Consider the following 225,612-nt stretch of genomic DNA (forward strand, 5'->3'; position numbering starts at 1 on the left):
CGGGCTTCAGAGCGTCGAAGACGGGCTGCACCTTGGCGATGTTCTCGGGGTCGCCGCCGACCATCAGGGCGTAGCCGTTCGTCAGGCCCCACACGCCGCCGGAGACGCCCGCGTCGACGAAGCCGATGCCCTTGGCGCCCAGCTCCTCGGCGTGCTTCTCGTCGTCCGTCCACCGCGAGTTGCCGCCGTCCACGACCACGTCGCCGGGCTCCAGCAGCTCGCCCAACTCGTCGACGGTCGACTGGGTGGCGGCACCGGCCGGCACCATCACCCACACGACGCGGGGACCTTTGAGCCTGTCCACAAGCTCGCCCAGGCTGTGGACGTCGGCGAGGTCCGGGTTGCGGTCGTATCCGATGACGGTGTGGCCTGCGCGGCGGATGCGCTCGCGCATGTTGCCGCCCATCTTGCCGAGGCCGACGAGACCGAGCTCCATCAGTTGTTCCTTAGGGTGCGACGTGGCATGAGGGCACTTGCGTACCTGTGTCCGAGCCTAAACCCGGACGGTCATGCACACCTGTGGGCATACGCGCTCAGAAGTACCCGGCCGTATGCCCCGACCTGCGGTGTTCTCGTCGGATCGGGTCAGCCGCTGAGGCGGACCGGCATGATCAGGTACTTGTAGGCCTCGTCCGCCTCGGCGTCCAGGGCGGGCTTGCCGCTGAGCAGCGCGGGCTTGGTGGAGGTCGTGAAGGACAGCTGGGCCACCGGGGAGTCGATGGCGCTCAGGCCGTCCAGCAGGAACGTCGGGTTGAAGGCGATCGACACGTCGTCGCCCTCAAGATTCGCGTCGACCCGCTCCACAGCCTGTGCGTCGTCGCTGGAACCGGCCTCCAGGATCAGTACGCCCTGCTCGAAGCTCAGCCGCACCGGGGTGTTGCGCTCGGCGACCAGGGCCACGCGCTTGACGGCCTCCACGAAGGGGGCGGTCTCGATCACGGCGATGGAGTTGAACTCCGTCGGGAACAGCGAGCGGTACTTCGGGAGGTCGCCCTCCAGGAGGCGGGTCGTCGTACGACGGCCGGCGCCCTCGAAGCCGATGAGGCCCTCGCCCGCGCCCGAGCCGGAGAGCGCCAGGATCACGCTGTCGCCGCTCGTGAGGGCCTTGGCGGTGTCCAGGAGCGTCTTGGCGGGCACCAGGGCGACCGCGGACGCCTCCGGGTTCTCCGGCTTCCACAGGAACTCGCGGACCGCGAAGCGGTAGCGGTCGGTGGACGCCAGCGTCACCGTGTCGCCCTCGATCTCGATGCGCACACCGGTGAGGACGGGCAGCGTGTCGTCGCGCCCGGCGGCGATGGCCACCTGGGCGGCGGCCGAGGCGAACACCTCACCGGGGACGGTGCCGGTCGCGCCCGGCATCTGCGGCAGCGCCGGGTACTCCTCCACAGGCAGTGTGTGCAGGGTGAAGCGGGAGGAGCCGCAGACCACCGTCGCCCGTACACCGTCTGTGGAAATCTCCACCGGCCGGTTGGGAAGGGCGCGGCAGATGTCGGCGAGCAGTCGGCCGGAGACGAGGACGGTGCCCTCTTCCTCGACCTCCGCGTCGACCGACACGCGCGCGGAGACCTCGTAGTCGAAGCTGGACAGGCTCAGCTGCCCCTCCTCGGACTTCAGCAGGAGGCCGGCGAGGACCGGCGCCGGCGGACGGGCCGGGAGGCTGCGTGCCGCCCAGGCAACTGCCTCCGCGAGTACGTCGCGTTCCACCCGGATCTTCACTGTTGCCGCCTCCTGCTGTTGCCGGCGCTTCTAGGCCTGCCTGGCTTCGTCGTCTGTCTCGGTGTGGTCGGTCCCTGTGAGGGGAAGGACACCGGGAACAGTCTGACGCACGGCACTGACAGTAGGTGCCTCTCGGGGTCAAGTCGTGACGAGGGGCGGTCGGGCGACGAAGCGCGAGTTGTGCACAGGCCCCGCTTCGAAACGGTTTCCCAGCTCTCTCTAGTTGCTAGTAGTAGTAGGGGCTGTGGATACCGTGGATAACCCCGTTTTCCCAGCTCAGAGCGGGAATTTTGTCCACCGGCCCTGTGGGTGACGACGGTGGACAACCTCGGGTTTCTGTGGAGAACGGAAAGTTCTGCACACCCCATGCACAGCCGAGGGCCACTTCTCCCCAGCGCCGTCCCCAGCTTTACCCACCTTTCCCACAGCCCAACCCGGCACCTTCGTGTGACGCCTTTCACTCGACACGGTGAGATGGCGCGTCGCGTTGCCGAACAGTGGACAGCCGTGTGGAGAAGCTGGGGATCGCTGGGGACAACCACCCCCAGCCTGTGGGTTGTCGGTGGACAACTCCGTCCCCAGCCTGTGGATCACGGATTTGTCCACAGCCTGTGGAGATCTTTTGTCCACGAATCCACAAGCACCTGACCTGGACCGATGATCTCCCACCCACGATGCCTGTGGACACGATCTGGACAACTTGGCGGTCCCCAGGATGTGGACGGAAGAAAGTCACCAAATCTGTGGAGGGCGGCCGTAACCCGGCAGGTATTCGAACAGCGGGTGGTCTGTGCACAGCTGTGGATGGGCGGCGGACACGTCCGGGACGGGCGCCAGAAGCCCCTGGAGTCGGCTCAGGAGTCGTCTCCAGGCATGACGAAGGGCGCCCCGGGAGAGATCCCTGGGCGCCCCTCGGCGTCGTAACTGCGCTGCTGTCAGCCGTTCTTGATGCGGTTGGTCAGTTCGGTGACCTGGTTGTAGATGGAGCGGCGCTCGGCCATCAGCGCGCGGATCTTGCGGTCGGCGTGCATGACGGTGGTGTGGTCGCGGCCGCCGAACTGCGCGCCGATCTTCGGCAGGGAGAGGTCGGTCAGTTCGCGGCACACGTACATGGCGATCTGCCGGGCCGTGACCAGCTGGCGCCCGCGCGAACTGCCGCACAGGTCCTCGACCGTGATCCCGAAGTAGTCGGCGGTCGCTCCCATGATCGCCGTCGCGGTGATCTCCGGGGTCGAGTCCTCGCCGCCGGGGATGAGGTCCTTGAGGACGATCTCGGTGAGACCGAGGTCCACCGGCTGCCGGTTGAGCGACGCGAACGCCGTCACCCGGATCAGCGCCCCCTCCAGCTCGCGGATGTTGCGCGAGATGCGGGAGGCGATGAACTCCAGCACCTCCGGCGGGGCGTTGAGCTGCTCCTGCACCGCCTTCTTACGAAGGATGGCGATACGGGTCTCCAGCTCGGGCGGCTGGACGTCGGTGATCAGTCCCCACTCGAAGCGGTTCCGCAGCCGGTCCTCCAGCGTGACCAGCTGCTTCGGCGGCCGGTCGCTGGAGAGCACGATCTGCTTGTTCGCGTTGTGGAGCGTGTTGAAGGTGTGGAAGAACTCCTCCTGCGTCGACTCCTTGTCCGCGAGGAACTGGATGTCGTCGACAAGAAGGATGTCCATCTCGCGGTACCGCTTGCGGAAGCTGTCGCCCTTGCCGTCGCGGATGGAGTTGATGAACTCGTTGGTGAACTCCTCCGAGCTCACGTACCGCACCCGCGTGCCCGGGTAGAGGCTCCGCGCGTAGTGCCCGATCGCGTGCAGCAGGTGCGTCTTGCCGAGCCCCGACTCCCCATAGATGAAAAGGGGGTTGTAGGCCTTCGCGGGCGCCTCGGCGACGGCGACCGCGGCCGCGTGCGCGAAGCGGTTCGAGGCGCCGATGACGAACGTGTCGAACAGGTACTTCGGGTTCAGGCGCGCGGTCGGCTCACCCGGGCCGGCCGCCGGCGCGGGCTTCGAGCCCAGCGGACCGGGCGACCCCGGGCCGCCGCGGTGCACATGGCCGGAGTTCGACGACGAGCGCGAGTCGGACAGATCGCGGCGCGCGTCGCGCTGGTTGTACTCCGCGCGGGACTTCTCGTACTCGGCCCGCGACTGCTCGTACTCCGCGCGCTGCTGCTCGTACGACGGACGCTCCATCGACTGCGGGCGGTAGTCCTGCGTCGGCGGGGCGTACTGGTCCTGCTGCGGCTTGTACGAGTCCTGGGGCGGTGTTCCGTACTGGTCCGAGGACGGCGAGCCGTACTGGTCCTGTGCGGGCGGCGCGTACTGGTCCTGGGACGGTGACGCGTACGGATCCCGCTCGGGGAAGCCGAGCCGCTGCTGCTGCCAGCCGTAGTCGTCCTGCGACGGGCGCGGCCAGGCGCCGGGCTCGGGCCGCTGGTACTCCGACGGGTAGGCGGGTCGGGCGGTGGGCAGCTGGTCGCCGGGGCCGCCCGGGAGCGGCTCGGCGCGATGACGGCCGTAGCCGCCCTCGTACGGGTCCCGGTTCTGCTCGGGCTCCTCGTAGCGGCGCTGGGGCGGGGCGGGGGGCGCCGGCGGGCCCGGGGGCTCGCCGGCGGAGTCGTCGACGGTGATCGCGATACGGATCGGCCGGCCGCACTCGCGGCTCAGGGTCTCGCTGACGATGGGCGCGAGGCGGCCTTCGAGCACGCCCTTCGCAAATTCGTTCGGTACGGCGAGCAAGGCGGTGTCTGCGACGAGTGCCAGGGGCTGGCAGCGCCGGATCCAGTGCTCGTCCTTGGTCTCGACACCCTGCCCACGCCCCTCACCGAGAAGTTGCTCCAGCACTCGTGGCCACACTGCGGCAAGATCGGCAGGTACGTCAGCCACAGGGCACGCTCTCTCACGGGTCCCACGAACGTGTGGTTCGCGGACGGGACGGGATGTACATCGGGTGGGGCGCTCGGGAAAAACGTGTTGGGGCAGGGGACAAAGGAACGAATCGGAGTCTGGCCACGGTAGTCAGGGCGACGGGTGCGGTTCAAGTTGTTGTCCCCAGCCTGTGGATAGTGTCTCGCTGTGACCGCTGGTTTGACCGGATGGCGTAGCCCCGCGTACCGTGACCAGGTCGAGTTGTCGATGGCTGCTGCCGCCTGCCTCCGATGGGCACAGATCGCATGTGGGTGATCGGTCAGCGGTGCACTCGGGCGTTACTGCGAGCTACTCGTGGGCGCACGGTGACAGCCAGGACGGCACCCGCAACCACCGAATGATTTCTGGAGCCCCCTCGTGAGCAAGCGCACCTTCCAGCCGAACAACCGTCGTCGGGCCAAGACCCACGGCTTCCGCCTGCGGATGCGTACCCGTGCCGGTCGCGCGATTCTCGCGAACCGTCGTGGCAAGGGTCGCGCCAGCCTGTCCGCCTGATCCCGATCAGGTCATGACGTCGTGCTGCCTACCGAGCATCGGCTGAGGCGGCGCGAAGACTTCGCGACCGCGGTACGACGGGGTCGCCGGGCCGGCCGCCCGCTTCTCGTCGTCCACTTTCGTAGCGGTGCCACGGACCCGCACGCGCCAGGGGAGAGCGCTCCCCCGACGCGTGCGGGTTTCGTCGTCAGCAAGGCAGTGGGCGGCGCCGTGGTGCGGAACAAAGTGAAGCGCAGGCTTCGCCATCTGATGCGTGAGCGAGTCGCTCTGTTTCCCCCCGGTAGCCTGGTAGTCGTACGAGCGCTGCCCGGAGCGGGCGACGCCGACCATGCACAGCTGGCCCAAGACCTGGATGCCGCCGTTCAGCGGCTGCTGGGAGGGGGCGCGCGATGAAGTACCCACTACTGGCACTGATCAAGCTGTACCAGTGGACGATCAGTCCTTTGCTCGGGCCGGTGTGCAAGTACTACCCGTCGTGCTCCCACTACGGCTATACGGCCATCGACCGGCACGGCGCGATCAAGGGCACCGCGCTCACGGCCTGGCGCATCCTGCGGTGCAATCCGTGGTCGCTCGGCGGTGTGGACCATGTCCCGCCGCGCAAGCGTCCGCGGTGGCACGAGATGCTGCGAGGCGCACGGCGCGCAGACAAGGGCGGGACCTCCGCCGCCGAAACGGCCACTGAAGGGCTGAGTCCTTCGAGCCCGGCCGCAGAGACACCGTCCCATGCCCAAGGAGCATGATTAGTGGACACGATTGCCAGTCTTTTCAGCTTCATCACGACACCCGTTTCCTGGGTCATCGTCCAGTTCCACTCGGTGTACGGGAAGGTCTTCGGTCCCGACACGGGCTGGGCCTGGGGCCTGTCCATCGTGTCCCTGGTGATCCTGATCCGCATCTGTCTGATCCCGCTCTTCGTGAAGCAGATCAAGGCGACCCGGGCCATGCAGACCCTGCAGCCCGAGATGAAGAAGATCCAGGAACGCTACAAGAACGACAAGCAGCGTCAGTCCGAAGAGATGATGAAGCTGTACAAGGAGTCGGGTACCAACCCGCTCTCCTCGTGCCTTCCCATCCTGGCGCAGTCGCCGTTCTTCTTCGCGCTGTACCACGTGCTCAACGGCATCGCGTCGAACTCGACCATCGGCGTGATCAACGAGTCCCTGCTGGCCAGTGCCCAGAAGGCGCACATCTTCGGCGCCCCGCTCGCCGCGAAGTTCACGGACGGCAGCAGCAAGGTCGCGGCGCTCGGTGCCTCGCTGACCGACGTCCGGGTCGTCACCGCGATCATGATCGTGATGATGTCGGCGTCGCAGTTCTACACGCAGCGCCAGCTGATGACGAAGAACGTCGACACCACGGTGAAGACCCCGTTCATGCAGCAGCAGAAGATGCTGATGTACGTCTTCCCGGTCATGTTCGCCATCTTCGGTATCAACTTCCCCGTCGGTGTCCTCGTCTACTGGCTGACCACCAACGTGTGGACCATGGGCCAGCAGATGTACGTCATCCGGAACAACCCGACCCCGGGTTCCAAGGCCCAGGCCGCCTACCTGGAGCGCCTGACCAAGCACGTCACGCACCACGAGAAGACCCGCAGCCGGGGTGAGAAGGCCATCGTCAAGGCGATCGTCTCCAAGGGCCGTGACCGCAACGAGTTCGAGCGCAAGTTCATCAACAGTCTCACCAAGGTGGGCCTCGTGGCCCAGGCCGACGGGACTGTGGTGAAGGGCGAGGCCGCGGTGGAGTCCGAGGACGGTACGCCGACCACGGCCGCTCCCCGGCGCCAGCAGCCCAAGCGGCAGACCAAGTCCCAGCGCCAGTCCACCACCGCGAAGGCGGCCGACGGCAGTGCCGGCGACACGGCCGACGAAGCCGAGCCGAAGACCTCGCTGAGCAAGTCGGACGAACCCGAGGACGCCAAGCCCGCCACCGCTGCAAAGAAGGCCGCACCGAAGCCCGCCGGCGGTACCCGCAGCAAGGCCCAGTCCGGACAGCGCAAGGGTCCGCAGCGGCCCAAGTCCCCGTCCAAGAAGTAAGAAGGAGTCCATCCCGTGACGGAAGGCACCACCACCTCCGCCGCTGCCGAGGGTGCAGACACCCTGTCCCGCCTGGAGCAGGAGGGCGAGATCGCGGCGGACTACCTTGAGGGTCTGCTCGACATCGCCGATCTCGACGGCGACATCGACATGGATGTCGAGGCCGACCGCGCCGCTGTCTCGATCATCAGCGACAGCGGCGGCCGCGACCTGCAGAAGCTCGTCGGCCGTGACGGTGAGGTGCTGGAAGCACTCCAGGAGCTCACCCGCCTGGCCGTCCACCGGGAGACCGGGGACCGCAGCCGGCTGATGCTGGACATCGCCGGCTACCGGGCCAAGAAGCGGACCGAGCTCTCGGAGCTGGGCGCCAAGACCGCGGCCGATGTGAAGAACACCGGCGAGCCGGTAAAGCTGAACCCGATGACCCCGTTCGAGCGCAAGGTCGTGCACGACGCCGTCAAGGCCGCCGGACTGCGCAGCGAGTCGGAAGGCGAGGAGCCGCAGCGCTTCGTCGTCGTACTTCCCGCCTGATCTGTCCCCACGTTCCACCGGCCCCGTCTGTTGAGCAGACGGGGCCGAACTTTGTCAGCCTGATAGTCCTGTAGTTCTGGTGGTTCTGATGGTCAGCGCCCCATGCGCTTTTGCGGTACGGAAGGACGGTCCCCCGTGACGGAGGCAGCGGAGCTTCCCCCTGCGCCCGAGCAGGCGCGCGAGGTGTTCGGCGATCGCTTCGAGGATGCGGTCCGATACGCCGAGCTGCTCGCCGACGCGGGTGTGCAGCGGGGTCTCATCGGCCCACGTGAGGTGCCCCGCCTGTGGGAACGGCACATCCTGAACTGTGCGGTCCTCTCGGAGGTCGTGCCGGAGAGCGTGACCGTCTGCGACGTCGGTTCGGGGGCCGGCCTGCCGGGCATTCCCCTGGCGCTCGTCCGGGAGGATCTGAAGATCACGCTGCTGGAACCCCTGCTGCGGCGGACCAACTTCCTCGCCGAGGTCGTCGAGCTGCTGGGCCTGGACCATGTGACCGTTGTGCGTGGGCGGGCCGAAGAGGTTATGGGCAAGTTGCAGCCCGTCCACGTGGTGACGGCTCGGGCTGTGGCACCGCTGGACCGACTGGCCACTTGGGGCATCCCGTTGCTGCGTCCCTATGGAGAGATGCTCGCCCTCAAGGGCGACACCGCCGAGGAAGAACTCAAGGCGGCGGCAGCGGCCCTGAGTAAACTCGGTGCTGTGGAGACGTCCATCCTTCATGTGGGCGACGGCATCGTGGATCCGCTCTCGACGGTCGTGCGTGTCGAGGTCGGGGAGAGTCCCGGTGGCGTCCGCTTCGCCGCCAAACGTGCGAAGGCAGCTCGCACCGGACGGACGCGCCGTCGTCGCTGATCCGTCCTGACGACGAGACTTACTCCACACAAGCTGCCTAACCTACGCATGCCGGAGTGTCGCGGACAGTTCGGCCTCGGCTGCTGTGCATCGTGTTTCACGTGAAACGTCGCTCACTGCTCCACGGCATCATCAGCCGCAGCCGCGCGGCCGAACCCCGCGATCGGAAGCCTCTCGGATCACTCGGAGAGGGCACGGAGTTGTCCACAGAGGTGGAATTCTCCACAGAACAACAGGCCTCACTGGTTCACGACCCTGAAGACATGGGAGGCTCTGTTCATTGCGAGCCTGAAGTCGAGGAGAGTGAATCCTTGCGGTCCGACGCCAACATCGCGGGACCGATGACCGATCCGGTCCCCGGTCCCCGTACCGAGTCGATGGGGGAGGATGTTTCACGTGAAACACCACCCCCTATGGACGACACTCCCATCGGTCGTGCTGCCCAACTGGCTGTGGAAGCCCTAGGTCGTGCGGGCGAGGGCCTGCCACGACCTGAGCAGACCCGAATCATGGTTGTCGCCAACCAGAAGGGCGGGGTGGGCAAGACGACGACGACCGTCAACCTTGCTGCTTCGCTGGCACTGCACGGTGCCCGAGTTCTGGTGGTAGACCTCGACCCACAGGGCAACGCTTCCACAGCACTGGGGATCGATCATCACGCGGAAGTCCCTTCCATCTATGACGTGTTGGTCGACAGCAGGCCTCTCTCCGAGGTTGTTCAGCCGGTTCCCGATGTCGAGGGACTCTTCTGTGCCCCTGCCACGATCGATCTCGCCGGTGCGGAGATCGAGCTGGTGTCCCTCGTGGCGAGGGAGAGCAGACTGCAGCGAGCTATTCAGGCCTACGAGCAGCCGCTGGACTACATCCTCATCGACTGTCCGCCCTCGCTCGGCCTGCTGACGGTCAATGCGCTGGTTGCCGGTGCGGAGGTGCTCATCCCGATCCAGTGCGAGTACTACGCGCTGGAGGGCCTCGGACAACTGCTCCGCAACGTCGACCTGGTGCGGGGGCACCTCAACCCCAACCTGCATGTGTCGACCATCCTGCTCACCATGTACGACGGCCGGACGCGTCTCGCGTCCCAGGTCGCGGACGAGGTGCGCAGCCACTTTGGCGACGAGGTGCTACGGACGAGCATTCCCCGCTCGGTCCGTATCTCCGAGGCGCCGAGTTATGGGCAGACGGTACTGACCTACGATCCCGGATCGAGCGGTGCCCTCTCCTACTTTGAAGCAGCAAGGGAAATCGCACTGAAGGGTGTGGGCGTCAGCTACGACGCACCACACGCGCACATCGGCGCACAGAGCGACCAGAGCATGGTGGAGGGCATCCAGTGAGCGAGCGACGGAGGGGTTTGGGCCGTGGGCTCGGCGCACTGATCCCCGCAGCCCCGACCGGGGAGAAGACGGTGGCTCCGGCCGCCATGGGGGGCGGCACCGCATCCGCGTCCCCCGCGGCCGTTCCGGTCATCACCGGCGACCGAGGAGTGGCCGCGGCGAAGGTCACCACCCTGCCGTCGGCCCCCTACGACACAGAGGAGCCGTCGTACGGCGCTGTGGAGACGTTCGCGCCTCCCATTGGCGCCCACTTCGCCGAGCTGCCCCTCGACTCCATCACGCCGAACTCACGCCAGCCGCGTGAGGTGTTCGACGAGGACGCGCTGCAGGAGCTCGTCACCTCCATCAAGGAGGTAGGCCTCCTCCAGCCCGTCGTCGTCCGGCAGATCGCCCCGACGCGCTACGAGCTCATCATGGGCGAGCGGCGCTGGCGGGCCTGCCGCGAGGCAGGGCTCGATGCGATCCCGGCGATCGTTCGGGCCACGGACGACGAGAAGCTTCTCCTGGACGCTCTCCTGGAGAACCTGCACCGCGCCCAGCTGAACCCGCTCGAAGAGGCGGCTGCCTACGATCAGCTGCTCAAGGACTTCAACTGCACGCACGACCAGCTGGCGGACCGTATCGGGCGTTCGCGCCCCCAGGTCTCCAACACCCTGCGCCTGCTGAAGCTCTCGCCGTCGGTTCAGCGCCGGGTCGCGGCCGGAGTACTCTCCGCCGGCCATGCCCGGGCACTGCTCTCTGTGGACGACTCGGAGGAGCAGGACCGGCTGGCTCACCGGATCGTGGCGGAGGGGCTCTCCGTTCGGGCGGTCGAGGAGATCGTGACCCTGATGGGTTCACGCCCTCAGACTGCTCAGCGCTCCAAGGGACCGCGGGCCGGCGCCCTGGTCTCCCCGGCATTGTCCGACCTCGCCACGCGCCTCTCGGATCGCTTCGAGACCCGGGTGAAGGTCGACCTGGGGCAGAAGAAGGGCAAGATCACTGTCGAGTTCGCCTCGATGGAGGACCTTGAGCGGATCCTCGGCTCGCTGGCCCCGGGTGAGGGGCCGGTCCTGCAGCGAAGCCTGCTGGACGACGACTCGGAGGACGAAGCCTGAGCCGTCCAGCCACGGCATGGGTTTCGTTCGTCCCACTCGCAGAGCGGGCCGTGTCCGGTGTGTACCGGAACACGGCCCGCTCTTTGCTTTCTGTCGGTATCGATGGAATCGCATCATGGATACGATGCGTTCGGGTATGGCGCATCCACCTGGCAGCACCTCTTAGGGGAGGCAGGGGCCATGCGAACGGTGAGCCGCACCGGACTGGTGAGCGTGGGTCTGGGCCTGGGGGCGGTCGGCGGGTTCGTCGGCAGCCTGTTCAGGGAACGCAGCGCTCTGACAGCCGCCCGCGACGCTGCGGGCGAAGGAAGCGAGGATCAGCCTTCATGGGGCGTCGGCTCGTACCGCTCACGTTGGACAACCTCCCGGACGTTCCCCAGCGTTGCCGGTCGTGCGTCTTCTGGGAGTTGGACCCCGTCAGCGGCCAGGCCGCGGTAAGAGCGGGCACGACAGCCCTGGAGAAGGAAGCCTGGATCTCCGCCGTCCTACTGGACTGGGGCTCCTGCGGGCGGGTCGTCTACGTCGATGACGTGCCCGTGGGCTTCGTGCTCTATGCGCCTCCTGCCTACGTTCCCCGCTCCACGGCGTTTCCCACGAGTCCGGTCTCGCCGGACGCCGTACAGCTGATGACGGCGTTCATCATGCCGGGCTATCAAGGACAGGGACTGGGCCGGGTCATGGTCCAGACGGTTGCCAAGGATCTGCTGCGGCGGGGCTTCAAGGCGATCGAGGCCTTCGGTGACACCCGCTGGAAAGAGCCTTCCTGCATCCTGCCCGCCGACCATCTGCTCGCCGTGGGTTTCAAGACGGTCCGCCCGCATCCGGCCCATCCACGACTGCGGCTGGAACTGCGCACAACGCTCTCCTGGAAGGAGGACGTGGAGCTGGCGCTCGACCGGCTGTTGGGAGCCGTACAGAAGGAACCAGCGCTGCGGCCCCTCTAGGTGCGGCTAAGGACAGCTGCAGCTCCAAAGCAAATGGGCCGACTCCGGGGAGTCGGCCCATCCATGTTTCACGTGAAACATTACTCGGCGATGAAGTCCTCAAGGTCGCGGACGATCGCGGCCTTCGGCTTGGCACCGACGATGGTCTTGGCGACCTCGCCACCCTGGTAGACGTTCAGGGTCGGGATGGACATCACGCCGTACTTGGCGGCCGTACCCGGGTTCTCGTCGATGTTGAGCTTGACGATCTCGATCTTGTCGCCGTACTCGGCGGCGATGGCTTCGAGGGACGGAGCGATCTGACGGCACGGACCGCACCAGGCGGCCCAGAAGTCCACGAGGACAGGCTTGTCGCTCTTGAGGACGTCCTGCTCGAAGGAATCGTCGGTCACATTCTTCAGAGTGCCGGCCACGGCGGGCTCCTTAACTTGATCGTGCGGTGGGGCGGATGGGGGTCAGACGGTGGTCTTCGCGGGCTCTGCCTTCTCCTCGTCCGCGAGGGCGGAGAGGAAACGCTCGGCGTCGAGAGCCGCGGAGCAGCCGGTGCCGGCGGCGGTGATCGCCTGGCGGTAGGTGTGGTCGACAACGTCACCGGCGCCGAAGACACCGGTCAGGTTGGTCCGGGTCGAGGGTGCCTCGACCTTCAGGTAGCCCTCGCCATCCAAGTCCAGCTGGCCCTTGAAGAGCTCCGTGCGGGGGTCGTGGCCGATCGCGATGAACAGACCCGTCACCGCGAGGTCCGAGAGCTCCCCGGTCTTCAGGTTGCGCAGCTTGAGGCTGGCCAGCTTCGGGTCGCCCTCGATCTCGGCGACCTCGCTGTCCCAGACGAACTTGATCTTCGGGTCGGCGAAGGCGCGCTCCTGCATCGCCTTGGAGGCACGCAGGCTGTCCCTGCGGTGCACGATCGTCACGGACTTGGCGAAGCGGGAGAGGAAGGTCGCCTCCTCCATCGCCGTGTCCCCGCCGCCGATGACGGCGATGTCCTGGTCCTTGAAGAAGAACCCGTCGCAGGTGGCACACCAGGAGACACCCCGGCCAGAGAGCGCGTCCTCGTTCGGAAGGCCCAGCTTGCGGTGCTGCGAGCCGGTGGTGACGATGACGGCCTTCGCCTTGTGCACGGTGCCCGAGGTGTCCGTGACGGTCTTGATCTCACCGGTCAGGTCGACGGAGACCACATCGTCCGGGATCAGCTCGGCGCCGAACCGCTCGGCCTGGGCGCGCATGTTGTCCATGAGCTCGGGGCCCATGATGCCGTCCTGGAAGCCCGGGAAGTTCTCGACCTCGGTGGTGTTCATCAGCGCGCCACCGGCGGTGACGGCGCCCTCGAACACCAGCGGCTTCAGCGACGCGCGCGCGGTGTAGAGCGCCGCCGTGTAGCCGGCGGGCCCGGAGCCGATGATGATCACGTTTCGGACGTCGCTCACGGCTTGGTTCCTCGTCTCTGGACTGCGTCAGTACGACCGGTGGGAGCCCCTGTCAGAGCCTCCACCCCACCCAACGGATCCTACGGGGCCCGCATTCCCGGTGTGTCCGGCCACACGGAGACGGCACACAGGAGGGAAGTGCCACACCGGTCGGCGATGAGACGTCCGGGGTCAGGGATGCGCGTACGACTGCGTCAGAAGAACCTTGCCAGGGGCGGATGTCTGCCCACTGACACAGGCCGCGTCGACGACATACGCCGTGACCCGAGTGCTGTCGGAGGCATCGGGCAGCACCACGAGATACGCGGCTTTCCCGTTGTAAGTGCCCTTCTTGGCGCCGAGGACATCTTCGTTGCCGCGGTTGATGCCCTGCCGGATGCAGTTCGGGATGGTGCCAGAGGGCTGGATCAGGGTTTGGGGGGTCTTGGTGGAGGACTTCGTACCGTCCTCCGGCACAGTCGCGGCGTTCCAGGACCCTCCACTGTCGGCGCCCCGACTCGTGGCGGTTTTCATGGAGAGAAGATCCGCGACCTCGCTCTCCAGCTTCCCCTTCGAGAAGGTGTCCGCGGCGCTGGTCGGGTTCCCGTGCGCTGCGTCCGACGTCTTGTGGTCGCCCAGCGACTGGAGGAACAGAGAACCGGCTCCGAGAATGGCCGCGGTGAACACGGCTCCCAGGACGATCCTCCCGCGACGACCGCCGCGACTCCGCTCCTTGCGTCCGGGACCGGTCGCCGCATGCGCACGTCCGGACGGGCGGTCCGCCTGAGGCGATGTTTCACGTGAAACATGCGTCCCGGTGTCCTCGCCGGATACGGATCGGGACGCGCTCACCAAGGTGGGCGCGGCCAGGGTCTCGGGGGCGGTGGCACCCAGCAGGGCCTCCGCGGCGAGGGCCGCGTCGATACGAGTCGCGATCTCTGCGGGCATCCTCGGTGGGCCGGGCAGTGTGCCCAGCAGTCCTCGGATCCCCTCCAGCGAGTCGAGGACATCCGCACAGAGCTCGCACTCGTCCAGATGCTGCTGTACCTCAGTCGTCCTGGCCGGCGGGAGGAGGCCCTCGGTGAGGTCGGAGATCTCCGCGACGTCCGGGTGCCCGGCCATGTCCGTGGATGTCACGCTCGCCCACCTCCGCCCTTCACAGCAGCTGAATCGCTCGGCCCTGCATCCTTGGGACCCGACGACTCGCATGGTCCCGCTGCCGGTGGGACGGATGTCCCCTGCGCCCGGTTCCGTCGTGCGTCCGGTTCCTCGTCGTCAGCGGCTCTTTCCGGCCGCAGATGAGTGAGGAGCGGAAGCAGCCTGGCTCTTCCGCGTGCGCAGCGGCTCTTCACCGTGCCCGTCGGCACATCGAGCATGCGGGCGGCCTCGGCGACCGGGTAACCCTGCATGTCCACGAGGACGAGGGCGGCGCGCTGGTCGGGCGGGAGGGTGCCGAGGGCTTCCAGCAGCTGGCGGTGCAGGTCCTTGCGCTCCGCGGGGGCGGCGGCCGACTCGTGCGGTTCCAGGAGTTGTTCGAGGCGCTCGGTGTCGTCGACCGGAGACGTTTTCCTGGAGGCGGCCTTGCGTGCACGGTCCAGGCAGGCGTTCACGGTGATCCGGTGCAGCCACGTTGTGACGGCCGACTGGCCGCGGAAGGTGTGGGCGGCTCGGTAGGCGGAGACCAGGGCGTCCTGGACCGCGTCAGCGGCCTCCTCGCGGTCGCCCAGCGTGCGGAGGGCCACGGCCCAGAGACGGTCCCGGTGTCGGCGTACGAGCTCACCGAAGGCGTCCGGGTCGCCTTCGACATGACGGGCGAGCAGATCCTGATCGCTCATGCCGTCGTGTCCGGCGCCTTCCGCCATCGGACCCCCTCCCCCTCCGGTGAGACGTCAGCCCGTGAACTTCACGTCGGTGATGGCCTGCTTGTAGCCGGCATCGCTGTACTGGTCGCTCGCCGCGTGGGGCAGAGCGGTGAGCCAGACAAGAACGTACCGGGTCTTCACCTGCTTGGTGACCTTCACCGTCGCACTGGTCCCGGTCGTCGTCACGGTGCCGATCTGCGTCATGGAGTCCAGGGAGGAGGGCGCCAGCGAGTCGGCCGCGTACAGCTGCACCGTCGTGTGATCGCCGCTGTAGTAGAGCCCTATGGCCGCCTTGGAGACGCTCTGCGCCGAACCGAGGTCGTAGACGATGCCCACGCCCGGCTTGTACGGCGCGAGCACCGGGCCCCCTATGAAGCTGGAGGTCCGCCAGTACGTCGACGGGTCGCCGTCGTACGTCTTGGCGACGTCTTTAGGGTGCTGGGCGTCGCCCTTCGCCACGAACTCCTGGGCGGCCTGGATGGAGAGCGTCTTGACCGGCTTGGTCTTGTCGCCGCTCTTGTCGTTCCCGTCCGTCGGCTGCGTCTGCTTGGTGTCGTCGGACTTGTTGCCCTGGTCCATCAGAGCGTCCGCGAGCTGCCAACTGCCCAGGCCCAGCGCGGCGATCAGCAGCGCGGACACGGCCCACTTGAGTGCCTTGCCGGTGCGGCTCTGCAACGGGGGCGGCGGGGTCGGTACCGCCTGGGTGGCACCGGGACGTGGGGCGGGGCGGCCGTACGTGCCCTGTTGGTAGGTCGTGCGCTGGTATTCGGGAGGCGCGGTGAACGCGGGCTCCGGCGGACGGATGCGGGGCATCTCGCCGATCGCCTTCACCAGCTCCTCCGGAGTGGTGCACGCAGATTCGTGCCGGGAAGCCGTGGCACCGTCGTTGGCGAGCGCCCGCATGGCGAGCTCCGAGAGACCTCGGTGGACACCTGCGCGCACCTGGTCGGGGGCGATGAGACCGACGCCCTTGGGCAGCCCGGACAGGCCGTAGGCGTCGCTCTCGTACGGCCAGCGCTGGGTGAGCGCGGCGTACAGCAGGGCGCCGATCGCCTCGGTGTCGGTGCGCTGCGGGGTGTCCGAACTGATGCCGCGCAGCGCGGCGTTGACGGCCAGGCCCCGGATGCGCCACTGTCCGGACGAGGTGCGCAGCACGGCGTTCGGGTTCAGGCGCAGATGGGCGAGGCCCTCGCGGTGGGCGGCGGCCATGGCCGAGGCGATCTGACTGACCATCTGGTAGGCGTCGTGCGCCTCCAGCGGGGCAGGAGCCAGAAGCGCCGTCAGTTCCGTGGCGTCGGGCAACCATTCGTGCACGACGTAGACGAGGTCGTTCTCCTCCACGGCGTCCAGGACCTGGACGAAACGGGGATCACCCAGCAGCGCCGAGGAACGGGCCGCGGCCAGCACCGAGCGGGCCCGCGCATGGTCCGCGGGCAGGATGTGCACACCGACGGCACGGCGGAGTTTCTCGTCCACCGCACGCCAACTGCTGAAGCCGTCCAGACGGGTGACGCACTCTTCGAGGCGATAGCGTCTGGCGAGCTTGTGCCCGCTGTGCAGTTCGGGAGGTGAGGCCTTCCCGCTTTCCTCGATCCCGCTGCTCCCCTGTGTCTCGTCGCTGTCCGTGTCCCGCTCCGGGTTCTGGGCCACCCCGTCGGCCGTGGACTGGTCCGCCTTGGCGGTCAGCGGCTTGTCGCCGCTGTTGTCTGCCACGTCGACGGCAGCCGTGCTCCGTTCCGCCACCGCCGCTCCTGCCTCCCCATCCGTTGCACGCTGTCCGACGCCGAAACCAATTGTGCCCACAGTCTGCCGCTATGCACGACACACAGCGGCGGACGATGGTTGTGCATGTGCCCCCGGCTCAGCGCCCCAAGCGCCCGCGCACCATGCCGACGAGGGAGTTGAGTTCCTCGATACGCATGCGGCGGGCCGCGATGTAGAAGACTCCGAGCAGTACGGCACCGCCCACCAGAAGCGCGGCGAACGAGCCGACGACACCCTGGCCGAGCGTATGTCCGATCCCGTAGCAGACCGCACCACTGAGCAGTGCGGCCGGCACCGAGGCGATACCGAGCCGAGCGTACGTCCGCAGCACCCGGGCGCCGTCCAGGTCGCCGTTGAGCCGCTTGCGCAGCCGGTTCCAGGCGACACCGACACCGGTCGCGTACGCGAGGCCGTACGAGGCCGCCATGCCGACCACGGCCCAGCGGGCCGGGAGCACGAAGAAGCAGACCGCCGAGGCGCCCGCGTTGACCGCGGCGACGATGACGGTGTTGTAGAAGGGCGTCCGGGTGTCCTCGTAGGCGTAGAAGGCGCGCAGGACGACGTACTGCACCGAGTACGGGATCAGGCCGAGGGCGAAGGCCATCAGCATGAAGCCCATGTTCGTGGCCGAGCTGGTGCCCGAGGAGCCGAAGATCAGGGTGCACATCGGAATGCCGAGGGCGAGCAGACCGAAGGCGATCGGCACGATCGCGACGGCGGTTGTGCGCAGCCCCTGGGAGATGTCGTCGCGGACGGCTCCGCTGTCGCCCTCGGCGGCCGAGCGCGAGATGCGGGGCAGCAGGGCGGCCATGAGGGACACCGTGATGATGGCCTGCGGCAGACCCCAGATGAGTTGGGCGTTGGCGTAGGCGCTGAATCCGGTTCCGGGGATGTTCGTGTCCGCCACGGACGCGGTGGCGAGTTGGGTGACCACGAGGGCACCCGCCTGGTTCGCGAGCACGAACAGGACGGTCCACTTGGCGAGCATCGCCGCCTTGCCGAGGCCGTGGCCCTTCCAGTCGAATCGCAGCCGCAGCTTGAACCCGGTTTCGCGCAGGTACGGGATCATCGCCAGCGCTTGGACGACCAGACCGAGGAGGACACCGACACCCAGGAGGCGTTGGGCCTCCGGCGGGATGTTGTCGACCTTCATGCCGGAGTCCGCCGAGGTGCCGTAGACCCAGAGGAACAGGCCGAGCGTCACGATGATGACGACATTGTTGAGGACCGGGGTCCACATCATCGCGCCGAACTTGCCCCGGGCGTTGAGGATCTGGCCCATCACCACGTGAATGCCCATGAAGAAGATCGAGGGCAGGAAGTAGCGGGTGAAGGTGATGGCGACATGGTCGGCCGCGGGGTCGCTGGCGACCGGATTCGACAGCAGGCGGACCAGAAGGGGTGCCGCGAGCACCGCGAGCCCGGTCAGTGCGCCGAGCGCCACGACGACCAGGGTCAGCAGGCGGTTGGCGAACGCCTCTCCGCCGTCGTCGTCCTCTTTCATGGCTCGCACGAGTTGCGGCACGAAGACGGAGTTCAGCCCGCCGCCGACGGTCAGGATGTAGATCATCGTCGGCAGCTGGTAGGCGACCTGGAAGGTGTCACCGAGCAGTGCCGTGCCCAGGGCCGAGACGATCAGCGCCGACCGTACGAAGCCGGTGAGGCGGGAGACCATCGTGCCCGCCGCCATCACGGCACTCGACTTCAGGAGCCCGCTGGCCTTCCCGCCCTTCTTGGGAGCGGCCGACGGCGCGGGTGCCGTCGGGGTGAGCTGCATCGTGGCGTCGGACATAGCGGCCGGCGTCGGCGCGAGGGGTGCCTGGCCCGATGGCGGTGCCGGGGACGGGCCGGGAACCCCGGGGGGATCCATCGACGGGCGTCCGCCGCCCTGGCCCTGGTCCCGGAAGAGGTGAGCGAAGGCGTCCGGCTCCTGATGGTCCTCGCCGGCCCCGGTCACCAGGTCGTCGACGCCCACGAACTGGGTCGTGCGGGCGTCGTCGCCGTAGGGCAGGTACTGGGTCGGACCTTCGGGCTCGGGCGCCGGGGTCTGCGCCCACACGCGGGGGTCGGGGGCGTACGGGGACTGGGGCGGCTGGGCGTAGAGCGGGGGCTGCGGCTGGTACGTGCCCGGAGGCGGCGGAGGGTGTGCGGCGCGGTCGTAGAGCGCCTCGGCGACCGGGTCCTGGGCGGAGAGGTCCTGCGCCCGGTAGGGGTCCTGGTCGTAGGCGTCCTGGAGGTACATGTCCGCGGGGGGCTGCGGCGGCACCTGGCCGTGTTCGGGCGGCGGACCCTCGGGGTGGCCCGAGCTGCCCGCGCCCTGACCGCGGTCACCGTCGTACGGCGCGTTCATGGTTACCCCACCTCATCGTCCCCGGGCCCACCGGCCACGACATCGCTCAACGGTCCACTCTCTCACCCGTGCCGGACGGGTCGGCGCTTTCCGGTGCGGTGTCCGGTGTCGGGTCACTCGGGTGCTCCGGGTCGTCTGCCCGGGACGGAGTGCCGGACTCCTCCTGGAGACGGTCCTGCGGGCCCTCGGGGTTCTCCGGGCCCTCCGGGGCTTCGTCCGCCGCGTCGTCGGGCCCGTCGGGACCCTCCTCCTCGGCCTGGCGGGCGGCGGCTCGTTTGCGGTGCGTGTACATCCGGAATCCGGCCAGGACGAGCAGCAGGACACCGCCGCCGATGACCAGCATCACCGTGGCGGTGACCTCGGTGACCTTCACATCGAAGTTGACGGCCTGCCCGTACTCCTGGCCGTCCTCCGTGTACAGCTGGGCGACCACGCCCACCTTGCCGTTGGCGTTGGCCGTCGTGGTGAACTTCACCGACTGGCTGTGGCCGCCGTTGACCGTGACCTGCTGCTCCGTGTAGGCCTTGCCGCCGATCTTGAGGCGCGTCGGGTTCGTCGAGGTGAGGCGCAGGATCAGATGGTCGACGCCCTGCACCAGGTTGTTCTGCACGGTCACGGGGATCGTGGCGCTGCGGCCCGAGAGCTTGGTCTCGGACTTGTCGATCAGTTTGACCTGGTCGATGAGGTCGTCGAGATAACCCAGCACGCCCTGGCGGAAGTTCTCCGCCTCTCCCGCCCGGCCGCGCCACGACGTGGACATCTCGCGGTTCATGGCCCGCCCGAAGGGGGTCACCACACGGGCCTCGTTGGTGAGGATCACCTGGAAGTTGTCGAGCTTGTCCTGCGTGGTCGCGATCTCCTCGAAGGCCGACCTCGGCAGCTCCTGCTTGCGCAGCGAGGAGGGGTACCTGGAGGACGACGGGATCTTCGTGGTGGCACCCGGGTCCGGCTTGGCCTTGGCCGCCGCGGCGAGATCCTGCGACTCGGTCCAGGTGCCGCCCTGAAGGGCTGTCAGCGCCGCGGCCATCGCCTGGGCCTGGCTGGCGGTCGGCATGCGCTGCGGGGCGACGACGATGCTGCGCTGCTTGTCCGACTGCAGGTCCAGCGCCAGGCTCTGGGCCAGGAACCGCTGCTCGGCGAGCGTGGCCGTCCCGGCCTTCGTCATATCGCCCTCGAACGCCGTCGAAAGGCGCGCGTCGGCGACCACCGCCGTCGTACCGCCACCGATGGGGCGGGCCGCGGAGGGTGTGTACGGCAGGCCGCCGGTCTCCTGGAGGCTGTCGCTGCGGGCGATCACCTTGTCGGCGCCGGCGGAGGTGGCGACCTTGATGATCGACGGGTCCACGGCGCCGCTCACCGGCCACGCGAAGTCGGTGGTCGGCGTCACGTGAAGCACCGTTTCCACGGTGGTCGCGGCGACGTCCGTGGCGTCCTTGAGGTGGCTCAGCGAGCCGGTGACGCTGGTGCCGTTGTGGGCGAGGGACGCCAGGTCCGGGTCGGCGAACGGGAGGGCGACGACCTCCTTGTCCGCCACCGCCGACTGCAGTTCGGCCAGCCACGCCTTGGCGACGGCCTGGTGGGTGCCGGTCGTGGTGGTGTCGCCGTCGCCCTGGATCTTGTAGCTGCGGGTCATCGCGTCGACGGAGGCCAGCAGGTCCGGGTCGATCACCCAGGTGACGTCGAGGTCCTTGCCCAGGGAGACCATCTGCTCAAGCCGGCCGCCCGGGGCGATCTCCTTGGCGAGGTCGTCGTTCAGGAAGACCGGCGTCTGCTGTTCGTTGGAACCCGTCTGGGCCGTCATGTGGACGGTGGAGACGAGCGGCCACAGAAACGTCGTCTTCGTCTTCGTGTCCGCGTCGTCGGGCTGCCACGGCAGGAACGTCCGCTGGATGCCCAGCACCTGGTCCCACGGCTGGGCGGAGGTCTGGCCGGAGAGCGAGACACCGAGTGGGTAGACGCCGTCGTCGCCGAGGTCCAGCTTGTCGACCGGCACGGAGAGCGTGAAGGGCTCGGCGACGCCCGGAGTGAGTTTGGAGAACTTCTGCGTGTACTTGTCGTCGATCTCCGAGCCGTCGACACCCTGGACGTAGCCGGCGCGTCCCGCGACGCTGTCGATCGCCGAGCGGGTGCTCAGCGCCTGTCCCAGGCGCAGTCCCACATGGGCGTCGGTGACCGCCTGCCTGCCGTTGTTCGTCACCGTTCCGGAGACGGTCAGCGTGTCTCCGTCCGTGGGGATGCCGGGGGTGAGTGTGTCCACGGAGACGGACACCGTCTGCGAGCCGGAGGCGGCCTGTGCGGAGGTCTGCTCGGCAGCCCCGGCGGGCGCGGCGACGGACATCTGGAGAAGGCCGGCCAGCAGAGGCGCCCCGGCGAGCAGTGCGCCGGTGCGCCGCAGCCACCGGCGGGCAGGTGAGGGACACGTCCCCTGGAAGTCTGCCGCCTCGGCCACGCGCTCGCCCGTCCCTCGTCATCGTCAGTGGTCGTCGCAATGTGCGTCCACGCATGGTAACGATGCGCGCTGAGGGGAAGTGCCGCGGACTGCTCCACAAGATCGCAGATCGATATCGGCGCGTCCTGTATGTGTGCGTATAAAGAGGAGCACTCCGGTAAGTCGTAAGGGCTGCGCTTGCACTGATATCACGGGATGTGTCCGTGAGCGTTTAATGGAGGCGCTGGGGGTCGCCCAGGCCACGTACCCTTTTTTCTTGTGCCGAACGCCAACGAAGACAACCTCAGTGCCCTGAGCCAGGTGCAGCATCGCGCGGTGAGCGAACTGCTGCGGGTGGCTCCCGTCGCCGACGACCTCGCCCGCCGCTTTCAGGAGGGCGGGTTCTCCCTCGCCCTGGTCGGTGGGTCGGTCCGCGACGCGCTGCTCGGCCGGCTCGGCAATGACCTGGACTTCACGACGGACGCGCGGCCCGAGGACGTACTGAAGATCGTCCGGCCGTGGGCGGACGCCGTCTGGGAGGTCGGGATCGCCTTCGGAACGGTGGGCGTGCAGAAGGACGCCCGCGTCGGAGACGTCGACCGGAGCTTCCAGATCGAGGTGACCACCTATCGGTCGGAGGCGTACGACCGGACCTCGCGCAAGCCCGAGGTGTCGTACGGCGACTCCATTGAGGAGGACCTCGTCCGGCGCGACTTCACGGTGAACGCGATGGCTGTCGCCCTTCCGGAGAAGGAGTTCATCGATCCGTACGGCGGTCTCGGTGACCTCGCGGCCCGGGCGCTGCGTACCCCGGGTACTCCCGAGGCGTCCTTCTCGGACGATCCCCTGCGGATGATGCGAGCGGCCCGCTTCGCCGCCCAGCTCGACTTCGAGGTCGCTCCGGAGGTCGTCGCGGCGATGAAGGAGATGTCTGGGCGGATCGAGATCGTCTCGGCGGAGCGGGTGCGGGACGAGCTGAACAAGCTGATCCTCTCCGCGCACCCCCGCAAGGGCCTGGCGCTGCTCGTCGACACCGGTCTCGCCGACCATGTCCTGCCCGAGCTGCCCGCCCTACGTTTGGAGAGCGACGAGCACCACCGGCACAAGGACGTCTACGAACACACGCTGATCGTGCTGGAGCAGGCGATCGAACTGGAGGAGAACGGTCCCGACCTGACCCTCCGGCTGGCCGCGCTGCTGCACGACATCGGCAAGCCGCGCACCCGCCGCTTCGAGAACGACGGCCGGGTCTCGTTCCACCACCACGAAGTGGTCGGGGCGAAGATGACCAAGAAGCGCATGCTGGCACTCAAGTACTCCAACGAGCTGGTGAAGGACGTCTCGCGTCTTGTCGAGCTCCACCTGCGTTTCCACGGCTACGGCACCGGCGAGTGGACCGACTCGGCGGTCCGGCGCTACGTCCGTGACGCCGGGCCGCTCCTGGACCGACTCCACAAGCTGACCCGCTCGGACTGCACCACACGGAACAAGCGCAGGGCTGCCGCACTGTCCCGTGCTTATGACGGGCTGGAAGAACGCATCGCGCAGCTTCAGGAGCAGGAGGAGCTGGACTCGATCCGTCCCGACCTCGACGGCAACCAGATCATGGAGATCCTGGGCGTCACTCCGGGGCCGGTCATCGGTCGGGCCTACAAGTTCCTGCTCGAACTGCGGCTGGAGAACGGGCCGATGGAGCATGAGGCGGCGGTGGCCGCACTCAAGGAGTGGTGGGCCTCGGAGAGCTGAGGTCGTGGAACGGGGTCATGTTTCACGTGAAACATGACCCCGGACAGCATCAGGGGCGGTGTTTCACGTGAAACATGAGACACCGCCCCGCGCCACAACTGCCCTACTTCTTGTAGTCCTTCAGGCAGAGCAGGAAGTCGCTGCCGTCACCGCTCTCGGTGTACGAGTACTGGAAGTCCTTCGCGGCCGCCGTGCACTTGGTCTGCGCCTCAGCCTCGGAGTAGTTTCCGCTGATCTTGGCCAGCACCTGGTACTGGGCCTTCGCGTCGCTGCACTTCACGACCTTGAGGTCCGGGTTGGTGTCGCTGGTGCTGCCGCGGTGCATGCAGTCGCCGACCTTGGCGGTGTCGGGGTCGTTCTGGCTCGATATGACGCCGTAGATGGCCGCGCCGATACCGATCACGATGATGATGGCGAGCCGGATCAGCTTGGGGCTGAAGCGGCGCTTGGGCTGCGCCGGGACCGGGGCGAACGGAGCCGCGCCCTGCGGCGGGAACCCGGGCTGGCCGGGCTGCTGCGGGTAGCCGCCCTGCGGCGGATACGGAGCCTGACCCTGCGGCGGGTACGGGGCCTGCGCCTGAGGGTCGCCGTAGGGCTGCTGACCCTGGGCGTATGGGTTCGGGCTCTGAGGCGGCGGAGTTGTCATTCGGAGTCCCCCCTGGAACGTGGACGCATGACGCGGCTTGGCACGCGGCATGGTGCGAAGTAAGACGCACGTAAGTTACCGGCACCCACTGACACCGCTGCGCCCCGGATCGACTCCGTGTCAGTGATGTGACACTCTCCGGCGCTCAAAGTGGGCCATAGCCGCCGCAACCGCCGAGTAGATAACGGCGACCGTGACCACCAGCGCCACCGAGCGGCCGTCCGGCGGCAGTACCAGGGCGGCCATCGCCGCCGCGCCGACGAAGGCGACGTTGAACAGGACGTCGTAGACGGAGAAGATCCGGCCGCGGAACCCGTCCTCGACCGAGAACTGCACGATCGTGTCCGTGGCGATCTTCGCGCCCTGTGTGGTCAGGCCCAGGACGAAGGCCGCCGCCAGCATCGGGGCGGTGCTGAACGCGAGGCCGAGGGCCGGTTCCAGGACCGCGGCGCCCGCTGCGCACACGGCGATCCAGCGGCCGGGGCCCAGTCGTCCGGCGGCCCAGGGTGTCACCACTGCCGCCACGAAGAAGCCGGCGCCGGAAACCCCCAACGCCAGCCCCAGCAGGCGCAGTCCGTCGTCCGGGGTCGACGACAGGGCGTACCGGCAGAGCATCAGCAGTAGGACCGTCAGGGCGCCGTAGCAGAACCGCATCAGTGTCATCGCGAGGAGCGCCCGGACCGCCTCCCGGCGCTCCGGCGCGGCGAGATGCTGTAGCGCCGCGCCGAGGTCCTGGGCGGTGCCGGCGAGGGCTGCCGCCAGTCGGGGCCGGGTCAACGCGAGGTCGGGGCCGAGGAGTTCGGGGGCCATGCGCAAGGAGGCGAGGGCCGCGCACAGGTACAGGGCGGCGCCCAGCAGAACCACCGTGGCGTCGGTGTCCGAGACCAGCAGCCGGACGACGAAGGCGAGGCCGCCGCCCGCGGTCGCCGCCAGTGTTCCGGCCGTGGGGGAAAGGGAGTTGGCGAGGACGAGCCGTTCGTCGTCGACCACGCGAGGGAGCGCGGCGGACAGGCCGGCGAGGACGAAGCGGTTGACGGCGGTGACGCACAGCGCGGAGACGTAGAAGAGCCAGTCCGGGACCTGGCTCACCATCAGGACGGCGGTGGCCGCGGCCAGCAGGGCGCGCAGCAGGTTGCCGTAGAGGAAGACCTGGCGGCGGCGCCAGCGGTCCAGGAGGACGCCGGCGAAGGGGCCGATGAGGGAGTACGGGAGGAGCAGGACCGCCATCGCGGAGGCGATCGAGCCGGCCGAGGTCTGTTTCTCCGGGGAGAAGACGACGTAGGCGGCGAGTGCGACCTGGTAGACGCCGTCCGCGCCCTGGGAGAGGAGTCGTACGGCGAGCAGGCGGCGGAAGCCCTGGAAGCGCAGAAGGACGCGCAGGTCACGGACGACGGCCATGGGCACAGCCTCACATACGAGGAGGGTCCCCGGACGGAATGCCCCGGGGACCCTCGACGACGGAACCGGCGGGTCCTAGCGCTCGACCTCGCCCTTGATGAACTTCTCGACGTTGGCGTAGGCCTCGTCGTCGAAGTACTGGACCGGCGGGGACTTCATGAAGTAGCTCGACGCGGAGAGGATCGGGCCGCCGATGCCGCGGTCCTTGGCGATCTTCGCGGCGCGCAGGGCGTCGATGATGACACCCGCGGAGTTCGGGGAGTCCCAGACCTCCAGCTTGTACTCCAGGTTCAGCGGGACGTCGCCGAAGGCACGGCCTTCGAGGCGGACGTAGGCCCACTTGCGGTCGTCGAGCCACTGGACGTAGTCCGACGGGCCGATGTGGACGTTCTTCTCGCCCAGGTCGCGGTCCGGGATCTGCGAGGTGACGGCCTGCGTCTTCGAGATCTTCTTGGACTCCAGGCGGTCGCGCTCCAGCATGTTCTTGAAGTCCATGTTGCCGCCGACGTTGAGCTGCATCGTGCGCTCAAGACGGACACCGCGGTCCTCGAACAGCTTCGCCATCACACGGTGCGTGATGGTGGCGCCGACCTGCGACTTGATGTCGTCGCCGACGATCGGGACGCCGGCCTCGGTGAACTTGTCCGCCCACTCCTTGGTGCCGGCGATGAAGACCGGGAGGGCGTTGACGAAGGCGACCTTGGCGTCGATGGCGCACTGGGCGTAGAACTTCGCCGCGTCCTCGGAGCCGACGGGCAGGTAGCAGATGAGGACATCGACCTGCTTGTCCTTCAGGACCTGGACCACGTCGACCGGGGTCTCGTCGGACTCCTCGATCGTCATGCGGTAGTACTTGCCCAGGCCGTCGAGAGTGTGGCCGCGCTGGACCGTGACGCCCTTGTTCGGGACGTCGCAGATCTTGATGGTGTTGTTCTCGCTGGCACCGATGGCGTCGGCGAGGTCGAGGCCGACCTTCTTCGCGTCGACGTCGAACGCGGCGACGAACTCGACGTCACCGACGTGGTAGTCGCCGAACTGGACGTGCATCAGACCCGGCACCTTGGCCGCCGGATCGGCGTCCTTGTAGTACTCGACGCCCTGTACCAGTGAGGCGGCGCAGTTGCCCACGCCGACGATGGCTACGCGAACCGAACCCATTCCGGTTGCTCCCTGTGTGTGCGAGGTGAGGCCCTGACTGGACCTCATGTGGTGGTTTCATCGGACGGATCCGGCCCGGGGGTGGCACCCCCGAGCCGGGGCAGGCCGCCCGACTCCCCGGATGTGCTGTCCTGCTGAGCGGTGCCGTCCGGAACGGGACCCTTCAGGTCACGTCCGGCCCGCTCGCTCTCGATGAGCTCGTTCAGCCAGCGCACTTCGCGCTCCACGGACTCCATTCCGTGGCGCTGGAGCTCAAGGGTGTAGTCGTCGAGGCGCTCCCGGGTCCGCGCCAGGGAGGCACGCATCTTCTCCAGACGCTCCTCCAGCCGGCTGCGGCGGCCCTCCAGGACGCGCATGCGTACGTCGCGTGACGTCTGCCCGAAGAACGCGAAACGAGCGGCGAAATGTTCGTCCTCGTACGCGTCGGGCCCCGTCTGCGAGAGCAGCTCCTCGAAGTGCTCCTTACCTTCCGCCGTCAACCGGTAGACGATCTTGGCGCGACGCCCCGCGAGTGTGGCCGTGAGGGCGTCCTCAGGAGTGTTCCCCGACTCCTCGATCAACCAGCCGTTCGCGACCAGCGTCTTGAGGCAGGGATAGAGCGTCCCGTAGCTGAACGCACGGAACACACCCAGTGATGTATTGAGTCGTTTGCGCAGCTCATAGCCGTGCATCGGGGATTCGCGGAGCAGGCCGAGGATGGCGAACTCGAGGATGCCGGAACGTCGGCTCATCGTCGCCCCCTCTCTGTCCGCGGTCCGACCGCGACGGTCTTTATGCCGAGCTGATGTATCGACTCGATACATCCAGACGATAGAACGGCCTTCCGGATGCGACAAGTGGGGGGATGGTGAGCGGCGTCACATCACTGATTCGTTGGAAGCAAGTTGCCTGATTTGGGGTGAACTTCGGGGCTAAGCAGGTTTTGACGGTGCGTAGTCTGTGCGGCATGCACACCACCGGGAACCAAGTGACGCGTGGGGGCGTCAACGTCCCCGGTGCGGTACGGATGAATGCAGAACCGACCACATCCGTACTTCGGGGGGACCGGAAACCAGCCGCCGTTTCCAGGCGCGCACGGGTGCGCCTGCCCGAGGAGTAATCGTTCGATGAGCGAGCACCGTCGCAAACCGCCGCAGCCGCAGGGAGGCGGACGTGCCGCGGACCGACGCGGCCAGTCCGGACCGACCTCCGGTCGCCGCGCGGCACCGCGAGGCGCCACCACCGGGTCTCCATCCGATTCCTATGGGTCCAACCCCGCCGCTTCCGGGGGCGACGACCGCCAGTACGGCAGTCGTGCCGAAGCCCGCCGGGCCGCGCAGAGAGGCGGCGGCCGTCGTAGAGGGGCCGAGCCGGCAGGGCGCGGTCCCGGTGGCCCGAACGGGCCCGGCCGGGGCAGAGGACGCGCTCCCGCGCCCGGCAAGAAGAGGTTCATCGACTATCCGCGCTTCGACAAGTACGGATGGCGCCGCTGGGTGCCCTCCTGGCGGCTGGTCTCCACGCTGTGCCTGCTGTTCTTCGGCAGCATCGTGGCCGCGGTCGGTGTCGGCTACGCGATGGTCAGCATCCCCAGTGAGAACACCGCGGCCAAGTCGCAGAACAACGTCTACTACTGGTCCGACGGCAGCCAGATGGTCGCCACGGGCACTGGCGCCAACCGCCAGAACATCACCATCGCCGACATCCCGAAGGCCATGCAGTGGTCGGTGATCTCGGCCGAGAACAAGAGCTTCTACACGGACTCGGGCGTCGACCCCATGGGTATCGCCCGGGCCCTGGTCAACATGGCCCGGGGCGGCGAGACGCAGGGTGGTTCGACGATCACCCAGCAGTTCGTCAAGAACACCTACCTGAGCCAGGAACAGACGGTCACCCGTAAGTTCAAGGAGATGTTCATCTCCATCAAGGTGGGGACGCAGCTCAGCAAGGAGCAGGTGCTCCAGGGCTACCTGAACACCTCCTACTACGGCCGCGGCGCCTACGGCATACAGGCCGCCGCGCAGACCTACTACGGTGTGGACGCGGTCAAGCTGACGCCGAGCCAGTGCGCTTTCCTCGCGGCACTGTTGAAGGGTCCGACGTACTACGACCCGATCGGTGCCACGAACATCGACCCCGCGGCGACCGCCGACGCCAACCGCAAACGCTCAGAGGCCCGCTGGAGCTGGATCCTCGAGCAGATGCACAACGACAAGCACATCACGGACGCCGAGTACCAGACGGCCATCAAGAAGTACCCCGTGCCCCAGGGCCTGAAGGCGACCAAGGGCATGACCGGCCAGATCAGCTACCTGGTCGACACGGCCAAGAAGTACGTCCTAAACCACTCGAACATCTCGCAGACCGAGTTCGACAAGGGCGGCCTCCAGATCTACACGACCTTCGAGAAGGACAAGGTCGACGAACTGAGCGCGGCCGTGAAGAAGGTCCAGAAGGAGCGCATCGACCCGAAGAAGCGCAGTCTGGACAAGTACGTCCAGTTCGGCGCGGCGTCGGTGAGGCCCAAGGACGGAGCGATCGTCGCCCTCTACGGAGGCGACGGTTACGAGAACGGCCACTTCACCAACAACGCCGACACCTCGGGTGTCCCAGTGGGTTCGACCTGGAAGCCGTTCGTGCTCGCGGCGGCCATGGAGTACGGCACGTACAAGACCGATGGCGTGGGTATCTCGCCGCTCAGCAAGTACAACGGCGACGACCATCTCAAGGTCAGAAACCAGGACGGCTCGTACGTCCTGAACAAGGACAACTCGATCTTCTACCAGAACAACGAGAGCAAATATCCCTGGGGCTACATCACGCTGCGCAAGGCGATGGAGCAGTCCATCAACACGCCGTACGTGCAGCTCGGTATGGACGTCGGGATGACGAAGGTGAAGGCCGTCGCCAAGTCGGCGGGCATCCTGGACGCCACTATGACGAAGGATCTCAACGCGTCCTTCGCCATCGGTACGTCGACACCCAGCGCGATCCGGATGGCCGACGCCTACGCGACGTTCGCCGCCTCGGGCAAGCAGGCGGACCCGTACTCGGTGACGGCCGTCAAACAGGGCGGACAGCCGGTGCCCGGCTTCGAGAAGCCCGCGGTGAAGCAGGCGATGCCGGAGAACGTGGCGAACAACGTCACGGACACCCTGGAGAACGTCATCCAGAACGGTACGGCGAAGAACGCGAAGGCGCTTGGCCGTGCGGCGGCCGGCAAGACCGGTACCACCGACAGCAACAAGTCGGCCTGGTTCGTCGGCTACACCCAGCAGCTCTCGACGTCGATCGCGATGTTCAGGGAGAACCCCAAGGACGCCGAACTGCTCTCCATGAACGGTACGGCGGGCGTGGCGTCCATTCACGGTGGTGACATCCCGACATCGATCTGGACCGAGTACATGGAGGCCGCCCTCAAGGGTGACTCCGACCCGGGCTTCCCGAATGCCACCAAGATCGACAAGATCCAGAACGAGGACGGCGCACCGTCTCCCAGCCCGACTCCGGTGGTGACGCCGAGCGAGACGCCCAGTGAGACGCCGATCGAGACGCCCAGTGAGACGCCGAGTTCGACGCCGTCGGCAACCGAGTCCTGCCGGTTCAGCTGGCAGTGCAGTGACAACGGCGGCACCGATGGAGGCGCGACGTCCACGCCGACGGACACGGCCACTGCGACGGAGTCCACCGGCACCAATAACGGCAACGGCAATGGGGGCATCTTCGGAGGCGCCAACGGTTAGCCGCCATACCGTCCACGATGGGTGTTTCACGTGAAACACCCATCGTGGACGGTTTCACGTGAAACAGGGGCCGTCGCATCCTCGGGTTGCGGCGGCCCTCGGCGTACTCCTAGGTGTGTACGGCAGGATGTGCCCCATGCCCAGTGCAGAACTGACGCCCACGAGCGTGCACGAGCCGGATCCGGTGAAGCCGACCAAGGTTGACCAGGTCGCCGCCGCCGGTAGCGAACTGATCGGTGGCCCCATCGGCCGGCGGGCCCTTCTCGGGGCGTCCTGGTGGACTCCCGTACGGGTCGTCGCGCTGGTGGCGATCGGTATGTTCGCCCTCGGCCTGGTCCAAAAGGCGCCCTGCTACAACAGCGGTTGGTTCTTCGGCGCGAGTTCGCAGTACACGCACGCGTGCTACTCGGACATCCCGCACCTCTACCAGGGGCGCGGCTTTGCCGACGGGCTCGTCCCGTACTTCGACAAGCTCCCGGGCGACATGCAGTACCTCGAATACCCGGTGCTGACCGGCGTGTTCATGGAGGTGGCCGCCTGGCTCACACCGGGCAGCGGCAGCATCCAGCACCAGGAACAGTGGTACTGGATGGTCAACGCCGGGATGTTGATGGTGTGCGCAGCCGTCATCGTCGTCTGCGTCAGCCGCACGCACGCCCGCCGCCCCTGGGACGGACTGCTGGTCGCCCTGGCACCCGCCTTCGCGCTGACCGCCACCATCAACTGGGACCTGCTGGCGGTCGCTCTGACGGCCTCGGCGATGCTGATGTGGTCCCGGGGCCGTTCCCTCGCGTTCGGCGTCCTGCTGGGCCTTGCCACGGCCGCCAAGCTGTATCCCGTCTTTCTCCTCGGCCCCTTGTTCCTGCTGTGCTGGCGCGCGGGTAAGTGGCGGGACTTCGGGAAGGCGTTCGGCGGAACCGCCGTCGCCTGGCTGGTGGTGAACCTGCCGGTGATGCTCTTCGCCTTCGACGGCTGGTCGAAGTTCTATACGTTCAGCCAGGAACGCGGCGTCGACTTCGGGTCCTTCTGGCTGGTCATGGCCCAGAAGTCCACCGACCCGCTCAGCACCGACACCGTCAACACGTTCGCCACGCTGCTGATGCTGCTGTGCTGCGGAGGCATCGCGGCGCTCACGATGACCGCTCCTCGCCGGCCGCGTTTCGCGCAGTTGGCCTTCCTGATCGTCGCGGCGTTCATCGTGACCAACAAGGTCTACTCGCCGCAGTACGTGCTGTGGCTGGTCCCTCTGGCCGTGCTGGCCCGGCCGAAGTGGCGTGACTTCCTGATCTGGCAGGCGTGCGAGGTGGCGTACTTCCTGGGCATCTGGATGTACCTCGCGTACACGACCAGCGGAGACGCCCACAAGGGCCTGCCGACCGAGGGCTACCAGTTGGTCATCGGCCTGCACATCCTGGGCACGCTCTACCTGTGTGCCGTGATCGTGCGCGACATCCTCATGCCGGAGCGGGACGTGGTGCGCCTGGCGGGCGACGACGACCCGTCGGGCGGGGTGCTCGACAGGGCGGAGGACGTGTTCGTGTTCGGGGCCGCGGCCCGTCCCGGACGACATGCGGCCCCCTTCGACGGGCCGCAGGTGGAGTGGGGCGGCGAGGGGACGGCAGGCCGTTCGCTCTGAGCGAACAAGGCTCGGCGAGACCACACGAAAGGCCGTACACGGGAGGTTCCGTGTACGGCCTTTCTGCTGTTCTGAAGAGGCTCAGCGATCGACGAGGCGGTCGAACTGGGTTGTGGTGTGCCGGAGATGGGCCACCAGCTCCTCGCCGACCTTCGGCTCGGCCGCTTCCGACGGCACGAAGAGGATCGAGACCTGCATGTGCGGAGGCTCGGCGAACCAGCGCTGCTTACCGTCCCAGACGAACGGAGAAAGGTTCCGGTTCACCGTGGCCAGGCCGGCGCGGGCGACGCCCTTGGCGCGCGGCATAACGCCGTGCAGCGCCTTGGGGGCCTCCAGGCCCACCCCGTGCGACGTACCGCCCGCCACGACCACCAGATAGCCGTCCGAGGCCGCCTTCTGCTGCCGGTAGCCGAAGCGGTCGCCCTTGGAGACCCGAGTGACGTCCAGGACCGCCCCGCGGTACTCGGTGGCCTCGTGGTCCCCCAGCCACAGCCGGGTGCCGATACGGGCCCGGAAGCGGGTCTGCGGGAACTGCTGCTGCAGCCGGGCGAGTTCCTCGGCCTTGAGGTGGCTGACGAACATCGTGTGCAACGGCAGCCGCGCGGCCCGCAGCCGGTCCATCCAGCCGATGACCTCCTCGACGGCGTCCGAGCCGTCGGTGCGGTCCAGCGGGAGGTGGATGGCGAAGCCCTCCAGGCGGACGTTCTCTATGGCCGAGTGCAGCTGCGGCAGTTCCTGCTCGCTGACGCCGTGCCGCTTCATCGAGGACATCACCTCGATGACCACACGGGCGCCCACGAGACCGTACACACCGTCGATGGACGACACCGAGCGGATCACCCGGTCCGGCAGCGGAACGGGCTCCTCGCCACGGCGGTAGGGCGTCAGCACCAGCAGGTCGCCCCCGAACCAGTCCTTGATCCGGGCGGCCTCGTACGTCGTGCCGACGGCGAGGACGTCCGCGCCGAGACGCGTCGCCTCCTCCGCCAGCCGCTCGTGCCCGAAGCCGTAGCCGTTGCCCTTGCAGACCGGGACGAGCCCCGGGAACTGCTCGGCCACATGCTTGTGATGCGCCCGCCAGCGCGCAGTGTCGACGTAGAGCGTGAGCGCCATGGCCGGACCTGGAACCTTTCGGGTGGCTGCGGTGTATCAGGAGTATGAGAGCTGTCGACGTTATCGAAATCGAAGCAAGGACCGTCAGGTCAGCGGCGCGACATGTAGATGTCGAGCGCCTTGTGGAGAAGCTTGTTCAGCGGGAAGTCCCACTCGCCCAGGTACTCGGCGGCCTGTCCGCCGGTACCCACCTTGAACTGGATCAGACCGAAGAGGTGGTCGGTCTCGTCCAGCGAGTCGGAGATGCCGCGCAGGTCGTACACGGTGGCGCCGAGCGCATAGGCGTCGCGCAGCATCCGCCACTGCATCGCGTTCGAGGGCCGGACCTCACGGCCGATGTTGTCGGAGGCGCCGTAGGAGTACCAGACGTGTCCGCCGACCACGAGCATCGTCGCCGCCGACAGGTTCACCCCGTTGTGCCGGGCGAAGTACAGCCGCATCCGGTTGGGGTCCTCGGTGTTGAGGGCCGTCCACATGCGCTGGAAGTACGACAGCGGGCGGGGCCGGAAGTGGTCGCGCACGGCCGTGATCTCGTACAGCCGCTGCCACTCCTCAAGGTCGTGGTAGCCGCCCTGGACGACCTCGACACCGGCCTTCTCGGCCTTCTTGATGTTGCGGCGCCACAGCTGGTTGAAGTTCTTGTGGACCTCTTCCAGCGAGCGGTTCGCCAGCGGCACCTGGTAGACGTAGCGCGGCTGGACGTCGCCGAAGCCGGCGCCGCCGTCCTCGCCCTGCTGCCAGCCCATACGGCGCAGCTTGTCGGCCACCTCGAAGGCGCGCGGTTCGATGTAGTCGGCCTCGATGTCACGCAGCCGCTTCACGTCCGGGTTCTGGATGCCCGCCTTGATGGAGGTGGCCTCCCAGCGCCGGATGATGACCGGCGGCCCCATCTTCACCGAGAAGGCGCCCTGCTGCTTGAGGTGGGCCAGCATCGGCTGGATCCAGTCGTCCAGATTCGGCGCGAACCAGTTGATGACCGGCCCCTCGGGCAGATAGGCCAAGTAGCGCTTGATCTTGGGGAGTTGGCGGTAGAGGACCAGGCCCACACCGACCAGCTCGCCGGTCTTCTCGTCGAACCAGCCGAGGTTCTCGGAGCGCCACTCCGCCTTCACATCAGCCCATGCCGGGACCTGCATGTGGCTAGCCGACGGCAGGCTCTGGATGAATGCCAGATGCTGCTCTCGGCTGATGGTCCTCAGGGTCAGGCTCATTCGGGGCGCTCCTCGGGCTGGTGTGTCCCCATGGGTACAGGGGCTCCGGCTCTCGCGCCGAAGCCTACTGCGCCTTGCGAGCGCCCCGACTGGGCGTATGCAACCTTCGCCTCGGCCTGTGGGTCGCCGAGGCGTTCCGTGGTGTTTTACGCGGTGTTCAGCCCGTGGTGCCGGAGCGTCAGCTGATGACACCGCCGAACAGTCCGCCGTGCGCCATGCCGAGGAAGAACCCGACACCCGCGGCACCGAGACCCAGGATCAGGCCGAAGCGCTCCCTCGTCGTCTCGGAGATCCACTGGCCGTACGCGCCGGTGAGGATCCCCACCAGGCCGGTCCATGAGCTGAGCAGATGCAGGTTGTGGAAGAAGCCCGTGACGAACGCGGTCAGCCCGAGCACCACGGTCACCGCGAGCAGCGTGTCCTGGAGCGGATGGGGCTTGCCGTCCGTGGCGAAAAGGGAACCGGCGGTGTTGGGTCGCAATGCCTGTGCCATGTGGCACCTCCTGCGGAAGGCGGCGCGTCGTCGCGCCGGACACACCCGATGTGTACAGATTGACGCTCTCCGCCACCGGATTTCAACCGGAAGCCGGTGTGCGGGTACTCTGTACCCTCTGCACTGGTGTCTGCCCATGTCGTCACGGATCGGAATCCCCGCAAGGGGCACCCGATGTCAGTGGCGGCTGTTTTACTGGCACACACTGTTGCTTACGCATCACAACCCTCCTGCCACGGATCGACCGTGGCCGCTGAGTCCAAAGGAGGTGGGTTCCACATGCGTCACTACGAGGTGATGGTCATCCTCGACCCCGATCTGGAGGAGCGCGCTGTCTCCCCCCTGATCGAGAACTTCCTCTCCGTCGTCCGTGAGGGCAACGGAAAGGTCGAGAAGGTCGACACCTGGGGCCGTCGTCGTCTCTCGTACGAGATCAAGAAGAAGCCCGAGGGCATCTACTCGGTCATCGACCTGCAGGCCGAGCCTGCGGTCGTCAAGGAGCTCGACCGCCAGATGAACCTGAACGAGTCGGTCCTCCGGACCAAGGTCCTCCGCCCCGAGACCCACTGAGCATCTAGCTCAGCCGATCTCGGGATCCGAGTAGCAGCAGCACCAAGCAGCCAGCAGCAAACCCGCCGAGAGGTTCCCCCATGGCAGGCGAGACCGTCATCACGGTCGTCGGCAATCTTGTCGACGACCCCGAGCTGCGCTTCACCCCTTCCGGTGCGGCGGTCGCGAAGTTCCGTGTCGCGTCCACTCCCCGCACCTTCGACCGCCAGACGAACGAGTGGAAGGACGGCGAAAGCCTCTTCCTCACCTGCTCGGTCTGGCGTCAGGCGGCGGAGAACGTCGCCGAATCGCTCCAGCGAGGCATGCGCGTCATCGTGCAGGGCCGGTTGAAGCAGCGGTCCTACGAGGACCGTGAGGGCGTCAAGCGCACGGTCTACGAACTGGACGTCGAAGAAGTCGGCGCCAGCCTGCGCAGTGCCACGGCCAAGGTCACCAAGACCGCCGGTGGCGCTCGCGGTGGCCAGGGCGGCGGCTTCGGCGGCGGCGGTGGTGGCGGCCAGGGTGGCGGCGGCTGGGGTGGAAACTCCGGCGGCGGTCAGCCGGCCGGCGGTGCTCCCGCCGACGACCCGTGGGCAACCGGCGCTCCTGCCGGGGGCAGCCAGGGCGGCGGCGGTGGCGGCTGGGGTGGAAACTCCGGCGGTGCCGGCGGTGGCGGCGGCTACTCGGACGAACCCCCCTTCTAGGCCCCCGGGCCGAGGGTGGGTCGTACCCACACTTCTTGATCACACAGGAGATACACCATGGCGAAGCCGCCTGTGCGCAAGCCGAAGAAGAAGGTCTGCGCATTCTGCAAGGACAAGGTCCAGTACGTGGACTACAAGGACACGAACATGCTGCGGAAGTTCATTTCCGACCGCGGCAAGATCCGTGCCCGCCGCGTGACCGGCAACTGCACGCAGCACCAGCGTGACGTCGCCACGGCCGTGAAGAACAGCCGTGAGATGGCGCTGCTGCCCTACACCTCCACCGCGCGATAAGGGAAGGGTGACCGACCAATGAAGATCATCCTCACCCACGAGGTCTCCGGCCTCGGTGCCGCGGGCGACGTCGTCGACGTCAAGGACGGTTATGCTCGCAACTACCTGATCCCGCGGAAGTTCGCTATCCGCTGGACCAAGGGTGGCGAGAAGGACGTCGAGCAGATCCGTCGTGCTCGCAAGATCCACGAGATCCAGACCATCGAGCAGGCCAACTCCGTGAAGGCCCAGCTCGAAGGCGTCAAGGTTCGTCTGGCCGTCCGCTCCGGCGACGCCGGTCGGCTCTTCGGCTCCGTCACCCCGGCCGACATCGCTTCGGCGATCAAGGCTTCCGGTGGCCCCGAGGTCGACAAGCGTCGTATCGAGCTGTCCGCCCCGATCAAGACGCTGGGCGCCCACGAGACGTCCGTGCGTCTGCACCCCGAGGTTGCCGCCAAGGTCAACATCGAGGTCATCGCGGCCTGACCGCTGCGCTCGGCACAGCTGAGAGAGGGGCCGCACCCGTTGGGGTGCGGCCCCTCTGCTGTGTTCAAGGCGGTGCTACGGCGCGCATGTTTCACGTGAAACGTGGCAGCGCGCGGTGTTTCACGTGAAACGGTCAGCGGGTCGCGCCCGTGACGACCCAGCGGCCGGAGCGGGCGCGCAGCAAGAGCGTCAGCATGCGCACCGTCATCATCAGAGTCATCGCTCCCCAGAGAGCGGTCAGTCCGGCGCCGAAGGCCGGTACGAGCAGGGCCACCGGGGCGAAGACCGCCAGGGTCACCAACATGGCTCCTGCGAGATACGGCCCGTCTCCCGCGCCCATCAGTACCCCGTCGAGGACGAAGACGACACCGCAGATGGGCTGGGAGAGCGCGACCATCAGTAGGGCGGGCAGGGCAGTGTCCTTGACGGTGGAGTCGCTGGTGAACAAGGGGAGGAACAGCGGCCGGGACATGATCACCAGGAGACCGAGCGCCACTCCGACGGCGATGCCCCACTGCACCATGCGGCGGCAGGCGGCTCGGGCGCCTTGTGGATCGTCCGCACCGAGGTAGCGGCCGATGATGGCCTGGCCCGCGATGGCGATGGCATCGAGTGTGAGGGCCAGGAGAGACCACAGCGACAGGATGATCTGGTGGGCAGCGATGTCGGCGTCCCCGAGTCGGGCGGCGACCGCTGTCGCGATCAGGAGGATCGCTCTCAGGGAGAGCGTGCGCACCAAGAGAGGCGCACCCGCCTGCGCCGAGGCTCGGATCCCTGTCGCGTCGGGGCGGAGTGAGGCACCGTGGCGGCGAGCTCCGCGGACGACCACGACGAGATAGACGGCAGCCATCCCCCATTGGGCGATGACGGTGCCCCAGGCGGAGCCGGCGATGCCGAGGTCGGCGCCGTAGACGAGTCCCAGGTTGAGGACGCCGTTGGCGACGAATCCGGTGATGGCGACATACAGCGGTGTCTTTGTGTTCTGCAGCCCGCGCAGGACTCCGGTGGCGGCGAGTACGACCAGCATGGCCGGGATGCCGAGGGAGGAGATCCGCAGATAGGTCGTCGCATAGGGGGCAGCCGTGTCCGATGCGCCGAAGAGGTCGACGAGGGCGGGTGCCGCGGGGAGAACGACCGCGATGACGGTGGCGCCGATCAGTAGGGCGAGCCAGATGCCGTCCATGCCCTGGCGGATGGCCGCCTGGAGATCACCCGCGCCGACGCGTCGGGCGACGGCCGCCGTGGTGGCGTAGGCGAGGAAGACGAAGACGCTCACGGCTGTCGTCAGGAGAGCGGAAGCCACTCCGAGTCCGGCGAGTTGGGCCGTGCCCAGATGGCCCACGATCGCGCTGTCGGCCATCACGAAAAGGGGCTCGGCGACGAGCGCGCCGAAGGCCGGGACGGCCAGTACGACGATCTCGCGGTCGTGCCGGCGTCGGGTGGCCCTGGTGGTCGCGGGAGCCTGTGTCATGAGCACTAATCTAATCGTCCACAGGTAAGAGATGCAATTGATGTGTGACCCTTACCTGCCGTCTCGCCTCGTGTCCTCTCGCGCACTGTTCGAAGCGATCTTGGTCCGACTGGAGAAGTTTTTCTTCTGCACAGCCGGTGGATGGGGAAAGGGCAGGTCAGACGGGTTGCGATGGGAATGGGAAGGTCTTGTTCACAGGGCTGTCCACCGGGTCGTGCACAGGTTTTGGCCGGTTCTCCACAGCATCGGGGCCGTCGTCCACATGGCCTGTGGATAACCAGATTGGCTGACGGTGCCCGCGGGCCTACGGTGGACCGGCGCCCGCTCCGTCCGTCGGCCTGAAAACCATCACAAAACCGACGCGCCCGTACCGGAGTTGGGCGTCTCATTTGTCAGTGCCGTGCCGTAGAAATAAGGGGCACGGCGAGGTCCGCTCGGCGGACGGGAGGAGGTGGCTCGGTTGAGTATTTCCGAGCCCTTGGACGACCCGTGGGCCGACAGCGGTCCCAGTGATCGTCTGCCTGCTTCCCGACGGCGCGGTGACGGAGGCCGGGACCGCGACGAACAGCACGACCGCGGCCGGGAAGGCGGCGAGTGGGAGGGCGCGGGCTCGGCCTTCGAACGCGTACCGCCGCAGGATCTCGATGCCGAGCAGTCCGTACTCGGCGGCATGCTCCTGTCCAAGGACGCCATCGCCGATGTCGTCGAGGTCCTCAAGGGCCACGACTTCTACAAGCCCGCGCACGAGACGATCTACCAGGCGATCCTCGACGTCTACGCCAAGGGCGAGCCGGCCGACCCGATCACCATCGCCGCCGAACTCACCAAGCGCGGCGAGATCAACAAGGTCGGCGGCGCATCGTATCTGCACACGCTCGTCCAGACCGTGCCGACGGCGGCGAACGCGGAGTACTACGCCGAGATCGTCCACGAGCGGGCCGTCCTGCGCCGTCTGGTCGAGGCTGGTACACGCATCACGCAGATGGGATACGCGGCCGACGACGACGTCGACGAGATCGTCAACCGGGCCCAGGCCGAGATCTACGCGGTCACCGAGCAGCGGACCAGCGAGGACTATCTTCCGCTCGGCGACATCATGGAGGGCGCGCTCGACGAAATCGAGGCGATCGGCTCGCGCAGCGGCGAGATGACGGGTGTTCCCACCGGGTTCACGGACCTCGACTCGCTCACCAACGGTCTGCACCCGGGCCAGATGATCGTCATCGCGGCCCGTCCCGCCATGGGCAAGTCCACGCTCGCGCTGGACTTCGCGCGTGCGGCGTCGATCAAGCACAACCTGCCCAGCGTCATCTTCTCCCTCGAAATGGGGCGCAACGAGATCGCGATGCGCCTGCTGTCCGCCGAGGCGCGCGTCGCCCTGCACCACATGCGGTCCGGCACCATGACCGACGAGGACTGGACCCGGCTGGCCCGTCGGATGCCCGAAGTGTCGTCCGCACCGCTCTACATCGACGACTCACCGAACCTGTCGATGATGGAGATCCGCGCGAAGTGCCGTCGGCTCAAGCAGCGCAGCGACATCAAGCTCGTGATCATCGACTACCTGCAGCTGATGCAGGCCGGTGGCTCCAAGCGCCAGGAGAGCCGTCAGCAGGAGGTCTCGGACATGTCCCGAAACCTCAAGCTGCTGGCGAAGGAGCTGGAGGTCCCTGTGATCGCGCTCTCGCAGCTGAACCGTGGTCCCGAGCAGCGCACGGACAAGAAGCCGATGGTGTCCGACCTGCGTGAGTCCGGCTCCATCGAGCAGGACGCCGACATGGTGATCCTGCTGCACCGCGAGGACGCCTACGAGAAGGAGTCACCGCGCGCCGGCGAGGCTGACATCATCGTGGGCAAGCACCGCAACGGTCCGACGGCGACGATCACCGTGGCCTTCCAGGGCCACTACTCGCGGTTCGTGGACATGGCACAGACCTGACCGGGCGATGCGGTGGGTGCTGCTGCTCAGCGCCTCGTCTCGTACCTGGTCAGAATCACGCCGCCGGGAAACGTCCGTGTCTCCACCAAGTTCAGGTTCACCCAGTTGTCCAGCGCGGCGAAGAACGGCGTGCCGCCGCCTACCAAGACCGGCGCGGTGGCCAGCACGTACTCGTCGATCAGCCCGGCCCGCATGGCCGCCCCGGCGAGCGTCGCGCCGCCGATGTCCATCGGGCCGCCGTCCTCGGCCTTGAGCCGGGTGATCTCGGCGACCGCGTCGCCGGTGGCCAGGCGGGTGTTCCAGTCGACCTTGTCGATCGTCGAGGAGAACACCACCTTCGACATGTCCCGCCAGCGGCGCGCGAACTCGATCTCCGCCGGGGTGGCGCCCGGCTGCTGGTCGCCGGTCGGCCAGTAGGAGCTCATCGTCTGCCACAGCTTGCGCCCGTACAGCGTCAGGTCGGTCGCGTGCAACTGGTCGGACCAGAACTGGAACAGCTCGTCGCTCGGCGGTCCGCCCCAGCCGATGTCGTCGCCGGGCGCGGCGATGTAGCCGTCCAGGGTCAGGTTCATGCCGTAGATCAGTTTCCGCATGGCGCCAGCCTTCCGTGAGTCGGTCTCACGCGTACGGACCGGCGCGGCGCGGGAAACTCATCGGTATGTCATCGGCGGCGAGACCTTCCACGACCGTTGGCGACCGACCCGGTGCCGTGTCCCGGGAAATGTGCTCGACGTACGGCAGCCCCGCCGGATGGACTGGGGGCATGACGACATCTCAGGACGACTTGCTTCCCCCTACCCGCCGGGCATTGCTGCATCGGATCGCCGTGGCTCAGGCCGAGGGACGGGCACCGTCGTTGGTCGCGGCGGTGGTGCGGGACGGGCGGGCGGTGTGGCACGGAGCGCGGACCTCGGTGGACGGGCACGGGCCGGACGAGAACGTGCAGTACCGGATCGGCTCGATCACCAAGACGTTCACCGCCGTCCTGGTACTGCGGCTGCGCGACGAAGGCGTCCTCGATCTTGGCGACCCCCTGGAGAAGCATCTGCCGGGAACCGGCGCGGGGGAGGCCACCATCGCCCAACTGCTCGCGCACACAAGCGGGTTGGCGGCTGAGTCACCCGCGCCCTGGTGGGAACGGACGCCCGGCTCCCTACGCCCCGAACTCCGCGATGTGCTGGGCGAGCAGCCCCTGCTGCATCCGGTCGGCCGCCGGTTTCACTATTCGAACCCCGGATACACGCTGTTGGGCGCGCTCGTCGAGGAGCTGCGCGGCGCTCCCTGGGAGGACGTACTCCGGCGGGAAGTGCTCGAACCCCTGGGTCTCCATCGCACGAGTGCGCAGCCCCAGGCACCCCACGCGGGCGGCTGGGCGGTGCATCCCTGGGCCGACGCGCTGCTGCCGGAACCCGCCGAGGATCTCGGTCTCATGGCGCCGGCCGGGCAACTCTGGTCCACCACAGGCGACTTGGCGCGGTTCGCCGTCTTCCTGGCCAACGGTGACGACCGGGTCCTGAACGCGGAGTCCGTGCGGGAGATGCAAACCCCCGCGGCACCGGCCGAGGCGGCTGATGTCGTGGACGGCGCCGCCTACGGTCTCGGCCTCCAGATTCAGCACCGCGACGGCCGACTGCTCATCGGCCACTCCGGATCGCTGCCCGGCTTCCTGGCGAACCTCACCATCAGCCTGGAGGACGACGTCTCGGCTGTGGTGCTCGCCAACTGCACCTCCGGACCGCTGCTGTCATCGCTGGGCGCCGATCTCGTCCGTATCGTCGCCGAGGCCGAACCGAGGATTCCCGAGCCTTGGCGCCCGATGCCCGAAGTCGACGCCGCCGCACTGGAGTTGGCCGGGCAGTGGTACTGGGGTACGCACGGGTTCGCACTGCGGCTGACGGCAGATGGAAGGGCCTCCCTGGAGCCCCTGGCGGGCAAGGGCCGCCGCTCACGTTTCCGGGCCAACGGTGACGGCACCTGGACCGGCCTGGAGGGCTACTACGCCGGAGAGCTCCTACGGCCCGCGCGGCGCCCGGACGGGTCCGTCAGCCACCTGGACCTCGGATCGTTCGTCTTCACGCGTCAGCCGTACGACGAGAGCGCTTCTGTACCGGGCGGGGTGGACCCCGAGGGATGGCGGGGGATCCGTTAGCCGTGTGATGGTCGGGGAGGGGTCATGTTTCACGTGAAACATGACCCCTCCCGTGCCTGCCTGGTGCCTCGCTTTCACTTCAGAGAGAGCTTGAAGCCCACATGCGAGGCCGTGAAACCGAGCCGTTCGTAGAACCGGTGGGCGTCGGTGCGGGTGGCATCGGAGGTCAGCTGGACCAACTGGCAGCCCTGGCGGCGGGACTCGGCGATCGCCCACTCGATGAGTCGGGTGCCGAGGCCGCTGCCGCGCTCGTCCGCGTGGATGCGTACGGCCTCGATGACCGACCGCGTGGCGCCTCTGCGGGACAGGCCGGGAATGACCGTGAGCTGGAGGGTGCCGACGACGCGGCCCTCGCGGACGGCGACGACGAGATGCTGGTTGGGGTCGGCGGTCAGGCGTTCCAGCGCGGTCAGGTAGGGCGTCAGATCGTCGGGTGACTCGCGCTGGGAGCCCAGGGGGTCGTCGGCGAGCATGCCGACGATGGCGGGGACGTCTTCGGTGACCGCGGCTCGTATCTCAAGATCTCCCATGGTCACACCTTAGGTAGCGGTGTGCGGCGGGGGATCGGGCCGTCTACGCGGGCGCGTGCATCGACTCTACGACGCGGACCAGGGGAGCCAGTTCGGGGTTCCCGGCCGCCGCGTCGAGCGCTTCGCGCAGGGCGGTGTCGTTGGTGGGCCGGGCCTCTTCGAGCAGGGCGAGGCCGGCCTCGGAGACGTTGGTGTAGATGCCCCGTCGGTCGGTCGGGCACAAATACCGGGCGAGCAGACCGCGGTCCTCCAGCCGGGTGACCAGCCGAGTGGTGGCGCTCTGGCTGAGGACGACCGCGTCGGCGACCTGCCGCATCTGCAGGTGGCCCCCCTCGCCGTCGTGTTGGCGGCTGAGGACGTCGAGCAGGGAGTACTCCCGCATGCTCAGGTCGTGCTTGGCCTGCAGGGCGCGCTCGATGTGTGCCTCGATCCTCCCGTGCAGCAGGGAGAGAGCGCACCAGCCCTGGGCAAGGGCGGTGAGTGCGGGGTCTGTCGCTGTCATTGGCGTTTCCTCCGTCCCGGAGCGGCTGAACCCAGGATAGAGCACAGGTGAAATAGTCCGCGCTTGCTTATAGCCCGCGTCTGCAACTATTGTGGACGCACGCAAAGCGCTCCTGCAATCTTCTCGGAAGGGTACATCCCCATGCCTCTCGCGCTTCTGGCCCTCGCGATCGGGGCCTTCGGAATCGGAACAACCGAGTTTGTGATCATGGGTCTGCTGCCGCAGGTCGCCGGTGACTTCGGGGTCTCCATCCCCACCGCCGGGCTGCTGGTCACCGGCTACGCCCTGGGCGTGGTGATCGGCGCCCCGCTCATGACCGTGCTCGGCACCAAGGTCCCCCGCAAACGGATGCTGATGCTGCTGATGGGCTTGTTCATCGTGGGCAACCTGCTCTCCGCCGTCGCCCCCAACTTCTCGGTGATGCTGATCGGCCGTGTGGTCGCCTCGCTCGCCCACGGCGCCTTCTTCGGCATCGGCTCGGTCGTAGCGGCCGAGCTCGTCGCCCCGGACAAGAAGGCCGGAGCCATCGCGATGATGTTCACCGGGCTGACCGTCGCCAACGTCGTCGGCGTCCCGCTGGGCACCCTAGTCGGGCAGTCCGTCGGCTGGCGCGTCACCTTCGCCATCGTCGCGGGCCTCGGCGTGATCGGCCTGGCCGGTATCGCCAAGCTCGTACCCGACCTTCCCAAGCCCGAGGGCGTACAACTGCGCCACGAACTCGCGGCCTTCAAGAACACCCAGGTCCTGCTCGCCATGGTGATGACCGTCCTCGGCTTCGGCGGCGTCTTCGCGGCCATCACCTACATCGCCCCGATGATGACCCACGTTGCCGGCTTCGCCGACGGCTCCGTCACCTGGCTGCTCGTCCTCTTCGGCCTCGGCATGGTCGGCGGCAACCTCATCGGCGGCAAGTTCGCCGACCGCGCCCTGATGCCCATGCTCTACGTCTCACTCGGCGCCCTGGCCGTGGTGCTCGCGCTCTTCACGGTCACCGCGCACAACAAGATCGCGGCGGCCGTCACCATCGCCCTCATCGGCGCCCTGGGCTTCGCCACCGTGCCGCCGCTGCAGAAGCGGGTCCTGGACCAGGCGCACGGCGCCCCGACGCTTGCCTCCGCGGTGAACATCGGCGCCTTCAACCTCGGCAACGCGCTGTCCGCCTGGCTCGGCGGCATCGTCATCGCGGCCGGTCTCGGCTACACCGCCCCCAACTGGGTCGGCGCCGTCCTCGCCGCGGCCGCTCTTGTTCTGGCGATCCTCTCGGCCGCCCTGGAGCGTCGCACAGGCGCCCACGGCACGGTCGTGGCGGGCGGCCTGCCGAGCGCACAGCGGACCGCCGTCCACCACTGACCCCCTAGGGCCGGAGCGGGGAGACACGGGGCCGGGGCTGTTCCCGTGACTCCCGACCGCGCCTGCCCGTCCGATCCATCCTTCCGACACCCCCAACAGCAACACCCGCAAGGAGAAACCCTGATGAGCACCACCACCGCCGTAGCCCCGCTGACCATCCAGGACGCCGAAGCGCTCGTCGACCATGCCCGCCGTGCCGCGGAGGCCGCCGGAGTCACGGTGAGCGTCACCGTGCTGGACGCGGGCGGTCATCTGCTCGCCTTCCGGCGCGACGACCGGGCCGTGCTGATCTCAGGCGAGACCAGCACCCGCAAGGCGTACACCGCGCTTCAGCTGAACGCGGCCACCGCCGACCTCGTCGACGCGGTCCAGCCCGGAGGCCTCTTCCACACCCTGCCGACCGCGCTCGACCGACCGCTGCTGTTCATCGCGGGCGGTCTCCCCGTGCACCGCGACGGCCGGCTGATCGGAGCGATCGGGGTCGGTGGCGGCGCGCCGTCGCAGGACCACGGTTTCGCCCAGGCCGCCGTGGAGGCACTCGTCTGACGTCTGAAGACGACTGAGACGCCGGTTCCCGATCATGTCGGGAGCCGGCGTTTTCCATGCCCTGAAGACGTCAGCCGGCCGCGACCGTCAGGGGCGCGAACCGCCGTGTCCAGTCGCCGGGCAGCTCCGCGATTCCGTACGTCATGACGGAGTTGGAGGAGCGGTACTCCAGGCCGCGTTCCTTCGCCCAGGACAGCAGGTCTTCGTGGCGTGCGTCGATGTCGGTACGCAGGGGACGGTCGGTGCGGGCGGCTAGTGAGGCGAGGAGAGCCTTCGCCGTATCCGAGTCCTGTGCGATCAGCGGGCCCACGACGTGTGTGTCCATGTTGGGCCAGGCCGCCGCGTACCCGATGATCCGGCCGTTGTCCTGCGCCACCCGCAACTGGTCGGCGAAGGCGGGCAGACGGGTGATGAGGGGCGTGCGATCGGTGCCGAACACCTCCTCGTCGAGCCGGAGGATGCCGGTGATGTCCTCGGCCGTGGCTGCGCGGGTGGCGATCCGGCACTCGGGTCCGTCAGATCCATCCGGCGTGAAGTCGCCGCGCAGCGTCTCGGCTCGACCTGTCACCTTGAAGCCGAGTTCCTCGTAGAGCGGGCGTCCGTTCGGGGTCGCGTACAAGGTCAGAGGCGTGGGGCCCAGCACCGACAGGAGGTGGCGCATGAGTCGGCGCCCCACGCCCTGACGGGCATGCCGTTCGGCGACCAGGACCATGCCGATGGCGCTCAGATCCGGGCGCTCCTGCGGGCCGTACTCCGTGACGACACACGCCGCGACGAGGCCACCCTCAGGACTGTCGATGCCGTACCCCGTCCCCGCGCTGAGGAGGAAGCCCCACTTGTGTTCCTCGCGTGGCCACCCCCGGTCCTCGGAAAGGTCGGCGCAGGCGATGCGATCGCGGAGCGTCAGCCGGCGGATGGGCAGAGCGGCGAGGGAGTGAGTCGGCACGCAGGTCAGGCTGTCTGACTGCGTTGTCGGCGTCCACCCGTTTCCTGGGAGACGTACTTGCTTTTGGCCATGTCGTGGCCGACTGCACAGCACTTGTGCCGAAGCCGGATGTTTCACGTGAAACACCGGCGAACGGCGAGCATCCGGCAGGCTCGCGGAAGGTGCCACAGTTCCGCCGACTAACCTCGTGGCCCATGGCGAGACTTCATCTCTTCGACCTCGACGGCACTTTGCTGCACGGAACCAGCGCGCCCCTGGAGATCTCACGTCAGCTCGGTCTGGAAGCCGAGACGGTGAAGCTTGAACAGGAGATCTCGGCCGGACTGATCGGTCCGCCGGAGTACGCGACCCGTGTGTACGCGCTATGGGCGGATCTCACGGAGGCGCATGTTGCGGCTGCCTTTGAAGAGGCCCCTTGGTTGGCGCGGATCCGTGAAGTCTGGGCCGAGATCAGGAGCGCCGGCGAATACTGTGCCGTCGTATCGCTCTCGCCCTCCTTCTTTGTGGAAAGGCTCACAGGTTGGGGCGCGCACGCGGCACACGGATCGCTTTTCCCTGCCGTGCCCTTCACTGAGCCTTCGATGGCCTTGGGCGGAGTCCTCAGTGCAGCTGCCAAGGTGGTGATCGCGGATCGGCTCTGTGAGGAGTTCGGGGTGACGAGAGCGGACTGCGTCGCCTATGGCGACTCGATGTCGGACAAGGATCTGTTCGGCGCCGTGCCCGTCTCGGTCGCGGTGAACGCCGATCGACATCTGGCGGGCCTCGCCACCCACTCCTATGCGGGGCGGGATCTGTGGGATGCCTACGAATTGGTGCGCGGCGCCCGGTAGTTGAGGGAATTGATGGTTCGCGCCGCCCTCTGTTGGTGGGGAGGCGGGCCGGACTTGTGCGCGCATCACGGGCCGGTATGGTCGACTCCGGTTCTTGTCCGCAGCGGGGCGCCGCAGGCGAGTACTGCGGGCAATGTCACACTCTCGCCTTACTTGTCCGTACGCGGTGGGAATGCGGGTTGGATATGGCTGTATTGGCCGCTTGAACGAACGGGGAAAAGCAAGCAGTCCGCGCGGAACGCAGGCAGCTTCCGATGGAGGAAGCACGCCGACCGACCGAAAGATGTTCGAGGCGAGGCACATCATGGACGCTCCGACCACCACGTCGGCCGACAACGGCCCGTCCGGCGGCGGAGGCGGCAGTGGCGGAAGCGGCTGGTTCACCCCACGCAAGCAGCCGGAGGTGCCTCCGGGCGAAGAGCGGGAGACGACGGCGGTACGGCGTCCGGCCGTGATGCGACCGGTCCGCAGGTCCGCGGCGGCCGGCAACGAGCGCCCGCCCACAGAGAGTTCGGAGCGGCCCGCCCGGAGCGCCGAGGGCACAGCGCCGGAGCCGGAGAGCCATGGTTCGCATCCGGGCGTGCCGCCCGGCCAGGAGCGAATACCGCCGGCTGGGACCACTCCTCAGCCCTCCACCCCGGCCCAGCCTCTGCCGCCCGCGCCTCCGCAGCCCTTCGTTCCCGCTCAAGCCTCGCCGACGGCCCCTCCGCAGCCCTTCGTGCCTGCTCACACTTCGCCCCCCACACACTCGTCACCCGTCCCTCCCGCCCAGGCTCCGCCCGCCACGCCTACGGCATCCGCCATGCAGGTCCAGGGACTGTCTCCCGCGCCCTCGTCACCCTTCCCGCCCGCGCAGGTTCTGCCGCCCGAGCAGTCCGCTCCCGCACCCGCCCCGTCCGTCGCCGCGCCCGGTTCGGCCGTCGTCCGTGTACCCGCCCAGCGTTCGTCCGGCACCGTCACCGAGAACGCCTCCCCGGACGCCGTACTCATCCGCCGGACCATGGCCGAAGTCGCCCCGGTGGCCGACAAAGTCACCTCGTACTTCTACGCGCTGCTCTTCGTACGCCACCCCGAGCTGCGGTCGCTGTTCCCGGCGGCGATGGACACCCAGCGGGACCGGTTGCTGAAGGCGCTGCTCACCGCGTCCGAGCACATCGACAACACCGAGGTGCTCGTCGCGTATCTGCAGAACCTCGGCCGCGGGCACCGCAAGTACGGCACCAGGCCCGAGCACTACCCGGCCGTCGGCGAGTGCCTCATCGGCGCGCTCAACAAATACGCCTCGGCGGTCTGGGACGGGGAGACGGAGGCGGCCTGGGTCCGGGCGTACACGACGATCTCGCAGGTCATGATCGACGCAGCTGCCGCGGACGAACTGCGCGCCCCGGCCTGGTGGAACGCGGAGGTCGTCGCCCACGATCTCAGGACGCGGGACATCGCGGTCGTCACCGTCCGCCCCGACCAGCCCTACCCCTTCCTCGCCGGGCAGTACACGAGCCTGGAGACGCCCTGGTGGCCGCGGATCTGGCGGCACTACTCCTTCGCCTCGGCGCCCCGCTCGGACGGACTGCTGACCTTCCATGTGAAGGCCGTCCCGGCGGGCTGGGTCTCGAACGCGCTGGTGCACCGGGCCCGGCCCGGCGACGTCATCCGGCTCGGTCCGCCGGCCGGCTCGATGACCGTGAACCACGGCACCGACAGCGGACTGCTCTGCCTGGGCGGCGGCACCGGCATAGCGCCGATCAAGGCACTGGTCGAGGACATTGCCGAGCACGGCGAGCGGCGGCCCGTGGAGGTGTTCTACGGGGCTCGTACCGACCACGACCTCTATGACATCGACACGATGCTCCGGCTCCAGCAGTCGTATCCATGGCTCACGGTCCGGACGGTCGTCGACCAGCAGGCGCACCTCCAACTCCCGGACGCCATAAGGACGTACGGGCCGTGGAGTGGCTACGACGCCTATGTCTCGGGCCCGCCCGGAATGATCCGCAGCGGTGTCGACGCTCTGAAGGACGTCGGTATCCCGGCGGAGCGCATACGGCACGACTCGGTCGAGGAACTGGTGGCCGCCGGGGACTGACCCGGTGCCGAAGAGCTCAGCCGAGGTCGGGTGCGTGCATCGCGCGGACGCCTTCGATGTTGCCGTCCAGATAGTGCCGTAGGGACAGGGGCACGAGATGGACGGACGCGATGCCTACCCGGGTGAACGGGACTCTGACGATCTCGTACTCGCCGAGGGGTGCATCCACTTCGGGGCCGTGGCGCAGCGCCGGGTCCATGGACTCCAGGTGGCAGACGAAGAAGTGCTGGACCTTGACGCCGGTCGCCGTGGCGTCCGCGCCGATGTGCTCGACGGTGTCCACGAAGCAGGGAACCACGTCAGTGATCTTGGCGCCGAGCTCCTCGTACACCTCTCGGTGCAGGGCATCGACGACGGTGGTGTCCTCGGGCTCGACCCCGCCACCGGGCGTGACCCAGTAGGGATCTACACCGGGCTTGGTGCGCTTGATCAGGATCAGGTCGTCGCCGTCGAGGAGGACGGCACGTGCGGTGCGCTTGACCACGGGTCGGACGGTCATGGGAGAAATGTGGCCCGGCTGGTTCCACGTGAAACATCGCGAAACGTCACCTCGGCGGTTCAGAGCGTGACATTCGACGCCGTCGACGCGAAGCGACAGCAAAGTACCTGGTCAGCCCCATCCGGTGGCCGCACGGTGCAGCCACTCGTGGGCCCGGGCGATGTGCGGCATCGCAAGAGTTCCGGTCCGTACGACGAGGAAATACGTCCGCAGGGGCGGCACGGCCGGTTCGTGGAGCGGGACAACCTCGCCGCGTTCCAGTGCCGGGACGCACAGATAGCGGGGCAGTACCGCGAGTCCGGCGCCCGCGCTCGCGCAGGCGAGCACCGCGCGCAGGTCCGGCACGATGACGGTGCCCGGGGCTGCCGGACGGGAGTCGAAGACGGACGCCCAGTACCGGGAGACGAAGGGCAGCGACTCGTGGACCTCGATCAGGGGGAGGCCGTCCAGAGCGGGCGCGTCCTTGGGGTCCGCGTTCACGGAGCCGATCTGCTCGGCCCAGCGCGGAGCGGCGACGAGTATGTGCTCCTCGTCGCAGAGCGTTGTCGCCGTGAGGAGGGCGCCCCGCGGACGGGCCGTGCTGATGGCCAGATCATGATGTCCGGCGGCCAGCCCCTCCAGGGTTTCCTCGGCATTCCCGAAGGACGCGCGCAGTGCGAACGGCTGGCCGTCGTCGCCGGTCAGCTCCGTGAGCGCGGGCAGCGCCCGCTCGGCGGTGAACTCGGGGGGCCCGGCGAGATGCAGGGTCCGCAAGGAGGAGTCGTTGTCGGGGCCGGTCTCGGCTATCTCCACGAGGGCGTCGAGATGCGGCGCGGCCTTGTGCGCGAGTTCGTCGCCCATGGTCGTGGGGGTGACACCACGGGCCTGGCGCAGGAACAAGGGGCGGCCCAGCTGCCGTTCCAGGGTGCGGATCTGGGACGTCACCGCGGGCTGGGAGAGACCGAGCAGGGCTGCGGCGCGGGTGAAGGAGCCGGCCCGGTGCACGGTCACGAAGGTGCGCAGCAAGGCCAGATCCATGGCACGCACTCTCCTTTCCCCGCCCTTCTTCCGGCCCCGGGCAGGGCCCAACTATAAATAAGTCGATAGGTCTCTGTCGCTACTGTGATTGGACACTGACACAGAGTCAACTAGCCTTGTGCGCGCGGTTCTTCGCGCGCAGAACCGAGGACGGTCCGAGCCACGAGGGGGGAGGCTCGGACCGTCCGTTGTGCGCAGCAGGACACCGACCGGCGATACGTAAAGCGGTCACCGCGCCGACTCGTCCAGCGCACGCAGCACATCGGCCACCAGGTCCTCGGGATCCTCGGCGCCCACCGAGAAGCGAACGAAGCCCTCGGGCACCGCGTCCCCGCCCCAGCGTCCCCGGCGTTCGGCGGTCGACCTCACCCCGCCGAAACTCGTCGCGTCGTCCACGAGTCGCAGCGCGTCGAGAAAACGCTCGGCACGCGCGCGCGTGGGCAACGTGAACGAAACCACACACCCGTAGCGCCGCATCTGCCGCGAGGCGACCTTGTGCGAGGGATCGTCGGGCAGCCCCGGATAACGCAGCCCCGTCACGTCGTCCCGCCCCCGCAGGGCCTCGGCGAGGATCAGCGCGGTGGCGTCCTGCCGGTCCACACGCAGCTGGAGCGTGGCGATCGAGCGGTGCGCGAGCCAGGCCTCCATGGGTCCGGGAATCGCGCCGACGATCTTGCGCCAACGGCGTACGGCGGTCATCGCGGCGGCGTCGGTTCCGGCGACGTATCCGAGAAGGAGGTCCCCGTGCCCGCTGAGCTGCTTGGTCCCGCTCGCCACGGTGAAGTCGGCGTCGAGTTCCAGCGGGCGCTGTCCCAGGGGTGTGGCGAGGGTGTTGTCGACGGCCACGAGGGCGCCACGCGCGTGTGCCGCCTCGACGAGCCTGCGGATGTCGCACACGTCGAGCCCGGGGTTCGAGGGGGTCTCGATCCACAGCAGCTTCGCGCCGTCGAGGAGGTCGAGCTGGGCGTCCCCGCCGGTCGGCGCGGTGCGCACCTCGATGCCGTACGCCTCCAACTGGGCGCGCACCAGGGGTAGTACCTGATAGCCGTCGTTCGGCAGTACGGCCGTGTCGCCGGCGCGCAGCTGGGAGAAGAGCACCGCCGAGATGGCGGCCATCCCGGAGGCGAACACGAGGGTTTCGACATCGCTCCGCCCGGGTGCCTCCAGCTCGCCGATGGCGCGCTCCAGGTGGGTCCAGGTCGGGTTGTCGTCACGGCCGTAGCTGTACGGGCCCGTCACCTCGCCCGGGAGGTGGAAGTGCGCGGCGAACACCGGTCCGGGGAGCGTCGGCTCGTATTTGACCATCTCGGGCAGACCGGCCCGCACCGCGCGCGTGCCGTCCCCGGTGCCGTCTCCGACGCTTGCGTCTGCGGCGGAATCACTCATATCGCTCGTCCTTCCACTTCCTCGCGTACCGCGGCGAGCAGGCCCTCGCTCGCCGCCTCCACCATCTCAAGGCATTCCTCGAAGCCGTCCAGACCCCCGTAGTACGGGTCCGGCACGTCGAGGTCGTCGTTTGCGGCGGGGTCGTAGGAGCGCAGCAGGTGGACCTTCCCGGCGTCCTGCTCGGTCGGGGCGAGGCGGCGCAGGGTCTTGCGGTGGCCGGAGTCGAGGGCGATGACGAGGTCCAGGCGGGCGAACCAGGAGGCCTGGAACTGGCGTGCGACATGGTCGGTCCCGTAGCCGTGCTCGGCCAGGACGGCGACGGCGCGCGGGTCGGCGCCGTCGCCCTCGTGCCAGCCGCCCGTGCCCGCGCTCTCGACCTCGACCCGATCGCCGAGCCCGGCCTCTTCCACCCGCGCGCGGAAGACCGATTCGGCCATCGGGGAGCGGCAGATGTTGCCGGTGCAGACGAAGCTGACGCGGTAGGTCATCGCGCCTCAGTCCCCGTCGGGGAGGGCGAGGTTGAGCGCCCAGGAGACGACCGAGATGATCAGGCCGCCCAGGACGGCGGTCCAGAAGCCGTCGACGTGGAAACTCAGGTCGAGCTTGTCGGCCAGCCACGAGGTGAGCAGCAGCATCAGCGCGTTGACCACCAGGGTGATCAGACCGAGCGTCAGGATGAACAGCGGGAAGGTCAGCAACTTGACGATCGGCTTCACGAGGAAGTTGACCAGGCCGAACACAACGGCGACGAGGAGCAGGGTCCAGACCTTCTTGAAGGTGCTGTCGCCGGTCAGGGTGATCTTGTCGAGCAGCCATACGGCCACCGCCAGGGCGCCCGCGTTGGCGATCGTCTTGACTAGAAAATTCTTCATGTGTCTGATCGTGACAGAAGAGATCGACTCCGAGTGTGGACGAGGGCGATGAAGGCATTCCGGTTGGACGAACTGGAGGCGGAGCGTGCCGCCAACGACGGCGCATACCTGCAGTTCCTGCGCGAGAAGAACATGTCGGTCGGCCTCTACGCGCTCGACGCCGGCGATCACGACCGGCAGCAACCGCACAACCAGGACGAGGTGTACTTCGTCGTGAGCGGCCGCGCCGCGATCACCGTCGGCATGGAGACCACCCAGGTGGCGCGCGGCAGCGTGGTCTATGTGCCGGCCGGGGTGGCCCACAAGTTCCACCACATCAGCGAGGACCTGCGGGTGCTGGTGGTGTTCTCGCCGCCGGAGGCCTGAGCCTCCGCAAGCCCGGCTCTCCACCGGAAGCCTGACCCGCGTCTCAGGGTTCCCTAGGGGAACGGTCAGGGGAGGACAAGGGATGCGAGGCCCCCGTTCTGCCGTCGGCCGCCCTAGCATCGAGTGCAGAACATCAGAGGTCCGGCACAGCAGCGCCGGACACCGACGGGACCCGGTACGAGCGACGGGCGGAGAGGTAAAGGACGAGGGCGATGCGAGAGATCTTCGGTGGACTGCCGTGGTGGGTGAAGTGGGTCGCGGTGCCGGTCATCGCCCTGGTCGTCTTCGGCGGGCTGATAGCGACCGTCGTGGGCTTTGTCATCGGACTGCTCTTCAAGGCGCTGGTCTTCGTGGCGCTCGTCGGCGGACTGATCTACGTCGTGCGGAAGTTCACGGCGGGTTCCTCCTCACGCAGCGAGTGGTGAGGTCCTGCCGGGCAACCGGTGATCGGTAACAGGAATCACCGGTTCCCTCGGGCGGGGGAAGTTTTCCGGACGGGCCGTCCGCGGGCGGTGGCGGGCGGTTACAGTCCGGAATTCGACGCGGGGACGAACCCCGCGGGCGGCGCACCCCCTCTCCGTGTTCCCCGCACGGGCTGCCCCCTCGCGCTCCGGAAGTGACCCTTGGCCACGGTTGACACCGCACCCGTAGAACAGCACGCACCCCCCACCCAGCCCGGCCCGCCGACCTGGCCGAGTTCGGTGGCGGTCCCCGCACAGCTGCGTCCCGTGGCGGCCCCGCCGCGGCAGCGCTCCGCGACGGCACCCGAGCCCCCGCCCCAGCCCGCCGCCACCCTCATCGGCTCCGTCCAGCGGGCGATGCGGCTGCTGGAGTCCGTCGCCGCGCACGAACACGGCGCCCCCGCGAAGCAGTTGGCCCGCGAGACCGGCCTCGCGCTTCCCACGGCGTACCACCTGCTGCGCACCCTCGTATACGAGGGCTATCTCCGCCGTGACAGAGGGTTGTTCTTCCTCGGTGAGGCGGCCGAGAGGCTGAGCAGCAGCGGGGCGCAGGAGAAACGTCGCAGCACGCTCGTGGACGCGTTGGCGGCCTGGCGGGATTCGATCGGTGTGCCGGTCTACTACGCGATGTACCGCGAGGGCGAGATCGAGGTCATGTGCGTCTCCGACAGCCCCGGCAATCCGGCGGTCGAGGAGTGGGCCGACTTCCGTGAGACGGGGCACGCGCACGCGATCGGCCAGTGTCTGCTCGCCCAGCTGGACGAGGACGCCAGGCGCGACCACCTCGACCGCTACCCCGTGCGCTCCCTCACGCCGTACACCGTGCGGGACGGTCACTCCCTGCTGCGGCGCCTGGAGCGGATGCGGCGGATGGAGCTGGTGGTGGAGCGTCAGGAGTACGCGCTGGGGACGGTCTGCGCGGCGATTCCGATCACGCTCGGCAGTACGGCCGCCACGATGGCCATTTCTCTTCCCTTGCATCAGGCCGACCGTCTGCCGGCCGCTGCCCGGGAGTTGCAGACCGAGGTCGGCAGGCTGCTGGGGTCCCTCGCACTCTCTATCAGTATCTGAAAACTTACTCCTTGTGATCTGTTGTGTACGTTCAGCAATATTCCTTCAGTGTCACGGGGATCATTCCCAGCCAGTCGGCGGCAATTGACGGGATAGGCGATGCGCGAGTCCGTACAGGCAGAGGTCATGATGAGCTTCCTCGTCTCCGAGGAGCTCTCCTTCCGTATCCCGGTCGAACTGGGCTACGAGACGCGCGATCCGTACGCCGTACGGCTGACCTTCCACTTGCCGGGCGATGCCCCGGTGACCTGGGCCTTCGGCCGGGAGCTACTGATCGACGGGGTGGGCCGGGCGTCCGGGGACGGTGATGTCCGGATCGAGCCCGTCGATCCCGAGACGCTGGGCGAAGTGCTGATCAGGCTTCAGGTGGGCGGCGACCAGGCGCTGTTCCGCACCGGTGCGGCCCCGCTCGTGGCGTTCCTCGACCGCACCGACCGGCTGGTTCCGCTCGGTCAGGAGGGTGCGCTCGCGGATTTCGACGCTCACCTCGACGAGGCACTGGACCGCATCCTGGCGGAGGAGCAGAGCGCCGGCTGAAGCGTTGCCATGGCGGTGGGGGGAGTTGGCGTAACGCTTCACCAAGGGGCCCGAAGCCCCTGGAGGCATCTGTGGCGCCCTGGAGGTCTGCGGGGCCGCGAGGGGGCGGAGCTCTTCCGGAGAACCCCGGGAAGGGGCCCTGGGATCGCAGGAACGCTTCTGCGTGGCTCCGTGCGGCGGTTCTCGCCGCTCTCGGTGCCTGCCCTCAGTGCTTGCGGCGGCGGCCCTTGCCGCCGCGCGCCGGCGCCGGCTTGGCATCGGGCGCTCCCGTGGGCCTGCCACCCGGCGCCACCGTGGCCGATGCAGCAGCCCCCGCCGGAGCCGTTTCGCGTCCCGGTCGGTCCGCCGAGACCACCAGGGCCGCGAGCAACGTGGTGACCGGCACCGAGGCGACCAGGCCGATCGAGCCCACCAGCGTGCGCACGATCTCCTCGGCGACCAACTCGCTGTTGGCCACCGACCCCACGCTGCTCTGCGCGATGGAGAAGAGCAGCAGCAACGGCAGGGCGGCGCCCGCGTACGCGAGAACGAGCGTGTTGACCACGGATGCGATGTGGTCGCGGCCGATCCGGATACCGGCGCGGTACAGCCCGCGCCAGCCCATCGCCGGGTTGGCCTCGTGCAGTTCCCAGACCGCCGAGGTCTGCGTGACCGTCACATCGTCGAGCACACCGAGCGAACCGATGATGACGCCGGCGAGCAGCAGACCACTCATGTCGATCGACGGGTACAGCCCGTGGATCAGGCCCGTGTTGTCGTCAGTGTTGCCGGTGAGCGCGGCCCAGCCGATGAACCCCGAACCCAGGACACCGATCAGCACCAGCGACATCAGCGTGCCGAGCACCGCCACGGACGTACGGGCCGACAGCCCGTGGCACATGTAGAGAGCGATCAGCATGATGGCGCTCGACCCGACCACCGCCACGATCAGCGGGTTCGAGCCGTGCAGGATCGCAGGCAGGATGAAGAAGTTCAGGATCATGAAGCTGATGGCCAGCGCGATCAGGGCCATGACGCCACGCAACCGGCCCACCACCACGACGGCCAGTGCGAAGATCCCGGCGAGCAGCGCCATCGGGAACTTCCGGTTCACATCGGTCACCGAGTACTGCAGATCCCTGGGCGCGGAGGGCTCGTAGGCGACCACGACCTTCTCGCCCTGGTGCAACTGCCGTGACTGGTCGGGCTGCACGATCTCCGTGAACGTACGGCCCTTGTCCTTGCCGGTGCTGACCGTGACCGTGGCCTTCTTGCAGGTGCCGCCCGCCTCCTGCTGCGCCGAGGAGCCCTCGGCCGTGGAGGTGTCCCCGGTCGAGCCCCCGCCCGAGGCGTTCACCGAGGCGCAGCTCACGCTGACGACCTTGGTGACCGTCGCCTGCTGCGTCTGCCGGTCGAAGCCGACGCCGGTGCGCTTGTGCGACGGGGCGCCGCCGGGCCACAGCACCACCATGCCGACCACGACCGCCACCGTGAACGGGATCAGGATCGCCGCGATGACCTTCCGGAGGTGACGGGAGACGGGGGCGGCGGGGCCGTGACTGTGCGAGTGACCGTGCCCACCACCCGCGCCGGCACCGTGCCCGCCGTCGCCACCGGAGCTGTGGTCGTCCCCGGACCCGGAACCACGGTCGCCTTCGGGACCGTGGCCGTGGGCATGGCCGTGCGGCGGCCCGGTCGGCGGGTACGGAGGCTGCTGCGTCGTGGTCACCGCCCGATCATCGCAAGAACGCCGGAGGCCCACTGTTCAGCGCGCCACATATGACGCTAGCGTGGAGGCACCTTTGCACACGCGGGAGCTCGGAGCACCGGGCTGAGAGGGCGCTGACCTCCGTCTCTGCGATGTTTCACGGGAAACGTCACCTGAAGTGAGTGATGTTTCACATGAAACATCGACTGATGGAAGCCGCTGCGTCGACCGCCGAACCTGTTACCGGGTAATGCCGGCGTAGGGAGTAGGTCTCATGACCAACAAGGACGCACGCACGCCTGCCTTCAGCCAGGACGAACAGTCCATTCCGGGCGGGGAGTTCGCGCGGGCCGAGCAGCCGACGGAGGCTGGGGAGCCCCCTGCGGCCGGGAAGTCCGTCGGCTGGCACAAGGGGTATGTCGAGGGCTCGCGCCCCGATCTGCGGGTGCCGGTCCGGCAGGTGCACCTCACCAACGGACAGTCCGTGACGCTGTACGACACCTCCGGTCCGTACACCGATCCGCTCGTCGACACCGACGTCCGCAGGGGGCTGGCGCCGCTGCGGGAGAACTGGATCATCGCCCGGGGCGACACCGAGGAGTACGCGGGCCGCCCCGTCCGCCCCGAGGACGACGGAATCAAGCACACGTCACCGCGCGGCGGACTCCGCAACCTCGACGCGGTGTTCCCGGGCCGCCCGCGGCAGCCGCGCCGAGGGCGTGAGGGGACGGCGGTGACTCAACTCGCCTACGCGCGACGGGGCGAGATCACGCCCGAGATGGAGTTCGTGGCCGTGCGGGAGAAGGTCTCGCCCGAGGTGGTCCGCGAGGAGATCGCTGCGGGGCGTGCGGTGCTGCCGGCCAACGTCAACCATCCCGAGATCGAGCCGATGATCATCGGCAAGCGGTTCCTGGTGAAGGTCAACGCCAACATCGGCAATTCCGCGGTCACTTCCTCCATCGAGGAGGAGGTCGAGAAGATGACCTGGGCGACCCGCTGGGGCGCCGACACGGTCATGGACCTGTCCACCGGCCGCAACATCCACACCACCCGCGAGTGGGTGCTGCGCAACTCCCCCGTCCCCATCGGCACCGTGCCGCTCTACCAGGCGCTCGAAAAGGTCGACGGCCGTGCCGAGGAGTTGACCTGGGAGATCTACAAGGACACGGTCGTCGAACAGGCCGAACAGGGCGTGGACTACATGACCGTCCACGCGGGCGTACGGCTGCCGTTCGTACCGCTGACGGCGAACCGCAAGACCGGCATCGTCTCGCGCGGCGGCTCGATCATGGCGGCCTGGTGCCTGGCACACCACAAGGAATCGTTCCTCTACGAGAACTTCGAGGAGCTCTGCGAGATCCTCGCCGCCTACGACGTCACGTACTCGCTGGGCGACGGTCTGCGGCCGGGGTCGATCGCGGACGCCAACGACGAGGCGCAGTTCGCCGAGTTGAGGACGCTCGGGGAACTCAACACGATCGCGAAGCGTTTCAACGTACAGACCATGATCGAGGGCCCGGGACATGTCCCGATGCACAAGATCAAGGAGAACATCGACCTTCAGCAGGAGATCTGTGATGAAGCTCCGTTCTATACGCTCGGCCCGCTGACGACGGACGTCGCGCCTGCGTACGACCACATCACTTCCGGCATCGGTGCCGCGATGATTGCCTGGTGGGGCACGGCCATGCTCTGTTATGTCACGCCCAAGGAGCACTTGGGCCTGCCCAATCGTGACGACGTCAAGACCGGCGTCATCACCTACAAGATCGCCGCCCACGCAGCCGACCTCGCCAAGGGGCACCCAGGTGCACAGGAGTGGGACGACGCGCTGTCCGACGCCCGCTTCGAGTTCCGCTGGGAGGACCAGTTCAACCTGGCCCTCGACCCGGTCACGGCACGGGAGTTCCACGACGAGACGCTGCCGGCGGAGCCGGCCAAGACGGCGCACTTCTGCTCGATGTGCGGGCCGAAGTTCTGCTCGATGAAGATCTCCCAGGACATCCGCCGTGAACACGGCAGCACCAAGGCGGAGGTCGAGGAGGGCATGGCGCGGAAGTCGAAGGAGTTCGCGGCGGCGGGGAACCGGGTGTACCTGCCGATCGCCGACTGACGACGGCCGGCGGGGTCGGGCACGGCCCAGCACGGTAACTAGCTCTTCGGCGAGCCCTTGGCTGACGTGTTGTCGCACAGGGCGTGGTCCACGAGGGTGCCTGTCGCACGGTTGAGGGCGGTGAGGTCCGGCGGCGCGGTGGTGGTCGTGATGGAGACGGTCACCGCGCGCCTGCCGTCGGCGCTCACCGCGGGGCGGGTGTTGACGCCCGCCCCGTCGCCCTCGTGGGTGTAGTAGAAGCCGCCGCAGGAGAGCGGGATCCTGCGCAGGCCGAGGCCGTAGGTGCCCTCGGGCATCTCGGCCACGTCCTCCGGGTCGTCGGTCCGCTGCACGGTCTGCCGCATCTCGCGCCACTGCGCGGCGGGGAGCAGTCGCCCGCCGGCCAGGGCCCGGAAGAAGGTGTTCAGGTCGGCGGTGGTGCTGACCACACCGGAGTCCGCGGTGTGCTGGAAGCTGTGGTCGGTGACGTCGAGACGCTTGCCGTCGGCGGTCGTCAGATACGCGTTCACGTGCGGGTCTGGCAGGAACGGATTGAGGCCGGGGACGGAGGTGTTGCGCAGTCCGAGCTTCGCGACGATCCGGTGGGCGACCAGGTCCTGCCAGCTCGAACCGCCGGCCTTCTCGGCGATCATCCCGGCCAGCAGGTAGTTGGTGTTGGAGTACGCCCACCGGGTGGCCCCGCCCGACTGCGGCACGAAGAGCGGGCGGTGCTTCATCGCGACGGCGACGAGGTCGGCCGCCGGGGTGGTGTCGTAGCGGTTCTCGTCGAAGTGGTTGATCAGGCGGTCCTGGATCGCCGGGTCGTCGATGTAGTCGTAGAGGCCGCTGGTCTGCCGGAGCAGGTCGCGGACGGTGATGCGGGTGCCGTCATTGCCGTTGCCCGTGACGACTCCCGGCAGCCAGTGCTCGACGGTGTCGTCGAGCGACAGCCGCTTCTCCGCCACGAGTTGGAGGACGACGGTCGCCACGAACGTCTTCGTCGTGCTCGCCACACGGAAGTGCGCGTTCCAGGGGATCGGGGCCGTGGAGTCGACCGTGCGCGTGCCGATGCGGGCCATGAGCGGTGCGCCGTTCGGTCCGTCGACCCTGGCCAGCACGTTCACATGGCCGCCCCCGGCCTTCCGTACGGCTGCCAGGTCGTGCTGGAGCGTGGCCTCGTCGTACACGTGGGAGGGGTGGTTCGGCGCCGGGCGTCCGGTGGTGGCTGTCGCGGCCACGGGCGCGCCGAGTGCGAGCAACGCCGCTGCCAGCACGGCGGCGCCGGTCGTCCTCGACGACGGCATCTGCATGTCCGAATCCCCCGTTGCTCCTGGTCCTGATCGGTGACGATCACCAGCCAACCGGATCGGGGCGCGGGGGAGGATGGGGCTGCCCTCCGAATGAGAGGTCGAGGTAGCCCCCGTACGAGCCCATCGCGGCGAACCCCGTTGGAGGTCGTAACGGAAGAGACAAGCCACGCGTGCCGCGATCAAGGTCTCTGCCCTGCCCTGCCCTGCTTGGCATGGGTGACATCTCCCAGACCGCTCTCGAAGAACAGCCGGAATTCCATCTGAGTCTGCGTCTGACGGACTACTAAACTCTTCTCGCGGCCCAGCAATTGGACCGTCGGCTGGCCGACGGGACCACCCTCGTTCGCGTTATCTCGATCCCGAGGACCCGCTGTCGGCACCTGCTTTTCTGCAATGCAGTTTCGCCGTGAAAATGGTGGTAGTGACGGCCGACGACACGCTGATCGTCACGCGGCGCAGCAACAGGGTCCGTCGGCAGGAGCGCGCCGGATCTGCACGCGGTCGCGCGGCGCGGCATGCGCGAGGAGCTGGCCATGGAACCGCACGAGTACGCACTCGACAGGCCGGCCTTCATGCGGGACATCGAGAAGCGGCAATGGAGCGCCCACTTCTACGGCCGGCTCAAGGACGTGAGGTGTGCCGAAATGCAGGCGCGTATCAGCAGAGGGGTGGCGGACGGATGGGAACATCAGGCCATCGATTTCGTTCCGTTCCGCACTTCGACGGTAATCAAGTACATGCTGCGCGCCGATCGCATTCACCGGTGGGTCGCAGCGCAGATAATTCGCCGAATTCCGTGAACTCGGGTTTTCGGCTTGCGCTCCCCTGGGTGGGGGCGCAAGCCGAGGGGCTACTCCGGCTGGTGGTCGGGCCCCCCGAAGTCCGGGCTGGAGAAGTCCGGGCTGCTGAAGCTCGGGCGGTGGCCCGGTTCCGGGCCGTCGTCGGGGCTGGAGAAGCCCGGGCGGTCGTAGCCGAGGTGCGGCATGCGACTCGGGCCCGTGGGTGTCGTACGGCGCAGTGCAGCCGTGCCCGGGGCCGCGAGCGCCTCCTGGAGGAACGGCAGGATGCCGCGTTCCAGAAGGGCGTCGTGCCAGGCTTCCCTGGCCCGGGCCACCTCGCCGCCCGACTCGCCGTAGGGGTCGGCGTCGAACGTCGGCCGGTTGCGCAGGGCCGTGAGGAGCAGGCCGATGGCGGCGACGAGGATCGCCGCGGCGGTCATCGCGCCGAACACCCAGCCGGCGGTGAGCATGGTCTGCGCGAACGCGGGTTCGGGGGTGAGCATCTTGAGGATGTAACCCACGAGCAGGAATATCGCCGCGGCCGTGCCGGCGAGGACGGGGGTGAGGACGGCGGCGACGGCGACGGCACCCGCACCTTCGGCAGCCTCCCCCAGGGTGGTGGCGAGCCCCATCGCGCCCATGCCGTCCGGCTCCGCGGAGCCGGTCTCGGGGACGGACGACGGGGTGGACGACGCCGGGCGGCGCAGTTCCTCGCGGACCTTCACGTAGTGCTGGTACTCGGTCGCCGCGGCCGCCGTGATGAGTGCGGTGGCGTTCAGCGCCATGGTGCGCAGCTGTTCGGGGTTGAGCCGCTTACCGACAGCGGCCAGTTCCGGGCGGGTAGGGGCGGAGCGCAGCGCCTCGTCGAGGATCCGCTCGTACTCCTGGCGGTCCTCGCTGTGCAGGTGCTGCGGAACGCTGTTCATGTGCATCCCCCGATGCTCCGTAGGGCTTGGGGCTCGCATGCCAACGAGCCGTCGGGCAGAAACGGAGGGGAGCCTGCTACGGATAAGCCGATGGTAGAGCGGCGACGGCACACGGTGACAGGGGGTTTCCAGAAATTGGCCCCTGGCCAGCGCTGTCGTCCGCCGGTCCTCCGAGGGGGACGTCTGCCCGTTAAACGCTCAGATATCCAACGGCAGTTGCTGGACCAGCAGTTTTCCGGCCATGGTCACTCCGCCGTCCATCGCGATGGCCAGTCCCTCGGCGTAGACGTGAGGTCCCTCGACCACGGGACTCGCGGTGTCCTCGCCGTCCTCGGAGCCGACGTCGCCCAGAAGGTAGGGAATCGGGCTGTGGCCGTGCACGATCCGGGTACCGCCGTACATGTCGAGCAATGAGCGGACATGTTCGGCACCGCCCTCGTCGCGGAAGGAGAAGCGCTTGGTGAACTTGCGGAACACGTCCCACACCTCGTCCGCGTCGTTGCGCGTGAGGGTCTCGCGGACGTTGTCGTTGACCGCTTCGATCGAGTCGCCGTAGTCGAGGTAGGCGGTGGTGTCGGAGTGGACGAGGAGGTGCCCGTCGACCTCCTCCATGGCGTCCAGCCGGGCCATCCACTGCAGGTGGACGTCCTGGAGGCGGTCCATGTCGGTCTTCTGGCCGCCGTTGAGCAGCCAGGCCGCCTGGAAGGTGGCGGTGCCCGCGCCGGAGTTGACGGGGGTGTCGCCGAACCGCTTGGCGCCGAGCAGCAGCAGCTCGTGGTTGCCCATGAGGGCCTTGCAGTAGCCGCCGGCCGCGGCGGCCTCGGCGGACAGCCGCATCACCAGGTCGATGACGCCGATGCCGTCCGGGCCGCGGTCGGTGAAGTCGCCGAGGAACCACAGCCGCGCGGTGCCCGCGCACCAGCTGCCGGCCGCGTCGATCAGGCCCTTCTCCCGCAGTGCGGCCACCAGTTCGTCCAGGTAGCCGTGCACATCCCCTACGACGAACAGCGGACCGGGGCCCTCCGTCTGCCGCGGAATGCTCACCGACGCCGGGTCCACCGCGACCTGAACCGTGTCACCCCGATGGATGACCGGCAGATCGCGCTGAGTCGGCGTGTACCCGTCGGGATAGGCCTCGTCAAAGGCCTCCTCGTCGGGTCGTACGGCGCCGGGCTGCGCGCTGTCGGCGTACGGACCGGTCTCGTGGACATACGCCGGTACCCGGAAGTCGCGCAACGTCGCCGTCCGCTCCACCTCGGGTCCCTGACCGGCCCCCTGAGTCATCGACCCCTCCACCATCGCGCCGCGTCTGCACCGCGTCGGACTGCCTGGTCGCAGCGGCCCGCGGTGTCGTGGGCCCATCATAGGAATGCGGATCGCGCCATGTGATGACCCAGGGGTGGTGAATCAGAGCAGGACTCCGGCTCACCGTGGCTTTCGCCCCGATTGGGCAGGGCTTCGACCACTCGACCAGCACCCGAGGGCCGATCGGTTCCCGCCGGAAGGGCGGCTGGATTTCGCCGGTGCGGTGACCTCCGGCGGTTGCCGTACTCCACCTCCGACTTCGGTACGACCGCCTGCCGTCGACCGGTCGGTGGTCGGCTCCGGTGCCGGGTGGGTGCCTGGGGAGACGGGGCGGGCGGACGTTGAAGGGGCGGGACCGGGCGATACGGGCCGAACGGCAACGGATGCGTGCCCGGGGACACAGGGTTGGGCGGGCGTCGAGGGGGCAGGGCGGGCGGTACGGCCCGAACGGCGCCGGGTGGGAGTCCCGGCACCGTCCGGCCCGTACCGGAGCCCGAGGGGAGCGCCCGGGCACCGCCCACCCGCCACTCCGCCCCGAGAGACGCCCGGCCCCGCACCAACTGCCTCGCGGAGCCCGTCACGACGTCCTTCCCCCCAGCCATTACGACGTCCTCCCCCTCCGGCCGTCCCACCCCTCACCGCGCGGGCCGTGAGAAGGGGCCCAACGCCGCCCCGTCCCGGCCACGACCCCGCCCCCCATGTCCGTCACCACACCCCGAGCAGCCCTCGACGCGGGAAAGCGCCGGCAGGCGGACCCACCGGACGGTCGACCCACCGACAGGCTCGCCGGGGCAGCTCCACCGCCACGCCCGGTCTGTCGCCGACCTGACCCACCGCCGGCCCGACCCACCGCCCGACCGGTTCACACAACCGGGCAGCCCGGGCCTGACCGGGATCAGGCGCACCGGGAAGGGAAACAGGCAGACAGACCACCGTAAGACCCGACGACAGCCCCCCACCGGACTGACCGATCCACCGACTGGCCGACAGGCCCGACCGTTGCCCCGCCCACCGAAGCCAGACTGGCCGACAGGCCTGCCCCGTCGCCCCGCCCACAGACGGCCCGACCGCTGGCCCCCCGACCGCCGGACGGCCCGCCCGGCCGACCGGCTGTTCGCCCCCTCCGGGAACTCGACCGACGGGCTGTCCTACCCACCGGCCGTCCAATCCCGCCCATTCCGGCCCAACGTCGCCCTACTTCCCCTCCGGCGACCGAGGCGGACTCACCGTCGTCCGTGGTGGGCGTCGCTGGGACGACGTACGGATGATCAGTTCGGTCGGTATCACCTGCTCGACCGGCAGGTCCGAATCGACCCCCTCGATGGCGTCGATGAGGAGCTGTACCACCGCCGTACCGATGCGGCGCGGTTTCAGTGAGAGCGTGGTGATCGGCGGCTCGGTGTTGGCGTACACCGTGGACTCGCTGCAGCACACCAGCAGCAGATCCTCCGGCACCCGCATCCCGTAGCGGCGCGCGGCGGCCAGCAGATCCGTGCCGTTGGGGTCGAACAGGCCGTAGACCGCGTCGGGCCGGTCGGGCCGGGCGAGCAGCCGGTCGGCGGCGACGGCGCCCGCGCACGGATCGTGCGCCGGATAGGACTCGTACACCGGATCCTGGCCCACCCGCTCGCACCAACGCAGGTATGCGGTGGTCGAGAGGTGTGTGTACGTGTCCGTGCTCGTGCCCGTGAGCAGGCCGATCCGGCGGGCGCCGGCGTCGGCAAGGTGGTCGAGGATGCCGAGGACGGCGGCCTCGTGGTCGTTGTCGACCCAGGCGGTCACCGGGAGCGAGCCGGCCGGGCGGCCGTCGGAGACGACCGGTAAACCCTGTCGGACGAGCTCGCTGACCACCGGGTCCTGGTCGGACGGGTCGATGACGACCGTGCCGTCCAGGGCGACGTTCGACCACACGTCGTGGCGCGAGGTCGCCGGAAGGATCACGAGGGCGTAGCCGCGGGCGAGCGCGGCCGAGGTGGCCGCCCTCGCCATCTCGGCGAAGTACGCGAATTCGGTGAAGGTGAAAGGTTCATCCCCGTACGTCGTGACGGTCAGGCCGATGAGGCCCGATTTCCCGGTACGGAGCGTGCGAGCCGCCGCGGAGGGGCGATAGCCCAGCCGGTCGGCCACTTCGCGGACATGGCGTCGGGTGGCGTCCGGGAGCCGGCCCTTGCCGTTGAGGGCGTCGGAGACGGTCGTGATGGAGACTCCGGCCGCGGCGGCCACATCTCTGATTCCCGCCCGGCCCGGCCGGCTTCCTCGACGAGAGGTTTCCGCGCGGCTCACCTGGTGCTTCCCTGCTGCTGTCATGGCGAGCCGATAGTAGGGCTCATGCGGTGGGGTAGTGCGGACGCATATGCACGCGTTGACAGGCACGTTTCTGCAAGGTCATGAAGGGTCAACTGCCTTAGAAACAAAGTCAGTTAAACGTTTCGATGGCATTACGTGACTTGTCGGCGCGCATGGGCCTGCCAAGTCCCCGATGTTTCGAAGAGGTCTCAACTCACCTGCACGAGGGATGCGCGCCACGGCGTGAGCTACCGGCGCATAGATATATGTACAGCGCGCCCCCGGTTCGTGCGCCTTCGTGCGGTGTTGCCCCTGATGTGGATGTGACATGTGAGGCAGTCCCGGCCGACGTCCGCAGGCCGCTCACCCGGACGCGACCTGTACGCGGCGACGTCGAATCCTCATAAGGTGAGCAGTATTGAAATCCGGTGGTGGTCACAAGGAGGACTGCGGTGAGCGAGACGAGCCCCAAGCTGCGCGCCGAGCTGGAGGGTATCCCCACCTACAAGCCGGGCAAGCCCGCCGCGGCGGACGGTCCGGTGGCCTACAAGCTGTCCTCCAACGAGAACCCGTATTCGCCGCTGCCCGGTGTCATGGAGAGCGTGACGGCGGCCGCCGCCTCCTTCAACCGCTACCCGGACATGGCCTGCACCGGCCTGATGAACGAGCTGGCGGAACGGTTCGGCGTCCCCGTCTCCCACCTGGCCACCGGCACCGGCTCGGTCGGCGTCGCCCAGCAGCTGATCCAGGCGACCGCCGGCCCCGGCGACGAGGTCATGTACGCCTGGCGCTCGTTCGAGGCGTACCCGATCATCACGCGGATCAGCGGCGCCACGGCCGTACAGGTGCCGCTGACCCCGGGCGATGTGCACGACCTGGACGCGATGGCCGACGCGATCACCGACCGGACCCGGCTGATCTTCGTCTGCAACCCCAACAACCCGACGGGCACGGTCGTACGGCGGACCGAGCTGGAGCGCTTCCTGGACCGGGTGCCCGGCGATGTGCTCGTCGTGCTGGACGAGGCGTACCGCGAGTTCATCCGGGACATGGAGGTGCCGGACGGCGTCCAGCTCTACCGCGACCGGCCGAACGTCTGCGTCCTGCGCACCTTCTCCAAGGCGTACGGCCTCGCCGGGCTGCGGGTCGGCTTCGCTGTCGCGCACGAGCCGGTGGCGGCGGCACTGCGCAAGACGGCGGTGCCGTTCGGGGTGAGCCAGCTCGCGCAGGACGCGGCGGTCGCCTCGCTGCGCGCGGAGGACGAACTGCTGGGCCGGGTCGGCTCGTTGGTGGCCGAGCGCACCCGCGTGGTCGACACGCTGCGCGCCCAGGGCTGGACGGTTCCGGAGACCCAGGCGAACTTCGTGTGGCTGCGGCTGGGGGAGCGCACGGTCGACTTCGCGGCGGTGTGCGAGCAGCACGGCGTGGTGGTGCGGCCGTTCGCGGGCGAGGGTGTGCGGATCACGGTCGGGGAGACCGAGGCCAACGACATCTTCCTGAAGGTGGCGGAGGGCTTCCGCAAGGAGCTGTGAACGACAAGGGTCTGTGAACGACGGTCGCGAACCTGCGGGGCGTCTCGGTTCCACGTGAAACCGGGGCGCCCCGCGCCATAGGCCGACCGGCCCCGGCTGATGTGACGTACGGGACTGCATTAGGGACCCCCCGCCCATCACATGTCGAACAGCCATGCGTCATAATCCTTGTGAATGTGAACGCGTTCACAAGCGTGTCCTGCTTGTCCAGTGATGCGTGTGACATAAGGGGCAAACTGCCGCTGTGACCACGGCGACATAAGGAGACTGACGACGTGGATTTGGCTCTGGCGCCGGAGACACTGGCGCGATGGCAGTTCGGCATCACCACCGTCTACCACTTCCTGTTCGTCCCCCTGACGATCTCGCTCGCCGCTCTCACGGCCGGGTTGCAGACCGCGTGGGTGCGCACGGAGAAGGAGAAGTACCTCAGAGCCACCAAGTTCTGGGGCAAGCTCTTCCTGATCAACATCGCCATGGGCGTCGTCACGGGCATCGTGCAGGAGTTCCAGTTCGGTATGAACTGGTCCGCCTACTCGCGGTTCGTCGGTGACATCTTCGGTGCCCCGCTCGCCTTCGAGGCGCTGATCGCGTTCTTCTTCGAGTCCACCTTCATCGGGCTGTGGATCTTCGGCTGGGACAAGCTCCCCAAGCGGATCCACCTGGCCTGCATCTGGATGGTCTCGATCGGCACGATCCTCTCGGCGTACTTCATCCTTGCCGCCAACTCGTGGATGCAGCACCCCGTCGGCTACAAGATCAACAAAGCCAAGGGCCGTGCCGAACTCACCGACTTCTGGCACGTCCTGACCCAGAACACCGCGCTCGCGCAGGCCTTCCACACGCTCTCCGCGTCCTTCCTGACCGGCGGCGCGTTCATGGTCGGCATCGCGGCCTTCCACCTGTTCCGCAAGAAGCACATCGCGGTGATGAAGAGCTCGCTACGGCTGGGCCTGATCACCGTCACCATCGCCGGACTGCTCACCGCCGTCAGCGGCGACACCCTCGGCAAGGTCATGTTCAAGCAGCAGCCGATGAAGATGGCCGCCGCCGAGGCCCTCTGGGACGGTCAGGACTCAGCGCCGTTCTCGATCTTCGCCTACGGCGACGTCAGCAAGGGCCACAACACCGTCGAGCTCTCGATCCCCGGGATACTGTCGTTCCTCGCCGACGACGACTTCGGCTCGTACGTCCCCGGTATCAACGACACCAACAAGGCCGAGCAGGCCAAGTACGGCCCCGGCGACTACCGGCCCATCATCCCCGTCACCTTCTGGGCGTTCCGCTGGATGATCGGCTTCGGCATGGCGTCCTTCGCCGTCGGCCTGGCCGGACTCTGGCTGACCCGCAAGAAGTTCATGCTGCCCCAGCATCTGCGGGTCGGCGAGGACGAGGTCCCGAACGTGGTCCTCTTCAAGAAGAAGGCCCTCGGCCCGAAACTCACCAAGCTCTACTGGCTGGTGTCCATCTGGACCCTCGGCTTCCCCCTCATCGCCAACTCCTGGGGCTGGATCTTCACCGAGATGGGCCGCCAGCCCTGGGTCGTCTACGGCCTCTTCCAGACCCGTGACGCCGTCTCCCCCAGCGTCTCCCAGGGCGAGGTCCTCACCTCGATGATCGTCTTCACCTCGCTCTACGCGATCCTCGCCGTCATCGAGGTCAAGCTGCTCGCGAAGTACGTCAAGGCCGGCCCGCCCGAACTCACCGAGGCCGACCTCAACCCGCCCACGAAGATCGGCGGCGACTCCCAGGACGCCGACAAGCCGATGGCCTTCTCGTACTAGGCCGAGGGAGTTGCAACTGTCATGGAACTGCACGACGTCTGGTTCGTCCTCATCGCCGTCCTGTGGACCGGCTACTTCTTCCTGGAGGGCTTCGACTTCGGGGTCGGCATCCTCACCAAGCTGCTCGCCCGTAACCGCACCGAGAAGCGGGTGCTGATCAACACGATCGGCCCGGTCTGGGACGGCAACGAGGTCTGGCTGCTCACGGCCGGCGGCGCCACCTTCGCCGCCTTCCCCGAGTGGTACGCCACCCTCTTCTCCGGCTTCTACCTCGCCCTGCTGATCATCCTGGTCTGCCTGATCGTCCGGGGCGTCGCCTTCGAGTACCGGGCGAAGCGGCCCGAGGAGAACTGGCAGCGCAACTGGGAGACGGCGATCTTCTGGACCTCGCTGCTCCCTGCGTTCCTGTGGGGTGTGGCCTTCGGCAACATCGTGCGGGGCGTGAAGATCGACAAGAACTTCGAGTACGTGGGCAACTTCTGGGACCTGCTCAACCCGTACGCCCTCCTCGGCGGTCTGGTCACGCTGACGCTGTTCACCTTCCACGGCGCGGTGTTCACGGCGCTCAAGACCGTCGGTGACATCCGGGTGCGGGCACGGAAGCTGGCCCTTCAAGTCGGTCTCGTCACCGCCCTGTTGGCACTGGCCTTCCTGATCTGGACCCAGGTCGACAGCGGTGACGGCAAGAGCCTGGTCGCGTTGGTCGTGGCCGTCGTCGCTCTGGTCGCGGCGCTGGGGGCGATCCAAGTCGGGCGTGAGGGCTGGTCGTTCGCATTCTCCGGGGTCACGATCGTGGCGGCCGTCGCGATGCTCTTTCTGTCACTCTTCCCGAACGTCATGCCGTCCTCGCTCAACGCGGACTGGAGCCTCACGGTCACCAACGCCTCGTCGAGCCCGTACACACTGAAGATCATGACCTGGTGCGCGGGGGTCGCCACCCCGATCGTCCTGCTCTACCAGGGCTGGACGTACTGGGTGTTCCGCAAGCGGATCGGTACGCAGCACATCGCCGAAGCGGCGCACTGAGGCCGAGCACTGAGTCCGCTTTGGGGCATGTTTCACGTGAAACATGCCCCCTTGGGACCTACTGAGAAGTCGGGACATCCCGAGAAGAGGGTGTGTTTCACGTGAAACCAATCGACCCACGGCTCCTTCGATACGCCCGCGCCACCCGGCTGTTCATGGCGGCGGTCGTCGGCCTGGGAGCCGTCGGGGCGCTGCTGGTCATCGCCCAGGCGATGCTCATCGCCGAGGTCGTGGTCGGCGCCTTCCAGCACGGCAAGTCCGTGAGTGAACTCGGCACTCCCCTACTGCTGTTGGTGGCCGTGGCGGCCGGCCGCGCCCTCGTCTCCTGGCTCACCGAACTCGCCGCCCACCGCGCCAGTACCTCCGTGAAGTCGGAGCTACGGCGGCGGCTGCTGGAGCGGTCCGTGGAGCTGGGCCCCGGCTGGCTGAGCGGGCAGCGGACCGGCTCGCTGGTCGCCCTCGCCACGCGTGGTGTCGACGCCCTCGACGACTACTTCTCGCGCTATCTCCCGCAGTTGGGGCTCGCGATCGTCGTTCCCGTGGCGGTGCTGGCGCGGATCGTCACCGAGGACTGGGTGTCGGCGGCGATCACCGTCGGCACCCTGCCGCTCATCCCGCTCTTCATGGTGATGATCGGCTGGGCCACGCAGTCCCGGATGGACCGTCAGTGGCAGTTGCTGTCCCGGCTCTCCGGGCACTTCCTGGATGTGGTCGCGGGGCTGCCCACCCTGAAGGTGTTCGGGCGGGCCAAGGCGCAGGCCGAGTCGATCCGGCGCATCACCGGCGAGTACCGGCAGGCGACCATGCGGACGCTGCGGATCGCCTTCGTCTCCTCCTTCGCGCTGGAACTCCTGGCCACGCTCTCCGTGGCCCTGGTCGCCGTGACGATCGGCATGCGGCTCGTCCACGGCGACATGGACCTCTACATCGGCCTCGTCGTCCTCGTCCTGGCACCTGAGGCGTATCTGCCCCTGCGCCAGGTGGGCGCGCAGTACCACGCGGCGGCGGAGGGCCTGGCGGCGGCCGAGGAGATCTTCTCGGTACTGGAGACACCGGTACCGGCCACGGGCACCGCCGAAGTACCGTCCGATGCCCTCGCCTTCGAAGGCGTGACGGTCCGGTATCCCGGGCGTTCCGTGGACGCCGTGTCGGACGTGTCCTTCGCCGTGGAAACCGGCGAGACGGTCGCTCTCGTCGGCCCGAGTGGCTCGGGCAAGTCCACTTTGGTGAACGCCCTGTTGGGGTTCGTGCGGCCCGCCGAGGGCCGGGTGCTGGTCGGGGGAGTCGACCTCGCCGACGCCGACCTGGAACGGTGGCGGTCGCGGATCGCCTGGGTGCCGCAACGGCCGCAGCTGTACGCCGGGACGATCGCCGAGAACGTACGGCTCGCCCGGCCCGACGCCGACGACACCGCCGTACGGCGGGCCTTGGCCGACGCAGGCGCCCTGGACTTCGTGGACGCGCTGCCCGAGGGCATCGGGAGTGCGCTCGGTGAGGACGGGGCGGGACTGTCCGCCGGGCAGCGGCAGCGGCTCGCGCTGGCCCGCGCCTTCCTCGCCGACCGGCCCGTCCTGCTCCTCGACGAGCCGACGGCCGCACTGGACGGGGCGACCGAGGCCGAAGTGGTCGAGGCGGTAGGGCGGTTGGCGGTCGGGCGGACGGTGCTGCTCGTGGTGCACCGGCCGGCCTTGCTGGCGTTGGCGGACCGGGTGGTGCGGGTGACGGAGGGCGAGGCCGCGGTTCGCGGGGAGGCCGGGCCGACGCTCGCCGGTACGAGCCCGGTCTTGTCGGAGACGCCGACGGCTTCCTCGGACGAGTCCGAGACACGACTCACGGCACACACGGGCAGCGTCCTCTCCCGCGTCCGCGCCATGTCCGGTGCCCGGCGTGGCCGCCTCGCCCTGGCACTGCTGCTCGGAAGTCTCGCGCTGGGCAGTGCGGTGGGACTCATGGCCACCTCGGGGTGGCTGATCTCGCGGGCCTCGCAGCAACCGCCCGTGCTGTATCTGATGGTGGCGGTGACCGCGACCCGGACCTTCGGTATCGGCCGGGCCGTGTTCCGGTACGGGGAGCGGCTCGTGTCGCACGACGCGGTGCTGCGGATGCTGGCCGACACCCGGGTCGCCGTCTACCGGCGCCTTGAGCGGCTGGCACCCGCCGGCCTGCGAGACACCCGACGCGGCGATCTGCTGTCCCGGCTCGTCGCCGACGTGGACGCGCTCCAGGACTACTGGCTGCGCTGGCTGCTGCCCGCCGGGGTCGCGGCCACCGTCTCGGCGGCGACGGTCGGCTTCACGGCCTGGCTGCTGCCCGAGGCCGGTGCCGTGCTCGCGGTGGGTCTCCTCGCGGCCGGTGTCGGCGTGCCGCTCGTCACCGGCGCCGTGGCCCGTCGTGCCGAACGGCGGCTGGCCCCGGCCCGTGGCGCGCTCGCCACCCGGGTGACCGAACTGCTCACCGGCACCGCCGAGTTGACGGTCGCCGGCGCACTGCCCGCCCGTACCGCCGAGGCCCGGCGCGCAGACGGCGTACTCACCCGGATCGCCTCGCGCGCCGCCACCGCCACCGCGCTCGGTGACGGCCTCACCGCGCTGATCTCCGGCCTGACCGTCGCCGCCACCGCCCTGGTGGCCGCCCAGGCCGTCGCCGCGGGACGGCTCAGCGGTGTCCTGACGGCGGTCGTCGTCCTCACCCCGCTCGCCGCCTTCGAGGCCGTCCTCGGACTGCCCCTCGCCGTGCAGTACCGGCAGCGGGTCCGCAAGAGCGCCGAGCGGGTGTACGAGGTCCTGGACGCCCCCGAGCCCGTACGGGAACTGGAGCAGCCCCGCCCGGCGCCCGCGACGCCGTTCCCGCTCGTCGTGCAGGGACTGGCCGCCCGGCACACCGGGCAGGACCGGGACGCGCTCGCCGGGCTCGACCTGACGCTGGAGAAGGGGCGCCGGGTCGCCGTGGTCGGGCCCTCCGGGTCCGGCAAGACGACGCTGGCGCAGGTGCTGCTGCGCTTCCTCGACGCGGACGCCGGTACGTACACACTGGCCGGCGTGGACGCGTACGCCCTGGACGGCGACGACGTACGACGGTTCGTGGGGCTGTGTGCCCAGGACGCGCACCTCTTCGACAGCTCGGTGCGGGAGAACCTGCTGCTCGCGAAGAAGGACGCGACCGAGGACGAACTGCGGGCCGCGCTGGAGCGGGCCAGGCTGCTCGACTGGGCCGACGGGCTGCCCGACGGACTGGACACCCTCGTCGGTGAGCACGGGGCGCGGCTGTCCGGCGGCCAGCGGCAGCGGCTGGCCCTCGCCCGCGCACTGCTCGCGGACTTCCCGGTGCTCGTGCTCGACGAACCCGCCGAACACCTGGACCTGGCGACCGCCGACGCGCTCACCGCCGATCTGCTGGCCGCCACGGAGGGCCGTACGACCCTGCTCATCACGCACCGGCTGGCGGGACTTGAGGACGTGGACGAGGTGATCGTGCTGGACGAGGGACGGGTCGTGCAGCGGGGGCCGTACGCCGGACTGGCCTCGGTGGCGGGGCCGTTGCGGGGGATGGCGGACCGGGAGGCGGAGTCGGAGCTGCTGGTGGCGGCCGGGTAGCGAGACCGGCGGCACAGGCGCTCGACTTTCGCGGACAAAGAGGACTAATTAGGCTCGGGTCATGTCAGCCGCTGCGAGTGCCGGTCCCCCGTCGTCCTCCTCGGAGCTGTCCGCCGAACCGGCCGTGCGTGTGCCGCAGTTGCTGGCGGCGATGCGGTCCGTGGGCAGCGGGCTCGAACTGCACTCCACGCTGGAGCGGATCTGCGAGGCGGCGGCGACGCTGACTGAAGCCCGTTACGCGGGTCTCGGTGTCGTGGACGAGGACGGCGAGGCCCTGGCCGACTTCGTCTTCCACGGGGTCGACGCGGGGACCGCGCGGCGCATCGGACGGTTTCCCGACGGGCACAAGGGCCTGCTCGGCGCGCTCATCCGGGAGCCGGATCCGGTCCGGCTCGTGGATGTGACCCAGGACCCGCGCTCCTGGGGCTTTCCCGCGCACCATCCCAGGATGCGCGGCTTCCTCGGTGTTCCGATCCGAGTCCAGGGCGAGGTCTTCGGGAATCTCTATCTGGGCGAGAAACGCGGCGGGGACCCGTTCGACGACGACGACGTCAACATGGTCCGGGTCCTGGCGACCGAGGCCGGCATCGCGATCGGCAACGCCCGGCTGTACGAGGCCGCTCAGCAGCGTGAGCGGTGGATCGACGGGTCGGTGGCCGTCACGACCGCCCTGCTGTCCGGCGGGGACGCCGAGGACGCGCTCCAGGTCGTCGCGGAACGGGCCCGTCGGCTGTCCGGGTCGGCGGCCGGGATCGTCCTGCTGCCCGCGGACGAGGGCGGCATGGAGATCGTCGCCGTGGCCTCGGAACAGCCGTCGAACCAGCTCGGCGAAGTCGTCCCGCCGGAGAGCGAGATCGTCGCGCAACTCCTCGACGGACAGCCGGTGTTCGTGGGGGACGCGGGCACCGATCCCCGTATGATCAGCGCCCTCGCGCGCGCGTACGGGCCGATCATGGCGCTGCCCCTGCAGAGCGGAGGGCGCGTCCTGGGGGCCTTGGTCACACCTCGCGCGTGCGGCGAGCCGCCGTTCACGGAGGCGGAACGTACCCTCGCGATCCAGTTCGCCTCGCAGGCCGCGCTCGCGCTGATGATGGCCGAGGCGCAGCGCGACCGGGAACGCCTCGCGGTGTACGAGGACCGGGACCGGATCGCCCGCGACCTGCACGACCTGGTCGTCCAACGGCTGTTCGCCACCGGCATGATGCTGGAGAGCGCCCGGCGCGACTCGCTCGTGCCCGAGGTGCGGCAGGGCGTGGGCAACGCCGTCGACGAACTCGACATCACCATCCAGGAGATCCGCACCGCGATCTTCGCGCTCCAACAGGGGCCCACCGAAGCCCCCTCCACGCTGCGCACGCGGGTGCTGCGGGAGATCAACATGGCCGCCGTGCCGCTCGGTTTCACACCCGCACACCGTTTCGTCGGCGCGGTCGACACCGTGGTCGGCGACCTCACCGGCAAGAACCTCATCGCTGCCCTGCGCGAGGCCCTCTCCAACGCGTTCCGGCACGCGGCGGCCACCCGGATCGAGGTCGTCGTCGACGCGGGCGCGACCCTGCCCGACGGAGGGCCGGGCGTCCGGCTCACCGTCGCGGACGACGGGGTCGGCATCCCGGAGGGCGGTCGCCGCAGCGGCCTGAAGAACCTCAAGCGACGGGCCGAATCCCTGGGCGGCGACAGCTGGTACGGGCCGGGCATCGGCGAGGACGGAGGCGGTACGACGGTGGTGTGGCAGGCACCCGACTGAGCCCCTCACCACAGGGCTCCCACTGAGCCGTTCGTGCCACCCCGTCCCCCAGGCGTACGACTTGAACAGGGCGCCGGTCCGGCGCGCGGGTCACGATCGCTGACATGCCCTCATCTCGCCGTCACCCACTGCTCGTTCCGGTGCTGCTGTGCGCGATCGCCGTTCTGGCGGCCCGCCCCGGCGACGGCGACAGCCACACCGCCGGTGCCGGGCGGCCGGACGCCTCGGGAGCGGCGGGCTCCTGCCCGGGCGCTGTCCGCCCGGACCAGCCGCCGGCGACTGAAACCGCCTCATGGGTCGCGCCGGTGGAGTCGAGCGAGCTGTCCGCCGGATTCGGCAGCAGCGGCTCCCGCTGGGCGAACCGCCACACCGGCCAGGACTTCGCGGTGCCCGTCGGCACACCGGTCCGGGCGGCCGGAGCGGGCCGCGTGGTGCGGGTGTCCTGCGGCGGCGCCTTCGGCATGCAGATCGTGGTCGAGCATCCGGGCGGCTACTGCACGCAGTACGCCCATCTCGCCACCGTCGCCGTCGACCAGGGGGACCAGGTAACCACTGGTCAGTGGATCGGCGAGTCCGGCACCACGGGCAACTCCACCGGCCCCCACCTGCACTTCGAGGTACGGACCACCCCGGAGACGGACTCGGCGATCGATCCGCTGCCGTGGCTGGCGGCGCGCGGAGTGGCTGTCGGCTGAGCTACCGCCGCTCGGACAGCATCCGCTCGATCACGACGGCCACGCCGTCCTCGTTGTTGTCGACGGTTCGCCCCGAGGCCGCCGCGAGCACGGCGGGGTGCGCATTGCCCATCGCGTACGACTGTCCGGCCCAGGTGAGCATCTCGACGTCGTTCGGCATGTCACCGAAGGCGACGACCTCCTCGGGCGCGATACCCCGCTCCGCGCAGCACAGGGCGAGCGTGCTCGCCTTGGAGACGCCCGGGCCGCTGATCTCCAGCAGGGCGCTGGGACTTGAGCGGGTGACGTTCGCGCGGTCGCCCAGGGCGAGGCGGGCGGTGGTCAGGAAGTCGTCCGGGTCGAGGTCGGGGTGGAACGCGAGGATCTTCAGCACCGGTTCGTCGGCCCCCGGGGCGTCCGCCGCGAGGAGCTTCTCGGCGGGCGCGAGGGTGTCCGGGATCTCCATGTGCAGCTTCGGATACGCCGGCTCCTGGTAGAAGCCGTAGGTCTGCTCGATCGCGTACACGGTCCCGGGCGCCGCCTCGCGCACCAGTCGTACGGCGTCGAGGGCGTTGTTCCGGGCCAGTTCGCGGACCTTCACGAAGCGGTGGGCCCCGGGGCCGCCGTGCAGGTCGACCACGGCGGCGCCGTTTCCGCAGATCGCCAGGCCGTGGCCGTGGACGTGGTCGCTGACGACGTCCATCCAGCGGGCCGGGCGGCCGGTCACGAAGAAGACCTCGATGCCCGCCTCCTCGGCAGCCGCCAGGGCGGCCACCGTGCGGGGGGACACCGACTTGTCGTCGCGCAGCAGAGTGCCGTCCAGGTCGGTGGCGATCAGCCGTGGCGGGACGGCGGAGGCCGGGGTCTCGGGCTGTCGAGTAGCTGAGGTCACCGGGCCATTCTCCCGCATATGCCCGCACGGCCGTGCGGCAGTGCGCACATGTGAGTGGTTACGGCCCCAGCAGGGCCGTTGCGCCCGAGGTCAGGGGTGCGGCCGGGTCAGCGGAGCTGCGTGGGGGCTTCCATCGCGATCTGCTCGAAGACCTTCTCGTCCGCCGCGAAGTCGGAGTCCGGGATCGGCCAGTGGATCACGATGTCGGTGAAGCCCAGTTCCTGGTGCCGGCCCGCGAAGTCGACGAAGGCGCCGAGGGACTCCAGCGGACGCCCGCGGTCCGGGGTGAAACCGGTGAGCAGGATCTTGTCGAGCCCGGCCGTGTCCCGGCCGATGGCCGCGCAGGCGTCGGCCAGCTTCTCGACCTGCCCACGAATGGCGTGAACCGACTGCTCGGGAGTCCCGCTCTCGAACAACCGGGGATCACCAGTGGTCACCCAGGCCTGCCCGTGGCGGGCGGTGAGCTTCAGACCGCGGGGCCCGGTGGCGGCCACCGCGAACGGCAGCCGGGGCCGCTGCACACACCCCGGGATGTTCCGGGCCTCGTGCGCCGAGTAGAAGTCGCCCTCGTACGACACCGAGTCCTCGGTGAGCAGCCGGTCCAGCAGCGGAACGAACTCCCCGAACCGGTCGGCACGCTCCCGTGGGGTCCACGGGTCCTGTCCGAGCGCGGTGGCGTCGAAGCCGGTACCGCCCGCACCAATGCCGAGGGTGATGCGCCCGTCGGAGACGTCGTCGAGCGTGATGAGGTCCTTGGCGAGGGTCACCGGGTGCCGGAAATTGGGCGACGTGACGAGCGTGCCCAGACGCATCCGCTCGGTCACGGCCGCTGCGGCGGTCAGTGTCGGTACGGCGCCGAACCACGGGCCGTCCCGGAAGGTGCGCCAGGACAGGTGGTCGTAGGTGTAGGCGGTGTGGAAGCCGAGCTGCTCCGCGCGCTGCCATGCCTCGCGGCTCCCCTCGTTCCAGCGGCGGTACGGGAGGATCACGGTGCTCAGGCGCAGGTTCATGGCTCCCAGGCTATGCGGCTGTCCGTGTTTCACGTGAAACCGTCACCTGATGCGGCCGTTCAGCCACGGCGTGAGAGTGATCATCGAGATCCACTCCTTGTGCGTCCGGTCGCCGGGCAGCGGGACGATCAGGTTGCAACTGGGTGGGAAACGGCGGGCCTTGACGTAGGCGTGGCCGTCGAAGACGGAGCGGAGGAAAGCGGGGACGTCGTCGCGTGCGACGTCGGGGCAGGCGATGCCCTCGACCGTGATCACGGCGTCGTCCTCGGGAAAGAGCCGCACGCTCACCCGTGGCAGTCCGCCGAACTCGACGAAGGCCTCGTGCGGGAGCGAACCGTCAGGGTCCGTGGTGACACCGAAACCCGCGGAGGTGCGGCGCGAGGTCTGGTCGGCGCCGATGTCGTGGGTGACCTCGATCTCACGCGCGTACTCGGCCGCGATGTCGCGCAGGACGGTGACGGCCGCCTCGGTGCTGGGGAAGTGGTCCATACCTCTGATCATGCCGGGGTGGTGCGGCCGGGGCCATACCCGGTGACACATCCCGGGCCGCGGGATCAGTGGGATTCGGGGAAGCGCAGATAGCGCGTCGGTACCGCCTCGGTGAGCCACACCCCGTTCTCGCTGACCCGGAACACATGGCCGTCGCCGTGCATCGCGCCCGCGTCCACGGTGAGCACGACGGGCCGGCCGCGGCGGGCGCCCACCCGGGTCGCGGTCTCCCGGTCGGCGGAGAGATGCACGGCGTGGCGGTTCATGGGTCGTAGCCCCTCGGCCCGGATCGCGTCCAGGTTGCGCGCCACCGTGCCGTGGAAGAGGTACGACGGCGGGGTGGCCGGGGGCAGTCCGAGGTCGACCTCGATGCTGTGGCCCTGGCTGGCGCGGATACGCGTGCCCTCGATCGCGAAGCGCTTCTTGTCGTTCGTGGCCACCACATGGTCGAGTTCCTCACGGCTGAACCGGAACCCGTGCGCGGCACAGGCGGCGATCAGCGTGTCGATCTCGACCCAGCCGGCCTCGTCGAGGGTGAGCCCGATCCGCTCGGGCTGGTGGCGCAGGTGCTTCGAGAGGTACTTCGACACCTTCACGGTGCGTCTTTCATCCATCCGCTCAGCATGACGGGAGAGACGCGGATCACGCATTTTCTTTTGGGGCCGATGTTTGGTCCACAACCAACTGTAGTTATCCACAGGGTATTTGGCGTTTCTGTGGACAACTCCCTGCCATGTCACACCTGTTCGTCAAGATCGGCTGGGGGACGACCACTTGGCATGAGCGCATCCAACGCCCTTGCCCGCAGCTCCCGTTCAGCTGCCAGCGCGACGAACTCCGCCGCGTTCGCCGCCCCAACCAGCCCCTCCACGGCCCGCATTGTCTCTTCGGGCACGGCCACAGAACGTGACGAGGACACCGACGGCGAAGGTTCCGCCGCCCCGAGGTGCTGCCGTAGCGAACGGTTGGCGAACAGCCGCATCGCGCGGGCGAGTTCGGCGTCCACAGTCTGCTGGGCGAGCGGGCGCAGCCGTCGTACGAGCGAGGCCGCCTCGGTCGCGTCCGCGTCGGTCGGACGGTGCGTGCCGTCGAGGTAGCGGGCGAAGACGTGCTCGGTGGTGAACTCCAGGAAACGGGAGGCGATGTGCTCGACCTGGACCCTCAACTCCCGCAGATGGGAAGAGATCGCGGACAGCGGAACCCCCGAGGCGTGCAACTCGACTGCCACGGCCAGCTCTTGGGGGCTCGGCACAAGGAAGGAGTCGGTGTCTCCCGGGACCGGCTCCAGTACGCCGAGCTCGACGGCCTCGGCGACGGCCGCGTCGTCCGGGCTGCCGCCGAAGCGCCGCTCCAGTTCGGCGCGCGAGATCCGGGCCGCCTCCTCGTCGCTCCACGGCCCGTCGACCTCCGCGACCAGCCCGAGCACCCCGCCCAGCCCCCGGCCCGCGTCCCAGGCCTCCAGCAACTCCTTGATGGAGGCCAGGGTGTAGCCGCGGTCGAGCAGGTCCGCGATCTGACGGAGCCGGGCCAGATGGACGTCCGCGTACACATTGGCCCGCCCGCGCCGCTCGGGGCGGGGGAGCAGCCCGCGGTCCTGATAGGCGCGGATCGTCCGGACGGTGGCCCCGCTGAGCCGCGCGAGATCCTCGATCCGGTAGGCGACGTCGTGGGTGTCGGAGCCGCTGCCGCCCCCGGCACTCACGCGGCCCCCGCCCGCGCCGCCGGTGACCGCCTCAGGTACTCCACCGCCCGGCTCAGCGATCCCTCCCGCGAGGGATGGTAGGAGCGGCGCAGATAGCGGGGGACGGCCGCGCCGAGGGACCGCCAGGTGGGCAACAGGCCTTTCCGTACGGCCCTGTTGTGCTCGGCGAGCGAGTAGCGGACGCGTCCGGCGAGCTGGGGGTCGTGGCGGATCAGGTAGGCCGTGCCCCAGGCCCACAGGTAGAGCATCACGGGTGCGGTGACCGTCATGCCGGCGATTCGGCGGGCGTACCGGGGGAGACCGCGGCCCCCGCAGTGCTGGAACATGTCGAAGGCCACCGCGCGGTGTTCGACCTCCTCCGCGCCGTGCCAGCGCAGCAGGTCGAGCATGATCTCGTCGGCGCCCGCCCGGTCGAGGTCCTCCGCGGCCAGGATCCAGTCGCCGAGCACCGCCGTGAACTGTTCGATCGCCGCGACGACCGCGAGCCGGAAGCGCAGCCACTCGCGCTCGGGCAAGGGCGCGCCGAGCGGCGGGCGTTCGCCCAGCAGCCGTTCGAAGAGGAAGTCGACGTACCGGGTGAAGCGGGCGGTGTCGAGCCGCTGGGCCGCGAGATGGTCCAGCACGTGCGCGTGCTGGACGCTGTGCGTGGCCTCCTGGCCCATGAACCCCTTGACGTCCGCGAGGAGTTCGGGGTCGCTGACCAGCGGCAGGCCTTCCTTGAGGACCTTCACGAACCACCGCTCCCCCGCCGGCAGCAGCAGATGCAGCACGTTGACGACATGCGTGGCGGTCGGCTCGTCCGGGATCCAGTGCAGGGGCGTGCGCGACCAGTCGAAGGAGACCCGGCGGGGCGCGATCGCGTGGTGTTCACGCGCGTGGCGCTCGCTCGCCTTGTGCTCGCTCGCTTCGTGCTCGTTCTCGTCGTGCTCGTGCGCGGAGGTCACAGCGGCGGCTCCAGTCTCGCCACCGCCCGCAGCGCGCGCGGGGCGAACCGGGACAGCAGATGGGCGCCGCGTGCCTCCGGGGTGACCGGTACGACGGCCCGGTCCCGGACGACCGCCCGCAGGATCGCGTCGGCGACCTTCTCCGGCGGGTAGTTCCGCAGCCCGTACAGCCGTGCCGACCGCTTCTGGCGCCGTTTCTCCTCGGCGGCGTCGACCCCGGCGAAGCGCGCGGTCGAGGTGATGTTGGTGTTGACCAGGCCCGGGCATATGGCCGAGACACCGATCCCCTGTCCGGACAGCTCGGCGCGCAGGCACTCGCTGAGCATCAGGACGGCCGCCTTGGAGGTGCTGTAGGCGGGCAGCGCCTTGGAGGGCTGGAAGGCCGCCGCCGACGCGGTGTTGACGATGTGGCCGCCCTGGCCGCGCTCGGCCATCTGCTTCCCGAAGAGCCGGCAGCCGTGGATGACGCCCCACAGGTTGACGTCGAGGACCTTCTTCCACTCCTCCGGGGTGGTGTCGAAGAAGGAACCGGAGAGTCCGATTCCGGCGTTGTTCACCAGGACGTCCACCACGCCGTACTCGCCGGCGACCTTCGCGGCGAGTTTCTCCATGGCCTGCCCGTCGGAGACGTCGACCGTCTCCGCCCAGGCCTCGGGGGCGCCGATCAGCCGCGCCAACTCGGCGGTGCGGGCGGCACTTTCCGCGTCCCGGTCGACGGCCACCACGCGCGCGCCCGCCTCGGCGAACGCGAACGCCGTGGCCCGCCCGATCCCGCTGCCGGCCCCCGTGACCAGCACGAGCTGCCCGCCGAACCGCTGGGCGTACTTGCCTGTCCCCGTCCCCGTGGACGTCAGCGGACCTCTTTCGCCGGCCGTCACCAGACCCCCTTCGTTGTCCGTCACGAACTCCGCGATCCAGGAGGCCAGTTGATCGGGCCGCGTGCGCGGGATCCAGTGCTTGGCCGGCAGCGTCCGCCGCACCAGCTCAGGCGCCCACTCCTCCAGCCCGTCGTAGAGCCGCTCGGAGAGAAACGCGTCCCCCAGAGGCGTGATGAGCTGCACGCGCGCGTGCGCGTACGCGTCGGGGCGGGGCCTGCGCAGCCTGGCGCGGACGTTGTCGCGGTACAGCCAGGCGCCGTGGGCCGCGTCCAGGGGAAGCGACGACGTGGGGTAGTCGCCGCGCGGCACCTTCTCGACGCGCTCCAGGATCTTCGGCCAGCGTCTGCCGAGCGGGCCGCGCCAGGCGAGTTCGGGCAGCACGGGCGTGTGCAGCAGGTACACGTACCAGGACTTGGCGCCCTGGCCCAGGAGTTGGCCGACGCGGCGCGGGGTGGGCCGGGTCAGGCGTTTGTTGATCCAGTGCCCGAAGTGGTCGAGGGAGGGCCCGGACATCGACGTGAAGGAGGCGATACGGCCCTTCGTGCGCTCGACCGTGACGAACTCCCAGGACTGCACCGAGCCCCAGTCGTGGCCCACCAGGTGCACCGGCCGGTCCGGGCTGACCGCGTCCGCGACCGCCAGGAAGTCGTCCGTCAGCTTCTCCAGGGTGAACGCGCCCCGCAGCGGCTTCGGTGCCGTGGACCGGCCGTGGCCCCGGACGTCGTAGAGCACGACGTGGAAGCGGTCGGCGAGCCGGGACGCGACCTCGGACCACACCTCCTTGCTGTCGGGATAGCCGTGCACCAGGAGCACGGTGGGGTTCGACTCGTCCCCCAGCTCGGCCACGCACAGCTCGACTCCACCGGTCCGCACCCGGCGCTCGCGTGCACCCTCAAACGTCACTTGTCCTCCGCCCAGCGCCGCACGTGCGGCAGATCGTCGTCCAGCCAGAAGGCGCTCTGCTCGGGGTCCTTGGAGTCGGTGACGACGAGGATCTCCTCGAACTTGGCGCCCGTGCCCCGGAATCCGAGGTGGGGTTCGACCGCCCACAGGCCGGGGTGCGGGGGGTGGTCGGAGAAGCGGTACGGCGACCACAGCGGGGACCAGCCCTCGCGGTGGCCGTGCAGCGCGTCGCCGGCCAGGCCCTTCAGGGACTGCGTGCCGAACCCGAACAGGCGCGGGGACCAACGGCGTTCGGCGACCCGGTCGACCTTGTGCGCGATCACGCCGAAGGGGTAGGCGCGGTGCCGGTTGGCGTAGCCCTGGCGGACCATGAGGCGGTCCACGTCCTCGTAGATCTCGCGCAGTGGGCGCCGCTCGCGCACCTCGCGCAGCAGCAGCTCGCGATGGGCCTCCAGGTCGGCCATGAGCCGGTCCTGCACCGCGTTCGCGCCCAGGGAGCCCGAATACCCGATGTCGGCTGTGAAGCCCTTGTACACCGGGGCCATGTCCAGGATGAACGGCATCCCGGGCTCCAGTCGGCGGTTCGTGGGGAAGAACTGCAGCGGTATCCGGAAGTTCGTGAATGCCGTGCGGTCGCCGAACCAGGCGAAGGGCAGATGGAACCAGTCCTTCACACCCTTCGCGCGCAGCCAGGATCGCTGCATCCGCGCCGCATCGCGCTCGGTCACCCCGGGCTCCAGCCGGGTCGCGACGGCTTCGGCGCACTCGTACGCCAGCCGCTGGACCTCCCTGAACCCCCGCAGTTCCGCGGAGAGTTCGCGTGTCACCGCCGTAGTCATGCCACCGCCCCACCTGTCCACACCGACTGCGGTACGTGCTCGTAACTTGACACTGGTGAATGTGACAGTTGTTAGAGGCTGCGTCAATAGGGTTGATCTCTGCCTGTGGACAACCCCGCGGACCGGTCGTGTAGCTCTCAAGTAGGGGCATCCCCTACGGACCCGTACGCCTGGAGTCTGACGTGAGGACAGCTCTGCGGGGTGACGACCGGAGTGGTCCGCGTCACTACCTTCGTAGACGTGACTGTGATCGCGACCGAAAGCCTGAGCAAGCGGTTCCCCCGGGTGACCGCGCTTGACCGGCTCTCCGTGGACGTCGGACCCGGTGTGACGGGGCTCGTCGGTGCCAACGGAGCCGGCAAGTCCACCTTGATCAAGATCCTGCTGGGTCTGTCCCCCGCCTCCGAGGGCCGAGCCGAAGTGCTCGGCCTCGACGTCGCCACCAAGGGTGCCGACATCCGTGAGCGCGTCGGGTACATGCCGGAGCACGACTGTCTGCCGCCCGACGTCTCGGCCACCGAGTTCGTCGTCCACATGGCGCGCATGTCCGGACTGCCGCCCACCGCCGCGCGCGAGCGCACCGCGGACACGCTGCGCCATGTCGGCCTGTACGAGGAGCGCTACCGCCCCATCGGCGGCTACTCGACGGGCATGAAGCAGCGCGTCAAGCTCGCGCAGGCCCTCGTCCACGACCCGCAGCTGGTCTTCCTGGACGAGCCGACCAACGGCCTCGACCCGGTCGGCCGCGACGAGATGCTGGGCCTCATCCGCCGTATCTACACGGACTTCGGCATCTCGGTGCTGGTGACCTCGCACCTGCTGGGCGAGCTGGAGCGCACCTGCGACCACGTGATCGTGGTCGACGGCGGCAAGCTCCTGCGCTCCAGCTCCACCACGGACTTCACCCAGACCACGACGACCCTGGCGATCGAGGTCACCGACACCGACGAGCACCCGGACGGCACCCGCGCGGTGCGCGAGGCGCTCCACGCGCGCGGGGTGGACACCCACGACGGCAGCGGACTGCCCGGCGCGGGCCACGTCCTGCTCCTGACGGCCTCGGGCGAGGAGACGTACGACGTGGTCCGGGACGTGATCGCGGACCTCGGCCTCGGCCTGGTGCGCATGGAGCAGCGCAGGCACCACATCTCCGAGGTCTTCACCGACACCGAGACCGGCACCGACAGCGACGCAGAGCGGAAGGAGGCCGTAGGCCATGGCAATTGACCAGCCCCTGGTCCCCCAGCCGGGCGACCAGACCCGTATCCACAACATCGGCTACCGCAACTACGACGGCCCCCGCCTGGGCCGCGCCTACGCCCGGCGCTCGCTCTACTCGCAGTCCCTGCGCGGCGCCTACGGCCTCGGCCGCTCGGTGAAGTCCAAGGTGCTGCCCATGCTGCTGTTCGTGGTCATGTGCGTGCCCGCCGCCATCATGGTGGCCGTCGCGGTCGCCACGAAGGCCAAGGACCTGCCCGTCGACTACACCCGCTACGCGATCATCATGCAGGCCGTCATCAGCCTCTACGTCGCCTCCCAGGCACCCCAGTCCGTCTCGCGCGACCTGCGCTTCAAGACCGTGCCGCTGTACTTCTCACGGCCGATCGAGACCGCCGACTACGTGAGGGCCAAGTTCGCGGCCCTCGCCTCGGCCATGTTCATCCTGACCGCCGCCCCGCTGATCGTGCTCTACGTAGGAGCGTTGCTCGCGAAGCTCGACTTCGCCGACCAGACCAAGGGCTTCGCCCAGGGACTCGTCTCCGTGACCCTCCTCTCCCTGCTCTTCGCCGGCATCGGCCTGGTCATCGCGGCGATCACCCCGCGCCGCGGCTTCGGCATCGCGGCCGTCATCGCCGTACTCACCATCTCCTACGGCGCCGTCTCCACCCTCCAGGCGATCGCCGACGCGCAGAACGCCACGAGCGCCATCCCCTGGATCGGCCTCTTCTCGCCCGTCACCCTCATCGACGGCCTCCAGTCGGCCTTCCTGGGCGCGAGTTCGGCGTTCCCCGGAGGCGTCGGCCCCACCCACGGACAGGGCGTCGTCTACGTCCTCGCCGTCCTGAGCCTCATCGCCGCGACCTACGGCCTCCTGATCCGCCGCTACCGGAAGGTGGGCCTGTGACCACGCTCTCCATCGACCATGTCTCCCGCTGGTTCGGCAACGTGGTCGCCGTCAACGACATCACCATGAACGTCGGCCCCGGAGTCACCGGACTCCTCGGCCCCAACGGCGCCGGAAAGTCCACCCTCATCAACATGATGGGCGGCTTCCTCGCCCCCTCCACCGGCACCGTCACCCTCGACGGCCAGCAGGTGTGGCGCAACGAACAGATCTACAAGCACATCGGGATCGTCCCCGAGCGCGAGGCGATGTACGACTTCCTCACCGGGCGCGAATTCGTCGTCGCCAACGCCGAGTTGCACGGCCTCGGCGCCAAGGCCGCCCAGAAGGCGCTGGCCACGGTCGAGATGGAGTACGCGCAGGACCGCAAGATCTCCACGTACTCCAAGGGCATGCGCCAGCGCGTGAAGATGGCGTCCGCCCTGGTCCACGACCCCTCGCTGCTCCTGCTCGACGAGCCCTTCAACGGCATGGACCCGCGCCAGCGCATGCAGCTCATGGACCTGCTGCGGCGGATGGGCGACGAGGGCCGCACGGTGCTGTTCTCGTCCCACATCCTCGAAGAGGTCGAACAGCTCGCCTGGCACATCGAGGTCGTCGTCGCCGGACGGCACGCGGCCAGCGGCGACTTCCGCAAGATCCGCCGCCTGATGACCGACCGCCCGCACCGCTACCTGGTCCGTTCCAGCGACGACCGTGCCCTGGCCGCCGCGCTGATCGCGGACCCGTCGACCTCGGGCATCGAGGTCGACCTGGCCGAGGGCGCGCTGCGCATCCAGGCCGTCGACTTCGGCCGGTTCACCGCCCTGCTGCCCAAGGTGGCCAGGGACCACGGCATCCGGCTGCTCACGGTCTCGCCGTCGGACGAGTCGCTCGAATCCGTCTTCTCGTATCTCGTCGCGGCGTAGGAGGCCAAGAGATGTACGACCCCACAGTCGCCCGACTCACCTACCGGGCCCTGCTCGGCCGGCGCCGGGCCCTCATCCTGGGCGCCCTGCCCATGCTGCTGATCCTGATCTCCGTGGTGGTGCGCGGCCTCGCGGGCGCGGACGACCAGACGGCCGTCGACGTCCTGGGCGGCCTCGGCCTCGCCACGATGGTGCCGATCATCGGCGTCATCGCCGGCACGGGCGCGATCGGACCGGAGATCGACGACGGCTCGGTGGTGTACCTGCTGTCCAAGCCGCTGAAGCGGCCCACGATCATCTTCACCAAGCTGATCGTGGCGGTCGGCGTCACCATGGTGTTCTCGGCCGTGCCCATGCTGATCTCCGGGCTCATCCTGAACGGCAACGGACAGCAGATCGCCGTCGCCTACACGGTGGCCGCCCTGGTCGCCTCCATCGCCTACGCGGCACTCTTCCTGCTGCTCGGCACGGTCTCGCGGCACGCGGTGGTCTTCGGGCTCGTCTACGCCCTCGTCTGGGAGGCCCTGTTCGGCTCCCTGGTCGCCGGCGCCCGCACGCTCAGCGTCCAGCAGTGGGCTCTGGCCGTCGCCCACAAGGTGTCCGGCGGCGAGCTGGTGACCTCGGACGTCGGGCTGACCACGGCGACGATCTTCCTGGTCGCGGTGACCGTGGGAGCGACCTGGTACGCCGGACAGAAGCTGCGCTCGCTGACCCTCGCCGGCGAGGAATGACAGGTCCTGATCTTGACGGGGGCTTCATCTCTGTCCGGGCACACTGGGCAAACGGGGACGCACGGCTAGGAGGAACGGGGATGGCGGGACAGGCACCGTACGGCGGCGGACAGGCCGAATCAGGCGACGGCTGGGACAAGTTGGTCCTGGACGACGACTTCATACGGTCCGCCGAGACGGCCGAGCCGTCCGCGCGCGCCCGGATGCTCGCGGCGCGCTGGCGCAACGAGTCGCCCGAGCCGCAGCCCTGGCGTTCGGACGAGCCGCCCGCGGGCTGGTTCTTCAGCAAGGCGCGTCGGCGCAGGTGGCGACGGGGCTAACCTTCACCCGGCTGCCCTTTTATTCGGTGGCGTCCAACTCGGCGTACAGGCACAGTTGTTCTGTCGACGCCGGAGCAGCCGGCGCCACCGACTGGGAGAGGAGCTGGACGATGTCGATGCACGACAGGACGTCCAACTCCCTTCAGGGCAGCCCGCGGCGGTCTCCGGAGTAGTTACCCCTCCGTCGAGTCGCCCACCACGGGGAGCTGCCCGGGGCGGCCGCTTCGAGCACGCGACTCATTATCGCGTGGGCCGCCCACCCTGTTGCCCCCGTCGCAGGGGGCGAGCCGAGCTGGGGCGGTTGCCCACACCTACGCGAGCAACCGCTCCAGCACGACCGCGATGCCGTCGTCCTCGTTGGAGGCCGTCACCTCGTCCGCCACCGCCCTGAGTTCCTCGTGGGCGTTGGCCATCGCCACGCTGTGGGACGCCCACGCGAACATCGCGATGTCGTTGGGCATGTCGCCGAAGGCGATCGTGTCGGCGGACTTCAGACCGAGGCGGCGCGCCGCGATGGAGAGGCCCGTGGCCTTGGACAGGCCCAGGGGCAGCAGTTCGACGATGCCCTCGCCCGCCATCGAGACCGTGACGAAGCCGCCCGCGGCCTCGCGGGCCGCCTCGGCGAGCTGGTCGTCGGTGAGGGTCGGGTGCTGGATGTAGATCTTGTTCAGGGGAGCGGCCCACAGCTCGGACACGTCCGTGAACGAGGTCGCGGGCAGCGCCCCCGCGACCCGATATCCGGGACCGACCAGCACCTCGCCGTCCAGGCCGCCCTGGCTCGCCGCCAGGAACAGCGGGCCGACCTCGGCCTCGATCTTGGCGAGCGCCACGGCGGCCAGTTGCCGGTCCAGGGTGACCGAGGTCAGCAGGCGGTGCTCGCCGGCGTCGTAGACCTGGGCGCCCTGGGCGCAGACCGCGAGGCCCTCGTAGCCGAGGTCGTCGAGGATGTGCCGGGTCCAGGGGGCCGCGCGGCCGGTCACCACGATGTGCGCGGCACCGGCCTCCGTCGCCGCCGCGAGGGCGGCACGGGTGCGCGGCGAGACCGACTCGTCGGAGCGCAGCAGCGTTCCGTCGAGGTCGGTCGCGATCAGCTTGTACGGGAAGCCGGTGCTCACTTGGCGACCGGCGTCAGGACCTCACGGCCGCCCAGGTACGGGCGCAGCATCTCGGGCACGCGCACTGAGCCGTCGGGCAGCTGGTGGTTCTCCAGGATCGCCACGATCGTGCGCGGTACGGCGCACAGCGTGCCGTTGAGCGTCGCCAGCGGCTGCACCTTCTTGCCGTCGCGCAGCCGCACGGACAGGCGGCGGGCCTGGAAGCTGTCGCAGTTGGAGGCCGAGGTCAGCTCGCGGTACTTGCCCTGGGTCGGGATCCACGCCTCGCAGTCGAACTTGCGGGACGCCGACGCGCCGAGGTCGCCCGAGGCCACGTCGATGACGTGGAAGGGGAGTTCGAGGGCGGTGAGCCACTGCTTCTCCCACTCCAGGAGTCGCCGGTGCTCGTTCTCCGCGTCCTCGGGGAGGACGTACGAGAACATCTCGACCTTGTCGAACTGGTGCACGCGGAAGATGCCCCGTGTGTCCTTGCCGTACGTGCCGGCCTCGCGGCGGAAGCAGGGCGAGAAGCCCGCGTAGCGCAGCGGCAGCTTGTCGGCGTCGAGGATCTCGTCCATGTGGTACGCCGCGAGGGGGACCTCGGAGGTGCCGACCAGGTAGTAGTCGTCCTTCTCCAGGTGGTACACGTTCTCCGCGGCCTGGCCGAGGAAGCCGGTGCCCTCCATGGCGCGCGGGCGGACCAGCGCCGGGGTCAGCATCGGGATGAAGCCGGCCTCCGTGGCCTGCGCGATCGCCGCGTTGACGAGCGCCAGCTCCAGGAGGGCGCCGACGCCGGTGAGGTAGTAGAAGCGGGAGCCGGACACCTTGGCGCCGCGCTCGACGTCGATGGCGCCCAGCGCCTCGCCGAGCTCCAGGTGGTCCTTGGGCTCGAAGCCCTCGGCGGCGAAGTCGCGGATGGTGCCGTGCGTCTCCAGGACGACGAAGTCCTCCTCGCCGCCGACCGGCACGTCCGGGTGCACCAGGTTGCCGAGCTGGAGGAGGAGCCGCTTGGTCTCCTCGTCCGCCTCGTGCTGCTCGGCGTCGGCCGCCTTGACGTCGGCGGCGAGCTGGCCCGTCTTCTTGAGCAGCTCGGCCTTCTCGTCGCCGGAGGCCTTGGGGATGAGCTTGCCGAGCGCCTTCTGCTCGGAGCGCAGCTCGTCGAAGCGGACGCCGGACGACCTGCGCCGCTCGTCGGCGGACAGGAGAGCGTCGACGAGCGCGACGTCCTCTCCACGGGCGCGCTGGGACGCGCGCACACGGTCGGGGTCCTCACGGAGCAGGCGAAGGTCAATCACGCGGACCAGGCTACCGGTGCGGGGTTCCGGCTCACGACTTGGTATTCCGAACTGCGGCTTACATCCAGTTATGGGGTAATTGCGGAGAGTGTCAATGTCGATGGATGCAAGTCAATAAAAGAGCGTCCCACTCCCTGGAACGGGGCAGGCGCGAGGCGGCCTGTTGACTCGAATCCCTTGTGGGAAACGGGACTTGAGGTCGCGGTTGTCCACAGGAATCCACATCCCGGAAGAGTTATCCACAGGCTGTGTGGAAGATCTGTGGATGCCGGAAGTGATCATTCCTGAAGAGGGTCCCGGGGTGAGGAATTCCCGACCCAAACGTCCCGCACACCCACTTTCGGGTGGAATTGCGTCGCTCCATAGGATTGCCCGAAGGAAACGAGTGGACGAAGAGTGACCTACGCGCCGGTGCGCGCACCAGGCGCCTGTAGGGCGATTTGTCGACAGACTGATGCTCCACTGTCGACTTGTCCCCAGGTCGAGAAGTGGGCCTGTGGATAACTTCTGTGGATAACGAAGATACGCAGGTACTACCGGGCCACTACCGGGCCGCCGTCGGCGCACTGCCGGTCAGAAACGGCCGTCCTGGCAGTGCGCGACCCAGTCCGCCGCCGACAGGAACTCCTCGTCCGAGGTTCCCGGGAACAGCGGTCGTACCCCGTCCACGCCGACGTCCGCGCGCGGGTACGAACCGAGGAAGCGCACCTGCAGACAGATCCGCTTGAGTCCCATCAGCGCCTCGGCGACCCGGCGGTCCGAGATGTGTCCCTCGGCGTCGACGCAGAAGCAGTAGTTGCCGATGCCGGCGCCGGTCGGGCGGGACTGCAACAGCATGAGGTTGATGCCCCGGGTGGCGAACTCGCCCAGCAGGTCGCGCAGACCGCCGGGGTGGTCGTCGCGCTGCCAGATGACGACGGACGTCTTGTCCGCGCCGGTCGGCGCCGCCGGGCGGGCGGGCCTGCCCACCAGCACGAACCGGGTCTGCGCGTTCTCCGCGTCGTGGATCTCCGTCTCCAGGGCCTCAAGGCCGTACCGGGCGGCGGCGAACTCACCGGCGAACGCGGCGTCGTAGCGGCCCTCCTGGACCAGGCGGGCGGCGTCCGCGTTCGAGGCGGCCGACTCCCACAGGGCGTCCGGGAGGTTCGCCTTCATCCAGTTGCGGACCTGCGGCTGGGCGGCCGGGTGCGCGGAGACCGTCTTGATGTCGGAGATCTTCGTGCCCGGCCTGACCAGCAGCGCGAAGGTGATCGACAGCAGCACCTCGCGGTAGATCATCAGCGGCGCGCCCGCGACCAGCTCGTCCAGGGTGGTGGTGATACCGCCCTCGACGGAGTTCTCGATCGGCACGAACGCGGCCTCGGCCTCGCCGCTGCGCACCGCGTCCAGCGCGGACTGCACCGACACATACGGGATCAGCTCCCGGGTGGCCGCCTCGGGAAGCGTGCGCAGGGCGACTTCGGTGAAAGTGCCCTCGGGGCCGAGATACGCGTAGCTGGCTGGCATGACCTCACCCTAATGGGCCTTGCGAAACCGGACGTACCCTTCCCGGCCCAGCCACCCGTCAGGGCGACGACTCCCGCCTCAGTGCGTCAGGGCCACGCCTCCCGCCCCAGCCCGTCGGGGCGACCGGCTCACCCCTCCAGCAGCCGCTGCCCCACGTACTCGCCCTCCGCCGCCCCGCCCGGCACCGCGAACAGGCCGCTCGCCTCGTGGCGGATGTACGTCGACAGGGCGTCGCCGCGGTCGAGCTTGCGCTGCACGGTGACGAAGCCGCGCAGCGGGTCGGCCTGCCAGCAGACGAAGAGGAGCCCGGCGTCCGGGGTGCCGTCGGCGGCGATGCCGTCGTGGTACGAGAAGGGGCGCCGGAGCATCGCCGCGCCGCCGTTCTGGTCGGGACGGGCGATCCGGGCGTGCGCGTTGATGGGGACGACCAGGGAACCCTTCGCGTCGGTCTTCTCCAGGTCCATCGCGGTCGTCTCACCGCCCCCAGAAAGCGGCGCCCCATTGGACTTCCGGCGGCCTACGACGTTCTCCTGGGCGCCGGTCGAGAGCTTCTCCCAGTCGTCGAGGAGCATGCGGATCCGGCGTACGACGGCGTAGGAGCCGTTCGCCATCCAGGCCGGGTCTGCCGACCCGGACGCCGGCACGAAGATCCGCTTGTCGAAGTCGGCCTCGGTCGGCTTGGGATTGCGGGTGCCGTCGAGCTGGCCCATCAGATTGCGGGCCGTCATCTTGTGGGCCGTCGCACCCGGTGTCCGGTTGAAGCCGTTCATCTGCCAGCGCACCTTGGCCGCGCTGCCCGCGTCCTTCTGGATCGTGCGCAGGGCGTGGAAGGCGACCAGAGCGTCGTCGGCGCCGATCTGCACCCACAGGTCGCCGTTGCTGCGCGCCTTGTCGAGCTGGTCGGAGGAGAAGTCGGGGAGCGGGTCGAGGGAGCCGGGACGCTGCTTCTCCAGTCCCGTACGGGAGAAGAAGCTGTTGCCGAAGCCGAAGGTGATCGTCAGCGACGAAGGTCCCGCGTCCCGGGCGACATCCGTGTCGTCCTGTGCCGCCGGCTCACCCGCCATCAGCCGCTGCGCGGTCGTCGACCAGCGGCGCAGCAGGGCCGCCGCCTGCTTGCGGCCCGCGCCCGCCGCAAGGTCGAAGGCGACCAGGTGGCCGCGCGCCTGGAGGCCCTCGGTGATGCCGGGCTGATGTTTCCCGTGAAACATTGCCCTGTCCGCGCCAAGCGAGGTCAGCGGAGTGGCCCCGGCCGGTGCGGCCGCGTACCCCACGGCCCCGCCCGCCGCACCGAGCACGAGCCCGGTGGCACCGGCCGTACCGAGGAGCCGTCGGCGGGAAACACCCTCCCCTGGAGAGGCGTTTTCGGAAACGGCCTCCCCGGGAGGTGCCTTTACGGTGCGGGCCTCGGGAATGGACTGGTCAGGCATGGCGTGGTTCAGCCGATCTGCGCGTTCTTGTCGACGGTCGTCTGGTCGATGTCGGAGGTCCGCACGGTCACCGAGATCTTCCAGTCGCCCGCCATGGGGATCTGGATTCCGTTCGCGGCCCAGTGCCCGGTGGTGATGCGGTCGGGCGTCACGGGCAGCGGACCGATCTTCTTCGCGGCGAGCGTGAAGGCGACCTTCACTTCGGGGACGTCGAAGGCCCGGCCGTTGGGGCGCTGCACATAGACGTGCATCTCGTTGCCGCCCACCCGCGCGGGGTCGATGTCGACCCGGATGACGCCCTTGCCGTCCGTGCCCCCGGTGTCGAAGGACATGTCCAGCGTCAGCGCGCCCGAGGACGACGAGGAAGAGGACGAGGAGGACGTCTTGGCCGCCTTGGCGTCCTCCTCCGTGCGGCCCGGTTCGGTGGTCGTCAGGGCCGTGGTGACGGCGAGGACGACGACCGCGACGGCGGCCTCGGCGAGGACCGAGCGGCGCAGCCCGAAGAGGTTCGGGTCGGCGTCCCGCAGCCGCTTCTGCCGGGCGCTGTCCACCGCGGACTGCTGGCGCGCGAGTTGGGCGGCGCGCTTGGAGTCTCCGGTCCCATTGGACGCGGCTGATGCGGGCGTCGGCGCATCGTCCTCGGCCGATGCTCCGGCGCCGGCGGAGTCCGCGGCCGTGGAGTCGGTGACCGCGGCGGACGCCTTGGCACCGGCGTTGGTGTGCGCGGCGGAGGCCTTGGCGCCGGAGTCGACGGCTTTGGCGGACGCCGTGACGTGCTCCTTCTCGGGCTCGTGCTCCTTGGCTGCCGCTGTCTCCTCGACGACCGTCTCAGCCGTAGCCGTAGCCGTAGCCGTAGCCGTAGCCGTAGCCGTAGCCGTAGCCGTGTCGGTGTCGCTGTCCGCGAGCCGCCGCGTCCACCGCCGGGAGATCGACGCGATCCCCACAAGCAGCGCCACGAGCCCGATCTTCACCAGCAGCAGCTGCCCGTACCCGGTGTCGGTGAACGCCGACCAGGAGCCGAGCTGGCGCCAGGACTGGTAGACGCCGGTCGCGACGAGCGCGACGACACTGCCGAACGCCAGGCGCGAGAAGCGCTGGACGACGGCCCGGCCGACGGGGTTGTCGGCGGGCGCCCGGTACAGCGAGACGAGGAGGGCGGTGAGGCCGCCGAGCCAGGCCGCGACGGCCAGCAGGTGGACGACGTCGACGGGCATCGCGATGCCGGGCTGCAGCCCGGTCGAGGCGTGCTCGGACAGCGCCCAGCTCGCGGCGAGCCCGGCGGCCACCACACCGCCGCCGATGGCGAGTCCGAAGGTCAGGTCGCGCTTCTCCTCGTCCTCGCGCTTGTCGTAGGCCCCGAAGAGGACGGCGATGAACAGCGCGGCGGCCGCGAGCAGCAGCAGCCGGGAGACGAGCGAGGCGCCCGTCTTGGTCTGGAGGACCTGGCCGAGGAGGTTCAGGTCGAAGATGTCGCCGAACTTCCCGGAGGTCGTGTACGAGCCGCGCAGGAGCAGCAGCCAGAGCGTGGCCGCGGTCAGCGAGACCCACCCGGAGACCACCAGCCGCTGGAGGGCGCGCACTCCGGCGCCCCGCTGCCAGCAGGCCAGCACGAAGGCGGCGCCGCCGACCATGACGATGAAGCCGGCGTACGACATGTAGCGCCCGAAGCCGTACAGCCCGCCGACGAGCCCGCCGCCGACGTCCTGTTCGGCCGACGCCGAGACGACGGTCTTCGAGGGGGAGCCGATCGAGAAGGTGAAGGCGCCGCCCACGGGATGGCTGTCCGCGGACACGACCTGCCAGGCCACCGTGTAGGTGCCGGCGGGCAGCCCGCTGCGGATCTGTGTGGCGTACGTCGTGCCGCTGATGTTGGACGGCTTGCCGACGTCGACGCGTTTGCCCTTCGGGTCGAGCACGCGCAGCGAGTCGTTGTTCGTCGCGACCTTCTCGGAGAAGGTGAGCGAGACCTGTGTCGGAGCCTTGTTGACCACCACCCCCGAAGAGGGGTCGCTGCCGGTCAGGGCGGCGTGCGCGGAGGCCGTCCCGGCACCCGCGAACAGCATGCCGACGACGGCCAGGAACAGCAGCACCAGCGTGCGGACTCGGGGGGTGATGGTCGTCTTCAAGGTGGGGGTCCCTCCCTCAGTGCCCGGTCGTGGGGTTGTACGTCGCCGACTTCACGGGCATCTCAACCGTGAGGGGGCCGGACTTGGCAAAGTGCAGCTTCACGGTCACGTTGTCGCCCTGCTTCAGCGTGTGCTTCAGCTTGTCGAACATCAGGTGGTTGCCCCCGCTCTTGAACACGAGTTGACCGTGTGCGGGCACATCGAGCGACTGCACCTCCTCCATCGCCTGGCCGACCGTCTCGTGCACGGAGACGGGGCCGACGTTGCTCGTGACGGAGGTCAACTCGTCCTTCGCGCCGCCCTTGTTGGCGATGTCCAGGAAGCCCGCCGCCATGTCCGAGACCGGCTGGGGAATGTAGGCGGAGCCGACGGAGAGCTCGGCCTTCGCGTCGTCCGAGCCGCCGCAGCCGGTGAGGACCAGCGCGCCGGTCAGCGCCGCGACGGGCCCGGCGAACCGCCTCACGGCGTCTCCCCCTTGATGATCTTGGGGAGGTCCTTGGTGTAGTCGTCGACGGTGGTGTCCTGGCCGTAGAGGAGGTAACCGCCGTTGGTCTTCGGGGAGAACGCGACGACCTGGGTGCCGTGGACGGAGACGAGCTTGCCGTTCTTGTCCTTCGACGTCGGTTCGATGGAGATGCCCAGGGTGCGGGCGCCGGCCTGGATGGTCGCGAAGTCGCCGGTCAGGCCGACGAACTGGGTGTCGATGCCCTTGAGCCACTTGCCGAGCTCCGACGCGGTGTCCCGGGCCGGGTCGGTGGTGACGAACACGACCAGCAGCTTGTCCTGCTCGGCCTTGGGCAGCGACTTCTTGGCGACCGCGATGTTGTTCATCGTCAGCGGGCAGATGTCGGGGCAGTGGGTGTAGCCGAAGTAGATCAGCGTCGGCCGGTTCTTGGTCTCAGCCCGGAAGTCGTACTTCTTGCCGTGCGTGTCCGTGAGGACCAGGTCCGGCTTCTCGAACGGGGTGTCGAGCACGGTGGCGGCCTGGGTCGCGGTGTCCTCGGAGACCACGGCGACGGGGCTGTTGCCGTCGTCGCCGCTGCCGCAGGCGGAGAGCGTCAGGGTGGCGGCGGCGAGCAGCGCTGCCGCCGCGAACGTCTTCTTGCGCATAGGAAAAATGTCCCAGTTGTGAGAGCTCCGGCGCGCACCGGGGTCGTACGCAAGAGTCGCACGGACCCCTGTGCGCGCCATGAGCGGACGGGCCTCAGACGGTCGTACGCCGACGGCCGGCGAGAACGCCGTACGCCACACCGGCCGCACCGACGGCGATGCCGACGACGGCGAGGACGCGGGCGGTGGTGTCGGAGGAGTCGGCGGCGGTCGTGGTGTCGGCGGCGGTGTTCTCGGTCTTCTCGGAGGCGTCCTCGGCCTTCGCGCCGGAGGCGGAGGCGGAGGTCAGCTCAAGCGTCGGAGCCGGGTTCTCGGGCTCCTCCGCGCCGTCCTTCTGCACCTCGATCCAGCGCACGACCTCCTTGTCGGAGTACGTCTGCAGCGCCTTGAAGACGAGCTGGTCGGTGTCCGTGGGCAGCATGCCGACGGAGACCGGGAACTTCTGGAAGTAGCCGGGCTCGACGCCCTTGCCGGTCGCGGTCCAGGTGACCTTGGTGACGGCCTCGGTGATCGTCTCGCCGTGCATCTCGGCCGGCTTGGCCAGCTTCGACTTGGTGACCTTGACGGTCCAGCCGCTGATCGGCTCCGGCATCACGGAGGCCAGCGGGTGGTCGGTCGGGAAGGTGACTTCGAGCTTGGTGGTCGAGGCGTCGTCGCGCTCGTTCGGGACCTTGAAGTCGACGACCGCGTAGCCGCCCTGGACGGCCGTGCCCTCCGGCTGCACGGAGACGTGCGCGAAGGCGGGGGAGGACAGGACGACGACGGCCGAGCCGGCGACGGCAGCGGCGGCGGCGATACGAGAAGCCTTCATGGAAAGGAGCACTCCACTTCGAGTTCGAGTGAGTTCCGGTGGTGAAGAGGGGGCGCGTGAACACCTGGGTGACGTCAGGGGTTTCCCGGCGGAGAACGCCGGGCACGCGCGCGTGCCGCACGACGGCGGCCTCTCCACGCACCAAAGGAGTGCGGTGGTGGTCGCGTCGCGTCAGGCGGCGAGGACGTGGGCGGCGGCCGAAGGCGGGCCGCGGCGGATCACCGAGTGCTGGAGTGCGGTGGTGTGCGGCGCGGGCGGTGCGAACAGGGCCGTACGCCGTGGACGCGGACCCGTCCCGGGCGCCCCGGGCAGTCCGGCCCGCAGGGCGCGCACCAGGGCGAGGGCCCCGCGCAGGGACCGTACGAGCGCACCTTCCGCGACTCCGTGTGCCGACAGTTCCATCAAGCGCCGCAGCGCCAGGTCCCCGTGCCGCAGCAGCCAGCCCGCGGCGAGCGCCGCGAGGAGGTGGCCGATCAGCATGGACACGGACGGGAACAGCGACATGGAGGAGGCGGCGGAGGTGGACATGGCGTCCGCCGGGTGGTGCATCGACCCCATGCCGCTCATCGAGCTCATGGAGCCCGTCGAGCGCGAGGCCGGCAGCAGCCGCGCGTTGGCGAGGAGTTGGTGGGCCTGCGCCGGGCTGATCGCCGCCGCGGTGGTTCCGCACAGCAGATGCGCGGCGCGCGCGACCAGCGTGGCGTCGGAGGCGGACAGGCCGCCGGTGGGCGACGTGCCGGCGGTCGTCTGGCCGAGCCCGAACAGCGTGTGCAGGACGGTCTGTCCGACCGCGAGCAGTGCCGCGATGCCCGGCAGCGAGCGCTCGCGCCCGGTGAGCGGGGCGACGACCAGGAACGTGGCGAGGAAGCCCGCGCCGAGTGTCCACAGGGGCACGGTGGCGCAGGAGGCGATGGCATGACCGGCCGCGGCCAGCACGACACAGACCGCGGCGAACACCGCGGCCCGCAGGACCCGGAGTTCACCTCCGGAGCGCGCCGTACGTGGGTGGGGGGCAGTCATGGCGGGCTCATCATCGCACCGGCCCTGCGGGCGCCATACGGCAGGTCCGCCACACCGGGACGATAATGTGTCATAGATCACAAAGGTCACTCTCCGACGTGAGCTACCTCCGGATACACCAATTACGTTTGGGACACATCCCCCATATGGGCGGCATCACGTCAACTCCGTGCTTACACAGGGGCACTGGCGGCAATAGGTATCACTATGTCGAGCCGCGGCCAGGAGGCTGGAGCATGAGCATCTGGTGGTCACTCCATCTGAGGCGCGAGGCCGCGAGCGTTCCGCTCGCCCGCCGGCTTCTCCTCGGCACGATGGAGACCGCGGGCGTCGACCCGGACATCTCCTACGACCTCTCGGTCGCCCTCAGCGAGGCGTGCGCCAACGCCGTCGAGCACGGCGGCGACACCGAGCCCGGCGCGTCCTCGGAGGCGTACCGCGTCACCGCGTACCTCGACGGCGAGAAGTGCCGTATCGAGGTCGCCGACTCGGGCCCCGGCTTCGCGCGCGCCCAGGCCGTCCGCCCCGCCCCGAGCGAGGCGGAGAACGGCCGGGGCCTGTGTCTCATCCAGGAACTCGCCGACCACGTCCACATCGGCAACAAGCCGGGTGTGGGCGGCGCGGTGGTGAGCTTCGACAAGATCCTGAAGTGGCGGAAGGACGCGCCGCTGATGGCGGTGTGAGGGAGCGTCCGAAGCGCGTCCCCCGGTGTCGGCGCCACGGCAGAATCCGCGCATGGACATCCGACCCGAACAACTGGCCGACGGTCTGACGCTGCGGCTCGCCGAGCCGGCCGACGCCCCGGCCCTCGCCGCCGCCTTCACCGAGAACCGGAGCCCCTGGGAGCCGTACCGCCCGGACGCCTTCTTCACCGCCGAAGGGCAGCGCGGGCGGCTGCGGGCGATGCTGCGGGAGTACCGGGAGGGCCGGGTCGTGCCGCTGCTCCTCGTGTCCGGCGAGCGGGTCGCCGGGGCCTTCACCCTGGCCGGGATCGTGCTCGGCTCCTTCCGCAGCGCCACGCTCGGCTACTGGATCACCGCCGACCTGCGGGGGCGCGGCCTGGCCACCTCGGGTGTCGGGCGGGTCTGCGCGCTCGCGCGGGAGACGATCGGACTGCACCGGCTGGAGGCCACCACGCGGCTCGACAACCTGGCCTCCCAACGCGTCCTGGAGAAGAGCGGGTTCGAGCCGATCGGCATGGCTCCGCGCTATGCGCACATAGGCGGGGCCTGGCAGGACCACCGGTTGTTCCAGCGGATCCTGCACGACGACGACCCGCCTTCAGCTTTCTGAGAATTCTTACCTTGCGCACAGCGCACGCCCACGCCCTTGACGGCGGTCGTTCGTAGCTTCCCGAGCATGACGGGAAACCACAAGGACACAACGATCAGCCGGCGCCGCGCCCTCGCGGTGACCGGCGGGACGGTCGCGGCCGGCGGGCTGGCGGTGGCCGGATTCCAGTCGGCGTTCGCCGACACGACCCACACGACTGCCGACGCGGACGCGACGGCCACGGCGACCTCGACCAGCGGCGAGTGCATGACGCTGATGACGAGCGTCACCGAGGGCCCGTACTACCTCGACGGTGCCCTGGTGCGCAAGGACATCACCGAGGGCAAGGCGGGTGTCCCGCTCACCCTGCGGCTGACCGTCGTCGACGCCACCGACGGCTGCACCCCGGTCAAGGGCGCGGCCGTGGAGATCTGGCACTGCGACGCCTGGGGCTACTACTCCGGCTACACCACCGCCAACCCCGGCGGCTCGGCCCCCGCCGAGAGTGAGGAGGGCGACAGCGCCAACGACCTCACCTACCTGCGCGGTTACCAGATCGCCAACGCCAACGGGGTCGTCAAGTTCGAGACGATCTTCCCGGGCTGGTACACCCCGCGCACCTGCCACATCCACGTCAAGGTGCACACCGGCGGCGAGAAGGAGGACGGCACCTACGAGGGCGGCAAGGTCAACTACACCGGCCAGCTGTTCTTCACCGACGACATCGCCGAGGAGATCTTCACCCTCGACCCGTACGCCAAGCACACGGGCTCGTACACCGTCCTCGCCGACGACATGGTCTACGACGGCGGAGGCGCCGCCAGCGGACTGCTCACCCTCAAGGCCGTCCACAAGAAGGACCCGTCCAAGGGCTACAAGGGCTCCCTGACGCTCGGCGTCGACCCGGACGCGGAAAGCACCGGCGCGGGCAGCGGCGGAGGCGGCACGCCCCCGAGCGGCGCCCCGACGGGCACCCCGCCCAGCGACAGCGCCTCCCCTTCGGCCTCCGCCTCTTCGTAAGGTAAGGGACATGACAAGCCGCGAGGACGACGTGCTGGCGCGGGCCGCCGTGGCCGCGCTCACCGGTCAGCTGGCCCTGGCTCCCAAGCCGGGTCTGCCCGACCCCCGTGACCTGGACGCCCGCAGCACGCGCCGGGAGCACGACAGTCTGCGCTGGTCGGCCAAGGCGCTGACGCCCGGGCTCGCGGCGATGGCCGCCGCCGCCCGCCGTGCCGGCGAAGCCACGCCGGCGCTGCGGGCGGAGTTGGGCGCGATCGGCCGGTGCACCGAGCACTCGGTCGGCCTGGCCGGAGGCGGCCACAAGGGCGCCCTGTGGACCCTCGGCTTCCTGGTCGCCGCGGTCGTCCTGGACCCCGGCGCCAAGGCCGGCGAGATCGCCGTGAACACCCGGAAGATCACCGCGTTCAACGACAAGGGCGCCCCCAGGCGCCCCTCCCGTGGTTCGTCGATCTCCGTCAAGTACGGCGCGGCCGGCGCCCGGGGCGAGGCCCGGGCCGGATTCCCGCACGTACGCAGGGCGTTGGACGCCCTCGCCGCAGCCCGCACGGCAGGTGCCACCGAGACCCAGGCCCGGCTGGACGCCCTCCTCACCGTGATGTCCACCCTCCAGGACACCGAACTCCTGCACACCGCGGGCCCGTTGGGCCTGCGCCAGGTCCAGGCGGGCGCCCGCGGCGTCCTGGAGGCGGGCGGCACGGCGACGGAGGCCGGCGCGGAGGCCCTGGCCGCGTTCGACACCGACCTGCACGCGCGCGCGTGGAGCCCTCGCGGAAGCGCGGGGCTCCTGGCGGGAGCGCTGTTCCTGGACTCCTTACCGGTCAACTCACTGGCAGGGGTCGCCTGACGGTTCCTTCACCAGCACCGGCCGCCTGACGGTCACTTCAGCGGCACCGGCACCGGCACCCGCACCGGCCGCCCACCGCGCCGCCGGTCCCATCGCGTACGACGCCGCCACCGTCGCCCCGCCCAGCAGCAGCCAGCCCGGTGTGCCCCACTCCAGGAGGAGGGACGTCAGCACCAGGGGGCCCATCGTCCTGGCCACGGTCACGCCGGTGCCGAAGAACCCCTGGTACTCGCCCACCCGGTCGACGGGTGCCAGGGCGAAGGACAGTTGCCAGGAACCCGCCGACTGCCCCATCTCGGCGGCCACCTGGAGCAGCGCCCCGACCACCAGTGCCCCCGCCGCCACCCACGGCGACGCGCCCGCCGACAGCGCGAACGCCGCGCAGGCCGCCAGCATCACCCAGCCCGAACGCCGCACCACGCGCGTGGCCGACGCGAGCCCCGTGACCCCGCGTGCCGTCCGCACCTGGAAGACCATCACCGCACCGGTGTTGAGCACGAACAGCGCGGACACCAGCCAGGTGGGCGCGTCGGTGCGCTCGGCGATCCACAGCGGCAGCCCGAGGCTGAGCAGCGGCATCCGCAGCAGCAGCACGGTGTTGAGCAGCGTGACGACGACATACGGCCGGTCGCGCAGGACGCCGAGACCGCCCGGCTTCCGTGCCCGGACGGCCCGCACCGACGGGAGACGCAGCAACAGCCCCGCGCACACCACGAAGCTCACCGCGTCCAGGGCGAACACCCCGAGGTACGCCGGCCGCGTCCCCGCCCGCAGCGCGAGCCCGCCGAGGCCCGCGCCCACCGCGAGCCCGGCGTTCAGCGTCGACTGGAGATGGGCCAACAGCCCGGTCCGTTCCCCGGCCGACACCAGCCCCGCCAGCAGCGCCTGCCGGGCCGCCGCGAGCCCCGACTGCGCGGAGGCGTAGGCGCACGCGGCGAGCACGAACGGCACGAATCCCCGTACGACGAGGAAGGACGCCACCGCGAGCCCGGTCGCCAGCGCCAGCAGCACCGCCGTACCGCGCGGCCCCCGCCGGTCGGACAGCCGCCCCAGGGGTACCCCCACCAGCGACCCGACTGCCCACGCGAGGGTGAGCCCGAGGCCCACGCGCGCGGGGGCGAGCCCGACGACGTGGGTGAAGTACAGCGCCGAGGTCACGTAGTAGGCGCCGTCACCGATGGAGTTGGTCAACTGGGCCAGCGCCAGGGTGCGTTGCGGGCCCGCGGGCGGGACGAGCGAGTTCGTCATGCCTATGACGTTAGAAGCTCAGTGGGTCTCCGGTGAGACCCAATAGGTATCCCATTTATTGGTCCAATTCATGTTCAGGTCCCCTCCAGCACCCGCCCCAACACCTCCAGCGCCTCCGGATACACCCGCTCCCGAGGCGTCCCGTATCCCACGACCAGCCCCTGCGGCCGGTCCGCGCCCGCCTCCGCCGTGTGCCAGTGCTCCCCGAGCCGCCCCACCGCGAGCCCCTCCTTCTCGGCTCGCGCCACTACGGCCTCCTCGTCGGCGACCTCCACCAGCGCGTGCAGCCCGGCCGCGATCCCGCGCACGCTGCTGCGCGCCCCCAGTCGGCCGAGGAGCTGGTCGCGGCGGCGCCGGTACCGGAGCCGGCACGCGCGCACGTGCCGGTCGTAGGCATGGCTGTCGATCATCTCGGCGAGCGCCAACTGGCCGATGGTCTCGGTGTGGTGGTCGCTGTGCAGCTTGGCGTCGGCGACCGGGTCGACGAGGTGGGGCGGCAGCACCATCCAGCCGAGCCGCAGGGCGGGCCCGAGCGTCTTGGAGGCGGTGCCCAGGTACGCGACCTGGCCCGGTGCCATTCCCTGGAGCGCGCCCACGGGCTGCCGGTCGTAGCGGAACTCCCCGTCGTAGTCGTCCTCGACGACGAGTCCCCCACGCGCGCGTGCCCAGTCGGTCAGCGCCCGTCTGCGCTCCGGGTGCAGGGTCACGCCGGTCGGGTACTGGTGGGCCGGGGTGACCACCACGGCCGCCGCGTTCCCCAACTCCTCGGCGCGGACGCCCCGTTCGTCGACCTCTACGGGGACCACGCTGCCGCCGTTGTGCCGGACCACCTCCCGGTGGAAGGGCAGTCCGGGGTCCTCCATGGCCACCCGGGAACCGTCGAGCACGCGCGTGAGCAGCGCGAGCCCCTGGACGTACCCGGAGGTGATCACGATCCGCTCCGGGGGCGCGATCACCCCGCGCGCCCGCCCCAGGTAGCCCGAGAGCGCGGTGCGCAGTTCGACCCGGCCGCGCGGGTCTCCGTAGTCGTACGCCAGGGAGGGTGCCGTCGCGATGGCGCGGCGCAGTGAGCGCAGCCAGGCCGCCGCCGGGAACGCGCCGACGTCCGGGCTGCCGGGCCGCAGGTCGAAACGGGGTACACGCGCGCGTGCCGCCGCCCCCGGTGCCTCCGCGCCGACCGAGGGCAGCAGCGCGACCTGGGTGCCCGAGCCCTGGCGGGCGGTCAGATAGCCCTCGGCGACGAGCTGGTCGTAGGCCGCCTTCGCGGTGCCCCGGGAGACGCCGAGTTCGGTCGCGAGGCGTCTGGTGGCCGGGAGGCGGGTTCCGGGAGCCAGGCGGCCGTCGCGTACGGCGTCCCGGAGCGCGCGTTCGAGACCGGCGCGACGGCCGCCCTCCGGGTCGGGTTCCAGATGCAGGTCCACCCCGACGCCGGACCAGAAGTCGTTCACGGAAAAGCCCTCCCCCTAGGCATACGACTGCCATGCGACCGTCATGCGAGTCGGCACACGAATGGCCGGGCACCGCACGTGTGCCCGGCCATCAGTCTTGTATCAGTTGCCGGCTGTCAGCTCTTGAGGGACGCCATCCAGCTCTCGACCTCGGCCGAGGTGCGGGGCAGGCCGTCGGAGAGGTTCCGGTTGCCGTTCTCGGTGACCAGGATGTCGTCCTCGATGCGGACGCCGATGCCGCGGTACTCCTCGGGGACGGTCAGGTCGTCCGCCTGGAAGTACAGGCCGGGCTCCACCGTGAGGACCATGCCGGGCTCCAGCGTGCCCTCCACGTACGTCTCGGTGCGCGCGGCGGCGCAGTCGTGGACGTCCATGCCGAGCATGTGGCCCGTGCCGTGCAGCGTCCAGCGGCGCTGGAGGCCCAGCTCCAGAACGCGCTCCACGGGACCCTCGACAAGGCCCCACTCGACGATCTTCTCGGCCAGCACGCGCTGCGCCGCGTCGTGGAAGTCGCGGTACTTGCCGCCCGGCTGCACCGCCGCGATACCGGCCTCCTGGGCCTCGTACACGGCGTCGTAGACCTGCTTCTGGATTTCGCTGAAGCGGCCGTTGACCGGCAGCGTGCGCGTCACGTCGGCGGTGTACAGGGTGTGCGTCTCGACGCCCGCGTCCAGGAGAAGCAGATCGCCGGAGCGGACCGGGCCGTCGTTGCGCACCCAGTGCAGGGTGGTGGCGTGCGGTCCCGCGGCGCAGATCGAGCCGTAGCCGACGTCGTTGCCCTCGACACGCGCGCGGAGGAAGAACGTGCCCTCGATGTAGCGCTCGCTGGTCGCCTCGGCCCTGTCGAGGACCTTCACCACGTCCTCGAAGCCGCGGACCGTCGAGTCGACGGCCTTCTGCAGCTCGCCGATCTCGAACTCGTCCTTGACCAGGCGGGCTTCGGAGAGGAAGACCCGCAGCTCCTCGTCGCGCTCGGCGGTGACCTTGTCGGTCAGCGCGGCCTCGATGCCGGCGTCGTAGCCGCGCACGACCCGCACGGGGCCGGTGGCCTCGCGCAGCGCCTCGGGCAGTTCGCGGACGTCGGAGGCGGGGATGCCGTAGAGCGCCTCGGACTCGGTCAGCGAGTGGCGGCGGCCGACCCACAGCTCGCCCTGGCCGGAGAGCCAGAACTCGCCGTTCTCGCGGTCGGAGCGCGGCAGGAGGTAGATGCTCGCCTTGTGGCCCTCGGCGGTGGGCTCCAGGACGAGGACGCCGTCCTCGGTGAGGTTGCCCGTCAGGTACGCGTACTCGACCGACGCCCGGAAGGGGTACTCGGTGTCGTTCGAGCGGGTCTTCAGGTTGCCCGCGGGGATCACCAGGCGCTCGCCCGGGAAGCGCGCGGAGAGCGCGGCGCGGCGGCGGGCGGTGTGCTCGGCCTGCTCGACGGGCCGCAGGTCGTGCAGCTCGGTGTCGGCCCAGCCGGACTTCATGCTCTCGGCCAACTCGTCGGACACGCCCGGGTACAGGCCGTTCTTCCGCTTCTTGATGGGCTCCTCAGGCTCGCTTTCCGGGGTCTCCGGGTTGAGCTCGTCGGCCACGGTCATCCTCCTAGATACGGCACTGGACCCCCTCCATCGTACGGTCGTACGGAAGGGGGCCCAGGGCTGTATGGCCTGTTACACATGGCTTCCGGGCGACTACTCGAACCGGGCCGCCAGGAGGACGACGTCCTCGTCGCTGTCGGCGGTGTCGAGGCCGTCCGGCAGGACGGTCCGCAGCACGTGGTCGGCGATCGCGGCCGGGTCGGCGCGCAGCGCCTTGGGGACGCTCGCGGCCGCCGCGTGCAGGCGGGCGAAGGCACGGTCCATGGGGTCGCCGGTGCGGTGCAGCAGACCGTCCGTGTAGAGCAGCACCGTCTCGCCGGGTTCCGCCTCCAGTTCGACGCTCGGCGCCTCCCAGCAGGCCAGCATGCCGAGCGGTGCGGAGACGGAGGTCTCCACGAACTCCGTGCGCCGCTCGCCGACCAGGAGCGGCGGGCTGTGACCTGCCCCCGCCAGGGTGATCTTGCGCAGCGCGGGCTCGCAGTAGGCGAACAGGGCGGTGGCCGAGCGGGCGGGCTCGGTGAGCCTGAGGAGCAGTTCGAGGTCGGACAGGACCGCGACCGGGTCCTCGCCCTCCATCACCGCGTACGCCCGCAGGGAGGCCCGCAGCCGGCCCATCGCGGCGATCGCGCTCGGCCCGGAACCGGTCACCGAGCCGACGGCGAGGCCGAGCGCGGCGTCCGGCAGCGGCAGCGCGTCGTACCAGTCGCCGCCGCCGCGTGGACCCGTGCGGTGCAGCGCGGCGAGCTGCACACCGGCCACGCGGGGGAGCCGGGACGGCAGCAGCTCCTCGGCGACGGTCGCCATGCACGCGCGCGTGCGCTCGACTTCGAGGAGCCGCGCCAGGTGCTCGGCGGCGAACCGGGCGTACAGCCCGGCGAGATGGCGCTGCCGCTCGACCGGCTCGGCGGGCTCGTCGTAGAGCCACACTGCGGCGCCGAGCCGCCCGGCCGCGTCGGTCGCCAGGGGCAGCGCGTAACTGGCCGCGTAGCCCAGGCGTGCGGCGACCTCGCGGTGGCGCGGGTCGAGGCCGTCCTCGGCGAACAGGTCGGGGTGGACGACCTCGCCGCCCTCGCCGCCCGGGGCCCCGGCAGGACCGTCGAGAATCTGGCCGTAGGACATCGCCCCGCGCGGGACGGTCTCGATGTGGCCGAGGTCGGAGCGGTCCAGGCCCAGGCCGATGGTGGTGTGCGGGCCGAGGCCGTCGCCGGGTTCCAGGACGACGAGTCCGCGCCGGGCGCCCACCAGGGCGGCTCCGGCGCGCAGCAGTTCCTGGAGTGCGTCCGCGAGTGCGTCCGTGCGGGTCAGGCGTTCCGTGAGTTCGTGGAGGGTCGTGAGGTCGGAGACCCAGCCGGCGAGACGGTCCTGGAGCAGGGCACTTGGCGCGTTCGGAGCGGCTTCCGGCGGGTTCTGGACGTTAGGGGAAGGGGCCGGAGGGGTACCGGTGGCGGCAGGCGCGGGCGCGACAGTGTGTGCGGGCGAGGGAACCGTTGAATCGATTCCGGCCACTTTCGGAGGGTGAGGGGCGTTCATGGCGTCCGGCTTTCCGACCGGTGCGTATTGCTCAAAAGCATCGCAAACCCCCATGTCATTCTGCGCCGCTGGCAGTGTCTCCACATGTACACGCACTCGTGAGGGGATGTCCAGCATTGTCCTGCTGGGATTCCTGGTGTCCATGGGTTTCGCGGGGGCATTTCGCTCTCCCCTTGCGGATTGGCAAAGTTGGCTTAAAACTGCATCAGGGGACGGTCCATTGCGGTCGACTGGGCTTGCTCGACGGAGCGTCACAGCGGTCGTGATGGGTACGTACTCGGAGAAGACCAGGGGTGGCGGGGGCCGCCCGGAACCTGGTGAGGGACCCGGGCGTCTTAACCACCGACGATCGTGCCCCATCCTCCCGTGGCGGAGGCGGAGAGAAATACGCGGAACGGCAAAACGCCAGACTTCGCCACCCCCACGCCACGCCCATGCTTTTCAGCACGCACGGGTTCCCCTTGCTTCACGCAGGGGTGTGATGCGCCAACAGGTACGCACAGTGAAGTGATCGACACATGGTGTGATGTGGTCCTCGGTGTTGCCAGCGGTGCAACGGAAAGGAACGAGCGCTCATGCGCGAGATCCTCGGAAAGCGACGCAGGCTCCTGTCCAGGCGAGACAACAGGAGGTCTGAGATGCTCGGCGCGGCCCTGACCTTCGCGACGGAATGGAAATGGCCCGTACTCCCGGGCGTGGCACCGGACCCCCAGGGCCGGGCCCGCTGCGGCTGTCCGGACCCCGAGTGCACGGTTCCCGGCGCCCACCCCTTCGACCCCGGCCTCCTCGCGGCCACCACCGACGCCCGCATGGTGCGCTGGTGGTGGGGCAACCGCCCCGCCGCGCCGATCGTCCTCGCCACCGGCGACAAGGCCCCCTGCGCGGTCAGCCTGCCCGCCCCCGCGGCCGCCCGGGCGCTCGCCGCGCTCGACCTCCAGGGCATGCGCCTCGGCCCGGTCGTCGCCGCGCCCACCCGCTGGTCGCTGCTCGTCAAGCCGTACTCCATGGAGCAGTTGGGCGAACTGCTCTACGCCAAGGACCACGTCCCCGGCTCGCTCCGCTTCCACGGCGAGGGCGGCTATCTCGCCCTGCCGCCCTCCGAGACCGGCCAGGGACAGATCCGCTGGGAGCGCGCACCACTGCCCGGCTCGTCCTCGCCCTGGGTCCCCGATGTCGAGGCCGTGGTGGACGCCGTGGTCGAGGCACTCACTCGTACGGGTGTGAGCGCCCCCGAGTTGTAGGGGTGTCGGGCGCGCGCGGACCGTGGCGCCCGTGGTCGGTCGTTATCTTCCGCTCTATGAACCTTCGTCTGCTCGCCCTCGCGGGCGTCGCGGTGTGCGCGGTCGCGCTGCCGCTGGCCGTGGCGTCCGCGGGACCCGTACGCGACGAGGGTCACGCGGTCGTACGTTCCCTGGTCGACTCCCCCGTCTCCTCCGGCGGTGACGCGAAGGAGCCGTCCGCCGTGCCCTCCCCGGCGCCCGCGCCCACCCGCTCCCCGCTGACGCTCGGCCTGGGACTGGCCACCGCCGCCCGCTGCGGACCCGAACTCTCCACGCCCGACGGCATCGAGGCGCAGACCTGTGTCATGACGCAGGGGGAGGACACCTGGGCGCGCACCTACTACCGGAACGCGACCGGCGACGACCTGGACGCGGTGCTGAGCCTCATGGGGCCGGCGGACCGCACCGTGCAGATGCACTGCGCCGTGAGCGCCGAGGACGAGCCCTCGCTGTGCGAGACGCCCAGGGAGCACACACAGGGCGATCTGGGCGCCTACACGGCCGTCGCGGAGTTCGCTGCCGGACAGGGTGGGCGCGGGCCGCTGTTGCTGCGCTCGGGGAGCAACTCATCGGCGCCTACGGCGAGTTGACGGACGGCATCGTTCCGTACACGCGGGCCGGGCATGAAAAGACCCGGTTGCTGGCGACGGGGGATGCACCAGCAACCGGGCTACTCGAACGGTAACAAGAGATCGGCGGTTCGCAAATTCGATCTCGGCTATTCGGACACCGACTTCCCTTTCACAACGGGGAGTTGTGACAGGAGTCACCGGAGTGAACGAGGCTGTTGCGACTGACCGGTCGGTCAGTCGCACCCCTGCGCCCCTCTGTGTCAGCTGAGCGTGACCTGCCGGTTGGTGAGGCCGCCGCGCGCGCGGCGCTCGTCCGCGGTGAGCGGGGCGTCCGTGGCCAGCGCGGCGGTCAGGCGCTCGGCGAACTCGGCGGCCGGCTTCTCCACGTCGTCCGCGCCGAACCCGCTCGGCAGGTCCCACACCGGCACGGTGAGACCGTGAGCACGGAAGGACCCCACGAGGCGAGTGCCCTCGCCGAGACCGGAGCGGCCGGCCGCGTGCAGCCGGGCGAGACCGTCCAGCAACTGCTCCTCCGGGTACGGCATGACCCAGCGCAGGTGGTTCTTGTCCGGCGTCTCGCACCAGTACGCGGCGTCCACGCCCTGGAGTTTCACGGTCGGGATGGCGGCGGCGTTGGCGCGCTCCAGGGAGGCGGTCACCTCGGGCGACGCGTTCTCCGCCTCCGGAACCCAGAATTCGAAGCCCGTGTGCACAACTGGCTCGAACGCGCCTTCCGGGTCGAGCAGTTCCTGCAGTCGCGGGCCGTCGGCCGGAGCGCGGCGGGACTGCACCGGAGTGCCCGGCTCCGCGACCAGCGCGCGCTGGAGCGTGTCGGCGAGGTCGCGGCTGATGTCGCCGGACGCCGTGTCGTTCTGCAGACCGAGCAGCACCGAGCCGTCGTCGCGGCGCAGGGCGGGCCAGGCCATCGGCAGCACCGTGGCGAGCGTGACCGACGGCACCCCTTCGGGGAGACCGCCCTTCAGGGGCAGCGCGACCGTGGCGGCCGGCACCAGCTCGCGCAGCGCCACCCAGTCGCCCTCGCCGGGCAGCCCCTCGAAGGGGCGCTGCACCAGCTCGGTCACCGCGTGGGCTGCGGCCCGGCCGTGGCACGCCTTGTAGCGGCGGCCGCTGCCGCAGGGGCAGGGCTCGCGGGCACCGACCACCGGGACCTCTGCGTCGCTGAGCTGAGGCCGCTTGGCCGTGGTCTGGGGTCGCTTCTTGGCCATCGTGGGTGTCTCCCGGTTACGGCTCGTCTCGTACGGGCGGGAGCCTAGCCGTTCACGCCATGACCGACGGGAGCCTGTGGACAACCCGGCGGCGCGGGTCGGCGACGGGCTCGCCTGTGGAAAACCCGGTGAACGGGCCTCCTGTGGAAAACCCGGCTCCTGTGGACGGACGCGTCGGTTCCGCGCGGACGTGTCGGTCCAGTCCCCGCGGACGGCTCAGTCCAGGTCGTCGCAGGAGTCCGCGTAGCCCAGCCGGGCACCTGAGACCGTCGGGGCCGTGACGCGCGTAGCGAAGTCCTCGCGCCGGTGCGCGGCATCCGGATCATGAACGTCCTCGTGCACGACCACCCACACCGTGACCTCGCCCCGGGTGTCGTCGCGTACGCCCCAGTCGTCGGCCAGCGCCGTGATGATGTTCAGGCCGCGCCCGCCGTGTGCCGTGACCGACGGGGTGGCCGGAGCCGGGCGGGTCGGGCCGCCGCCGTCCGTCACCTCGACCGTGAGCCGGCCGCCCGTGTCCACGCGCCAGGCACAGCGGACGTCACCGTCACCGGCCAGGGCGTCGCCCAGGGGCCGGCCGTGTTTGCACGCATTGCTCAGAAGTTCGGACAGGATCAGTACGGCATCGTCGATGACCGCTTCCGACACACCGCCCGTGCGCAGCTGATCGCGCATGCGATGTCTTGCCTGACCCACGCCCGCAGGGCCATGGGTCACGGCCATGCTCGACGACGTGGGCACTTCCTGTGCCACCACCAACGCCACCCCCGAGACCTCCTTCGCCCCACGCCACGGTGTGGATGCCCTCTTGGCCTGTACCGGAAACCGGCCAATCCACGTTCAGTGACGCATTCGCAACGATCGAACACGGACCGAACGCGCCGGAGCACTCCCTGTAATCGGGTGGCTTGTTTTCGATGGTGTGGCCGAGTTCGGAGGATGGTGCAGGTGGGGCTGCCGGGTCAAGGGGTGTTTGGCGGTCTTTATGAGGTTCTTTAATGTTCCCTACCGAGCTGGCTCAGAACGGCCCGCGGCCGGTTGGTGATGATGGCGTCAATGCCCAGGTCAACGCAGAGATCGACGTCCTCGGGCTCGTTGACGGTCCACACATGCACCTGATGACCGGCGTTTTTCAGCCGCTCGATGTACGCAGGGTGATTACGGACGATCCGGATCGAGGGGCCTGCGATCCGGACACCGGCCGGAAGTCGACCGTCCCGGAGGCGGGGCGAGAGGAACTGCAACAGGTAGACCGTCGGCAGTGTCGGGGAGGCCGCCCGCACCCGGTGCAGAGATCGCGCCGAGAAACTCATGACCCGTACCGGAGAGTCGGCGGCGGAGGCCGGGGCGTCCAGGCCGAAGCGCTTCAGGAGCACCAGCAGCCGTTCCTCGACCTGCCCCGCCCAACGCGTCGGATGCTTCGTCTCGATGGCCAGCTCCACCCGCCGACCCGCGTCCGCGACGAGTTCGAGCAGCCGCTCCAGGGTGAGCACGGAGGTGTCCTCGTGGTCCTCCGGGAGGTGCAGCCAGTCCGGCTCCTCGTCCCGCGTCTTCCAGGAGTCGCGGGACAGGTCGCGGCTCTTCCAGGAGCCGAAGTCGAGGGCGGCCAGATCGGCGAGCTCCAGCGCCGAGACCGCTCCGCGTCCGTTCGACGTACGGTTGACGCGTCGGTCGTGGACGCAGACGAGATGGCCGTCGGCGGTCAGTCGTACATCGCACTCAAGCGCGTCCGCGCCGTCCTCGATCGCCTTCTTGTAGGCGGCGAGGGTGTGTTCAGGAGCCTCTTCGGAGGCTCCGCGGTGGGCGACGACTTGGATCCGGTGCTGCCGTGCGTGGGTCACCGCGTCATGGTGCCACCGCAAAGGGGTACACGTGGAACCGAAAAAGTGTAGGTATACGCCTTTTCGGTGCTTATGACCGCTTATAAAGGATCGCCATGGACCCACAGGCACCGCTTATGGTGCCCTGACGTCCGGTGGGAAAAGCTGACGGCATACAAAAGCACCAGCACAGCTGTTTCGCGCCGGACCGTCGACAAGCGTGAACGAGTGTGACCGCATGCTTCCGAGAACAACAGCCGTGGACCGAGGAGAAGAGCTGTGAGCACCGAGAACGAGGGCACTGAGGTACCCCCGGCCCCGTCTGCACCTCCTGTGCCGGTGGAATCTCCCGCAGCTTCCCCGCAGGCGGCTGCGTCCGAGGGGAGCGCGCCCACCACGCAGCTCCCCCCGGTGCCTCCGAGCGCCCCGCAGGAAGCACCGCACGCCGGGCACGCGCCCGCGTACGGCGCCGCGCCCCAGACACCCGGCCCCGAGAGCACGGGATCCGCTCCCGACGCCGCCTGGCCGCCCCCGCCCGCCACACCGTCGTACGCCGACGGAGGCACGGCCGCGGGCGCGTACGGCGGCGAGGGCGTGGGCGGATACGGCGGCGACGGCTACGGAGGTGACGGCGCGTCCGGCGCAGGTGGCTACGGCGGTGACGGCGCGGGCGGCTGGGGCACCGCGTACCAGCAGCAGCCCGCGCCCAAGAAGCCGGGCAGCGGACGCGGCGGGCTGATCGCCGCCGTCCTGATCGCCGCGCTGATCGCCGGCGGCCTGGGCGGCGGCCTCGGCTACACCCTGGCCAAGGACAACGACAACAACAGCAACTCCACCACCGTCTCCGCCGACACCGGCAGCAGCGCCTCCGTCAAGCGAGACCCGGGCACCATCGCCGGAGTGGCCGCCAGGTCCCTGCCCAGCACGGTCACCATCGAGGCCGAGAGCACCAGCGGCGAGGGCGGCACCGGCACGGGCTTCGTCTTCGACACCCAGGGCCACATCGTCACCAACAACCACGTCGTCGCCGACGCGGTCGACGGCGGCAAGCTCACGGCGACCTTCCCGAACGGCAAGAAGTACGACGCCGAGATCGTCGGCCACGCCCAGGGCTACGACGTCGCCGTCATCAAGCTCAAGGACGCCCCCAGCGACCTGAAGCCGCTCACCCTCGGCGACTCGGACAAGGTGGCCGTGGGCGACGAGACGATCGCGATCGGCGCCCCCTTCGGCCTGTCCAACACGGTGACCACGGGCATCATCAGCGCCAAGAACCGCCCGGTCGCCTCCAGCGACGGCAGCTCCACCAGCAAGGCGTCCTACATGAGTGCCCTGCAGACCGACGCCTCCATCAACCCCGGCAACTCGGGCGGCCCGCTGCTCGACGCCCAGGGCGCGGTCATCGGCATCAACTCCGCGATCCAGTCGACCAGCAGCGGCGGCCTCAGCGGCGGCAGCCAGTCCGGCTCGATCGGCCTGGGCTTCGCCATCCCGATCAACCAGGCGAAGTACGTCGCCCAGCAGCTGATCAAGACCGGCAAGCCGGTGTACGCCAAGATCGGCGCCTCCGTCTCCCTGGAGGACAGCACCGGGGGAGCGACGATCACCAGCGGTGCCTCGGCGATCGAGGCCGGCGGTCCCGCCGCCAAGGCGGGTCTCAAGGCCGGCGACGTCATCACCAAGTTCGGCGACTCGGTGATCGACAGCGGCCCCACCCTCATCGGCGAGATCTGGACCCACAAGCCGGGCGACAAGGTCACGATCACCTACAAGCGCGGCGGCACCGAGCACACCACCGAGCTGACCCTGGCCTCCCGGGTCGGCGACAGCTGACATACGCGGCGTCAGACGCTCAACCGGCGGGCCGGGCAAGGGATTCCTTGCCCGGCCCGCCCTTTTTCCCCTCCACGCGCGCGTGGACGCGACTGAACCCGCCCCGGGGAACCGGATTCCTCCCTGCGGCGAAGTACGGGTGAAAGCCCAGTCTTCATCAGCGTGTCCGCAGGGACGACGCGCATGGACGAGAGGAGCCCCGATGACCGTCGAACCAGGCATCAGGGTGGGGCAGGACAGTGACGCCCCGACGAGTGACGCCTCGGTGATCGAACGGTCCTGGGACGAGCCCGAGGCGTTCGCCGAGCTCTTCGACCGCCACGCCGACCCGGTGCACCGTTACGCGGCGCGCCGGCTCGGCCCGGAGGTGGCCGAGGACCTGATGGCGGAGACGTTCACCATCGCGTTCCAGCAGCGCTTCCGCTACAACACGGAACTGCCCGACGCCCGCCCGTGGTTGTTCGGTATCGCGACCAACCTCGTGGGCCGGCACCGGAGGGCCGAGGCCCGTCGGCTGAAGGCGATCGGCCGGCTGCCGACGGCCGCCCCCGCCGACGGCTCCGAGGACGCGATCGCCGACCGGGTGGCCGCGCGGGTCAGCGCACAGGCCGTCCGCGGCGAACTGGCCCTGGGCATGGCCCGGTTGCCCGCCCGTCACCGGGACGTGCTGCTGCTGGTCGCCTGGGCCGACCTCGGCTACGAGGAGGTCGCCCGCGCCCTGGAGATACCGGTCGGAACGGTCCGGTCACGGCTGCACAGGGCCCGCAGAAAACTTCGCGACGCATTGGGCGGATCCGATCCGACAACCCTCCGAGAGGAATCCGACGTTGAGGAATCCGACGATGAATGAGATGCGGCTCCTGAGGGAGTGGGACGCGGAAGTACCCCCGCTCACGGACCACGCACGCGCGCGTGCCCGCCTCCGCCTCCACGAGACGATGACCGCGCCCGCCGCCTCTGTGGCCGTCGGGCGTCGCCCGCTCCTGCGGATCGCGGTGGCCGGCGTCGCGACGGCGGCGGTCGCCACGACCGTGCTGGTCGCCAACGACTCCTCGCCCCACACCCGGCCGGTGAGCGCGACCACCGTGCTGCGCGGGGCGGCGGCCGAGGACCGCAGGCTGGAGAAGCCGATCGCCGCGCGCGACGACCAGTTCATCTACACCAAGGAGATCATCAAGGAGACCCCCGCCGGGGGCGGCCGGACCCGGACGTACGTCGACGAGAGCTGGAACTCGGTCGACGGTTCCAAGAGGTCGTACGTCAGCGAACTGGGCCACAAGCAGTGGGTTCCGGTGTACGGGCCGGGCCAGGGCACCTGGCCACCGAGCAAGTGGAGCGAGCTGAAGCTGATGCCCACCGATCCGCGGAAGCTGGTGATCGACCTGCGGGACATGGGCGGAAAGCCGGACTACAGCAAGCCGATGAGGGCCGGCGACTGGCCGATGGTCCAGAACTTCCTGTCCGGCCTGCTCCGCGCGCCCGTTCTGCCGAAGGGACTGCGCGCGGCCGCCTACGAGGCGCTCGCCACCGTCCCCGGCATCAAGGTCGTACCCGGCCAGAAGGACGCCGACGGCCGCGTGGGCATCGGCATCCGCTTCGTCCCCGGACCGGGAACGTCCCGGTCACCGCTCCTGGTCTTCGACGCGAAGAGCTACCGGTACCTCGGCATGCGCGACCAGCGGACGGCAGGCGGGAAGACGTACGAACAGTGGTCGTACATCGCGGCGAGCGGTGTGGTGGACAGGGTGATGGAGCGGCCGCACGGCACACCATGAACCATGCGACCGGACGACTGGCACCTCACCCATGACGCCGACGAATTCCTCGCCCGGGCCGGGGAGTTCCTGCGCTCACGTCCCGCACACCACACCATGGCACTCACCACGGTCGAGAAAGTACGCAGGCACGGAGCGGACGCGCCCGGCGCCGGGGCCCCGGTGTTCGGCCACCTGCAACGAGGGGGCGAGATCCACGCGGCCTTCTACCGTCTGACCCCCCGCCGCCACCTGAACCCCACCTCGCTCACCCCGGAACAGGCCGACACCCTGGCCGCGCACCTGGCGGCCCTCGGCCAACCACTCTCCGGCGTCACCGCGGACCAGAACACGGCCGACGTGTTCGCCGAGTCCTGGCAACAACACACGGGCGCGACACCGGTACGCACCTGGGGCGCCCGTCTCCATCGTCTCGCCACCCTCACCCCACCGAAGCCGCTCCCGGAAGGCCGGGGCCGCGCGGCGGGCGCGCAGGACCGTGAGCAAGTCGCGCGCTGGTGCCGCGAGTTCTGCGTCGACGTCGGGGAGACCGGCTCCGTCGACCTGATCGACGCCGGCTCCTGGACCACCTCGCGCTTCGGCGACAGACACTTCACCTTCTGGGAGACCCCGGACGGCACGCCCACCTCCATGGCGGCCGTGACGTCGATGACCGCGGGCATGGTCCGGGTGGACCCCGTCTACACCCCCGCTCACCTCCGGGGTCACGGCTACGCGGGCGCCGTGACGACGGAACTGTGCAGAGCCGCGCTGACCGCCGGCGCGACGGACGTTGTCCTGTTCGCCGACCCGGCCAACGCTACGAGCAGCGCGCTCTACCGGCGCATCGGGTTCGTGCCGGTGGGGGACTTCATCGGTTACGACTTCGTCGACTACGACGTCAGCGGGTACGACATCATTGGGTACGACGTCCCGGGCGCGACGCAGGAGTAGCCCGACGGGACCCCTCCAGCGGGACCACGCCACCCACCCACCCCCGATGCCGGTACGCTGTACCCGCTCCGTCCCTGGTGGGCGGCTGCGCAGGTGGGTTGCCCGAGCGGCCTAAGGGAACGGTCTTGAAAACCGTCGTGGCAGCGATGTCACCGTGGGTTCAAATCCCACACCCACCGCGGTGTTGGTAAGGGGCGCTCTCAGTGGAGGGCGCCCCTTACGCATGTCGGTCCTCAGAGGCCGGGCAGGGGTCTCACGCCCGCTGCCCCGTCATCCGCGCCGCCGAGGCGATCGTCGCCCGGGCCTCCCGCTCGGAGAGCCCTGTGCCCAGGGCGGCCTCGACCAGGGGCTCGACGAGTGCCGGGCCGATGTCGTTCTCGTAGGCGCGGCAGGCCGCCCAGAAGAGGCGGGTGTTGCGTTGGCCCTCGTGGGCCGCGAGGACGAACTGGACGAGTCCCTGGCCGTGTTGGCCGGTCGAGGTGGGGGTCGGGTGGTTGGTGCGGGGTGGGGGGAGGAGCAGGCGGAGGAGCGAGGGCGGGCAGGGGGCCGGTGCGAGGTGGGCCGTGGCGGGCGCGGCGCTGTAGAAGCCGTGTTCGGTGCGGGAGCCGGGGCCGACCAGGTAGCCGCCGGCGCCGCGGATGTCGATGCCGGGGGCCAGCCGGCCAGCGGAGTTGGGGACGACGACGTCGGGCGGGCCGGTGAGCCAGAGGTGGCGGCCGCCGCTGGGGGTCAGGACGACCACGGTCTCGGGGATCGTGAAGAGGTGGCGGAGGGCCAGTTCGCGCAGGGCGGAGGACGAGTCCGTACCGGATTTGGTGTCGAGGTCGACGCCGATCAGATGGTACGGCGGCAGTCCGCACGCGATGCCGTAGCCGGTGGCCCAGGGTGCCGCGGCGAAGAGTTCGCGGATGCGCGCCGGGTCGGTGGAGGCGTCGTAGACCCCGTGGCCGACGAGTCCGCACTCGCCGTGGCAGGGCGGTCCTGCGGTGCCTGCCGCGCCCACCAGATCGGTGTCGTCGCGGTGCGGTGAGCGCAGGGCCGGGAGTTTTGTTCGGGACAGGGGGATCACGGCCAGTCCGCGTTCGGCGGCTGACAGGGCGTGTGCGAGGGCCAGCGTGGTGGCCTGCCGGTCGATGGTGGCCATGACTCCATGTTCGTACGAGTGTTCGAAAAAGGGAAGAGGGGGCGGCGTCGGCGCGCCCGGGGGAGGGTGATCGGGAGTGATCGCCGGAAATGTGGCGGAACGCTTCGCCTCTTCTGCGGCCCGGGCCGGGATGTCCGTACCGCCCCGAACTGCGGCTTCGATGGTGGCAAAGGGGTTTATCGACTTGTCATCACGCTTCAGGGGGAATAACCGCTTCCGGTCTGGTTCGCCGGGGATTCGGTGGGCAACTCTGGTCTCGCGACGTCGTGCACCACACCAGGGCGGTCGGCCAACTGCCCAGGTAGAAGCCGTACTTGAAGCCGTAGTTCATGTGCGTTCGGCTCGGAAGCCGCTCCGCACTCTGTTCTGGAGGAACAACATGGCAAGCATCCGTACCGCCCGCGTCATCGCCGCCGTCTCCGCCCTCCCGCTGGCAGCCGCCCTCTTCACCGGCGTCGCGGCGGCGGACAACGGCGCCATCGCGGGCAACGGATCGAACGCGGGTGTGGCGACCGTCAGCGGCAGCGGGGTCGGGCACGACAACAAGGGCAACTCGTCCACCACACAGCAGCAGGCGGTGGGTTCGGGGGCTTCGAACCAGAGCAACACCGCCCAGGTCAACGGATCCGCGTTCACCGCCATCAACCAGGGAAACTCGAACGTCGCCGTCAACTTCGCCAACTTCTGGTAGCCGCGCCCGACGACTCCCGCGCGGGGATGCGCGGAGGCGTCTGAGGGTGTGCGAGGTGTGCTCTGTGGGGTCGTAACGCGTCTGCGCGGTGGTGCTTCGGTGCCGCCGCGCAGGCGTTTCTCCGTATGCGGGCAGGCGTCCCGCGCGCGCGTGCGCCGGTGATCTCCCTTCTCCGGAACCGACCTTGACAGTCCACGACATCTGACGGACAGTCAGAAATCATCGTCCGTACGACGACACGGAGGTCCGGCGTCGTGCACCTCGCCCCCACCCCTCGCCAGCAGCGGTTGCGTGCCGAACTCCGGGCGTACTTCGCCGCGTTGATGCCGGACGGACCGCCCCGCGCGGACGACCCCCGGGGGCAGCGGGCGTTGCTGCGCCGTATCGGCGGCGACGGGTGGCTCGGGCTCGGCTGGCCGGTCGAGTACGGCGGTCAAGGGCGGGGCGCGGACGAGCAGTTCGTGTTCTTCGACGAGGCCTACCGGGCGAACGCGCCCGTCTCGATGGTCACCCTGAACACCGTCGGGCCGACGCTGATGAAGTACGGCAGCGAGGAACAGCGGGCCGCCCTCCTGCCGGGCATTCTGCGCGGGGAACTCGTCTTCGCGATCGGCTACAGCGAACCGTCGGCCGGCACCGACCTCGCGTCACTGCAGACCCGGGCGGTACGCGAGGAGAGCCGGGGCTGGCTGATCGACGGGCAGAAGATCTTCACCTCCAACGCCCACAACGCCGACTGGATCTGGCTCGCCTGCCGCACCGACCCCGAGGCCCCCAAGCACCGCGGCATCTCGATCATCCTCGTCCCGACCGACGCGCCCGGCTTCTCCTGGACCCCGATCGACACGGTGGGCGGGCAGCGGACGACGGCCACGTACTACGACGGCGTCCGCGTTCCGGCGGCCAACCTGGTCGGCGCGGAGAACGAGGGCTGGTCGCTCATCACCAACCAGCTCAACCACGAGCGGGTCGCCCTCGCCGCGACCGGCATGCAGGCCGAGGACCACTACACGGCCGCGCTGACCGCCGCCCGCACCCCCGATCCGGTGACGGGCAGGCGCCGGGCCGACGAGCCGTGGGTGCGGGCTCAGCTGGCCGAGGCACACGCCAGGCTGGCGGCGACCCGCCTGCTCAACTGGCGTCTGGTGGGTGACGTGGGAGCGGGTCGGCTGGCACCCGGCGACGCGAGCGGCGTGAAAGTCGTGGGAACCGAATCGACGGTGGCGGTGTACCAGATATGTCAGCACGTCGCCGGAGCGGACGGGACGGCCGCACCAGCAGGGCCGACCGGGCTGACGGGGCTGGTGCGTTCGGGTTCGCCGGGTGTCTTCGGGGACGGCGAGCTGGAGCGGCTGAACAGGGCGGCGCAGATCAACACGTTCGGGGGCGGGGTGAGCGAGGTGCAGCGGGAGATCGTCGCGACGATGCGGCTCGGGATGACGAGGGGGCGGCGGTGACAAGCGAGTCGGCGGTGAGCGCAGCGGCCGTGGACGAACTGGGGGCGCGGCTCAAGGCGTACGAGGGGCGTCCGGCCGCCGTGGCGGGCGCGGGCAAGGACCCCGTCAACGAGCCGATGATCCGGCACTGGTGCGAGGCGATGGGCGACACGAATCCGGCGTACACGGGCCCGGACGCCGTCGCCCCGCCCACCATGCTCCAGGCCTGGACCATGGGCGGCCTCTCCGGGCACTCGGGACGCACGGGGGCCTACGACGAGCTGTTCGACCTGCTCGATGAGGCGGGCTGCACCTCGGTGGTCGCCACCGACTGCGAGCAGGAGTATCTACGGCCCCTGCGGCCGGGGGACGAGGTCACCTTCGACGCGGTGATCGAGTCGGTCTCGGACCGCAAGACGACGAAGCTGGGCACGGGGTACTTCGTCACGACGCGCATGGACGTCAGGGTGGGCCAGGACCTCGTCGGCACCCACCGCTTCCGCATCCTCAAATACGCCCCCGCACGGCAGAAGCAGAAGAGGCGGCAGGAGGAGAAACCGGCTCGCGCCCGACGTCCCCGTCCCGTCGTCAACCGCGACAACGCCGGCTTCTGGGAGGGCGTGGAGCGGCGGCAACTCCTCATCCAGCGCTGCACGAGCTGCGGGACGCTGCGCCACCCCTGGCTGCCGGGCTGCAACACCTGTGGCTCCCTGGACTGGGACACCGTCGAGGCGAGCGGCGACGGGACCGTCTACTCGTACGTGGTGATGCACCACCCGCCCTTCCCCGCCTTCGCCCCTCCCTACGCCGTCGGGCTGATCGAACTCGCCGAGGGCGTGCGGATCGTGAGCAACGTGGTGGGGGTGCCGTACGACAAGGTGCGCATCGGGCTGCCGGTACGGCTCGAATTCCGGCAGTACGACGACGGGGGCGAGGACGGGGACGGTCCGCTGGTGCTCCCCGTCTTCCGGGTCCAGGAAGGCCGAGAGGGCGGGGTGGGCTGACATGGACTTCACGCCGGCCGAGGAGCAGGCGGCGGCCCGTGACCTGGCCGCCCGGATCTTCGGCGACCTCGCGACACCGGAGCGGCTCACGGCGTCCGGGACCGGCAGCGACCCCGAGCTGTGGAAGGCGCTGTGCGCCGCCGGACTGGTGGGCGCCGTCGAGGAGGTGGGCCTGCTCGGCCTCGTCCTCCTCCTGGAGGAGCAGGGGCGGACGACGGCCCAGGTGCCCTTCGCCTCGACGTGCGTGTACGGGCTGCTGGCGGTGGCGGCGCACGGTTCGCCCGAGCAGCGGGAGCGGTTGTTGCCGGGCATCGGGGACGGGTCGGTGGTGGTGTGCGGGGCGTTTCCGGCGCAGGGGGGTGTACGGGCCGAACCGGTCGTACGGGCCTCTGCGCAGGGTGAGTTGACCGGTACGGTCCCTGTCGTCCCCTGGCTGCGTGACGCCACGCATGTCCTCGTCGCCGACGATCACGGGGAGTTGTGGCTGACGCCGGTCACGGATGCCACGCGCGTCGAACCGGTGGAGCTGACGGCACCCTGGTCGGCGGGGCGGCTGACACTCGACGGCGCGGCGGCGGAACGGCTCGGCGACGCGGAGGGCCGTGCCGACGGTCTAACCCCCGCATGTGCAGACGTTCGCGTGACGGCCCACGCCGATGTCCTCGCCACCGCCCGTACCGCCTTCGCCGGTCTTCAGGCCGGGGTCTGTGCGGGCTCGCTCGCGCGGGCCGTGGCGCATGTCAACGCGCGGGAGCAGTTCGGGCGCCCGCTGGCCACCCGGCAGGCGGTCCAACTCCGGTCCGCAGACGCGTACATGGACATCGAGGCGATACGCGTGACGGCGTACGAGGCGGCCTGGCGGCGCGACGCGGGGCTGCCGTACGCCACGCACGCGCTGACCGCGGCCTGGTGGGCGTCCGAGGCGGGCCGGCGTGTCGTCGACACGGGTCAGCATCTGCACGGCGGGGCGGGAGCCGACCTGGACCATCCGGTCCACCGGCACTTCCTCTGGGGGCGCCAGTTGGACGCGTATCTGGGCTGTGGGGCCGAAGTGCTCCAGGAACTGGGGGAGTTGATCGTCGGTGAGGAGGCGCAGCCATGAGGGCGGGAGGCGCGGCCATGAGGGTGGGTGAGGACTTGCCCCCGATCGAGATCGAGATCACCCGCACGCTGATCGTCGCCGGGGCCATCGCCTCCCGGGACTACCAGGACGTGCACCACGACGCGGAGTTGGCGCGGCTGAAGGGCTCCCCCGACATCTTCATGAACATCCTGACGACGAACGGCCTGGTCGGCCGCTACATCACGGACCACTTCGGCCCGCGAGCCGTCCTCCGCAAGGTCGCCATAAGGCTCGGCGCCCCCAACTACCCCGGCGACACGATGGTGTTGACCGGCAGGATCGAGGAGACATACGGGGACACCGCGACGGTGCGCGTGCTCGGGACGAACGGCATCGGCCGGCATGTGACAGGCACCGTCACGGTGACCGTACCGAGGGAGGCCGGATGAGTGCCCGCACCCGCGACAGCCTCGGCGGACGGGCCGCGATCGTCGGTATCGGGGCCACGGAGTTCTCCAAGGACTCGGGACGCAGCGAACTGCGGCTGGCCGTGGAGGCGGTGGGGGCGGCGCTGGACGACGCGGGGCTCACGCCGGCGGACGTGGACGGGATGGTGACGTTCACGATGGACACCAACCCGGAGATCACCGTCGCCCAGGCCTGCGGGATCGGCGAGCTGTCCTTCTTCTCCCGGGTCCACTACGGCGGCGGCGCGGCCTGTGCGACCGTCCAGCAGGCGGCGCTGGCCGTGGCGGCGGGGGTCGCCGAAGTGGTGGTCTGCTACCGCGCCTTCAACGAGCGGTCGGGCCGCAGATTCGGTTCGGGCGTCACGCATCGCGAACCCTCGGCGGAGGGTGCGGCGCTCGGCTGGTCGCTGCCGTTCGGGCTGCTCACCCCGGCGTCCTGGGTGGCGATGGCGGCGCAACGGTATCTGCACACCTACGGCCTCACACCCGAGGTGTTCGGGCAGGTGGCGGTCGTGGACCGCAAGTACGCGGCGACCAATCCGGCGGCGTACTTCCACGGCAGACCGATCACCCTCGCCGAGCACGCGGCCTCGCGCTGGATAGTGGAGCCGCTGCGGCTGCTGGACTGCTGCCAGGAGACGGACGGCGCACAGGCGATCGTCGTCACGTCGGTGGAGCGGGCCCGCGACCTGCCGCGCCCGTCCGCGGTCATAGCTGCGGCGGCCCAGGGCGCCGGCCGGGCGCAGGAACAGATGACCAGCTTCTACCGCGACGACCTGACCGGCCTCCCGGAGATGGGCGTGGTCGCACGCCAGCTGTGGCGGACGGCGGGACTCGGTCCGGACGACATGGACGTGGCGATCCTCTACGACCACTTCACGCCGTTCGTGCTGATGCAGCTGGAGGAGTTCGGGTTCTGCGGCAAAGGGGAGGCGCCGGACTTCGTGGCCGAGGAACAGGTGCCGCTCAACACACACGGGGGCCAGCTGGGGGAGGCGTACCTGCACGGCATGAACGGAATCGCGGAAGCAGTCAGACAGGTGCGCGGCACCGCGGTGAACCGGATACCGGGGGCAGACCGGGTCCTGGTGACGGCGGGGACCGGGGTGCCGACGTCCGGGCTGATCCTCACGACCGACGGTTGAGCTACGCCCCGGGGTCTCGGTCGCCCTCGGGCGGCTCAGCCCCCGGGGGAACCCGCAACGGCCGACCCCGTACGACTGAACCCCCAGGGGTAAACCCGCAGTACGTCTCCCCCGCTCGTCCACCTTCAGGAGGTGGAGCCAGCCCCACCACTACAACCTGAGGCGGAGTCTGCTTCGGGACCTGCGGCCGATCCGCCGGAGCGGGGATCGCTCATAGCGTGGAGCCATGACCACAGCCGTCTGCACCAGCGCTTCGAACGCCGTCGCACGGGCCGCCGAACGGGCCGACGCTCGGACCACGACACGGCCCGGCACCCGCCCCGCGGTGCGTCCCGCCGTACGTCCGGCCGCCCGTCCCGCCACCCGGCCGGCCGCGCGGGCTGCGCAGACCCAGCCGACCGCTACCGCTACCGCCGCCACCGCTGCCGGCACCGCCCTCACGTACCCCTCGTTCTCGTCGTACATGAGGGCCAGGCAGCCGGTGCTGCTGCGGACCGCGCGGTCGCTGACCGCGAATCCGTCGGACGCCGAGGACCTGCTGCAGACGGCGTTGACCAAGACGTATGTCGCCTGGGAGCGGATCGAGGACCACCGGGCGCTGGACGGCTATGTGCGCCGGGCGCTGCTGAACACGCGGACCTCGCAGTGGCGCAAGCGCAAGGTCGACGAGTTCGCGTGCGAGGAGCTGCCGGAGCCGGAGCCGGGCTGCGGCGCCGAGGACCCGGCCGAGCAGCAGGCGTTGCACGACGCGATGTGGCGGGCGATCGCGAAGCTGCCGGACAGGCAGCGGGCGATGGTCGTTCTCAGGTACTACGAGGACCTCAGCGAGGTGCAGACGGCAGAGGTGCTCGGCGTGTCCGTGGGTACGGTGAAGTCGGCGGTGTCGCGGGCGCTGGGCAAGCTGCGGGAGGACCCGGAGCTGGTCCTCGTACGGTAGGACCCGGGCAGGCCGGGTGATCGATCACCCGGTACTAGTGACATACCGTGCGGTATGTGCGCAGAATCAGCGCAACCCTTACTGCCGCGTAGGCAATGTCGCCCCGGGAGGACGCCGTGCTGAGCACCATGCAGGACGTACCGCTGTTGATCTCCAGGATCCTGACCCACGGGTCGACGGTCCACGGAACATCGCAGGTGATCAGCTGGACCGGTGAGGGGGAGCCGGAACGCCGTTCCTTCGCGGAGATCGGCGCGCGGGCGGCCCAACTCGCCCACGCCCTGCGCGAGGACCTGGGCGTGGCGGACGGCGAGCGCACGGCGACCTTCATGTGGAACAACGCCGTTCACGTCGAGGCCTACTTCGCGATCCCCGCCATGGGCGCGGTGCTGCACACCCTCAACCTCCGTCTTCCGGCCGACCAGTTGGCGTGGATCGTCAACCACGCGGCCGACCGCGTGGTGATCGTCAACGGTTCGCTGATCCCGCTGCTCGCCCCCCTGCTGCCCAAGCTGCCGACGGTCGAGCACATCGTCGTCTCCGGCCCCGGCGACCGCAGCCCCCTCGACGGCACTCACGTGAGCGTGCACGAGTACGAGGACCTGATCGCCGGCAAGCCGACCACGTACGACTGGCCCGAGCTGGACGAACGCCAGGCCGCCGCGATGTGCTACACGTCCGGTACCACGGGCGACCCCAAGGGCGTGGTGTTCAGCCACCGTTCGATCTACCTGCACTCCATGCAGGTCAACATGACCCAGTCGATGGGTCTCACGGACCAGGACACCTCACTGGTCGTAGTGCCCCAATTCCATGTCAATGCCTGGGGTTTGCCCCACGCCACCTTCATGACCGGCGTGAACATGCTGATGCCGGACCGCTTCCTGCAACCCGCCCCGCTCGCCGAGATGATCGAGAGCCAGCGCCCCACGCACGCGGCGGCCGTGCCCACCATCTGGCAGGGCCTGCTGGCCGAACTGACCGCCAAGCCGCGCGACGTCTCCTCCCTCACCCAGGTCACCATCGGCGGCTCGGCCTGCCCGCCCGCCCTCATGGAGGCCTTCGACAAGCTGGGCATGCGGGTCTGCCACGCCTGGGGCATGACGGAGACGTCCCCGCTGGGCACGGTCTCCCGTCCGCCGGCCGAGGCGGTCGGCACGGACCGCGAGTTCGAGTACCGGCTGACGCAGGGCCGCTTCCCGGCCAGCGTCGAGGCCCGCCTCACCGGCCCCGGCGGCGAACGGCTCCCCTTCGACGGCGAGTCGGCGGGCGAACTGGAGGTGCGCGGCCCCTGGGTCGCCGGCGCCTACTACAACGGCCCCGACGCCGAACCCCTGCGCCCCGCCGACAAGTTCAGCGAGGACGGCTGGCTCAAGACCGGCGACGTCGGCACCATCTCCCCCGACGGTTTCCTCACCCTCACCGACCGCGCCAAGGACGTCATCAAGTCCGGCGGCGAGTGGATCTCCTCCGTCGACCTGGAGAACGCCCTGATGTCCCACCCGGACGTCACCGAGGCCGCCGTGGTCGCCGTACCGGACGAGAAGTGGGGTGAGCGTCCGCTGGCGACCGTGGTCCTGCGGGAGGGCTCCACCGCCGACTTCGAGTCCCTGCGCGCCTTCCTCGCCGACGCGGGGAAGATCGCCAAGTGGCAGCTCCCCGAACGCTGGACGATCGTCGAGTCGGTCCCGAAGACGAGCGTCGGCAAGTTCGACAAGAAGGTCCTGCGCAGGCGCTACGCCGACGGCGACCTGGACGTCACCAAGCTCTGAACCGACGGGCGGCACGGTAGCCGATGACCCCCCACCGGCTACCGGCCGAGCGAGCCGACGAATAGATCCAACCGGGAGACGACCTCACCCAACACGTCCACCGATCCCCGTGCGTCGCCCGCGAGTTCCAGCGAGTGATCGGCGCCGGGAATCTCCAGCACCTCATGTCCGACGGAACCGGCGACCCGCGAGTCCCACAGCTTGTCGGCGTCGCCGCCGACGAGAAGGGTCGGCGCCTGGGCCCGCCGAAGGCCCCGCACCACCTGGTCGACCGTCAGAACGGGCGTGAGCCAGGCCGCCGCGATGTCCCGCTCGGCCACGACCCCGCACCCGAGGGACCCCAGGGACTTCCCGACGACCAGCCGACAGGCCCCCGCCTCGGCGTCGACGGCCCGCGCGACCTCCGCCTCCACCCAGGCGATCCGCTCCTCCACACCGAACCGCGAGAAGTCGTCCGGTATCCGCCACCACAACTCCTGGACCGTCCAACCGTGTTGGAGAAGCACGGCACGAGCGAAGTGCAGCAACGGCATGGCGGGCGTGTACCCGACACCGGGTACGACGACCGCGACACGATCAGGCGCACCGTCGTAGCGAGTCGGGACGACAAAGGGACCAGGCACGGGCGTAGACATGCCCGCAGGCTACTTTCCCAACTCGTTTCCCAACTCGCCCGCAAGATCGGCTAGTTGGTCCCGATCCGGGCCAACAGGTCCACGATCCTCGACTGGACCTCCGTGCTCGTCGACCGTTCGGCGAGGAAGAGGACGGTCTCGCCCGAGGCCAGCCGGGGCAGATCGGCCTGGTCGACCGCGGCCGTGTACACGACGAGCGGGGTGCGGTTGAGCTGCCCGTTCGCGCGCAGCCAGTCGACGATCCCGGCCCGCCGCTTGTGCACCTGGAGCAGGTCCATGACCACCAGGTTGGGCCGCAACTGCCCCGCCAGCGTCACCGCGTCCGCGTCACTCGCGGCCCGCGCCACCTGCATCCCGCGCCGCTCCAGCGTCGCCGTCAGCGCCAGCGCGATCTCCGCGTGCTCCTCGATCAACAGCACCCGCGGCGGATGCTGCTCACTGTCCCGGGGTGCGAGCGCCTTCAGCAGGACGGCGGGATCGGCGCCGTAGGCCGCCTCACGCGTCGCCTGCCCGAGTCCCGCCGTGACCAGCACGGGCACCTCGGCCGCCACCGCCGCCTGCCGCAGCGACTGCAAGGCCGTCCGAGTGATCGGGCCGGTCAACGGGTCCACGAACAGCGCCGCCGGGAACGCGGCGATCTGCGCGTCGACCTCCTCGCGCGAGTGCACGATGACGGGCCGGTACCCGCGGTCGCTCAGTGCCTGCGTGGTCGTCACGTCCGGCGCGGGCCACACCAGCAGCCGGCGCGGGTTGTCGAGCGGCTCAGGAGGCAGTTCGTCGTCGAGCGGCTGCGGCCTGGGCGTGTCCGCGATCTCCACGGCCCCGCCCGGCCCGTCCAAGGGCTCGGGTCCCTCGGCCGCGTTCTCGTCCGGGGCTCCTATGGCGTACGACCGTCCGGCGCCCTCGGTGATCGGGGAGAGCCGCGACTGCCCGGCCATGGAGGGCTGCGCCTGCTCACCCTGGGGATGTGGACGGGCCGACCCGGCGGTAGCGGCATCGGGCCGCGTCCCCAGCTTCCGCCGCCGCCCGCCGCCACCCGGCGTATGCGGCGGAGGCGTCGCGGTCGGCTGCTGCACCTGAGCCGCCTGTCGCGTGAACGGCACCCCCTGCCCCAAGGTCCGCACACTGATCGCCCGCCCCTGAGTGGAGTTGGGATCAACACCCCCGGCCGAGGCCGGCACGGCGGCTTCGGCGGGCAGCGGCTGCGCGACCCGGGCCTGCGGAGCAGCGGGAACTGCAGCGGCGGGAGCACCCGGTACCGGGGCGTTCGGGTTCGGCTGCGAGTTCGGCTGAAGGGTCGGCTGTGGATTCCGTGCTACGGCGGGCTCGGCGCCGTTCGCCGGTACGGGGGTGCCGGGGGCCGCCGTGGCGCCCGGCACCTGCTGCGCGGCGGGAAGCGCCTGCGGCGGTACGGCCGCAGCGGGCGCACCGGGGTGGGCCTGAGCCGCGGAGACCTGGCCGGGGATGCCGTGCGGGGAGACCGGCTGCCCTTGGGCGCCGGGGATGCCCTGGGGCGGAATCGGCTGACCCGGGAGTCCTTGCCCGGGGATTCCTTGAGGCGACACCGGCTGGCCGGGCCCACCCTGCGGCAACGCCGCCTGCGCCGGGATGCCCTGACCGGGGGCCGCCTCCGCCGGGAGCGGCAGCGGCTGGCCCGCGGCCTGCCCCTGACCGGGGAGGCTCTGCGCGGGCGCGAGGTGCACGGCGGCGCCGGGCTGACCGGCCTGACCGGGCACCGGCTGACCGGCGACGGGCGGCCCACCGACCGGCTGCACCACACCCTGCTGCTGCCCCGGCACCGCCTGCCCCGCCGGTCCCTGCCCTGCCAGTGCCTGTCCTTGTCCCTCTCCTTGCGCCTGCGCCGGTACGCCCACGGGAACACCCGGCCCTTGCGGAACCGCCTGCTGCCCAGGAGCGCCGACCTGCTGCTCCTGCCCCGCCGTCCCCTGCGCCGGAACCACCGCGGCCGCCGCCTGTACCGGCACGCCCTCCGCCGGCTGCTGCGGCTGGGCCACGGCCCGGCGCCGCCGCCCGGTGGGCGCGCTCGCGGGATGCGGCTGCGGCGGGGTGTGGTCCTCGGACTGGTCGTGCGGAACGGCGTCGTGCCGCCCTTCGTCACCGGCAACCTGCCCGGGCGCGACCGGAATCCCAGGCGCCTGCGCACCCGTCCCCGGTGTCCGGTCCGCCTCGGCCGGCGGCAGCGCGAACACCGTACGGGCACCCGTCTCCTGCGCGGCGGCCCGCTCGGCCGCGGCGGCGAGAGCGCGCCGCCGACGCCCGGTCGGCTGCCCGTCCTCGCCACCGGAGCCGTCGGCCGCACTCCCCGCAGAACCTGCCGCGGGCAACGCGGGCGGCAACGCCTGCCGCTCGCCACCGGCCGGTGCGGGCACACCCTGCGGCGGCACCGTTCCGCCCAGCCCCGTCCCCGAGGCCGCCGTCCCGGCCGCGTGCTCCGCCGCTGTCATCACGGCACCCTCGGACACACCCTCCGCGTCCCCGTCACCGGCGCCGCCCTCGGCGGCCCGCCCGCGCCGTCGCCCGGTACCGCCGGAAGCCCCGTCGCCGCCCGCCTCCACGGCAGCCGACTCCTCGCCCGCACGCCTCCTGCGCCGCCCGGTGGGCACCGCGCCCTCACCGTCGGACCCGTCGGACCCGCCGTCCGGCACCTCGCTCTCCAGGAAGGCGTCCACGGAGGACCGCCGGGCCCGCCGCCGCCCGCCGTTCCCGCCCGAGGCCTGCTCGGGCACGGCGAGTTCGGCACCGCCGGTCGCGGCCGGAACCGCGACGGCGCCCGCCCCGCCCCCGATCGGAACCTCCAGCACATACGCGCTGCCGCTCATCCCCGGCACGTCGTGCGTCTGCAGCACTCCGCCGTGCGCCCGCACGATCCCGCGCACGATCGGCTCGTGCACCGGGTCTCCCCCGGCATACGGCCCGCGCACCTCGATCCGTACGACCTCACCGCGCTGCGCCGCCGCCACGACGACCGTGTTGTCCATGTAACCGCCCGCCGAAGCGGGCGAGTTGCCGGTCGCGTCGACGCCGGCGACGTCCGCGACGAGGTGGGCGAGCGCGGTGGCGAGCAGCGCGGGGTCGACCTCGGCCTCGATGGGCGGCGCGTGCACGGCGAACTGCACGCGCCCGGGACCGATCAGCTCGACGGCCCCGTCGACACCCGCGGCGACGACCGCGTCCAGCATCACCTTCGTCCGCGAGATCCCCTCGGCCCCGGTCTCCAGCCGCTGGTAGCCGAGCACGTTGTCGATGAGCTGCGTGATACGCGAGTAGCCGGCCGACAGATGGTGGAGGACCTGGTTGGCCTCGGGCCACAGCTGCCCGGCGTCGTCCGCGGCCAGCGCGGCCAGTTCCCGGCGCAGTTCGTCGAGGGGCCCGCGCAGTGAACGCCCGAGCAGCGTGAGCAACTGCTCGTGCCGCGCGGAGAGTTCCTCGTACCGGTCCTTCTCCCGCTCGCCGAGAGCCGCGTACCGCTCCTCGTTCGCCGCGAGCTCCTCCTCGTGCTGCTCCTGGAGCTCCTCGACCTCGGTGATGTGCTTCTGGCGCAGGGCGGTCAGCTCGGAGGCGTGCTCCTCGTCGATCCGCTCCAGCTCGTCACGGTGCAGCTTCTCGGCGGCCTCCTTCTCCTCGGCGAGCGAGTCGTAGGGCCGTCGGTCGGTGAAGGTCATCACGGCGCCGACGAGCTGGTCGCCGTCGCGCACGGGCGCGGTGGTCAGGTCGACGGAGACCCGGTCCCCGTTCTTGGCGAACAGCACCTGCCCGCGCACCCGGTGCTTGCGCCCGGACCGCAGGGTGTCGGCGAGCGGCGACTCCGCGTACGGGAACGGCGAGCCGTCCGCACGCGAGTGCAGCACAAGGGTGTGCAGCTCCTTGCCGCCGAGATCGCTGGCGCGGTACCCGAGGATCTGCGCGGCGGCCGGATTGACCAGCACGACCCGCCCGTCCGTGTCCGTCCCTACGACACCCTCGGCGGCGGCGCGCAGGATCATCTCGGTCTGCCGCTGCGAACGGGCCAGCTCGGCCTCTGTGTCGACGGTCCCGGAGAGGTCGCGGACGACGAGCATCAGCAGCTCGTCGGCGGTGTAGCCGTAGCCGTCGTAGGCCTGCTGGCCGTCTTCGAGGTTGGCGCTGGTGACCTCGACGGGGAACTCGGAGCCGTCGGTGCGGCGGGCGGTCATACGGGTGGGCTTGGTCCGGCCGCGCGGGTCCATCGAGTCGGGGCGCCGCATGGAACCGGGGATGAGCCGGGAGTCGAACTCCGGCAGCAGGTCCAGCAGTCCGCGTCCGACGAGCGCGGTGCCGGGCGCCTCGAAGGCTTCCAGCGCGATGGTGTTCGCGTTGACGACCGTCCCGTTGGCGTTGACCAGCACCAACGCGTCCGGGAGCGCGTCGAGTATGGCTGCGAGGCGAGCAGCGCCTCGGGATGGCCTGCTGCTCACGAGACGCTTCCTCCCTGTTACCGCACCTTGCCGACCGCGGAGGCCATCTTGCCAACGGGTCCGCGACGTGTCACGCGAGGGAGTCTAAGGGCACTCCTTGTGCTCGCGGAGTGAGATGAGAGGGAGGTCGCACGGTGAAGTGACGCAGAACGTGTGACCGAACATCGTCGGACCCCTACGGATGGACATCTGTGGACATCTGCTGATGGAGGTCGGGCAGCAGCGGGACCATCCGGTTCCACCGGGAGATCTCGCAGCCGTTGCTCCGGTCGTACGTCGTGTCGACGGGGCGTCCGGCCCATGTGCCGGTGACGTGGGCGGTGGCGGGGCCGCCGTAGAGCATGGTGCACATGCTGTCGGGCGGTACCGGGGCGAAGGGGTCCTTGCCCCACCGGGTGTTGCGGCCGACGGCCTCGCAGGCGCCGGTCACGTCCGGGTGGGTGCCGCCGCCGGGGTGGCAGTACAGATCGTGGGTCCCGTCGGCGGCGCCCGCGTGGCGGACGGTGACGGTGAGGTGGTCGGCGCCGGACTGGTCCTCGTCGTGGACGGGCGGTGGGGCGAGGGTGCCGGCGGTCGTGGGGGACGCGGTGGCGGGCGTCGCGGCCAGTGCGCCGACGGTGGCGGCGGACGCGGCGGCGATCACGAGGAGACGGTTGACCTGCAACATGACCTGACTAACGCCCACCGTCCCCCGACGTTGCGGACACGGCGGCCGGCATCAACGGCTTTGCCCTGCGGCCCGCCTGCCTAGTACCGTGGACCGCGATTGGTGGCACCCCGCTCGTCTGTGTCATCATCTGCACGCACCACTCGCGCTCGCGCGGGAGGTCGTTGCTGGAGGCGTCGCCTAGTCCGGTCTATGGCGCCGCACTGCTAATGCGGTTTGGGACGCAAATCCCATCGAGGGTTCAAATCCCTCCGCCTCCGCACCCCATCCGAAGCCCTGGTCGAACCGACCGGGGCTTCGGTCGTTCGCAAGGTCGTTTTCGGGCCGTTTCCGCAGCTCACAAGGGGTACGGCTAACGGATTTCACATGGCGGCGGCAGTCATGTAATGTTCTTCCTGTCGCCGCGAGCGGGCCGGAAGGGCCGGGAGCGGCGAAGGAAAACAAGAGAAAATCAAGCACTCGTAGCTTAACGGATAGAGCATCTGACTACGGATCAGAAGGTTGCAGGTTCGAATCCTGCCGAGTGCACACAGGTCAAAGGCCCCTCAGGATGATCCTGAGGGGCCTTTGACATCAGCGGGGGACATCAACGCTGTCAGGGGCGGCGCTTACTCGCCAGCGTTCGGCTCTTCGTCACCCTCCGATTCCTCGTCGGGATCATCGAGATTGAGCGCGTCGTCCATGCGCTCCGCAGCGGCCCTGAGTGTCGTGTTCATCACATGCGCGTAGGTGTCCAGCGTCATCGTGATCGTGCTGTGTCCGAGCGTCTCCATGATCGTTCGGGCGTCGACACCCTGGGAGAGCAAGAGTGAGGCGCAGGTGTGCCGAAGGTCGTGCACCCGTACTCGCCTCACGTTTGCATCCCTGCACAGGATGGTGAGCATCCGGTTCATACTGCGGGGGTCCGTGACGCGACCCGTCACCGTGGTGAAGATCAACCCATCGGGCTGGCCAGGTGCAGGCTGCCACTTCTTTCCCGCGATCAGACGCTCGCGTTCCTGCTGGTCGCTGTGCTGGGTGAGGGCTCGCGCACAGTGCCTCGGCAGGGACACTGTGCGGATTGACCGTGTGGTCTTGGGAGTTCCGAAGATCAGTTCCCGCCGGATGCGCTGCACGTTCCGGCGGACGCGAAGCTGACCGTTCGTGAGGTCGATATCCGACCAGGTGAGCGCAAGCGCCTCTCCTCGGCGCAAGCCGGTCGAGACGAGCAGCAGCCAGAGGGCATAGAGGCGGTGAGGTCGGGCCGTCTTCAGCAACAGTCGGACTTCTGCGGCGTCCAGCGGACGCACCTCCTTGCGGGTGACGGATGGGGTTTCCACGATCCGTGCGACGTTGCGAGCGATCAGTTCCTCTCGCATCGCCTGCTGTAGAGCGGAACGGAGGACAGCGTGGATGTACTGCACGGTGCGGGCCGAAGGACGACGCTCGCAGCACCGACCGACTGCGCAGCAGGAGCGCTTTTCCTCAGAACGCTCTTTGTCCGCGCCCCGGAGGCAGCACAGGCAGGAGTTCTTGAACTCTCCGAGGAAGCGGCGCACATCTGCTGGCGTCAACCGGTTCAGCTTCTTCTTGCCGAGCGCGGGGCGGATGTACAGGCGGGTCAACCCCTCATAGCTGTTCAGGGTCGAGGGCTTGAGCCGTTCCGGTGCGATGGCGGCGAGCCAGTAGGTCAGGTAGTCACCGAACGCCATGGTCGAGGACGCGGCAGGAATGCCCTGACGAGTCTTCTCCTGCAACTCCGTGAGCTTGTCCGCGACTTCCTCGCGGGTCTGGCCGTAGACGAACTTCCGGGTCCGAGTTCCATCCGGGCGGAAGACGTATGCGGCTGCCTGGTAGCGGCCATCCTTGCGCTTGGTGATGGTTCCCTCGCCATTGGCGCGGCGCTTTGCCATCAGGCGGCCTCCTCAAGTCGGTTCTGCATGTACTGGCGCACTACGTCGACCGGCACCCGGCGGGCGCGGCCAACGGTGAAGCTGTCGAGCTGCTTGGAGCGGAAGAGGTCGTAGACCTTGCTGCGACTGAGGCGCAGGGCATGCATGACCTCAGGAACCGTCAATGCCTCAGCGGTGGCGGGCAGGGCGGTGCTCATGCGGGGATCTCCTTGGGGTGAGGAGAGGGCGGGGCGCTCGGGAACCCAGTTCGCCGCTCGGGTGTCTTCCATCCGCTGACAGAACTGACAGAACCTCGCCTACAGGTCTCTGACCTGCGGCTTCGGTGAGTTCTGGATCTTTGACAGAACCGAATTAAAACCTGACAGAACCTCTCGGAGGGAGGTTCTGTCACAGGACGCCCGGCGGTGCTGCCGGGGGTTCTGTCGGGTTTTAACTTGGTTCTGTCACAACCGCGATCATGGATGTTCGTGCAGGTCAGCGGCTTGGGTGGGGGGTTGTGTCAGTTCTGTCGGCGGTCTGGGGGTTGTGTCAGGCTCCGCGCGCGATGCGGGGGTGGGTCTCGTAGCGGGGCGAGGGCGGGCGGCCACCCTTGCCGGAGCGGGGCGGGGGCGGGAGCTGACGGATCCAGCCGTGTTCTTCGAGCAGGGCGAGGGCGGGGTCCAGGTCGCTGATGGCGGGGAAGTCGGCCGGTCGCAGCGTCCGGAACAGCTCGCGCTTGGTGAACTGTGCGGGGTTGGTGGTGACGAGCTGGGCGAGGACGGTCAGCGCGGATTCGTGGGCGGGGTCGGCGCTCATGGCGCTGAACACGTCCAGGGCGTGCGCGGTGAAGTAGTCGCCCAACTGCGTTGCGGCGGCCATGGTCGAGGCTTCGATGGGCTTGTGCCAGCCGTCCTCGGGGTGGGTGGCGAGGTGCAGGAGTCCGGCGATGCGGGCCACGGCGCCGTCCCGCTTGGACGCCCATTTCACGATCGGCGCGAAGCTCCCGTCCGGACCGAGACGCGACTCGGTGACCTTCTGGAACGCCAGCAGGACCGCGTCGGCTTCCGGGGTGAGCTGCACGAGGGCGGGGTCGGTCCAATCCGCCAGAGCGAGCGTCAGACCCGCCAGGTGCTTGGCGTAGGTGGCGGCCACGTGCTCGTCCAGCAGGGCGGGGGTCAGGCTGCGGGAGCCGACCAGGGACAGGGGCTTGGAGTAGAGGAAGCGGGCGAGCAGGCCGCGTCCGTCGGCTCCGTCGATGCGGCTGAGCGCGTCCAGGACTTCCGGCTGCACCGCCAGACCGATGGTGACCGCCGGCGAATCGACGTGCTGGGCACTACGGCCCTGCCGGTTGACCCTGAGCATGTCCCCGGCATGGCCCTTGAGGAACATCCCCATGTTGGGCTTGCCCGTGTAGCGGCCGGCGATGATGTCGAACAGCTCCCCCTCGGCGCTCAGGCAGGAGATCCGCCCGCCCTGCTCATCCAGGAGTGTCCCGACGTTCTCCGGGGTCACGTCGTCCGCGACGAGCTGCGGTTCGGCGGGAACCCTCATCTTGTCGGCGTCCTGGGCCAGTTGGACGGCTTCGGCGGTCAGGGTGTCGCGGTGTTCGGGCTCCGCGTTGGCGGCCTTGCCCGCGGCTTTCTCGGCTGCGGACTTGGCCAGCCGTGCCAGCGTCTCCGCCTCCGCCCTGACGGGTCCGGACAGTTCGATCAGTGCCTTCTCGGCATCGAGTAGCGGCTTGACCATGAGGTCGAAGACGGCTGACTTCCGGTTGCCGGGGGGCAGGGCGATGGCGGTGTAGATGTTCACGGGCTCGCGCCAGTGGCCGCGTACGCACACCTTGACCCGCCCGCCGGCGGCGGTGGCGAGCACTGCCAGGGCCAGGCATCCCGCGAGGTCCGCCGGGGTCTGGGTCTCCTCGGCAACACCGCGCACCATGCCGCCCAGCCAGGCGGGGAGGACGTCCACGGGGAAGTCGGGGAGGGGCGGGCGGGCCCGCAGGGGAACAGGTTCGTCCCAGGCGGGGCCGGTGATCTGCTCGGGTTCGATGTGCTCGAACCCTTCCCACAGGTCCGAGGTGGCGTCGTTGGTCGTCATGCGGCGGCCCTGCCTTCCGACGTGGGGTTCAACAGCGGGCATGTGGTGTGGTGTTCGCCGTGAGCGGCGATCAGTTGCAGGACGGCGGCGCGGCCGATGGCCTGACGGTCGTACCCGCAGGTGCACCAGGAACGGGCGGAGGGGGTGACGCCCCAGGACGGGGGTGCGGTGATGTGGAGCCAGGCCACGGGGCGACGTCCGTCGTCCCAGCTCGGGTCAGGGACAACAGCAGTGGGGACGCCTTCGGCGACGTCCTTCGGTTCGCCCAAGTCCGCCCGTGGCGAGGCGGGTTCGGCGAGGCGGGGGCTGGTTGTGGTGGGGGTGATGCTCTTCAGGCGGGGGCGGGGTGGGGTGTTCATGCCGTATCCCGCCTGGCCTGGTTGTGGGTGATGGACCAGTTCAGTGCGCTGCGCAGGGTGGAGCGGCACTCGGCGGCGGTGAGTCCGGTCGACTCCCCCGCCTCCTGAAGAGCCTGCTCAACCACATGTCGGGGGAGGTCGCCCCACGCGATGAGCCGTCCCAGGGCGCGTGCCGCCCGGAACAACGCGCCCTCCCGCGAGCCGGGTTGGGCCGTGGCGACGTTCCGCGTTTCGTTGGCGAGCGCCGTGTCAGCGTATGAGCGGGATTGTGCCTTTACGGGCCCTGAGGGTGCCTGTACGGCCCTGGGGGCGGGTTGCAGGATGCTCAGCAGCCATCCGGGCACCGGGGCCGCCACGGGGGCGCTCAGGGCTTCGTAGGCTCCGGCGGGGGTGATGCTGCCCGCTGCGACGACGTAGCCGCCCCAGGCGCGGGTGTCGATCAACTCCCCGATGGTTCCTGCCGTGTTGGACAGTCGGAGGCCGGCGGGGGCGGTGAAGTACAGGTGCTGTCCGCCGCTGGGGGTCCGCACCCGGTAGGTGTCGGGGACGGGGTGTCCGGCGCGCTCGCAGAGCGCTGTGAAGGTCGCCGCGCCGTCAGGCGCGTCCGAACTGCCCTTGGTGCTTTTGCCGTTGGTGGTTTTGGGCGTGTCGAGGTCGACGACGAGCAGGCCGGAGGGGCCGGTGGCGATGGCGATGTTGGCGGGGTGGGTCTCCCAGCACTGCGTGATGCGGTGCGGGTCGGTGGTGGCCCGCTGCTCCCACTTCCGGTGTCCGCCGGCGCAGTCACCGGTGGTGGTGCAGCGCTCCGCGCCGTGCAGGGCGGGTTGCTTGCTGCCGGGGCGCAGGGGGAAGACGTGCCAGCCGCGCGCGGCGGCGGTCAGGGCGGCGGTCAGGAGGGTGTGGTTCATGCGGCACCCCTGTCGGTGAGCAGCATTTGGTGGTGGGTGGGGATGGATCGGATGGCGTGCTGGCGCCAGTTGAGGGCGTAGTCGATGCAGTTGGCGCAGTTCTTGTGGGTGTGGCCGGGCAGGGGTGGGCGGCGGCGGGCGTGGGAGCTCCAGGCGGCGGAGTCTGCGGAGGCGAGGAGGTGGCCGACGCGTTCGAGACCGAGGATTTTGAAGCCGAAGCCGTGCAGTTTGAAGCCGTGCGCGGCCATCGCGGTGACGATCTCGGCACCCTGTTTGGTGGACTGCAAGCGGCACACGGAGCCGAGTCCGACGACCGGTTCGGCTCGCAGGTCGACGCCGGCGTTCTCGTACAGCTCTACGCACCGCTCGTAAGCGGGGATGGTGTCGCCCTGCACGACAGGAGCGATACGCAAGGTCGGGGCGAGAGAGCGCAGTTCGAGGAAGTTCTCAACGGTGCGGCGTTGGTGTTCTTCGACGCTGAGGTGGGTGCCGACGAAGTACTGTCCGCCGAACCAGCCACCGTTGATGATGGCGTTTTCACACATCCAGTCTTGGGGTGCGGCCCAGTCGTAGGGGCCGACGTGCTCCCAGATACGGTGCAGATCCTGCACGTACTGGCGCGGCGTGCGGGTCCAGGTGCCCCTGTCCTTGAGCTCCGTGAAGCCGCCGGAGTCGACCGCGTAGGGGCCTTGGGCGACGTCCCACTTGATGGCACGGTCCCAGTGCTCGGACTTCAGGAACAGCGGGACCTTGGTCAGGCGCAGCCAGTGCCGTTTGTGGGTGGTCAGGTAGAACCGCATGCCGCCGGGAGCTCCCAGCGCGGGGGCGGGAGGCGCGTGTGGCAGGGCTCGCCGAATGTCGGTGGGTTGGGTCATGCTGGAGACCTCCAACAGGTCTGTTGAGGGCTGGTTGGGCAAGGGCGACCCCGCTTCTTTGGCGAGACGGAGGGGTCGCCCTTGGCGTAGCTAGCTGTGGAAGTGGTTGCGCTTGAAGATCGCTTTGCGGATGTTGACCGTGGTCCCGCTCTGGTGGCCGCGTGTGCTGAAGACCTGCACGGCGATCCACCCGCCGAAGATGACGGCGGCGAGGGTGATGAGCTGGGTGATGAGCGCGGTCAGTGCGGCGATGAACGAGGTGAGCAGGATCAGTCCGCCGCACACGGCGAGGAAGCCGACGCCCCCGAGGGCGATGTTCACGGCCGCGCGGGAGACGGGCGGTTTGGCGGCGAGGGGTTCGGGTTGTGCGGGGTTGATGGCGTAGCCGGTGACGACGCGTCCGTCCGGCAGGACGATGCTCGCCACGGACGGGATGCTGCCCGGCTGCATCGGAATGAGGGGCGCCGGCGCGGTGGCGGCGGGGGCGATGGGGGCCGGGTAGTGGACTTCCACGGCCCGTTCGGCGGGCGCGTGGCGGGCGGGTTCGGGGTACATGCGGAATCCCTTCCGGGCATGGGTCGGGGAGGCGGACACACCCCCTTCGGGGGGCGCTGTGGAGGGGGTTTCGGGGCTGTGGCCTGGGGTGCCTCCCCGCCTCCCCGAAACGATGTTTCCGCTGATCAAAGCGGGGGATGTGGGGTGGGGAGGCGGTTGGGGAGTTCTCCCCGCCTCCCCGCGTCGGGAGGGTGCGCCTCCCCGGGTTCAGGAGGCGGAAGCGGAACCGTCTGCGTCCCGGTTCTCCAGGGCGCGGGCGACGTCCTCGCGGCGCACGACCATGCGTCCGTGGGACTTCTTCGGCTCCTCGCCGGCCGCTTCCAGGACGCGCTTGAGGTCGCCGTTGGTCCAGCGGCCGTAGGCGTCCGCGTCCAGCGCGGCGAGCCGCTTGAGGACGTCGTGCGTGAGCACGCGTGACTCGCTGCCGAGGACGGACGCGATGTCGGCGAGCGGGTCGCGCTTCTCGCCCCGCTCGATGACGTGCAGGGTGGTGACCCCCGAGCGCAGTGCCTTGGCGCGGTTGGCGATCTCCGTGGAGGGGTCGTCGTCGATGAAGTGGGTGCGCACGGTGATCGAGGACTGGCCCTTGGGCATGTCGATGCCGTCCGAGGCGACCACCAGGGTTCCCTTGTCCAGGCCCTGCCGCAGGAGGTGCGGGGCCGCGCCGTCCTCGACTGCCTTGTCCCCGAGCGCCATCTTGGCCTGCGACTCGGAGCCGAGCACGAGGGAGGCGCGGGTGTGGGCGCCTTCGCGGACCAGCTTGGGAAGGTTCTGGTCGGTGGGGTCCTGCGTGCCCTGCCACAGCAGCACGTCGACCGCACGGCCCTGGTTGTGGATGGTGCGTGCGGCCATGAAGTACCGCGAGGTGGCCTTGGATCCGCCGTAGGGGCGCTTGGCGTCGTCGACGGCCGGGCACATGAACGCCTTCTGCGCTTCGTCGACCAGGACGATCAGCGGCGGGAACGTCACGTTCGCGTCCCGCAGGCGGACCTCGATGCGGCGATTCATCTCGGTGACCGCGTCCTCGACCATCTCGGTCGCCTGGATCACATGGTCATCGGACGGGCCCTCGATCAGCACGTCGGCGATGCCGTCGAACATGCTCCAGTCCCCGACGCCCTTGAGGTCGGCGATCCAGAACTGCACCGACTTGTCGAGCGCGAGCCACAGGGCCAGGGAGCGCAGCGAGGCGGTCTTGCCCTGGTTGGAGCGGCCGGTGATGAGCAGGTGGCGCTGATACACGCTCAGCTCTGCCGCGTCCCCGCGCAGGTCCTGCCCCCACGGGGCTTTGCCGGTCTTGTAGTTCGCGGTGATCGTCTCGTCGGTGACCAGCGGCGAGGGGCCGATCGGCTCGTCCAGCGCGCCGCTGTCGGCGATCCACAGGCGGACCGTGCGGGCCGCTTCGGGGATCGTGATGAACACCTCGTGCTCATGCCGGGTCAGGTTCTCCGCCAGCTTGCGGCGGCGCTCCTGCACCTCGTTGGTCGACACCCCGGAGGGCAGGGTGACGTCGACCTCGACCCCGCATCCGGCGATCGTGATCGGGGACAGCATGGACGCGCCGGCATCCCCCATGTCCTTGATGGCGGTGCGCAGTGCGGCAACTCCCAGGTCGCGCAGGGCCTTGACGACGATCGACGGGGTGATCGGCTCGCCCTCGCTGCTGCGGGCGTTGGCGGGGAGCGCCCACTGGGGTGCCGCCTGCTGCTTGCTGCCCACGCTCCACAGGGCGAGCAGGGTGAACAGCGGACCGAGGATCACGGCGGTGGGCCAGACGAGTTGCACGATCCGGATCAGGGTCGCGATGAACTCGACCGTGGCCTTCAACGGGGTGATGACGTCGCGGATGTCGTGGTTGTTGATCGCCATCACGATCCCGAGCGCGACCAGCGCCCCGACGCTCATCGCGGCACCCACCCCGACACCCTTGGCGGCCTCGACGGGGGAGTGGAGGAGGTCCATGCGGCGGTGGTGGCGGGCGGCGCGGAAACGCTGCAACCGCTCCTCCCACTCTTCCGCCAGCTCCAGGTTCCCCGCGGCTTCCGCCGCGCGGATCATGCGTTCGTAGCGGGCTCCGGTCTTGCCGTCCCAGGTGCGGCGGGCCACGATCCGCCCGCCGTTGAACGTGTAGAGGCTGTGCCGGGCGACCGCCCGGGCAGCGGCCTTGGTGTTCTCGTGGGTGACCGCCGTCTTCACGGCCCGCCCGGAGCGCACCCACAGCGGCACCAGGGGCGCCGGCGGGGCGTCGGGGACCACGGTCAGCACCGTGGGCGTCCCGTCCGGCTCAGGGCCGGTGGGCGGGGTTTTGACGAGGCGTACGACGTTCTCGGACATGCTGGAACTGCTCCTGACTGCCCTTTCGGGGGCGGGAGTTGAGAGAGGGCGCCCGGGGTGGCCGGGTCCGTGGAAAGAGGCGGTCACCCCGGGCGTTGTCGCTGGTCAGAACCAGCGGGAAGGCTTCTTCGGCACGATGAAGGGGCAGCCGTTGACCATGTGGTCGACGCACTGCGGGCAGTCCTGCCGGGGCCTGAGGCTGCGGTGTATGCGCTTGTCGTGGGCGTGCTGCCAGCACTGCGGGCACTCGCCGGGCGGCGTGACCTCGGCAGTCACGGTCACCACCACCCCGACGCCTTCTTCGCGGCCTTGGCGCGGGCGGCCTCGGTGATGAGTCGCAGCTTCTCGGAGTGCAGGGCGGTCAGTTCGGCGTTCAGCCGCATCTCGGCGGCGGAACCGGTGGTCTCCATCTGCTGTTCCGCACGGCCGGGGTTCCGGCCGCGTACAACCTGGTAGGAGCCGCCGGCGATGGCGCGGGCCATGGCCCGGCGCTCGGAGCCGTTCAGCGGCCACCACTCGCCCCGCTGCACCGCTTCCAGCTTCGCGGCGGTCTTCTGGATCTCACGGTCCAGTCGGCGGATCTCGGCTTTCGACACGATCAACTCCCTTTCAGAGCAGGGGTGTTGGTGGGGTAGGCGCACAGCACGCAGCAGCCCAGCGAACGCGGCATGCAGTAGCTGTAAGTGACCTTGCAGACGGGGCACGTCTGGCGGGCGAGCATCGCGAGCGCGAGGGCGCCCCACTTCCGCGAGGTCATCGGCCGTACTGGCAGGGCGAGGTCGATGCGGTAGAGGTAGGCGACGCGGACCGTGCCGGTGCGGCGGTTGATGCGCATGACCTGCGCCGCTATCGGCTGACCCCCCGGACGCAGGCCACGCGCCCGTAACTGCCGGCGCGTGGCGTACTGCTCGTCACTGGGGGCGTACTTCCAGGGGAAGGTGGGGACGCCGTAGCGGGCGCCGGACGGGTCGAAGCACTTGCCGTAGGCAGCCGACATCACGGCGTCCCGACAGCCGTACCGGCGCGCTCGGCAAGCAGGGCATCCCGCAGCATCCGGGCGTTGGCCGGCGAGGTGCGGATCTCCCGGCGGATGCCCTCTGCGGTCACCTTCGCATCCGGCAGGTTCGCGGTCGCGGTGCGGGCCTCATCGAGCAACTGCGCCTGCGTGCGCTTGGGTCGGGTCGATCGGCCCGCGTCCGGGACGCGGCCGGTCGCCGCACGCGGGCGGGGTGACGTGGCCGCAACCGTGGTCCGCTTCGGAGTCGACCCGATCGTGTTGACCGGGGCCGATCCGATGGCGGGTACGGGCTTGAGCGGGAGAGTCGACTTCAGGAAGCCGAGCGGTACCGGATCGGGCGTCCGGACCGGGTTCGCCACGGCGGGCGCGTTGATCGGTGCGGGGGTCGATTCCGGCAGGTCAGCCGTAGACCGTTTCACTGTGGTCTCGGTAGATTCCTCCGCATTTGCGACCGGGGTGGGAATCGGGGCGGGTTGGTGGTGCAGCACCTTCGCGACGAGATCGGATCCGAAGTAGATCGACCCGACTGGAAGCGATGTCGCGAGCAGGACCAGGGCCCAGTTGGCGGGGTCCCAGTCGGCCAACCGTCCCCAGTCGACCGTGGCGCCGTGCAGGGCGGGAACGAGTCCGTGGACGTAGTTGAGGACCAGGGAGGCGCCCGTGTAGGTGCCCAGCACCTTCAGCGCGAACTTCCGATCGTCGCCGGCGAGTACGAGGGTGGCGACCAGGGCGAGGGCCATCAGGCCGTCGACCACGAACGGGTAGAGGGTGGCGGCGGTGTGGTCCGCGCCGATCGCGTTGGCGATGTCCCGCAGCGCGTTCCACGAGACGCGGAACGCCATCCCCACCACCACGACCAGGGCGGTGACGAGCAGCTTGCGGCCTTTGGAGTTCATCGCGCCGCACCCCCGCCCGCGTTGAAGTGGCGGTAGGTGGTCGGCGGCTTCGTCGCCAGCCGCTTGCGCAGGTAGTCGGTGTGCCAGCCGAGCCCCCAGTCGGAGGCCGGCGGCTCATCGAGCGCACCGGTCAGAGCCACGACCGCGTCCAGCACACGGTCTTCCAGCAGTCGCTGGAACGCTTCGCGATCGCCGTAGGTGGCCGGTGAGGGAATGTCGATGGCCGCCAGGACGGCAGCGAGGAACGCGCGGGTGTCGGCGTTCATGCCGCACCCCCCGCCGTAATCAGCAGGGCGAGAACGAGCAGGGCGCCGCCGGTGAGGGTCAGGTCGACCGCGCGGCGCAGGCACGTGAACTTGGCGACCGCCAGGCGGGACAGGCCCGCGATGTCGGCAGCAAGGTCACCGGACACCGCGTCGGCGATCTCCTCGGGCGTGAGGGTGGCCCACAGCGGGAAGCCGTGCCGACCCTTCAGGTTGGGGCGGACGGAACGCAGGATCAGTCCGGCCGCGCCGACCAGCAGGCTCATGCCGGGAGCTCCGACCGCGATGGCGGGCGGGGTGAGCGGGAGGGAACTCGCGATGGTCCACGCGCCGGCGAGAACCGCGCCGACGAACGCGAGAAGCAGGGCGGTCTTGTTGTCGGTCCGCGCAATCTCCGCCTTCACCTCGGCATGCGCGGCGGTCAGGTTCTGGTCGGTAGTGCTCACGCGCCCACCTCCGGAAGCATCCCGTCGGCGGTGTGGTTGGCCAGCTCGCGGCGGGCGGTCAGCAGGCGACGCCAGGCGCGGCGGACGCGCTGCGCGTCCAGCTCACTGGGGGTGCGGTCCAGGGTGATGATCTGCGCGTCGATCAGGTCGACATCCGCCAGGATCACGGGCATCTCGGAGTCGATCGCGTCCAGTTCCGCGTCGGTGGGCTCACGCCATTCGGCGAACGCGGTAACAGCCTCTTGAACAGTGACGATGTTGCTCATTGGGTCGTGTTCCTCTCAGCGTGGAACGGCCCGAACAGCGGCCCCGGTGTTACAGCACCGGGGCCGCGCGCCGTTGGAGTCGGTGTCCGGCTCCCCTCAGCGCCGCTCGTACGAGACGAGCAGCGGAGGCAACCGGCCGCAGCGGATGAGCTGCGGAAAGGTCGAGTTGCGCTGTACCGCGCACGGGACAGAAACCGTGCGCGCCCGCCCACTTGCGGAGGTGGGGCGGGTCTCCCTCAAGCGCTCTGTTGAGTTTTCAAGTAACGGCGGCTTCCTTCGTACTCCCCCCTTGCGGGGCTTTCCTCCGGGCAGTCCTACGGCAACGCTGTACGTGACACCCCGTCTGGCTTGTCTGGAGGAGTGCCGTGCCAGAAGACTGCATGACTTGGACTTGGAGAGTCAAGCCCCCTGGTCTAACTTGTACGGAGGAGTCGGAGCAGAGGGGAAGTCTTGTCGGTGCGACGCGGTATGACGAAGGCTCAGGAAATCGCCTACGACCTGCGCGAACAGATCCTGTCCGGGACGTTGAGCGGGGGTGAGGCGCTCCCCAGCGAATCCAAGATGATGAGCGAGTACGGCTACAGCCGCGAAACCATCCGCTCCGGTGTCCGCCTCTTGATTGAGGAAGGTCTGGTCGTCACGGGGCAGGGGCAAGGGAAGTACGTCCGCGAGGATTACCCGCCTGTGGTGTGGAACTGGACGACGTTGGAGAGCCGGAGCCGCCATGCCAACGCGGTCGAAGGGCGGACGGCTGGTGACCAATGGGCGAGCGTGATTGAGGAGAGCGGGAACGCGCCTCGTCAGGACATCACGGTGTCGATCGTCGAGCCTCCGTCTCACGTGCGTGAGCGCCTCGAACTGCCTGCCGACGGCTTGGCCGTGGCACGCAAGCGCGTCCGGTACATAGACAACCGGCCTTATGCGCTCGCCGACTCGTACTTCCCGCAGGAACTCGTGATCGGCACGCCTTTGATGGAGCCCCGAGACGTCTCGGCACCTGGCGGCATCCTGGCCTCCGTGGGACTCGTCCAAGCCAAGTACGTGGACGAAATCTCAGTGCGCATGCCGACCCGACCGGAGGCTGAACTACTTGCCCTACCTGCGGCAACGCCAATCGCCGAGCACACCCGAACAGGTTATGACGCGGAGGGTCGCCCCCTCCGCTGTATGGTCACCATCCTTCCCGGAGACAGGCACAAGATCCTCTATGAAGTCAGCACGGACTGAGTACCTCCGCCCTGCGGCGGCGGAGGATGTACCCGCCCTCTTGGCCCTTCGCGAGGAGGCGGAAGGGTGGTTGCGCACAAAAGGCACGGATCAGTGGAGCGACCCAGAGACAGGCGAACGGGCCATCGCTAAATGGCGCGCCAGCATAGATGAAGGGCGTGCCTGGGTCGTCGTTGGCGAGCAGGGCAGGGTGCTCGCGACTGTCAGTCGTGGCCCCGTTGACCGCGACTTCTGGAGGGACGCCGATCGCCCTGAGTCGGGGCTGTACCTGTACAAGCTGATGGTGGCGCGCGAAGCGTCAGGCCGGCATCTCGGTACACGGGTCATCGACTGGATGTCGCGCCTCGCAGCATTGGAAGGCCGAAGCTGGGTGCGTATCGACACATGGCGCACCAACACGGGGCTGCACGCTTACTACGAACGGCTGGGATTCACGCACGTCCGCACTGAGGCGCCGGGCCACAGGCGTTCGGGTTGGCTGGCCCAACGCCCTGCCGGTGAGGTCACCTTGCCGCATGATCTCTTGGCGGTTGGTCCCCATGACGGGCGCAGAGACGTGTGTACGCCTCTCGAAGTGCCGCAGCAAGTGGCTGATGCGCGGGACAGCGGCGGTCTGACCAGCAAAAAAGACACGCCCTACTGACATCAGGAGGAGTACGACTCCGTCAACCTGAAAGTGGGGCGCTACAAGGGCAGCGCTGCCTTGTTGGAATTCACCGAGCGTGTAGAGAACCTCAAGAATGACCAGCGCAATCGGCAGCAGCAGCTCGACCAGTCGACAGAGACGCCAGAGGGCTAACGTCGTTGTCCTACTTCTTTGTCGAGTGCGTTGTGGATGCTGATGTTCGCCTCCGTGTACGCGCCCTTTCTGACCCAACTGTGCGAACGCCCATGCGGCCATTCGCACAGTTGGGGAGCCTGCGTCGCGCTCGTCGGCGGGGTCAAAACGTCGGGGTGTTCATGCCCCCGCCGTGAGCTGCCCGACCTGCCGACATCTCCTGCGCCGCAGGCGCGAATCAACATCATCCGCTAAGATCTTCGCAAGTTGCGCTGATACCTAAAGGTTGGTCAATCTCATGGCCAAGGATGCCAGGGAACATATACCCGAACACATCAAGCGTGAAGTTCGGCAACGATGCGGTTTCGGGTGTGTAGTGTGCGGGTTGCCTCTATATGACATCGATCATATGACGCCGTACTCCGACGTGCATGTTCATGAAGCAGACAACCTAACCCTTCTCTGCAGTAGGCATCACCGAGAGAAGACGGACGGTCTCTTGCCTCTGGAACTTGTTCGGAGGAAGAACGCGAATCCCGTAAACGTCGAGCGGGGTATCTCGACACCCTATGGTCTTCATTTCTATGGGGACGCCTGTGAGATTCAGGTTTCCAGTAATCGGTTCTTCGGGTATCGCTCGAAGTTGGTTCCGTTCCTCATCAACGATGAAGAGTTCATTAGTTTCACGTTTGACGGGGATCAGATCCTATTGAATGGCCTGATACGTGACAAGAATGGCCAAGTGGCTTTGGCTATACGTGAGAACGAAGTCGAATTTAGTGTCGACTCCTGGGATATTGAATTCTTTGGAAAGGCTCCAGGTAAGACGCTGAAGATCAGGAACGCTCCTCGCGATATTCAGTTTATCGCCACCTTTTATCCTCCATCGAAAATACACGTCACTCGTTTGAAGATGATGTACGACGAGGTCAAGGTTTACGTCGATGATGCAGGGTTTCATGTCCGCGGGCCTGGTGCGCGGCGGAGGGATGTCATAAACTCGACCGCTTCTGGGATCCAGTATGGGATTGTTCTTGACTCGCCATCCTTTCCGGGTGGTTGTGCCGCACGCATCTGAGGTGGTGGGTCTCTGCAACTCCACTCAGGTCTGGAGTGCGTCCCAACTTGCGACGTGACATCAGTAGCTGACATCAACAGAGGCGTACAACCGCGTACGGTGGCGTACCCGCCATCGGCGGACGAGCCGACAGATCCCAGCGGGCGAGCACTACGCGATGGTGCTGCACCCGCCTACGGATCAGAAGGTTGCAGGTTCGAATCCTGCCGAGTGCACAGCAATGACAGGGACCCTGTGGATCACTCCACAGGGTCCCTGTTTCGGTCCGGCGTCCCGGGTTCCTCCTTGTCCAGGCCGACGGAGGACGCGTCGAAGTGACGTTGCTCACATGGTTTCGGGTGCTCGGTGAGGTCGTACGCGAGGTCGGCGACCAGGTTGTGATGAACAAGCGATGTGGACGGCCTCAGCGAGACGCGTGTCTAGGCCCATACTGGAAGCAATGACAAAGCCAGCTGCACCGAAGCGCTATCTGCCCACCAGTCCCTTCAAGGCACCGGCCGCGGCGGCCCCCAAGCATTTCGCCGTGGGCGACCAGGTGACACACGACATGTACGGCCTCGGCCGGGTCATCGGCATCGAGGACGGCATCGCGGTGCTCGTCGACTTCGGCTCGGTTCAGGAGCGCATCCTGAGTCCGTACGCCAAGATGAGCAAGCTGTAGGACCCGCAGTGCCCGGTCACGGCACACCAGGTCCTGGCGGCCTGTAACGAACGGGAGACCTCTCATCGAACTGACCTCGCTGTTCTCCGCCCCGGAAGGGGCGTCCCGCCGTGCCAACGCGGGATCGCCCCCTCCGGCGACGAACCCCTTCCAGGCCCCGGACTTCGGGGAGGACGAGACCCTGCCGCTCGACGACGGGCCGGCGACGTTCTCGGAACTGGACGAGGCCTACCGCCGGGCGGGCTAGGCAGGACGGCCCAGCCACGGGGGCCGGGCCTCCGGAGGGGAACAGGGTTTCCGGCGGCGGACCGGGCGTGCACAGCCACGCCCACTGTTCCTCCCCCTTTCAGCGGACCGAACGTACGAGGACGGGTGCCCCTTCATGGGTCTCCGCGTCCCGCAGCGCCCCGTGCCGCGCGTCCCAACTCCCGTCCGCCAAGGCGGCCTTGATCCGGCCGCCTTACTGCGCCCGCGTCTCCTCCGCGGCGACGGGTGGACAGCGGCGGGCCTTCGTGTCGAACGCCCCGCCGGCGAACGGCAGTTGCTCGGCCACCGCATCCGTGGCCCCGACGACCCCGCAGTCGACGTCCCCCGCACTGCCGTGCGGACGCCGGCGAGCCGGTCGACGAGCCGATGGCCCTCTCCACTCGGAGCCACACGGGTCTACTCGGGTCCACTCGGATGTACTTCGGCCATGAGCACCCACCGTCAACAGCACTCCGCCGCCTGGGTCCGCCACTTCGCCGAGCGCGGTCACCCGGGCGCCCGGCCGCTCGCCGTCGGTGTCGAAGGTGCCGTCTACCGGCTCGGCGACGGGACGGTCGCCAAGGTGTGGAGCGGGCGGCGGCCGGCCGCTCCGGACCTCGTACGGCGGGTCTACGAGGACATCGCCCGGCACGCGCCGTCGTTGCCGTTCGCCACGCCGGAGATCCTCGCCGTCGAGGAGCACGAGGGTGTCCTCGTCACCTATGAACGCGAGCTGCGGGGAACGCCGATGCGGGCCGACTCGGCGATCGTGGCGCCGCCCCGGGAGCTGCCCGCGCGGGAGACCGACGCCCTGTTGACGGTGCTGCGCGCCCTGGCCGCCGTACCCGGCACCGAGGCCATGCGCCGTCTCACCGTCCAGGGCGACGACCGTCCCCTCTGGGAGGGGCACACCCGTTTCCCCGACGCGCTCGCCGACCTCGTCCGGCGTGCGGTCGGCCGGCACGGTGAGCTGCTGGCCGCCAGGGTTCCCGACCTCGCGGCGATCGTGCGACGGACCACGGAGTCCCTGGTGGCGCTGCCGGACGGCCCGTTCGTCTCCGTCGTGCACGGCGACCTCGTACCGCCCAACATCCACGTCGACGACACCGGCGCACCCACGGCCGTACTCGACTTCGGTTTCTTCACCACGGCCGGCGACCCCGCCTTCGAGGTCGCGGTGACCGCCGCCGTGTGGGACATGTACGGGCCGTACGCCGGACACCACACCGCCGTGCTCACCCGTCTGTTCGCCGAGGAGCTCCGCCACTGTCCGGACACGCTCGCCCTCTACCAGCGCGCGTACGCCCTGGCGACCTACGACCTGTTCTCCTCGGACGGGAGCGACGGTCACTTCCGTTGGTGCGCGGGGCTGTTGGGGCGCGGGCCGCTCACGCCGCCGCGCTGAACACGGGCGCCGCGGGGACCGGCAGTACCGGGATCGTGACGGGGGTCCGTGCGGTGCTGTCGGCGAAGACGAAAAGGCGCAGGACCAGGAAGCGGCCGATGCCGGCGAGGGCCGAGGCGCTGAGGTAGACGATCTGTTCGGTGAGCATGGAGGGGGAGGCCTGGACGGTGTGGAGGACGAGTATCGCGGCGGACGTCGCCGCGTAGGCCGCCGTGGCCGAACCCGCCGACTGCCAGTGCTCGCGCAGACCGGGACGGCGCCCGGTGCCGAAGGTGAACAGGGCGTGCAGCTCCGTGCAGAGGATGGTCGAGGCGACCGTGATCAGCGCGTTCGCCACCCCCCACGGCATCAGCGCGGCCAGCAGCGGCACCGCCAGGCTGGACAGCACCCCGACCCCGCCCCCGCACACCACGAACCGTACGAAGGAAGCGAACGGACCGGGAGCGGTTGTCATGGGATTTCCCTCCGTACGGCGGCCGTTCGACCTGCGCCGGTCCTCCTGACCGGCTGAGATCAACGATGCCGTCGTACGGCTGCGGGCACGATGAAGCGGTCTCCCGAACCGTTGGTGGAGCCCGCTACACCAACGGGGTCGGGCATACCCCCGACTCCCACTCCCCGTCTGCTCACCTACTCACCGTCCTGCTCCTTGTCCCGCGCGCGGAGTTCCTCGATGTAGCCCTGCGCCAGCGTCGACGTCCGCGCGAACCAGTCGGCCAGTACGGCGATCTCCTCGGGGGAGTAGTCGGCGAACTGGGCGTTGAGGCGGTCGTAGTAGGGGCCGTAGAGCGCGACGACTCGGGTCACCGCGGCCGGTACCGAGGCCACGCGGACGCGGCGGCGGTCGGTGGGGTCGGGGACGCGGGTGATGAAACCGGCGCGTTCCAGCCGGTTGAGGATGCCGGTCACCGCGCCCGTCGTGACGTGGGCGTGCTCCGCCAGGTCGCCGGCCGTGAGGAGGTTCTCGCCCGCCTTGAGGACGCAGGCGAAGCAGAGCAGATCGGTGACGTTCAGGCCCAGCCGTTCGGCCATTTCCTGCTGGCCGAGCTGTGCGGTGGCGATGAGGGAGTCCATCGCGTCCAGTGCCTGGGCCGGGGTGGCGGCGGGGCGGGGCTTGGCTTGCATGGATATTGCCTTAGCTAGTGAGAGGTTAATACTCTAAATTTCTTAGATAGTGAGAGATCTGCGGGATCTGTCGGGGATCTGTCGAAGGGGGCTGGCACATGAGCGCACACCAGTATGACGAGGGGCATACGGTCGCCGGGTGGACCGGATTCGGCATCGCCACCGTCGGGACGGCCGTCGCGGGCGTGGGGGTGTGCACCGTCTCCGCCGCGCTGATCGGCGGCGGGCTGGGGATCGTCGTCGTCGCCGTCCTGGTCACCTGGGCGCTCCACCTCACCGGCTGGGGCAAGCCGTCCGGGCGGCGGGACCGGGCGCAGTGGGGGATGCGGGTACGGGACCCGCTGGCGCGGGCCGGGCACGCCGGGTGTGTCGGGTGCCGGCTGGCGGGGCGGGGGCGGCCGGCTGAGGGGCACGCGACGGAGACCCGCCAGCCCGTTCCGGTCGGAGAAACCGCAGGCTGAAGCGGGGCCGAGGCCGTTGTCAGTGGCGCCCTCTAATCTCGTGAGCGATGGCACAGACATCACGGGCACCACGGACGTGGAAGTGCTCGGGACTCCGATGGACGGCAGGCGGTCCCGAGCTGAAGTGGGACGGCGGGCGCGGGAGCCCGCTGCCCCGGGGGAAGCGGGTGGCCTTCGAGGTCGCGGAAGGGGGCGGGCGGACATGTGTGGGAGCGCGGGGGCACGTGTGTCCGCTGCGGGCAGCCGTGCCGGAGCGGAGCACGGGCGCGCGGTGCGAGGAGTGCGCGCGGCTGGACCGGGCGCACTCGGTCGCCGCGGACACGATCGCGGACGACCCGCGGCCGTACCACGTATATCTGGCCTGGTTCGGCCCCGGCCTGCTCAAGGTCGGCATCACCGCCGAAGAGCGCGGCTCCGCCCGGCTGCTTGAGCAGGGCGCCGTCTGCTTCAGCTGGCTGGGCCTCGGCCCCCTGATGGCGGCCCGCCGCTCGGAGGAACTCCTGCGCGCCGCACTCCGGGTACCGGACCGGATCCCCTACGGCGAGAAGCGCGCGGTCCGCTCCGTGCTCCCGGGCTCGGCGGCGGAGCGCGCGGCCGAGCTCGCCGACCTGCACACCCGGGCGCTCGCGCTGCGCGAATGGCCGGAGGCGCTCCACCGCGAGCCGTACCAACCCGTCGACCACGTCGAGGTGTTCGGCCTCACCGACCTCCCGGCCCCCGTCGGCGAGGTGAGCGGGCTGATCGCGGGCGGCGTGGTGAGCGGGGAGGTGCTCGCGGCGGCGGGACCGGATCTCCACCTCGCCACCGGACGGGGCGTGGTCGTGCTGGACACGCGGTTGATGACGGGGTGGGAGCTGATCCCGGCCGGGGGCGACACGGTCGAATTCACGGTGCCGGTGCGGGAGTTCAGGAGGGAAGCGCCCGGGGTCCAGGAAGGGTTGTTCTGAGGACGGGGAAGGGAACGGGGAGGGGCGTCATGGAGGTCACCGTCCAGTGGGTCCGCACGTCCTGGACGAAGCGGTCACGGGGAGGCGAGGCAGCCGCGCGCAGAAACGCGGTTCCGGTCGGATTCCCGCTGCCTGACGGGTCGGCGCAGTCGGTCCACACGGTCCGGATGCACGAGAAGGACGACTTCGCGCCGTACGACGGTCTGGCGGAGCGGAAGCAGGTCGCGATCCAATTCCGGGAGACCGGGGGGCGGTTGAGGGTGTTCCCGCGTGTGGACCCGCTGTTCGGGCTGCCGCCGAGACGGCGCCGGCCTCCCGCGGTGCGGCTCGTGCCGGGGCAGTGGGTCCGGTGGCAGCTCAACTACCGTTTCAGCAGTGCGGCCGGTGTGCGGGACTGGTCGTACTGGCTGGACACGTTCAACGTCGCCTATGGGCCGGTGACCGCCGAGGTGTTTCTGGGGACGCCCGCCTTCCATGTGGACGAGCAGGGGCCGGTGCGCTAGCGATGGGCAGGAATGGGGTCCCGTATGGACATGGACAGTGAGGCCGGCGGAACCGGTGAGCGCGGCACGGCGGCCGAGGCGGCCGAGATCCGGCGGTTCTGGGAGCGGCTAGGGCTCCCCGGGCTCGTCGACGTGCACACCCACTTCATGCCCGAGCGGGTGCTGCGCAAGGTCTGGGGTTACTTCGACGCGCTCGGGCCCTCGACCGGCGGGGCGCTGGAATGGCCGATCACGTACCGGAAGGAGGAGGACGAACGGGTCGCGCTGATAAGGGAGTTCGGAGTACGCGCTTTCACCGCGATGCTCTACCCGCACAAGCCCGGCATGGCCCGATGGCTCAACAACTGGGCCGTCGACTTCGCCGCCCGCACCCCCGACTGTCTGCACACCTCGACTCTCTTTCCGGAAGAGGGAGTTGAGGACTATGTCCGGGAGGCGCTGGACGCCGGTGCGCGGGTCTTCAAGGCGCATGTGCAGGTCGGGGCGTACGACCCGGCCGACGAACTCCTCGATCTGGCCTGGGGGTTGCTCGCCGAGTCCGGTACACCGGTCGTGATCCACTGCGGGTCGGGACCCGCTCCCGGCAAGCACACGGGACCCGAGCCGATCGGCCGGGTGCTGGCCAGGCACCCGCGGCTGCGGCTGGTCGTCGCGCACATGGGGATGACGGAGTACGAGGACTTCCTCGACCTGGCCGAACGGTACGGGGAGGTGCGGCTGGACACCACGATGACGTTCACGGACTTCAGCGAACGCCTCGCCCCCTTCCCACCGCGTGCGCTCCCCCGGCTGGCTGCCCTGGGAAACCGCGTTCTGCTCGGCAGCGACTTCCCGAACATCCCGTATCCGTATCTGCACCAGCTGCACGCCCTGGAGCGGCTGGGCCTCGGGGACGACTGGCTGCGGGCGGTCTGCCATCACAACGGGGCCGGGCTGTTCGGGCTGTGAGGGAGACGCGGAGGTCGGGGGATACAGGGAAGACCGAGGCGGCACGGGCGGAACGCACAGGTCCGCCGGAGCCGCGTGCGGGACGGGATAAGTCCCGGGCAAGAGATTCCAAGGTGTTCCCTGAGAGGCCCCTGTGTGTTTCTCAGGAAAATCACAGACTCTAGAAAGCGTGCTCTAAGAGGACCACGACAACGTGTCCACCATGACCACGACCTCGCCCCAGGGGCGCACCGAACTGCTGAGGCCGGACGGGAGCCCCGTCCGAGTGCTTGTGGTGGACGACGAGCTGTCGATCACCGAGCTGCTGTCCATGGCCCTTCGCTATGAAGGCTGGCAGATCCGCAGCGCGGGTGACGGAACCGGCGCGATCCAGACCGCGCGCGAGTTCCGGCCCGACGCCGTCGTCCTCGACATGATGCTGCCCGACATGGACGGTCTGACCGTCCTGGGCCGGCTGCGCCGTGAGCTGCCGGACGTTCCGGTGCTGTTCCTCACCGCGAAGGACGCGGTCGAGGACCGCATCGCGGGTCTCACCGCCGGCGGCGACGACTACGTCACCAAGCCCTTCAGCCTCGAAGAGGTCGTGGCCCGGCTGCGCGGGCTGATCCGCCGCTCCGGCGCTGCGGACCGCCGTTCGGACTCCGTGCTGGTCGTGGGTGACCTCACCCTCGACGAGGACAGCCACGAGGTGTCGCGGGCCGGCGAGGGCATCCACCTCACCGCCACCGAGTTCGAGCTGTTGCGCTTCCTGATGCGTAATCCCCGTCGTGTACTCAGCAAGGCACAGATCCTCGACCGTGTGTGGTCGTACGACTTCGGTGGGCAGGCCAATGTGGTCGAGCTCTACATCTCGTACCTCCGCCGCAAGATCGACGCGGGACGTGAGCCGATGATCCACACCCGACGCGGTGCCGGTTACCTGATCAAGCCCGCGGCCTCATGAGCGGGCGACGACGGCCGCGTGCGCAGAAGAAGCGAGCGGGTAAGCCGCACACCCTGCGGACCCGGCTCGTCGTCGCGTCCGTGACGCTGATCGCGGTGGTGTGTGCGGTGATCGGTACGGTGACGACTGTCGCGCTGCAGTCGCATCTGTACGACCAGCTCAAGGGCAAGGTGACGGAGACGGCCATCCGTGCGGTGGGCCGTCCTCAGGGAAGCCCGGACGGCGGACCGGGGCCGGCGAACCCGAACGGCTCGTCCACCACCTCCAACTCTGCCGACAGTGACGATCCCATCAAGACGCCGGCCGGCAAGGTCAAGCGCGTCCTCACCAGCAGCGGTCCGTCGCAGGAGAAGACGATCGCCGCCTATGTGGACAAGGGCTCGATCACCACCGCTTCCTACAGCCAGCAGCAGACCGACAGCTCCGGCGTGGGCAAGGGGATGGCCACCCCGGCTCTCAACACGGCGCAGAAGAAGGCCCTCGCGTCCGTGGCGAAGGACGGCAACACACACACCGTGACCATCCCGGGCCTGGGTGACTACCTCGTCAAGTACGCCAGCACCCCGGACGACAAGACCGAGGGCTACTACATCGGCTTGCCGACCGAAGAGGTCGACAACACCGTCAACACCCTCATCCTCGTCGAGCTCAGCGTCACCGCCGCAGGCCTCGTGGCCGCGGGCATCGCCGGCTACATCCTCGTCGGCATCGCCACCCGCCCCCTCCGCCGGGTCGCCGCCACCGCCACCCGTGTCTCCGAACTCCCCCTCCACACGGGCGAGGTGACCCTGAACGAACGGGTCGCCGAGTCCGAGACCGACCCGCACACCGAGGTCGGCCAGGTCGGGGCCGCGCTGAACCGGATGCTCGACCATGTGCACGGCGCCCTGCACGCCAGACAGCAGAGCGAGATGCGGGTACGGCAGTTCGTCGCGGACGCCAGTCACGAGCTGCGGACGCCCCTCGCCTCCATCCGGGGATATGCCGAACTCACCCGTCGCGGGCGTGAACAGACCGGGCCGGACACCAAGCACGCCCTCGGCCGGATCGAGTCCGAGGCCGGGCGCATGACCCTCCTCGTCGAGGATCTGCTCCTGCTCGCCCGGCTCGACGCGGGCAGACCGCTGCAGTTCGACCAGACCGACCTGATCCCGCTCGTCGTGGACACCATCAGCGACTCGCGCGCGGCCGGCATGGGCCACAACTGGCGGCTCGACCTGCCCGACGAACCCGCCCTCGTGTCGGCGGACGCGGCCCGCATCCAGCAGGTGCTGGTCAATCTGCTGGGCAACGCGAGAAAGCACACCCCGCCGGGTACGACGATCACCGCACGCGTCCAGCGGCGCGGACCGTGGATGTGCGTGGACGTCGAGGACAACGGCCAGGGCATCCCCCCGGATTTGCTGCCGCACGTCTTCGAGCGGTTCGCGCGCGGCGACTCGGCCCGTTCCCGCTCCACCGGGTCGACCGGTCTGGGCCTCGCCATCGTGCAGGCGGTCGCGACCGCGCACGGCGGTGCCGTCACCGTGGACAGCGTTCCCGGACGCACGGTGTTCACCGTGCATCTGCCCGCGCTTGCACCGGCTGTGCCCGTGCCCGCCCCCGAAACGAATTGGCAATCGCACTCACAGGCACAGCACAGTGCCACCACATGGGTGCAACAGGGCACTTGAGGAGAGTCGGTTCATGCGAACCGACTCTTCTCCCGGCACCCTGCCGGCGCGGGAGCACCTCCCGGCCGGAGACGCCGGTACGCCTGTCCTGGACGTAGTGATCCCCGTCTACAACGAGGAGAAGGACCTCCAGCCATGTGTGCTCAGACTGCACGAGCACCTCAAGCGCACGTTCCCGTACGCGTTCCGCATCACCATCGCGGACAACGCGTCGATCGACACCACTCCTCAGGTGGCGGCGCGGCTGGAGTCGGAAATCCCGGAGGTCACATCCTTCCGGCTGGAGCAGAAGGGGCGCGGTCGAGCACTGCGCACCGTCTGGTCCGCCTCGGACGCCCCGATCCTCGCCTACATGGACGTCGATCTCTCCACCGACCTCAACGCGCTGCTCCCCCTGGTGGCGCCGCTGATCTCGGGTCACTCCGACCTGGCGATCGGTTCCCGGCTGGCCCGCTCGTCGCGTGTCGTGCGTGGCGCCAAGCGCGAGTTCATCAGCCGGACCTACAACCTGATCCTGCGCGGCTCGCTCCAGGCCCGCTTCTCGGACGCCCAGTGCGGATTCAAGGCGATCCGGCGTGATGTGGCCCAGGCGCTGCTGCCGCTCGTCGAGGACACCGGCTGGTTCTTCGACACCGAGATGCTGGTGCTGGCCGAGCGGGCCGGACTGCGCATCCACGAGGTGCCGGTCGACTGGGTCGACGACCCGAACTCGACGGTCCACATCGTGAAGACGGCGACCGAGGACCTGAAGGGAGTGTGGCGCGTGGGCAAGGCCCTGGCCTCCGGTTCGCTGCCGCTCGACCGTGTCACGCGCCCCTTCGGCGACGACCCCCGCGACCGTGACATCAAGGACGTGCCCAAGGGGCTGGCCCGCCAGCTCGTCGGGTTCTGCGTGGTCGGCGGTCTCTCCACCCTCTTCTACCTGGTCCTCTACAGCCTCTTCCGGCAGTTCTCCGGCTCGCAGGTCGCCAACGCGCTCGCGCTGCTGGTCTCGGCGGTCGCCAACACGGCCGCCAACCGCAGACTGACCTTCGGGGTCCGCGGCCGGGGCGGCGCCGTCCGCCACCAGGCGCAGGGCCTGGTCGTCTTCGCCATCGGCCTCGCGCTGACCAGTGGTTCGCTCGCCGCCCTGAACGCGGCCAGCAGCAACCCGGCGCACTCCACCGAACTCGCGGTCCTGGTGGCCGCCAACCTCGCCGCGACCGTCCTGCGCTTCCTGCTCTTCCGCGCCTGGGTCTTCCCGGACCGCGGCGACAGCACCGACGAGTCGACGCTCGCGGCCTTCAACTCCCCTTCGTCGCCGACCTATTCGACGGCGGGGACGGCACCCCAGTACACGCAGCACGCACGGCACGCACAGCACCACGGTGTCTACGGCCCGCTGCCCACCCGGCAGCCGCAGCCCCAGCAGGGGACGTACGACACCACCACGTACGACACCACCACCCAGTTCCGCGCCGGTGAAGCCGCGGACGGCACCTGGAGGGACGCGACGATGCAGTTGCAGCCGGTGCGTCCCCACGACACCGATCCGAGGGACCCCCGATGACCACCGAAACCGATCAGACGACCTATCCGGGAGGAGGCGGCCCCTCGTCCTGGGGGGCGCCGACCGGTGACACCGGTGCCAGAGACACGGCCGTGCACGAGCCGGTGGCGACCTCGGACACCCTGGCCCCCCAGGCCGGTGAGCCGAAGCAGCCGCTCGGCCGCCGCCTGTGGCGCGGCCGGCCCGAGGACCCGCGCTGGGTGCGCCCCGCGTTCTGGGGCATGCTGCTCGCGACGGGCCTGCTCTACCTCTACAACCTGAGTGCGTCCGGCTACTCCAACTCCTTCTACTCGGCGGCGGTCCAGGCCGGCAGCAAGAGCTGGAAGGCGATGCTGTTCGGCTCGCTGGACGCGGGCAACGCGATCACGGTCGACAAGCCCTCGGCCTTCCTGTGGCCGATGGAGATCTCGGTCCGCATCTTCGGCCTCAACTCGTGGGCGATCCTGGTCCCCGAGGTCCTCATGGGCGTCGGCACGGTCGCGGTCGTCTACGCGGCGGTGCGCCGCCGCCACAGCCCCGAGGCCGGTCTGATCGCGGGCGCCGTGCTCGCGCTCACCCCGGTCGCCGCGCTGATGTTCCGCTTCAACAACCCCGACGCGGCACTGGCGTTGCTGATGTCGGTGGCCTGCTACCTCGTCGTCCGGGCCCTGGAGGACGGCCGTACGAAGTGGCTGGTGTGGGCCGGTGTCGCGATCGGCTTCGCGTTCCTCGCGAAGACGCTCCAGGCCTTCCTGATCCTGCCGCCGCTGGCCATCGTCTACGCGGTGTGCGCGCCGGTGGGCGTGAAGAAGAGGTTCGCCCAACTGGGCCTGGCGACGGGCGCGTTGGTCGCCGCCGCCGGCTGGTGGGTCGCGATCGTCGAGCTGTGGCCGGCGTCCTCGCGCCCCTACATCGGCGGCTCGCAGAACAACAGCTTCCTTGAACTGACCTTCGGCTACAACGGGTTCGGCCGCCTCAGCGGTGACGAGACCGGCAGTGTCGGCGGCGGAGGCGGCGGCACCGGCACGGGCATGTGGGGTGCCACCGGCTGGAACCGGATGTTCAACTCCGAGATCGGCAGCCAGATCTCCTGGCTGCTGCCCACCGCGCTGATCCTCCTCGTCGCGGGCCTGGTGGCCACGCGCAAGCTCAACCGCACGTCGGTCAGGCGCGGTTCGCTCCTGGTCTGGGGCGGCTCGCTGGTGACGACCCTGGTCGTCTTCAGCTACATGGCCGGCATCTTCCACCAGTACTACACGATCGCCCTCGCGCCCTACATCGCGGCCGTGATCGGCATCGGCGCGGGTTCCCTCTGGGAGCGGCGGAGCGAGATCTGGGCGTCGATCACCCTCGCGGCGGCGGTAGTTGCGGCCGGCGTGTGGGGCTACGTCCTCCTCAACCGCACCCCCGACTACCTGCCCTGGCTGAAGTGGCTGGTGCTCCTCGGCTCCCTGGCGGGCGCGCTCGGCCTGATCTTCGTCGCGAAGATCGGCCGCCAACTCGCCCTCGCGGCAGTCGGTTTGAGCATCGTGGCGGGCCTGGCCGGTCCTGCGGCCTACACCATGTCGACGGTCAACTCGGCGCACACCGGCTCCATCCCGACGGCCGGTCCGGCCGGCGCGAGCATGATGGGCGGCGGCGGTCCGGGCGGCGGCCGGGGCGGCTTCGGCGGCGGCAACCGCACCGGCGGCACGGGCACGATGCCCGGCCAGCAGGGCGGCGGCACCACCCAGAACCAGGGCGGCGGCTTCCCGGGCGGCGGCACGATGCCGGGCGGCGGCACGGGCACGGCGCCCGGCGGCACCGCCCAGAACCAGGGTGGCGGCTTCGGCGGCCAGATGGGCGGTGGCATGGGCGGCGGCGGTGGCGTCGGCGGCCTGCTCAACGGCGCGACGGTCACCTCGGCGGCCAAGAAGCTGCTCCAGACGGACGCGGGCAAGTACACCTGGGTCGCCGCGTCCATCGGCTCCCAGAACGCCGCGAGCTACCAGCTCGCCACCGGCGACCCGGTGATGGCGATCGGCGGCTTCAACGGCACCGACCCGTCGCCGACGCTGGCCCAGTTCCAGAAGTACGTGGCGGACGGCAAGATCCACTACTTCATCTCGGGCGGCACGGGCATGGGCGGCAGCAGCACCGGCAGCTCCTCGCAGATCACCTCGTGGGTCGAGAAGAACTACAAGAAGGTGACGGTCGGTTCGGCCACCTTCTACGACCTGACGCAGAAGACGAGCAGCTGACAGCAGCCTGACCCCGGAGGGGCGGTGACCACACGGTCACCGCCCCTCTTCCGTGTCCGGGAAATCTCCGTTGTACGCTGTATGGGAACTGTTCTACGGTGTACAACATGTCGACCTCCCCAGCCCTCCAGGGCCACTCCCAGCGCTGGATCGTCCTCGGAGTCATCTGCCTCGCGCAGCTCACCGTGCTGCTCGACAACACCGTGCTCAACGTCGCGATCCCCTCGCTCACCCGCGAACTCGACGCGAGCACCGCGGACATCCAGTGGATGATCAACGCGTACTCGCTCGTACAGTCGGGGCTCCTGCTGACCGCCGGCAGCGCCGCCGACCGCTACGGCCGCAAGAAGATGCTGATCACGGGACTGGTGCTGTTCGGCACGGGCTCGCTGATCGCCGGACTCGCCGACTCCACCGGGCAGTTGATCGTCGCGCGGGCCGGGATGGGGGTCGGCGGGGCACTGCTCATCACCACCACCCTCGCCGTCGTGATGCAGATCTTCACCCCCGAGGAACAGCCGAAGGCGATCGGCATCTGGGCCGCCGTCAACGCCCTCGGCTTCGCGACCGGTCCGCTCCTGGGCGGCTTCATGCTCAACCACTTCCGGTGGGGCGCGATCTTCCTCGTCAACCTCCCCGTCGCGGCCCTGGCGCTGGTCGCGGCGATCGCACTGGTCCCCGAGTCCAAGAGCCCGCGCGGCGACCGCCCCGACCTGCTCGGCGCCCTGCTCTCCACCGTCGGCATGGCCGCACTGGTCTACGCGATCATCTCCGGCCCCGCGCACGGCTGGACGTCGGACCGGGTACTGCTCACCGGGGCGGTCGCGGTCCTCGTGCTGGCCGCGTTCGCGTACTGGGAGAGCCGCGTCCCGTACCCCATGCTCGACCTGGACTTCTTCCGCGACCGCCGCTTCACGGGCGCGGTCACCGGGGTCGTCCTGATCACCTTCGGCATGGCCGGCTCCCTCTTCCTCCTCACCCAGCACCTCCAGTTCGTGCTCGGCTACGGCCCGTTGGAGGCCGGCGTGCGGACGGCACCGCTCGCCCTGGCGATCGTCGCGCTCAACTTCTCGGGGCTGGCGGCGAAGTGGACGGCGAGGTTGGGGGCGCCGGTGGCGATCGGGCTGGGCATGGTGTTGATGTCGGCGGGGTTGGTGTCGATCGCGTCGTTCGCGTCCGGTGGGTATGCGGGGACTCTGGCGGGGTTGGTGCTCATCGGGGCGGGGGCAGCTCTCACCAATCCGGCGATGGCTCACGCGATCATGAGTGCGATTCCGCCGGAGAAGGCGGGGGTCGGTGCGGGCGTCAACGGCACGCTGGGGGAGTTCGGGAACGGACTGGGGGTCGCCGTTCTCGGCGCGGTGCTGAGTTCGCGGTTCGCGGCGAGCTCCTTGCCGGAGGGGCTGGCCCGGGCTTCCTCCGCCGGGGAGAGGAGGAGGGTGACCGATTCCTTCTCTGCCGCGCTGGAGGTAAGTCAGTTGGTGGGCGCGGTCGCTGTCTTGACCGGGGGGTTGCTTGCGGCGGCGTTGTTGTGGCGGGCGGAGCGGGCAGACTCGGGGGTGGTGGTCGCTCAGTAGCGGGTGCGGGTGCGTTGTGGCTGGTCGCGCAGTTCCCCGCGCCCCTAAGTTAGGTGATCCGGGATTTGGATCTTGAGGGAGGTTCGCCATGGCCAAGACGAGCTCGTCGGCGGGGCGTTCTGCGCGCACGAGTGTCTGGCTGGAACAGAAGGCACCTCGAAGTGCTCGCGGTGGCGGACAACCCTCCGGGCTCGACCGCACCCGCATCACCGACGCCACCGTACGACTCCTCGACGCCGAGGGACTCGCGAAGTTCTCCATGCGGCGGCTCGCCACCGAGCTGAACGTGACGGCGATGTCCGTCTACTGGTACGTCGACACGAAGGACGACCTTCTCGAACTCGCCCTGGACGCCGTCTTCGGCGAGCTGTCGCTGCCCGACCCGGAGGCCGAGGGCGAGGACTGGCGGGACCAGCTCCGCATGCTGGCCACGGAGTACCGGGGCCTGCTGGTACGGCACCCGTGGCTGTCGCCGCTCGCCGGGACGTTTCTCAACATCGGGCCGAACAACCTGGCCTTCTCCCGCGTCGTGCAGCGCGTGATCCGGCGCACGGGACTGCCGGACCACGGGCTGACGGGGGCGATCTCCGCCGTCTTCCAGTTCGTCTACGGCTACGGCACGATCGAGGGCCACTTCTTCGCCCGCGTCGCCGACGCCGGCATGACCCCCGACGACTACTTCCGGCACGCCATGACGACGTTCGACGGCGCCCCGACGACCGCCGAGATCGTGGAGGAGTCCAAGAAACTCATGGCGGCCCGGGGCGGCGACACGGTCGCGGAGATGATGGAACGGGACTTCACCTTCGCCCTGGACCTGCTGGTGGCGGGCATCGAGGCGATGGTGAAGCGGGACGGCGCCGAAAACACCGCACCGCGGGCCTGAGCACCGGGCGAGCCCTTCGACCGGGCCGACGGAATCTGCCCGCTGCGGGCTTGGGGACCGGGTGGGCCTTTCGGCCCGGCCGGCAACATCAGCCCGCCGCGGACTTCAGCTCCGGACGGCCCCTTCAACCCCGGTCGGCGGATTCAGCCCGTCCGGCGTTTGAGGACGAGGCCCCTTCAGGGCCGATGGGGGTCTGGGGGCGCAGCCCCCAGCACCCGCTCAGCCCTCGACGAGCCGCGCCGGAAAACCGCCGGTGGCCACTGGTCCCCACCGCTCCGGTGTCACGCGGATGATCGACTTGCCCTGCTTGAGCATCGCCGCCCGGTACTCGTCCCAGTCCGGGTGTTCGCCGGCGATGTTGCGGTAGTACTCGACGAGCGGTTCCACGGAGTCCGGCGGGTCGACGACCTCGGCGGTGCCGTCGATCTGGACCCACGGGTCGTTCCACTCGTCGCTCAGGACGACGAGGCTGACGCGCGGGTCCCGCTTGGCGTTGCGGGTCTTGGCGCGCTCGGGGTAGGTGGAGACGACGATCCGCCCGGAGTCGTCGACCCCGCAGGTCAGCGGCGAGGCCTGGGGGCCACCGTCGGCCCGCCGGGTCAGCAGCAGGGCGCGGTGGCGGGGTCGTACGAAGTCGAGCAACTCGTCCAGGGAGACGGTGGTGTTGGTCGCGATGTTCGGTGCCATACCGCCAGCCTAGGCGCACGGCACCGCGTTACGCCTGAGGCAGCGACTCCCCCTGCACCGCCTGGATGTCCAGCTCGACCTTGAGGGTCGTGCCGATCGCGGCGATGCCCGCCTGGACGACCTGGTTGTAGTTCATCGCGAAGTCCTCGCGGCGCAGTTCCGTGGTCGCCCGGAACGCGGCGCGGGTGCCGCCCCAGGGGTCGGCGCCGGTGCCGAGGTAGGCGAGGTCGAGGTCGACGGGGCGTACGACACCGTGGAGGGTCAGCTCGCCGGAGACCGTCCAGCGGTCGGAGCCGGCGGGGGTCAGAGCCGTGGAGCGGTAGGTGATCTCCGGGTAGCGGTCCACGTCCAGGAAGTCCGGCGAGCGCAGGTGGTCGTCGCGCATGGCGTTGCCCGTGTCGATGGACGCGGCCCGGATGACCGCCTCCACACGGGACTTGGCGATGTCGTCCGGCGCGATCTCGACAGTGGAAGCGAAGTCGGTGAAACGGCCGCGCACGCTGGAGATGCCCAGGTGCTGGGCGACCGCGCCGACCGTGGAGTGCGCGGGGTCCACGGTCCAGGGCCCGGGCGGCGGGAGTTCGGTGCCGCCCTGGCGGGCCAGGGTGACCGTGCCGACCTCGGCCCGGCCGCTCGCGGTGACGATCGCGGTGGCGGCGGCGGGCGCGTAGCCGACGGCGGTCACGATCACCGTGTACGGCCCGGGGGCCAGCGGGTTCACGTCCCGTACGGCCCCCTCCGCGTCCGCCTCGGCCCGCAGCACCTGCGCGCCGGTCGGGTCGGTCACCGTGACGACCGCGTGCGACACGGCCCATCCGTCGCGGGTACGGATCTTCGCGGTCAGTCCCATGTCTCTCGTAACTCCTCGCCGTACAAAGCCATGCAAAGGGAACCGGCCCGTGGGGAGTGCCTCCGCTCGGGACACGCTCCACGGGCCGGGGTGTGTGAACTACTCGCCGGGGTGGGCGAGTTCGATGTCGTGGCCGTCCGTTCCGCTGCCATTCAGGGTGAGGGCGGTGGCGACCGGCGGGTAGCCCGTCGCGATCACCGTGTACTCGCCGCCGCTCAGGTCGGTGAAGGCGTATGCCCCGTCCATCCCGGTGGTGGCAGTGCCGACCACGTTGCCCGCCGCGTCCACGAGGGTCACCCGGGCGTCGGCCAGCGGGCCGTGCGGGGCGCGGACCACGCCGAGGACCCGGGCGCCGGAGTCGAGGTCGATCTCGACCCGGGTGACACCGGTGCCGCCGACCTCGACGGGCAGCGCCCGCGGCCTGTACCCGTCGGCGTTCACCGCGAGGGTCACCGACCCCGGCACCAGCTCGGCGAAGGCGAACTCGCCCTGCTCACCGGTGGTCCCGGTGGCCAGCAGATCCCCGCGCACATCGGTCACGATGACCATCGCGTCCTTGACCGGCTGCCCCGAATCGGCCGCCCGGACAAGGCCGTTGAGGCCGCTGGTGCCGCTGAGGAGGACGTCGTACGACACCGGGTCGCTGCCGTTGACGACGACGGTCGACGCCTGCGGCTGGAAGCCGTCGGCGGAGGCGATCAGGACGTACGAGCCGACGCTCGGCGCGTCCAGCGCGTAGGAGCCGTCCACCTGGGTGACCGAGCGGCCCAACTGGCGTCCCCCGAGGGAGATCAGGGTGACGGCGGCCTGCGGGACGGGCGTGCTCTCGGCGCCGCGGACGTAGCCGCGGACGGGAATTCCACCGGACGCGGGGACGGACATGGCTGTGGTCACGGGTGCGGTCTCCTCCTGCGTCTCGGAAGTGGCGGCCCAGCTGGGGATCTTCTCCTCGGCCGGCGCGGGAACCTCGGCCGCGTCCAGCACGCCCACGGCCTCCTCGGCGGCCTGCGCCAGCCCGCCGGACGTCCGCAGCGGGACCTCCTTGATGAACATCACGACGAGGAACGCGATGAGGGCGAAGGGGGCCGCGTAGAGGAAGACGTCGGCGATGCCGTGGCCGTAGGCGCCCTCCAGCCAGGTGCGGACCGTGCTCGGCAGCGCGTCCATGTCGGGGAGCGCGCTGCTGCCGACGGCCTTCGCGGCGGCGGCCTGCGACTGCGGGTCCAGGGAGGTGATGGTGTCCTTGGCGTAGTGCGTGATCCGGCCGGACATCACCGAGCCGAGCACGCCGACGCCGACCGCGCCGCCGAGCGAGCGGAAGAAGCTCACCGTGGAGGAGGCGGCGCCGAGGTCCTTCGGGGTGACCTGGTTCTGCGTGGAGAGGACCAGGTTCTGCATCATCGTGCCGACGCCGATGCCCAGCATGGCCATGTAGATCGACAGTTCCCAGTACGGGGTGTCGTAGCGCATCAGGCCGAGCAGGCCCAGACCGGCGGTGAGGAAGAGGCCGCCGGCGACCAGCCAGCCCTTCCAGCGGCCGGTCTTGGTGATGAAGCGGCCGGAGACCATCGACGCGACGAACAGGCCGCCGATCATCGGGATGGTCATGACGCCGGACATCGTCGGGGACTTGTCGCGGGCGAGCTGGAAGTACTGGGAGAAGAAGACCGTGCCCGAGTACATGCCGACGCCGACGAACAGCGAGGCCAGCGAGGCGAGGGAGACCGTGCGGTTGCGGAAAAGGCGCAGCGGGATGATCGGCTCGCTCGCCCGGGTCTCGGTGAACACGAACAGCAGCGCCAGCACGAACGTGCCGCCCACCATCGTGTAGGTCTGCCACGACAGCCAGTCGTACTTGTCGTCGGCGAAGGTCACCCAGACCAGCAGCAGCGAGGCGGCGGCGGTGATGAAGAAGGCGCCGGCCCAGTCGACCTTGACCTTCCGCCTGGTCACCGGGAGGTGCAGCGTCTTCTGCAGCACGACCAGCGCGATCAGCGCGAAGGGGATGCCGACGAACAGGCAGTAGCGCCAGCCGAGCCACGAGGTGTCGGTGATCACACCGCCGAGCAGCGGACCGCCGACCGTCGCTACGGCGAAGGTGGCGCCGGTGTAGCCGGAGTACCGGCCGCGCTCGCGCGGGGAGATCATCGCGGCCATCACGACCTGGACGAGGGCGGAGAGACCGCCGGCGCCGAGGCCCTGGATGACCCGGGCGCCGATCAGCATCGCCGGGTTCTGCGCGAGGCCCGCGACGACCGAGCCGATGATGTAGATGACCAGGGATATCTGGACCAGGGCCTTCTTGCTGACCAGGTCCGCCATCTTGCCCCACAGCGGCACCGAGGCCGTCATGGAGAGCAGGGCCGCGGTGACGACCCAGGTGTAGGCCTCCTGGCCGCCGCCCAGGCTGCCGATGATGGTCGGCAGGGCGTTGGTGACGATCGTCGAGGAGATGATCGCGGCGAACAGGCCGAGCAGCAGCCCGGAGAGGGCCTCCATGATCTGCCGGTGTGTCATCGGTGCGCCGTCGGGGGCCGCGGGGGATCCCCCTCCGTGCTTGGCGTGAGCCCGCACACCGGCTGGTGTGGTCGTTGCCATGGGCTTCCTTCTCTTCCGTGCTTATGCGGGTGTACGGGTGGTGCGGTCGAGTCCGGGGTGGGGGGAGTGGGGGGTTTCGAGGGGAGGGGGCTGGGCCGTGTGCGGACGGCAGTCGCCGAAGTCGGCGCGGAGCCGGGCCATCAGCCGGATCAGCTGGCCGACCTCGTCGTCGCTCCAGTCGCTCAGCCGGTCGGCGAGCAACTGGGCGGTGCGCCGGGACAGTTCGTCGAGCCGGACCTGGCCGCTGGGGGTGAGTCGCAGGATGCGGGAGCGCTTGTCCGAGGGGTCGGCGGACCGTTCGATCCAGCCCCGGTCGGCGACGTGCGCGACATGGCGGCTGGTCACGGACATGTCGACGGCGAGCAGTTCGGCGAGCCTGCTCATGCGCATGGCGCCGTGCCGGCCGAGCAGGGTCAGTACGGCCGCGGAGCCGCTGGGGCAGTCGGACGGCAGGATCCGTCCCAGCTCCCTGCGTACGGCGCCGAAGGCGCTGAACTGACGTATCAGCTCCTCGTACTGCGTCCGCTCGGCCATCACACCTCCCCTGCCTTCCATGTTCGTTGCTTAGGGCAACCATAAGAGAGGTTGGTTGCTACAGGCAAATAAAACGGGGTAGGTGTGGCATAAAAAGTTGGCAAAGGCAAGCATTGGCGTACGTAAACCCACAGGTGGGAATGGCCGTGCGAGGCCCCGCACTTGGGTGTCCCCCGGGGATTCGCTAGTGTCTCGGCCCATGGCAAACACCCAGGGCCCCGAGGGCAACTACGACCCCGCCGGCAGCACCCAGATGTTCCGTGCCTTCGTCGACGAGACCCCCCAGGGCGGCCGGCCGCAGCAGGCCGCCGCTCCCGCCGGACCCCGTATCGGCCTGATCGTCGGCGTTGTCGTCGCCGTGCTGGTCGTGGCGGCGGTGGTGTACCTGGCGATGATGTAACGCCGAGCGCGCGACTTGAGACGGCTACCGGCCCGGTTCCACGGGGAGCCGGTAGACCGTCGACTTCCGGGCGCGGAAGCCCAGCCGCTCGTAGAGCCGGTTGGCGGCGGTTCGGTCAGGGCGTGAGGTGAGGTCGACGGTGCGGGCGCCGGCTTGCCGGGCGATGCGCAGCGCCTCGTTGGTCAGCAGCGCGGCGATTCCCCGGCCCCGGGCCGCGGTGCCCACGACCACGTCCTCGACGCGTCCGCGCAAGCCGGATGGCACGGGGAACAGTACGAGCGTCAGGGTGCCGACTACCGTGCCCTCCGCCCGCGCCACCAGCACCGAGTTCGTCGGGCACGAGACCATCCGCTCGACCGCCGCCCGGTCGAGGGGCTTGGCTGTGGAGGACAACTGCGGCAGCAGCCGACCGAACGCGCCCACGAGTTCCTGGGTCGCCTCGCGCACGACCTCCACCTGAACGTCCATGGCGTGGAGCCTATCGACCGCGCTACCGCCACTCGACCGACACGTCCCGCGTCTCGATGTGCATCCCCAACGGCACCCGCCACGCGTCGACGCACACCGTCCAGGTCTTCTCGGTGTGCGCGCCGGGCGGGATCGGTACCGGCAGTTGTTCCGTGGAGCCGATCGTCGCCCAGTCGATCCCGAGGGCGCCGATGATGTGCGTCCCGAGAGTCACCGTGCCCGAACGCACCGCCGTACCGCCGGAGTTGCGGAAGCCCAGGGTCACGTCCTCGCACCAGCGGTGATCCGTGGCCTTGCGCGCGGGGGCGCTCCAGCTGAGGGCGGCGGGTGTCGTCGTGGGGGCGGCAGTTGGGGTGGGGGTAGGCGAATGCGCGCTGCCATGACCGGACTTGGCACCCGAGGGTGAAGAGGCCGGGGCGGGAGTGCGGGACGCCGGTCCCGGTGTGGTCCCTGTTCCCGTCCCCGAAGTCCCGCTGTCGGCCGGTGTCCTGGGGCCGTCGAGCGGCACCAGTGTGACGCTCCCGGCCGGACGTGCCGCCGTGGCGGACGGTGGCCGGGGTGGGCCGACCGCCGCGTAGCCGGCGTCGGAGTCGCCGTTGCCGCACGCGGTCAGCGTTACGCAGGCCACGGCCGCCGACGCGCCCAGGAGGGCGCCTCGGCGGCCAGGTGTCCGTGGGGGACGAAGCATCGCGCCATGGTGGCTGACGCTTCGTCAAATAGGAACCCTTGGCGGCGGGTTCGGCGGGGGACTCAGTCCGAGATCAGGCCCTCGCGCAGGGTGGACAGGGTGCGGGTGAGGAGGCGGGAGACGTGCATCTGGGAGATGCCGACCTCCTCGCCGATCTGCGACTGGGTCATGTTGGCGAAGAAGCGCAGCATGATGATCCGGCGCTCGCGGGGCGGGAGTTTGGCCAGGAGGGGCTTGAGGGACTCGCGGTACTCCACGCCCTCCAGGGCCGTGTCCTCGTAGCCGAGGCGGTCCGCCAGCGAGCCTTCGCCGCCGTCGTCCTCGGGGGCCGGGGAGTCGAGCGAGGAGGCCGTGTAGGCGTTGCCGACCGCGAGGCCGTCGACGACGTCCTCCTCGGACACGCCCAGCACCGCGGCGAGTTCGGGCACGGTCGGCGACCGGTCCAGCTTCTGGGAGAGCTCGTCGCTGGCCTTCGTGAGGGCCAGCCGCAGCTCCTGGAGGCGGCGCGGGACGCGCACCGACCACGACGTGTCGCGGAAGAAGCGCTTGATCTCGCCCACGACGGTCGGCATCGCGAACGTCGGGAACTCCACCCCGCGTTCGCAGTCGAACCGGTCGATCGCCTTGATCAGGCCGATCGTGCCGACCTGGACGATGTCCTCCATCGGCTCGTTGCGGGAGCGGAAACGCGCGGCGGCGTAACGCACCAGCGGGAGGTTGAGCTCGATGAGGGTGTCCCTGACGTAACCGCGCTCGGGGCTGTTCTCGTCGAGTGCGGCGAGCCGCAGGAAGAGGGAGCGGGACAGGGTGCGGGTGTCGATGGCTCCCGTGGTCGGGAGGGCCGGGGCCGGTACGGCGGGTACGGCCTCCAGGACCGTAACGGCGTCGAGTGCGGGCTCAGCCTCGCTCTTGGTGAGCGTGAGCACCTTCGAGCTGCCCTGGTCTGCGGACATGCCACCCCCTTTGGGTCGCGGGACGGTCGCGGCGATCGCCCCCGTCGGGGGAGCGGTGCCTTCACCTGAATACCGGAGCCTGGGCCACGGCAAACGCGCTTCCCGCAGAATGTCACATGTCGGCAACACGCTGTAGTGACATGTCGACTTGTCTGTTACGAAACAGCCCTGGAAAAAGGGGGTCTGACGCTTTTTCAGCGCAGAACTGTCGGGAACCGCCCCGATGAGCGATTCGTTCGTACCGGTGACAGTTCGCCAGTGCTTTCGGTTACGCCTCGATGCGGTTCGCGGAGCGCAGCCGCTGGAAGCTGCGGGCGAGTAGCCGGGAGACATGCATCTGGGAGACGCCGAGTTCCGCGCTGATCTGCGACTGGGTGAGATTGCTGTAGTAGCGCAGGAGCAGGATCCGCTGTTCGCGTTCCGGGAGTTGGACGAGCAGGTGCCGGACCAGGTCGCGGTGTTCCACGCCGTCCAGGGCCGGGTCCTCGTAGCCGAGCCGGTCCAGCAGGCCGGGCAGTCCGTCGCCCTCCTGGGCGGCCTCCAGGGAGGTCGCGTGGTACGAGCGGCCGGCCTCGATGCAGGACAGCACATCGTCCTCGCCGATCCGCAGCCGCTCGGCGATCTCGGCGGTGCTCGGAGTGCGCCCGAAGGCGGTTGTCAGGTCCTCGGTCGCCGCGTTGACCTGCACCCACAACTCGTGCAGCCGGCGCGGGACATGGACCGTGCGGACGTTGTCGCGGAAGTAGCGCTTGATCTCCCCGATGACGGTCGGCATCGCGAACGTGGGGAACTGCACGCCCCGGTCCGGGTCGAAGCGGTCGATGGCGTTGATGAGACCGATGGTGCCGACCTGGACGACGTCCTCCATCGGCTCGTTGCGGGAGCGGAAGCGGGCGGCGGCGTAGCGCACGAGCGGGAGGTTGGCCTCGATGAGCGCCCCGCGCACCCGGTTGTGCTCCGGCGTACCCGGCTGGAGCCCCTTGAGCTGGCCGAACAGCACCTGGGTCAGGGCCCGGGTGTCGGCACCGCGGCTGCGGGGCGGAGCGGCTGCCGCCGGGGGCTGGGCGGGAGCCTCTTCCTGAGGCGGCGCTGTACTGGCCGACACGGTCAACGCCACACCTCTTCAATAGGTCAACTCATCCGTCAAAAGCGGTCATAGCATCACAAGACATGTGCACTGTGTGCAAGCACCGCCTAATACCTTGTTAGGCCGTGTTGAAGGGCAAGTTGGTGCATAAGGCGTAGAAAAGCCCCCCGCCGTGACGGCAGGGGGCTCTTCGGTGGCGCGTTCAGATCTCGTAGTCGGCGATCACCCAGGTGGCGAACTCGCGCCACAGCGCGACGCCCGCCTGGTGCGCGGGGTGCTCGACGTACCGCTTCAGGGCGTCGGCGTCGTCGGCCGAGGAGTTGATCGCGAAGTCGTAGGCGATGGGACGGTCGCTGATGTTCCAGCCCAGCTCCCAGGAGCGCAGCTCCTCGATCAGGTCGCCGAGCGGGCGGAAGGCCTCGACGCCCGCCACCACCCGCGGGTCGTCGCGCTGGACGCCCTCGTTGAGCTTGAAGAGGACGAGGTGGCGGATCATCTGCACGCTCCCGGGTGGTCGGCTAGTGCGCCCCGTCGGCCAGCCAGGTCATGAAGTCGCCGATGGCCTTCGCGGCGTCCGATATGCCCTCGAAGCCTATCTGGACGTAGTCGGCCGCCTTGGCGGGCTTAGTGATGATCACGTACAGCGCGAAGACCACGAGCACATAGACGGCGATCTTCTTCGCGTTCACCGCCATCGCGGCCTCCCCTGTGACGTACGTGCCCGTGGGCCCCCTGTTGCCGGCGGTGAGTGTATCCTTCACGGCCCCTATTTGGATCAATCAGGGATCAACGGCCCCCAGGTGAGGGGCTGTTGCCACGCGCGACCCGCCGAAATCCCGGAATCATGACCAAAGGTCGCCACGTGACTACGTCCTGTCTCCGTGGGTGAGCTGGGGGGAGCGTGCGGGCAGGCCGTGACCGACTTCAGGAACGCCTGTTTCCAGGTTCGGCCGGTCACGCCGTCCGCCGCCGCAGCCGACCGGGACGGAACCGGGACGGAACGTGCCGAAGGGCCGGTCCCCATCGGGACCGACCCTTCAGCCAGCTGCGGTAGCGGAGGGATTTGAACCCTCGGTGACTTGCGCCACACTCGCTTTCGAGGCGAGCTCCTTCGGCCGCTCGGACACGCTACCGAGAGAGACCCTACAACAAGGTGGGGCGTGGTTTGAAATCGGTAATCGGCGCCCCGGCACGGGTGCTGCTACCGATCTCGGAAGAACTCCGTGAGGACGTGCGCGCACTCCTCCGCGAGCACCTCCCCGATCACCTCGGGGCGGTGGTTGAGCCGCCGGTCGCGGACGACGTCGAAGAGCGAGCCGGCCGCGCCGGCCTTCTCGTCGCGGGCGCCGTAGACGACCCGGTCGACCCGGGACTGCACGAGCGCGCCCGCGCACATCGTGCAGGGTTCGAGGGTGACGACCAGGGTGCAGCCGGACAGCCGCCACTCGCCGAGGCGCGCGGCGGCCCTCCGGATGGCGAGGACCTCGGCGTGCGCCGTCGGATCGCCGGTGGCCTCGCGTTCGTTGTGCCCGGCGGCGAGCACGGTCGTACCGTCCGGGGACAGTACGACCGCGCCGACCGGGACGTCGCCGCCCAGGGCGGCCTGTCCGGCCTCGTCCAGGGCGAGCCGCATCGCGGCCCGCCAGCGGTCGCGTACCGGGTCCCAAGGCCCTTCTGCGCGTGCTGTTGTCAGCGGACGGTCTCCAGGACCTCCGAGGCCCCCAGGGCCTCGGCGATGGAGCTCAGCGCGTCGTCGGCGTCGAGTTGGCGCAACTCCTTCTCGCCGACGCCCAGGTCGTCGAGGATCTGGCTGTCCCCGACCGGGCTGTGCGGAACGGCCTCGGCCGAGGTGCCGTCCTCGTCGTCCTCCTCGGAGTCACCGTCCTCGGTGCCGTCGAGGTCGAGGGAGTCCAGATCGACGACGTCGTCGTCGTCCGGATCCCTGCCGAGCAGCTCGTCCGTGAGCAGGATCTCGCCGTACGAGCTGCGGGCCGCCGCAGCTGCGTCCGAGACGTAGATCCGGGGGTCGTCCTCGCCGTCGATGCGGACGACGCCGAACCAGGCGTCCTCCTGCTCGATGAGCACCAGCACCGTGTCGTCCTCGGGCGAGGCTTCACGGGCCAGTTCGGCCAGATCCGACAGGCTCTCGACATCGTCGAGCTCTGTGTCGCTCGCTTCCCACCCGTCTTCGGTGCGCGCGAGCAGTGCGGCGAAGTACACCGTGACTCTCCCACTGGTCTTAGGCGTGCCGGTTGGGGGTCCCCCCGGCGGAGGTTACGGGCGGGGAGAGCTCGTGCTCCGAGCCCCACCCACTCGGAATCGTGGCAGAAACAAGGCGTTCAGGGGACGTCTTCGGCTCCCTGTGTCCGCCCGTGTTTGATCGACCACCAGCGGGATCGTACGCGGCGATCGCCGTGCACACGCACCGGGTTGGCCTTACAAGGTCCTGTGAGACAGGCCTCAATTACCAGCGGAAGGTTCGCATACGCATGGCGTGGCGCAGCCTGGCGGCCTTGGCGCGGCGGGGCTGGACCCGGTCGCGCAGCTCCCGGGCCTCGGTCAGTTCGCGCAGGAACTGCGCCCGGCGCCGTCTGCGCTCGGCATCGGTCTCCCGGCTCTCGTGCTGCGACGGGTCCTCTCGGGACTCACGGTCAGGCATCGGCTCACCACCCCGGTCCGTCCCTCCCACTTTCCCCCGGACGGGCGGTTTGATGCCAGTGCGGGCGGAATCGTGGCCGGTGGGGGCGGCGCCGTGGGCGGCCGGAGCGGGGCCGCGGCCGCCGTGGGGCCCGGCTACTGTTGTGGACATGCGTCTCCACGTCGTCGACCACCCCCTGGTCGCCCACAAGCTCACCACGCTGCGCGACCAGCGCACCGACTCCGCGACCTTCCGCCGCCTGGCCGACGAGCTGGTCACCCTGCTCGCCTACGAGGCCACGCGTGACGTGCGCACCGAACAGGTCGACATCACGACACCGGTCGCCCCGACCACCGGCGTCAAGCTGTCCTACCCGCGCCCGCTGGTGGTGCCGATCCTGCGGGCCGGCCTCGGCATGCTGGACGGCATGGTCCGGCTGCTGCCCTCGGCCGAGGTCGGCTTCATGGGCATGGTGCGCAACGAGGAGACGCTCCAGGCCTCCACGTACGCCACGCGCATGCCGGAGGACCTCTCCGGCCGCCAGGTGTACGTCCTGGACCCGATGCTGGCCACCGGCGGCACCCTGGTCGCGGCGATCCGCGAGCTGATCAAGCGCGGCGCGGACGACGTCACCGCCGTGGTGCTGCTGGCCGCCCCCGAGGGCGTCGAGGTCATGGAGCGCGAGCTCGCGGGCACCCCGGTGACGGTCGTGACGGCTTCGGTCGACGAGCGCCTGAACGAGCACGGCTACATCGTCCCGGGCCTCGGCGACGCGGGCGACCGGCTGTACGGCGCCGCGGAGTAACACCCTCAACACCCGATTCCCGTACGGCTCTTACCTGCCGTACGGGAATCTCCGTGTCGTGTCCTACGGCTACGAGCAGGCTTTCGGCGAGGCGCTGGACGTCGGTGCCGGTCCGCTCAGCGCGGCCAGCGCCTTGTCGGCGGCGGCCTTCGCCGTGAGGTCCTTGAAGGCGGTGCCGATGATCAGGTCGACGGTGTCGCCCTTGCGGGTCGCCTCGGTGCGGCGCTCGGCGCCGGTGAGCTGGGTGGCGAGGACGGGCAGCGAGGTGTCGAGGGAGGCGGTGGGGCCGAGCAGTATCCCGGTGCCCTTGACCTTCTTGTCGAACTGCGCGGACGCGTTGCCGACGTCGCCGATCTTGAAGCCGCGCTTCTTGAGCTCGTCTGCGGTCGACTTGGCGAGGCCGCTGCGGGGTGTGGCGTTGTAGACGTTCACGGTGATCTGGGCGGGCTTGGGGACGGCGGCGTTCGCGGTGGGCGAGGGGCTCACCTTGGACGCGCAGTCCGCCTTGGGACCGGCCGCCGAGGCCTGCTTGCCGCCACCGGTGAAGACGTCGATGAGCTGCAACGTGCCCCACCCGCCCACACCCAGTACGGCGACGGACGCGACCACCATGAGGACGAGCCTCCCGCGGCGCCGCGGACGGCGCATGCGCGGGTATTTGTCCCCCGTGATCCGGTACTGGCCGCCCATGCCTGGGGGAGTCAGCATGCTCATGAGCGCAGCGTAGTGCGCCCGGGCGACGATGCCTACTAGATGATCATTCGACAGCGCCGAGACCAACCCGAAAGGGTCAACGGTCCACCGGAGTGGGTCAGTCCAACTCAAGGACGCGCGCGTGCAGGACCTGCCGCTGCTGAAGCGCGGCGCGGACCGCGCGGTGCAGGCCGTCCTCCAGGTACAGGTCGCCCTGCCACTTCACGACGTGCGCGAAGAGGTCGCCGTAGAAGGTCGAGTCCTCGGCGAGGAGGGTTTCCAGGTCGAGCTGGCCCTTGGTCGTCACCAGCTGATCGAGGCGGACCGGGCGCGGCGCGACATCCGCCCACTGCCGGGTGCTTTCCCGGCCGTGGTCGGGGTACGGCCGGCCGTTTCCGATGCGCTTGAAGATCACACGGAAAGCCTACCGGTCATGACGTTCCGGGCGCAGCCATGGAGACGGAGTGCGACGCTGGAAAAGATGCCGCAAAGCCGGGCAAAAAGGGAACCGAGGGCTGATATGAGTGACAGCGAGACGATCGCCGCCGGGTACGCCTTCACAGGACCCGCACTCGATCTGGGCGCCCTCCTCTGGGACGGCGCCTGTCTCCCCGACGCGCAGATCCGCATCCCCCTCCCCATGCTCAACCGGCACGGCCTGGTCGCGGGCGCCACCGGCACCGGCAAGACCAAGACCCTCCAGCTCATCGCCGAGCAGCTCTCGGCGCAGGGCGTGCCCGTGTTCCTCGCGGATGTGAAGGGCGATGTGTCGGGGATCTCGGCGCCGGGCGCGCCGAACGACAAGGTCGCGGGCAGGGCCGCCGAGGTGAAGCAGCAGTGGACGGCGACCGGATTTCCCGCCGAGTTCTACGCCCTCGGCGGCATCGGCCACGGAATCCCCGTCCGCGCCACGATCACCGGCTTCGGACCGGTGCTGCTCTCCAAGGTCCTCCAGCTCAACCAGACCCAGGAGCAGTCCCTCGGTCTGATCTTCCACTACGCCGACACCAAGGGCCTGGAGCTGATCGACCTGAAGGACCTGCGGGCCGTCGTCACCTTCCTCACCTCCGACGAGGGCAAGCCGGAACTGAAGAACATCGGCGGCCTGTCCACCGCCACGGCCGGTGTGATCCTCCGCTCCCTCACCGCCTTCGAGGCGCAGGGCATGGCGGACTTCTTCGGCGAGCCGGAGTTCGACACGAGCGAGCTGCTGCGCACCGCGCAGGACGGCCGGGGCATGGTCTCGGTCCTCGAACTCCCCGCCGTCCAGGACAAACCGCAGCTCTTCTCGACCTTCCTGATGTGGCTGCTCGCCGACCTCTTCCACGACCTCCCGGAGGTCGGCGACGCCGACAAACCGAAGCTCGTCTTCTTCTTCGACGAGGCGCATCTGCTCTTCAACGACGCCTCCAAGGCCTTCCTCGACTCCATCACGCAGACCGTCCGCCTGATTCGCTCGAAAGGGGTGGGCGTCTTCTTCGTGACCCAGACCCCGAAGGACGTCCCCGGCGACGTCCTGGCGCAGCTCGGCAACCGCGTCCAGCACGCGCTGCGCGCCTTCACCCCCGACGACCAGAAGGCCCTGAAGGCCACGGTGAAGACCTTCCCGAACTCCTCCTACGACCTGGAGGAGATCCTGACGGGACTGGGCACAGGCGAGGCCGTCGTCACCGTCCTGAGCGAGAACGGCGCCCCCACCCCCGTCGCCGTCACCCGCCTCCGCGCCCCCGAGTCCCTGATGGGCCCGATCGACGCGACGACCCTCGACCAGGCGGTCAAGTCCTCCTCCCTGTACGGCCGTTACGCACAGGCTGTGGACAGGGAGTCGGCCTACGAGAAGCTGGCGGCGGAGCCGCAGAAACCCGAGGAAGCAGCCGCGAAGGTATCTCCGAAGGCGGCCAAGGAGGACGAGTCGGTGGTCCAACAGGTCGTCGGCAGCGGCATGTTCAAGTCCCTGGCGCGTTCCGTCGGCACCCAGATCGGCCGCGAGATCACCCGCTCGCTGTTCGGCACGGCCCGGCGGAAGCGGTAGCGCTCCGCCGGAAGCCGTAAGGGGGGCGAGCGCTGTCGGTCGGCCGCGGCGCCGTTGTGGCTGGGCGCGCCCACGCGGCGGCAGCCGCACATGGCTGCGGCCCCGCGCCTCTTGGGAACGCGGGGCCGCAGCCGATTCGTCCGACCTGCTCAGCGCTCCTGTTCCTGTTCCTTCGGGGCCTGTTGGGGTTCGGGCCGCCGGACGTCCGGCTTGGGCGTGTTGCGTACGGCCTCCGCGCGCAGCAGGGCGCGCAGGACCGCGTACGGGTCGATGGGCATGGCTGTGTTCCTCGCGTCGTACTGACGTGGCCGACCTTGCTCGGGGCGGTCGGTCCGTCAGCAGCGCAGGACGACGGTGCGCTGGGCGCGCAGGGTGTACGACGGTCCGTGCGGCGCGGGGAGGGGGCGGCCCTCGGGATCGTGGGACTCCGGGGCGGGTGCTGGGCGCAGGGGCACGGTGGGCCGGTGGACGGCGGGGGAGGCGGGCCGTAGGGCGGCGGCCGTGTCGAGGACGTCGTACTCGATGGTCGTCTCGACGGACGAGGCGACGGGTGTCGCGCGCATCTCGGCGTGCGTGCCCGGTACCAGCAGGGCGAGCAGCAGCACGAGCGCCCGCAGCCAGGCACGGCTGCGGGGGAGGCTGCGTGCGGTGCTCACGGGGGTCAATCTGCCCTGTGGAGCTACGGCGTTCATCGCGTGCGGAGCGAGATACGCCCGTATGGAGCAGGGGTGCCGGTCACAGGGAGGTCGGTACCTGCTTGGCCCGGCTCCGCATCCGGACGGCCGTGATGATCTCGACGACGCCGACCGCGACCAGCCAGATGCCGCCGACGAGGGTGAGGACGGCGACCGAGCGGAAGGGCGAGTCGATGAGGACGATGCCGGCGATGAACGTGACGATCCCGAGGAAGATCTGCCAGCCGCGCGCGGGCATGGTCTTGTCGGAGGCGGCGGCCAGGGTCTGGGTGATGCCCCGGATCAGCCAGCCGATGCCGATCCACAGGGCGAGCAGCAGGATCGACTGCATCGGGCCGCGGAAGCAGAACAGGCCCAGCACGATCGACAGCGCGCCGCTGATGAACGCCAGCACCCGCAGCGAGGTCGCCTTGTGGGTGCCGAAGGCGGAGACCAGCTGGAAGACTCCGCTGATCAGCAGGTAGATGCCGAAGAGGATGCCGGCCGCGAAGAGGGACGCGCCCGGCCATACGAGGACCAGGACGCCCAGGACCAGGGACGCGACGCCGGTGAGCAGGACGACCTGCCAGGCGGCCTTGGACAGGGTGTACAGGGGACCTTCGAGGTCGGGTTCCCGGTAGTGCTCGTCGTGCGGGGGCCGCGGTGCGTGGGCGCGGCGGTCGTCGAACTGCGGGCCCCAGGAGGGACCGCTCGGTGCCTCGGTCATGGTCCATGTTTTGACCGGGGTCACGGCGCCCGCCACCGGGGGCGGGCCGTCCGGCTGACGCGGCTACTTGCCGCCGGCCGCCTTCGCAGCCTTCGCCGCCGCCTTCATCTCCTGCTTGTGGGCGCGGACCTTGGCCAGCGACTCGGGGCCGGTGATGTCGGCGACGGAGCGGTAGGACTTGGGTTCGCCGTAGGCACCGGCGGCCTCGCGCCAGCCCTTGGGCGTCACGCCGAGCTGTTTGCCGAGCAGGGCGAGGAAGATCTGCGCCTTCTGCTTGCCGAACCCGGGCAGCTCCTCAAGCCGCTTCAGCAGCTCGGCACCGGTGCCGACGCCCGCCCAGACGGCGCTCGCGTCCCCGTCGTAGTGCTCGACGAGGTACTGGCACAGCTGCTGGATCCGCTTGGCCATGGACCCCGGGTAGCGGTGCACGGCCGGCTTCTCGGAGAGGAGCGCGGCGAAGGCCTCGGGGTCGCGGGCGGCGATGTCGTCCGCGTCCAGGTCGGTGGCCCCGAGCCGGTCGGCGATCGTGCGCGGCCCCTTGAACGCCCACTCCATCGGCACCTGCTGGTCGAGCAGCATCCCGACCAGCGCGGCGAGCGGGGAACGGCCGAGGAGCTCGTCGGCCTCGGGGTCCTGGGCGAGGTGAAGGGTGACGTCCATGCTCCTGATGATGGCGCGGATGGGAGCGGGATGCCTCCTCTCACGCACCCTGGCTCAGGTAGCCCGCCAGTACCCGAGCGCATGCACCCGTGCTGCTGGCTGGCCCCTGGGGAGCGCGCGGCTCTCGTGCCGGTCCGGTTCGGTTCGCTTCGGTTCGCTTCGGTTCGGTTCGGTTCGGTTCGGAGGGGAAGCCCGCCGGGCTCGCCCTCGAACCAGCTCGTCGCCGGGACCGTCGAACCCGCAGCTCCCAGGAGGGAGTTGCTGGCCGGGACGGACTCCGGGGCGCCGATCGCGAAGAGGCGGGAGGGGGCCGGGTCGTGGTCGATCGACCCGGACACGCGCACCGAGAAGGCGATCGCGCGCTTCCCGCGCCAGGGCTTCGTCGCGGGCCCGGGGGTGGTGCTCCCGGAGATGGTGTTCGCGGAGATCGACATCCCGGGGGTGTTCCTGCCCGAACCCCACGCCCAACTGGCGCTTCTCTCCCGTGAGGTGGCCTTCCCGTAGCCTGCCGGAGTGACCCCAGAAGACCTCGTCGCGCACTACGACCTGGAGCCGATCCCCCGCGAGGGCGGCCTGTTCCGCCGTACCTGGGCGGGTCCGGAGCGGTCCGACGGCCGCCCCGAGGGCACCGCGATAGTCGCCCTCCTCGCCGCCCCGGACTTCTCCGCCCTGCACCGGCTGCCCAGCGACGAGGTCTGGCACTACTACCTCGGCGACCCCCTCGAACTCCTGCTCCTCGCCCCCGACGCCACCTCCCGCACGGCGGTCCTCGGCCCGGACGTCACCCACGGCCAGCACGTCCAGTTCACCGTGCCGGCCGGCACCTGGATGGGAGCGCGGTCGCTCGGCGCGTGGACGTTCTTCGGCTGCACGATGGCGCCCGGCTTCACCTACGGGGGCTACGAGCAAGGCGACCCCGCCGAGCTGACCGCCCGCTACCCGTCCGAGGCCGCCCGTATCGCCGGGCTGTGCCGCCCGTGAGCGGCCTGCTGGCGGGCCAGGTCGCCCTGGTCACGGGCGCGGGCGGCGGCATCGGCCGGGGCATCGCCCTGCGGCTCGCCGAACAGGGCGCGGCGGCGGTCGCGGTCCACTGCCGTACGGCGGTCGGGGCGGCGGATGAAGTGGCGGCCCGGGTGCGGGAGTCGGGCGCCCGGTCTGTCGTACTGCAAGCAGATCTGACCGACGAGGACGCCTGCCGGACGCTGGTCCGCGAGGCGGCGGAGTTCGGCGGCGGGCGGCTGACGGCGCTGGTCAACAACGCGGGCGTACAGCCGACGCGGCCGCTGGAGGGGATGACGGCGGTGGAGTGGCGGGCGGTCGTCGACACGAACCTGATGAGCGTGTTCGCGTGCACACAGGCGGCGGCCGACGTGATGAGAGAACACGGTGGCGGCACGGTCACGCACATCGCGTCCATCGAGGCGAGCGCCCCGGCGCCGCTGCACGCGCACTACTGCGCGTCCAAGGCGGCCGTGGTGATGCACGCGCGCTCGGCCGCCCTGGAGTACGGCCCGTACGGCATCCGCGTCAACACGGTCTCGCCCGGCCTGATCGACCGGGAGGGACTGGGGGAGGCCTGGCCGGACGGGGTGCGGAGATGGCGGGAGGCGGCACCGACCGGGCGGCTGGGCCGGCCCGAGGACGTGGGTGACGCGTGCGTGTTCCTGGCGTCATCCCTCGCCTCCTGGGTCACCGGGCACGACCTGGTCGTGGACGGCGGAGTCTCGGCCCGGCCCACGTGGTGAGCGAAGGGAACGGTTCTTCCGTACATAACCCGAGGCCTGCAAGTCCGAAGACGGAGATATGACGTGCGCCGACGACGGAACGAGGGACAGCGTTTTGGACGCGACGGAGTCGACCGGGACTACGGAGGGGGCAGTCGGCGGCGAGGAGTTCAAGGGCTGGTGCTGCTGGGCACCGTGCTGGTCCTGCTCCTCCTCGGCAGCGCGGGCACCGCGTCCGCGCACGCCGCCCTCGAATCCACCGACCCCGCCGACGGAAGCGTCCTCAAGTCGGCCCCCCGCACTCTCACCCTCACCTTCTCCGAGTCCGTCGCCCTGCTCGACGACTCCTTCCGCGTCTACGACCCCGACAACCGGCGGGTGAGGACGAGTTCCGCGCACCACGCGAAGGACGCCGGCGACACGGCGAGCGTGACCCTCCCGGCCAAGCTCGGCACCGGCACCTTCACGGTCGCCTGGCGCGTCGTCTCGGCCGACAGCCACCCCGTCTCGGGCGCCTTCACCTTCTCCGTCGGCAAACCCTCCGCCACCACCACCCCGATCGGCACGGCCCCGAACGAGAACCCGCTGACGGGCAGCCTGTACGACATAGCCCGCTACTTCGCGTACATAGCCGCCGCCCTCCTCATCGGCACGGCCACCTTCATGGCCCTGTGCCGCCCCGCGAACCCCACGGTCCTCAACAAGCCGATCCTGACGGGTTGGTGGACCCTTCTGGTATCAACCGTTGCCCTCCTGATCCTTCGCGCCCCCTACGAGGCGGGCACGGGCCTGGCCACGGCGTTCGACCCCTCCGCCCTCCCCAAGACCTTGACGACTCGCCCCGGTGAGGCCCTGGCGGCCCGCCTGCTCCTCCTCGCCGCAACGGCGGCTTTCCTCCTACGACTCCGGGGACGGGACCGCCTCGGACGGGTGGCCCTCGGGACAGGCACCGCCCTGGCCGTCGCTCTGGCCCTGACCTGGGCGTCGGCGGAGCACGCGTCGGCCGGCATCCAGGTACCGGTGGCGATGACATCGGCGGTCCTGCACCTGCTGGCGATGTCGGTCTGGCTGGGTGGCCTCACGGCCCTGCTCACCGTCCTCTACCGCTCACCCGACCTCGACGCGGCCCCGGTCGCCCGCTTCTCCCGCCTGGCCTTCCTCTCGGTGACCGTCCTGGTCGTCACCGGCGTCTACCAGTCCTGGCGCGGCCTCGGCTCCTGGAACGCCCTGACCGGCACGTCCTACGGCCGCATCCTGCTGGTGAAACTCGGCGCGGTGGTCCTGCTGCTCGCGGCGGCGGCCTGGTCCCGACAGTGGACGGCACGGCTGGCGGGGGCGGAAGTGCCGCTCCGGGTACCGGAGTTGGTGCGGACGGGCGCGGACACTGCGACGACGGCGTCCACCGGTGATGGCGTGGGCGCCGCGGATCCCGGTGCGGGTGCCGATGACGGCAAGGCCCTCCCGGACCCCGGTGCCGGTGACGGCTCCCCGGACGGATACCGCCGCGGCCTGCGCCGCTCGGTCCTGCTCGAAGTCGCCGTCGGCGTCACCGTGTTGGTGATCACGACCTTGCTGACCAACACACTGCCGGGCAGGGCGGCGGCGGAGGCCCAGCAGACGGCGACCCCGGCCGGCATCCCCGCGGCCTCCGTCACCATGGTCCCGTTCCGCGTGGGCGACGCGGGCGGCAAGGTACAGATCACCCTGGACCCCGGCCGCGTCGGCGAGAACTCCGTCGAGGCAGTCGTCTACGGCCCCGACGGCGGCTTCGCCACGGTCCCCGAACTCCGCCTCTCCTTCACCCTCCCGTCCCAGAAGATCGGCCCCCTCGACGCCGACATCAAGGACGAGGGCGGCTACTGGGGCACCAACAGCCTCAACCTCCCCATCGCCGGCACCTGGACGATGAAGGTGACGGTCAGGACGTCGGACATCGACCAGGTGAGCGTGGAGCGGAAGGTGCGGATCGTGCGGTAGCAGGGCACGGCTTCTCAGACGAGGAGCCCGAGCCGCTCCACCCACCCCGATATCGCCCCGGCGATCACCTCCGGCTGGTCCTCCGGTGTGTGATGGCCGGCCACGGCGTCGTAGTGCTCGATATCCAGGGCCGCGATGTTCCTCGCGCACCAGGCGATGATGTCCGAGGTCATCATCGTCCCCGCCCCCGGTGCGAAGGTGAGCAGCAGCTTGGGTACGTCCGGGCTGGAGGTCAACCAGCGGTCGTAGGCCTCGATCCTGGTCACGACGTCGGCGGGTTCGCCGCCCAGTGGCATCGAGCGCGCCCAGCGCAGAAGGGGTCGGCGGCTTTCGCGGGTCGGGTACGGATCCCGGTAGACGGCGAGGTCGGCCGGCGCGAGCGGGGTCGCGGAGGAGGCGGGCAGGGCCTGTTCGATGAAGGCGTTCTCGTCGAGGATCATGGTCTCGCCGATGCCGTCCGTCTTGATCGACCGGAACAGCTCCCGGCCGCCCTCGGGGAACTCCTCCCAGGTCATCGGCTTCACGATGGTCTCCGTGAACGCGATGCCCCGCACCCGGTCCGGATGGCGCGCGGCCCGGTCGAAGGCCAGGGCGCCACCCCAGTCGTGCCCCACCAGCACCACGTCCCGCAGCCCGAGCGCCTCGAACCAGGCATCCAGATAGCGGGCTTGGTCGGCGAAGTCGTAGGAGATGGCCGGCTTGCCCGACGCGCCCATGCCGATGAGGTCGGGGGCCAGCAGGCGCCCGGTCGTCACGCCCGGCAGGACGTCCCGCCACAGGTGGGACGAGGTCGGGTTGCCGTGCAGGAAGACGATCGGCACCCCGCTGCCGGACTCCCGGTGGACCATGGTCGAGTCGAGGACATGCGTCGCGTGAACCGTCGTCGCCGTCACCGGAACGCCGCCGCGTTGCGCTCCGCCCAGGCCGCGAACGTACCCGCGGGCCGCCCCAGCACCCGCTCCACATCGGGGCTCACCCGCCGCTCCTCCTCGGTCGGCTCGCCCAGGATGGCCAGCGTGCCCTCGACCACGGGCAGGGGCATGAAGCTCGCCATCAGGTCGTACGCCTCCGCGCGGGACTGCTCCGTGAAGGTCACCGGTTCGCCCAGTGCCGCCGCTAGGACAGCCGCCCGCGCGCGGGGTGTCGTCGGCGCCGGACCGGTCAGGGTGTAGGTCGCGCCCGCGTGTGTGTCCTCGCGCAGGACGGTGGCGGCGACCGCTGCCACGTCGTCGGGGTCCACGAACGGCAGGCCCACGTCACCGAAGGGGGCCGCCGCCGTGCGCCGGGCGCGGATCGACTCGGCCCAGGCGTACGCGTTGCTGGCCAGCCCGCCCGGCCGCAGGATCGTCCAGTCGAGGCCCGACTCCCGTACGGCCGCCTCGAATCGGCGGGGAAGTGCGTACACCTCCGGTCGCGTCCCCGCCCCCTGCGAGGACACCAGCACCACCTTGCGGACACCGGCCGACTTGGCCACGTCCAGGACGTCGTACGGCCGCTCGCCCGCCGCCAGCAGGAACAGCGCCTCCGCGCCCTCGAACGCGCCCCGCAGGCTCTCGGGTTCGGCCAGATCGGCGGTCACCGTCCCCGGGCCGTCGATGTTCCGGGCCACCGCCGTCACCGGGACCCCGTCCTCCGTGAGGATCCGCACCAGCGTCCGCCCCACGTTCCCGGTCGCACCCGTCACCACGATCATCTCGATACCCCCGTCGCCGTAGACATGTGTGAGTTAGTTGGCTGACTAACTCCGTCGGGAATGACGCTAGCACGATCGGTCCGCCCGTTGTCCATAGTTAGTCGGATGACTGACTCAAAGTGATTCCAGGCCCGCCCGGCCCGCCCGTTGTCTATAGTTAGTCAGGTGACTGACTCAAAGGATTCCCGGTCCGCCCGGTCCGCTGCCGTCGGCAAGCGGGAGCGGCTGACCACCGCCACCGCCCGGGTCCTGCACGAGCAGGGCGTGGAGCGCACGACCATCGCCGACATCGCCCGTGCCGCCGACGTCCCGACCGGCAACGTCTACTACTACTTCAAGACCAAGGACGAGCTGATCGAGGCGGCGCTCTCCGAGCACACCGGCAACCTCGCGACCCTGACCGCACGGCTCGACCAGCTTCCCGACCCGCGTGAACGCCTCAAGGCCCTCATCGGCGGCTGGGTCGACCAGAAGGACATCGCGGCCCGCCACGGCTGCCCCATGGGCACCCTCGCCGTAGAGCTGGACAAGCGGTACGAGGACGGTCTCGATGTCGCCGCGGGGCGGGTCATACGGGGGTTGGTGGACTGGGTGGAGGAGCAGTACCGGCAGCTCGGCGCGGCCGATCCCGAGGGGCTCGCGGTGACCCTCGTCGCCGCCTACCAGGGCATGTCGTTGCTCTCCAACGCCCTGCGCGACCCGGAGATCATGACCCGCGAAGGGGCCCGGCTCATACGGGAGCTGGACGCCCTGGGCGCGGCCTGAGCGACTCCTACCGCTGTCCCCGGATCCGCTGCGCGACCTCGCTGTTCTCGGTCTCCCACCAGGGGCGGACGAGTTCCGGACCCTCCGCCGAGGCTTCCGTGGGAGTCGCCCGGACGGGTTCCAGTTCCGTGTCCAGCCGCCGGTCCAGCGCGACCGTCTCGGCGCGTTCGGTGCGGGCCCACTGCACCAGGATCGCGAGCAGGAAGGGGATGGCGACCAGTTCGGCGATGCCGACCATCGCGCCGCCGCCGAGCTGCTGGTCGTGCTGGACATCGGGGGCCCAGGACGGGGAGTGGGCGAGGTACCAGGAACCGGCGATCAGCGTGCCGTGGGTCATCACCACGATGCCCGGCACCGCGTCGACGATCCCGTCGACGAACACCAGCGCGGCCCGCACCGGATGCGTGCACCAGGCGGGCAGCGCCTCCTCGCGGGTGAGTACGGGCAGCACGAACAGGCTCCCGGCGAGCAGCAGTTGGAGGTACATCAGCTGGTGCAGCCAGCCGTTGGCCAACGCCGTCTCGAAGTACGGCGTGAAGTAGATCGTCAGTTCTGTCGTCAGCACCAACGCCGTACTCACCAGCGGGAACGTGAGCAGCCGGAGCACGCGGCCGGTCAGGGCTCCCTGCGCCCGCTCCGCCGCGCGTTCCGGCAGCGCGCGCAGGGCCAGCCGCAGCGGATCGCCGAGGGCCAGGCCGAGCGGGGCGATCAGGTCCAGGAGGACGTTCTGTACGGCGGCCGGCCAGAACAGCACGCGGTCGTACACGGCCAGCGCGGACATCGTGGCGACGACGATCGTGCCGAGCCCGAACAGCGCGAACGCGGCGGTCCGCGCAACGGGCCAACTCTCGCCGCGGCGCCTCAGGCGCAGGACGCCCCAGCCGTACAGGCCGCCGAGGAGCACGACGACCAGCAGCGCGGGCACGTCCGCCTGCCAGGAGGAGAACAGTCGTCCCACGGTGAGCCGTGGCAGGTTCTCCATCGCGATCTACCTCCACCCACGCCTGCCGGACCTGCCGCAGCACTCTATGCCGCCGGGTGCCGCGGCCGGGACGCGCCCCCGTGGTGGAGCACCGCTACAGCACCGCTACAGCACAGCTACATCGACTGGCGCATGATCCAGTCACGGATGCCCGGGATCGTGTACGCGACCTGCCAGGTGGCCATGTGCGCACTGGTCGTGGAGCCCGTCGGTACGACCGTGCCGGCCTCGAACGCGGCGAAGTTCACCGGTGTCCGCCGGGCCTACACGCTGCGCACGTCGGCCGTGAACTCGGCCGCGGTGGACTGCCCGTCCCACAGCGCGGTGCTGACCCGCGTGCCCTGCTCCTGGACGACCGCGGTGATGGCCTGCTCGCCGGGGTAGGCCATGGTGTCGTCGGCGGAGACCAGGATCCACAGATCCTTCTTCACCTGCGGCGCGCCCTGCGCCTCGGTCCTCTCGCCCCTCTCGGCCTCAACACCGACTTCCACATCCGGAAACGGCTTCTCCGGGACGCGGGCTTACGGAACGGCCGTCTCCATGACGTTCACCACACCGCAGAGACCGTCCTTCTGATCCTCAGCCGTACCGGGCGGACTGAAATTCCGAACGGAGGTCAGAGGGTGCGGGTCGCCTCTTCCCGCTCCGAGAGGAAGTCGTCGAGCAGTGCGAAAAGGGTCGTCATGACACGTTCTTCCTGCTCCGGTGAGAGCTGCCAGTGATTCCAGCTTTCATCGGGGAGGGCGATGTGACGGACCAGCCCCATCCAGGCGTGGTTGCATTCCCGACCGCGCCTGGCCACCAGCCACTCACGCCAGCCGTCGAGCCCTGGGCCGCCGTGCCGCCGGGCGTGGGCGTGATAGCCGATCAAAAAGCTTTCCACCCTGGCGAGTGTGGCCTGCCCCACGAAGATCTCTGGGCCTTCGGACACGTGGGCCCAGTACTCGCGCTCACTCATGTCCATGTGGCTCACCCGCTCATCCTTCCGTATCGCGGTCGGTTGTCCCCGAGCCCGAGGAAGTGACGCGAGGCCAACTGAGACGGCCAACGACGAAGGGCCCCACCGCGAACGGTGGGGCCCTTCGACATCGTGCCCGGTGAGGCACTGGCGGAGGATACGAGATTCGAACTCGTGAGGGGTTGCCCCCAACACGCTTTCCAAATGTTCGTCTGAGGGTTCGGGGATGCTCAGGGGCGTCCTGACCTGCGGTGGAGCGGTTTGCTGGAGACACGGCGGACGGTGCTGGACGGGGGTGAATGCAACCAGAATTGCAACCAGAGGGGCAGCTGTTCTGCCTGGTCAAGGAGCGGTTCCGGCGACGTTGGGCTGGGGGCAGACCGGTTGCCCGCGGCCGCCTGTATCGGCGCTACCGAGGTCGAGCCAGGTTTATGTAAGCGGCGTGTCACTCAGCACGTCGAAGCGAAGGGCCTCCTGCGGAACCGCCTGGCCAGTGACCAGCAGGCCGTATGCCTGATCGCGGACTGGGGCCGGGAGCCATGCGACCAGCTCCCGGGCCTTGGCGTCCGAGGTGGGACGAGCTGGGCGCGAGGGACGGGTGACGAGCATGGCCCAGAGGCGTTCTGCCGGCCCTGCCGGGATACCGGCACGCTCGGCCGTGGCGCAGGCTGTAGCGGCTATCTGGAGACCGGCAGCATCCAGGTCGCCGAGGTAATCCAGACGTGTGACCGGGAAGGGCAAAGCCGCAAGGGACTCCAGGGGCGCGGTGTTGCGGCCCTGTACCCAGGCGACGGCGGTCCATGGTGGGGCAGTGCGGGCACGCAGGACACGGAGGAGCGTGCGGAAGGTGGCATGGTTCTCGACGCAGACGACGGCGCCGGATTGGCCGATCTCCGAGGTGACCGGTTCCCAGACGAGAGGAGTCGGCAGCCGCTCGCAGCGCAGCAGTTCGAACGTCAGCCTGCCGGGCGACCATAGGGTGCTTCCCCCACGCGGAGGGTTGGTGTCGAACGCCTTCTCGTCGAGGAGTAGTTCGTATGCCCGTTCGGCGATGGAGACGACGGGGGTCTTTCCGCCGTCGGTGCGACGAAGCCAGTCGTTGACGGCCAGAAGGAGCTGTCTCTGTGGCGTGGAGAGACGGAGCGTGGCCGCCCACTCGGCGAGTTCACCGCGCAGGGGTACGTCGACGGGGACCAGCTTGTCGACGGGGCGGGTCGTCCCCGGCAGAGTCACGGCTTTGGGCAGGACCGTTCGTCCCCGGCGTACGGTCGTGGTCCGGCTCGCCGCCCACAGTCCTTCCCGCTCCCCGCGCTTGATCGTGTCGTGGACGAGTTCGGGCAGTGCGGACGCCTCGATACCCGGGTTTTGCGCGCCGATGGCGGCGGCGATGTCGTCGGTGTGGCGGCGACCGCCGCGGCCGTCAGGGTCGAGGACGGCGATCAGCGCTGCCAGGTCGACGGAACTCATTCTCCGAGCACCGCCCTGACGTCGCGTTGCACGAGGACCAGGTCGACCAGCTCGCGGGATCCGTCGTCCACGACCACGACCTTCTCGCCCGAGGAGGGGCGGGAGCGTCGGCCGAGCATGATGGTCCGGTCGAACATCGACAGCGCGCCTTTGTCCTTGGGCGCGGCGGTGAACAGCAGCTGCAGGCCCAGCTGGTCGGCGGCGCGTCGCATCGTCCGGACGAACTGGTCCGCGGACGCCTGGCCGAACGGGTTGTCCAGCCACAGCCAGCCGACCGAGGTGGTGTCCGACAGGGCGCGGACCTTCGTCATCGTCGCGTACAGGAGGACTCCCGCGGTCACCCGCTGGCCACCGGAGAAGTTCTTCAGCTCGGCGACGTCCACGCGGTCCAGGGAGAGGTCGATGTGTGGTTTGAGCAGACGCACTCTGAAGGGCGCGTCGACCAGAGCCCGGGCGGCGGCGAACAGCAGCGACTGTGCGTCCGATTTGCCGGCACCGGGTGCCAGGAGGGAGTGGACGACGCGGGCGACCCGGTCGATGGAGACGGCTTCGTCGTCCGGCACCTTTTCGTGCTCGATGACGACGAAGCGTCGCTGGGACCACTCGCCCAGACCGTCCGGAAGGCGGGACTGGTTCTGGTAGGCGCGGAGCCGGTCGAGTGCCCGGGATGCCTGCACGTGCAGCATGATCGCGCAGGTGTGCACGTCGCTGTCATGGCGGTCGAGGTCATCCCGGAGCGAAACGGCTCGCTGTTCGAGCTCTCCCGCGATGCGTTCGGCCTCCGAGGGCAGTTGTTCGTCGCCGCGCAGTCGTGAGATCAGTTCGACGACGCGGGAGTCCTCCTCGGCTTCGACCTTGCGTGCCTGCGGACCGTTGGCGTGTGCGCGGACCGTCCCGGCGTCCCGTTGCCGGGTCTGCTCGCTGTCCGCCAGAAGCTTGCGTGACTCGCGGACGCCTTCGGAGACGGCGGCGATCCGGGTGGTGAGCGCGGGGATGTCATCCGCACGGCGGCCGGTCTGTGCGGGGTCGGCGAGATAGCGCAGCCCTCTCACGCTCGCCTCAACCAGTTCGGCAGCCTGGCGCGCCGCCGTCGCGGCGGTCTCCGCGCTCCTGGCGAGTTGTTCCTCTGAACGCTGGACGAGTAGCGACTGGCCTGCCAGCTCGTCGAGTTGGTCGGCGAACCCATCGGCTTCGTCGGCCTCGGGAACCTGATCTGCCGGCGGAAACCCCTCAACGTCCGGGGAGGCGCGGTCTGCCCGGTCCTCGGCCTGCCGCTGGTGTTCCCGCTTGGCCGTTTCCGCGGCCTGCCATGCTTTCCCGTACCCCTCACGCGCTTTCGCCTCGCGCTCCGCGGCCTGGCGGGTCGCTGTACCGAGCGCAACGGGGTGCCGTGCGTCATCGGTGCCGGCGAATTGCTCGGCCACGCCTCGCAGGTCGATGTCCGCGTCGAGTTCCGCGTCCAGGTCCGCGAGAACCTGCCTGGTGTCGGTGATCCGCCGACGGAGTTCCGGGTCGACAGTTGCGTTCTCCAGGGCTTCGGTGACGCTCTTCAGGCGTGCTCGGATGGTGGACGCGTCGTCGGTGGGGACAGGGCCGTCGGTGGTCGCGGACAGTCCTGCTCTGCGTAGTTCGTCGGCCGCGTCGTCCCGGCGGCGCGCGTGGACTCGTACGAGGTCACGCGCCTCTTCGAGGGCCACGGCGAGGTCCGGTATCTCCTTACCGAGTCGGTCGGCGAGGCGGTGGTGTGCGGCCTCGGCGATGCGCAGGCCCGGCAGCTTCTCACGGGCTCCGGAAAGGGTCTCGGAAGCGCTGATCACGGGGGTGAGGAGCCGCCTCGTCTCGGTGGCGCGGTCCATGAGTTCTTGTGCGGTGTCTCGTGCGGCCTGGTGGTCCTCAGCTAGCTGGGCGAGATCCTGGAGCGCGTCCACCGCGGCCTGTTCGTCGTTCCGGGCTGCCTCCATCCGTTCCCGTGCGGAGCTGATCTTTTCCTCGACGGCGGTGCGCGGGTCCTCGGGGAAGTCCCGCCAGAACTGGGTCAGTGCCGCGAGGGCGCCGCGGGCGTCGGTGGCACGCCGACCGGCTTCCTGGAGGCACAGGGTCGCCGTGGTCAGCGCGTTCTCGGCGGCGACGAGCACGTCACGCGCCGCCTCCCGGTCGTAGGTACCCGGGTGCGGGAGCAGGAGCCGGGCGAGTGTTCCGTCGGCGTCGTCGGCCTGGCGCGGTGATACGGCGGCCTCCGGGTCGAGGACGGCACCGACCCAGACCGCTGTGTCGGCGTCGAGATCGCCGATGACGTCGAGAGCGCGGGCGAAATGGTCGGGATGGGACACCACCACGCCGGATGCGATGTCGGGACGTGCTGTCGCGAAGGACAGGGCGGCTGGTGGGGTCATCGTGTCCGCCAGCCAACGCCATCCCGGCCAGGCCGGCACCTCAGCATCCTGACAGCGCCGGACCGCTTTTTCGACCAGAGCGGATCCCGGAAGCAGGCCGTCGGCGCCGACCGCGTCGAGGGTGCGCCGTGCCTCACCGGCCGCGACACGTGCCTCGGCGGCGTCCCTGTCGGCTGTCTCGGCGCGTTGGCTCAGTGCGTCCGTGAGTGCCCGGCGGGCGGTCCACAGCTCGATGCCGCTGTCACCGACGGCGTCCCGCAGGCGTTCGTCATCTTCCAACACGCGGACTCTGTCGTTCACCTGCCGCAGCTGACGCTCTCCGTTCTCTACATCGTGCCGAGCGGCGACGACCGCGCTCTGGGCCTTCGACATGGCCTTCCGCTGGGCGTCAGCCTGTTTCTCGACAGCTCTGAGTGCCTCGCCAGCCGCCTCGCGGCTCCTCAGCGCCGACGCAGCTTTCTCCACCCATTCGGCTTCCACCGCTGCCGGATCGGCACCCTCACGGACCAGACCGGCGATGACCGCCTCAGAGAGGATCCGTTCCGACTCCGTGATCTGCTCACCGACCCGGCGGACCTGCTCGGCAGCCGTCGCGTGCGCCGCGACGGCCTTCCGTTGTTCGTCCTGCGCTGTCGCGAGGGCGGTGGTGGCCCCCTCGCGACGCTCCTCGGCGGTATGGAGATCGGCGGCCGCACGGTCGCGGTGGTCGGTGAGAAGACGGGCGAGAGCGTGCAGATGGCCCTGTTCCTCCTCGCGGAGCTCCGCGGTGTGCTTCTCTGCGGCTTCGATACGTGCCGTAAGGCCGACCAGCTGGGTTCGGGCCTTGTTGGCGTCGAGCACGTCCTGGACGAGTCGCCAGGCGGCGAGTTCGCGACCTGCCCGATCACGTTCCACACGGCGCTTGTCGGCGAGGACAGTGGCGGCGTCGGCCCTGAGTTCGGCAGCCCTGAGCCGCATGCGCAACCGGTGTGCCTGTGCCCTGCGCGCGGTCGCGCCCGCCTCTCGGCGCAGGCGTTCGTGCTCCTCGTGCTTCGCGTCGGCGCTGTCTCCTTCCGCGGCCAGTTCGGCCAGGGTCGCTTCGGAGTCGGCCACTACGACCGCGGCGTTCGCCTCGGCTGTGGCCGCGGCCCGCCGGTGAGCGGCAACCTGGTCGTGGGCGATCGCGAGGCGCAGCAAGGGTTCGGTGAGGCTCTCCCACAGGGCGAGCTCGTCGGACCACAGGGGACGGGCGGCGGCGTTCGCCCGCAGGACCTCGATGCTCTTGCCGATCTGCTCGACGGTCGTGGTCGGCGTGGTGGCGCCGATGAGCCACCGGACGCAGGCGTCCGAGTCGGGAAACCGCATCACATGGTCGACGCCACCCTCGGACGCATTCATCTCGGACTGGAACCGCAACTGCTCCACATCGACCTCGGCGGCAGTCAGCCAGTCGCGCCAGGCCCGTTGGTGATCCGACGGGCGGTGCGGCGGTAGCGCGCCACCGCCCGGCAACATCCCCCGTACCGCCTCCACGAACTGGGTGTGCGTAGTGCGTCGGCCGACGCCGGTACGGAACGGCAGATCCTCGACAGTCGGGCCTGAGCCGTACGTCACCCAGCCGTAGAAGTCCCGCTGGAGTTTGCCCGGGTTGTCGAGATCCCGAGTACCGCCCTCCTCCCAGGCGGCGACCATGCCCATGACGATGCGCTGGAGTTCGCCGTCCACGACCCGGGTGGCCTGCTCGACCACGTGACAGACATCGCCCGAGCGAACCAGCTTTGCCAGGGATCGGTCGGACTCCCCGCGGATGAAGTCCCGCGCGTGCGGCAGGTAGAGCGCGAAGCGCAGAGCCGTGATGGTCGTCTTCCCCGTGCCGTTGTCGGCCCACAGCGCGGCATGCCCGGTCGGCTCGAAGGGGTCGGACCAGTTGATGCTGAGCCCTTCCAGCCGTGACTCGGGGAAGCCCGCGCCTGCCAGGTAGGTACGCTCAAGGCGCCAGCCCGTCTGCGTCACTCCGCTTCCTCCCCAAAGGACTCGCCGTGGCCGGTGTGAGCGGACTGGCCCCGGCCGCTCTGCCGACTCCCGTCCAATCCTTGCGAACCGGTGAGCGTCTGCCATACCAGAGGGCCGCCTGCGGCAGCGACATGGGCGCGGAAACGGTCGGTGGACCGCCACACTTTCAGCTCGGCGCGCGGAGGCGGAACCGTTCTGTCGACCACGACCAGTCCAAAAGACGCGAGCATCAGCAGCACGTCCTCGCACATCCGTACCGTGCAGTCCCGCTTGAGGCGACCGCCCGATGTCACAGCGACCTGTTTGCGGTTGCTGGCGTACTCGCGCCACGCCTCGCCGAGCCCTCCGTCCTGCGCGTTTTCCTCAGCCGCGACGGCCGCCGCGTGTTCGCGTACGAGGCGGTCGACGTCCAGGGCCGTGACGCGTCGCGTGCCAGGTTCGCGCACGGCACGAGCGGTCGGGTAGCACCAGGCCGTCGTGCCGCCGAGTGCCAGCCCGTACACCAGCCGATCAGCTGTCCCCCGGATGCGAAGCCAGGGACTGGTGTCCGTCACCGCCAGCGGCGAGGTAGGTTCAGCCACCAGTACGAGCCCCGTCGAACGGTCGGCGGTCAACACCCGCAGGCCGAGGCCGTCGGCTGTCTCGTCGAAGGCAGTGCGCAGGTCGGGGTCAGTGTGGAAACGGTCCAGTAGCTGGCTGTAGACGTCATGGCGGGCTGGGGACATGGTCGGGTCGAGACCGTACCGGAGGAGAAGGCCGACATCCCGCGCGTCGTCACGAGCCGTCATCGTCGTCCCCTTTCCGACAGACGAGCAGATCGGGAACGTCAAGGTCTGCAAGCACTCCCCGCATCCCGTCGTCCAGTGCCCACCACTCGTCCGAAACGTCGGGCCGGCCGTCGGGCCGCCAGAGCATCATGGCGTCGAGCGCGAGCAGCAGCCGCAGCCTGCGGCGGGCGGTGTCACGTGAGCCCCCGACGACGGCGATGAGCCCGTCGACGACGGCGGACGGAGCCTCCACGGTGAACAGCCGGTCGGCGTCGGCCAGCAGGTCCGTCAGCCGTGCCTTGGCGCCCGGCATGATCCGATGGGCCCGTAGCACATGGGCCACATCGTGGAACTGCTCCGGAAACTGCTCGTACACCCCGTCGGCGTCTTCGAGCGGCTCCTCCACGACGGGCTCCGCCTCGGGCTCCGGCAACTGCTGCGGCGGTACGGCAAGCCGGTTCGCAAGCGTCGCCACATCCAACAGCACCCGTGGAGCCAGCGGAGACAACTCGGCACCGCGAGGCAACGACCGGCCGCCCAGCAGCGCCGTCAGCACATCCGCGGTCGGATCGATCTCACTCACCGGCACAGCGCTGAACGCCTGCGCGGCCTGGGCCTCACGCCAGCGCGGAGCCGCCCCGATCACATCGGTCTGCAGAACGGCCAGGGTCTCCACCGCGTCACCGAGCCGCGACGCGGCCACGGACAACTGCCGGACCGCCAGAGGTTCCTGCTCCTCGGACGCGTCCGCCCGCAGGTTCTCCAGGTGCCGCAGCAGCGTGCCGTCGACGCTGATGCGCCGCTCCAGATGCGCGGCTGCGGCCATGATCTCAGGCCGCAGGACCCGCAGATAGTCGACGCGGGTCACGTCACGCTCGGCCTCGGCGATCATCCGCCGGACGTTCGCTGCGTAGGTTCGCGACAGCGTCAGGGCGTCCTCCGCGGAGTCGATGGCGGCGTCCAGGCGCCCGCTCTCGGCCTGCGCCCGCATGACCGCGATCACCGCCTCGTGCTCGTCCTCCAGCGACCGGTTGGTCGCGATCAGCAGCAGGGTCACGGCGGTGTTGTCGGCGTTAACGTGCAGCGTGCGCCCGTCGGCGGCCAGCGTCTCGTACAGCACGCGCACCTGAAGAGGCACTGGCTGCCAGTCCGAGTCGGGATCCGCGTACTCGACGGCGAAGTACGGGGTCGGCTCGTCATGGCGCAGGAGATGGTCGAGGAGATGACGGGCGACATGTGCGTGTTCGTCGACAGGACGGTGCGGAGCCATGCTCCCGGCGACGCGGGCCATGCCGACGAGCACCTCGTCACGAGGGGCACCCAGATTGCCCTCCAGCCCAGAGGACAGCGCGATCGTGTCCACGCACGACTGGATCAAAGCGATGAAATCGTACGCCGCCCATTGCACGCTCGACGGATTCCTCGCCCGGTTCAAATGAACGTCGAAAATCGGCGACAGGTGCGCAAGTGTTCGACGGCGGCGCGCAGCAGTGCTCGTCAGCGGAGAACCGGTGCTCTTCACACGCACCTCCTCAGCCAGGCGGGCTACAGCCGTCGACTCCTGATGCAAAACAGTATGTCCACCTGGCGAAGCCACGACTCCTCCAGCGCTCGGGGCTCTCAGCCTGGCAGGTGCAGATCACGCGAGAAGAGCATTTCCAACTATAAGCAGCACCGCGCGCCTTACGCCCGAAGACTGGCTTTGTTCAATTTTCCGGCGAAAGGAAGCACCATGGCACTCAATTCAGATCGCCCAGCCACGAACAGCGCCCGAGTCTGCGAGGGCCAGTCCGGTACCGGTGCGCCGCACCCGTTGACCCCGGCGTCAGCGCAGGCTGCGTTCCCGTTGCGGGCGCATGACGCATGGGCTCTGCCGGTCGAGGTCCTGGGGGACGTTCTGGGCGCGACGTTCTCCGAGAAGGAGCTGATCGACGACCATCAGGCATGGCTCATCGCCCTCCGCGGCCAAATCGTGGTCGTCACGGTCCCTGGACTGTCCGTGGAGGAGAAGAAGCACCGCATCCGGCTGCTCTTCTCCGAGTACATCAGTCACGGCTGGGCCGCCATCACAGTGAACGCGGAGGAAGGAGTGACCTTCGCTGAAACCTTCCTGGAGGAAGTCGACCCGGAGGACTGTCCCGCTGTCGAACCACCCGAGGTGCGCCCGAAGAAGATCGAGGACGTGCGAGACCTCTACGAAGGCTCCGCCTACGAGCCGCTGCACGGCTGGCTCAGCGACGAGGAGGTGATCGACGCACTGCGTACGCTGATCACCGACGCACTCGACGGCACGGCCGAGGACATCCCCGAGGAAGCGTATCCACTGCCCGATGGTGTGGGGGCCGCGGTCACGATCGGCTACGACGACCAGGGAGCACCGCACCCACTGGTCTGGGTCCGTGCGGACATTCCCAGCGGACTGCGAGCGGACCTGTGGGGGTACTGCGCCGCCCTGTCCGCCAGCCTCGACCGCGTGGACGCCGAGCCTGACGAGAACGGGATCTTCTACGTGGGGATGGAACGCTCGCCGGTGAGCGGCCCGGGTGTGGCGCTGCTCGCGGCAGTCACTGTGCAGCGGCTGGGCCGTCGCCCTGAGGACTGCGCCTTCCCCCTCCTCCCGTCCCCTGCTCAGGTAGAGGAGGCGCTGCCACTGGCTGCATGACGGGGGAGAACGTCGCCCATCAATCAGAGCGACGGCCCGTCTGACTCCAGGCTGCCCCCGGCCTCGTCTGCCAAAGCCCCCCTGGATCCGGTCCCGTCACCGGGTACAGGGGGCGCACTTGTGAGTTGACCGTCTGCGAGTGTCGGCGCCTCGACTCGATGAACCTCGTGACCTTCAGCGCCGGTGTCCCCACGGCCTGGTCGCCGCCCTACTCGGCTCGTCGGCCCTGGTGCCCCGTCGCACACTGCCAAGGAACACGGTGGGGCGGCTCACTGCCGCCCAGCGCGAATGATCGCCGTCTAGCCGCATGAGACGTACTTACTCCATGGGGTCAAACCCTTCAGGCTGCTGATCGGCGGAGTTGTAGCGGGTGAGGCGGACGGGCTGGTTGGCGTGATGAGGTGCGGTCCTTACAGACAGTTCAAGTCCGTCATCTCCCGGGCGGACCCCCGTGACCTGCAAAGGCGGTGTCTCCATCGTCACAGGGCCAATTGGGATGCTCTGGCCGAGGATCTCGACCCGGTAGTCGTCCACGAGCCCAGTCCCTCGGACAAGACCATTGGTGTCTGCGAGCTCACGGATCCGAGGAGTGTCGTCGGCGGTGAGTGTGGCGGTCATGGTGGCGTCGACTTCCGCAGTACGGCCAGTGAGAAGCGTGTAGGCGGTACGGATGGCTGCCTTGTCGTCGCGCGGGATGTCCACTGGGAGTTCGAACGTAGTCAGGGCCATCTTCTCGATCGCAGCCAACTGCTCCAGCAATTCGATCAGGGCATCCGCTGTACGCTGGTCCACTCCTTCCGGTGTCGGTACAGGTACAGACTCGGTGAGTGGCTGGCCCGCGAGCATCACGGCCAGCATGTGGTGGGGGAGCAGTGCAGCAGCGAACCGGACAGCCTCCAGTCTGGCGGCAGGCCGCAGCCGGTCCACGGCCTCGTACTTCAGCTTGACCTGGAGTGCGCCGGCGCTGTGGTCCATCCGCAGTTGGCATTCATACGACCCGGTGACGTCGGTGCCGGTCAGGACGCTGCCGCGGGTGCCCATGCGCAGCCCCGTCATCCGCAGCCCGAGTACGGCCATGCGTTGGCCGTGCGCGTCTGTGACCACCAGATGCGCAGTGTGGTCAGCAGGGACCTCGTGAGCTGCGACCCTCAGTCTCATCCCGGGGCCGGGCTGCCCATGGGGGATTCCCAAGACAGCAGGCCCGTTCACCCGGAAGTCTGCGATGTGATCGCCGGGCACCTCGACCGCGTCACCGAAGGCGATGGCACGTTCCCACGCCTGTGCGGTCTCCTGGGCCTCGGGGGTATCCGCGAAGGCCACCCAGAAGCCGGCTGGCCGGTCCTGTACGGCGCCGGGATAGGCCGGAAGCATCTCCACCATGCTGTCCGCTCCCGGCCCCGCAGTCATCCTGAACTGGTAGTGCGGCTCCAGCTCAGCCAGCCGCTCGATCATGCGGCCCATCCGCTGCATGGCCTCCCCGACATCGGCGATCGGCCCCCGCTCAGGGACCAACTGCCGCAACAACTCCTCCGTCTCGGCCATGGCGTTGGCGAAGTAGAACCTGCGGACTTGCGGATGCTCGGTCAACCGCGCCTCGATCCACGCGGCACCACGCCACTCGAGCTCGAACGGATACTGCGCACGCAGTGTGTCGAACCACTGCAACTCGCCGGGGGTCGGATCGATGGGAACAACCAAGTCCCAGGTGACGGGCCTGAGCCTGGCTGCCCGCGCGAGGGATGACTCCACCTGGTTCCTGCGTCCGTCCGTCATCCGGCCGGTGAAGGACTTCATCTCGAAGGCGTGTAGTCCGTCGTGATCGGTCAATTGGGCATCCCGGCCGCCATCGCCGCCGGCGCCGTCGATCCGCTGAATGTTGGGGTGCATCCGGCTCAGCAGGACAGCGATGCCCTTCTCGAACGCCTTGGGGTCTTCAGGCCAAGCAATCCCGCTCATTCTTCGCCCGCCCCTTCAATCTCATGCTCCTAGTGGGCAAGTAGGAAGCGTAGCGAGGCTCAATGCAGTTCCCGGCTTCTTGTTGTTGAGGGGAATGCCGTGGCCGCGCTGTGCCGAGTCACCGGTGAAGTGTCGGAGGCATGGCGGGTGTGATCCGCGTCTGAGTGGCTTCGGCTGCTTCCTGGAGGAGCTCGTCCCAGTCGGTGCGGGGGAGCCATGCCTTGCCCATGAGGTGGGCCGTCCACCAGACGAGATCGGCCCAACTACGGCAGCGGTTGATCTCGATGGCGTACGAGTTGGCGTTGGGCGACGGGTCGCACGAGTAGTGGTGGACGCGCCAGCGGGCGGGGTCTGGGTACGACCGGATGCTTTCGCCGGAGAAGATCAGGGCTCCGTGTTCGTGTTGCTCGGCTTCGAGCTGTTCCCAGGCGCGTTCGTTGATCGTCGCCTGTTCGACCTCCGACATGTCCACCCAGAGACTGCCCTCGCCGTCAGCCATGGCTTGCTTGCATGCACCGCAGATGGCGATCAGTTCATGCGTCACGGATGGCCCTTTCCTGTCTCAATGGCTGCGCGGAGCGCCGACGGCCGGCGAGGTCCACGCCGATGACGGAGGCCGTACGCGAGCGCCGTGACGGCCGAAGGGGTCACGCCCGGCGACTCGTCCATTCGCACGGTCGACTTCCACAGTGCCAGCACCGGGATGCCACACAGGCGCTGGCGCGGACGACCAGTCGGGAGCTTCCGGACGCAGAGCCTGGAGCGCCTCCACGCCCATCCCATGATTCACGCCGCCACAGACGCAATCGCACGGCGTTTCAGGCGTGGCCAAGGCGCAGCTCGCCGAGCCGCAGAAGGACGCATCGCCGTCGTCCGGGTGCTGTCGGCACAAGGGGGACCAGCACGGAGTCCGCAGGTACCAGTCGAGGAAGCCGACCGCACCGATCAGTTCGCGGTCGAGGACCGCCAACATGACGGGGACGGCGTCTTCCAGTGTGGTGACGGTGCTCCAATAGGACACGGGCGGTGCGTTGCCGACGACCGATTCTCGGTAGCCGGAGGCGAAGGTACGGGCCATGGCGTGGTCACTGATGGCACAGAGATCCGTACTCAGACCAAGGGGGCGGAAGTCGCCGATCACCCATGAGTCGTCGGAGAGATGGGTCCACCGACTGAGGTTGAGGCGGCACTCGAAACTGCCGCCGCGTATCTCCTCCCACTCACGGACCATGCCAATCAGGACGGCCTCCGTCTTACGGCCGTCAGCGAGGCGTCTCTGCTCAGCAGGTGCCTTGGCCAGGATGCGGTTGATCGTGTCTTCGGCCTGCTGGGTGTTCTGCGAACCGGAGCCTGCCTTTGGGCGCGACGAAACCAAGCAACACACCTCTCACGACGGCGTACACAATGCCGGGCAACCGAGGTCATTGTCTCCCCGGTCGCTCCCGGGAAACCAAGAGCCGACACAGAAGGGTTGTCGAGCTCAACGGGTGATCGTCTGGGTAATGCGCCACAGGCGGCGGGGGAGGTCTCCTTCTTCGAAGGGGAAGACCTCTTCCAAGACCCACCCCTCGGCGAGCGCGTTGACCAGGTCGCGGGGGAAGAAGTGCACGGCGAAGCCTCCGTGCTCCCAGATGTCGTCGCCGTGAGCAGTGCCAGCGCCGTAGTGGGCGTCGCCGGTGTGCCGCACCGTGTAGACGAACACTCCTCCTGGTCGCAGGACGCGGCGCACCTCGCCGACAAGCGTGTGGATCTCCGAGGTGGTCAGCGCCATGCAGAGCAGCATGTGCGCGAAGACCGCGTCGACCGAGGCGTCTGGCAGGGGCAGCGGAGCACGGACGTCGTGCGCGAGGGTCGTCACGCGCTCGGCGACACCTTGGGCCCGGGCGGCGGCGTGTATCTGCTCAAGGCCGGTGGAGCTGAAGTCGGTGGCCTGCACCGTGAAGCCCTCACGGGCGAGGAAGAGGGCGTCGCGGCCGTGGCCGGCACCGAGTTCCAGCACATCCCTTGCCCCGGCGTTGCGGAACACCCGGGCTGCGCGTACGGCGGGCGTAGAAGGCTGCCCGCCGTACATCCCAGGATGAGCGGCGTACGTGTCCTGCCAGTGCGTGCGCTGCGCCTCGCCCAGGTCCTTCTCCTCCGCCACGGATCCTTCTCCCAGGTCAGCTCGTTGTCGCGCGCCCGCGGACGCTGCTGAGCACGCTACTGGCCAACTGAAGCGCGCAGTGCTCGAACATTCGGGCAGATCATGAAGCCCAGCCCTGGCGCAGGGGAAGCTGACTGGCCTGGAGTGCGTGGCGCTGCTCGGTGATCCACTGTTCGACCTGGTCCACGGAGTCCGCGATCGGTCGGTCCGTCGTGTCGAGCCGCTGAGTACCCCATCGGACATCGCCGGCGTTCCACCTGGTCCAGCGGCTCCAGACCATCTCGGGCCAGCTGTCGTCAATGATGACGTCGGGTCGGTGAGACGGGTCGGCGGCGTGCTTGCGGTGCCATTCAGCCCATCCGAGGAAGGCGTCGACCGTCTGGGAATCCCACCGTCCGGCGTCGCGCTCGGCGAGGCGAGTGCGCCGGACCGGATCGGCGACGTCGACCAGGCACACGGCGATGCCATCCAGCAACGGGGCGGAGGGTGCGGCCAGCACTTCGCCCAAGGGGGACTGGCCAGTGAGCAGAAGATCGATGCCGCGGTTTTGGTACTCCAACGCCCGCCGCACCCACATCTCGGTCATGCGGTGGCGCCAGTGCTGGTCGGCGCCCTCTGGCACACCTAGCTCGTCGAAGTCGTGCACGGTGATTTTCTCGATCCCGGCAGCCGCCGCGTAGGCCAGGGTCGTCTTACCCGAGCAACTGGACCCGGTGAGCTTCAACAGCATCGCGCCAGAGTGCCGACAACGCGGCACCTCCCACGACCCAATTATTCGAGTCACCCTGAAGAGCGACGCTGTCGGGCCTCCGGATCGGCCTGGGGAATTGCGGTTCCGCCGGAGCGGAGGGGTAGGCTAGGAACCGGTCGCACGGGAGTGTTCTTGGTCACACTTGAATTTCCTCCGTGCGACCACTTTTCTGTCCTGACCATGCCGTGGCGTGCGCGCAATAGTCAGGCGAGGCGACGAGTGCTACGGCCCTAGAATGGCCGTCGTGACCGACAACACTCAGCGCCCCGACAGCGGGCCGAACAGCGCCCCCGAACTGCCGACCCAATATGCGCCGGCCGAGGTAGAGGGGCCGCTGTACGAGCGCTGGGTAGAGCGCGGTTACTTCGAGGCTGACGCGAAGAGCGACAAGCCCGCGTACACGATCGTCATCCCGCCGCCGAACGTCACCGGCTCCCTCCACCTGGGCCACGCCTTCGAGCACACGCTGATCGACGCCCTCACCCGCCGCAAGCGCATGCAGGGCTACGAGACGCTGTGGCAGCCCGGCATGGACCACGCCGGTATCGCGACCCAGAACGTCGTGGAGCGGGAGCTGGCCAAGGAGGGCAAGTCCCGTCACGACCTGGGCCGTGAGGCGTTCGTCGAGCGGGTCTGGCAGTGGAAGGCCGAGTCCGGTGGTCAGATCGCCGGCCAGATGCGGCGTCTGGGCAACGGCGTCGCGTGGAGCCGTGACCGGTTCACCATGGACGAGGGCCTGTCCCGTGCCGTCCAGACCGTCTTCAAGAAGATGTTCGACGACGGTCTGATCTACCGCGCCGAGCGCATCATCAACTGGTGTCCGCGCTGCCTGACGGCGATCTCGGACATCGAGGTCGACTACCAGGACGACGACGGCGAGCTCGTCTCCATGAAGTACGGCGAGGGGGACGACACGATCGTCGTCGCGACCACGCGTGCGGAGACCATGCTCGGCGACACCGCCGTGGCCGTTCACCCCGACGACGAGCGCTACAAGCACCTCGTCGGCACGCGCACCAAGCTGCCGCTCACGGACCGCACCATCCCCGTCGTCGCGGACACCCACGTCGACCCCGAGTTCGGCACCGGCGCGGTCAAGGTGACCCCGGCCCACGACCCCAACGACTTCGCGATCGGCCAGCGCCACGGCCTGGAGTCGCTCTCCGTCATGGACGAGCGCGGTGTCATCACCGTCCACGGGCCCTTCGAGGGGCTCGACCGCTTCGAGGCGCGTTCGGCGATCGTCGCCGCGCTGCGCGCCGACGGCCGGATCGTCGCCGAGAAGCGTCCGTACGTCCACTCGGTGGGCCATTGCTCGCGCTGCAAGACGACGCTTGAGCCGCGGCTGTCTCTGCAGTGGTGGGTGAAGGTCGAGACGCTCGCCAAGGCCGCGGGTGACGCGGTCCGCGATGGCCGGGTGGACATTCACCCCGCCGACCTGTCGCAGCGGTACTTCGACTGGGTCGACAACCTCAACGACTGGTGCATCTCACGGCAGTTGTGGTGGGGGCACCGCATCCCCGTCTGGCACGGACCGAACGGCGAGACCGTGTGCGTCGGCCCCGACGAGCAGCCGCCGAGCGGGGAGGGCTGGGAGCAGGACACCGACGTCCTGGACACCTGGTTCTCGTCCGGCCTGTGGCCCTTCTCCACGCTGGGCTGGCCCGAGAAGACCGCGGACCTGGCCAAGTTCTATCCGAACTCGGCCATGGTCACCGGCTACGACCTGATGTTCTTCTGGGTCGCCCGGATGATGATGTTCGGCCTGTACGCGATGGACGGCGAGATCCCCTTCCACACCATCGCGTTCCACGGCATGGTCCGTGACGAGCACGGCAAGAAGATGTCGAAGTCGTTCGGCAACACGGTCAATCCGCTCGACTGGATGGACAAGTACGGCTCCGACGCCCTGCGGTTCACGCTCGCGCGCGGCGCCAACCCCGGCACCGACGTGCCGATCGGCGAGGACTGGGTCCAGGCGTCCCGGAACTTCGCCAACAAGATCTGGAACGCGACCCGCTTCGCGCTGATGAACGGCGCCACGATCGAGGGCGAGCTGCCCCTGGCAGAGCAGCTGTCGGCCACGGACCGCTGGATCCTGTCCCGGCTGAACACCGTCGTGGCCGAGGCGGACGCGTACTACGACGACTACCAGTTCGCGAAGCTCGCCGATGCCCTGTACCACTTCGCGTGGGACGAGGTCTTCGACTGGTACGTCGAGCTGTCCAAGACGACGTTCATGGCCGGCGGCGACGCGGCCAAGGTCTCGGCACGCGTCCTGGGCGAGGTCCTGGACGTGACGCTGAAGCTGCTCCACCCGATCGTCCCGTTCGTGACGGAGACGCTGTGGACCACGCTCACCGGCCGCGAGTCTGTCGTGATCGCCGACTGGCCCACGGACAGCGGGTTCCGCGATGCTGCGGCCGAGGCGGAGATCGAGAGCCTCCAGCAGGTGATCACCGAGGTTCGCCGCTTCCGGTCGGACCAGGGGCTGCAGCCCGGTCAGAAGGTCCCGGCTCGCCTGGACCTGTCGGGCACGCAGCTCGCTGCCCACGAGGCCGCCATCCGCCAGCTGCTCCGGCTCCAGCCGGAGGGTGACGGCTTCAGCGCCACGGCAACCCTCCCGGTCGCCGGCGCCACCGTCGCCCTCGACCTGTCCGGCACGATCGACGTCGCGGCCGAGCGCAAGCGGCTGGCCAAGGACTTGGCTTCGGCGGAGAAGGAGAAGGCCCAGGCGGAGGCCAAGCTCGGCAACGAGGCGTTCCTGGCGAAGGCGCCGGACAACGTGGTCGAGAAGATCCGTACTCGTCTGACGAAGGCCGAAGAGGACATCGTCCGGCTGCAGAACCAGATCAACAACCTGCCGCCTGCCTAGTAGCCAGACCAGTGAGGAAGCCCCGGACACATGTCCGGGGCTTCCTTCACAGAGCCGGTGCGGCTACGGGATGCCGAGGGCCTCGAAGGGGCTCGACAGGGAGAACTGCCGCTGGCGGGCGACCGCGAGGGCCTGTTCGAGGTCGAACTCGGCCATCCGGATCAGGTCGACGAGCCGGGACGGCTTCGAGGCGAGGACGAGGCGCGCGATGTCCTCAGCCGAGTCTTCGCGGTCGAAGTGGTGCCGGAACAGGTCGAGGTTCTTCTCCACCACCAGCAGGGTCATGTCGAACTCGGAGATCTCGGTGTTGGAGACCCGTCGTGTGCGCGTATGGACGCGGTATTCGTGCAGCGGGTCGGCGATGCACACGATGTGGTTCGCCTCGCCCCTGCGGAACCGCCCGGCGAGGAGGTTCACGGCGAACGCCCAGTCCCCCCACTTCCGTACGTGCGGGTCGTAGAGACCGCCGTGGATGGCGTCGTCCCGGCGGTAGACGATGGACGTGGGGACGTGGTGCTTGCGCAGGACCAGTTCCTCGCGGCATGGGTAGGAGGAGATGGTGAGCCCGTCGAAGTCGCCGATCATCCGCGACATGGTGTGGACGAAGGCCAGGTGCTGGTGCGTTTTGAGGAGCTTGACGGCTCGGTCCGGGTAGCTGCCGGTCTTCAGCAGCTCGGGGTCCGTGGCGAGCCGATCGTCGGCGTCGAGCTGCATCACGTACTCGAAGGACGCGGCGTCGATGCCAGCGTTCCTGGCGGCGTGGTGCCCGCTGCGCTCCTGACGGACGACGCGGACCTCGGCGCGCTCGGCGCACTGCGCGATGGCACGAAGCGTGGGCTGGTCGTCGGAGCCGTCATCCACGATCACGACTTCGTACGGGAACGTGTGGGGCTGCTGGATCAGGGACTCCACGGCCTCGACCAGGTAGCCCCCCGAATTGAAGCAGGGGATGATGAAGCTGATCCCCTCAGGCGTGCTCGACTTCACGATGTACTCCCTGTCTCTGATCAGGCTGCCCGGTTGTTGGCGGCGATGACGGTGGCCCTGGTCGCCTCGAAGCAGCTGCGTCCCGTTCGGCGGTCCTGCTCCGCGTGCTCGGACCAGAGCAGCGTGAGGTCCCAGCCGTCGTAGATCCGCTCGATGAACTGCCGGAAGGAGTCCGGTGAGAAGTTGGCCTCTCCCTCGATGCGCCGCAGCTGACCGTCTGCGGCTCTGCGAGTGATTCCTGTGAAGACTTCGAGGTAGTGACGGTTGCCCCCGCGTGCGTGAGCGACCGCGTTCGTGAGCAGGGACTTGACGTCGGGTCTCGCGAGGTAATGCAGGACGTCCCTGGCGACGACGATCCCGAAGTCCTCGTCGATGGCGTAGTTCTCAGCGAGGCATTCGCGCGGGTCGATCCGGCGGCCCCACTCGCCCGCGCCGTCGATGCGACGAAGCAGAACGTCGGTGGAGATCTGATCGACCGCTGTCACGTGGAATCCGGCGCGCGCTAACGCGATGGCGTAGGCGCCGGCCCCGTACCCCAGATCCAGGGCGGTACGTGGGGTCTCGACTCCGACGGCTTCCAAGAGGGTGTTGAAACGCTCCGAGGTGGCGGCCTGGAGGTTCTCCGCGGTGTTCCGGCCCTGCTGGATCGCCTCGTCGTAGAAGGCACGCACGGATGCCTTCGAAACCAGCTCGTTCATGAGTAACTCCTCTGTGGCCTAGGCGGTTTGGAGCAGCCGGCGCCTAAAAAGGCACCGTGACCAGGCGCCCAGGAGCGAGCACAGACGAGGCGAGGGCCTCGGTGACCTGCATGGGCCGCAGGTGGCTCGCAAGGGAGCTGCGCTGCTCGGAGCCGCGCAGCCAGTGCTCCATGAGCTGGCGGTTGCTGTCGCTGTGGAACAGCCCGTCGAACGACTCCTCCGACACGTACTGCTCGTCGTGCAGCAGCGCAGCGTTGGCGCGTGTGGTCACGCGGGCGAACGCGTCGATCCCGTCCGCGCTGACCCCGCGGGGGATGTCGTAGCAGTGGACGTGGGTTGAGAACAGCGTCGACAGCTGGGCCTCCAGGTCGACACTCGACGTGCGGCCGTTGACGTTGTAGAGACCGTCCGGCAGCTCGGCCCAGTCGCGGATGGACGGGGTGGTCTGCTCGAAGGACAAGGTCCCGAGCGAGACGGTCCTCCCCGTCGCGGCGTCCACGAGGCGGAAGGTGGAGGTCACATCGGTCTCGCCGAAACGGAAGCCCTCGTCCGAGTCCGTTGACCACCGCGCGCCGGCGTCCTGGAACCTGCGGGCGATCGGCTGGGAGAGGCGCTGGTGCTGGTCGACGGGGAAGGCACCGAAGGCGCTGACCTCCAACCGGAGTCGGCGCTCGGGAAAAAGCTCCGCGTTGAGGTACAGGATTTGGGTCGCGAGATCCACGTAGTGGTACGCGCCGTGCATCATCATCCCGTAGCCGTACTTGTACGGGTGATCGTCGCGGCTCTCGAACTCACGCTGGAGGTTCCACACACCGCCGGCGGCCCGCAGATGGAAGGAAGTCAGGGGTGCTTCCCACCGCTCCATCCGCTCCCTCAGTGAGGCAACGACCTTCTGGTTGTAGATCTGGTGGTACCGGCTCAGCGTCATTACCGAGTGCTCCGCGGGGGAGTCGGCGGCAACACCGATGAGTTCCTCCATGGTCTTTGTGATGTACGACGGCTTGAACCGACCGTCGACGATGGGGGCCAGTACGGGCTTCTCGACCAGCGAGTTGATGTGGTTCTCCACGCAGAATCGCAGGTATGCCTCGTGAGCCCGCACCTCCGTGGCGATGTACACCTTCGTCGGTACGCCGGGTACTCGCAGGCGCTGAACAGCAGCCGCGATGACTTCCTGCGGCGTCTCCCGCACTCGGTCGCCGGAATCCGGCAGGTAAACGACTCCTCGCGGCTTCACGCTCGCTGCGTGTATGCGTCGGTCGATTTCCGTCCGCTGCGACTCCAGATCGATGATGGAATAGGAGTCGATGTGGCCGGACTTGATGGCGTCGCGAATACACGGAAGGTACTTGTTGGCGACGATCTCATCGAAACCGATCACGATGAGGTGGTGAGCTGATATCACGGGACCACCTTTCCAAGGAGCCTAGAAGGAATGGCTGGTGGGCTGGTTTTGGGCGCACTCCACCAAAGGCCCGTATGGCATTGGAGGATATGCGTGAATACTTTCCGTGCCGTCAACCCATGGAATTCGACCCGGAATCGCCGACCTGCCCTGCGGCGACAAATGCAACTCTCGTCGTGCGAAGGCGACTTCGGGAGCGTGTACTTGGGGGTGCACTCGTGCACTCCTGCGTGCGAACCTCCTGCACCCTGGGGCTGACCTGCGTAGAGTGACCGTGCGTCAAGCTGGGACTACGGCCGTTTTCTGGGGGTGCGATGGCAGACGGGAACTCCAGGCTGGTCGCGCTCATGCAGGAAGCGGACTTCTCTCACAAGTCGCTCGCTCGCGCGGTAGTCGTCGCAGCGGCTCGATCAGGGGGAGAGGTCACCTGCGATCACACGTACGTGACCCGGTGGCTCAAGGGCTCGATACCTCGCGGGAACATGCCGCAGTTCATCGCCGACGCCGTCGGGGCCAAGCTGGGACGCCGCCTCACCATCGATGACATCGGGATGGGCAACGCGGCGATATCCGCCTTACAGCCGGACCTCGGGCTCGACTTCGCGGACCACCCCGAGGCTACGGCCAAGACCGTGGCCGACCTGTGGCGCGCAGATCTTGCCGAGGCCGAGCCACTGGTCCGAGCGCAGCCGGACTCCGCGGCCTGGAATACCGCCACTCTGCGTTGGCTCGTCGCCCCGCCGGACGCAGCGCCGACGCGTACCGGTGGCCAGGCGATCGGCGCCGTGGACGTGGAAATGGTGCGCACCACCGCCGACGTGTTCAGCACACTTGACGGGAAGTTCGGCGGCGGCCACGCCCGACGCGCGCTCATCCAGTACCTGCACACGGATGTCAGGCCCATGCTCGACGGGCAGTACTCCGATGCCGTGGGCAAGCAGCTGCACTCGGCTGTGGCCGAAGCGCTCTTGCTCGCCGGATGGATGTCGTACGACAGCGGCCTGCACGGCATCGCCCAGCGATACTTCATCCAAGCCCTGCGAATGACGCAGACGGCTGGCGACAGGCTCCTGGGCGGAAGCGTCCTCTCGGCGATGAGCCATCAGGCCACGTTCATGGGGCGGTACCAGGACGCAGTTACCCTCGCCCGCGCCGCCTACATGGGGCCGGCCGCGAGCCTGGGGCCGACGATGGCCGCGCAGTTCCGTGCGATGGAGGCGCGAGGGCTGGCTCGCCTTGGCGACGAGCGAGGCTGTGACCTGGCCCTGGCGGAGGCGGAACGCAAGCTCAGTCAGAGGACAGCCGACAGCGACCCGTCGTACATCGCGTACTTCGACGAGGTGGAACTGGCGGCAGAGATCGGCCACTGCTTCCGCGACCTGGGCCGTTCCGTCGAAGCTGCGCAGCGGGGTGGGGTCTCGATCTTCGGTGACGGCCTGAACAACCGAAGCGACTTCTTCGCGACGATGGTGCAGGCCGAGGCGTACCTCAACCAAGGTGAGATCGGCCGCGGTTTCGAGATCGCCGTGGGCGCTCTGAGTCTCGGTGAGGGGCTGAAGTCGGCGCGCTGCGTGCAGTACGTGCGGGAGTTCCAAGGGCGCGTCACGAACCGGATGAGACGGGCCGCGGAGTTCCGCGGCTTCGCGGAACAAGCCCGGGCCTTCCGTCTCTGGCAGCAAGCTGAAGCCGCTTAGAACGGTGCCCAATCCCGCCGTGAGCCACCCGACCGCAGCGTCTCCACACGCTTCTCTACTTCTTCAGCGGCGCGCGGATTCGTGCCGGCGTTCTGCGCGAGCCAGGTGACCATCAGCAGTTCGCGGACGCTCCGGAGCACGGTGTACCCGGACCACTGCCGGACGTCGAAGCCGTAGCCCTCTGCGAAGTCGGCATACTCGGCTTCCGTGTGCCAGCCGAAGCTGTCGTAGTACATGGCCGTCTGCATGAGGTCCCACTCGCGGGGGCCAGCCGCGAAGCCGTCCAGGTCGATGACCTTCGGGTGTCCTTCGGTGTCGTGCAGGACATTGCCGACGTTGAAATCACCGTGCAGATGCCCCGGCGGAAGGGCGAACTCCAACTGCTCGTACTCGGCTGCCAGCTTCTCGGCCAGACCGGCCAGATACGTGCGGGTCTCGGCACGGATCACAGCACGTCGCAGACGCTGCTCAACCTTGTCGAAGGGGCGGAGGTCGGGTAGGGAGAAGTACGGCGGCTCCAGTTCGTGGAGCCGCCGCAGGAGCTCGCCCATCTCGCGCGTGCTGGCGTACTTCTCGCCGTCGGCTAGTCCTTCCCAGAAGGTCACGGGGTGCCCCTCGACGACGACGGGCTGTTCGGCTTCCGTGACGAGTCGCGCTGACGGGTAGCCTTCCGCCGCGAGCCATTGCGCGACAGCGACCTCTCGACGCACGGACGGGAGACGATCTGCGTGGCGACCGACGCGAGAGACGACCCGCCCGCCGTCGATGCGGAACACCGCATGGTCACCGAGCCGCAGCATTTCTGCGCCGTCGGGGTCTAGCCCCACCAGGACGCAAGCCCTACGCAGAATGCTCTCTGCCGCTGCGGAGTCGAACGCGGTCTGTTCGCTCGTTGTCATACCGTCTTACCCTCCCGTGCACAGGCAGAGCGAGGGTGATCCACCCCCGGGTACGAGGGTAAATGTGTCCCCCTTCTTTCCAGTTCGCCAGCGGCAGACAGGAAAGCCCCGGAAAGGACTGGTGCCCGGCCGCAAGCTATGTGAACGTACAACGCTCCGCCAGAACACCTACCCCGGAACCCACGGAGGCGCCCCTGTACCCGCGCCACCCCAGCGACCCCCTCCGCTCCGACTCGCAGGAGCCGTTGTACTGGGTCACCCCGCGCCACTTGGCCGGTGACGACAGCGCGCTCGCCGAGCAGATCGGGTCCACCCTGACCGGCCTTGGCTGGCGTATGTGGCCCACCTCCCGCAACACCTTGTTGTACGTGAGCCCGGACGAGCTGTGCGGTGCCGAGTGGATCCTCGCGGCCTACCCGTTCGAACTGGGCGAGTTGCCCGTGGCCTGGCAACTGAGCGCCCGCCCGCACGCCGACTCCGCTATGACGGAGTGGAACGCCTACTTCACCGCCGGCATTCCGTATGAGGCACTCGCCGACCTCCTCGTGGCGATCGACGCCCGCGAGACACCGGACAACGGTGACGAGGGTCCCGAGACGGTCCTCAACGCGCTCGGTGCCCAAGGCTGGGTCCGTGACCTGGACAGCCCCCACACCACCGCCATGGACCCCGGGTTCTCCGCCACCGTCTCCCTGGGACTGCAGCCGCCGCTCGTCCAGGACGCGGACCCGCGCCCTGACTTGATGGGGTGGCAGGCATGGGCGCAACCCGTTCTCTGCGCCCCGTATCTGTGGTGCGCCAGTTTCAGCGCCGGCGTCCCCCATGATCTGGTCGCCGCCTTTGCCTCCTCTCTGGCCTCGCCGGCCTTGGTGTCCCGCCGGACCCTGCCCAAGGACGCCGAGGGACGGCTCCTGGTCGTCCGCCGCAGCTGACGACCCGTGCCCAGGAGTGGCTGTTGTGCTGCTCCTTGTCGAGCGCCGTTTTCCCCTGAACGGACCGTTCCCCGAACTTGCCGATTGGCAGGGAAGGAGACCCATATGTTCCGAATATTCCGGCGACGTGCTCGTGTCGACCGTGAGTTCCGTGACGTCCAGCGTGCGGGCCAAGCGCTGCTGCAGATGCACACCGAAATGCCCTGGCCCGATGCATCCGGCTCGGTCGCCGCTACCGCCCAGGACGCCACAGGGGCTGCGCTGGACTCCGATTTCCTTCCGCCGGAATTCAGGGCGCCGTCCCGCCAGGACGTGGTCGGGTTCGTGATGCCCTGGTACCAGCCGCTCGTCATCGACGGCGAGGTACGTGAGTGTCCCGAGTGCGGCGCGTACCGGAACTGGGTTGTCCTCTGCATGCGCGACGACTCGGTGTGGCTGCGGTGCCGTGCCGGTCATACGGCGAGGGAGCTGGGACTGGACGCGGCTTGGTACAACCGGCACTCGGGTCCGGCCGACTACTGGCACCCCACCCTTGAGGACGGGCTGCGCCATCTTGGCCACTGACTCCCACGAAACCCCCTCTCCCCTTCCCCTACACATCGCCGGCCCCGGAGAGCCGGGTTAGCCAGACCTTTCATTCCGGGCCAACAATGGGGTTTCACATGCGCTTTTCCACCATGACCGCTCTCTGCCTGGGCACTCTGTCCGTCCTGGCCTTGTCGGCCTGCTCCAACGACAGCACTCGCGCCACGGACCCGACGTCTTCCGCCTCCGCCTCCCGACACCAGGAGAACGGGAACGCCCCAGCTGCGGGGCCGTTGTCCTCGGCCGCGTTGAGCAAGCGGCTTTTGGACGAGAGCGACCTGGGGGAGGGCTATACCCGCAAGGCGGAGCAGCCGAGCCAGCACGATGACGTCACCGTGACGGGTTGCCCGGCCCTGGACAAGCTCGACGGCGCCGCTGCGGTCGGCGGCAGCCTCGACTTCCCCCGCAAGGCGAAGGCGTCCTTCACCAATGCGGGCGGCAGCGATTCCGAGGTGGCCGAGGAGCTGTATAGCGGTACCGAAGACAACCTCTCGAAGGGCGTGGACCGGATCTTCGAGGCGATGACCTCCTGCCCCACGTACCAGGTGCTCGTTGGCGCCACCCCCGTCACGGTCACAACGCAGAAGCTGCCCGCTCCTAAGCTGGGCGAGGAGAGGTGGAGCCAACTACTCACCTTCATCGCCGGCGGACACAGCAGCGTGGTCAAGCAGACGGCTGTCCGTACCGGCACGGTGGTCGTCGTGGTCTCTGGCAGCGCAGTCCTGGTCGATGCCCACCTGGCGAAGGCCGTCGACAAGGCGGACAGGGCTTTTTGAGCGCGGGTGTGGGGCTTGACGCCATGGTGGAGCGGTCGGGTCCGGTGGTCAGAAAACTTGATCGTCCGTGGCCCCTGCAGACCGAAGGCGCCAGTTCTCCTCTTCCAAGGCGGCTACGCGGCGTTCGAGTTGAGCGCGGGTGGGCTTCTTCGGCGGCGGGGGCGGAGGAGCTGTCTTGGGAGGAGGTGAGGGTGGCTCCGCAGCAAGGCCGATGGGCTCGTAAGCCACGATCACCGAGGGGTCCTTCCCGCATTCGGGGCACTGCATCGAGTACGGCCCGTGCGTCGCGGGTGTGGCGACCTCTCGGTGTCGGCGAGTTTCAGCGATGTGCCCGCAGTAGAGCCGCACTCGCCACCGCATGATCTCGTGCTCCGGTGTTTTGAACTTCTGCATCAACTCCCATGCCCGCCTGAAAGCCTCGTGCTTGCGCCTGGTGATCTCGGGGTCGGCTTGCTCCCTTGCCCGTGCCTCTTTGACCTGCTCCTCGCTCCGCTTGCTGGAGGCTTCGCTCTGCTTCTGCTTTCGGTGGTCCGATCGGGTGAGCTGGTAGTCCTCCAGGGGAACGCCGCTGCTCTCGTACTCGACCTCCGCCATGCGATGCACCGTAAGTCCGGCGGCGTTCATCCCCAGTACGAGTACTCGGAGTTGATCGTTGAGCGGATACGACTGCACGAGGCCGAGCACCTCTGAACGGGGCTGTTGCTGGCTGTTGGCACAAATGCGTGACGGGCCCGACCGGGAGAACCGGTCGGGCCCGTCACGCATCGCGCAGCCGGTGGCATCAGCGGCGCGGTGCGCGCGATGCCGGAGGCGTTGCGGGGTGCCGCGCCATGGCCTGGCGGTCAGTGAGGCGGCTGGCTCGGGTGAGTTCCGGAGCTGGGGCGTAGGCGGGAAGGCCGGCCATGCGGCGCATGCGCCAGACCAGGACGTCGCTGATGGAGTCGGCGGTGCCCAGTTCCCTGCGAGAGGCAGCCTCGGCGAGGAGAACCTGTGGGTTGTGGCCTGCCTGCGCGGCGTCGGCGAGGGTGGCGGCCAAGGCGTCCCAGCCGGGCTCGGCCAGGACAGTATCGGCGACTTCGGGCAGCGTGGCGCGCACGGTGGTGGCGTGGTGGTGGCGCATGGACGGGGCGATACGGCGGCCACGCTCGCGCAGCACCATGAGGGGTTCGGCGGCTGCCTGCTCGTAGGCGGCCCGCAGGTGCTCGGCGGCCCGGCGGGCGGCCTCGGCCTGCTGGGCGTGCTGACGCTGGGCGTGCCAGTGGGCGGTGGCGATGGCGAGGAAGACCAGAGTGTCCAGGACCAGCGCGGTGCCAGCCCCGTCCTCGCCCCGGCCGAACGCGGGCCCGCTGTAGACCAGGTCGCGGGCCGCCCGGCGCAGGTCCTGCGCGTGGCGGAACTCGGCTCGGGTATGGGAGCGGGAGGCCCGCTCGAACTCCCATGCCGCCCGGCGTAGTTCGACACGGGTGTGCGGTGCCGAGGTCTTGGCGAGAGCGTCGAGGACCTCGCAGGTGGCGGAAATCTGGGCGGCAGCCGCGCCATCGTCGCCGCTGCGGTCGAGGACGAGCAGTGCTGCCCAGGCCGCGTGAGCGGTGGTGCGCCGTGCCACGGCGGGTGCCGAGGGCGCGGTGGGGCGTTCCGGCCGCTGGCTGTCGGTGGTCTCCGGTGAGGCGGAGTCGGTGGTGAAGCGCGCCTGGATGCGGGGCAGGGACAGGTCGGGGGCGAGCGTGGAACCGGCGTAGAAGATCGGCTCCTTCTCCCCGTTGCGGTCACCGGGCAAGGCGACCGTGTAGCCCTTCAGGTCGCCAGAGGGCAGCACTTTGGTGCGTACGAGAAGCCCGGCGTCCTTCAGGCGTTCCAGGAACTCGTCCGTGGAGGCGGCACCGGCCACCGCTCGGCGAACGGTCTCGCGCAGCTCCTCGCGCGCAGCGCGATCCCAGCCCAGGCGATCGGCCTTGTGCCGCTCGGCGCTGGTGGTGCGCTTCGCCGCAGTGCCGTCGCCGGGGGCAACACGATGGAGGTCGTAGTCGGCTTCGATGAGGCGGGCTTCGGCCTGGGCGCGTTTGCCGGAGCGGTGGTGGTCGGGGCGGCGGCCGTCTTCGCGGACGAGGGTGGCGATGATGTGGATGTGGTCGTCGGCGTGGCGGACGGCGGCCCAGCGGCAGCCGGCGCCGTCGCCGGGGTCGATGCCGGTGACCGCGACGATCCGGCGGGCGATGTCGGCCCACTGGTCGTCGGTCAGGATCGGGTCGTCGGGGGCGGCGCGCACCGAGCAGTGCCACACGTGCTGCTCGGGTCGCTGGTCTGCGTCGAGCAGGTGGAGGGGCTGGTCGAGGAGGTGAGCGAGGTCCTTCTTCGTGGCCGAGGGGTCGCGGCCAGGGTCGGGGGCCAGGTGGTCGAAGGAGGCGACCAGGTGGGGGTCGACGTGCTCCTCGTGGGTGCCCTTGCCGTAGAGGTAGTGGAGCAGGCCGAGGGTGCTGCTGCCCTGCCGGTGGATGCTGGGGATCAAGCCGCCTCACCCTCCTGACCCTGACGGTTGGCGACCCGGTCGACGGCCTTCTTCGCAGCATTGGCCGCGCGGTGGACGTCGGCGAGCACCTCCTTGAGATAGGGCACTTCGCCGCCGGAGTTGAGCGCCTTGGCCACCTGGTTGAGGTTGCTGCCGGCCCAGCCGAGCTGCCGGCGCATGGCGAACAGCTCCGTGAGCACATCGCGTTCGGTGGCGATGGTGACGGCGGTGCGGGACTGGTCGCGGGCGGCGGCCAGCGCGGAGTGGGCGAGGAAGCCGGCCACACTCATGCCGACGGCATCGGCGCCGGCCTGGATGATGGCGTGCTCGTGATCGCTGAGGCGGACGCTCTGTGCAGGACGCTGCTTCTTCGCGCGCGGACGCGCCTTCCCCTTGATCTTGGTCCGTCGTGTACGGCCGGCCTTTCCTGGCTGCGATCCGCACTCGGTCGCAGCCTCCCCGTCCGGCGCCCCCTGGTGCCGTGCGGGCCCCGCCACCCCCGGGGCGGGGTCGGATTCGGGCGCTCCCCCTGCGGGGGAGTGTCCGAACCTCCAACTTGCTGTGCTGTCTGGGGCTGGGGTGGTGGTTATCGCCTGCTGGGCGTCGGGGGTTTCGTGGTGCGGGTCGTGCATGGATTGGTTCTCCGTTGGGGTGCTGGTGCCGTGTGCTTCGCTCTGCTCGACCCCCGTGCCCTGTGTTGTTCTGCGCGGGGCACGGGGGATCCGGAGGGGTGAGGCGATCGGTGCGTTTGCGGCGGGTCAGGCGGTGCCGACGGGGGCTGCGTTGAGCTCCCTCTGCCGCTGCGAGGTGGCTTCGTCGAGTCCGTCGAGAGGCTCGGCCTGGCTGGTGCGCTCGGCCTGCAGTTGGTCGCGCAGGGCGCGGGCGCGTTTCTGGCCGATCCGTAGTTCGCTGCGCAGACGCTCGGCGCTCAGCCGGTCGTCGCTCCAGCCGGCGGTCAGGAGTCGGGCCTCGTCGAGGACTTCGGCGTCGGTGCGGGTGCGATCGGCGGTCGACTTGGCGGTGGCGGGGACCCGACCGGTCGCCCGACGTGGGGCGGCTCCGGTCGACTCCGCCGCAGCGGCCGGCTGTGGCGGTCGGGGAGCGGGAACCGACCCGTCGGCCACAGTGGGCCTCGTCACGGGCGCCTCGGCGACCTTCGCGGAGGTCGACTCGGTCAGCTGCTCGGGGGCCGATGCGGCCTGGTCAGACCTCGACCATGCGGCCTGCTCGTCAGCTTGCTGACTCCCCGACTCGGCACAGGCTGCTTTGGCAGAGTCGGCCGACTCTGGGTTGTGGTGTAGCACCTTCGCCACGAGGTCCGACCCGAAGTAGATCGACCCGACAGGGAGTGAGGTCGCCAGCAGCACGAGAGCCCAGTTCGCAGGGGCCCAGTCGGCCAGTCGGCCCCACTGGATCGACGTGGTGTGCAGGGCCGGAATGAGGCCGTGCACGTAGTTCAGCAGGAGGCTGGCGATCGTGTAGGTCGCCAGGACCCGCAGCGCGAACGTCCGGTCGGTACCGGTCAGCACGAGTGTCGCGATCAGTGCGAGGGCCATCAGCCCATCGACAACGATCGGGTAGAGCAGGGCGGCGGTGGAGTCGGCGCCGATGGCGCGGGCCACGTCGGACAGCGCGTTCCACGAGACCCGGAAGGCCATGAGGACGACGGCCAACAGGCCGACGACGAGGGTGATGCGTCCCAGGCGGTTCACGCGACGACCCCTAGCGGGTGTGAGTGCACGGTGGCCGTGGCGGGCGGGAGCAGGGCGATGCCGGCGCGGCTGCCGCGTATGGCTGCCGGGGGGCTCGGGGCAGGGGAGTGCAAGGGCGGGCTCCAGGGTGGTGCGGTGAGGCTTGTGGCGTGCGAGTGAGGGGCGTTCACGGAGGGGGCGTTCACGCGGGCCCCCTTCTAAAGGGGGCCCCGCGCGTGATCGCTTGGGCGCGTGTACGGCGTGGACGCTCGCGTGATCGCTTGACCTGCGGTTTTGCGGTCAGCGTGTGCGCTGTGAGCGGTTCACGGCCCGGTGTCCGCGTGAGGGCCGCGTGTACGGTCGCGTGATCGCTTCGCGCGGGCCGAGAGGGGGTTCAGCCGACGGCGGTGAGGTGGCGTGCGGAGGCGTAGTAGCGGGTCTGCTGTCCGCCTCCGGCTCCTCCGGCGACGCCGTCGGCCCTGGTGGCCAGGCCGCTGTCGACCAGGCGAGCCAGGTGGCGTCGTGCCTTTTCCACGTCGGCGCGGTCGGGGTCGCCCCCGCCGATCAGGACGGCTGCCAGCTCGCGGGCGGTCAGCCCGCCCGGGGCGTTGCGGAGCAGGACGGCGGGGTCCTTGCTGGGGTCGACCGTGGTGGTGCCGCGCACGTGATCGTGGGTGACATCCAAAGGGCCGATCTCCCCGGTGGGGGTCTTGAGGTGGTGCAGGGTGACGGCGGGGTCACCGGCCTTGCCGGTGACGAACAGGACGCTGCCCGCGCCGGAGACGTACCAGGTGGAGCCGTAGACCTGGTCCAGGCCGGGGCGCTGGCCACGCGGGGCGTCGGCGGTGGCCTTGCGCTGGTGGTGCAGCTCCAGGATCTCCACGCCCTCTCGCAGGGCGCGGTTGCGGGCGTTGTGGAAGGCGACCGCGAGGCTGTCGTCGACCATCGTGCTCACCGCGTCCTTGAGGCTGTCGATCACGATCGTGTCGGCCCGGTGGGCAGCGGCGAGATCCGCGAGGAGGTCGGGCTCCTTGTCCAGGCTGGCGGGCAGCGGGCCCTGCCAGACGACGAGCCCCTCGCGCAGGATCTTCTCGTCGGCGTCGAAGACCCGACGTGCCATGGCCTTGGCGATCTGCTTCGGGCGGTCCATGGCCAGGTAGAGCACCCGCCTGCTGGGCGCGACCGGCATCTCCAGGACCGTCTCCGACAGGCCCAGGCGGGCGAAGACCACCTGATGGGCCAGGGTCGTCTTGCCGACCCCAGGAGCGCCGACGATCATCAGGCTCTCACCAGGAGCCCAGACGGTCTTCTCGCGGGTTCCCCACAGGGGTTCGGCGTCTGCGCCGGTCTCCGTGACGAAGGACCACCCGTCGGTGGCGAAGCGGTTCAGACGTCCCTGACCCGAGGCGAGTGCGCGCTCGCGCTCGGCCCGCATCTCCGCCTCGACCTCGCTGCGTATCGCCTCGGGGTCGGCGCCCGGTTCCTGGGCGCGCTGGACGGTCCGCACGGCGGAGGCGAGCAGGCGGCGCAGCTCCGCCTTCTCGCGGATGATCTCCGCATGGTGCTCCGCGCTGCCGGTGCCGTAGAGGGCGCCGGCGAGCTGGTGCAGGTAGCTGGCGCTACCGACACGCTGCAGGTCCCCCTGCTGATGGAGCAGCTCGGCCAGCACGATCGGATCGGTCGGCCTTCCCTCGCGGTGCAGGGTGAGCAGTGCACGCCAGATGGTCTCGTGCGCGGGCCGGTAGAAGGCGGCGTCGCCGAGTACGGGCCGCACAGTGTCGATCACGTCGGCGCTGTGCATGCAGGCGCCCAAGACCGCGCGCTCGGCGTCGATGTTGAACGGGGCGTGGAGCATGTCCGTCGGCGGCTCGGCGTCAGCGGAGACGGTGGGGGATGGCGGCTGCGGGGTCAGGGGCGTACCCTGTGGCATGAAGCTCCTCTCCTGCGGGCCATATGGGACGGCAATCCCGGCCAGGCAGGTTGATCGCTAGGGATGGCGGTTTCAGAGGTTTGCGCTTTGAACCCCTCGGTGTCGCGCCGAGGGGTTTTCTGTGTGTCGGGTCTCCGGTCGGTGTCTGGGCAGGACTACCAGGATGCCACACGATATGCGAAACGCAATGCATCTCTGCCTAGAGCAGAGCGTGTCGATGATCACTGTCTATGCGTATCGCATTAATCCCCTGCCAAGCGCAGAGCTTGTGGTACAGTTTTGATTCCCTGCATATCGCAGGGGTGCCCTGCGACAGGAAGGAGGGGGTGGATGGCAGACGACGAGACCCCCGAGGGGATCTTGCTCAGCGGCGAGGAGAACGCCGCTGTACGGATCAAGCTCGAACGCGAGCGGCGCGGCTGGAGCACGACCGCTCTGTCCGACCGCCTGAACGAGGCCGGCTTCGAAATGAACCCGTCCGCGGTCTGGCGAATCGAGAACCGCAAGCGACGCATCAATCTCGATGAGGCGATCGGGTTCGCCGAGATCTTCGGCGTCGACCTCCGAAACCTGGCCGGCCCTCCGCAGCTCGCTGCGAAGGGCCGCGCCATGGAACTCATCGACAAGGTCGTCGCCGCCCACCAGGAGACCCAGCGCGCCCAGCACGTGTTCACCCGCGCTCGTGACGACTTCGACGCCTACATCGCTGAACACCCCGACATCCGCGAAGAGGCGGAAGCGATGGTCTCCAACGCCATCGCCGAAAGCCTCATGAAGATGAACGCGGAGATCTACGGGCCCCCGCCCGGCACGCAATCCGACCCTGAGCACGCGGACTCCGCTCCCGACGCGTAGCGCCTCCGCAGCCCGACCTGGGCCCCGCAAACCCCCAGGCACGGAACCACCGCACACATCCCGAGATCAACCGGCCAGGCCGGGGTTGCCGCCCCATCGTCTGCCAGGAAACGGACTTCTCCTTGCCCGAAAACGCCCTGCCCATCACCCAGATCGCCCAGCTCCTCGGCGTCTCCGAGACTGAGCTGCGCGCTCTGATGAACCAGCGCGACGCCTCCCACGGCGATGCCACCCTCGTCGGACTCACCGTCGCCGAAGCCGCACGGCGGATCGGCATCGGCCGCACCAAGCTGTACGAGTACGTCTCCTCCGGCGAGATCTCCTCCGTGAAGATCGGCCGACTGCGCCGCATACCCGCCGAGGCGCTGAACGACTTTCTAGCCAGGCGCCCCGATTCGGCGGACTACACCACCGCGGCTTGAAGGGGGCGGAATGACCAAGCCCCCGAAGTCCCGCCAGCCCAATGGTGCCTCCACCATCTTCCTCGGCAAGGACGGCCGCTGGCACGGCTACGTCAGTGTCGGCGTCAAGGACGACGGCAGCCCGGACCGCCGCCACGTCAGCCGCAAGACCCGCCCCGAGATCACCAAGGCCGTACGCGACCTGGAGAAGCAGCGCGACTCCACGGGCGTGCGCAAGGCCGGCCAGACCTGGACGGTCGAGACCTGGCTGATCCACTGGGTGGAGAACATCGCCGCGCCCAACGTCGGTGAGAACACCATCGACGGCTACCGAGTAGCGGTCTACCACCACCTCATACCCGGCCTGGGCGCCCATCGCCTGGAGAAGCTGGAGCCCGAGCACCTGGAGCGCTTCTACCAGAAGATGCAGGCGAACGGCAGCGCCGCGGGCACCGCCCACCAGGCGCACCGCACCGCCAACACGGCACTCAACGAGGCCGTGCGTCGCCGCCACCTCACCACCAACCCGGCCTCCATCGCCAAGGCCCCCAAGGTCGAAGAGGACGAGGTCGAGCCGTACACCCTTGAGGAGATCCAGCGCCTCCTCCTCGAAGCGGGCAAGCACCGCAACCACGCTCGCTGGGTCATCGCACTCGCGCTCGGCCTGCGCCAGGGCGAAGCCCTCGGCCTGAAATGGGACGACGTGCACTTCGAGGAAGGCGTGCTCGTCGTACGCCGGGGCCGCCTGCGGCCCCGCTACAAGCACGGCTGCGGCAACAAGTGCGGCCGCAAGCCCGGTTACTGCCCCCAGAAGATCAACACCCGACGCGAGACGAAGGACACCAAGACCCGCGCCGGCAAGCGTTCGATCGGCGTACCCGAGCAACTGCTGACCCTGCTGCGACGGCACAAGGAGGAGCAGGACCGCGAGCGAACCCTCGCCCGTGACCTGTGGGTGGAGAAGGGGTACGTATTCACCTCGCCGTCCGGCGAGCCGCTCAACCCCAACACCGACCACCACAGGTGGAAGGACCTCCTGAAGGCCGCCGGTGTCCGCGAGGGCCGACTCCACGACGCCCGCCACACCGCCGCGACCGTCCTGCTGATCCTCGGCGTCCCCGAGGCGGTCGTCGACCGCATCATGGGCTGGGAGCCCGGCAAGTCCGCCCGGATGCGCCGCCGCTACCAGCACCTCACCGGCCAGGTGCTCCAGCAGACCGCCGCGAAGGTCGGCGCTTTGCTGTGGGGACCGGCGCCCTCCCCGCCGGCATCGACCTCTGGAGGCCCCGTGCCCGGCCCGAGTCAAGAACCCGCTCCGGCGGACCGGACGGTGTACGTCGCCCGACTCGGCGAACGCGTCGTCCCGTTCCTGCAGCGCGAGCACGCGGATGTGGTGGCCGTGCAGTGGGGCGCTGACCATCCCAACCACGCGGCAGAGGTGGAGGAATGGGACCGGGAGAAATGGGAGGACAAGGGCCCCGGCGGCGCGCGGGCCATCCGCGACAAGATGCCCGACCGCCGGATCGTCCACCACGCCCACGCGGTGTACCTGTCCGGCGGCGACCGGCTCAACATCGGCCACGATGCCCAATGGTCCGTGATGGCCTGGGAGTTCGAGACCGACCTCTACACGGACCTTCCGGTCCGCTGGCACACCACCCGCCGTCCCGGCCAGGAGGTCGAGGCCCAGGTGCGAGGCACGGACGCGGACGCTGTCTCTACGGCCTACGCCGAGGCTTGTGCACAGGCTGTGGATCGCGCGAAGAACCCCGGCAAGTACGGCGATACACAGGGCTGATGTCAACCGAGTCCTGAGGGGGACGGCAGAGCGGGGCCTCGACCGATCCGGTCGAGGCCCCTCCACGCATGAGTCGACTGCCTGTAGCAGGCGGGTTTCCGCCGATCGCCGAGGCTGATGCCCTAGCCAGGAATGCCAAGGTCCTTCAGGTAGGTGAGACGGGCGTTTATCGCCGCTGAGAAGTGCCGCCAGTCGAGGCTTTCCACCAGCTCGATGGGCTTGGGGTTCTCGGCCGAGGACGTGACGTAGCACGCGGCGTCGTAGAGCTGTTCGGCCATGAGGCGCTCGCAGAAGATCCCGAACCGGTCCTGGTACGAGGTGTTGTGCCAGATCTCATCGGAGGGCAGGGCGCCCTTCGCGGTCTTGACCGGCCTCCGAGAACCTTCGCCGTCTTGCATTATGAAGAAGTAGCCGAGCCAGGGCTTCTCCTTCGGGTACAGCTCGGCGAGGGCTGCGCGGCGGAGGTCCACCGCGCTGCCGAGTGCTTCCTCTACCCGGTTGTTGTAGTTGTTGCCGTACGACGGCCCTCCGAGTGCCTTCATCTCGAAGGCCGCGACGAGTACGCCCTGGTGAACGACTACTAGGTCCCACTGTTTCTGCGGCCGGTAGTAGCCCGGCAGCTCCAGGCCCTGGGACTTGCTGACGCGGATGCTCTCGGGCGGGAAGCCGGCGTCCAGAAAGAACTTCGCCAAGAGGGTCGCGATCACGTCGAAGTGCTTGCCACCGCGTACCGATCCGGCTGTGCCGGCGCCCACCGCGGCTTTGATCGCGGACTGCTCGTTCTGGAGCTGTTTCGCACCCCAGTAGGCCGCAATGGCGTCTTCGAAGTCTTGGCGGGTGACCGTCAAGATCCGTCCCTCCCTAGTCAGGCAGCTCGGCGAGTCCGTAGACGCGAAGCGCGGCCTCCGTGGCGGCCTTCACGTCGCGCTTGTCGAAAGCCTCTGCAAGGGCAACCCGGTCGCTCTCGCTGATTGCTGCGGGGTCGGGCACGCGGATTTTGCGGAGGTACTGCGCCTGGAACCGGAGGGTCCCCCCTCGCATCTTGACGGCGTACGCCTCCACGAACGCTTCCGCGACCTTGGACAGCAGCAGACCACCGAGTACGCGCATGTCCCAGACGTCCGAGACGATGAAGTACAGGTTGTGGTGAGGGTACAGGCCGCCTTCATCAAGGACCGGATGGATCGTCAGCTTCATGTCCGGAAACAGCAGCTTGGGACGTCCGGTCAGGCGGTGGTCGACCTTGTCGATCGTCTTGTACCAGCGTTGGGGCTGCTTGGCCGCGATGTAGCGCTTACGCAGGGCGGCACCGTGCTCTTCGAAGTACTTGAAGAGCCGGGGGTGTGCGGTGAGGTCTACGAGGTCGCCTTCGGCAGTCCACGGGTTGACCAAGTAGGTGCCGTGCCAGTTCAGAGTGCCGCTGGTGGTGTCACGGACCATGGCCATCGGCAACAGCCGGTCACGTTCGACGAGGGTGTCGTCGTCCGTGAGGAAGACCTTGTCGGCGCCGGTGGCGATGCCGATGCCGACGCGTGTGCCGGTCTTGTCGTCCTCCAGCAGCCGGAAACGTTCGGTCAGCTCCTCCAGGACTGCCAGCCTGGCTGGTGACGCGGCCGGCCACGAGTCCTCGTCCGGGAACCAGTGCGGCATACGCGCGGCCTGGAAGGCCGGGGTGGTGATCGACTCCGACGTGCCCTTCGTGTACCAGTCGGCGAAGTCATGGGCCTGGGTGCTTCCGAACGCGCGGGTGGTGTCCGCTGCAACCGCCTCGCCTTGGGAACGGTTCGAGATGATCGTGATCGCCGGATAGGCCGAAACTTGATCATCGAAGGCGTCCACGTCGTGCATGACGAGTGCCAGATCCATGCTGAAGCGACGCTTCACCAGCTGCCGGAGCCGACTACCGTACTGGTTCCGCATCCAGCGGTCCGCGCAGATGAAGCCCAGCTGGCCTCCGGGCTTGAGGCTTTGCAGCGCGATCTCATAGAAGCCGACGTAAATGTCTGCTCGGCCGCCCATCGTGGGACAGGCGCTGCGATAGGCGGCCATCCGATGGTCGGGGACGTCTTCAAGGCGAATGTACGGAGGGTTGCCCACCACGTAGTCGGCACGGTGATCGGCGTCGGACTGCAGTAGGTAGTCGCCTTCTTCGACCCATGCTGCTGCCACCCGCTGAGCTTCCTCGGCCTGCCATCCCTCGTCCACCAGCTGCTTCTCGATGACCGCACGACTTTGTTTCACGTTGCGCTCCAGCAGGTCCAGAGCACGAACCGCCGCGAGCGCGTCTGCGATTGGTCGATTGTGTGCACGGCAGGAGGCACTGATTCGCGAAGCCACAGCCACCAGGAATGCACCCGAGCCGCAGGCCGGCTCGACGAGCTTTACGTCGCAGAGATCCTTGTCGGCCGTGTAGCCGAGAAGGTCGAGGATCAGGTCGACCACCCAGCGTCGCGTGAAGACCTCGCCGTGCTCCACGGCTTCCGCGGGAAGAGCAGGGAGACCGTGGAGATCGGTGTCAGGGAACAGAGGAGTGGCCACGTCTTGACACTACTAGGGGGGATCTCGGCCATGAGAGTTATCCACAGGTCGGCCCGCATACGCCGCCGCTACCAGCACCTGACCGACTGCTTCCTCAAGGACACGGTGGCCCCGGTCAGTGGGCTGCTTTGGATCCGGGCCGGCGAGCCACCCACGGCCTGATCCCATTGTTACAGGTGGGCCATGCGGGCTCCGACCGCCAACGGTCGGAGCCCGCACCCTGCGAAGCGTGCCCGCAACCCTCCGAACTTTGAGGTTCGGCGCCCTTGGGCTTGAGCCTCTTATGCCTCCACGGTGAATGCCGCTTCGTATCCGTCGCCGATCTTGATGTCCTCATAAACGACGGTCTGACACAGCCGGTTCCATCGGTTGCCCAGCAGAACTGCAAGTCCCATCGGGCAGGCGAGGAAGAGGTGCATGCGCTGAACTCGGCGAGTGGAGCGGCGGAGATGATCGCGGATGCCCACTGCCAAGGCGTTGGCGGCGGTGCTGCCGGGGACGGAGCCGTCGTTCGCTTTACCGCTCGGCGGGGCGAAGACGATGAGCTTACCGACCGGGAGGTCCTGCTCGCGCAGGTACTCCAGGACATCCCTGGTGATCTCCGTCGCGACCGCGATGGCGACAGCGATCTCTTCGCCTTGGCCAATCTCGTACTCAGCGACTTCCGGGACCAAGGCGGTCTCGAACGGGTCGTTGGTGGACCAGAGCTCGCTGCCGGCCCTACCCCGCTGCAGCGCTGCGAGGTCGGTCCCGGTGACCATGCGGAAGGTGGTACCAACCAGGAAGGCTGGCGCTAGACGGATGCTGCCTGTGACAGAGACGGCGGTCGTACCGGCGGGGAGGCGTCCGGGCGCGGCCTCAATGTCCGCCTGCAGCTGGGCCCAGGTATTCGGCGACAAGGGCCGACGCTTGGTGTATTCGGAGTCGCTTTCGAAGCGGTCGACCCAATCAATGGCGTGGTCGGCGTCCGGGGCCATCGGGTCTGGCTTAAGGGTGGCGATCGACAGGACGGCCCGAGCGGGGCCGGCCTTCAGGCCCAACTCGGCGACGGCGCTCTCGACCATTGCCAGCGTGAGCTCGCGCTGGCCGTCGCGGACCATCTTGGCGACCCATCCGGCTCCCGCCTCCAACGCCCGCTGGTCGTTGTGTAGACCCGTGACGGCCATCAACAGCTGCAGATGTTGCTGGTACTTGACCATGTTCACCGACAGGTCGAAGTGCAGAACCGACAGTAGGTCGAGGAGCTCGGCCTCGGTCAGACCTGCTTCCTCGGCCCACCGGGCACGGGCCTTGCCGCGATCCGACTTGTCTCCGCCGATACCTGCCTTCGGCATCAGGAGCCCGGTGCGGGCGTCGCAGACCTTCACCAGATCATCAGCGGGGTCGGCCGCCCTGTTGGTGACCAAGTGCAGTTCGACGCTGCCGCCGTCTGCGGTCAACTGCTTCCACGTCCTGGCGATCTTCTTGAGGATCGACGGGCCGCCGCTGCTGCTGGGCTTGGTCAGGTATCCCGCGTTGACCGGTGTGGCGCTGTCGACCGCGTACTTGACCTGCTTGTAGGTGTTCGGTGGAACGTCGCGCAGCAGTACGACGTCGTCGAGGTTGCCTGCGCCGTCGAGCTCGACGCCGACAGCACGGACGGGGTTGTGCGAGCGGGCGACGTTCTCGCGCAAGAGGGTCAGGCATGCCTCCCAAGCGACGAGCCATTGGTAGTAGTCGCCGGTGGTGCGGACGCTGGTGGGGCCGGGGGCGGGTAGGTGGGCCATCAGCGCTCCTCGGTGAAGACGGGGGTGGGCTCCAGATTCTCGGCAATGGCGAGGAGGTCCTCGTCCATGACGGGTCGGTCGGGGAAGGCGCGAAAGACGGCTGCCGGGACCAGGCGCTGGGTGAGGTCGGAGAAGGTGTAGCCGGGGCGGTCCTCGGTAGGGCCGGTGAGCTCGACGACCTTGTGGATGGTCTCCGGCCGGATGCCGAGTCCGTCGAGCGCTTGGGTGAGGACCGCGTGGCGCTGCTCGTCGCCGGGGCGGGTGAAGGTGAATGTGGCCGCGGCGCGGCGCATGACGGCCGGGTCGAGAGCGCCGACCCGATTGGTGCACAGCACGATGACGACT

General features: G+C 69.3%; 212 protein-coding genes, 4 tRNA genes and 2 pseudogenes (1 of these 218 only partly in view). 93 read left to right on the forward strand and 125 right to left on the reverse strand.

Annotation, left to right across the window (positions count from 1 at the left end; all coding sequences use genetic code 11):
* The 3 genes from ACWDEW_RS11815 to dnaA form a co-directional block, all read right to left on the reverse strand.
* On the reverse strand, positions 1 to 436 hold a 436-nt coding region (locus ACWDEW_RS11815; RefSeq protein ID WP_450511945.1), incomplete at its 3' end, for an NAD(P)-binding domain-containing protein.
* A gap of 149 nt (positions 437 to 585) precedes the next feature.
* A complete protein-coding gene (gene dnaN / locus ACWDEW_RS11820; protein WP_019073352.1) occupies positions 586 to 1,716 on the reverse strand; it encodes a DNA polymerase III subunit beta in 1,131 nt (376 codons plus the stop codon).
* A 935-nt stretch (positions 1,717 to 2,651) separates the two neighbouring features.
* Positions 2,652 to 4,592 (reverse strand): chromosomal replication initiator protein DnaA, encoded by a 1,941-nt coding sequence (gene dnaA, locus ACWDEW_RS11825; RefSeq protein WP_450511948.1) that lies wholly within the window; start codon positions 4,590 to 4,592, stop codon positions 2,652 to 2,654.
* A gap of 399 nt (positions 4,593 to 4,991) precedes the next feature.
* Between dnaA and rpmH the strand changes: the two genes are divergently transcribed.
* The 9 genes from rpmH (at position 4,992) to ACWDEW_RS11870 (ending at position 11,929) form a co-directional block, all read left to right on the forward strand.
* Positions 4,992 to 5,129, forward strand: coding sequence for a 50S ribosomal protein L34 (gene rpmH / locus ACWDEW_RS11830; RefSeq protein WP_006381191.1), 138 nt, complete (start codon positions 4,992 to 4,994; stop codon positions 5,127 to 5,129).
* Positions 5,130 to 5,150: 21 nt separating this feature from the next.
* Positions 5,151 to 5,522 (forward strand): ribonuclease P protein component, encoded by a 372-nt coding sequence (gene rnpA, locus ACWDEW_RS11835; protein WP_078532680.1) that lies wholly within the window; start codon positions 5,151 to 5,153, stop codon positions 5,520 to 5,522.
* Positions 5,519 to 5,872, forward strand: a complete 354-nt coding sequence (gene yidD, locus ACWDEW_RS11840; RefSeq protein WP_019073355.1) for a membrane protein insertion efficiency factor YidD — start codon at positions 5,519 to 5,521, stop codon at positions 5,870 to 5,872. Before rnpA ends, yidD begins: the two co-directional genes overlap by 4 nt.
* 3 nt (positions 5,873 to 5,875) lie before the next feature.
* Complete coding sequence (gene yidC, locus ACWDEW_RS11845) at positions 5,876 to 7,168, forward strand: membrane protein insertase YidC (protein ID WP_450511950.1); 1,293 nt, start codon at positions 5,876 to 5,878, stop codon at positions 7,166 to 7,168.
* 15 nt (positions 7,169 to 7,183) lie between these two features.
* Positions 7,184 to 7,699, forward strand: a complete 516-nt coding sequence (locus tag ACWDEW_RS11850) for a Jag family protein (RefSeq protein WP_019073357.1) — start codon at positions 7,184 to 7,186, stop codon at positions 7,697 to 7,699.
* A 135-nt stretch (positions 7,700 to 7,834) separates the two neighbouring features.
* Positions 7,835 to 8,551, forward strand: coding sequence for a 16S rRNA (guanine(527)-N(7))-methyltransferase RsmG (gene rsmG, locus ACWDEW_RS11855; RefSeq protein WP_450511952.1), 717 nt, complete (start codon positions 7,835 to 7,837; stop codon positions 8,549 to 8,551).
* 263 nt (positions 8,552 to 8,814) lie between these two features.
* Entirely contained in the window at positions 8,815 to 9,888 is a 1,074-nt protein-coding gene (locus tag ACWDEW_RS11860; RefSeq protein ID WP_078532690.1) for a ParA family protein, read from the forward strand.
* Positions 9,885 to 10,985, forward strand: coding sequence for a ParB/RepB/Spo0J family partition protein (locus tag ACWDEW_RS11865; protein WP_450511954.1), 1,101 nt, complete (start codon positions 9,885 to 9,887; stop codon positions 10,983 to 10,985). The genes ACWDEW_RS11860 and ACWDEW_RS11865 overlap by 4 nt, the downstream gene beginning before the upstream one ends.
* A gap of 326 nt (positions 10,986 to 11,311) precedes the next feature.
* Positions 11,312 to 11,929, forward strand: a complete 618-nt coding sequence (locus ACWDEW_RS11870) for a GNAT family N-acetyltransferase (protein WP_450511955.1) — start codon at positions 11,312 to 11,314, stop codon at positions 11,927 to 11,929.
* An 80-nt stretch (positions 11,930 to 12,009) separates the two neighbouring features.
* Here ACWDEW_RS11870 and trxA read toward each other — a convergent pair whose 3' ends face one another.
* The 7 genes from trxA to ACWDEW_RS11905 all read right to left on the reverse strand — a co-directional run bounded on the left by trxA (position 12,010) and on the right by ACWDEW_RS11905 (position 21,757).
* Positions 12,010 to 12,342, reverse strand: coding sequence for a thioredoxin (gene trxA / locus ACWDEW_RS11875; protein ID WP_007383275.1), 333 nt, complete (start codon positions 12,340 to 12,342; stop codon positions 12,010 to 12,012).
* 42 nt (positions 12,343 to 12,384) lie between these two features.
* Positions 12,385 to 13,353, reverse strand: coding sequence for a thioredoxin-disulfide reductase (gene trxB, locus ACWDEW_RS11880; RefSeq protein ID WP_450511957.1), 969 nt, complete (start codon positions 13,351 to 13,353; stop codon positions 12,385 to 12,387).
* A 171-nt stretch (positions 13,354 to 13,524) separates the two neighbouring features.
* A complete protein-coding gene (locus ACWDEW_RS11885) occupies positions 13,525 to 14,454 on the reverse strand; it encodes an anti-sigma factor family protein (RefSeq protein WP_450512430.1) in 930 nt (309 codons plus the stop codon).
* An 11-nt stretch (positions 14,455 to 14,465) separates the two neighbouring features.
* Positions 14,466 to 15,194 carry an RNA polymerase sigma factor SigM gene (sigM, locus tag ACWDEW_RS11890; protein WP_450511959.1) on the reverse strand — a complete coding sequence of 243 codons (729 nt, stop codon included), beginning with the start codon at positions 15,192 to 15,194 and terminating at the stop codon, positions 14,466 to 14,468.
* Between the two features lie 27 nt (positions 15,195 to 15,221).
* Complete coding sequence (locus ACWDEW_RS11895) at positions 15,222 to 16,937, reverse strand: serine/threonine protein kinase (protein WP_450511960.1); 1,716 nt, start codon at positions 16,935 to 16,937, stop codon at positions 15,222 to 15,224.
* Between the two features lie 118 nt (positions 16,938 to 17,055).
* The gene (gene murJ, locus ACWDEW_RS11900) at positions 17,056 to 19,308 is read right to left on the reverse strand and encodes a murein biosynthesis integral membrane protein MurJ (RefSeq protein WP_450511962.1); all 2,253 of its coding nucleotides are present in this window, start codon (positions 19,306 to 19,308) and stop codon (positions 17,056 to 17,058) included.
* Between the two features lie 46 nt (positions 19,309 to 19,354).
* Entirely contained in the window at positions 19,355 to 21,757 is a 2,403-nt protein-coding gene (locus tag ACWDEW_RS11905; protein WP_450511964.1) for a DUF6049 family protein, read from the reverse strand.
* A 258-nt stretch (positions 21,758 to 22,015) separates the two neighbouring features.
* On the opposite strand from ACWDEW_RS11905, the gene ACWDEW_RS11910 reads away from it, so the two are divergent.
* Positions 22,016 to 23,482: a CCA tRNA nucleotidyltransferase gene (locus ACWDEW_RS11910; RefSeq protein WP_450511966.1), complete on the forward strand. Its 1,467-nt coding sequence runs from the start codon at positions 22,016 to 22,018 to the stop codon at positions 23,480 to 23,482.
* A 103-nt stretch (positions 23,483 to 23,585) separates the two neighbouring features.
* Here the strand turns inward: ACWDEW_RS11910 and ACWDEW_RS11915 are convergent, their stop codons facing one another.
* The 4 genes from ACWDEW_RS11915 to ACWDEW_RS11930 all read right to left on the reverse strand — a co-directional run bounded on the left by ACWDEW_RS11915 (position 23,586) and on the right by ACWDEW_RS11930 (position 27,415).
* Positions 23,586 to 24,128 (reverse strand): LppU/SCO3897 family protein, encoded by a 543-nt coding sequence (locus tag ACWDEW_RS11915; RefSeq protein WP_450511968.1) that lies wholly within the window; start codon positions 24,126 to 24,128, stop codon positions 23,586 to 23,588.
* Positions 24,129 to 24,248: 120 nt separating this feature from the next.
* Positions 24,249 to 25,526: an MFS transporter gene (locus ACWDEW_RS11920; protein ID WP_450511970.1), complete on the reverse strand. Its 1,278-nt coding sequence runs from the start codon at positions 25,524 to 25,526 to the stop codon at positions 24,249 to 24,251.
* A gap of 75 nt (positions 25,527 to 25,601) precedes the next feature.
* Complete coding sequence (locus tag ACWDEW_RS11925) at positions 25,602 to 26,684, reverse strand: inositol-3-phosphate synthase (RefSeq protein WP_093627941.1); 1,083 nt, start codon at positions 26,682 to 26,684, stop codon at positions 25,602 to 25,604.
* A gap of 44 nt (positions 26,685 to 26,728) precedes the next feature.
* Complete coding sequence (locus ACWDEW_RS11930) at positions 26,729 to 27,415, reverse strand: PadR family transcriptional regulator (RefSeq protein WP_427921283.1); 687 nt, start codon at positions 27,413 to 27,415, stop codon at positions 26,729 to 26,731.
* A gap of 741 nt (positions 27,416 to 28,156) precedes the next feature.
* Between ACWDEW_RS11930 and ACWDEW_RS11935 the strand changes: the two genes are divergently transcribed.
* Both ACWDEW_RS11935 and ACWDEW_RS11940 read left to right on the forward strand, forming a co-directional pair.
* On the forward strand, positions 28,157 to 30,403 hold the full coding sequence (locus tag ACWDEW_RS11935; protein WP_450511972.1) for a transglycosylase domain-containing protein: 2,247 nt from the start codon (positions 28,157 to 28,159) through the stop codon (positions 30,401 to 30,403).
* A 136-nt stretch (positions 30,404 to 30,539) separates the two neighbouring features.
* Positions 30,540 to 32,039 (forward strand): glycosyltransferase family 87 protein, encoded by a 1,500-nt coding sequence (locus tag ACWDEW_RS11940; protein WP_450511974.1) that lies wholly within the window; start codon positions 30,540 to 30,542, stop codon positions 32,037 to 32,039.
* Between the two features lie 81 nt (positions 32,040 to 32,120).
* Here ACWDEW_RS11940 and ACWDEW_RS11945 read toward each other — a convergent pair whose 3' ends face one another.
* From ACWDEW_RS11945 to ACWDEW_RS11955, 3 genes are all read right to left on the reverse strand, one after another.
* Positions 32,121 to 33,152 carry an alanine racemase gene (locus ACWDEW_RS11945; RefSeq protein WP_450511976.1) on the reverse strand — a complete coding sequence of 344 codons (1,032 nt, stop codon included), beginning with the start codon at positions 33,150 to 33,152 and terminating at the stop codon, positions 32,121 to 32,123.
* 89 nt (positions 33,153 to 33,241) lie between these two features.
* The gene (femX, locus tag ACWDEW_RS11950; protein WP_019073377.1) at positions 33,242 to 34,363 is read right to left on the reverse strand and encodes a peptidoglycan bridge formation glycyltransferase FemX; all 1,122 of its coding nucleotides are present in this window, start codon (positions 34,361 to 34,363) and stop codon (positions 33,242 to 33,244) included.
* A gap of 178 nt (positions 34,364 to 34,541) precedes the next feature.
* The gene (locus ACWDEW_RS11955; RefSeq protein ID WP_399121258.1) at positions 34,542 to 34,856 is read right to left on the reverse strand and encodes a hypothetical protein; all 315 of its coding nucleotides are present in this window, start codon (positions 34,854 to 34,856) and stop codon (positions 34,542 to 34,544) included.
* Between the two features lie 279 nt (positions 34,857 to 35,135).
* Here ACWDEW_RS11955 and rpsF point away from each other — a divergent pair, with 279 nt between their 5' ends.
* The 4 genes from rpsF (at position 35,136) to rplI (ending at position 36,868) form a co-directional block, all read left to right on the forward strand.
* Complete coding sequence (gene rpsF / locus ACWDEW_RS11960) at positions 35,136 to 35,426, forward strand: 30S ribosomal protein S6 (protein WP_006604399.1); 291 nt, start codon at positions 35,136 to 35,138, stop codon at positions 35,424 to 35,426.
* An 80-nt stretch (positions 35,427 to 35,506) separates the two neighbouring features.
* Entirely contained in the window at positions 35,507 to 36,109 is a 603-nt protein-coding gene (locus tag ACWDEW_RS11965; protein WP_450511979.1) for a single-stranded DNA-binding protein, read from the forward strand.
* A gap of 57 nt (positions 36,110 to 36,166) precedes the next feature.
* Positions 36,167 to 36,403: a 30S ribosomal protein S18 gene (gene rpsR, locus ACWDEW_RS11970; protein WP_006381652.1), complete on the forward strand. Its 237-nt coding sequence runs from the start codon at positions 36,167 to 36,169 to the stop codon at positions 36,401 to 36,403.
* Positions 36,404 to 36,421: 18 nt separating this feature from the next.
* Positions 36,422 to 36,868 (forward strand): 50S ribosomal protein L9, encoded by a 447-nt coding sequence (gene rplI, locus ACWDEW_RS11975; RefSeq protein WP_019073380.1) that lies wholly within the window; start codon positions 36,422 to 36,424, stop codon positions 36,866 to 36,868.
* A gap of 133 nt (positions 36,869 to 37,001) precedes the next feature.
* On the opposite strand, the gene ACWDEW_RS11980 is transcribed toward rplI, so the two are convergent.
* Positions 37,002 to 38,339, reverse strand: a complete 1,338-nt coding sequence (locus tag ACWDEW_RS11980; RefSeq protein ID WP_450511981.1) for an MATE family efflux transporter — start codon at positions 38,337 to 38,339, stop codon at positions 37,002 to 37,004.
* 460 nt (positions 38,340 to 38,799) lie between these two features.
* On the opposite strand from ACWDEW_RS11980, the gene dnaB reads away from it, so the two are divergent.
* Positions 38,800 to 40,278, forward strand: coding sequence for a replicative DNA helicase (gene dnaB, locus ACWDEW_RS11985; protein ID WP_450511983.1), 1,479 nt, complete (start codon positions 38,800 to 38,802; stop codon positions 40,276 to 40,278).
* 26 nt (positions 40,279 to 40,304) lie between these two features.
* On the opposite strand, the gene ACWDEW_RS11990 is transcribed toward dnaB, so the two are convergent.
* Positions 40,305 to 40,871: a dihydrofolate reductase family protein gene (locus ACWDEW_RS11990; RefSeq protein ID WP_450511984.1), complete on the reverse strand. Its 567-nt coding sequence runs from the start codon at positions 40,869 to 40,871 to the stop codon at positions 40,305 to 40,307.
* A 170-nt stretch (positions 40,872 to 41,041) separates the two neighbouring features.
* On the opposite strand from ACWDEW_RS11990, the gene ACWDEW_RS11995 reads away from it, so the two are divergent.
* Positions 41,042 to 42,427 (forward strand): serine hydrolase domain-containing protein, encoded by a 1,386-nt coding sequence (locus ACWDEW_RS11995; protein WP_450511986.1) that lies wholly within the window; start codon positions 41,042 to 41,044, stop codon positions 42,425 to 42,427.
* Positions 42,428 to 42,501: 74 nt separating this feature from the next.
* On the opposite strand, the gene ACWDEW_RS12000 is transcribed toward ACWDEW_RS11995, so the two are convergent.
* Both ACWDEW_RS12000 and ACWDEW_RS12005 read right to left on the reverse strand, forming a co-directional pair.
* Positions 42,502 to 42,957, reverse strand: a complete 456-nt coding sequence (locus tag ACWDEW_RS12000) for an N-acetyltransferase family protein (RefSeq protein ID WP_450511988.1) — start codon at positions 42,955 to 42,957, stop codon at positions 42,502 to 42,504.
* Positions 42,958 to 43,000: 43 nt separating this feature from the next.
* Positions 43,001 to 43,459, reverse strand: a complete 459-nt coding sequence (locus tag ACWDEW_RS12005) for a MarR family winged helix-turn-helix transcriptional regulator (protein ID WP_093627949.1) — start codon at positions 43,457 to 43,459, stop codon at positions 43,001 to 43,003.
* Positions 43,460 to 43,600: 141 nt separating this feature from the next.
* Here ACWDEW_RS12005 and ACWDEW_RS12010 point away from each other — a divergent pair, with 141 nt between their 5' ends.
* Entirely contained in the window at positions 43,601 to 44,809 is a 1,209-nt protein-coding gene (locus tag ACWDEW_RS12010) for an MFS transporter (RefSeq protein WP_450511991.1), read from the forward strand.
* A 123-nt stretch (positions 44,810 to 44,932) separates the two neighbouring features.
* Positions 44,933 to 45,355: a GlcG/HbpS family heme-binding protein gene (locus ACWDEW_RS12015; RefSeq protein WP_200713273.1), complete on the forward strand. Its 423-nt coding sequence runs from the start codon at positions 44,933 to 44,935 to the stop codon at positions 45,353 to 45,355.
* A gap of 70 nt (positions 45,356 to 45,425) precedes the next feature.
* On the opposite strand, the gene ACWDEW_RS12020 is transcribed toward ACWDEW_RS12015, so the two are convergent.
* Positions 45,426 to 46,301 carry a GNAT family N-acetyltransferase gene (locus ACWDEW_RS12020; protein WP_450511993.1) on the reverse strand — a complete coding sequence of 292 codons (876 nt, stop codon included), beginning with the start codon at positions 46,299 to 46,301 and terminating at the stop codon, positions 45,426 to 45,428.
* Between the two features lie 194 nt (positions 46,302 to 46,495).
* Between ACWDEW_RS12020 and ACWDEW_RS12025 the strand changes: the two genes are divergently transcribed.
* Positions 46,496 to 47,131: an HAD family hydrolase gene (locus tag ACWDEW_RS12025; RefSeq protein ID WP_450511994.1), complete on the forward strand. Its 636-nt coding sequence runs from the start codon at positions 46,496 to 46,498 to the stop codon at positions 47,129 to 47,131.
* A gap of 283 nt (positions 47,132 to 47,414) precedes the next feature.
* Complete coding sequence (locus tag ACWDEW_RS12030) at positions 47,415 to 49,214, forward strand: globin domain-containing protein (protein WP_450511995.1); 1,800 nt, start codon at positions 47,415 to 47,417, stop codon at positions 49,212 to 49,214.
* A gap of 16 nt (positions 49,215 to 49,230) precedes the next feature.
* Here the strand turns inward: ACWDEW_RS12030 and ACWDEW_RS12035 are convergent, their stop codons facing one another.
* The 5 genes from ACWDEW_RS12035 to ACWDEW_RS12055 form a co-directional block, all read right to left on the reverse strand.
* The gene (locus ACWDEW_RS12035) at positions 49,231 to 49,713 is read right to left on the reverse strand and encodes an NUDIX domain-containing protein (RefSeq protein ID WP_093627954.1); all 483 of its coding nucleotides are present in this window, start codon (positions 49,711 to 49,713) and stop codon (positions 49,231 to 49,233) included.
* 111 nt (positions 49,714 to 49,824) lie between these two features.
* Entirely contained in the window at positions 49,825 to 50,730 is a 906-nt protein-coding gene (locus tag ACWDEW_RS12040; protein WP_450511998.1) for a LysR family transcriptional regulator, read from the reverse strand.
* A gap of 228 nt (positions 50,731 to 50,958) precedes the next feature.
* A complete protein-coding gene (locus tag ACWDEW_RS12045) occupies positions 50,959 to 52,116 on the reverse strand; it encodes a cystathionine gamma-lyase (RefSeq protein ID WP_450512000.1) in 1,158 nt (385 codons plus the stop codon).
* Positions 52,113 to 52,604, reverse strand: coding sequence for a low molecular weight protein-tyrosine-phosphatase (locus ACWDEW_RS12050; protein WP_450512002.1), 492 nt, complete (start codon positions 52,602 to 52,604; stop codon positions 52,113 to 52,115). Before ACWDEW_RS12050 ends, ACWDEW_RS12045 begins: the two co-directional genes overlap by 4 nt.
* Before the next feature lie 6 nt (positions 52,605 to 52,610).
* Positions 52,611 to 52,988: a phage holin family protein gene (locus tag ACWDEW_RS12055; protein ID WP_381246629.1), complete on the reverse strand. Its 378-nt coding sequence runs from the start codon at positions 52,986 to 52,988 to the stop codon at positions 52,611 to 52,613.
* Between the two features lie 48 nt (positions 52,989 to 53,036).
* On the opposite strand from ACWDEW_RS12055, the gene ACWDEW_RS12060 reads away from it, so the two are divergent.
* The 4 genes from ACWDEW_RS12060 to ACWDEW_RS12075 all read left to right on the forward strand — a co-directional run bounded on the left by ACWDEW_RS12060 (position 53,037) and on the right by ACWDEW_RS12075 (position 55,423).
* Positions 53,037 to 53,354, forward strand: a complete 318-nt coding sequence (locus ACWDEW_RS12060) for a cupin domain-containing protein (RefSeq protein WP_019073397.1) — start codon at positions 53,037 to 53,039, stop codon at positions 53,352 to 53,354.
* Between the two features lie 212 nt (positions 53,355 to 53,566).
* Positions 53,567 to 53,779 carry a DUF5326 family protein gene (locus ACWDEW_RS12065; protein ID WP_450512004.1) on the forward strand — a complete coding sequence of 71 codons (213 nt, stop codon included), beginning with the start codon at positions 53,567 to 53,569 and terminating at the stop codon, positions 53,777 to 53,779.
* A gap of 198 nt (positions 53,780 to 53,977) precedes the next feature.
* Positions 53,978 to 54,886 (forward strand): IclR family transcriptional regulator, encoded by a 909-nt coding sequence (locus ACWDEW_RS12070; protein WP_450512006.1) that lies wholly within the window; start codon positions 53,978 to 53,980, stop codon positions 54,884 to 54,886.
* Positions 54,887 to 54,985: 99 nt separating this feature from the next.
* Positions 54,986 to 55,423, forward strand: a complete 438-nt coding sequence (locus ACWDEW_RS12075; RefSeq protein ID WP_450512008.1) for an SsgA family sporulation/cell division regulator — start codon at positions 54,986 to 54,988, stop codon at positions 55,421 to 55,423.
* A 205-nt stretch (positions 55,424 to 55,628) separates the two neighbouring features.
* Here ACWDEW_RS12075 and ACWDEW_RS12080 read toward each other — a convergent pair whose 3' ends face one another.
* Positions 55,629 to 57,131, reverse strand: a complete 1,503-nt coding sequence (locus tag ACWDEW_RS12080; protein WP_450512010.1) for a YibE/F family protein — start codon at positions 57,129 to 57,131, stop codon at positions 55,629 to 55,631.
* A 253-nt stretch (positions 57,132 to 57,384) separates the two neighbouring features.
* Here ACWDEW_RS12080 and thiC point away from each other — a divergent pair, with 253 nt between their 5' ends.
* On the forward strand, positions 57,385 to 59,223 hold the full coding sequence (thiC, locus tag ACWDEW_RS12085) for a phosphomethylpyrimidine synthase ThiC (RefSeq protein WP_450512011.1): 1,839 nt from the start codon (positions 57,385 to 57,387) through the stop codon (positions 59,221 to 59,223).
* A gap of 38 nt (positions 59,224 to 59,261) precedes the next feature.
* Here the strand turns inward: thiC and ACWDEW_RS12090 are convergent, their stop codons facing one another.
* Positions 59,262 to 60,512 carry a serine hydrolase domain-containing protein gene (locus ACWDEW_RS12090; protein ID WP_450512013.1) on the reverse strand — a complete coding sequence of 417 codons (1,251 nt, stop codon included), beginning with the start codon at positions 60,510 to 60,512 and terminating at the stop codon, positions 59,262 to 59,264.
* Positions 60,513 to 61,045: 533 nt separating this feature from the next.
* Between ACWDEW_RS12090 and ACWDEW_RS12095 the strand changes: the two genes are divergently transcribed.
* Positions 61,046 to 61,312: a hypothetical protein gene (locus ACWDEW_RS12095; protein ID WP_450512015.1), complete on the forward strand. Its 267-nt coding sequence runs from the start codon at positions 61,046 to 61,048 to the stop codon at positions 61,310 to 61,312.
* Between the two features lie 50 nt (positions 61,313 to 61,362).
* Here the strand turns inward: ACWDEW_RS12095 and ACWDEW_RS12100 are convergent, their stop codons facing one another.
* The 3 genes from ACWDEW_RS12100 to ACWDEW_RS12110 all read right to left on the reverse strand — a co-directional run bounded on the left by ACWDEW_RS12100 (position 61,363) and on the right by ACWDEW_RS12110 (position 65,829).
* Positions 61,363 to 62,223 (reverse strand): hypothetical protein, encoded by an 861-nt coding sequence (locus ACWDEW_RS12100; protein ID WP_450512017.1) that lies wholly within the window; start codon positions 62,221 to 62,223, stop codon positions 61,363 to 61,365.
* A gap of 192 nt (positions 62,224 to 62,415) precedes the next feature.
* Positions 62,416 to 63,516, reverse strand: coding sequence for a metallophosphoesterase (locus ACWDEW_RS12105; protein ID WP_450512019.1), 1,101 nt, complete (start codon positions 63,514 to 63,516; stop codon positions 62,416 to 62,418).
* Positions 63,517 to 64,716: 1,200 nt separating this feature from the next.
* The gene (locus ACWDEW_RS12110; protein WP_078532683.1) at positions 64,717 to 65,829 is read right to left on the reverse strand and encodes a LacI family DNA-binding transcriptional regulator; all 1,113 of its coding nucleotides are present in this window, start codon (positions 65,827 to 65,829) and stop codon (positions 64,717 to 64,719) included.
* A 431-nt stretch (positions 65,830 to 66,260) separates the two neighbouring features.
* Between ACWDEW_RS12110 and hisC the strand changes: the two genes are divergently transcribed.
* The 6 genes and pseudogenes from hisC to ACWDEW_RS12140 form a co-directional block, all read left to right on the forward strand.
* Positions 66,261 to 67,340 (forward strand): histidinol-phosphate transaminase, encoded by a 1,080-nt coding sequence (gene hisC / locus ACWDEW_RS12115; protein WP_450512022.1) that lies wholly within the window; start codon positions 66,261 to 66,263, stop codon positions 67,338 to 67,340.
* A gap of 275 nt (positions 67,341 to 67,615) precedes the next feature.
* A complete protein-coding gene (locus ACWDEW_RS12120; RefSeq protein ID WP_450512024.1) occupies positions 67,616 to 69,124 on the forward strand; it encodes a cytochrome ubiquinol oxidase subunit I in 1,509 nt (502 codons plus the stop codon).
* A gap of 21 nt (positions 69,125 to 69,145) precedes the next feature.
* Entirely contained in the window at positions 69,146 to 70,150 is a 1,005-nt protein-coding gene (gene cydB, locus ACWDEW_RS12125; protein ID WP_450512025.1) for a cytochrome d ubiquinol oxidase subunit II, read from the forward strand.
* 101 nt (positions 70,151 to 70,251) lie between these two features.
* Positions 70,252 to 73,743 (forward strand): thiol reductant ABC exporter subunit CydD, encoded by a 3,492-nt coding sequence (gene cydD, locus ACWDEW_RS12130; RefSeq protein WP_450512027.1) that lies wholly within the window; start codon positions 70,252 to 70,254, stop codon positions 73,741 to 73,743.
* Between the two features lie 61 nt (positions 73,744 to 73,804).
* Positions 73,805 to 75,490, forward strand: coding sequence for a sensor histidine kinase (locus tag ACWDEW_RS12135; RefSeq protein WP_450512029.1), 1,686 nt, complete (start codon positions 73,805 to 73,807; stop codon positions 75,488 to 75,490).
* Between the two features lie 209 nt (positions 75,491 to 75,699).
* Positions 75,700 to 76,185: pseudogene (locus tag ACWDEW_RS12140) on the forward strand (M23 family metallopeptidase); the annotation flags it as partial.
* A gap of 1 nt (position 76,186) precedes the next feature.
* On the opposite strand, the gene ACWDEW_RS12145 reads toward ACWDEW_RS12140, so the two are convergent.
* The 8 genes from ACWDEW_RS12145 to ACWDEW_RS12180 form a co-directional block, all read right to left on the reverse strand.
* Complete coding sequence (locus tag ACWDEW_RS12145) at positions 76,187 to 77,074, reverse strand: Cof-type HAD-IIB family hydrolase (RefSeq protein ID WP_450512031.1); 888 nt, start codon at positions 77,072 to 77,074, stop codon at positions 76,187 to 76,189.
* 89 nt (positions 77,075 to 77,163) lie between these two features.
* The gene (locus tag ACWDEW_RS12150; protein WP_450512033.1) at positions 77,164 to 78,066 is read right to left on the reverse strand and encodes an LLM class flavin-dependent oxidoreductase; all 903 of its coding nucleotides are present in this window, start codon (positions 78,064 to 78,066) and stop codon (positions 77,164 to 77,166) included.
* Positions 78,067 to 78,108: 42 nt separating this feature from the next.
* Positions 78,109 to 78,555, reverse strand: coding sequence for a hypothetical protein (locus ACWDEW_RS12155; RefSeq protein ID WP_450512035.1), 447 nt, complete (start codon positions 78,553 to 78,555; stop codon positions 78,109 to 78,111).
* A 65-nt stretch (positions 78,556 to 78,620) separates the two neighbouring features.
* Complete coding sequence (locus ACWDEW_RS12160; protein WP_450512037.1) at positions 78,621 to 79,169, reverse strand: RNA 2'-phosphotransferase; 549 nt, start codon at positions 79,167 to 79,169, stop codon at positions 78,621 to 78,623.
* Positions 79,170 to 79,291: 122 nt separating this feature from the next.
* Positions 79,292 to 80,257, reverse strand: coding sequence for a MerR family transcriptional regulator (locus ACWDEW_RS12165; protein WP_450512039.1), 966 nt, complete (start codon positions 80,255 to 80,257; stop codon positions 79,292 to 79,294).
* Positions 80,254 to 81,201 (reverse strand): metal-dependent hydrolase, encoded by a 948-nt coding sequence (locus ACWDEW_RS12170; RefSeq protein ID WP_450512041.1) that lies wholly within the window; start codon positions 81,199 to 81,201, stop codon positions 80,254 to 80,256. The genes ACWDEW_RS12165 and ACWDEW_RS12170 overlap by 4 nt, the downstream gene beginning before the upstream one ends.
* Complete coding sequence (locus ACWDEW_RS12175) at positions 81,198 to 82,982, reverse strand: SDR family oxidoreductase (protein ID WP_450512043.1); 1,785 nt, start codon at positions 82,980 to 82,982, stop codon at positions 81,198 to 81,200. Before ACWDEW_RS12175 ends, ACWDEW_RS12170 begins: the two co-directional genes overlap by 4 nt.
* Positions 82,979 to 83,821 carry a M24 family metallopeptidase gene (locus ACWDEW_RS12180; RefSeq protein WP_450512045.1) on the reverse strand — a complete coding sequence of 281 codons (843 nt, stop codon included), beginning with the start codon at positions 83,819 to 83,821 and terminating at the stop codon, positions 82,979 to 82,981. Before ACWDEW_RS12180 ends, ACWDEW_RS12175 begins: the two co-directional genes overlap by 4 nt.
* Before the next feature lie 246 nt (positions 83,822 to 84,067).
* Between ACWDEW_RS12180 and ACWDEW_RS12185 the strand changes: the two genes are divergently transcribed.
* From ACWDEW_RS12185 to ACWDEW_RS12205, 5 genes are all read left to right on the forward strand, one after another.
* Complete coding sequence (locus ACWDEW_RS12185) at positions 84,068 to 85,048, forward strand: ABC transporter ATP-binding protein (protein WP_026179266.1); 981 nt, start codon at positions 84,068 to 84,070, stop codon at positions 85,046 to 85,048.
* Entirely contained in the window at positions 85,038 to 85,946 is a 909-nt protein-coding gene (locus ACWDEW_RS12190; protein ID WP_450512047.1) for an ABC transporter permease, read from the forward strand. Before ACWDEW_RS12185 ends, ACWDEW_RS12190 begins: the two co-directional genes overlap by 11 nt.
* The gene (locus ACWDEW_RS12195) at positions 85,943 to 86,854 is read left to right on the forward strand and encodes an ABC transporter ATP-binding protein (RefSeq protein ID WP_201051152.1); all 912 of its coding nucleotides are present in this window, start codon (positions 85,943 to 85,945) and stop codon (positions 86,852 to 86,854) included. The genes ACWDEW_RS12190 and ACWDEW_RS12195 overlap by 4 nt, the downstream gene beginning before the upstream one ends.
* Positions 86,855 to 86,865: 11 nt before the next feature.
* Complete coding sequence (locus ACWDEW_RS12200) at positions 86,866 to 87,585, forward strand: ABC transporter permease (protein ID WP_450512050.1); 720 nt, start codon at positions 86,866 to 86,868, stop codon at positions 87,583 to 87,585.
* A gap of 80 nt (positions 87,586 to 87,665) precedes the next feature.
* Positions 87,666 to 87,905, forward strand: coding sequence for an SGM_3592 family protein (locus ACWDEW_RS12205; RefSeq protein WP_019073427.1), 240 nt, complete (start codon positions 87,666 to 87,668; stop codon positions 87,903 to 87,905).
* A gap of 311 nt (positions 87,906 to 88,216) precedes the next feature.
* Here the strand turns inward: ACWDEW_RS12205 and ACWDEW_RS12210 are convergent, their stop codons facing one another.
* The 9 genes from ACWDEW_RS12210 to ACWDEW_RS12250 form a co-directional block, all read right to left on the reverse strand.
* Positions 88,217 to 89,020 (reverse strand): HAD family hydrolase, encoded by an 804-nt coding sequence (locus tag ACWDEW_RS12210; protein ID WP_450512052.1) that lies wholly within the window; start codon positions 89,018 to 89,020, stop codon positions 88,217 to 88,219.
* Entirely contained in the window at positions 89,017 to 90,294 is a 1,278-nt protein-coding gene (gene serS / locus ACWDEW_RS12215) for a serine--tRNA ligase (protein ID WP_450512054.1), read from the reverse strand. The genes ACWDEW_RS12210 and serS overlap by 4 nt, the downstream gene beginning before the upstream one ends.
* A gap of 573 nt (positions 90,295 to 90,867) precedes the next feature.
* Complete coding sequence (gene pheA, locus ACWDEW_RS12220) at positions 90,868 to 91,800, reverse strand: prephenate dehydratase (protein WP_450512056.1); 933 nt, start codon at positions 91,798 to 91,800, stop codon at positions 90,868 to 90,870.
* 128 nt (positions 91,801 to 91,928) lie between these two features.
* On the reverse strand, positions 91,929 to 93,227 hold the full coding sequence (gene efeB, locus ACWDEW_RS12225) for an iron uptake transporter deferrochelatase/peroxidase subunit (protein WP_450512058.1): 1,299 nt from the start codon (positions 93,225 to 93,227) through the stop codon (positions 91,929 to 91,931).
* 8 nt (positions 93,228 to 93,235) lie between these two features.
* Positions 93,236 to 95,353, reverse strand: coding sequence for a copper resistance CopC/CopD family protein (locus ACWDEW_RS12230; protein ID WP_450512060.1), 2,118 nt, complete (start codon positions 95,351 to 95,353; stop codon positions 93,236 to 93,238).
* 16 nt (positions 95,354 to 95,369) lie between these two features.
* Positions 95,370 to 95,816: a copper chaperone PCu(A)C gene (locus ACWDEW_RS12235; RefSeq protein ID WP_450512061.1), complete on the reverse strand. Its 447-nt coding sequence runs from the start codon at positions 95,814 to 95,816 to the stop codon at positions 95,370 to 95,372.
* Positions 95,813 to 96,463: an SCO family protein gene (locus ACWDEW_RS12240; protein ID WP_019073434.1), complete on the reverse strand. Its 651-nt coding sequence runs from the start codon at positions 96,461 to 96,463 to the stop codon at positions 95,813 to 95,815. Before ACWDEW_RS12240 ends, ACWDEW_RS12235 begins: the two co-directional genes overlap by 4 nt.
* A gap of 94 nt (positions 96,464 to 96,557) precedes the next feature.
* Complete coding sequence (locus tag ACWDEW_RS12245; RefSeq protein ID WP_450512063.1) at positions 96,558 to 97,274, reverse strand: YcnI family copper-binding membrane protein; 717 nt, start codon at positions 97,272 to 97,274, stop codon at positions 96,558 to 96,560.
* 171 nt (positions 97,275 to 97,445) lie between these two features.
* A complete protein-coding gene (locus ACWDEW_RS12250; protein WP_450512065.1) occupies positions 97,446 to 98,294 on the reverse strand; it encodes a hypothetical protein in 849 nt (282 codons plus the stop codon).
* Between the two features lie 236 nt (positions 98,295 to 98,530).
* On the opposite strand from ACWDEW_RS12250, the gene ACWDEW_RS12255 reads away from it, so the two are divergent.
* From ACWDEW_RS12255 to ACWDEW_RS12270, 4 genes are all read left to right on the forward strand, one after another.
* Complete coding sequence (locus ACWDEW_RS12255; protein ID WP_019073437.1) at positions 98,531 to 98,977, forward strand: ATP-binding protein; 447 nt, start codon at positions 98,531 to 98,533, stop codon at positions 98,975 to 98,977.
* Positions 98,978 to 99,029: 52 nt separating this feature from the next.
* The gene (locus tag ACWDEW_RS12260; RefSeq protein WP_450512067.1) at positions 99,030 to 99,587 is read left to right on the forward strand and encodes a GNAT family N-acetyltransferase; all 558 of its coding nucleotides are present in this window, start codon (positions 99,030 to 99,032) and stop codon (positions 99,585 to 99,587) included.
* Positions 99,588 to 99,653: 66 nt separating this feature from the next.
* Positions 99,654 to 100,586, forward strand: coding sequence for an intradiol ring-cleavage dioxygenase (locus tag ACWDEW_RS12265; RefSeq protein WP_450512069.1), 933 nt, complete (start codon positions 99,654 to 99,656; stop codon positions 100,584 to 100,586).
* 10 nt (positions 100,587 to 100,596) lie between these two features.
* The gene (locus ACWDEW_RS12270; protein WP_450512071.1) at positions 100,597 to 101,430 is read left to right on the forward strand and encodes a triphosphoribosyl-dephospho-CoA synthase; all 834 of its coding nucleotides are present in this window, start codon (positions 100,597 to 100,599) and stop codon (positions 101,428 to 101,430) included.
* On the opposite strand, the gene ACWDEW_RS12275 is transcribed toward ACWDEW_RS12270, so the two are convergent.
* The 4 genes from ACWDEW_RS12275 to ACWDEW_RS12290 form a co-directional block, all read right to left on the reverse strand.
* Positions 101,410 to 102,678 (reverse strand): MFS transporter, encoded by a 1,269-nt coding sequence (locus ACWDEW_RS12275; protein WP_450512073.1) that lies wholly within the window; start codon positions 102,676 to 102,678, stop codon positions 101,410 to 101,412. The two genes, ACWDEW_RS12270 and ACWDEW_RS12275, sit on opposite strands and share 21 nt — an antisense overlap.
* A 74-nt stretch (positions 102,679 to 102,752) precedes the next feature.
* Positions 102,753 to 104,126, reverse strand: a complete 1,374-nt coding sequence (gene pdxR / locus ACWDEW_RS12280; RefSeq protein ID WP_450512075.1) for a MocR-like pyridoxine biosynthesis transcription factor PdxR — start codon at positions 104,124 to 104,126, stop codon at positions 102,753 to 102,755.
* Positions 104,127 to 104,242: 116 nt separating this feature from the next.
* Positions 104,243 to 105,709, reverse strand: a complete 1,467-nt coding sequence (locus ACWDEW_RS12285) for an aminopeptidase P family protein (protein ID WP_450512077.1) — start codon at positions 105,707 to 105,709, stop codon at positions 104,243 to 104,245.
* Between the two features lie 93 nt (positions 105,710 to 105,802).
* Positions 105,803 to 107,356 (reverse strand): SpoIIE family protein phosphatase, encoded by a 1,554-nt coding sequence (locus tag ACWDEW_RS12290; RefSeq protein ID WP_450512079.1) that lies wholly within the window; start codon positions 107,354 to 107,356, stop codon positions 105,803 to 105,805.
* Between the two features lie 458 nt (positions 107,357 to 107,814).
* On the opposite strand from ACWDEW_RS12290, the gene ACWDEW_RS12295 reads away from it, so the two are divergent.
* Positions 107,815 to 108,480 (forward strand): bifunctional DNA primase/polymerase, encoded by a 666-nt coding sequence (locus tag ACWDEW_RS12295; protein ID WP_362975891.1) that lies wholly within the window; start codon positions 107,815 to 107,817, stop codon positions 108,478 to 108,480.
* A gap of 56 nt (positions 108,481 to 108,536) precedes the next feature.
* Positions 108,537 to 109,109, forward strand: coding sequence for a hypothetical protein (locus tag ACWDEW_RS12300; protein ID WP_450512081.1), 573 nt, complete (start codon positions 108,537 to 108,539; stop codon positions 109,107 to 109,109).
* A gap of 242 nt (positions 109,110 to 109,351) precedes the next feature.
* On the opposite strand, the gene ACWDEW_RS12305 is transcribed toward ACWDEW_RS12300, so the two are convergent.
* The 3 genes from ACWDEW_RS12305 to ACWDEW_RS12315 form a co-directional block, all read right to left on the reverse strand.
* On the reverse strand, positions 109,352 to 110,317 hold the full coding sequence (locus ACWDEW_RS12305; RefSeq protein WP_450512083.1) for a DUF5926 family protein: 966 nt from the start codon (positions 110,315 to 110,317) through the stop codon (positions 109,352 to 109,354).
* 216 nt (positions 110,318 to 110,533) lie between these two features.
* A complete protein-coding gene (locus ACWDEW_RS12310) occupies positions 110,534 to 111,082 on the reverse strand; it encodes an ATP-binding protein (protein WP_450512085.1) in 549 nt (182 codons plus the stop codon).
* Between the two features lie 230 nt (positions 111,083 to 111,312).
* Positions 111,313 to 112,158, reverse strand: coding sequence for a glycerophosphodiester phosphodiesterase (locus ACWDEW_RS12315; protein WP_362975885.1), 846 nt, complete (start codon positions 112,156 to 112,158; stop codon positions 111,313 to 111,315).
* Between the two features lie 258 nt (positions 112,159 to 112,416).
* Between ACWDEW_RS12315 and ACWDEW_RS12320 the strand changes: the two genes are divergently transcribed.
* From ACWDEW_RS12320 to ACWDEW_RS12340, 5 genes are all read left to right on the forward strand, one after another.
* Entirely contained in the window at positions 112,417 to 113,970 is a 1,554-nt protein-coding gene (locus ACWDEW_RS12320; protein ID WP_450512087.1) for a S1C family serine protease, read from the forward strand.
* 202 nt (positions 113,971 to 114,172) lie between these two features.
* Complete coding sequence (locus tag ACWDEW_RS12325) at positions 114,173 to 114,820, forward strand: RNA polymerase sigma factor (protein ID WP_450512089.1); 648 nt, start codon at positions 114,173 to 114,175, stop codon at positions 114,818 to 114,820.
* Positions 114,813 to 115,745: a CU044_5270 family protein gene (locus ACWDEW_RS12330; RefSeq protein ID WP_450512091.1), complete on the forward strand. Its 933-nt coding sequence runs from the start codon at positions 114,813 to 114,815 to the stop codon at positions 115,743 to 115,745. Before ACWDEW_RS12325 ends, ACWDEW_RS12330 begins: the two co-directional genes overlap by 8 nt.
* Before the next feature lie 3 nt (positions 115,746 to 115,748).
* Complete coding sequence (locus ACWDEW_RS12335) at positions 115,749 to 116,678, forward strand: GNAT family N-acetyltransferase (RefSeq protein WP_450512092.1); 930 nt, start codon at positions 115,749 to 115,751, stop codon at positions 116,676 to 116,678.
* Between the two features lie 92 nt (positions 116,679 to 116,770).
* Positions 116,771 to 116,857: transfer RNA gene (locus ACWDEW_RS12340), tRNA-Ser, on the forward strand.
* A gap of 74 nt (positions 116,858 to 116,931) precedes the next feature.
* On the opposite strand, the gene ACWDEW_RS12345 is transcribed toward ACWDEW_RS12340, so the two are convergent.
* Positions 116,932 to 117,822 (reverse strand): bifunctional DNA primase/polymerase, encoded by an 891-nt coding sequence (locus ACWDEW_RS12345; protein ID WP_450512094.1) that lies wholly within the window; start codon positions 117,820 to 117,822, stop codon positions 116,932 to 116,934.
* A gap of 379 nt (positions 117,823 to 118,201) precedes the next feature.
* On the opposite strand from ACWDEW_RS12345, the gene ACWDEW_RS12350 reads away from it, so the two are divergent.
* The 8 genes from ACWDEW_RS12350 (at position 118,202) to ACWDEW_RS12385 (ending at position 126,337) form a co-directional block, all read left to right on the forward strand.
* Positions 118,202 to 118,513, forward strand: coding sequence for a hypothetical protein (locus tag ACWDEW_RS12350; protein WP_033285529.1), 312 nt, complete (start codon positions 118,202 to 118,204; stop codon positions 118,511 to 118,513).
* A 254-nt stretch (positions 118,514 to 118,767) separates the two neighbouring features.
* Complete coding sequence (locus tag ACWDEW_RS12355) at positions 118,768 to 119,970, forward strand: acyl-CoA dehydrogenase family protein (RefSeq protein WP_450512096.1); 1,203 nt, start codon at positions 118,768 to 118,770, stop codon at positions 119,968 to 119,970.
* Complete coding sequence (locus ACWDEW_RS12360) at positions 119,967 to 120,953, forward strand: bifunctional MaoC family dehydratase N-terminal/OB-fold nucleic acid binding domain-containing protein (protein ID WP_450512098.1); 987 nt, start codon at positions 119,967 to 119,969, stop codon at positions 120,951 to 120,953. Before ACWDEW_RS12355 ends, ACWDEW_RS12360 begins: the two co-directional genes overlap by 4 nt.
* 1 nt (position 120,954) lies before the next feature.
* The gene (locus ACWDEW_RS12365; protein WP_450512099.1) at positions 120,955 to 122,055 is read left to right on the forward strand and encodes an acyl-CoA dehydrogenase family protein; all 1,101 of its coding nucleotides are present in this window, start codon (positions 120,955 to 120,957) and stop codon (positions 122,053 to 122,055) included.
* 17 nt (positions 122,056 to 122,072) lie between these two features.
* Complete coding sequence (locus tag ACWDEW_RS12370) at positions 122,073 to 122,465, forward strand: acyl dehydratase (RefSeq protein ID WP_450512101.1); 393 nt, start codon at positions 122,073 to 122,075, stop codon at positions 122,463 to 122,465.
* The gene (locus ACWDEW_RS12375) at positions 122,462 to 123,628 is read left to right on the forward strand and encodes a lipid-transfer protein (protein ID WP_450512103.1); all 1,167 of its coding nucleotides are present in this window, start codon (positions 122,462 to 122,464) and stop codon (positions 123,626 to 123,628) included. The genes ACWDEW_RS12370 and ACWDEW_RS12375 overlap by 4 nt, the downstream gene beginning before the upstream one ends.
* 325 nt (positions 123,629 to 123,953) lie before the next feature.
* Entirely contained in the window at positions 123,954 to 124,565 is a 612-nt protein-coding gene (locus tag ACWDEW_RS12380) for a SigE family RNA polymerase sigma factor (RefSeq protein ID WP_450512431.1), read from the forward strand.
* 95 nt (positions 124,566 to 124,660) lie between these two features.
* Positions 124,661 to 126,337, forward strand: a complete 1,677-nt coding sequence (locus ACWDEW_RS12385; protein ID WP_450512105.1) for a long-chain fatty acid--CoA ligase — start codon at positions 124,661 to 124,663, stop codon at positions 126,335 to 126,337.
* 38 nt (positions 126,338 to 126,375) lie between these two features.
* Here ACWDEW_RS12385 and ACWDEW_RS12390 read toward each other — a convergent pair whose 3' ends face one another.
* The 3 genes from ACWDEW_RS12390 to ACWDEW_RS12400 form a co-directional block, all read right to left on the reverse strand.
* On the reverse strand, positions 126,376 to 126,972 hold the full coding sequence (locus ACWDEW_RS12390; protein WP_450512107.1) for an alpha/beta hydrolase: 597 nt from the start codon (positions 126,970 to 126,972) through the stop codon (positions 126,376 to 126,378).
* 50 nt (positions 126,973 to 127,022) lie between these two features.
* On the reverse strand, positions 127,023 to 131,426 hold the full coding sequence (locus ACWDEW_RS12395) for a PAS domain-containing protein (RefSeq protein WP_450512109.1): 4,404 nt from the start codon (positions 131,424 to 131,426) through the stop codon (positions 127,023 to 127,025).
* A gap of 175 nt (positions 131,427 to 131,601) precedes the next feature.
* A complete protein-coding gene (locus tag ACWDEW_RS12400; RefSeq protein ID WP_450512111.1) occupies positions 131,602 to 132,093 on the reverse strand; it encodes an SSI family serine proteinase inhibitor in 492 nt (163 codons plus the stop codon).
* Between the two features lie 169 nt (positions 132,094 to 132,262).
* On the opposite strand from ACWDEW_RS12400, the gene ACWDEW_RS12405 reads away from it, so the two are divergent.
* Together ACWDEW_RS12405 and ACWDEW_RS12410 are read left to right on the forward strand one after the other, a co-directional pair.
* Positions 132,263 to 132,353: transfer RNA gene (locus ACWDEW_RS12405), tRNA-Ser, on the forward strand.
* Between the two features lie 195 nt (positions 132,354 to 132,548).
* Positions 132,549 to 132,621: transfer RNA gene (locus tag ACWDEW_RS12410), tRNA-Arg, on the forward strand.
* 80 nt (positions 132,622 to 132,701) lie between these two features.
* On the opposite strand, the gene ACWDEW_RS12415 is transcribed toward ACWDEW_RS12410, so the two are convergent.
* The 15 genes from ACWDEW_RS12415 to ACWDEW_RS12485 all read right to left on the reverse strand — a co-directional run bounded on the left by ACWDEW_RS12415 (position 132,702) and on the right by ACWDEW_RS12485 (position 143,981).
* Positions 132,702 to 133,985: a tyrosine-type recombinase/integrase gene (locus ACWDEW_RS12415; RefSeq protein ID WP_450512113.1), complete on the reverse strand. Its 1,284-nt coding sequence runs from the start codon at positions 133,983 to 133,985 to the stop codon at positions 132,702 to 132,704.
* Entirely contained in the window at positions 133,985 to 134,182 is a 198-nt protein-coding gene (locus tag ACWDEW_RS12420; protein ID WP_450512115.1) for a helix-turn-helix domain-containing protein, read from the reverse strand. The genes ACWDEW_RS12415 and ACWDEW_RS12420 overlap by 1 nt, the downstream gene beginning before the upstream one ends.
* 331 nt (positions 134,183 to 134,513) lie before the next feature.
* Positions 134,514 to 136,061: a YfjI family protein gene (locus tag ACWDEW_RS12425; protein ID WP_450512117.1), complete on the reverse strand. Its 1,548-nt coding sequence runs from the start codon at positions 136,059 to 136,061 to the stop codon at positions 134,514 to 134,516.
* On the reverse strand, positions 136,058 to 136,420 hold the full coding sequence (locus ACWDEW_RS12430) for a hypothetical protein (RefSeq protein WP_450512119.1): 363 nt from the start codon (positions 136,418 to 136,420) through the stop codon (positions 136,058 to 136,060). The genes ACWDEW_RS12425 and ACWDEW_RS12430 overlap by 4 nt, the downstream gene beginning before the upstream one ends.
* Complete coding sequence (locus ACWDEW_RS12435; RefSeq protein WP_450512121.1) at positions 136,417 to 137,328, reverse strand: bifunctional DNA primase/polymerase; 912 nt, start codon at positions 137,326 to 137,328, stop codon at positions 136,417 to 136,419. Before ACWDEW_RS12435 ends, ACWDEW_RS12430 begins: the two co-directional genes overlap by 4 nt.
* Positions 137,325 to 138,203: a deazapurine DNA modification protein DpdA family protein gene (locus ACWDEW_RS12440; RefSeq protein ID WP_450512123.1), complete on the reverse strand. Its 879-nt coding sequence runs from the start codon at positions 138,201 to 138,203 to the stop codon at positions 137,325 to 137,327. The genes ACWDEW_RS12435 and ACWDEW_RS12440 overlap by 4 nt, the downstream gene beginning before the upstream one ends.
* A 90-nt stretch (positions 138,204 to 138,293) precedes the next feature.
* On the reverse strand, positions 138,294 to 138,758 hold the full coding sequence (locus ACWDEW_RS12445) for a hypothetical protein (RefSeq protein ID WP_450512124.1): 465 nt from the start codon (positions 138,756 to 138,758) through the stop codon (positions 138,294 to 138,296).
* Positions 138,759 to 138,965: 207 nt separating this feature from the next.
* Positions 138,966 to 141,092, reverse strand: a complete 2,127-nt coding sequence (locus tag ACWDEW_RS12450) for an FtsK/SpoIIIE domain-containing protein (RefSeq protein WP_450512126.1) — start codon at positions 141,090 to 141,092, stop codon at positions 138,966 to 138,968.
* A gap of 105 nt (positions 141,093 to 141,197) precedes the next feature.
* Positions 141,198 to 141,374, reverse strand: coding sequence for a pRL2-8 (locus ACWDEW_RS12455; RefSeq protein ID WP_450512433.1), 177 nt, complete (start codon positions 141,372 to 141,374; stop codon positions 141,198 to 141,200).
* Positions 141,371 to 141,688, reverse strand: coding sequence for a hypothetical protein (locus ACWDEW_RS12460; RefSeq protein ID WP_450512128.1), 318 nt, complete (start codon positions 141,686 to 141,688; stop codon positions 141,371 to 141,373). Before ACWDEW_RS12460 ends, ACWDEW_RS12455 begins: the two co-directional genes overlap by 4 nt.
* 2 nt (positions 141,689 to 141,690) lie before the next feature.
* Positions 141,691 to 142,089, reverse strand: coding sequence for an RRQRL motif-containing zinc-binding protein (locus ACWDEW_RS12465; RefSeq protein ID WP_450512130.1), 399 nt, complete (start codon positions 142,087 to 142,089; stop codon positions 141,691 to 141,693).
* Entirely contained in the window at positions 142,089 to 143,006 is a 918-nt protein-coding gene (locus tag ACWDEW_RS12470) for a DUF2637 domain-containing protein (RefSeq protein ID WP_450512132.1), read from the reverse strand. The genes ACWDEW_RS12465 and ACWDEW_RS12470 overlap by 1 nt, the downstream gene beginning before the upstream one ends.
* Positions 143,003 to 143,272 (reverse strand): hypothetical protein, encoded by a 270-nt coding sequence (locus tag ACWDEW_RS12475; RefSeq protein ID WP_450512134.1) that lies wholly within the window; start codon positions 143,270 to 143,272, stop codon positions 143,003 to 143,005. The genes ACWDEW_RS12470 and ACWDEW_RS12475 overlap by 4 nt, the downstream gene beginning before the upstream one ends.
* Complete coding sequence (locus ACWDEW_RS12480; protein ID WP_450512135.1) at positions 143,269 to 143,715, reverse strand: Pycsar system effector family protein; 447 nt, start codon at positions 143,713 to 143,715, stop codon at positions 143,269 to 143,271. Before ACWDEW_RS12480 ends, ACWDEW_RS12475 begins: the two co-directional genes overlap by 4 nt.
* Entirely contained in the window at positions 143,712 to 143,981 is a 270-nt protein-coding gene (locus ACWDEW_RS12485; RefSeq protein ID WP_450512137.1) for a DUF6284 family protein, read from the reverse strand. Before ACWDEW_RS12485 ends, ACWDEW_RS12480 begins: the two co-directional genes overlap by 4 nt.
* A 468-nt stretch (positions 143,982 to 144,449) precedes the next feature.
* Here ACWDEW_RS12485 and ACWDEW_RS12490 point away from each other — a divergent pair, with 468 nt between their 5' ends.
* The 5 genes from ACWDEW_RS12490 (at position 144,450) to ACWDEW_RS12510 (ending at position 149,376) form a co-directional block, all read left to right on the forward strand.
* Positions 144,450 to 145,208, forward strand: coding sequence for a GntR family transcriptional regulator (locus ACWDEW_RS12490; protein ID WP_450512139.1), 759 nt, complete (start codon positions 144,450 to 144,452; stop codon positions 145,206 to 145,208).
* On the forward strand, positions 145,189 to 145,851 hold the full coding sequence (locus ACWDEW_RS12495; RefSeq protein ID WP_450512141.1) for an N-acetyltransferase family protein: 663 nt from the start codon (positions 145,189 to 145,191) through the stop codon (positions 145,849 to 145,851). Before ACWDEW_RS12490 ends, ACWDEW_RS12495 begins: the two co-directional genes overlap by 20 nt.
* Before the next feature lie 433 nt (positions 145,852 to 146,284).
* On the forward strand, positions 146,285 to 147,064 hold the full coding sequence (locus ACWDEW_RS12500) for an HNH endonuclease (RefSeq protein WP_450512143.1): 780 nt from the start codon (positions 146,285 to 146,287) through the stop codon (positions 147,062 to 147,064).
* A gap of 439 nt (positions 147,065 to 147,503) precedes the next feature.
* Entirely contained in the window at positions 147,504 to 147,725 is a 222-nt protein-coding gene (locus tag ACWDEW_RS12505; protein WP_019073270.1) for a hypothetical protein, read from the forward strand.
* Between the two features lie 694 nt (positions 147,726 to 148,419).
* A complete protein-coding gene (locus ACWDEW_RS12510) occupies positions 148,420 to 149,376 on the forward strand; it encodes a phosphotransferase family protein (protein ID WP_450512145.1) in 957 nt (318 codons plus the stop codon).
* Here the strand turns inward: ACWDEW_RS12510 and ACWDEW_RS12515 are convergent.
* The gene (locus tag ACWDEW_RS12515) at positions 149,360 to 149,830 is read right to left on the reverse strand and encodes a hypothetical protein (RefSeq protein ID WP_450512147.1); all 471 of its coding nucleotides are present in this window, start codon (positions 149,828 to 149,830) and stop codon (positions 149,360 to 149,362) included. The genes ACWDEW_RS12510 and ACWDEW_RS12515 overlap by 17 nt on opposite strands.
* A gap of 176 nt (positions 149,831 to 150,006) precedes the next feature.
* The gene (locus ACWDEW_RS12520; RefSeq protein ID WP_450512149.1) at positions 150,007 to 150,501 is read right to left on the reverse strand and encodes a MarR family winged helix-turn-helix transcriptional regulator; all 495 of its coding nucleotides are present in this window, start codon (positions 150,499 to 150,501) and stop codon (positions 150,007 to 150,009) included.
* Positions 150,502 to 150,599: 98 nt separating this feature from the next.
* On the opposite strand from ACWDEW_RS12520, the gene ACWDEW_RS12525 reads away from it, so the two are divergent.
* The 10 genes from ACWDEW_RS12525 to ACWDEW_RS12570 all read left to right on the forward strand — a co-directional run bounded on the left by ACWDEW_RS12525 (position 150,600) and on the right by ACWDEW_RS12570 (position 162,207).
* Positions 150,600 to 150,962, forward strand: coding sequence for an HGxxPAAW family protein (locus ACWDEW_RS12525; RefSeq protein WP_450512151.1), 363 nt, complete (start codon positions 150,600 to 150,602; stop codon positions 150,960 to 150,962).
* Between the two features lie 47 nt (positions 150,963 to 151,009).
* Positions 151,010 to 151,909, forward strand: a complete 900-nt coding sequence (locus ACWDEW_RS12530) for a DUF2797 domain-containing protein (protein ID WP_450512153.1) — start codon at positions 151,010 to 151,012, stop codon at positions 151,907 to 151,909.
* 29 nt (positions 151,910 to 151,938) lie between these two features.
* Positions 151,939 to 152,412: a hypothetical protein gene (locus ACWDEW_RS12535; RefSeq protein WP_450512155.1), complete on the forward strand. Its 474-nt coding sequence runs from the start codon at positions 151,939 to 151,941 to the stop codon at positions 152,410 to 152,412.
* A gap of 30 nt (positions 152,413 to 152,442) precedes the next feature.
* Positions 152,443 to 153,360 (forward strand): amidohydrolase family protein, encoded by a 918-nt coding sequence (locus ACWDEW_RS12540; protein WP_450512435.1) that lies wholly within the window; start codon positions 152,443 to 152,445, stop codon positions 153,358 to 153,360.
* Between the two features lie 202 nt (positions 153,361 to 153,562).
* Positions 153,563 to 154,303, forward strand: a complete 741-nt coding sequence (locus ACWDEW_RS12545; RefSeq protein WP_026179246.1) for a response regulator transcription factor — start codon at positions 153,563 to 153,565, stop codon at positions 154,301 to 154,303.
* Positions 154,300 to 155,976 (forward strand): sensor histidine kinase, encoded by a 1,677-nt coding sequence (locus tag ACWDEW_RS12550; RefSeq protein ID WP_450512157.1) that lies wholly within the window; start codon positions 154,300 to 154,302, stop codon positions 155,974 to 155,976. The genes ACWDEW_RS12545 and ACWDEW_RS12550 overlap by 4 nt, the downstream gene beginning before the upstream one ends.
* Positions 155,977 to 155,989: 13 nt before the next feature.
* Complete coding sequence (locus tag ACWDEW_RS12555) at positions 155,990 to 157,525, forward strand: glycosyltransferase (RefSeq protein WP_450512159.1); 1,536 nt, start codon at positions 155,990 to 155,992, stop codon at positions 157,523 to 157,525.
* A complete protein-coding gene (locus ACWDEW_RS12560) occupies positions 157,522 to 159,744 on the forward strand; it encodes an ArnT family glycosyltransferase (protein WP_450512161.1) in 2,223 nt (740 codons plus the stop codon). The genes ACWDEW_RS12555 and ACWDEW_RS12560 overlap by 4 nt, the downstream gene beginning before the upstream one ends.
* A 107-nt stretch (positions 159,745 to 159,851) precedes the next feature.
* Entirely contained in the window at positions 159,852 to 161,321 is a 1,470-nt protein-coding gene (locus ACWDEW_RS12565) for an MFS transporter (protein WP_450512163.1), read from the forward strand.
* Between the two features lie 88 nt (positions 161,322 to 161,409).
* Positions 161,410 to 162,207, forward strand: coding sequence for a TetR/AcrR family transcriptional regulator (locus ACWDEW_RS12570; RefSeq protein ID WP_450512165.1), 798 nt, complete (start codon positions 161,410 to 161,412; stop codon positions 162,205 to 162,207).
* A 219-nt stretch (positions 162,208 to 162,426) separates the two neighbouring features.
* On the opposite strand, the gene ACWDEW_RS12575 is transcribed toward ACWDEW_RS12570, so the two are convergent.
* The 4 genes from ACWDEW_RS12575 to ACWDEW_RS12590 all read right to left on the reverse strand — a co-directional run bounded on the left by ACWDEW_RS12575 (position 162,427) and on the right by ACWDEW_RS12590 (position 166,876).
* Entirely contained in the window at positions 162,427 to 162,894 is a 468-nt protein-coding gene (locus ACWDEW_RS12575) for a PPOX class F420-dependent oxidoreductase (protein WP_450512167.1), read from the reverse strand.
* Positions 162,895 to 162,922: 28 nt separating this feature from the next.
* Positions 162,923 to 163,744, reverse strand: a complete 822-nt coding sequence (locus ACWDEW_RS12580) for a YceI family protein (protein ID WP_450512169.1) — start codon at positions 163,742 to 163,744, stop codon at positions 162,923 to 162,925.
* Positions 163,745 to 163,843: 99 nt separating this feature from the next.
* Entirely contained in the window at positions 163,844 to 166,342 is a 2,499-nt protein-coding gene (locus ACWDEW_RS12585) for an MFS transporter (RefSeq protein ID WP_450512170.1), read from the reverse strand.
* A 21-nt stretch (positions 166,343 to 166,363) separates the two neighbouring features.
* Positions 166,364 to 166,876: a MarR family winged helix-turn-helix transcriptional regulator gene (locus ACWDEW_RS12590; protein ID WP_450512172.1), complete on the reverse strand. Its 513-nt coding sequence runs from the start codon at positions 166,874 to 166,876 to the stop codon at positions 166,364 to 166,366.
* A gap of 199 nt (positions 166,877 to 167,075) precedes the next feature.
* Here ACWDEW_RS12590 and ACWDEW_RS12595 point away from each other — a divergent pair, with 199 nt between their 5' ends.
* Entirely contained in the window at positions 167,076 to 167,276 is a 201-nt protein-coding gene (locus ACWDEW_RS12595) for a hypothetical protein (RefSeq protein ID WP_450512174.1), read from the forward strand.
* A gap of 24 nt (positions 167,277 to 167,300) precedes the next feature.
* Here ACWDEW_RS12595 and ACWDEW_RS12600 read toward each other — a convergent pair whose 3' ends face one another.
* From ACWDEW_RS12600 to ACWDEW_RS12645, 10 genes are all read right to left on the reverse strand, one after another.
* On the reverse strand, positions 167,301 to 167,744 hold the full coding sequence (locus ACWDEW_RS12600; protein ID WP_450512176.1) for a GNAT family N-acetyltransferase: 444 nt from the start codon (positions 167,742 to 167,744) through the stop codon (positions 167,301 to 167,303).
* 22 nt (positions 167,745 to 167,766) lie between these two features.
* Complete coding sequence (locus tag ACWDEW_RS12605) at positions 167,767 to 168,432, reverse strand: hypothetical protein (protein WP_450512178.1); 666 nt, start codon at positions 168,430 to 168,432, stop codon at positions 167,767 to 167,769.
* A 62-nt stretch (positions 168,433 to 168,494) separates the two neighbouring features.
* Entirely contained in the window at positions 168,495 to 169,385 is an 891-nt protein-coding gene (locus ACWDEW_RS12610) for an RNA polymerase sigma factor SigF (protein ID WP_019073292.1), read from the reverse strand.
* A 268-nt stretch (positions 169,386 to 169,653) separates the two neighbouring features.
* Positions 169,654 to 170,502 carry an RNA polymerase sigma factor SigF gene (locus ACWDEW_RS12615; protein ID WP_450512180.1) on the reverse strand — a complete coding sequence of 283 codons (849 nt, stop codon included), beginning with the start codon at positions 170,500 to 170,502 and terminating at the stop codon, positions 169,654 to 169,656.
* A 172-nt stretch (positions 170,503 to 170,674) separates the two neighbouring features.
* Complete coding sequence (locus ACWDEW_RS12620) at positions 170,675 to 170,968, reverse strand: Dabb family protein (protein WP_450512182.1); 294 nt, start codon at positions 170,966 to 170,968, stop codon at positions 170,675 to 170,677.
* A gap of 22 nt (positions 170,969 to 170,990) precedes the next feature.
* Complete coding sequence (locus tag ACWDEW_RS12625; protein WP_450512452.1) at positions 170,991 to 171,233, reverse strand: hypothetical protein; 243 nt, start codon at positions 171,231 to 171,233, stop codon at positions 170,991 to 170,993.
* 287 nt (positions 171,234 to 171,520) lie between these two features.
* Positions 171,521 to 171,605 (reverse strand) — tRNA-Ser (locus tag ACWDEW_RS12630).
* 68 nt (positions 171,606 to 171,673) lie between these two features.
* The gene (gene tadA / locus ACWDEW_RS12635) at positions 171,674 to 172,105 is read right to left on the reverse strand and encodes a tRNA adenosine(34) deaminase TadA (RefSeq protein WP_450512184.1); all 432 of its coding nucleotides are present in this window, start codon (positions 172,103 to 172,105) and stop codon (positions 171,674 to 171,676) included.
* A gap of 56 nt (positions 172,106 to 172,161) precedes the next feature.
* On the reverse strand, positions 172,162 to 172,692 hold the full coding sequence (locus ACWDEW_RS12640) for a tRNA adenosine deaminase-associated protein (protein ID WP_450512186.1): 531 nt from the start codon (positions 172,690 to 172,692) through the stop codon (positions 172,162 to 172,164).
* A gap of 244 nt (positions 172,693 to 172,936) precedes the next feature.
* Positions 172,937 to 173,131, reverse strand: a complete 195-nt coding sequence (locus ACWDEW_RS12645; protein WP_019073298.1) for a hypothetical protein — start codon at positions 173,129 to 173,131, stop codon at positions 172,937 to 172,939.
* A 148-nt stretch (positions 173,132 to 173,279) separates the two neighbouring features.
* Here ACWDEW_RS12645 and upp point away from each other — a divergent pair, with 148 nt between their 5' ends.
* Entirely contained in the window at positions 173,280 to 173,915 is a 636-nt protein-coding gene (upp, locus tag ACWDEW_RS12650; protein ID WP_200715914.1) for a uracil phosphoribosyltransferase, read from the forward strand.
* Between the two features lie 69 nt (positions 173,916 to 173,984).
* On the opposite strand, the gene ACWDEW_RS12655 is transcribed toward upp, so the two are convergent.
* Together ACWDEW_RS12655 and ACWDEW_RS12660 are read right to left on the reverse strand one after the other, a co-directional pair.
* Positions 173,985 to 174,605, reverse strand: a complete 621-nt coding sequence (locus ACWDEW_RS12655) for a LytR C-terminal domain-containing protein (protein ID WP_450512437.1) — start codon at positions 174,603 to 174,605, stop codon at positions 173,985 to 173,987.
* 121 nt (positions 174,606 to 174,726) lie between these two features.
* Positions 174,727 to 175,023, reverse strand: a complete 297-nt coding sequence (locus ACWDEW_RS12660; protein ID WP_003999914.1) for a type II toxin-antitoxin system VapB family antitoxin — start codon at positions 175,021 to 175,023, stop codon at positions 174,727 to 174,729.
* Between the two features lie 105 nt (positions 175,024 to 175,128).
* Between ACWDEW_RS12660 and ACWDEW_RS12665 the strand changes: the two genes are divergently transcribed.
* The gene (locus ACWDEW_RS12665) at positions 175,129 to 176,640 is read left to right on the forward strand and encodes a helicase HerA-like domain-containing protein (protein WP_450512188.1); all 1,512 of its coding nucleotides are present in this window, start codon (positions 175,129 to 175,131) and stop codon (positions 176,638 to 176,640) included.
* 149 nt (positions 176,641 to 176,789) lie between these two features.
* Here ACWDEW_RS12665 and ACWDEW_RS12670 read toward each other — a convergent pair whose 3' ends face one another.
* From ACWDEW_RS12670 to ACWDEW_RS12685, 4 genes are all read right to left on the reverse strand, one after another.
* Positions 176,790 to 176,918 carry a hypothetical protein gene (locus tag ACWDEW_RS12670; RefSeq protein ID WP_450512190.1) on the reverse strand — a complete coding sequence of 43 codons (129 nt, stop codon included), beginning with the start codon at positions 176,916 to 176,918 and terminating at the stop codon, positions 176,790 to 176,792.
* 57 nt (positions 176,919 to 176,975) lie between these two features.
* Positions 176,976 to 177,296: a hypothetical protein gene (locus ACWDEW_RS12675; protein ID WP_450512192.1), complete on the reverse strand. Its 321-nt coding sequence runs from the start codon at positions 177,294 to 177,296 to the stop codon at positions 176,976 to 176,978.
* Between the two features lie 79 nt (positions 177,297 to 177,375).
* The gene (locus ACWDEW_RS12680; RefSeq protein WP_450512194.1) at positions 177,376 to 178,041 is read right to left on the reverse strand and encodes an HdeD family acid-resistance protein; all 666 of its coding nucleotides are present in this window, start codon (positions 178,039 to 178,041) and stop codon (positions 177,376 to 177,378) included.
* Between the two features lie 63 nt (positions 178,042 to 178,104).
* Complete coding sequence (locus ACWDEW_RS12685; protein WP_450512206.1) at positions 178,105 to 178,701, reverse strand: HhH-GPD-type base excision DNA repair protein; 597 nt, start codon at positions 178,699 to 178,701, stop codon at positions 178,105 to 178,107.
* Positions 178,702 to 178,959: 258 nt separating this feature from the next.
* On the opposite strand from ACWDEW_RS12685, the gene ACWDEW_RS12690 reads away from it, so the two are divergent.
* The 4 genes from ACWDEW_RS12690 to ACWDEW_RS12705 all read left to right on the forward strand — a co-directional run bounded on the left by ACWDEW_RS12690 (position 178,960) and on the right by ACWDEW_RS12705 (position 182,402).
* Positions 178,960 to 179,205 carry a hypothetical protein gene (locus ACWDEW_RS12690; protein WP_450512208.1) on the forward strand — a complete coding sequence of 82 codons (246 nt, stop codon included), beginning with the start codon at positions 178,960 to 178,962 and terminating at the stop codon, positions 179,203 to 179,205.
* 9 nt (positions 179,206 to 179,214) lie between these two features.
* Positions 179,215 to 179,682, forward strand: a complete 468-nt coding sequence (locus tag ACWDEW_RS12695; RefSeq protein WP_450512210.1) for a cupin domain-containing protein — start codon at positions 179,215 to 179,217, stop codon at positions 179,680 to 179,682.
* Positions 179,670 to 180,446 carry an SDR family NAD(P)-dependent oxidoreductase gene (locus tag ACWDEW_RS12700; RefSeq protein ID WP_450512212.1) on the forward strand — a complete coding sequence of 259 codons (777 nt, stop codon included), beginning with the start codon at positions 179,670 to 179,672 and terminating at the stop codon, positions 180,444 to 180,446. Before ACWDEW_RS12695 ends, ACWDEW_RS12700 begins: the two co-directional genes overlap by 13 nt.
* A 159-nt stretch (positions 180,447 to 180,605) precedes the next feature.
* The gene (locus tag ACWDEW_RS12705) at positions 180,606 to 182,402 is read left to right on the forward strand and encodes a copper resistance CopC/CopD family protein (RefSeq protein ID WP_450512214.1); all 1,797 of its coding nucleotides are present in this window, start codon (positions 180,606 to 180,608) and stop codon (positions 182,400 to 182,402) included.
* Positions 182,403 to 182,416: 14 nt separating this feature from the next.
* Here ACWDEW_RS12705 and ACWDEW_RS12710 read toward each other — a convergent pair whose 3' ends face one another.
* A complete protein-coding gene (locus tag ACWDEW_RS12710; protein WP_450512216.1) occupies positions 182,417 to 183,295 on the reverse strand; it encodes a haloalkane dehalogenase in 879 nt (292 codons plus the stop codon).
* Positions 183,292 to 184,095, reverse strand: a complete 804-nt coding sequence (locus tag ACWDEW_RS12715) for an SDR family oxidoreductase (RefSeq protein ID WP_450512218.1) — start codon at positions 184,093 to 184,095, stop codon at positions 183,292 to 183,294. The genes ACWDEW_RS12710 and ACWDEW_RS12715 overlap by 4 nt, the downstream gene beginning before the upstream one ends.
* A 165-nt stretch (positions 184,096 to 184,260) precedes the next feature.
* On the opposite strand from ACWDEW_RS12715, the gene ACWDEW_RS12720 reads away from it, so the two are divergent.
* A complete protein-coding gene (locus ACWDEW_RS12720) occupies positions 184,261 to 184,860 on the forward strand; it encodes a TetR/AcrR family transcriptional regulator (RefSeq protein ID WP_450512220.1) in 600 nt (199 codons plus the stop codon).
* 7 nt (positions 184,861 to 184,867) lie between these two features.
* Here the strand turns inward: ACWDEW_RS12720 and ACWDEW_RS12725 are convergent, their stop codons facing one another.
* The 8 genes from ACWDEW_RS12725 to ACWDEW_RS12760 all read right to left on the reverse strand — a co-directional run bounded on the left by ACWDEW_RS12725 (position 184,868) and on the right by ACWDEW_RS12760 (position 194,941).
* The gene (locus tag ACWDEW_RS12725) at positions 184,868 to 185,842 is read right to left on the reverse strand and encodes a cytochrome c oxidase assembly protein (RefSeq protein ID WP_450512222.1); all 975 of its coding nucleotides are present in this window, start codon (positions 185,840 to 185,842) and stop codon (positions 184,868 to 184,870) included.
* Between the two features lie 116 nt (positions 185,843 to 185,958).
* Positions 185,959 to 186,090 carry a hypothetical protein gene (locus ACWDEW_RS12730; RefSeq protein ID WP_450512224.1) on the reverse strand — a complete coding sequence of 44 codons (132 nt, stop codon included), beginning with the start codon at positions 186,088 to 186,090 and terminating at the stop codon, positions 185,959 to 185,961.
* 15 nt (positions 186,091 to 186,105) lie between these two features.
* Positions 186,106 to 186,333, reverse strand: a complete 228-nt coding sequence (locus ACWDEW_RS12735; protein ID WP_450512226.1) for a hypothetical protein — start codon at positions 186,331 to 186,333, stop codon at positions 186,106 to 186,108.
* Between the two features lie 125 nt (positions 186,334 to 186,458).
* Positions 186,459 to 186,806, reverse strand: a complete 348-nt coding sequence (locus ACWDEW_RS12740) for a hypothetical protein (protein WP_450512438.1) — start codon at positions 186,804 to 186,806, stop codon at positions 186,459 to 186,461.
* 423 nt (positions 186,807 to 187,229) lie between these two features.
* Entirely contained in the window at positions 187,230 to 188,267 is a 1,038-nt protein-coding gene (locus ACWDEW_RS12745) for a hypothetical protein (protein WP_450512228.1), read from the reverse strand.
* Positions 188,264 to 192,652: a hypothetical protein gene (locus tag ACWDEW_RS12750; RefSeq protein ID WP_450512230.1), complete on the reverse strand. Its 4,389-nt coding sequence runs from the start codon at positions 192,650 to 192,652 to the stop codon at positions 188,264 to 188,266. Before ACWDEW_RS12750 ends, ACWDEW_RS12745 begins: the two co-directional genes overlap by 4 nt.
* On the reverse strand, positions 192,649 to 193,440 hold the full coding sequence (locus tag ACWDEW_RS12755) for a hypothetical protein (RefSeq protein WP_450512232.1): 792 nt from the start codon (positions 193,438 to 193,440) through the stop codon (positions 192,649 to 192,651). Before ACWDEW_RS12755 ends, ACWDEW_RS12750 begins: the two co-directional genes overlap by 4 nt.
* A complete protein-coding gene (locus ACWDEW_RS12760) occupies positions 193,427 to 194,941 on the reverse strand; it encodes a hypothetical protein (RefSeq protein WP_450512234.1) in 1,515 nt (504 codons plus the stop codon). Before ACWDEW_RS12760 ends, ACWDEW_RS12755 begins: the two co-directional genes overlap by 14 nt.
* 324 nt (positions 194,942 to 195,265) lie before the next feature.
* Between ACWDEW_RS12760 and ACWDEW_RS12765 the strand changes: the two genes are divergently transcribed.
* Positions 195,266 to 196,081 carry a hypothetical protein gene (locus ACWDEW_RS12765; RefSeq protein WP_450512236.1) on the forward strand — a complete coding sequence of 272 codons (816 nt, stop codon included), beginning with the start codon at positions 195,266 to 195,268 and terminating at the stop codon, positions 196,079 to 196,081.
* 318 nt (positions 196,082 to 196,399) lie between these two features.
* On the opposite strand, the gene ACWDEW_RS12770 is transcribed toward ACWDEW_RS12765, so the two are convergent.
* From ACWDEW_RS12770 to ACWDEW_RS12790, 5 genes are all read right to left on the reverse strand, one after another.
* Positions 196,400 to 198,037 (reverse strand): hypothetical protein, encoded by a 1,638-nt coding sequence (locus ACWDEW_RS12770; protein WP_450512237.1) that lies wholly within the window; start codon positions 198,035 to 198,037, stop codon positions 196,400 to 196,402.
* A gap of 118 nt (positions 198,038 to 198,155) precedes the next feature.
* Entirely contained in the window at positions 198,156 to 198,536 is a 381-nt protein-coding gene (locus ACWDEW_RS12775; protein ID WP_450512239.1) for a hypothetical protein, read from the reverse strand.
* Positions 198,537 to 198,599: 63 nt separating this feature from the next.
* On the reverse strand, positions 198,600 to 199,412 hold the full coding sequence (locus ACWDEW_RS12780; RefSeq protein WP_450512241.1) for a hypothetical protein: 813 nt from the start codon (positions 199,410 to 199,412) through the stop codon (positions 198,600 to 198,602).
* Between the two features lie 105 nt (positions 199,413 to 199,517).
* The gene (locus ACWDEW_RS12785) at positions 199,518 to 200,180 is read right to left on the reverse strand and encodes a class I SAM-dependent methyltransferase (protein ID WP_450512242.1); all 663 of its coding nucleotides are present in this window, start codon (positions 200,178 to 200,180) and stop codon (positions 199,518 to 199,520) included.
* Between the two features lie 100 nt (positions 200,181 to 200,280).
* Positions 200,281 to 200,910 (reverse strand): hypothetical protein, encoded by a 630-nt coding sequence (locus ACWDEW_RS12790; protein ID WP_450512244.1) that lies wholly within the window; start codon positions 200,908 to 200,910, stop codon positions 200,281 to 200,283.
* Positions 200,911 to 201,175: 265 nt separating this feature from the next.
* Between ACWDEW_RS12790 and ACWDEW_RS12795 the strand changes: the two genes are divergently transcribed.
* Entirely contained in the window at positions 201,176 to 203,806 is a 2,631-nt protein-coding gene (locus tag ACWDEW_RS12795) for a valine--tRNA ligase (protein WP_450512246.1), read from the forward strand.
* Positions 203,807 to 203,869: 63 nt separating this feature from the next.
* Here the strand turns inward: ACWDEW_RS12795 and ACWDEW_RS12800 are convergent, their stop codons facing one another.
* From ACWDEW_RS12800 to ACWDEW_RS12810, 3 genes are read right to left on the reverse strand one after another with little or no spacing between them, the layout of a single operon-like run.
* Complete coding sequence (locus ACWDEW_RS12800; protein ID WP_450512248.1) at positions 203,870 to 204,793, reverse strand: glycosyltransferase family 2 protein; 924 nt, start codon at positions 204,791 to 204,793, stop codon at positions 203,870 to 203,872.
* A 20-nt stretch (positions 204,794 to 204,813) separates the two neighbouring features.
* A complete protein-coding gene (locus tag ACWDEW_RS12805; protein ID WP_450512249.1) occupies positions 204,814 to 205,491 on the reverse strand; it encodes a class I SAM-dependent methyltransferase in 678 nt (225 codons plus the stop codon).
* A gap of 43 nt (positions 205,492 to 205,534) precedes the next feature.
* Positions 205,535 to 206,896: a hypothetical protein gene (locus tag ACWDEW_RS12810; protein WP_450512251.1), complete on the reverse strand. Its 1,362-nt coding sequence runs from the start codon at positions 206,894 to 206,896 to the stop codon at positions 205,535 to 205,537.
* Positions 206,897 to 207,378: 482 nt separating this feature from the next.
* Here ACWDEW_RS12810 and ACWDEW_RS12815 point away from each other — a divergent pair, with 482 nt between their 5' ends.
* Positions 207,379 to 208,590 (forward strand): hypothetical protein, encoded by a 1,212-nt coding sequence (locus tag ACWDEW_RS12815; protein WP_450512253.1) that lies wholly within the window; start codon positions 207,379 to 207,381, stop codon positions 208,588 to 208,590.
* Here ACWDEW_RS12815 and ACWDEW_RS12820 read toward each other — a convergent pair.
* Positions 208,587 to 209,489: a phosphotransferase enzyme family protein gene (locus tag ACWDEW_RS12820; RefSeq protein WP_450512255.1), complete on the reverse strand. Its 903-nt coding sequence runs from the start codon at positions 209,487 to 209,489 to the stop codon at positions 208,587 to 208,589. The genes ACWDEW_RS12815 and ACWDEW_RS12820 overlap by 4 nt on opposite strands.
* 245 nt (positions 209,490 to 209,734) lie before the next feature.
* Here ACWDEW_RS12820 and ACWDEW_RS12825 point away from each other — a divergent pair, with 245 nt between their 5' ends.
* From ACWDEW_RS12825 to ACWDEW_RS12835, 3 genes are all read left to right on the forward strand, one after another.
* Entirely contained in the window at positions 209,735 to 210,421 is a 687-nt protein-coding gene (locus ACWDEW_RS12825) for a DUF317 domain-containing protein (RefSeq protein ID WP_450512440.1), read from the forward strand.
* Between the two features lie 105 nt (positions 210,422 to 210,526).
* Complete coding sequence (locus ACWDEW_RS12830) at positions 210,527 to 210,985, forward strand: hypothetical protein (RefSeq protein WP_450512257.1); 459 nt, start codon at positions 210,527 to 210,529, stop codon at positions 210,983 to 210,985.
* Positions 210,986 to 211,083: 98 nt separating this feature from the next.
* The gene (locus ACWDEW_RS12835; protein ID WP_450512259.1) at positions 211,084 to 211,782 is read left to right on the forward strand and encodes a hypothetical protein; all 699 of its coding nucleotides are present in this window, start codon (positions 211,084 to 211,086) and stop codon (positions 211,780 to 211,782) included.
* Positions 211,783 to 211,830: 48 nt separating this feature from the next.
* Here the strand turns inward: ACWDEW_RS12835 and ACWDEW_RS12840 are convergent, their stop codons facing one another.
* From ACWDEW_RS12840 to ACWDEW_RS12860, 5 genes are all read right to left on the reverse strand, one after another.
* On the reverse strand, positions 211,831 to 212,376 hold the full coding sequence (locus ACWDEW_RS12840; RefSeq protein WP_450512261.1) for a hypothetical protein: 546 nt from the start codon (positions 212,374 to 212,376) through the stop codon (positions 211,831 to 211,833).
* Between the two features lie 187 nt (positions 212,377 to 212,563).
* Positions 212,564 to 214,288 (reverse strand): relaxase/mobilization nuclease domain-containing protein, encoded by a 1,725-nt coding sequence (locus ACWDEW_RS12845; protein ID WP_450512263.1) that lies wholly within the window; start codon positions 214,286 to 214,288, stop codon positions 212,564 to 212,566.
* Positions 214,285 to 214,920, reverse strand: coding sequence for a plasmid mobilization protein (locus ACWDEW_RS12850; protein ID WP_450512265.1), 636 nt, complete (start codon positions 214,918 to 214,920; stop codon positions 214,285 to 214,287). The genes ACWDEW_RS12845 and ACWDEW_RS12850 overlap by 4 nt, the downstream gene beginning before the upstream one ends.
* Positions 214,921 to 215,046: 126 nt before the next feature.
* Complete coding sequence (locus ACWDEW_RS12855; RefSeq protein ID WP_450512266.1) at positions 215,047 to 216,000, reverse strand: DUF2637 domain-containing protein; 954 nt, start codon at positions 215,998 to 216,000, stop codon at positions 215,047 to 215,049.
* A gap of 373 nt (positions 216,001 to 216,373) precedes the next feature.
* Positions 216,374 to 217,909, reverse strand: a complete 1,536-nt coding sequence (locus ACWDEW_RS12860) for a DnaB-like helicase N-terminal domain-containing protein (RefSeq protein WP_450512268.1) — start codon at positions 217,907 to 217,909, stop codon at positions 216,374 to 216,376.
* A 330-nt stretch (positions 217,910 to 218,239) separates the two neighbouring features.
* Between ACWDEW_RS12860 and ACWDEW_RS12865 the strand changes: the two genes are divergently transcribed.
* The 3 genes and pseudogenes from ACWDEW_RS12865 to ACWDEW_RS12875 all read left to right on the forward strand — a co-directional run.
* Positions 218,240 to 218,764, forward strand: coding sequence for a helix-turn-helix domain-containing protein (locus ACWDEW_RS12865; RefSeq protein WP_334456426.1), 525 nt, complete (start codon positions 218,240 to 218,242; stop codon positions 218,762 to 218,764).
* A 122-nt stretch (positions 218,765 to 218,886) separates the two neighbouring features.
* Positions 218,887 to 219,186, forward strand: coding sequence for a helix-turn-helix domain-containing protein (locus ACWDEW_RS12870; protein ID WP_329910105.1), 300 nt, complete (start codon positions 218,887 to 218,889; stop codon positions 219,184 to 219,186).
* Positions 219,187 to 219,196: 10 nt separating this feature from the next.
* Positions 219,197 to 220,426 (forward strand): annotated as a pseudogene (locus ACWDEW_RS12875) (tyrosine-type recombinase/integrase); the annotation flags it as partial.
* A 659-nt stretch (positions 220,427 to 221,085) separates the two neighbouring features.
* On the opposite strand, the gene ACWDEW_RS12880 reads toward ACWDEW_RS12875, so the two are convergent.
* Together ACWDEW_RS12880 and ACWDEW_RS12885 are read right to left on the reverse strand one after the other, a co-directional pair.
* Positions 221,086 to 221,811, reverse strand: coding sequence for a PaeR7I family type II restriction endonuclease (locus ACWDEW_RS12880; protein WP_450512271.1), 726 nt, complete (start codon positions 221,809 to 221,811; stop codon positions 221,086 to 221,088).
* A 13-nt stretch (positions 221,812 to 221,824) separates the two neighbouring features.
* Complete coding sequence (locus ACWDEW_RS12885) at positions 221,825 to 223,501, reverse strand: Eco57I restriction-modification methylase domain-containing protein (RefSeq protein ID WP_450512273.1); 1,677 nt, start codon at positions 223,499 to 223,501, stop codon at positions 221,825 to 221,827.
* 30 nt (positions 223,502 to 223,531) lie between these two features.
* Here ACWDEW_RS12885 and ACWDEW_RS12890 point away from each other — a divergent pair, with 30 nt between their 5' ends.
* Positions 223,532 to 223,663, forward strand: a complete 132-nt coding sequence (locus ACWDEW_RS12890; protein WP_450512275.1) for a hypothetical protein — start codon at positions 223,532 to 223,534, stop codon at positions 223,661 to 223,663.
* A gap of 119 nt (positions 223,664 to 223,782) precedes the next feature.
* Here ACWDEW_RS12890 and ACWDEW_RS12895 read toward each other — a convergent pair whose 3' ends face one another.
* Both ACWDEW_RS12895 and ACWDEW_RS12900 read right to left on the reverse strand, forming a co-directional pair.
* Positions 223,783 to 225,267, reverse strand: a complete 1,485-nt coding sequence (locus ACWDEW_RS12895; RefSeq protein ID WP_450512277.1) for an SAVED domain-containing protein — start codon at positions 225,265 to 225,267, stop codon at positions 223,783 to 223,785.
* Positions 225,267 to 225,612: the end of an AAA family ATPase gene (locus tag ACWDEW_RS12900; RefSeq protein WP_450512278.1), read on the reverse strand. The gene runs 575 nt beyond the window's last position; only the last 346 of its 921 coding nucleotides appear in the window; its start codon lies beyond the right edge, outside the window — the gene reads right to left on this strand; its stop codon occupies positions 225,267 to 225,269. Before ACWDEW_RS12900 ends, ACWDEW_RS12895 begins: the two co-directional genes overlap by 1 nt.

This window comes from Streptomyces sp. NPDC001100 (assembly GCF_053598575.1).

Excerpts from the sequence above, each read along its gene's own strand:
- yidD (WP_019073355.1), top strand. The coding sequence starts at position 5,519 with ATGAAGTACCCACTACTGGCACTGATCAAGCTGTACCAGTGGACGATC.
- ACWDEW_RS11860 (WP_078532690.1), top strand. The coding sequence starts at position 8,815 with ATGGGAGGCTCTGTTCATTGCGAGCCTGAAGTCGAGGAGAGTGAATCC.
- ACWDEW_RS11870 (WP_450511955.1), top strand. The coding sequence starts at position 11,312 with ATGGGGCGTCGGCTCGTACCGCTCACGTTGGACAACCTCCCGGACGTT.
- ACWDEW_RS11885 (WP_450512430.1), bottom strand. The coding sequence starts at position 14,454 with ATGGCCGGGCACCCGGACGTCGCGGAGATCTCCGACCTCACCGAGGGC.
- sigM (WP_450511959.1), bottom strand. The coding sequence starts at position 15,194 with ATGGCGGAAGGCGCCGGACACGACGGCATGAGCGATCAGGATCTGCTC.
- murJ (WP_450511962.1), bottom strand. The coding sequence starts at position 19,308 with ATGAACGCGCCGTACGACGGTGACCGCGGTCAGGGCGCGGGCAGCTCG.
- ACWDEW_RS11915 (WP_450511968.1), bottom strand. The coding sequence starts at position 24,128 with ATGACAACTCCGCCGCCTCAGAGCCCGAACCCATACGCCCAGGGTCAG.
- ACWDEW_RS11920 (WP_450511970.1), bottom strand. The coding sequence starts at position 25,526 with ATGGCCGTCGTCCGTGACCTGCGCGTCCTTCTGCGCTTCCAGGGCTTC.
- ACWDEW_RS11925 (WP_093627941.1), bottom strand. The coding sequence starts at position 26,684 with ATGGGTTCGGTTCGCGTAGCCATCGTCGGCGTGGGCAACTGCGCCGCC.
- ACWDEW_RS11930 (WP_427921283.1), bottom strand. The coding sequence starts at position 27,415 with ATGAGCCGACGTTCCGGCATCCTCGAGTTCGCCATCCTCGGCCTGCTC.
- ACWDEW_RS11940 (WP_450511974.1), top strand. The coding sequence starts at position 30,540 with ATGCCCAGTGCAGAACTGACGCCCACGAGCGTGCACGAGCCGGATCCG.
- ACWDEW_RS11945 (WP_450511976.1), bottom strand. The coding sequence starts at position 33,152 with ATGGCGCTCACGCTCTACGTCGACACTGCGCGCTGGCGGGCGCATCAC.
- femX (WP_019073377.1), bottom strand. The coding sequence starts at position 34,363 with ATGAGCCTGACCCTGAGGACCATCAGCCGAGAGCAGCATCTGGCATTC.
- ACWDEW_RS11955 (WP_399121258.1), bottom strand. The coding sequence starts at position 34,856 with ATGGCACAGGCATTGCGACCCAACACCGCCGGTTCCCTTTTCGCCACG.
- rpsF (WP_006604399.1), top strand. The coding sequence starts at position 35,136 with ATGCGTCACTACGAGGTGATGGTCATCCTCGACCCCGATCTGGAGGAG.
- ACWDEW_RS11965 (WP_450511979.1), top strand. The coding sequence starts at position 35,507 with ATGGCAGGCGAGACCGTCATCACGGTCGTCGGCAATCTTGTCGACGAC.
- rpsR (WP_006381652.1), top strand. The coding sequence starts at position 36,167 with ATGGCGAAGCCGCCTGTGCGCAAGCCGAAGAAGAAGGTCTGCGCATTC.
- rplI (WP_019073380.1), top strand. The coding sequence starts at position 36,422 with ATGAAGATCATCCTCACCCACGAGGTCTCCGGCCTCGGTGCCGCGGGC.
- ACWDEW_RS11980 (WP_450511981.1), bottom strand. The coding sequence starts at position 38,339 with ATGACACAGGCTCCCGCGACCACCAGGGCCACCCGACGCCGGCACGAC.
- ACWDEW_RS11990 (WP_450511984.1), bottom strand. The coding sequence starts at position 40,871 with ATGCGGAAACTGATCTACGGCATGAACCTGACCCTGGACGGCTACATC.
- ACWDEW_RS11995 (WP_450511986.1), top strand. The coding sequence starts at position 41,042 with ATGACGACATCTCAGGACGACTTGCTTCCCCCTACCCGCCGGGCATTG.
- ACWDEW_RS12000 (WP_450511988.1), bottom strand. The coding sequence starts at position 42,957 with ATGGGAGATCTTGAGATACGAGCCGCGGTCACCGAAGACGTCCCCGCC.
- ACWDEW_RS12005 (WP_093627949.1), bottom strand. The coding sequence starts at position 43,459 with ATGACAGCGACAGACCCCGCACTCACCGCCCTTGCCCAGGGCTGGTGC.
- ACWDEW_RS12010 (WP_450511991.1), top strand. The coding sequence starts at position 43,601 with ATGCCTCTCGCGCTTCTGGCCCTCGCGATCGGGGCCTTCGGAATCGGA.
- ACWDEW_RS12015 (WP_200713273.1), top strand. The coding sequence starts at position 44,933 with ATGAGCACCACCACCGCCGTAGCCCCGCTGACCATCCAGGACGCCGAA.
- ACWDEW_RS12025 (WP_450511994.1), top strand. The coding sequence starts at position 46,496 with ATGGCGAGACTTCATCTCTTCGACCTCGACGGCACTTTGCTGCACGGA.
- ACWDEW_RS12030 (WP_450511995.1), top strand. The coding sequence starts at position 47,415 with ATGTTCGAGGCGAGGCACATCATGGACGCTCCGACCACCACGTCGGCC.
- ACWDEW_RS12035 (WP_093627954.1), bottom strand. The coding sequence starts at position 49,713 with ATGACCGTCCGACCCGTGGTCAAGCGCACCGCACGTGCCGTCCTCCTC.
- ACWDEW_RS12040 (WP_450511998.1), bottom strand. The coding sequence starts at position 50,730 with ATGGATCTGGCCTTGCTGCGCACCTTCGTGACCGTGCACCGGGCCGGC.
- ACWDEW_RS12045 (WP_450512000.1), bottom strand. The coding sequence starts at position 52,116 with ATGAGTGATTCCGCCGCAGACGCAAGCGTCGGAGACGGCACCGGGGAC.
- ACWDEW_RS12050 (WP_450512002.1), bottom strand. The coding sequence starts at position 52,604 with ATGACCTACCGCGTCAGCTTCGTCTGCACCGGCAACATCTGCCGCTCC.
- ACWDEW_RS12055 (WP_381246629.1), bottom strand. The coding sequence starts at position 52,988 with ATGAAGAATTTTCTAGTCAAGACGATCGCCAACGCGGGCGCCCTGGCG.
- ACWDEW_RS12060 (WP_019073397.1), top strand. The coding sequence starts at position 53,037 with ATGAAGGCATTCCGGTTGGACGAACTGGAGGCGGAGCGTGCCGCCAAC.
- ACWDEW_RS12065 (WP_450512004.1), top strand. The coding sequence starts at position 53,567 with ATGCGAGAGATCTTCGGTGGACTGCCGTGGTGGGTGAAGTGGGTCGCG.
- ACWDEW_RS12075 (WP_450512008.1), top strand. The coding sequence starts at position 54,986 with ATGCGCGAGTCCGTACAGGCAGAGGTCATGATGAGCTTCCTCGTCTCC.
- thiC (WP_450512011.1), top strand. The coding sequence starts at position 57,385 with ATGACCAACAAGGACGCACGCACGCCTGCCTTCAGCCAGGACGAACAG.
- ACWDEW_RS12090 (WP_450512013.1), bottom strand. The coding sequence starts at position 60,512 with ATGCAGATGCCGTCGTCGAGGACGACCGGCGCCGCCGTGCTGGCAGCG.
- ACWDEW_RS12095 (WP_450512015.1), top strand. The coding sequence starts at position 61,046 with ATGGAACCGCACGAGTACGCACTCGACAGGCCGGCCTTCATGCGGGAC.
- ACWDEW_RS12100 (WP_450512017.1), bottom strand. The coding sequence starts at position 62,223 with ATGCACATGAACAGCGTTCCGCAGCACCTGCACAGCGAGGACCGCCAG.
- ACWDEW_RS12105 (WP_450512019.1), bottom strand. The coding sequence starts at position 63,516 with ATGGTGGAGGGGTCGATGACTCAGGGGGCCGGTCAGGGACCCGAGGTG.
- ACWDEW_RS12110 (WP_078532683.1), bottom strand. The coding sequence starts at position 65,829 with ATGACAGCAGCAGGGAAGCACCAGGTGAGCCGCGCGGAAACCTCTCGT.
- cydB (WP_450512025.1), top strand. The coding sequence starts at position 69,146 with ATGGAACTGCACGACGTCTGGTTCGTCCTCATCGCCGTCCTGTGGACC.
- ACWDEW_RS12135 (WP_450512029.1), top strand. The coding sequence starts at position 73,805 with ATGTCAGCCGCTGCGAGTGCCGGTCCCCCGTCGTCCTCCTCGGAGCTG.
- ACWDEW_RS12145 (WP_450512031.1), bottom strand. The coding sequence starts at position 77,074 with ATGCGGGAGAATGGCCCGGTGACCTCAGCTACTCGACAGCCCGAGACC.
- ACWDEW_RS12150 (WP_450512033.1), bottom strand. The coding sequence starts at position 78,066 with ATGAACCTGCGCCTGAGCACCGTGATCCTCCCGTACCGCCGCTGGAAC.
- ACWDEW_RS12155 (WP_450512035.1), bottom strand. The coding sequence starts at position 78,555 with ATGGACCACTTCCCCAGCACCGAGGCGGCCGTCACCGTCCTGCGCGAC.
- ACWDEW_RS12160 (WP_450512037.1), bottom strand. The coding sequence starts at position 79,169 with ATGGATGAAAGACGCACCGTGAAGGTGTCGAAGTACCTCTCGAAGCAC.
- ACWDEW_RS12180 (WP_450512045.1), bottom strand. The coding sequence starts at position 83,821 with ATGACTACGGCGGTGACACGCGAACTCTCCGCGGAACTGCGGGGGTTC.
- ACWDEW_RS12190 (WP_450512047.1), top strand. The coding sequence starts at position 85,038 with ATGGCAATTGACCAGCCCCTGGTCCCCCAGCCGGGCGACCAGACCCGT.
- ACWDEW_RS12200 (WP_450512050.1), top strand. The coding sequence starts at position 86,866 with ATGTACGACCCCACAGTCGCCCGACTCACCTACCGGGCCCTGCTCGGC.
- ACWDEW_RS12205 (WP_019073427.1), top strand. The coding sequence starts at position 87,666 with ATGGCGGGACAGGCACCGTACGGCGGCGGACAGGCCGAATCAGGCGAC.
- pheA (WP_450512056.1), bottom strand. The coding sequence starts at position 91,800 with ATGCCAGCCAGCTACGCGTATCTCGGCCCCGAGGGCACTTTCACCGAA.
- efeB (WP_450512058.1), bottom strand. The coding sequence starts at position 93,227 with ATGCCTGACCAGTCCATTCCCGAGGCCCGCACCGTAAAGGCACCTCCC.
- ACWDEW_RS12240 (WP_019073434.1), bottom strand. The coding sequence starts at position 96,463 with ATGCGCAAGAAGACGTTCGCGGCGGCAGCGCTGCTCGCCGCCGCCACC.
- ACWDEW_RS12245 (WP_450512063.1), bottom strand. The coding sequence starts at position 97,274 with ATGAAGGCTTCTCGTATCGCCGCCGCCGCTGCCGTCGCCGGCTCGGCC.
- ACWDEW_RS12250 (WP_450512065.1), bottom strand. The coding sequence starts at position 98,294 with ATGACTGCCCCCCACCCACGTACGGCGCGCTCCGGAGGTGAACTCCGG.
- ACWDEW_RS12255 (WP_019073437.1), top strand. The coding sequence starts at position 98,531 with ATGAGCATCTGGTGGTCACTCCATCTGAGGCGCGAGGCCGCGAGCGTT.
- ACWDEW_RS12260 (WP_450512067.1), top strand. The coding sequence starts at position 99,030 with ATGGACATCCGACCCGAACAACTGGCCGACGGTCTGACGCTGCGGCTC.
- ACWDEW_RS12265 (WP_450512069.1), top strand. The coding sequence starts at position 99,654 with ATGACGGGAAACCACAAGGACACAACGATCAGCCGGCGCCGCGCCCTC.
- ACWDEW_RS12270 (WP_450512071.1), top strand. The coding sequence starts at position 100,597 with ATGACAAGCCGCGAGGACGACGTGCTGGCGCGGGCCGCCGTGGCCGCG.
- ACWDEW_RS12275 (WP_450512073.1), bottom strand. The coding sequence starts at position 102,678 with ATGACGAACTCGCTCGTCCCGCCCGCGGGCCCGCAACGCACCCTGGCG.
- ACWDEW_RS12285 (WP_450512077.1), bottom strand. The coding sequence starts at position 105,709 with ATGACCGTGGCCGACGAGCTCAACCCGGAGACCCCGGAAAGCGAGCCT.
- ACWDEW_RS12290 (WP_450512079.1), bottom strand. The coding sequence starts at position 107,356 with ATGCTGGACATCCCCTCACGAGTGCGTGTACATGTGGAGACACTGCCA.
- ACWDEW_RS12295 (WP_362975891.1), top strand. The coding sequence starts at position 107,815 with ATGCGCGAGATCCTCGGAAAGCGACGCAGGCTCCTGTCCAGGCGAGAC.
- ACWDEW_RS12300 (WP_450512081.1), top strand. The coding sequence starts at position 108,537 with ATGAACCTTCGTCTGCTCGCCCTCGCGGGCGTCGCGGTGTGCGCGGTC.
- ACWDEW_RS12305 (WP_450512083.1), bottom strand. The coding sequence starts at position 110,317 with ATGGCCAAGAAGCGACCCCAGACCACGGCCAAGCGGCCTCAGCTCAGC.
- ACWDEW_RS12325 (WP_450512089.1), top strand. The coding sequence starts at position 114,173 with ATGACCGTCGAACCAGGCATCAGGGTGGGGCAGGACAGTGACGCCCCG.
- ACWDEW_RS12330 (WP_450512091.1), top strand. The coding sequence starts at position 114,813 with ATGAATGAGATGCGGCTCCTGAGGGAGTGGGACGCGGAAGTACCCCCG.
- ACWDEW_RS12335 (WP_450512092.1), top strand. The coding sequence starts at position 115,749 with ATGCGACCGGACGACTGGCACCTCACCCATGACGCCGACGAATTCCTC.
- ACWDEW_RS12345 (WP_450512094.1), bottom strand. The coding sequence starts at position 117,822 with ATGGCCACCATCGACCGGCAGGCCACCACGCTGGCCCTCGCACACGCC.
- ACWDEW_RS12350 (WP_033285529.1), top strand. The coding sequence starts at position 118,202 with ATGGCAAGCATCCGTACCGCCCGCGTCATCGCCGCCGTCTCCGCCCTC.
- ACWDEW_RS12365 (WP_450512099.1), top strand. The coding sequence starts at position 120,955 with ATGGACTTCACGCCGGCCGAGGAGCAGGCGGCGGCCCGTGACCTGGCC.
- ACWDEW_RS12370 (WP_450512101.1), top strand. The coding sequence starts at position 122,073 with ATGAGGGTGGGTGAGGACTTGCCCCCGATCGAGATCGAGATCACCCGC.
- ACWDEW_RS12375 (WP_450512103.1), top strand. The coding sequence starts at position 122,462 with ATGAGTGCCCGCACCCGCGACAGCCTCGGCGGACGGGCCGCGATCGTC.
- ACWDEW_RS12385 (WP_450512105.1), top strand. The coding sequence starts at position 124,661 with ATGTCGCCCCGGGAGGACGCCGTGCTGAGCACCATGCAGGACGTACCG.
- ACWDEW_RS12390 (WP_450512107.1), bottom strand. The coding sequence starts at position 126,972 with ATGTCTACGCCCGTGCCTGGTCCCTTTGTCGTCCCGACTCGCTACGAC.
- ACWDEW_RS12400 (WP_450512111.1), bottom strand. The coding sequence starts at position 132,093 with ATGTTGCAGGTCAACCGTCTCCTCGTGATCGCCGCCGCGTCCGCCGCC.
- ACWDEW_RS12415 (WP_450512113.1), bottom strand. The coding sequence starts at position 133,985 with ATGGCAAAGCGCCGCGCCAATGGCGAGGGAACCATCACCAAGCGCAAG.
- ACWDEW_RS12420 (WP_450512115.1), bottom strand. The coding sequence starts at position 134,182 with ATGAGCACCGCCCTGCCCGCCACCGCTGAGGCATTGACGGTTCCTGAG.
- ACWDEW_RS12425 (WP_450512117.1), bottom strand. The coding sequence starts at position 136,061 with ATGACGACCAACGACGCCACCTCGGACCTGTGGGAAGGGTTCGAGCAC.
- ACWDEW_RS12430 (WP_450512119.1), bottom strand. The coding sequence starts at position 136,420 with ATGAACACCCCACCCCGCCCCCGCCTGAAGAGCATCACCCCCACCACA.
- ACWDEW_RS12435 (WP_450512121.1), bottom strand. The coding sequence starts at position 137,328 with ATGAACCACACCCTCCTGACCGCCGCCCTGACCGCCGCCGCGCGCGGC.
- ACWDEW_RS12440 (WP_450512123.1), bottom strand. The coding sequence starts at position 138,203 with ATGACCCAACCCACCGACATTCGGCGAGCCCTGCCACACGCGCCTCCC.
- ACWDEW_RS12445 (WP_450512124.1), bottom strand. The coding sequence starts at position 138,758 with ATGTACCCCGAACCCGCCCGCCACGCGCCCGCCGAACGGGCCGTGGAA.
- ACWDEW_RS12450 (WP_450512126.1), bottom strand. The coding sequence starts at position 141,092 with ATGTCCGAGAACGTCGTACGCCTCGTCAAAACCCCGCCCACCGGCCCT.
- ACWDEW_RS12465 (WP_450512130.1), bottom strand. The coding sequence starts at position 142,089 with ATGTCGGCTGCCTACGGCAAGTGCTTCGACCCGTCCGGCGCCCGCTAC.
- ACWDEW_RS12470 (WP_450512132.1), bottom strand. The coding sequence starts at position 143,006 with ATGAACTCCAAAGGCCGCAAGCTGCTCGTCACCGCCCTGGTCGTGGTG.
- ACWDEW_RS12475 (WP_450512134.1), bottom strand. The coding sequence starts at position 143,272 with ATGAACGCCGACACCCGCGCGTTCCTCGCTGCCGTCCTGGCGGCCATC.
- ACWDEW_RS12485 (WP_450512137.1), bottom strand. The coding sequence starts at position 143,981 with ATGAGCAACATCGTCACTGTTCAAGAGGCTGTTACCGCGTTCGCCGAA.
- ACWDEW_RS12490 (WP_450512139.1), top strand. The coding sequence starts at position 144,450 with ATGACGAAGGCTCAGGAAATCGCCTACGACCTGCGCGAACAGATCCTG.
- ACWDEW_RS12495 (WP_450512141.1), top strand. The coding sequence starts at position 145,189 with ATGAAGTCAGCACGGACTGAGTACCTCCGCCCTGCGGCGGCGGAGGAT.
- ACWDEW_RS12500 (WP_450512143.1), top strand. The coding sequence starts at position 146,285 with ATGGCCAAGGATGCCAGGGAACATATACCCGAACACATCAAGCGTGAA.
- ACWDEW_RS12505 (WP_019073270.1), top strand. The coding sequence starts at position 147,504 with ATGACAAAGCCAGCTGCACCGAAGCGCTATCTGCCCACCAGTCCCTTC.
- ACWDEW_RS12510 (WP_450512145.1), top strand. The coding sequence starts at position 148,420 with ATGAGCACCCACCGTCAACAGCACTCCGCCGCCTGGGTCCGCCACTTC.
- ACWDEW_RS12515 (WP_450512147.1), bottom strand. The coding sequence starts at position 149,830 with ATGACAACCGCTCCCGGTCCGTTCGCTTCCTTCGTACGGTTCGTGGTG.
- ACWDEW_RS12520 (WP_450512149.1), bottom strand. The coding sequence starts at position 150,501 with ATGCAAGCCAAGCCCCGCCCCGCCGCCACCCCGGCCCAGGCACTGGAC.
- ACWDEW_RS12525 (WP_450512151.1), top strand. The coding sequence starts at position 150,600 with ATGAGCGCACACCAGTATGACGAGGGGCATACGGTCGCCGGGTGGACC.
- ACWDEW_RS12530 (WP_450512153.1), top strand. The coding sequence starts at position 151,010 with ATGGCACAGACATCACGGGCACCACGGACGTGGAAGTGCTCGGGACTC.
- ACWDEW_RS12535 (WP_450512155.1), top strand. The coding sequence starts at position 151,939 with ATGGAGGTCACCGTCCAGTGGGTCCGCACGTCCTGGACGAAGCGGTCA.
- ACWDEW_RS12540 (WP_450512435.1), top strand. The coding sequence starts at position 152,443 with ATGGACAGTGAGGCCGGCGGAACCGGTGAGCGCGGCACGGCGGCCGAG.
- ACWDEW_RS12545 (WP_026179246.1), top strand. The coding sequence starts at position 153,563 with ATGACCACGACCTCGCCCCAGGGGCGCACCGAACTGCTGAGGCCGGAC.
- ACWDEW_RS12550 (WP_450512157.1), top strand. The coding sequence starts at position 154,300 with ATGAGCGGGCGACGACGGCCGCGTGCGCAGAAGAAGCGAGCGGGTAAG.
- ACWDEW_RS12555 (WP_450512159.1), top strand. The coding sequence starts at position 155,990 with ATGCGAACCGACTCTTCTCCCGGCACCCTGCCGGCGCGGGAGCACCTC.
- ACWDEW_RS12560 (WP_450512161.1), top strand. The coding sequence starts at position 157,522 with ATGACCACCGAAACCGATCAGACGACCTATCCGGGAGGAGGCGGCCCC.
- ACWDEW_RS12565 (WP_450512163.1), top strand. The coding sequence starts at position 159,852 with ATGTCGACCTCCCCAGCCCTCCAGGGCCACTCCCAGCGCTGGATCGTC.
- ACWDEW_RS12570 (WP_450512165.1), top strand. The coding sequence starts at position 161,410 with ATGGCCAAGACGAGCTCGTCGGCGGGGCGTTCTGCGCGCACGAGTGTC.
- ACWDEW_RS12575 (WP_450512167.1), bottom strand. The coding sequence starts at position 162,894 with ATGGCACCGAACATCGCGACCAACACCACCGTCTCCCTGGACGAGTTG.
- ACWDEW_RS12580 (WP_450512169.1), bottom strand. The coding sequence starts at position 163,744 with ATGGGACTGACCGCGAAGATCCGTACCCGCGACGGATGGGCCGTGTCG.
- ACWDEW_RS12585 (WP_450512170.1), bottom strand. The coding sequence starts at position 166,342 with ATGGCAACGACCACACCAGCCGGTGTGCGGGCTCACGCCAAGCACGGA.
- ACWDEW_RS12590 (WP_450512172.1), bottom strand. The coding sequence starts at position 166,876 with ATGGCCGAGCGGACGCAGTACGAGGAGCTGATACGTCAGTTCAGCGCC.
- ACWDEW_RS12595 (WP_450512174.1), top strand. The coding sequence starts at position 167,076 with ATGGCAAACACCCAGGGCCCCGAGGGCAACTACGACCCCGCCGGCAGC.
- ACWDEW_RS12600 (WP_450512176.1), bottom strand. The coding sequence starts at position 167,744 with ATGGACGTTCAGGTGGAGGTCGTGCGCGAGGCGACCCAGGAACTCGTG.
- ACWDEW_RS12605 (WP_450512178.1), bottom strand. The coding sequence starts at position 168,432 with ATGCTTCGTCCCCCACGGACACCTGGCCGCCGAGGCGCCCTCCTGGGC.
- ACWDEW_RS12610 (WP_019073292.1), bottom strand. The coding sequence starts at position 169,385 with ATGTCCGCAGACCAGGGCAGCTCGAAGGTGCTCACGCTCACCAAGAGC.
- ACWDEW_RS12620 (WP_450512182.1), bottom strand. The coding sequence starts at position 170,968 with ATGATCCGCCACCTCGTCCTCTTCAAGCTCAACGAGGGCGTCCAGCGC.
- tadA (WP_450512184.1), bottom strand. The coding sequence starts at position 172,105 with ATGCGGCTCGCCCTGGACGAGGCCGGACAGGCCGCCCTGGGCGGCGAC.
- ACWDEW_RS12645 (WP_019073298.1), bottom strand. The coding sequence starts at position 173,131 with ATGCCTGACCGTGAGTCCCGAGAGGACCCGTCGCAGCACGAGAGCCGG.
- upp (WP_200715914.1), top strand. The coding sequence starts at position 173,280 with ATGCGTCTCCACGTCGTCGACCACCCCCTGGTCGCCCACAAGCTCACC.
- ACWDEW_RS12655 (WP_450512437.1), bottom strand. The coding sequence starts at position 174,605 with ATGGGCGGCCAGTACCGGATCACGGGGGACAAATACCCGCGCATGCGC.
- ACWDEW_RS12665 (WP_450512188.1), top strand. The coding sequence starts at position 175,129 with ATGAGTGACAGCGAGACGATCGCCGCCGGGTACGCCTTCACAGGACCC.
- ACWDEW_RS12670 (WP_450512190.1), bottom strand. The coding sequence starts at position 176,918 with ATGCCCATCGACCCGTACGCGGTCCTGCGCGCCCTGCTGCGCGCGGAG.
- ACWDEW_RS12680 (WP_450512194.1), bottom strand. The coding sequence starts at position 178,041 with ATGACCGAGGCACCGAGCGGTCCCTCCTGGGGCCCGCAGTTCGACGAC.
- ACWDEW_RS12685 (WP_450512206.1), bottom strand. The coding sequence starts at position 178,701 with ATGGACGTCACCCTTCACCTCGCCCAGGACCCCGAGGCCGACGAGCTC.
- ACWDEW_RS12715 (WP_450512218.1), bottom strand. The coding sequence starts at position 184,095 with ATGATCGTGGTGACGGGTGCGACCGGGAACGTGGGGCGGACGCTGGTG.
- ACWDEW_RS12725 (WP_450512222.1), bottom strand. The coding sequence starts at position 185,842 with ATGGAGAACCTGCCACGGCTCACCGTGGGACGACTGTTCTCCTCCTGG.
- ACWDEW_RS12740 (WP_450512438.1), bottom strand. The coding sequence starts at position 186,806 with ATGGACATGAGTGAGCGCGAGTACTGGGCCCACGTGTCCGAAGGCCCA.
- ACWDEW_RS12745 (WP_450512228.1), bottom strand. The coding sequence starts at position 188,267 with ATGAGTTCCGTCGACCTGGCAGCGCTGATCGCCGTCCTCGACCCTGAC.
- ACWDEW_RS12755 (WP_450512232.1), bottom strand. The coding sequence starts at position 193,440 with ATGACGGCTCGTGACGACGCGCGGGATGTCGGCCTTCTCCTCCGGTAC.
- ACWDEW_RS12770 (WP_450512237.1), bottom strand. The coding sequence starts at position 198,037 with ATGAGCGGGATTGCTTGGCCTGAAGACCCCAAGGCGTTCGAGAAGGGC.
- ACWDEW_RS12775 (WP_450512239.1), bottom strand. The coding sequence starts at position 198,536 with ATGGCTGACGGCGAGGGCAGTCTCTGGGTGGACATGTCGGAGGTCGAA.
- ACWDEW_RS12790 (WP_450512244.1), bottom strand. The coding sequence starts at position 200,910 with ATGCTGTTGAAGCTCACCGGGTCCAGTTGCTCGGGTAAGACGACCCTG.
- ACWDEW_RS12805 (WP_450512249.1), bottom strand. The coding sequence starts at position 205,491 with ATGAACGAGCTGGTTTCGAAGGCATCCGTGCGTGCCTTCTACGACGAG.
- ACWDEW_RS12815 (WP_450512253.1), top strand. The coding sequence starts at position 207,379 with ATGCCGCAGTTCATCGCCGACGCCGTCGGGGCCAAGCTGGGACGCCGC.
- ACWDEW_RS12820 (WP_450512255.1), bottom strand. The coding sequence starts at position 209,489 with ATGACAACGAGCGAACAGACCGCGTTCGACTCCGCAGCGGCAGAGAGC.
- ACWDEW_RS12830 (WP_450512257.1), top strand. The coding sequence starts at position 210,527 with ATGTTCCGAATATTCCGGCGACGTGCTCGTGTCGACCGTGAGTTCCGT.
- ACWDEW_RS12835 (WP_450512259.1), top strand. The coding sequence starts at position 211,084 with ATGCGCTTTTCCACCATGACCGCTCTCTGCCTGGGCACTCTGTCCGTC.
- ACWDEW_RS12840 (WP_450512261.1), bottom strand. The coding sequence starts at position 212,376 with ATGGCGGAGGTCGAGTACGAGAGCAGCGGCGTTCCCCTGGAGGACTAC.
- ACWDEW_RS12850 (WP_450512265.1), bottom strand. The coding sequence starts at position 214,920 with ATGCACGACCCGCACCACGAAACCCCCGACGCCCAGCAGGCGATAACC.
- ACWDEW_RS12860 (WP_450512268.1), bottom strand. The coding sequence starts at position 217,909 with ATGCCACAGGGTACGCCCCTGACCCCGCAGCCGCCATCCCCCACCGTC.
- ACWDEW_RS12865 (WP_334456426.1), top strand. The coding sequence starts at position 218,240 with ATGGCAGACGACGAGACCCCCGAGGGGATCTTGCTCAGCGGCGAGGAG.
- ACWDEW_RS12890 (WP_450512275.1), top strand. The coding sequence starts at position 223,532 with ATGAGAGTTATCCACAGGTCGGCCCGCATACGCCGCCGCTACCAGCAC.
- ACWDEW_RS12895 (WP_450512277.1), bottom strand. The coding sequence starts at position 225,267 with ATGGCCCACCTACCCGCCCCCGGCCCCACCAGCGTCCGCACCACCGGC.